Below are 230686 nucleotides of genomic sequence, written 5' to 3' on the forward strand. Positions count from 1 at the left end.
CATGCAGGCTTGGTTCCACCCTGTGCCATCCTTGAGCGACGCACTCCCGTCCAGCAGCGCGTCGAGGCTGGGGAGCGGGATACCGTCCAGGCGCTTGAAGTGCGATGCGGCCTGCTTGGTGCGCTTGCGCTTGGCCTGTGCGTCGGCGACCTTGGCCTGTGCCGTGGTGAACAGCACGCCGAATTTCGCCGAGAAGCACGGGCCCATCAGGGCGGGATGCGGACGCGGTTGGCTGCACAGTTCCGCGTAGCTCTCGGGCGTGAGGTTCAGCGCCTCATCGGGCGTGATCGCGACCTTGTACTGGGTAAGCGTCCGCCGCTTCCACGCCCTCTTACGCTTGCGCAGACTCTTTCTTTCTGATCGGCAGCAATTCGTCGATGCGGCTGTTGGGCCAGGCCGGCAGCTTCTCGAGGGTGTCGGAGAGCCACGCCAGGGGCTCGAAGCCATTGGCGCGTGCGGTGGCGAGCAGCGACTGAATCACCGCGGCCCGCTTGCCGGCGGCTTCGGAACCCGCAAACATCCAATTTTTCTTGCCCAGAGCGATCGGGCGGATGGCGTTCTCGATTGGATTATTGTCGATCGGCCAGTCGCCACGGCTCGCGTAACGCGCGAGCGCCGGCCAGCGCTTCAAGCTGTAGTCGATGGCGCGCGCCAGCGCCGCGCCATCGGCCACGGTCTTGCGGGTCTGCACGAGCCACAGGTACATCGCCTCCAGACGCGGGCGGGCGTACTGCGCGCGCAGTTCGGCGCGCGCCTCGATCGAGACGTCGCGCGCCTGCTCTTCGAGCGCATACAATTCGCCGATGCGCCGCAACGCCTCGGCCGCCACCGGGCTCTTGTTGGCCTGATGCAGTTCGAAGTACTTGCGTCTTGCATGGGCCATGCAGGCCAACTCGCCGATGTCGCCCCCCAGCAGCGCCTTGTACCCCGCGTAGTCATCGACCATGAGCATGCCCTTCCAGCCTTTCAGGAAGGCCTGGGGATATTGCCCGCCGCGCCCGGGCTGGTAATCGAAGAGGATGATGGGCGGGTCGGCGCCGAGCGTATTGCTGCGGTAGGCCCACAGATACGCCCGCTTCGTCTTGCCGCGCCCCGGATCGAGTTGCTCGACGGGGGTTTCGTCCGCATGCAGCACCGTACCCGCCAACAGATGCTCGACCAGTCGAGCGTAGAGGGGCGACAGCGCCACCCCGATACGCCCGATCCACTCGGACTGTGTCGAGCGCGGTAGCGCCACCTCGCTGCGCCGGGCAATCTGTTCGAGCCGGTACAGCGGCAGATGATCGACGAACTTGCTCACCGTCACCCACGCCAGCAGCCCCGGCGCGGCCAGGCCGCCGTCGATGACCGCCGCCGGCACGGGGGCGGTCGAGACCGTCTCGCAGTGCCGGCAGGCGTACTGCGGACGGATGTGGCGATGCACGAAGAACTTGGCCGGGATGATGTCGAGCTGCTCGGAGACGTCCTCGCCGATCTTGACCAGATCCTGCCCGCACGCGGCGCAGCTGCAGGATTCGGGCTCGTGGCGGTGTTCGATGCGCTCGAGGTGTGCCGGCAACGGCGGGCGGCCGGCGCGGGGGCGCTCGGGCGGGGCCTTCGGAGACGCTTCGGCTTCGGATGCCGCGGCGTCGCGCAGCGCCTCGAGCCGGGCTTCGCACGCGGCCAGATCGGCCGCGAGCGTCTCGTCGAACAAGTCCTTCATGCCCGCCGGCAGCGTCTCGCTGCGCGCGCCAAAGCGCAGGCGCTTGAGGGTGGCGATCTCGTGGACCAGGGCCTCGATCTTGAGCTTGCTCAGCTTGAGCTCGGCTTCCAGGCGGGCCACGTCGGCCGCCTGCGCGACCCACCGCTGAACCTGCTGCGCGAGCGCGGGCGGCAGGTCGAAAGCGGTCAGTTCGGCGGCGAAATCCATGCCGGAATTATACCCGATGAAGGCGCTGAATCCCAGCATCCACAAGGGTTTCAGGAATTTTTACGTGGCGGATCGTCGACGCTGCCGGCACACCGGTCACACCCGCCAGTGAGCCGGTGCGGCGGCACTCAGGCGCTGCCACTCGACCCCCGCCACGAGCCACTGCCACTGCTCGGCCGACAGCGCGAACACCGCCGTGTCGGCAGCGGGCCAGCTGAAGCTGCCCCGATGCAGACGCCGCTGACTCAGCCACACTCCGGTGCCATCCCACCGCAGCACCTTCACGCGCGTGCGGGCCCGGTTGATGAAGGCGTACGCACTGCCATCGCACGGCGCGCGGCCCAGGCTGTTCTGCAGCCGTGCCGACAGGCCGTCGATGCCCAGACGCATGTCGATCGGCTCGACCGCGAGCCAGATCTGCTCCGGCGCAATCATCACGTCGCCCCGTGCGCGAGCACCTCGGCGAGCCACGGCGCCGGCGGCAGCGCACCGAACTGCAGGCGCCAGCCCGACGGGCTGCACAGCGACAGCACATCCCCCGCTTGCCGTGGCGGCGCAACGCCGACAGGACGCGCCGCCACCAGCGTCAGGACCGAATCCGCCTCGCGCGCTGACTCGTGGCGCGACCGCCGAATCCAGTACCCCAGTGACTTCTTGCTCACGCCATGCGCGGCGCTGTAGGCCGCCTGCGTCTGACCGCTGCGGCGCCACCGCTCCACGTGCTCGCGCCAGCGCGCAACGCGCTCCGATTGTGTGCTCATCACGACCTCCGGGTGAAAATCAGGAGTGTCGGCAAAACCGGGGGGCTGTTACAGGTGGGAGCGGCGGACGCTTACTGTACTGGTCGTTGCTGCGCTTGACGTTCGGCGTGCGCCACATACGCTTGACGGTGTACACGCGCATGTCGAGCGTGTCGACGTAGAGGCTCATCGCCATCTCGCGATAGGCGAGGTGCAGATCGACGTAGCCGCTTGTCGAGGGCGTCGGGATGAAGCACTGCATCGGAACTTCGATGTGCGTGCCACGCCCGCCCGTCAAGTAGATGCGGACCATGTTGAGGTCCACGCCGTGGTCCTCGATCTTGCGCAAGAAGCGTTGGAACGCGGGGATGACTTCGTCCAGGTCGCCGTCAAAATCGGCGTAGAGATTGCCGTGCAGGCGGGCGGGGGTGCGAACTTCCTTGCCATCCGTGCCGGTCGTGACGGCCCATTCCGTGACGCCCAGTGCCGTTCGGAAGGCGGGCGGGTCCTCACTTGCGAGCGCGGCGAGAAGTTCCTCGCGCGTGCGGGGAATCCATCGCTCGGTGCCCCCGTGCTGTTGGCTGAAGTGGTCGCCGTGGGGGATTTCGTGGGTGGGTTGTGCTGCGGTGCTTGCGTTCATTTGGTGATACCTCGTGGCGGAGTGATGTGTCCGCCGCGAGCCTCGCCAAAGGTCCCGCAGCGGGTAGTACAGGCATCACTATAAACAGAATCTATTAGACCAGCAATCAAAATCATGGTATTATCGCGCGCGAATGCGGTATCCATGTACTCGAAATACAGTAGAAAAACGGTGATGTATCGATTCTGCCGATATGGCTTGCGTTATCCCGTTCTCGGGGCGATAATTCAGTCACCTCGCCAAAGGTCCCGAGCAGCATGTTTCAAAAGCAAACCCGCCGTGAGGCGGGTTTGTTGTTTCTGCTGCTGGCTCTACCCGAAAATCATCCCGAGCAGGCCAGCGAGCGCGACGATAGCGCCCAGGACGAACGCGTCGACGTTCACAGCGCTCTCCCGAAAACCATGGCGCGCCAGCGCGGCTCACTGATGAACCCGCAGTGCTCTCGCTGCTCGTCCTCACGGAACTTGCGGCGCAGCACTTGCAGTTCTCGTGCTCGATCTACGGCGGCGGCTTCGGCGGCGACGAGCCTTGCGAGCGTGAGCAAGTCCAGGCCGTCGCCCTCGCTGGCCTCGGCGCCAAGCTCGGCCCGGAGCATCAGTGCGGCGAGGAGCGGGTCGAGCGCGGTGCGGCGCGGCCAGCCAGGGGCGGGGACCAGGACGAGCCCATGCACTTGATCAAGTTCGACCTTGCGGCCGAGCAACAGCAGGTGCAACGCAACCTCACTTGAAATGATCATTTGGAATTCTCCTTGGAACGGCGCCCGAGCACGAAGCCGAGCACGAAGGCGCCGCGCAGTGCAGCGTCGCCGTGCGTCACTTCGCGGGGTAGGGGCGGGATCTTCAGCCTCGCGCGACGCTCAGCCTCGGCGATCATCTGCTCCACGTCACAGCCGCGCAGGGATTCGGCGATGGTGGTGTCGCGCAGCATGGCGGCGATTTGGGCGGGGCTCATTGCTGCACCTCCACACGTCCGGCGATCCACGCACGAACGGCGTTGAGGTCCCAGCGCGAGCACGCTGAGGAGAGGCGAATTTGACGAGGAAAGGTGTCGTCCTCGCGCATCCAGCGCCAGACGGTTTTCTCGTGGATGGTGAGGATTGCGGCAACGTCTTTGACGGTACCGAGTTCAATTGCGTGTGTAGTGGCCGATGAGGACATGGCGACTTCTCCCTTGGAGAGTTCGCGCAAGTCGGGTTTGGCTCGACCCTTGGCAGCTATTTCCTGAATCCTCAGCGGGTAGCGCCCCTCTGCTCGGTTCCCTCGGATTTCAGAGGGTCAGCTTTCCGGGCGTGTCGCGAACCTTGCGAAAAATTCGGTCCCCGCCCTTGTGCTGCCTCAGAGCATTGCGCTCCGATAGCCGAATACTACCGGCTACCGAATGTCATTGCAAGAGACTACCCAAAATAATTTACGCGCTGCGTTGGAATGGCAAGACTTTTGCGCCCGTTCGCAACTCGTCCAGCAGGTCGGCCCATTCCTGCAGCATCTTGCGTCGCTCGGGCAGGTACTGCATGTGGTTGTACGACGCTCGAACGCGATTTCCTTCGTCGTGCGCGAGCTGTCGCTCGATCCAGTCGGAGTTGTAGCCCCGTCCGTTCAGCATCGTGCTGAACGTTCCGCGTGCTCCGTGTGGGCTGAACTTGTCGGCGTATCCGAGCTTGACCACGGCGTTCCTAATGGACTGGGTCGGCATCGTCTGCGTCTTCGTACCTTGGCTCGGGAACAGGAATGCCGTGTCCCCGGTGATCGGTTCGAGTTCCTTCAGGAGGTCGACCGCTTGGTTCGACAGCGGAACGATATGGGGCTTCCGTGTCTTCATGCGTTCTTTCGGAATCGTCCAGTTCTGCCCGTCGATATCGAACTCGGCCCATCGTGCGCCGCAAACCTCGCCCGGTCGAACGGCCGTGAGCATCAGCAGTTGCAGCGCAATCCGCGTCGTTGCGTGCCCGGTGTAGTCGGACAGCTTGCGCAGGAAGTCGCCCACATCGCGCTCCTCAAGATGGCGATGGTGCTCAGTGACGCAGCGGGCGATCTGGCGCTTCAGCGGTTCGGCAGGGTTCGTGTCCGCGCGGTGCGTCAGGATCGCAAGGTTGAACACGGAGCCCATGATCTGGCGCGCGAGGATTGCACGGGTAGTTGCCCCACGGGCCACAATCTTCTTCATCACATCATGCAGAAGCGGCGATGTGATCGACCGGATCGGCAGCTTTCCGATGCGCGGCAAAATGTCTTTGTCGAGGATTGTGCGGACGTGGTGCCTGTGTCCCTTCGACCAGGAATCGACCTTGGACTGATACCATTCGTCAGCGACGGGAGCGAAGGTGTTCAGGTTCTCGTCGATAACGGCTTGCTTTGCCTGCTGCCGGTAGTGGCTCGGGTTGAACCCCTGCTTGACGAGGTCGCGGGCTTCGTCCCGTGCCTTGCGAGCATCGGCGAGACTTACCCGCGGGTATGCGCCAATCGCGAACACGTTCTCCTTGCCCGCAAGGCGGAAGCGGTAGCGCCAGAGCTTGCCCCCGGCCGGTGTGACTTCAAGGTACAATCCGCCCCCGTCCGCCATCTTGACCGGCTTTGCGCCGCCCTTGACGCCACGGATTGCTTTATCAGTTAGTTGCATGGCATACCTCTTTGTCGTTTTTGAGGGTATCGGGTAGCAGCCTCATTGTCTCATACCCGCTTTTCTACCCTCAATATCGTGCGATGCGATGCTACTGAATGCGACTCGCTGCTACAGGAAATTGAAGGAAATAGAGGTTTTTCAGTGGGTTACGCTACTTTCTGCGACACTGAGAGACTGTTAGCTACTGCGGAAGCCACTTTGCAACATATCCGAAATTTTTCGATTATCGCTCACATCGATCACGGCAAGTCCACGCTGGCGGATCGGCTCATCCATTTCTGCGGGGGCCTGTCCGATCGCGAGATGGAGGCGCAGGTTCTCGATTCGATGGATCTCGAGCGAGAGCGCGGAATCACGATCAAGGCCCAGACGGCGGCGCTGCATTACAAGGCCAAGGACGGGCAGGTTTATAACCTCAACCTGATCGATACGCCGGGCCACGTGGACTTCTCGTACGAGGTCAGCCGCTCGCTGTCGGCGTGCGAAGGCGCGCTGCTCGTCGTGGATGCCTCGCAAGGCGTCGAGGCGCAGACCGTGGCGAACTGCTATACCGCGATCGAGCAGAACGTCGAAGTGGTTCCGGTCCTGAACAAGATCGATCTGCCGGCCGCCGATCCCGAGAGCGCGCGCAAGGAGATCGAGGACGTGATCGGCGTCGATGCGTCCGAAGCGGTGCTGTGTTCGGCGAAGACCGGACTCGGCATCGAGGATGTGCTGGAGACCGTCGTGCGCCGCGTGCCGCCGCCGAAAGGCGATCCGGACGCGCCGCTGAAGGCGCTGATCATCGACTCGTGGTTCGACAATTACGTCGGCGTCGTGATGCTCGTGCGCGTCGTCGATGGCGTGCTCAAGCCGAAGGACCGCATCCTGCTGATGGCCAATGGCGCGCAATACCCGTGCGACCAGGTCGGCGTGTTTACGCCGCGCTCCGTGGCGCGTCCCCAACTGTCGGCCGGCGAGGTCGGATTCATCATCGCCGGGATCAAGGAACTGCAGGCGGCGAAAGTTGGCGACACGGTGACGCTCGCGATGCGCCCGGCGAGCGAACCACTGCCCGGCTTCAAGGAAATCAAGCCGCAGGTGTTCGCCGGACTTTACCCGGTCGAATCGAGCGAATACGACCAGCTGCGCGATTCGCTCGAAAAGCTCCGACTCAACGACGCTTCGCTGCAGTACGAGCCGGAAGTGTCGCAGGCGCTCGGCTTCGGGTTCCGCTGCGGTTTTCTCGGCCTGCTGCACATGGACATCGTGCAGGAGCGGCTCGAGCGTGAATTCGACATGAACCTCATCACCACCGCGCCCACGGTGGTGTACGAAGTCGTCATGAACAGCGGCGAGGTGATCCGCGTCGAGAACCCGGCCAAGCTCCCGGATCAGTCGAAGATTGCCGAGATCCGCGAGCCGATCATCACCGCGACGATCTTCCTGCCCCAGGACTACGTCGGGCCGGTCATCACGCTGTGCAACCTCAAGCGCGGCGCGCAGGTGGACATGCGCTACCACGGTCGCCAAGTCCAGCTGATCTACGACCTGCCGATGAACGAAGTCGTGATGGACTTCTTCGACAAGCTGAAGTCTGTTTCACGCGGCTACGCGTCGCTCGACTACGAGTTCAAGGAGTACCGCGCAGCCGATCTCGTCAAGCTCGACCTGCTGGTCGGCGGCGAGAAAGTCGACGCGTTATCGGTGATCGTCCATCGCGCCTCGGCCCAGTACCGTGGGCGTGAAGTCGCGGCGAAACTGCGCGGACTGATCCCGCGCCAGATGTTCGATGTTGCGATCCAGTCGGCGATCGGCTCCCACATCGTCGCCCGTGAAACGATCAAGGCGCTGCGCAAGAACGTGCTCGCCAAGTGCTATGGCGGGGACATCTCGCGCAAGAAGAAGCTGCTCGAAAAGCAGAAGGAGGGCAAGAAGCGGATGAAGCAGGTGGGCAACGTGGAGATCCCGCAGGAAGCTTTCCTCGCCGTGCTACGAGTCGATGAAGGCAAATGATGCGCAGACCGGCGTGATGGCGCCGGAACGCTTCGATACGGAGTCCGTGTGAATTTCGCCCTGGTATTGTTTCTGCTGCTTGTCGCCACCGGAGTGCTGTGGCTGATCGACCGCTTTATCGCGCGCAAACGGCGCGCACCCGGCTCCCCTCCGCCTTGGTGGGTCGAGTACGGGGCGAGCTTTTTCCCGGTCATCCTGATCGTGTTCGCGCTGCGATCCTTTCTCGTCGAGCCGTTCAAGATTCCGTCGGGCTCGATGATTCCGACGCTGCTCGTCGGGGACTTCATCCTCGTCAATAAATGGGTCTATGGCATTCGCGTGCCGGTGATCAACAAGAAGATCATCGACGTCGAGGAGCCGAAACGCGGCGATGTGATGGTGTTCCGCTATCCGGCCGATCCTTCCCTCGACTACATCAAGCGTGTGGTCGGCCTGCCCGGCGACAAGGTCGAATACCTGAACAAGCGACTACGGATCAACGGTCAAGTGGTCGAACTGGTACCCCAGCCCGACTACCTCCATCCGGACCGGCTCTACTATTCTCCCCGCTTCGCCGAGAAGCTCGGGGACGCCAATCATTCGGTGCTGATCGAGCGGGACACGCCGGCATTCGTTCCGCATGTGCTGGACTTCCCCTACCGTGAAAACTGCACCTACACGACGGCCGGTGTAACCTGCACTGTGCCGGAAGGGCATTATTTCGTCATGGGCGACAACCGCGACGCAAGCAGCGACAGCCGCGTGTGGGGTTTCGTGCCCGACGAGAACATCGTCGGGCGTGCATTTTTCATCTGGTTCAACTTCAGTGACATGAAGCGCATCGGTGGTTTCCATTGATACGGAGAACTTAATCGCATGAGAGGCAGACAACTGGGTCTCAGCCTGATGGGCGTGCTGATCGTCGGGGCGCTGCTGGGCTCGGCGCTGCTGGTCGCGTTCCGCACCGTGCCGGCGATCAACGAATACCTGGCCATCAAGCGCAACGTGAAGCTGGTTGCGGAAGAAGGCGACAACGGCGTGGCGACGCCGGAACTGCGCCGCAGCTTCGACAGGCGCCGCCAGATCGACGACGTCGTCACGGTGAGCGGGGCAGACCTCGATATCTCGAGGCCGGGCGGGAAGACGGTCGTCGAAGTCGTTTACGAACGCAAGGTGCCGGTGGCGGGGAACGTCAGCCTGCTGTTCGACTTCCAGGCCACGTCGGCCGAGCAATAGTGGCAGGCAAGCTCGACCGCCTGCAGCGCAGCCTCGGACACCGGTTCGACAATCCGGCGCTGCTCGAGCAGGCACTCACGCATCGCAGTTTCGGACAGCCGAACAACGAGCGCCTGGAGTTCCTCGGCGACAGCATCCTCAACTGCGTCGTCGCGATTGCGCTGTTCGAGCGTTTCGCGAGCCTGCGCGAAGGCGAGATGTCGCGCCTGCGTGCATCGCTGGTGTGCCAGGATGGCTTGCACCGGGTCGCGCTGGAACTCGATCTCGGCGAATATCTCCGCCTGGGCGAAGGCGAGATGAAGAGCGGCGGCTTTCGTCGCCCGTCGATTCTCGCGGATGCGCTCGAGGCGGTGTTCGCGGCGACATTTCTCGATCAGGGCTTCGCCGCCGCGAAAGCGGTGATCGATCGCCTCTACGACCCGATGATCGCCGCGATCGATCCGGGCGTTGCCGCGAAAGACCCGAAAACGGCGCTGCAGGAACTGCTGCAGGGGCGCAAGCTGCCGCTGCCGACCTATGTGATGGCCAAGGTCCACGGCGAAGCCCATGCGCAGGAATTCGAGGTGGTGTGCGAGGTCAACGCACTGAACCTTCGCACCACCGGCCGCGGCACCAACCGTCGTGCCGCAGAACAGCAAGCAGCGGAACTCGCGCTGGCCCAGTTGAGGAAGCCATGAACCAGGAAGACACGCCGCAAGCCGATGACAAGGCGCTGTTTCGCACCGGCTTCGTCGCCATCGTCGGGCGTCCCAACGTGGGCAAGTCGACTTTGCTGAACCGGCTGATCGGGCAGAAGATCAGCATCGTCTCCCGCAAGGCCCAGACCACGCGGCATCGCGTCACCGGCATTCTGACGAGCGACAACGCGCAGTTCGTGTTCGTCGATACGCCCGGTTTCCAGACACGCCATCGCAACGCGCTGAATCGCTCGATGAATCGCACCGTGTCGCAGGTGCTCGGCGACGTCGATCTGGTGTTCCTGGTGATCGAGGCCGGGCGCTTCGGCGACGACGACCGCAAGGTCGTCTCGGTGTTGCCGGGCGACGCGAAAGTGGTGCTGGTCATCAACAAGGTCGACCGGCTGGGCGACAAGAGCCAGCTCCTGCCGTTCATCGCGAAGATGGCGGAAGTCTATCCCTTCACCGAAATCGTGCCGTTGAGTGCCGAACGCGGCACGAACGTCGAAGCTCTCGTGAAAACGGCCACGCCGTTGCTGCCAGAAGGCGAGCCGATGTACGGCGCCGACGAGATCACCGATCGCAGCGAACGTTTCCTGGCGGCTGAATTCCTGCGCGAGAAGCTGTTCCGCCTGCTCGGCGACGAACTGCCCTACGGCGTGGCCGTCGAGATCGAGAAGTTCGAGACGGAAGGCAACCTGCGTCGAATTTATGCAGCTGTCGTGGTCGACAGGTCCAGCCACAAGGGCATCGTCATCGGCAAGGGGGGCGAGCAACTGAAGCGTATCGCCTCCGAGGCGCGTGTCGAACTCGAGAAGCTTTTCGACGGCAAGGTGTTCCTCGAAGTGTGGGTCAAGGTGAAGAGCGGCTGGGCCGATGACGAACGGGCGCTCAAGAGTCTCGGCTACGAATAACCCGACCATGCGCGTGGGGCCGTGAGCCAGAAGCAGCGCATCGACCAGCAACCTGCGTTCGTCCTGCACACTTATCCGTGGCGCGAAACCAGCTTGGTCGTCGAGATTTTCTCGCGCGACCACGGCCGAGTCGCGCTGGTCGCCAAGGGCGCGCGCCGGCCGATGTCAGCGCTGCGCGGCGTGATCATGGCGTTCCAGCCGCTGCTGATGGACTGGTCCGGCGGGGGCGAGGTCAAGACCCTGGTGCGTGCCGAGTGGCGCGGCGGGCAGCCGCTGCTCACCGGTCGGGCATTGATGTGCGGTTACTACCTCAATGAACTGCTGGTGCGGCTCACCGCACGCGAGGATGCGCACCCGGCGCTGTTCGAGGCCTATGCGGACGCGCTTTCGCAACTCGGACGCGGCGACGTGGCACCGATCCTGCGGCGCTTCGAACTCACGCTGCTGCGCGAACTCGGTTACGGCATCGGCCTGGACCTCGAAGGCGACTCGAACCGGCCCGTTGATCCCGTGCAGCAGTACGTCTATATAATCGAGAAAGGTCCGGTACGGCTCGCCGGCGACGACGAAGGCCTGCCGGGCGTGAGCGGCCAGACGCTGCTCGACATGGCGCACGGGGATTTTTCCCGCGCCGAAACCCTTTTCCAGAGCAAGGCGCTGCTGCGCCTGCTGATCAACCACTATCTCGGCGGACAGCCGCTGCAGTCGCGCCGGGTGCTGAAGGAGTTGCAGGAACTGTGATCGAACTCGGCGTCAACATCGACCACGTCGCGACGCTGCGTCAGGCGCGCCGCACGTGGGAACCGGATCCCGCCTGGGCGGCGATGGAAGCTCATCTGGGCGGAGCGGACGGCATCACCGTGCATCTGCGCGAAGACCGCCGCCACATTCAGGACGAGGACGTGCGCAGGCTGCGCGAACTCACGCAGGTCAAGCTGAACCTCGAGATGGCCGCGACCGACGAGATGGTCGGCATCGCATGCGCGCTCAGGCCCGAGATGGCGATGCTGGTGCCCGAAGGGCGCCACGAGGTGACCACCGAGGGCGGACTCGACGTGCTGGCGCAGGAAGGGCGGCTGAAGGACGTCGTCGCACGGCTCGCCGATGCCGGAATCGTCACGAGCGTGTTCATCGATGCCGAACTCGGGCAGGTCGAAGCGGCGGCCCGCATCGGCGCCCGGGTCTGCGAAATCCATACCGGCCCCTACGCCCATGCATTCCACGCCGCCGGCCGCGATCCGCAGAGTGCTGCGGTCGTGGACGAGATCGACAAGGTCCGCCGCGCCGGCGAGGCGATCCGGGCGCTTGGCATGCGCTTCAATGCCGGCCATGCGCTGAACTACTACAACGTGCAGCCGATCGCGCGTTTGCCGGAGGTGCGCGAACTGCATATCGGCCACGCGATCGTCAGCCGTTCGGTGTTCACCGGCCTGCGCGACGCGGTGCGCGAAATGAAGCGGCTGATGCGCGAGGCCGCCGGCGTCGGGCGATGAGCCGAGGCGCATGATCCACGGCATCGGCACCGACATCGTGCAAATCGAACGCGTGCAGCGCTCGCTGGATCGTCATGGGGCGCGCTTCGCCGCGCGCATTCTTGCTGCGTCCGAGCGCGACGGTTTTGCGGCGAGCCGCGACCCCGCGCGCTTCCTCGCCAAGCGCTTCGCCGCCAAGGAAGCGTTCGGCAAGGCGCTCGGAACAGGCGTCGCGATTCCGGCAACGCTGCACGCGGTGGCGGTTGACCACGACGAGCGCGGCAAGCCGCTGTATTGCTACGGTACGGCACTGGCCGGCTTTCTGGCCGAGCGCGGCCTCAGTGCACATTTGAGCCTCACCGACGAAGTGGACTACGTCGTCGCCTTCGCCCTGATCGAGAAACGATGACTTTGCAATCCGATTTGCCCGCCACTGTCCGGCCGCTGGGGCCGGTGATGCTCGATGTCGCAGGCTTTGCGCTGACGGAGGAGGAGCGCGAGCGGCTGCTCGACCCGCTGGTCGGCGGCGTGATCCTGTTCGCCCGCAACTTCCGCGACTCGGAACAGTTGCAGGCGTTGACCGCCGAGATTCATGCGCTGCGCAGCCCGGCGCTGATCATCGCCGTCGATCACGAAGGCGGTCGGGTGCAGCGTTTTCGCACCGACGGCTTCACGCGCATTCCGTCGATGCGCTGCCTGGGACGCCTCTGGGAGCGCGACCATGTCGCTGCGCTCGAATCCGCCCGCTGTGCGGGCTACGTGCTTGCCGCCGAGCTCCTCGCGCATGGCGTCGATCTGAGCTTCACGCCGGTGCTCGATCTCGACTACGGTTGCAGCCGCGTCGTCGGCGACCGGGCTTTCCACCGCGACCCGCTCGTCGTCGCGGCGCTGGCGCAGTCGCTGGTGTCCGGCATGGCGGACGCCGGTATGGGGTGCGTCGGCAAGCATTTTCCGGGTCACGGCTATGCCGAAGCCGATTCTCACGTCGAGATCCCGGTCGATGAACGCGAGTTCGACGCGATCTGGACCGAGGACATCGCCCCGTACCGCCATCGGCTCGGGCGCCAGCTCGCCGGGGTGATGCCTGCGCACGTCATCTATCCGCGTGTCGATCCGAATCCGGCCGGTTTCTCGCGCTTCTGGTTGCAGGACATCCTGCGCGGGCGCGTCGGCTTCGGCGGGGTGATTTTCAGCGACGACCTGACGATGGAAGGCGCGACCGTCGTCGGCGACATCCTGGCACGCGCGCGCGCCGCGTTCGGCGCCGGATGCGACGTGGTGCTGGTATGCAACCGCCCCGACCTCGCAGTCGACCTGCTCGACCGCTGGGCGCCCGACATCGCCCCGGAGAGCCGGGCGCGCATTGAAGCGTTGCGCTCGCGTCCGCAGGCTGCCGATCCGTTCGCACTGGAACTGCATCCGGTCTATCGGCAGGCGCGTGACGTCGTCGCGGGCCTCGTCGAGGACACGGCCTAGATCGCGCTCGCGGGGTCCTCACGATGACTGCTCCCGACGCCCCGTTCGACGCGCGGGCCTTCCTCAGGACAGTGCCCGAGGAGCCTGGTGTCTATCGCATGATCGGCGCCGACGAGCGGGTGCTCTACGTCGGCAAGGCGAAGAATCTCAAGCGCCGCGTGTCGAGCTATTTCCAGCGTACCCAGCCCAGCCCGCGGATCGCGATGATGGTCGCGCAGATCCTGCGTGTCGACATCACGCCGACGCGCTCCGAAGCCGAAGCGCTGCTGCTCGAGAACAACCTCATCAAGAGTCTCGCGCCGCGCTACAACATCCTGTTTCGTGACGACAAAACCTATCCGTACATCGAGCTGTCCGGTGACGAATTCCCGCGCCTGGCCTATCACCGCGGCGCGTTCACCAAAGGCGCCCGCTATTTCGGCCCGTTTCCGAACGTGTGGGCGGTGCGCGAAAGCATCCACCTGCTGCAGAAGACGTTCCGTCTGCGCACCTGCGAAAACCCGGTGTTCCAGAATCGCTCGCGTCCCTGCCTGCTGCACCAGATCAAGCGCTGTACCGCGCCGTGCGTCGGCCTGATCGACAAGGAGGCCTACGCCGCCGATGTCAGGCTCGCGGCGCGTTTCCTCGAGGGTCGGGCCTCGGAAGTCATCGACGACCTCACGGCCCGCATGCACGCGGCGGCCGAGCGCCTGGCGTTCGAGGAAGCCGCGGCGTGCCGTGACCAGGTGCGCGTGCTGCAGGCGGTGCTCGCGCGCCAGTTCGTCGACAGCCGCAAGGACGAGGATGTCGATATCATCGCCGCGGTCGAGGAGGGCAGCGTGACCTGCGTGAACATCGCCATGGTGCGCGGCGGCAGGCATCTCGGCGACCGCCCGCAATTCCCCAGTGCGACGGCCGGCATCGGCATGCTGGACGCTGCGCTCGCGTTCATCGAGCAGCACTACCGCGAACACGAGCTGCCGGCGAAACTCCTCGTGGATGTGCCGCTCGCCCCGGTAAGGGTGCTGATGGACGAGATCTGCGACAAGCCCTGCACGTTGCTCGTGCCGCGTCTGCAGGCTGAAAAAGTGTGGATGGGGATGGCGGAGAACAACGCGCGCCTCGCGATCATCGCCCGCGCGCGGGACACCGGCCGCGCCGAAATGCGCCTCGAAGCGCTGCGCGAGACGCTCGACCTGGCTGAGGCGCCGCGGCGAATCGAGTGCTTCGACATCAGCCACACGATGGGCGAAGCGACCGTCGCATCGTGCGTCGTGAGCGTCGACGGGGCGATGAAGAACTCCGAATACCGCCGCTACAACATCACCGGAATCACTCCCGGCGATGATTTCGCCGCGATGCGCCAGGTCCTCGAGCGCCGCTACGGCAAGGTCGCAGCCGGCGAGGGCGTGTGTCCCGACCTGATACTGATCGATGGCGGCAAGGGGCAGGTCAGTTCGGCACGTTCGGTGCTGGCCGATGTCGGGCTGGAGTCGATTGCGATGGTCGGGGTGGCGAAAGGCGAGGAGCGCAAGCCCGGCCTGGAGACGCTGGTTTTCCCGGATGGCCGCATGCAGAACCTCGCGATCGACCATCCGGCACTGCACCTGATCCAGGAAATCCGCGACGAGGCCCACCGCTTCGCAATCACGGGCCACCGTGCCCGGCGGGCGAAAGCGCGTATCGGTTCACGGCTCGAGGACATTCCCGGCATCGGTCCAATGCGCCGGCGCAACCTGCTCGCGAGCTTCGGCGGACTCGACGGCGTGCGCGCCGCAACCGTCGAGGACCTGTGCCGCGTCGGCGGGGTCAGCCGAAAGACTGCGGAAGCGATATACAATGCCCTGCATTGACGCGCTCGCCTCGGCCCGAAAGGCCTCATTCAATGTTATTCAACGTTCCAAATTCGCTGACCTGGGCGCGCATTGCGCTGATCCCGCTGTTCGTCGGCGTGTTTTATCTTCCCGACAGCTGGCTCGACGCCGAAGAGAAAAATTTCGCCGCAACGATCATTTTCATCATCGCAGCCGCCACCGACTGGTTCGACGGTTATCTTGCCCGCGCACTCAACCAGACTTCGGCTTTCGGCGCGTTTCTCGACCCGGTCGCGGACAAGCTGATGGTTGCAGCAGCGCTGATCCTGCTCGTGCAGCTCGCGCGCGTCGATTCCATCATCGCTGTCGTCATCATCGGCCGGGAGATCACGATTTCGGCACTCCGCGAATGGATGGCGCGGGTCGGCCAGTCGGCCGGTGTTGCGGTCGCTTTTGTCGGGAAGTTGAAAACCGCGGCGCAGATGACGGCCATTCCCCTGCTGCTCTATAATGCCCCGCTACTGTCGCTGGACCTGCGCGTGATCGGCAACGTCCTGATTTACATCGCCGCAGCCCTGACGTTGTGGTCGATGGGCTATTACCTTCACCGGGCGATGCCACAGCTTGCCCGCTACGACCGGGATATTCGAAACAAAAGCGGTTGACAAGCGAAAATACGAACCTATAATGGCGGTCTTTCAGCGGGAATAGCTCAGTTGGTAGAGCGCAACCTTGCCAAGGTTGAGGTCGCGAGTTCGAGACTCGTTTCCCGCTCCAGAATTTCCGGGAAATTCCGTTTGGATTTTCCCCCCGATGAAGGCGCGTCGGGAAGGCAGGCCAGCAAGCTGGCGCGATGGCAGAGTGGTTATGCAGCGGCCTGCAAAGCCGTGTACATCGGTTCGATTCCGGTTCGCGCCTCCAATAGAATCAATGACTTAAGCCCGCTATAGCGGGCTTTTTTTCGTCCAAAAACGAGTGGCAGAGTGGTTTTGCCACTCCGGAATAAAGCGGTACGTCAGCGGGCAAGTTGGCCGTGGACGCGAGTTCATCATGCCCAGGCAGCGACAGCGTGGCGATACGCGGGAGCTAGTAGTTCGGGGCGAGGGCCACGAGCCTTGAGGGACCGGGTCCGGCCAACTGCTACCGCTCGCCGATTCCACAAACTGTCGTTCAAGCGGCTGATCCGCTCAGTAAGCTGCCGGAAGACGGCCAGAATGCGGTAACCAGCGGCGGCAGTGCAGTCTACACGGGCTGCCCCGGGATCACTCAGATTGAACGACAGGTCTGGATTCCACCGAACTCACCCTCTCGGCCCGGAACAGTCGCTCGTTGTTTGGGTGTGGCTGCCGCCCGATAGGCAACTTCCCTGAGAAATGCGCCCGAGCCGACGCGCGCAACCGGCCGTATGCGGCGCTCGCGTACTCCACCTGGGATATCGCAAAGTCAACGGCAACGGCAACGGCAACGGCAACGGCAACGACAGAGTCATCCTGAAAGAGCGCGCCCGAAGTCGGTCGGGCGTATGATTCGCTCCCGAAGTGCGGTATCCGCCGCACTGCATCATGACCTCGAGATATCTTGAGTTGAGAATTCGAGAGATCCAGCATCCGGCTCGCGTCGTCCCACTGGCATTCCTGATCACCATCCTGATCGGGACTGGGTTGCTCATGTTGCCGATCTCCCGTCCCGATGCGGTAAGCGCTCCATGGATCGTGGCCCTGTTCACGTCCGTCTCGGCCGTGTGCGTCACAGGTTTGATCACCGTGGACACCGGCACCTACTGGTCGCCGTTTGGGCAGTGGGTGATCATGGCGCTGTTCCAGGTAGGCGGGTTCGGCATGATGACAGCTGCCACGCTGCTCGGGCTGATGGTGAACCGCTCCTTCCGGCTGCGTACGCGGCTCACCGCTCAGGCCGAAACGCACACGCTGGGCATCGGGGAGGTCTCCAGCGTGGCCAGGCTGGTGCTGTTCGTGACACTGATCGTTGAGGGGATCGCAGCGCTGGCGCTGATCGTGCGGCTGCGTACGGGTTATGAACTGCCTTGGGCCGAGGCGGCCTGGAGCGGTCTCTTTCACGCCGTTTCCGCCTTCAACAACGCTGGTTTCTCCATCCATGCGGACAGCTTGATGCGCTACGCGTCCGATGGCTTCCTGCTGACGCCAATCATGCTGGCGATTTTGATCGGTGGACTGGGCTTCCCGGTCCTGCATGATTTGCGCAGAAAACTTCGGAGTCCGCACCACTGGTCGGTACACACCAAGCTGACGCTGGTCGGCACCGGCGTGCTGCTGGCAGGTGGCACGATCATTCTGCTCGCCTTCGAGTGGTCGAACCCGCGCACGCTCGGTCCGATGGCGGTGGCCGACAAGGTGCTGTCGGCGATCTTCGCGTCCGTGTCTGCACGCACGGCCGGGTTCAATTCAGTCGACATCGGCGCTCTGACGCATGAAAGCCTTGGCCTGCACTACTTACTGATGTTCATCGGTGGCGGTAGCGCAGGCACGGCGGGTGGCGTCAAGGTGGGAACCGCGATGATTCTGGTGATGCTGGTCATTGCCGAGATCAGAGGCCGGATGGATACCGAGGCGTTTGGCCGGCGTATCAGCCATTCGGCCCAGCGCCAGGCCATCACCGTGCTTGTCCTCGGCAGCGCCGTAGTCGTTCTGGGTACGGTGTTCATCCTGCACACTACTCGAATCGCCACGGATAGAGTCATCTTCGAGGTGGTCTCAGCCTTTGGAACCGTCGGTTTGTCCACTGGCATCACGGCCGAGCTGCCCGCCTCCGCACAACTCATTCTGGCCCTACTCATGTATATCGGCCGGGTTGGCACCATCACCCTCGCGGCGTCGCTTGCGCTGGGAGAGCACCGCATGCCGTTCCGCTATCCAGAGGAGCATCCCGTTGTTGGCTAGGCTATTTACAGAGCAGTTCGCCTTTTCGAAGGGCGACAGTGTGGTCGTGATCGGCCTGGGCCGCTTCGGCGGGGCCGTCGCCAACTCCCTGATGCAACTGGGTCACGACGTGATGGGGATCGACCGCGATGCGGAGCCGGTTCACGAGTGGGCCGATCTGCTCACCCATGCGGTGCAGGCCGATTCGACCAACGCGATGACTATGCGCCAACTCGGCGTGGCCGATTTCGCGCACGCCATCGTGGGTATCGGCGGCGACCTCGCAGCCAGTCTGATGACGGTAATGGCGCTGACCGAACTGGAGATTCCCGACATCTGGGTCAAAGCCATGACGCCCCAGCACGGCAAGATCGCCGAGCGTATCGGCGCGCACCACATCGTCTATCCGGAAGCCGACATGGGCGAGCGCGTCGCCCATCTGATCAGCGGGCGGATGATGGACTATATTGAGTTCGAAGATGGCTTCGCAATCGCGAAGATCCACGCGCCCGCCGCCACCCACGACCTCACGCTCGCCGCGTCGGCCGTGCGCGAGAAGTTCGGTGTCACGGTCGTCGGCATCAAGCGTGCCCATGAAGATTTCCAGCACGGAAAGCCGAACAGTATCGTGCGCCCGGGTGATCTGTTGATCGTTTCCGGCCCCACCAAGAAGGTCGAGGCTTTTGCGGCCAGCGGCCGCCGCCGTTAGCCAGCCCGGTAACCTGCGGATGAGAACGGAGCTGTGCTCCGACCGGCGGGTTCCTGCTTCTACTTCTGAAAGGGCTTTCGGTACATGCTCAACTGGATCCTGAGTCAATTCAAGCGGCAGCGGACTGAAGATCTCGAGCGGGCGCGAGAAATGGTCAGGGCTGCCAAAAGTGGCAGGCAACATATCGACCCCGTCAAGGCACGCGAGCTGGCCCGCGCACTCGGGATCGAAGTCGATGCCCATCAGAGCATTGATCAGGTAATTGACAAAATCCGACGCTATCTCACACGCATTGGCGAGAGGTGAAACTGACCGCCTGGAAGCACTGAACGAGAGTCAGGCAAGGTGAGCGCGGCCTCTGCTAGTGAGCCCTTTCGAATGACCGTAGTGCCTCGACAACAGGCATCAATCCGAGCGCGAACGAAGGGCAGCAACGGGTCGAGGTTGAAGCGGCGTGTCGCCGGCCCGACCGGGCGACGCGGGTAGCGCGGTCGCTCGCCATCGCCCCCGAACGTGCGGTACCCGATCCTTTCATCGATGTGCGCGCGCAGATGCGAGCGATCACGCGCCGCCTCCATCGGTCCAGTGGCGCACCTGCTCGGCGACCCATGCGCCGTCGTCGAGTGGAAGGTCGTGGCCTGCGTAGGGGTGGATCCGCAGCGAGCAGTTCCACGCCGCGGCGATCGCCTTCGAGCACGCGACGTGCACCAGCCGGTCGTTCCGGCTCGCGAGGACGAGCACCGGCGGGGCAGGGCGGTCGCGCGGCGGGCGATAGCGCGCCGCGGCGAAAAGCTGGCGCACCGCGTTCGCGAGCGTCACCGGATGACGAACGCGCAGCGTGACCCATTCGTCGACCAGCCGCTCATCGCGCTGCCCGCTCGTCAGCCGGAGGATCATCGTCTCGCACGCGCGCGCGTCGTCGCGCAGCGCGAGGTACAGCAGCCGCGCATAGCTGCGCGGGCGAAGGCGGCGGTAGAACGGGCTGTAGGTGCGAAGGCTCGTGTTGATCAGCACGCATTCGGCGATCTCCGCGGGATGCCGGTCGGCCCAAGCGAGCGCGACCATCGCGCCGAGCGACAGCGCGAGCAGGCGGTACGGCGGGTCGACCCCGAGCCGAAACAGCGTACTCCTGCAGTCTTCGGCAATCCGCGGCACGTCGCCCGGACTCGTCTCGCGATGCCGCGCGCCGGTTCCCGGCAGGTCGAGCGCGACGATTGTCAATGCCGATTTAAAACTGACACGCTTTCCCGGCGGTTGCCGATTTAAAACTGATACACCTCTATCCCATTGACATGTGCGACGGAGCGCCCCGAAGGGAGGGCCGAAGGCCCGACCGCAGGGGCGCTCCGTCGCGCGGCCCTCAGCCGGCGACCGCCAGCGCTTGCACCATCCCGGCCTTGCGCTGGTGTTTCAGCCGGTAGCTCTCGCCGCTGATCGGCACGATGTGCGCGTGATGCAGCAGCCGATCCAGTAGCGCCGCCGTGAGCGTCGCATCCTGGGCGAAGGTGCTGTCCCACTGCCCGAACGACAGATTGCTGGTCACGATCAGGCTGCCCCGCTCGTAGCGCGCCGCGATCACCTGGAAGAACAGGTTGGCCTGCTCGCGCGTCATCGGCAGGTAGCCGATCTCGTCGACGATCAACAGCCGGTAGGCGTTGATCGCCCGCTGCATCACGTTCTTGAGCTGGTTGCGCTCATGCGCCAGGACCAGCGTCAGCAGCAGGTCGGCGGCGGTGGTGAAGCGCGTCTTGATGCCGGCCTGCGTGGCGCGGTAGCCCAGCGCGATGGCCAGATGGGTCTTGCCCACCCCGCTGGGGCCCACCAGCACAACGTTCTCGGCACGCTCGACGAAGGCGAGGCTGGCCAACTCCTCGATCTGGCTGCGCTTGAGCCCGCTGGCAAAGCCATAGTCGAAATCCTCCAGCGTCTTGATCGCGGGGAAGCCCGCCAGGCGCGTGAGCATGCTTTGCTTGCGGCTCTGACGACCGGCCGCCTCGGCCCGCAGCAACTGTTCGAGGAAGTCGCTGTAGGCCAGTTGATCGGTGGCCGCCTGCTGGGCCGCTGCGGCATAGCCTTGGGCGGTGAGCGGCAGGCTCAGCGTCTGGCACAGCGCCTGGATCCGTTCGTATTGCAGGTTCATGCGCCGATCTCCTGCGCCTGTTGCAGCGTCTGCAGCAACGCGTCGTAGACGGCCAGCGGATGCTGGGCGGGTTGCGCCGTTTCGAGGTGCGCACGCACGGCGGGCGGGCGCACGGGGCCCTCGTCGTGTGCCGCCTCAGCCTGCGGCCGGGCGCCCTCGATGTCGCCCCGCCACGGCGGTGCCAGCGCCTGCAGCGCAGCCCGTTCGGCCGCCAGCCGCGCTACCGGTTGCTCGCCGGTGGTGCCATGCACGCGCACGTTGGCGACTTCGTCGAGCCAGCGGCGCACCTGCACCGTGGCCGTGGCGGCGTCGAGCACCAGACCGGCCTGCTTGAACTGCGCCACCAGCGGCACGTAGAACGAGCGCCGCAGATAGCCGTTGAAGCGCTCCACCTTGCCCTTGGTCCGTGCCCGATAGGGGCGGCACAGCTTGATCACGAACCCGGCGTGACGGGCGTAGTCCAGAAAGCCGGCGTGGTAGCGGTGCGCGCCTTCGCCGTCGACATCGCGCTCGAGCACCACGGTCTTCATGTTGTCGTACAGCACCTGGCGCACCACGCCCCCGAACGCCGCGAAGCTGCGCTCGTGGCAGCCGATCAGCGTCGTCACCTTCATGTCGGTGACAAACTCGACGTAGCTCATGCGGCTGTAGCCGAGCGTGGCGCAGAACGCGTACAGCGGCTGCGCGCCCTTGCGAAACTCCACCCAGTCGACCTGCATCTGGTGGCCCGGCGCCGTCTCGAAGCGCACCACCGGCTCCGATGGCTGCGCCGGCTTGAGCATGTGCATGAACGCGCGCAGCTGGCTGGCGCCACCCTGATAGCCCTGCGCCACGATCTCACGCATCAGGACCGAGGCCGGAATCCAGTGCGGATGCGCCGCCGCCTGGCGTTCGCGCAAGTACGCCTCGAAGGGCGCCAGCTTCGTCACCCGCTGGACCTTGCGCGCGTAGCGCGGCAGCCCCGGCGACGCCAGGTGCGCACGCACCGTGTTCACCGCACACCCCACCTCGGCGGCGATCCGCCGAAGGCTCAACCCGTGACGCCTCAACAGTTCGATTTCCACATACACCTCGTCTGTGATCACCCGGGCTCCAAATGGCCCGATCTTCTCAACTCGGTGTATCAACTTTCAATCGGCAGCCCGTATCAACTTACATCCGGCAGTGACAACGATGCGCGAATCGGGAACGATGCATGCAAACGTCTCGAGGAAGCCACCCCAGTGACCGCTTTCGCGCGTGAGCCCGCGCAGGAAGACCCAGGTCTTCATCCGCTCACCGGTACCAGCGGTCGAGCGCGCGCGCCGCATGCACCGCCCGCGCATTCCCCCGCGGGATCCATGCAGCGAAGCTCGCTGCCGCGCGCGACAGAAAGTCGAGCAGCGACAGGTGCCGGCGCAGCACGCGCTGCTGCCGGTGTGCGAGCCGCGGATTGAAGATCCCGTGCTTCGAGAACATCTGCCGCGGGTTCTTCTTGACCCACAGCCACGCGCCCATCTCGAGCGTCAGCGGCAGAAAGATGCGGCCCGGCGCACGGGCCGCGCGCAGATGGAGGTAATCCCACAGATCGCCGTGCGCGAGGTACTGGAGGCTTTGCGGCTCGAAGATGTAGGGGTGGTGCGGGTGCGTCCGCCGGAATATCTCCTCGAGCGCATGGACCTCGGCGAGGTGGGAGAACGGCTCGCGCGTGTGCGCGTACGGAAACCAGATACGGTCGCTGAGGCCGAAACCCGAGTGGCAGTCGAGCGCGATGCTGAATTCCCGCGCGAGCAGCTCAGCCGCGACGGTTTTGCACAGCGCCGCGCTCTCGACCTCCATCGCGTCGCCGAGATGGCCGCGGAACCACGGCAGGTGTGCGCTGATCCGGTGCCCGCCGATCAGTGGGGGCACGCGCTCGTGCGCCTCGAGCGGCGCGTTGCGCATCAGGTCGACCCCGTTCGGGTTCGCGCGCGTCGCGCGCCACATGCCGCCGGGATTGACGAGCGGCATGAACAGGAGCCGCACCGATTCGAGCTGGCGATGAAGGGTCGCGTCCCACCGCAGGCGCATCACGAGGTGCCTCAGGTACGCGACGACGACGTCCGTGCCGATGCGCTCGAGCCCATGCACACCGCCGACGAATCCGACCGCGGGCGCGTTGGTGTCGGGGTTGCCGAGCGCGATCGCGTAGATCGGGAATCTCGCTGCCGCACCCGCCTCGACCTCACGGACGACCCGCACGTCAAGAACCCCGTGTCCCGCGTCGATGACGCGTTCGAGCTCGACGAGCTCCGGAAGCGCGGCGTCGGGCATCGGGCGGCTCCGCGTCACGTCCGCGCAGCGGCCCCTCGCGAGCGCGGCAGCGGAAACGGCTGCGCGGGGCGGCGGCGCGGATCGGGTCGTTGAAACGAGAATGCCATGTTGACTTGATAAGGTGCGGCCAAGCGTTCGAACCGGAAACGAAGATGAACCGGAAATCCTTTCGGCGTATCCGCCTGCTGCCGGCGCTCGCGCTCGGCCGCGCGATCCTTTGCGGAGTGCTCGAGTTCGTTGCGCTGCAGCGCGCTCGACCGGGTCGAGCCGGCACGCGACGGGCTGCGGGAATCGACAGGGCGCAGTCCTGAAATCAAAGACGACCGCACGCGGCTTTGCAACGGCAACGACGGAAGGTCCGGCGGCGAGCGAGATCGTGAGCCGGCCCTGCCGGCCCTGCCGGCTCACGCGGCGTGGCGGATCGCATCCGCTTCGCCGACGAACAGCGCGTCGGCGATGACCGTGCGCGCACGCCGCGCAACGGCCTTGCGATCCGCTCCCGCGGTCGTGAGCGGCGCCCCGCTGGCGAGCTTCAGCGTGAGGTCGGATGTACGCACGATCGACTGGAGGCTCTGCCAGAGCGTCGTGTCGCCGGCGTATGCGGCCGCCGCGCTGCGCGACCCTCGCGCGTCCTCGTAGCGCAGCGCGAGCGGCACGACCGGGCGCCGGGCGGCGACCGCGCCCTGCAGCAGCGCGGCGTGAAAATGCAGAAGTCGCGAGCCGTCGGTCGTCGTGCCTTCTGGGAATACCGCGACGCACGCGCCGGCGGCGATTGCCGCGGTGATCGCCTGCTCGGTTCGTCGCGCGTCTGCGGCGCTGCCGCGGCGCAGGAACAGCGTGTCGTGGCGCGCCGCGAGCCAGCCAACCAGCGGCCAGGTGCGCACCTCGGCTTTCGCGACGAAGGCAGCGGGCGCAAGGGCGTTGATCGCGAAAACATCGACCCATGACACGTGGTTCGCGACGATCAGGCTGTGTGGCGGTGGCGCCGGGCCGTCGAGCTCGACCCGGATCCCGAGCACGCGCAGCAGGCGCTGCGACCAGATCTGCCGGACGCGACGCCGTGCGGGTGCGGGGAGCGCCGGGACGACGAGCAGCGTCGCCGCAGCGCCCAGCAGCAGATGGTGCGCGAGCCGCAACAGCCGCCAACAGCGCCGCGCGGCGGACACCTCGGCTGCGACCGTCACCTGCCGTCGCCGCCGAAATGCCTGAGGTACTTCTGGTCGAGCCGGTTCATCGGCAACAGGATCGGCAGATCCGCAGTGTTGAAGTCGGGGTCCCACGCGGGCGCGCCGCAGATCCACGCGCCCGCGCGCAGATAGCCCTTGATCAGCGGCGGGGGCTCGGCGGCGACGTCCCCGCGCAGCGCGTCGAGCGGCAGCGCGCAGCGCGGGGTCACGCGGTATTCGGGTGGGCTTTCATGCTTCTCGCGCAGGCGCGCGTAGAGGCTAGCGGCGGTGTGGCCGCCGTCGGCGATGCTGATCGACGCGCAGCCGAGCAGGTAATCGTGGCCGTTGTCGCGCATGTAGCGCGCAAGCGCGGACCACAGCAGCGCGATCGCTGCGCCGCTGCGGTAGTCGGGATCCACGCACGAGCGGCCGATCTCGACGATGCGCGGGCGCAGATGCTGCAGCCGCGTCAGGTCGAATTCGGTCTCGGAATAATAGCTGCCGACGCGCCGCGCGGCGTGCGGCGACAGGATGCGGTACGTGCCGACGATCCGGCCGGCGACGTCGTCGCGCACGACGAGGTGCTCGCAAAACGGGTCGTAGAGGTCATGATCGACGCCCGGGCTCCGCGTCGGCAGCCGCGCGCCCATTTCTTCGGCGAACACGCGGTAGCGCAGCTTCTTCGCTTCGTGGATCTCGCTCGGGCAGGTGGCGATGCCGGCGTGCAGCGCGCGGCAGCCGGCGCGCTGCAGCTGTGTGGTCTGTAGCATGCGGTTCAATCCTCGGGTTGGCTCGAGCCAATCTAAGTGGCGCTTGTTTCAGGTCGATGACTCGGAAATGTCCGCCGTGTTACGCCCGCCGCCGCTCGCCCGACCGTTTCCGCCGGTCCCGGCGGTGTTATAAATCTGTCCACTCGGATTCATACACTTCGTGATCCGACCGGAGGATTACGATGCCCGTGAATATTCTGCTCGGTTGAGCAGGCCGCGGTACTGCCGGTGCCGAGCGTTCGGGTCGTAGCCGCGCAAAATGCGCCGCTGGCGCGCGCGGGTCGCGGGCGGCAGCGCGTCGAGGATTGCGTCGCGCTCGCACAGGATCTGCGCATCCGCTCGTTGACGAACACGAAGCGGAGCGGCCCGTCATCGAACTGTCACCGCGGGGTCACGGAGCTTTCATCGTCGGTGGGTAACGTGGCTGCATGCCAACGGTCAAATCGGTCTTTCTTTCCGACATCCATCTCGGCACGCCGGCGTGCCAGGCGGAACGGGTCGTCGAATTCCTCCGCGAGTATCCCGCCGACAACACGTTCCTGATCGGCGACATCGTCGACTTCTGGGCGATGAATCGCAGCATCTGCTGGCGCCAGTCCCACAACACGGTCGTGCAGAAGCTGTTGCGGCGCGCGCGCCACGGCGGACGCGTCGTGCTGATACCCGGAAACCACGATGAGGCGCTGCGCGATTACTGCGGCACCGTGTTCGGGGACATCGAGGTGCTCGAAGAGGTCGTGCATGAAACCGCGGACGGCAAGCGCCACCTGCTGATCCACGGCGACCAATTTGACCAGGTGACGCGCCACCACCGCTGGGTCGCCGTGCTCGGCGACCGCGCCTATACGGTGCTCGTGCGCCTGAACGTCCTGCTGTCGTGGGTGCGCCGCAGGTTGAACCTCCCCGGCTACTGGTCGCTAGCCGGCTATGCGAAGCGCAAGGTCAAGAAGGCGCTCGATTTCATTTTCGATTTCGAGGAGTCGGCGATTCATCACGTGCGCGAGCGCGGCCTCGACGGCGTGATCTGCGGCCACATCCACTGGGCTGCGATACGCGAGGTCGACGGCCTCAGTTACGTCAATTGCGGCGACTGGGTTGATTCGTGCACCGCGATCGTCGAGCATCCCGACGGCCGCCTCGAGTTGATCGCGTGGGGCGCACGCGAAGCCGCGACGAACCGCACGGTGCTTGAAGCGGCGGAGGCTTCCGAATGCGCGTACTGATGGTGTCAGACGTCTATTTTCCGCGCGTGAACGGTGTATCGACGTCGATCGAGACTTTTCGCCGCGCGCTGTCTCCGCGCGGCGTCGCGACCCGCCTCGTCGTGCCCCGATATGCGGACGAGGCCGAAGAGGAGGGGATCGTTCGCGTGGGGGGCCGCGCAGTCCCGGGCGACGGCGAAGACCGGCTGCCACGCTGGCGCGCGATGCACGCGGCGGTGCGAGAGGCCGCGCGGGATTGCGACCTGATCCACATCCAGACGCCGTTCGTCGCGCACTATGCCGGCGTCACCGCCGCACGCAGCCTCGGTCTCCCGGTCCTCGCGACGTATCACACGCTGTTCGAAGAGTATCTGCAGCACTACGTCCCGCTGCTGCCCGCGCGCTGGCTTCGGCACGGCGCGCGGGCGCTATCGCGCCGGCAGTGCAACGACCTCGACGCGGTGATCGTGCCGTCCACCGCGATGCAGCAGCGACTGCAGCAGTACGGCGTGACCGCGCCGACGCACACATTGCCGACCGGCGTGCCGTTCGAGCGCCTGGCCGCCGGTGCACCGGGCGAGTTCCGCAGGCGCTGCGGAATTCCGTCGGATCGGCCCGTCGCGCTCTACGTCGGGCGCGTCGCCCATGAAAAGAACATCGGATTCCTGCTCGATGCGATGCACCATACGCTCGCGCGGCGCCCGGACCTGCTGCTCATGATCGCCGGCGAGGGACCGGTCGAGCGCGAGCTCCGGGATCGGGTGAGGCGCGAGGGGCTCGGCGAGTCGGTGCTGTTCGTCGGTTATCTCGAGCGCGTGAACGCGCTGCCGGCCTGTTACGCAGCGGCCGACGTCTTCGTCTTTGCGTCCCAGACCGAAACGCAGGGACTCGTGCTGCTCGAGGCGATGGCGGCCGGCCTGCCGGTCGTTGCGTTGTCGGACATGGGCACGCACGACATCCTCGCGCCGGGGCGCGGTGCGCTTTCGCCGCCGGACGACCCGCGGCTCTTCGGCGACGCGCTCGTGGACCTCTTCGCGCGTCCGCACGAGCGTCAAAAGCTCGCAGACGACGCGCGGCGGTACGCCGCGGAGTGGTCCGACGTCGCGATGGCGGGGAGACTCGCGACGCTCTACGGCACGCTGTGCCGGGGGCCGGCGGCCTGCACCGATGTGGCGCGTCGTTCGTCGGGCATGACCCGTCCGTTCCTGCGCTCGTTCGACGAACGGTGACGCACGAGCGCATGCCGCCGCGGCCGGCCGATAGCGCGGTCGAGCGCGAGTCGCCGTTCAAGGGCAAGACCGGCCTGCGCGGGATCTGGAACGCGCTCCGCTATTCGCTCGCTGGGCTCAAGGCCGCCTATGTCCACGAAGACGCGTTCCGGCAGGAAGTCCGGCTCGCGGCGCTGCTCGTGCCGATCGCGCTGATCATGCCGGTCGCGGCCGCCGAGCGCGCGCTGATGGTCGCGAGCGTGCTGCTCGTGCTCGTCGTCGAGCTGCTCAACTCGGCGATCGAAGCGGTCGTCGATCGCGTCGGTCTCGAGAGCCACCGCCTCGCAAAGCGCGCGAAGGACATCGGCAGTGCGGCGGTGCTGGTTTCGCTGGTCCTGGGCGCGTTCGTCTGGGGCAGCATTTTGCTGGACAGGATATGAGCTGCCTCGATATTGCCGTCGTTACCGAAACCTTTCCGCCCGAGGTCAACGGCGTCGCGATGACGCTTGGGCGGCTCGTGCACGGCATGCGCGAGCGTGGCCATCGCGTTAGCATAGTGCGGCCCCGCCAACGCCGGGACGACCGAGGGAGCGAGTACGACTTGACGATCGCAGGCGTGCCGATGCCCGGCTATGCCGGCCTGCGCTTCGGCCTGCCGTCGGGCGGCGCACTCGCGCGGCAGTGGCGCAGGCACCGCCCCGATCTCGTCCACGTCGTGACCGAAGGGCCGCTCGGATGGTCCGCCGTGAGCACGGCGCGCCGCCTCGGCATTCCGGTGACGTCCGGTTTTCACACGAACTTCGACCATTACAGCGTGCATTACGGCCTCGGCTGGCTGCGCCCGGCGGTGTCGGCCTACTTGCGGGCACTTCACCGCAGGACGCGCGCGACACTCGTCCCGACGACGGCGCTCGCAGCCGATCTCGCCGGCGAGGGGGTGCCGGGCGTCCGCGTCGTGGGTCGTGGCGTCGATACCCGTCTGTTCAACCCGCGTCGCCGCAGCACGGATCTGCGCGCGGAATGGGGCGCCGCGCCCGAGGATTTCGTCTGTCTCTATGTCGGGCGTCTCGCCCCCGAGAAGAATCTTGTCCTCGCCGAGCGCGCCTTCGCGGCGATTCGCGGGCAACATTCAAACGCGCGGATGATCTGGATCGGCGACGGCCCGTCCGCTTCGCGCCTGAAACTTGAGCGTCCCGACCACCACTTCGCGGGCGTGCGGCTGCACGAAGCGCTCGCGGAGCACTACGCGAGCGCCGATCTGTTTCTGTTTCCGAGTCTCACCGAGACGTACGGCAACGTCGTCGCCGAGGCGATGGCGAGCGGCACGCCGGTCGTCGCGTATCGCAGCGCGGCGGCCGCCGAACTGGTCGAGGACGGCGAAAACGGCGCGCTGGCGCCGCCAGGGGACGACGCGGGTTTCGTCGCCGCGGCGCTGTCGACGCTCGCCGACCGGACGCGGCTCGGTCGATTGTCACGCGCGGCCCGTGTGAGCATGTTGCCAGCGCAGCTGGGATGGTGTCGTCCTCGCGTTCGAGCGGGTCGCGCGGGACGTGATTCGAGACGCTTGTCCCTGCTCGGAAAGACGCCGCGATTGCGAAGATGCACGCTCCTGGGCCGATCCCTGACCGCGCCGGCGTCGAGTCGGGGGTGCGGACGAAGTTCGGCCGCCCCCTTGGACGTTCTGGCGCTGCCGGCGTGAAAAAATGCACACTCGGTGCCAATCGCCGTCTTACACGCCGTGCGTGTAACGGCACCGACATAACTGCCGAGTAGCCTCCGGTGTTCCTGCTCACCAAAGGATCGATCGTCCGCCATGAGGCAATCCGAACAGCCCGCCCTCCGCCCGACCCGGAATCCGAACGGTCCTACGAGTCATCTTGACGAATTGCACGCGCTAGTCGACGAGCGGGCGCTTGAGTTCGCGTTCCAGCCGATTGCCGACGTCAGCCACGCGTCTGTCTACGGATATGAGGCGTTGATGCGGGGCCCAGCAGGTTCTCGACTGCGCAGTCCGGACGAGATCCTGCGCGCAGCGCGCGCCGCGGGGCGGCTCGCCGAACTCGAACGCATCGCGTGCCTCACGGCAATCGACGCATTCGCGCGCCAGCGCCTGAAGGGGAAACTTTTTCTGAACCTTTCCGCGCCGCTGATCGAACACTTCGCGCGCGACAATGGCGCGGAGCTCGTGGGTCGTGCCGAGGCCGCAGGCATCGCGCCCGTTCGGCTCGTACTGGAGCTCACCGAACACGAGCGGGTCGAGGACGTCGACGGGCTGCACGCGGCAATGACGACGCTCTGCGCGGCGGGGATCACGCTGGCGCTCGACGATTTCGGAGATGGCCGATCGAGTCTGCGTTTGTGGGTGCAACTCAGACCGCAAATCGTCAAGCTCGACAAGTTCTTCGTCCAGGGCCTCGATTCGGACATCCGGAAAGTCGAGGTGATTCGAGGCGTGTTGCGTCTGGCCGAGGTGTTGGGTACGCCCCTCGTCGCCGAAGGCATCGAAGATCCAGTACAGCTCGCGGTGCTGCGCGACCTCGGGTGTCATTACGCGCAGGGTTACTGTCTCGGGCGGCCGGCGCAGTTCCCCGAACCCGGTCTGCTTCCGGCCGCGCTGGCAGTGCTGCGTTCGGACAAGGTCTCAGTCCTCCCCGCGTCGTCGCCACAGCCGAGATTCGACCACTCGGTCGACAGGCTCCGCGTAGCAGCGCCGAGTGTCGTGCCGCAGACAGCCAGCTCCGAGCTGATGCGCCTCTTCATCGCGAATCCGGACCTGCATGCGATCGGCGTCGTCGATCGCGACCGGCCGGTGGGGCTCGTGAACCGCCGCGATTTCATCGAGGCGTATGCGCAGCCGTACCACCGCGAGCTCTACGGCAAGCGTCCGGTAGCGGAGTTCATGAACGCGGACCCGTTGTGCGCGGAGCGCTCGGCGCCGCTCCAGTCGCTGGTCAACGTGCTGGCTGGCGAGGATCAGCGCTACCTACAGGACGGCTTCATCGTCACTGACGAGGGTCGGTATGCCGGGGTCGCGACAGGCGAGAGTCTCGTACGCGCCGTCACCGAACTGCGAATCGAGGCCGCCCGCCACGCGAACCCCCTGACGTTGCTGCCCGGCAACATTCCGGTGACCGAGCACATCGGCCGGCTGCTCGACGCGCGCGTGCCGTTTGCGGCCTGCTATTTCGATCTCAACAACTTCAAGCCGTACAACGACCTCTATGGCTACTGGCGGGGCGACGAGATGATCAAGCTTGCCGCGAAGCTCGTGCTCGCGCACAGCGATCGAAAACATGATTTCGTCGGCCACGTCGGCGGGGACGACTTCGTCGTGCTGTTCCAGAGTGAAGACTGGGCGGCGCGCTGCCGAGCGATCGTCCACGAGTTCAATCGCGATGCGCACGCGCTGTTCGACACCCGTGAGCTGGAGTCGGGCGGCTTCAACAGCGAGGACCGGCGCGGTTTCGCGGCGTTCTTTCCGCTGACGACAATTGCCGTCGGCCAGGTCCACGTGGTTTCCGGGCAGTTCCGCGACGCCGAGGACGTCGCGTCCGCCGCTGCTGAGGCGAAGAAGATAGCGAAGCGCTCACGAACAGGCATCCACCTCGCGCCCACGGCGCAGGTGATACCGAGGCTGCATGTTGTAAGGAGCTGACGGCCTTGCGCCGAACTTGAACGTCAGCCACGTTTCGCACAGGCGGCCGAGATCTAACCCGATGTGGTATTCAAGCGAGAGGTTGGCCCCTCGAGTTCGTCGAGAAGGAGCGTGAAATGCGTGACACCCCGTATAACGTGCTGTTCATATCTACCGGAAATGCAGCCCGCAGCATCATCGCTGAGGTAGTCCTTAACCATGTTGGGGACGGTCGCTTCCGGGCCTTCAGCGCTGGCAGTCGGCCCCTGGGGCACGTGCATCCGCGGACGCTCGAAGTCCTTTCGAGCGAGGGGTACGACGTTGCAGGTGTGCGCAGCAAGAGCTGGTCGGAGTTCGCTACGGACGAGGCGCCCCAAATGGACTTCATTTTCACGGTTTGCGACAAGGCGGCCGGGGAGGTGTGCCCGGTATGGCCCGGCCAGCCGATCACCGCCCATTGGAGCTTTCCAGACCCCGCTGCGGTCGAAGGCGACGGCGACAAGCTGGCCCGCGCGTTCACGAACGCAGTCGCCCAGATCGCCCGCCGCATCCGCCTTTTCCTGAGCCTTCCGATGGAGACGATCGAGCGCATGTCGCTGCAATCAATGCTTCGCGAGTTTGGCCACGAGTGACGGGAGCGATGGTTTGTGCGCAGTTGTTCTTCGGGCGATGCGTCGGCGGGACGAGCAAAGGGCCCGCGTCCGTCACGCGCGCCCTTTGGCGTGAAGAGGCTCACTCAACGTGGCGCGCGCGCTTCGCATGCCGCGGTCGTCGCGCGCCAACTTGAGACGGTCTGTCTCGTGGGACGCGAAAACCTCGTCATCGACGAGGACGGTAGCGGGGTACAGTTGGGCGGACTGACGCTGAGGCAGGGCGACAGGCTCACACTCGACGGCAACGATGGCGCGGGTTTACGCCGGCGCAATGCGGGTGCAGGAGCACGTGCCACACGAACTCGTCGAGCGCCTCAACCGGCTGCGCGGGACTTTGCACTTGAAGCAGGCATGAATGTTTCACGGCATGCTCGTGTCCGGAATCGAGGCCTCTAATGTCAAAAATGGACCGAATCGCCGCTATCCAGACGTGATTCAAAGCAGAAACGGGGCGACACTGCCGGATAATGATGTGATTCCCCAGAGAAATTGAACCGGATTCGGCTGAGATCATCGTGTCGAAGCAGGATTCACTGAAAACCGGGGCCATTCGCGCCATCCAAAAGCAATTTTATTCCCATATCAGTCATGTTGATACAACACAATTTTAGGAAAAAAAGGTTTTGATCGCGTTCCGATGCCCGTCTAAACTTCGCACTGCGCCGATTGTGCAGGGGCACCTGGAGCGATGGGGCGTGCAGTAATTTAGACGGTTGTCTGCAGGCACCCCCGGCAAACGACTGGAATCGATATCTTTTTCGCACGAAAAATTGTTTCGCGAATAGTTCCTGCGAAGTGAAGCGCGCTGGCTGTTTCGAATCCGCACGTTAATTTCTGTCAGAGGTCCTCATGAATCTCGAAAAGCCTGACCAATCGTACCTTGAGGCGGCGAAAGCGCTGAATGAACACGACATCGAGCAGCTCGATTCAAGACTGAGGCCCTGGCGCCCGTCGGGCAGCAAGTTGTGGCGCTTGCAACATGTCGAACGGGCAGCGCTTCAGCTTCAGTATGAAGCGGAATCACTCGCACAATGGCGTGCCGCTCTGGCACGACTGCGAGCGAACACATGGCAGTGATTCAGGTTTTCCTGCAGGACTGTCCGAATGAGGTGCAGCACTCATGCCCGAAGGCCGACAAATGTGATCGGAAGACAGGCCCCTGGGATTCATGAGCACCCAGAGCATGCGAGGCGCCGTTGCTGGCACGTCGCATCTTCGCTGTCGTCGGTGTTCGTGATCGCTCCCGTCGGGATCGCCGGACCCAGCTCGTAGAAATCCCCGACGTTGTAATCCTTCCCCACCGGAGTTTCTCGGACTTGATCGACATGCCCTCCAAAGAAGTTCCACCTTCAGCCGTTATTCACTGCTCCGGAACGTTTACCAGGCAGAAACTTGTGCTAATCGGAAAGCGAGGCACTCGTCGATGCCGCCGCCGCGGCTGACGACGATGTGCGAAGGAACCGCGGTGGATGGCACGCCGCCTGTGCTTCGTCCGAATGAATGCGGGTCGCCTCATCAAGAATGTCGTCCAGTATCTCCGGTACTTCGAACAGGGCGCGGTTGTCGATGCTGCGCACGCTGACGCGAAATTTCTCGAACTGGCTCAACAATTGAGCGACGGCACGGTCGATCGTGCGGAAGCTGCCGTGGACGATGCCGAGGTGGTTATCGCGAACCCATGCGGCGTTATAACGCTCCTGCGGCATAGTCCAGGCGTTTTCCACGACGATGACAGGCAGGCCTTGCTGCACGGCTTCGCTGATACTTCCGGGGCCGGGTTTTCCGATGAAAAAATCCGCGAGTCGCATGTAGCAGGGGATATCCAGGCTGAATTCGATGACGAGCCTGGGAGCCCGTTGCGGCAATGCACGCAGTTGCCTGGCCAGCGCCTTGTTGTGGCCACAGAACAGGATCAGCTGGGTCGACTCGGCGAGCTTCTTGGCGATGCCCAGCATCGCTTTCGATCCATGCCCTCCGAAAAGGACGACGCCCGTTGGCCGCAAAGGATCGAGCCCGTAGCGGTGCCGCTCCCGCGCCCGGTCGAGACGGATCACGTCGTAGAAATCGGGCCGGATGATCATCCCCGATGTCGCATGGATGCGCTCTTCGGCATGCCCGAGCGCGCGTGCCTGCTCGACCGCCTTGGGGGTACCGCAGATGAAGTGTTGGTCTTGATCCGGTTCGATCCAGAAATTGGGTGGAACGTCGGCGAGATCAGTCAGCATCGTCACGTGGGGCACGCCGGGTAGTGCCGATGCGAGGCTTTCGAACAAAGCGCGGTTGAAGTTGGGTACCAGCGAGACGACGAGGTCGGGCTCCGTTTGCGCCCAGTGCTGCTGGAACTGCTTTACGAGCGGGCGGTGCGCAAGGCGAATGACGGTTTGCAGGAGTTTGAGTTCCGGCGCCATTCCGATCGTCCATCCACGCGCCAGGCGTTTGTTGTACCAGTCTTCAGGCGCGCTTCCGGTGATACTGCGGTACCTGTTCTGCGGATCGAGGACTTCGAAGAGATTGACGAGGCGTACCTGCCATTCCGGCTTGCGCTGCCGCAGCACCGCGCCGAGGGCGACGGCCGTAGCCCGATGCCCGCCTCCGGCGTTGAAATAGATCAGGTCTACGATCTTCATCCTTTCTCCGGTGTGCCCGGTATCGGGAGGTTCAGGGTATGCAGCAGGCAGCTGCAAAATTCTTCGGGCGACGACAGGATGCACTCCTCCGGGACGCTGAAGACGTTCGTCAGGCGCTGCCGGTCTTCGGCGCCGTAGGCCACGACGAACGGACGCATGGCGGCTCCGATCGCCGCGCGGTAGTCGCTGTACTCGTCGCCGCACGCGTACGCCCGGGCCGGGTTGATTGCAAAGTGTTCCCGAATACGCCTGAAGTGCAGCGTCTTGTCCTCGCGCAAAGGAAGGCAAGTGAAAAAATCAAATTCGCGTGAGTCGATCCCGTGCCGGCGGAACAGGCAGGTCAGCGTTTCCTGCGGCTCGAAGGTGACGTTACGGGTCACCACGCCGACGCGGACGTTCGGGGTTGCCAGAAGCGTGCGCAGCAACGAGTCGATTCCGGGATACAGGCACGCCTCGTGGCGATAGAACTCGGTCAGCGTCGATAGCAGGCGCGTGCGGTTCTGTTTGCCGAACTGGCGCCGCAGGTTGTTCGGAAATTCGCGCAGGCCGCCCAGGTACTTGAATAGCTTGCGGCGCTTCTGGAAGCGCTCGAGGTGACCGAGAGCCATGCCGTGGCGCTGGAAACTTCGTTCGACCGCATGAAAGGCGTCGATGGTCGTGCCATCGGCATCGAAGATCACCAAACGATCGTCATTGGGATAAATCCTCACACGCTCACGCTAACCAACCTGTGTGACAGCAGGATGTCGCAGCAGCCGTTCCGCGAAGTGGGGCGGCTCGCGCCTGCAAGCGCCTGTGGTTTCCGGCGCATGAAGCTGGCGCCGTGTCTTGTGACGTCGGGTAACTCCACATAAACTGTTTATACGGTGTGAATGGTTTCTCCGCGAGGTGTTTCATGAAGACTTCCAGCAAGGCACGGGTCCGTGGCCCTGCCAACTCGTCCGCGCCCCCCAGAATGCTCGCAAGCCGCGATCTGGCGGCGGGGGAGACGACGGCGGAAGGTGCTTCGCCGGGACGGACTTTCGAAGGGCTCGTGTCACCCCCCGAGGTGCAAAGGGAGGCGGTGGCGGCTGGCGCGAGCGGAGCCTCTGCAAAAGATGCGAAAGGCAAAAGGAATGGTGTCAGGAAACCGAAGCTGGTGCGCGACAGCTTCACTTTCCCGGAGCGGGATCACGCCCGACTCGGCGAACTCAAGCAGCGCGCCTTGAAAGGCGGACGGGAAATCAAGAAGAGTGAACTGCTGCGAGCGGGGCTGGCTGCCTTGGCGGCGATGCCCGATGCGGCTTTTCATGCGGCGGTCGACGGCGTCGAGCGAATCAAGACGGGGCGTCCGGCCAAATAGCGCGAGCGATGCCGGCAGTCCCCGGCCAGCGCCCGGCGCGCTACAGGGCGAGGACTCTTACAAGGACGTCTTCCCCGAAGCCGTTGCGGAACATCCTCTCGGTGACGAAGGCTCGTTCGATCGGAGTGAGTGCCTTCGCAAGGGATTGCCCCACGCTGAAGTGTCCTGCGAGAACATGATGTTCGATGCGGTGAGCCGTTTCGAGGATCTTCTTGTGCCGGTTGACAGGCCGCGCGCCGACTCCGTTGCCTTCGATTACAGTGAGCATGATGTGCGTGTGAAACCGCGGTCGGTCGACCGGGGAGGTGGGGCCACAACGAGAAGCCGTCGAAGCCTTCGCAGACACCTCTTCACATCCTCCTTTTCTGTCTGCGTCTGGTTGCAGTCATCCGATCTGATTGGCGCCCCGATTGGTTTCCGACAGCAAGGCGCGCTCAACATCAGTTTATCGTTAAAACAGTTTATACGATTTTTGGACCAGATCAAGGATGACTGTGGCGGACTTGCGGCGTCCGCTATCAAGCACCAGAACCAGGGAGAGAAAGTAAAAAAATCCCTGTGCAACGTGATTCGTTGCGCAGGGATCGGGGCGCGACAGGGGAAGGTCAGACGCTGGCTGGTCGGCTCCGGATGGCTCCCGCCACAGTGGCTGAGGTTAGGCCAAACCTTGTGTCAGGCAGATTTCCTTGCCGGACGGGAAGTTTCTTCCTGCGATTCCGTCGAGCCTCCCTTGGCGGATTCGCCGCTCCCTGTAGCACGCTTGGCCACCTGGAGCGCGGATATCACTGCGGCGAAGGCGAGCTCCGATCCCGCCGGCACAGACTTGGCAGCCGTGTCGAGGTTTCTCGTGATCTCCCGATTGAACTCTGCGATCTGCGGCTCGACGAGTTGCAGAATCGCCTGGTGCCCTTCGGCGACGATCTCGTTCGCGCTACGGATGTACGCGAGTACAGTGTCGATGACGGACTGGCTCAGCGATGTTTCGGGCGTGAGGATCTCCCCGGTGTTCGTGGCGTCCGGCATCGCACTGGCACGGCTGACCCCGTCGTGCAACATGGACCGCGACGTACTAAAGTTCAGCGCCGTCAGACGCGCGGCACTGTCGAAGGCTACCTCGAGTACGGCCGTCATCGTGTCGAGGCTGGCGATGCTGGTTTCGGCGAATTTTTCAGCTGCGGCGATCATCGAAAACTCCATTGGCAAGTGGTTGCAATCAGTGGGCGACCCCGGCGCGATCCTGCGTGGCAGGAGCACGTCGCTATTCGTAGCAGATTGATGTTATGGAATTGTTGTCGTCGGCCGGGCGCAGGGCGGAGTTCGTGGTCGACCACGACAGGGTATTCGTTGCCTTCGGCTGATTGCGCGAAGATCAGCCCAGTGTCGATTCACCCGTCACTTGGGGCTTCAGGGCAATAATCGCCTTTCCTCGAGGGTCAGAAATAGCCGTTTCGCTCTCAGGCGCGAAAGATCACGATTGATTTCGGTTTGCTGCCTGCCGAACGCGTCACGTTCGGCGATGCTGCCCTGCGCGGCCTCGATCGAGCGCCGGCAGCGCCACCGATAACCGTGCCGGGTGAGATAGCGGCTCATCTCGTCGCGTGAGTGATGAATGCGGCAGCAGTGGCAAAACAGCATCTCCGACATCGAATTCAGGCTTTTCATGCGTTCGAATGGGTATCCGCAATAATTGGGTTCAATGTTCGCCGTATGGTGACGATTCGCCTTTGTTCCGGGGAGGACCGCGTGGAGCGCGGTCGTTCCGTCCAATTGGGGAGCGACTACCTCGACTCGCCTGGCGTGCGCGCTGCAATGCGAGGAGTAGCAACGCACCCCACCCGAGCCGGCTGCCAAGAGAGGGCCAAAACACGCGCACGCTCTGGCGTATCAGGCCACTCCTTGCGCGGTCGCGATACGGGCGGCATCCGGCTGCCCCGGATAAATCCAGCCATCGACGAACACCTCATCGATGGTTCGTTGCAGACCGAAGAATCTCCACCTCATTGGCGCTCCCGGCTGTCTGCAATGACTGACTTTGCCCACCCTATCAGCAGAACATGGCAATCTCGTTTCAGTAGTTGGTCATCGGGCGGGCCCGTCCCCGACGCATGAAGCGGGCAACGGGCCTGGTCGGCGGTGGGGTGCAGTTGTACGATGCGTCGGGGCGTCGTGGACAAGGTCGGCTTTTCCTTGGTGCAGTGAGCCCGTTCAGCGGATTGGGCGGGACCACCGGCACGAAGCCCTGTTGCTGCGCCAGCTCTCGCGTGGCGTTGTCCACGTAGGCATTGTCCATCAGCAGCGCCACTTCGCCGGCCTCTTGCTGCCCCATCGCCTGGATCAACTGCCGACCTTCAGGAGCGTCGCCCGCCTGCCCCGGGCGTGAGCCCCTTCACGCCCGACATGAACGGCGGCCACATCCCGAGGCCCGACACGCGAACTTGAAATGCAGCTGCCCGATCGGTGGATCGCGTGACCAGCGAGGAGGCGCCCCAAATCGACACTGCAGATCGAGGGTCTGCTGGCGATGGCATACAGCCATCGGGACGAACTGGGCGCCTCCGGTGAGCCAAGCCCCGGCCAGAGGGGTGCGATCGCTCCTCGGCTTCCCGCGTCAGCCCAATCACGACGTGGCGCAGCAGCGCAGGCGCCCGATCTATCCGTGGGATGACCTTAGGGCGCGGCCCAAGGCGAGACTGCTCTTTGGGTGCGCTGCCTCACACCTTCCCCTCCATCTGGCGTTCATGTTCGTGAAACCTGATTTGCTCAGAATGCGCTCGCCTACAAAAAACCCAACGGAGAGCAACACGTGGACCAAGACCGTCATGACGACCTGCCGGACAACCTGTCCGACAACCAGCACTTCCAGGATGTGGTCGAGCGCGTGGTGTCGCGCCGCGGCTTCTTGAAAAACGGCATCGGCCTGGGCGCCGCCGCTTTTCCCGCCGGGCCTCTCAGCGCCTTCGCCAAACCCGCTGGTACCCCTGCCCTCCACCAGAAGACCCCGACGATCGGCTTCACCCCGATGGCTGTGTCCTCCGGAGACGCAGTCGTCGTCCCGTCGGGCTACCGCGCGCAGGTTCTCGCACGCTGGGGCGAAGCGCTCTTCGCCGACTCGCCGGAATGGCTGCCCGACGGGTCCAATACCGGCGAGGATCAGGCCCGCCAGATCGGCGACAACCATGATGGCATGCATTTCTTCCCCCTCAACGGTCAGTCGAGCAAGGAAGGCCTGCTTGTCGTGAACCACGAGTACACCAACTACGAGTACCTGTTCGCGCCTGAACCCGGCCAGCCTTATCTCGAGCCCTGGACGCTGGACAAGGTGCGTAAGGCGCAGCACGCGCACGGCGTGTCGGTGCTACACATCGACCAAAAGAGCGGCAAATGGGAAATCGTCAGGGACTCGAAGTACAACCGGCGCATCACGGGCAACACGCCGATGGCGATTTCCGGGCCCGCGTCCGGCCACCCGCTGATGCGCACGAGCGCCGATCCGGAGGGCGTGGAGGTATTGGGCACACTGAACAACTGTGCCAACGGGTTCACGCCCTGGGGCACCTATCTGGCCTGTGAGGAGAACTTCCAGGGATACTTCGGCACGACGTCGGGCATCGACGCCCGCGACGACGTGATGAGGCGCTATGGGGTCTCGCCGCTCGGTTCAGGCTACCGCTGGGAAGAACACGACGACCGCTTCGACTACGTGAAGGAGCCCAACGAGAGCAATTGCTTCGGATGGATCGTGGAAATCGACCCGTTCGATCCCGACTCCGTGCCGGTCAAGCACACCGCGCTCGGCCGCATCAAGCACGAGAACGCCGCACTGACCGTGGCCGGCACTGGCCGCGTGGTGGTGTATATGGGTGACGACCAGACCAATGACTATATCTACAAGTACGTTTCGGATGATCGCTTCATCCCCGGCAGGAAGACCGCCAACAGCGAGTTGCTCGACCACGGCAGGCTGTACGTGGCGAAATTCTCCGACGGTGCTGTCTCGGGCGACTTCATCGGCACGGGGGAGTGGATACTGCTCGACAAGCACGCGAACCCGATTCTCGCCGCCGACCCGCGCTTCGTCGACCAGGGCGAGCTGCTGATCAAGACCCGTCTGGCCGCGGACGCGGTAGGTGCCACCAAGATGGATCGCCCCGAGTGGATCACCGTTCATCCCGGCAGTGGCGAGGTTTATTGCACGCTCACCAACAACAGCGGACGTGCAGCCGCCAACATCGACGACGCCAATCCCCGTGCGGCCAATTCCTGGGGACAGATCGTGCGCTGGCGCGAAGACGGTGACGCGGCGGAGGCCACTACTTTCGAATGGGATCTATTCGTCGTCGCGGGAAACCCGATCGCCTTCCCCGAGCGCGCCGACCTGCGCTCCGGTTCGGAGCAGATCACCGCCGACAACACTTTCAACAGTCCGGACGGACTCGGCTTCGACAGCGAGGGTCGCCTGTGGATCCAGACCGACGGGAACTTCAGCAACACGGGCAACTATCTCGGCCAGGGTAACAACCAGATGCTGTGCGCCGATCCTCAGAGCGGCGAAATCAGACGGTTTCTCGTGGGCCCGTCCGGCTGCGAAATCACCGGTATCGCCTGGACTCCGGACCTCAAGACGATGTTCGTCAACGTCCAGCATCCTGGTGAAGTGGGCAACCATCCGAATCGTCCGGTCCTCCCGACCGGCGTGTCCATGGATGAATACATGGCCGCCAATCCGCTGGCGTTCAGCCAGTGGCCTGAAGCTGCCGGCGGTCGCCCGCGTTCCGCGACCGTTGTGATCACCAAGGAAGACGGCGGGGTGATCGGTACCTGATACGACGTCGTCCCGGTCATCGCGCTCGTCGAGGCGGTTCGGGCACGAAATCGGCCGGCGCATTGCGCATTGATTCGAATGATGCGCCGGCCATTCCTCCGGGGGTCCTGTCGCCGCCCGCTCCACGTTCGTCACCTTCTCGCGCGCTCGCCATTACTCGATCAGGTCGAGTTGACCGTTGTGGGGTTGCGTACGGAAGCGCGCTGAGCAAAATGTCGTTAGGACATTTCGCGGTCCGCCGTTTCAATTCGCCGTGTTGTTCGAGCCCGAAAGAGTAGGCTAGAGTGGCCGAGCAAGACGCAGCGGCCGGTGAAATCGTTCTCGTGTCCGCTTGCACGCTAGCCGCCGAAGTAGGAGAGCGCGTAGCGATGGCCCAGGCTCGACACAACACCTGCACAAAGCGGAGATACGCGGCATCAAGAGGCGCCGAAAAGTGGCAGCCCGAGTGGCAACGGCCCTGAAACCCGCGCCAATACTGGCAATCCCACGGCCTGCAAAGCCGTGTACATCGGTTCGATTACGGTTCGCGCCTCCAAAAGAATCAAAGACTTAAACCCGCTGCGGCGGGTTTTTTTATTACTTCGGCATGAGTGGCAAAGCGGTTTTGCCACTCCGGAGTAAAGCGGAATAAAGCGGTATGTCAGCGGCCAAGTTGGCCGTGGACGCGAGTTCATCATGCCCACGCAGCGACCGCGTTGTGAGGCTCAGAAGTTCGTCGCTCGGCGCAAGGGCACGCTGTCGCCGACGCGCGACGTTGATGTCTGTACATTTCCTTGGTCGGCGCGTCGACCTGGGGTTGGTGGTGACGCTGGATTCTGCTCGGCATGTCGATGCGGGGGGGCGACGCCTGGGGGCATTCGGCTGCGCATGCTTCGAGCCGCCGCTGGCGACCGAGCGGATCTCCGCCAGCCTGCTCGAACCCTTTTTCGGCGATCCCGAAGCCGTGATGATGTGCCTTCTGGTGTTCCTGAGCCTGCTCACGGTGGGGGCAAGCGCGTTGCGTAAGGGGCGTCGATCTCAAGCCGAAGATGCGCATAGCCGACTCGTCCGAGGGTTCGCAGTCTTCACTCCCCGTCGCGGTGCCGGCGACGCTGCCCGTCCGGGATATCTTTTTGAGCGCTCATGTCGATTCGCCCCAGGGTGGTCACTGGGCGCGCTTGGGCTTCTCGATCATCGGCCTCTTGCAGGGGGCGCTGACCGGGGCGAAATCGTATGGGCGCCCCGTCGATGACCTGCTCTATGGCGTGCTTGCGATACGGTGGTGGGCGCGCCTCCCTTCCGCCGACGGGCAAACTCCTTAAACTGGCCGCCCGTATCGACCCCAGCATGTGTGATGATTCCGAAATGTCCCGTGCCGAGTTGCTCGGAGCGGCCGGTTGCAGAGGCGATCGCCTGCTCAGGGCCGGCTGGCGGCTTCGCTGACGATACGCCGGGCATTGGGCCAGGAGCCGTTGTCGAGCAGCAGTTCCAGCTCCTGCTTGACGATTTCGTTGACTCGATCGATAGCCGCTGCCCCGCTGTTCTTGCGCGCCCGCACCAAATACATCTTCCAATTGACCAGCGGCGACGCGAACGGAATCGCGACGACGTGCTCCGATTCGACCGCTTCGCTCCAGGTCGTGCTCCGGCTGAAAACCGTCACCCCCATGCCGCGCTTGAGCAGGCCGTAGATCACGTTGATGCCGTCGGTCTCGTAGATGATGTTCGGCCGCAGGCCCTGACCCGCCGCGAGGCGGTCGATCAGCACGCGTACGACGTCGGGCTTGCGCGGCAGGATCAGCGGCAGCGTCGCCAGGTCGGCCAGCGCGCAGCACTCGGGCACCGGGCGCCCGAACTGCGCTTCCACGACATCGGCCGAGGCGAACAGGTACAGCGGTTCGACCAGAAACGGCTCGACCGAAAACCCCGCTCCGAGATCGGCGTTGTAGGTCATCGCCAGGTCCGCCTCGCCGCGCATCAGCCAGCCATGCACATTGGCGTTGGTGCCTTCGAGCACCTGCACGTCGACCAGCGGCAGCTCCCTGCGGCAACGTTCGATGACCGGTGGCGCGAGCAGACCGCAGGTGCGCTGCGGCAGTGCGACGCACACCTTGCCGGTCGGCAGCTGCACGAAGGACGACAGGTTGCGCTCGAGGTCGAGCAGCTCATCGACGAGCCGCTGGGCGCGCACGAGGAAGGCCTGGCCGACCGCGGTCAGCACCACGCCGCGTGCGCGTCGTTCCAGCAGCGCCGTGCCGAGCCGCGTCTCCAGCCGGCGCACACGCTTGCTCAGCGCCGACTGGGCGACGCACAGGTCCGCTGCCGCCCGCGCGAAGCTGCCATTTCGGGCAACGGCGACGAATGTCTTCAAATCCTCGAAAACCAAGATGATCCCCTTCCGGTGAGCTTCCGCTTCCGCCCGATATCGGGCAGTGGCGGGGCCGCCACGGCCCGCGCGGGCCAGGAGGCTTGCGGGCAGTGCGGGAACGGGGAAATCATCGCATCAAAACAAGATAATCCCCACATCCCGACGGAAGGCTTCGTCCTCGCCACGGCACGGTGGTCTTACCGCCTGTCGTCCTTCGACTCGCAGACGATCAGCGCGTCGAGTGCGAGCACGCTCCCCGGGTAGGCCACCAGCGGGTTGATGTCGATCTCGCGGATCTCGGGCATCGTGCGCATCAGCGCGCCGACCGTCGCGACCGCACGGGCGAGCGCGCGCTTATCGACCGGCGGCTGGCCGCGCAAACCGTCGAGCATCGCGGCGGCCTTCAGTTTGCCCAGTTCACGCACGATGTGGGCCTCGTCGGCGTCGGCCGGCAGCAGGCGCACGTCCTTCAGCACCTCGATCCAGATGCCGCCGAGGCCGACCAGCACGATCGGGCCCCACTGCGGGTCGCGCCGCGCACCGACCACGAGTTCGAGGCCACGGGCGCCCATCTTCTCGACCAGGATGCCGTCGAGCACGAGATCGGGCCGCGCGCGTGCGACATCGTCCTGCATGCGTGTCCACGCCGCGCGCAGGCCCGCTTCATCGCCGATGTTGACGATCACTCCGCCGACATCGCTCTTGTGCGGCAACGCGCTGGCCTGCGCCTTCAGCACCACTGGCCAGCCCAGCCCGGTGGCGATGCGCACCGCTTCGTCGACGTCGCGCGCGAGCGCGCCCGGCGGCGTGGGCAGTCCGGCCTGCGCGAGCCATGCCTTGCCGCGGTATTCGGCGATCACGCCGCCTTCGGGGAAAGCGCTCGGGGGATGAGACAGTGCCGGCAGCACTGCCGGTGCCGCGGCCTCGCGGCGCTGCTCGAGCGCCAAGCCATAGCGGTTGACGAGTGCCATCGCGCGCATCGCGCGATCCGGCGAGCGGAAGAACGGCACGCCGCTCGTCCGTACGGCGTCGGCGAGCACCGGGTGCAGCGGGCCGTCGTCGCCCATGATCACCAGCGCCGCGGGTTTGTCCGCCCGCGCCACCGCCGGCACCATGTGCTCGGCCTTGTCGCGCTGGCCGAGCGCGGAGCCCGCCATCTGGGCGACGATGACGCCGCCGCAGTTCGGGTCCGCGACGACGACGTCGATCACCGTGCCCATCAGCGCCGGGTCGCGCATCGACACCGTCGTGTAATCGAGCGGGTTCTCGCTGACTGCGTAGCCGGGCAGGATCGTCTGCAGTTTCTCCACCGTGCCGTGGGTGAACGCGGGGAATTCGAGGCCGAGGTCCTGGCCGAGGTCGAGCGCAACGTTCTTCATTGCCCCCGAGCCGGTGACGAAGGCAAGCCCCGCAGCCGACGGTTGCGGGTGGCGCAGCAGCAGCGGGATGACGTCGAACAGTTCGTCGAGCGTCGTCGCGACGATCACCGCCTCGGCGCCGAGCAGGGCGCTGGCGGTCGCGTAGTCGCCGGTGAGCGCGCCGGTGTGCGACTGCGCCGCTTCGCGCGCCCGTTCGCTGCGGCCGATCATCGTCAGCACGATCGGTTTGCCGGCGGCCCGCGCGCGGCCCGCCAGCTCGAGGAAGCGCAGCGGCTGGCGCACCTGTTCGGCATAGACGGCGATGACGCATGTATTGACGTCGGCGATGAAGTACTCGACGTAGTCTTCGAGGCTCAGCACCGCCTCGTTGCCGGTCGACACCGAATGGGTGATCGGCAGGCCGCGGCCGATCATCGCCTCGCGGATGTTGTTGGCCATCGCGCCGCTCTGCGCGACGATCGACACGCCGGGCACGTCCGACGACGGATATGGCTCGATCGATTCGAAGGTCAGCGGGATGCCGGCGCGAAAATTGGTCAACCCCATGCAGTTGGGGCCGGCTAGTGCGATGCCGGCGGCCCGTGCCGCCGCTGCGAGCGCCTCCTGCCGGGCCTCGCCTTCCGGCCCCGCTTCGGCGTAGCCGGACGCGAACACGACCACGGCGCCGACCCCGCGCGCACCGCAAGCCTGCACTGTGCCGAGCACGGCGGCCTCGGGCACCGTCAGCACCGCGACATCGATGCCGTGCGGCAGCTGGTCGACAGTTTGCACGCACGCGCGGCCGTTCACTTCGGGGCTGTTACGGCTGACGAGGTGGATGTCGCCGCGGTAGCCGAAGCGTTCGAGATTGCCGAGCACGACACCGCCGAGCGAACGCGCGTCCGCCGACACGCCGATAATGGCGATCGAAGCGGGCTGGAGCAGACGCGCGACGAGAGCAGGGCTGGGATGGTTCACTGAGACACCTCTGGCAGGAAGGAGGGACGTGTTTCCATGAAGCGTATGTCAGATCTCGACGCCAGCGGCGTCGTAGGTGAACAGCCAGTCGTAGCGGTCGCTGATCGCCTGCGACTGCCATTCGCGCGACACGAAGACCTCGGCGCCTTGCGGCGTTGCGAGCTCCGGATTGTGGAAGCGCGAAGTGTTCTCCGCTGCGCCGCGCACCATGCGGTGGGCGCGCGGCCGGCGCACCTCGTCGTAGCGGCGCAGCGCGTCCGGCACGTCGGCGTATTTCTCGAGGCAGCGGGCGAGCACCACCGCGTCCTCGATCGCATGGACCGCCCCCTGGGCGAGGAACGGCAGCGTCGGGTGGCACGCGTCGCCGAGCAGCGTCGCGCGCCCCCGCGTCCACGTGTCGAGGAAGCGGCGTCCGCACAGCGCCCACTTCGTTACCGAAGGCGCCTGGCGCAGCATCGTGTGGATGTCGTCATGCCAGCCGGCGAAGGCGGCGGCGCATTCCTCGCGCGAGGCCGGCGCGCTCCACGGCGGCGCAGCCCACGTGTTGCCTTCCGTCGTGCCGACGAAGTTCATGATCCTCCCGCCCTGCACCGGGTAATGCACGAGGTGCCCGCCGGGCCCGACCCAGTTGACGGCGACGCTGCGGCTGAAGTGTTCCGGCAGCGCCTCCATCGGGATCAGCGCCCGCCACGCGACCATGCCGGAGAACAGCGTCTCGTCGGCGCCGAACAGCGCGGGCCGGATCCGCGTGTGCACGCCGTCGGCACCGATCATCACATCGCCGCGGATCTTGCGGCCGTCGGCCAGCTCCAGCACCACGCCGTCGGCGGTCTCGCCCACGCCGATGCTGCGCGCGCCGAGGTGGAGCGCATCGGGTTTCAGGCGCCGCACTTCGTCGCCGAGTACGCGCAACAGGTCGGGGCGGAATACCGTCATGTACGGGAAGCCGTACTTGCGCACCGCCTCGTCCCCGAGATCGAACAGCTTCCAGGTCTTGCCGGTGTTCCACAGGCGGATCTCCTTGCCGTCGGCACCGCACGACAGCGCCTGCAGCGCTTCGAACACGCCGAGCGCGTCCAGCGCGCGGTTGCCGTTCGGGCTGATCTGGATGCCCGCGCCGATCTCGCGCAGTTCGCCCGCCTGTTCGTAGATCTCGACGTCGAAGCCGCGCTGGAGCAGCGCGATGGCCGCCGCCAGTCCGCCGATGCCGCCACCGGCGATCAATACCTTGGATTTGCTCATGACTCGAATGCCTCGTCCGATGGATGGGAATGTTCCGGGGCTTCCGGCCGTGCTCCTTCCCGGTAGAAACCGAGCTTGCGCAGCACCGGCTCGTCGCAGACTTCGAGCAACACCGCGTCCTCGTGTGCGCGGATCTCGTAAGGGCTCCAGCTCGGCACCGCGATCACGTCGCCGCGCGCCCATTGCGCAGTCAGTTCGCCGATGCGCGCCGTGCCTCGCCCGGCGACGACGGCGAAGACGCGGCTCGCGGTGTTGCGCCCGAAATCGCGGCCGGTGCCTGCGGCGAACTTCAACAGGCTGATGTCGACGGTCGGAATGTGCTGCGCGGTCTCCAGCGTCAGCCGCTGCACGCCATCGTCGCCCGGCGCTGCCGCGAGCGCCGGCAGCGTGCGCTGCGGCGGGAAGTAGAACGGATGCCCGGCGGGTTCGGCGACGACTTTCTGGCTGCGGTCGGGATGATCTTCGAAGAACATCGGTTCGAGCAGGTGTACCAGCGGCACATCGAGCACGTCGATCCAGTACGCGCTCGCTTCGCCCTCGTTGTAATGGCTGTGCCAGCAGCCGCCGGGAGTCAGCAGGAAGTCGCCGGTGCGCATCGGCAGCTTGATGCCGTCGACGACCGTGTAGCAACCCGGCCCGGCGTCGAGGATCAGGCGCATCGCGTTCGGCGTGTGGCGGTGGGCGCGGGCATATTCGCCCGGCTTGATCATCTGGAAGGCCACCACGAGCGTGCGCACCGTGTCGTAGTCGTTGTCGCCGACCGGGTTGAACAGCAGGTAGTTGCGCCGCTCGGCCAGATCGGTGCCGATCCAGCGCCCGGCCTGATCGAGCGCGGCACGGCCGACGTCGTAGCGCCAGTGCAGCGGGCGGAATTCCGTGCGCGGCTCCTTCCACAGCGAGGGCCGCTTCTTGTGCCAGCCCGGCGTCATGCGCAATGACGCGACAACCGGATAGAGCTCGTCGAGGCCGGTGGTCGCCAGCAGCTGTTCAATGACAGGTTCGCTCATCGTCTCCTCCTTGTCCGTCATTGTGCGCGAACGAATTCGTAAGGCTGCGCGAACACGACATTGGCCCCGCGCGTGCCTTGTACGACCGGGATCGACATGCGCCCGACGCGGGCGACCTCGATCGTCACCACGTCGCCGGCGACCACGCGCCCGACCCCGGCGGGAGTGCCGGTGGCGATCAGGTCCCCGGGGTACAGCGTCGAGGCCGACGAGGCGATCGACACCATCTGCGGGATGTCGACGATCAGGTCGCGCGTATTTGCCTGCTGGCGCAATTCGTCATTGACCCACAGCTTCATGTCGATGTCGGCGGGGTCGGGTACCTCGTCGGCGGTGACGATCCAGGGCCCCACCGGCGTGAAGGTGTCATAGGACTTGCGGAACACGCGTTCTTCCTTGCCGCGCACCGTCATGTCGAGCAGGCAGGCGTAGCCGAGCACGTGCTCCAGCGCGCGCTCAGGCGGGATCTGGCGTCCCTCCTTGCCGATCACCAGCGCGATCTCGCATTCGTGGTGGATCTCCCGGCCGGGCAGTGCGGGCAGTTCGATGACGTCGGCGGCGCCGACGAGCGAGGAATTGGATTTGAGGAAATAGCCCTGGATGCTGGCGAGCCCGCGCGAGGCCATTTCCTTCGCATGGTCGTGATAATTCACCGGATAGGCCATCAGCTTGTTCGGCCACGGCACGGGGGTTTCGAGCCGCACCGTCTCGATCGGCTCGCCCGGTTCGGTATCGAGCAGCGCCTGCAGACGCGGCCTGAGTGCCTCGAAATCGCGGATCAGGCGGTTGATGCCGACCGGCGGCCAATCGGCCGGCGAGGAGGTGCACAGATCGCTGACGTCGACGACCTTGCGCCCGTCGCTGATCCCGACATGACCGCCATTGAATCGAAGGATCTTCATAGCTCTCCTTGTTTGCGCTGGGTGGTGGAAGCGGCAAGCCGTCGTGGGGCACGCCGTCATTGTTTGTAGCCGTAGTTAAACATCTGGCGCGGCGCCCGGAAATGCGCATCCGGAGATCCGAGCCATCTCGAAAAGTGAACGCACTTGGCGACCTTCGCCCGGAACAATCCGAGGTGAGGCATGCCGGGCCTGTGGAAACCGAAACCAGCGTTCTCAATGCGAGATCGGAGCAGTCTCGACATGCCTCTATGTGCAACGGTCGCCGGAGTGATGTGATGAAACAGGCGAACTGCGGTGACGGCAATGCGGGCAATGCGTCCGTGCCCGCCTCGGATCACCCGGCACCGAAATGGATGTCACTTACGGAGAGGCCCCATTCATGACTGAAGATTACGTCACCTACCGGCTCGAAGGCGCGATTGCGCTGGTCGGGTTGAACCGTCCGGAAAAGCGCAATGCGATCAACGAAACGGTGATTTCCCAACTGCGTGACGCCGTGCTGCGCGCGCACGAGGAGGCCGATGTCGGCGTGCTCCACGCACACGGTCCGAATTTCTCCGCCGGCCTCGATCTCGCGGAGGCGCTCGCGCGTGCGACCGGACAACCGCCGCGCAAGCGCCGGCGGCATTCGTGGCATGAGGTCTTCGACCTCGTCGCACGCGGCCCGATTCCGTGGGTGGCGGCGCTGCAGGGGGCGGTCGTCGGCGGCGGGCTGGAGCTCGCGACCGCGGCCCACGTGCGCGTGTGTGACGAGTCCGCGTTCTTCGGCCTGCCCGAGGGTCAGCGCGGCATCTTCGTCGGCGGCGGCGGCACCGTGCGCATCCAGCGTGTCGTCGGCTACAGCGCGATGACCGACATGATGCTGACCGGCCGCCTGCTCGATGCGGCCGAGGCCGAGCGGGCGAATCTCGTGCGCTACGTCGTGCCCGCCGGCCAGGCGCTGGACAAGGCGATGGAACTCGCGGCGAAGGTCGCGTCGAACACGCCCGACACCAACTGGAAGATCGTCAACGTGCTGCCACGCGTCAATGATCTGTCGCACGACGACGGCCTGTTCATGGAGTACCTGACCTTGAGCATGCCCCGTCCGCCCGAAGCGGCCCAGCGCCTGCGCGACTTTCTCGAGGCCCGCGCGACGCCGCTCGTTCCGTCGTCGCATCAATCCGGAGAGGCCTCATGACGACGATTGCTTCCGTCAGCGACGCCGCGCGTGAGCAGGCTCTGGCCTACGTCGACGGCGCGCGGCGCGACGCGGCGCGGATCCCCGACATTCCGGCCGACACGCCGCTGCGTCCAATCCGCCGCGTCGGCGTGATCGGCGCCGGCACGATGGGCGGCGGCATCGCGATGTCGTTCGCCAATGTCGGCATTCCGGTTACCGTGTGCGACACCGACGGCGCCGCGCTGGAGCGCGGCCTCGAGCGGGTGCGCAGGAATTACGAGTTCAGCGTCGCGCGCGGACGCCTCGATGCCGCGACGATGGCGGCGCGGCTCGCGCTGATCCGCGCTGCCGTCGACCTGCAGGATCTGAAGGACGCCGACCTGGTGATCGAGGCGGTGTTCGAGGACATGGCGCTGAAACAGGACATTTTTCGCAAGCTCGATGCCATCGTTCACCCCGACGCGATCCTCGCGACGAACACTTCGGGGCTGGACATCGACGAGATCGCCGTCGTCACGCGGCGGCCGCAGGACGTGGTCGGCGCGCACTTCTTCAGCCCCGCGCACGTGCAGAAGTTGCTCGAGGTGGTGCGCGGCGCGCGCACTGCGCCGGAAGTCATCGCCACGCTGATGAGCCTGGGCCGGCGCATGGGCAAGGTGTCGGTGCTGTCGCGCATTTATCCCGGCTTCATCGGCAACGCGCTGTTCCGCCAGTACGTCCGCGAGGCACACTTCCTGGTCGAGGAAGGCGCGCTGCCGCACGAGGTCGACAGCGCGCTGGGACGCTTCGGCTACGCGATGGGCGTGTTCGCGGTGCACGACATGGCCGGCAATGATGTCGGCTGGCAGATGCGTAAGGCGCAGATGGCCACCCGCCCGAGGGACCGGCGCTGGAACGACCTGATCCTGGAACTGTGCGACATGGGCCGCCTGGGACAGAAGTCCGGCAAGGGCTGGTATCGCTACGAGAACGGCGACCGTACGCCGCGGCGCGACCCGGAGATCGAGCGCTACATCGTCGAACGCTCGGCGCACCTCGGCATCGAGCGCCGGCCGATCGGCGAAGACGAAATCATCAAGCGCTGCCTCTACGGCATGATCAACGAAGGCGCGAAGCTGCTCGAACAGGGTATCGCGCTGCGCGCGAGCGACATCGACATCGTTTTCGTCACCGGTTACGGTTTTCCGGCCGAGCGCGGCGGACCGATGTACTACGCCGATCAGGTTGGACTTGCCGGAATCTTCGCTGACGTGAAGCAATTTCATACTCGCCACGGAGCTTGGTGGACGCCTTCCCCCTTGCTCGAACGCTTGGCCGCGAGCGGAAAGAAGTTCGCGGAGCTGTAACCCAGTCCTGGAAGGCAGCTGCCTTGACAGTCCGTGGAGGTGGGTGTAATTTAAATCATCATACGTCTGATGATATGGACAAAAACCGATGAATATCCGTTGGGATGCAGTGGTCGATTGCCAGTCCCGGACCGCAGAAGTACCGGGCCGTGCGGTTTCTGGCGCGGTCGTTGGAGCCGTCAGGCACGCCGCGGTCGCGACGGTCAATGTGTGGTTGTACGGGACGTTGGCGGGCAGTGCGACAGAACGCCCGCTCCGGTTGCAGATTGCGGACCGGCTGTCGACCAATGCAGTGATCCGCGAACTCGGACAGCGCTTGGGTGAGGAGTTTCTGGGGCACGTGGTCGATGCCAAGGGCCGCAAGTTCGACCACTGCCGGATTTTTGTTGACGGTTCCGAGGTGGACAACCCCGAGCTTCCGGTGCATCAGGGGCCCGGGCCGGCAACAGTGGAAATGATTCTGCTCACCGCGATCGAGGGAGGTTAAGGCGATGAATGACATGAGCGATATCGGCGGGAAAGCGTCACACAATGACAAATGGGTTCCGACATCCTGTGCGCTCTGTTACGGTTCCTGTTCGATCCTTGCCCACCGCGTCGATGGGGTGGTCGTCAAGATCGAGGGCAATCCGGAGAGTTCCGTCGGTAAGGGCCGACTGTGCGGCAAGGGCGTCAGCGGGATCATGACGCACTACGATCCGAATCGGCTCACCGTGCCGTTGCGGCGCACAAATCCGAAGAAGGGCCTCGACGAGGACCCGGGCTGGAAGGAAATCACCTGGGACGAGGCGCTTGACGAGATCACTGCCCAACTGCGCCGCGTGCGCGAGGACGACCCGCGCAAGCTCGTCGTGCAACGCACGACGACGGTGTCTGCGAGCCGCATTCCATTCGTGACCTTCATCGCCGCGTTTGGCACGCCGAACATGTCGATGGCCGGTGGCGGGCTGCACTGCGGCAATGCCGCGCACCTGCTGTCGGGGGTGATGCACGCCTCGTGGTCGATCGTGCCCGATTTCGAATATTGCAACTACGCGATCTATTTCGGCGCATCGAAAGGGCACGGCGCAGGCCATGCGTCCGGGTCGAACATGAAGCTCGCGGCCGATGCGCGCGCACGCGGCATGAAGATGGTGGTGGTTGACCCGATGTGCAACTTCGCCGCCGCGAAGGCGACCGAATGGGTGCCGCTGCGCGTCGGCACCGACGCCGCGCTGGCGCTCGCGATGGCCCACGTGATGGTCCACGAGCTCGGCATGTACGACGCGCCATACCTGCAGGCGAAGACCAACGCACCGTACCTGATCGGCCCCGACAAGCGCTACGTGCGCGACCCGGCGACCGGCAAGCCGACGGTGTGGGACCTGAAGGCCGGCGCGGCGCGGCCGTTCGGCGAGGTCGAGGCTGCCGACATGGCGCTCGACGGTGAATACGACGTCGACGGCGTGCGCGTGACGCCCGCGTTCGCGCTGCTACGGGAGCATCTGCGCAAGCACACGCCCGAGTGGGGCGAGAAGATCTCGACCGTGCCCGCGGCGAACATCCGGCGGCTCGCACGCGAGTTCGCGCAGGAAGCGCGCATCGGCAGCACGATCGTCGTCGATGGTGTGACCCTGCCGTATCGGCCGGTCGCGGCGATCGCCTTCCGCGGCTCGCAGGGGCATATGAATTCGCTCTACAACTTCTTCGCGATCGACCTGCTGAACCATCTCGTCGGCGCGGCCGACGTCGTCGGCTCGTGCCTCGGCTTCAACCCCGCGAGCAACGGCTTCCCCGAGAACGACCGTCTTGCGTACATGCCGTATCCGGACGATGATGGGTTGATGATCCCGGGCACTTGGATGGGCTACCACATGCCGTATCCGGTCGCCGAGCCTCGCCTGCCGCAGAAGGCTGGCCTGCAGGACTTCTTCGTCATGAGTCTGAACACCCCGTATCTGGACTCGGATGACCGCGAGGAACTGTGGGACAAGTTCGAGCTGCCGTACCGGCCCGAGGTGATGCTCAATTTCGGCGCGAATTCGCTGATGAGCGTCGGCAACCGCGATGCGGTCGCCAAGGCGCTCGCCGACTACAAGTTCATGGTGTCGATCGATCTCTTCGAGACCGAGACGACGCGCTTTGCCGACATCGTGTTGCCCGACTGCGGCCACCTGCAGACGCTCGACTCGCGCTCGAACTACCCGTTCATCTTCAGCCTGCCGGCCGGCATGGGCAGCGAATGGTGCTGGCCGATCCGCCAGCCAGTGCTGCCGCCGGTGGGCGAGCAGCGCCGCTTCCAGGACGTGATGCTCGAGCTCGGCGACCGGCTAGGGATTCGTGCCGACATGAACGCGGCCTACAACGCGGCGATGAACCTCGAGGGGGCGTACCGCCTGCAGGGCGATCGCAAGTACAGCTTCGAGGAAATCTGCGACGCGGACCTGAAAAACAATTTTGGCCCCGAACGTGGCCTCGAGTGGTTCAAGGAGCACGGCGTCATCAAGTGGCCGAAAAAACCCGAGGAGGTGTACTGGCGGCCGTTCGCCGATGTGCGCGTGCCGGTCTACTGGGAATTCCTTGTGCCGGTGTTCGAGAAGATGGACGCGATTGCCGCACCGCGTGGCATCAAGATCCCGCCCGAGTATTACGAACCGCTGCCGGACTTCCTGCCCTGCCTGTCGCACTGCTGCCAGAAGCCGGGCTTCGACCTCTACGCCTTCTACTACCGCGACGTCCTGCACACCAACAGCTTCACGATGGAAAACCCGTGGCTCGATGAAGCCGCGCAGCTCGATCCCTTCTCCTACACCATCGCGATCAATGCCGAGACCGGTCGCAAGAAGGGGCTCAAGGACGGCGCGCGGATCTGGGTCGAGAACGAAAAAGGTCGCAAGGTCGCCGGCCGGGTCCATCTGACCGAGGCGATTCATCCCGAAGGGCTCGGGGTGGCCGCGTGTGCGGGCCACTGGGGCGACGGCATGCCGATCGCGAAAGGCAAGGGCGTGTTCTTCAATGATTTGCTCGAACTCGACTGGGAGCATTCGAGCCCGATCAACCTCAGTCTCGACCTGTGCGCCCGGGTCAAGGTGACGCTGGCGGAGGAGAACGCGAAATGAGATGGGGAATGGTGATCGACCTCAAGCGCTGCATCGCCTGTTACGGCTGCCAGCTCGCGTGCAAGGCGGAGAACGGCACGCCACCCGGGGTGTTCTTCGCCCGGCTGCTCAAGCATGAAGAGGGGCAGTTCCCGACGGTGCGACAACTGTTCCTGCCGGTGCTGTGCAACCACTGCGAGGACCCGCCGTGCGTGGAAGTGTGCCCGACCGGCGCAAGCTTCAAGTGCGACGACGGCATCGTCGATATTGATCCCGACAAGTGCGTCGGCTGTCGCACCTGCATGATGGCCTGCCCGTACGGCAATCGCTACTTCAACGACAAGCCGCAGCACTACTTCCCGCAAGGCTCGACACCGTTCGAGGAGAAGCGCACCGCGCGCCACCAGACCGACGTGGTGATGAAGTGCAACTTCTGCCGCGACCGCGTCAAGGCCGGCAAGCAGCCGGCCTGCGTCGCGAACTGCCCGACCGTGGCGCGCTACTTCGGCGACCTCGACGACCCGAACAGCGAAGTCTCGCGCCTCATCAAGGACCGCGGCGGTTTTCCGCTGCACCCGGAGTTGGGCACCGGACCTTCCGTTTATTACCTGCCGGCCTGATCGGGAGAAGATCGATGAACACGCATGCGAAGTACGAACAGCTGATCCAGGATTTGCGGATGGACCTGCGGCCGCAGCGCGAGTGGGGCGAGGGGCGCGGCATCTTTCTCGTCATCGGCCACTTCGTCGTCGGTATCGCGGCCGGGGCGTGGCTGTTCTCGCTGTTCTTCGAGCAGGCGGCGGGCCTTGTCGTGGCGTTTGTGCTCGCCGCTCTGGGAGGGATCGCGCACCTCGGGTTTCTCGGCCGGCCCGACCGCTTCTGGCGCATGGCCACCCGCGTACGCACGTCGTGGATCTCCCGCGGGTTCATCGGCTTGAGCCTGTTCCTCTCCGGCGCCGCGCTGTACCTGTTGCCGCTCCATTGGCCGGGCGCATGGTGGCAACAGGGCTCGCTGCCGGCGAGCGCGGGCTATGTGATGGCACTGCTCGGGACGCTGATCATGATGGGCTATATGGGTTTCGTGTATACGTCGGCGAAGGCGATACCGTTCTGGAACTCGCCGTTGCACCCGGCGCTGTACATTGCCTATGCGCTGCGCGGCGGCGTCGCGGCCCTTTTCGTCACGGCGTGGCTGATGGATTCGGGTCAGGCGTTGCCGGCGGGGCTGCTGCCGATCTGGGGCGGGATCACGATCATCGTGAGCCTGTTCTTCGCGCTGGAGCTTCACGGCGCGGCGACCAGCGGCAATGCGGCGGCACGGCGTTCCGTGCATGAGCTCCTGGCCGGACGGATGTCCGGCTATTTTTACGGTGGCATGCTAGCGCTCGGTGTGCTCGTGCCCGCCTGGCTGATGTTCTCGAGCCTGTCCGGGCCACTGTCCACGGGCCTGATGGCCGTGCTTGGCATCACGTCGGCGATCGGGGATTTCTTCATGAAATACGCGACGATCCGCGCCGGCGTTCGCCTGCCGGTGTGGATGCACCTCACCCCGCAGCGGTAAGGAAACACCTCCGCTCCTGCGCCGGCGCTTGAAGATCGACCTCGGCCGCCGCGAGGTCGAGCGTGTCGAACTGCATGGCGAGCAGGCCCTGCAGGCGGGGCGCTACGTGATCGCGAAGATGTTCTCGGGGCAACATCTTCGAGGCCGCCCGCCGCTTGCGTCATTCCGCTCCAGGCGGCTCGATCCGGGCGGGATATTACCGGGGCGGAGCGGGTGCTCGTCCTCCCTTGGCATCCGCATACGCCTCCGGCCTGTGCGCCTCCGCTCTCCCTTCGAGGCCGCGTGAAGCGGTCTGTGCTGCACGACAAAAAGAGCCTCGACGTCATCCCTTGGCATGGGTGACGTCGCATAAGCGCATGTTTTCATACGGGAAAGCCGGTTAGAAGAATAGAAATTCAAATGTTTAAAACTCATGTTGACGGTTTTGGTATTCACAGATACGATTGATGTATACCAAGACGCCAGTTGAATACCACGTGAGGTCATTATGAAGATAACGAAAGTGGAAGTGATTCCGATCTCGACGCCGATGAAGCGTGCGCAGCTGATGCGGGGGGCGACGCTGGCGCGCATCGACGGGGTGCTGCTGAAGCTCCACAGCGACGAAGGGCTGGTGGGGATTGCCGATGCGGGCGACACCTCGTCGTGGTATCGCGGCGAGACGCAGGATTCGATCACGTCGATGATCTGCGACTTTTTCGCGCCCAAAGTGCTGCTCGGCGAGGACCCGACGAAGATCGAGAAGATCGTCGGGCGGATGGACATCCTGACGCGCGACAACAACCAGGCGAAGGCGACGGTGGACTTTGCGCTGCACGACCTGGTGGGCAAGCGCTTCGGGGTGCCGGTGTACCAGCTGCTCGGGGGCAAGACGATCGAGCGCATTCCGCTGGGGCTGGTGCTCGGGGCGGGCGAGCCCGAAGCGGTGGCCGAAGAGGCGCTGGCGGTGCTGCGGGAAGGCTTTCACTTCGTCAAGCTCAAGGCGGGCGGGCCGCTGAAGGCCGACATCGCGATGGTGGCCGAAGTGCGTCGCGCGGTCGGCGACGACGTGGATCTGTTTATCGACATCAATGGCGCGTGGACCTACGACCAGGCGCTCACGACGATCCGCGCGCTGGAGAAGTACAACCTGTCGAAGATCGAGCAGCCGCTGCCGGCGTGGGACCTGGACGGGATGGCGCGGCTGCGCGGCAAGGTCGCCACGCCGATCTACGCCGACGAGTCGGCGCAGGAGCTGCACGACCTGTTGGCGATCATCAACAAGGGCGCGGCCGACGGGCTGATGATCAAGACGCAGAAGGCGGGCGGGCTCTTGAAGGCGCAGCGCTGGCTGACGCTGGCGCGGCTGGCGAACCTGCCGGTGATCTGCGGCTGCATGGTGGGCTCGGGGCTCGAGGCGAGCCCGGCGGCGCACCTGCTGGCGGCCAACGACTGGATTGCGCAGTTCCCGCAGGAGAACGCCGGTCCGCTGCACATCCACGACTGCCTCAACAGCCGCGACATCGACAACGACATCGCGCTCAACGTGCCGCGCTTCGAAGGCGGCTACCTGTACCCGAACGACGGCCCGGGGCTGGGCATCGAGCTCAACGAGGACCTCGTCCGGCGCCTGGTCACCCCCGGCAAGGCGGCCCGCGTCGTCACCGCCTGATCTGGCTGCGCTTCAGGGAAGCACGGCCGCGTCGAGAGTGATTGAAGCAGAACACATACAGATGGGGTGTCCATGACCAAATTTTCCACGACTGGCGGGCTGAAGGGCTTGCGGGTTCTCGACCTGGGGCACGCGCTGGCCGCGCCGTTCTGCACGCAGATGCTCGCCGACCACGGCGCGGACGTGATCAAGATCGAGCCGCCCGGAGGGGACGTGTCGCGCCGCATCGGCCCGTTCACCGAGGACGACACGACGCGCGAATACGGCGGGCTGTACCAGTGCTGCAATCGCAACAAGCGCGGCATGGTGCTGGACCTGAAAAGCACGGAAGGACGCGAGGCGTTCCTCAAGATGGTCGAGCAGGCCGACTGCGTGGTCGAGAACTTCCGCGCCGGTGTCATGGACCGGCTCGGTCTGAGCTACGAGACCCTGGCCGATCACAACCCGCGCATCGTCTATACGTCGATCCGCGGTTTCGGCGATCCGCGCGGTGGCAAGACTGCCTATACCGATTGGCCGGCGGTGGACATCATCGCCCAGGCGATGGGGGGCCTGATGAGCATTACCGGCCCCGATGCGGATTGCCCGACCAAGGTGGGTGGCGGCCCTGGCGACACAATACCGGGGCTGTTCGGCGCGTTCTCCACCATGGTCGCGCTGTGGGAGGCGCGCGCCTCGGGCAAGGGACAGTACGTCGATGTGTCGATGGTCGACAGCCTGATCGCGCTCAACGAGACGGTCACCGTCACCTATACGTATACGGGTGAGGTGCCGCGCCCCACGGGCAGCCGCCTGCCGCAGATCGCCCCCTTCGGCCGCATCTCGACCAAGGACGGCTGGGCCGTGATTGCCGTGCCGCCGGGTCGCAACTGGCCGGTGTTCTGCGAGGTGATCGGACGTCCCGAACTGATCGACGATCCGCATTTCTGCAACGAACAGGCGCGGCTCGCCAACTTCGATGCGGTCTATGAGGTCGTCGAGTCCTTCACCCGCGAACACACCCGCGCCGAACTGCTGCAGATCTTCGGTGGCAAAGTGCCGTTTGCCCCCGTCTATGACTCGGCGGACATTTTCCAGGATCCGTACTTCCAGATCCGCGAGATGCTGCCGCAGGTCGAGCAGCCGGGCTCCAAACACAAGGTGACCGTACCCGGCGTGCCGGCGAAGCTCACGCGCACGCCGGGCGGCGTGTTCCAGCGCGCACCGCTCCTCGGCGAACACACCGACGACATCCTTGACGGTTTCGGCTTCAGCGCGGAAGCGATTGCCACGCTGCGCAAATCAGGCGCGGTTGCCTGAGCCGGACTGCCTGACAAACAAGACACACGAGGAACCTGCGAATGTCCACCTACCGATCCCCCTGGATGAACGAGGAACTGGAGGCCCTGCGCACGACAGCGCGCCGCTTTTTCGAGACTGAGGTAGCGCCCCATTACGATCGCTGGGTCGAGCAGGGCAAGATCGACCGCGAAGTGTGGCGCAAGGCGGGCGAGCTGGGCTTGCTGTGCATCGGCATCCCCGAGGAATACGGCGGCCATGGCGGGACTTTCGCCCACGAAGTGGTCGTGATGGAGGAGCAGGCGCGGGTCGCCGACACCGCATTGCCCTACGTTCCGGGCAGCGCCGGCGGGCCCTACATGCTGATGAAGAACGGCACGCCGGAGCAGACGCGCAAATGGATGCCGAAGCTCGTCAGCGGGGAGCACTTCATTGCCGTGTGCGTCACCGAGCCCGGCGGCGGCAGCGACGTCGCGAACGTGCGCACCACGGCGCGCCGCGACGGCAACGAATACGTCATCAACGGCAGCAAGACCTTCGTCACGATGGGCAGCCAGGCTGATCTGGCGATCGTCTGCGCCCGGACCGGCGGGCCCGGCAAGGACGGGCTGTCGATGTTCATGGTGGAAGTGCGCGACTGCCCCGGATTTCATCTCGGGCGTCGGCTCAAGAAAGTCGGCCAGCACGCAATCGACACGCACGAGGTGTTCCTCGAGGATCTGCGCGTACCGGTCGAGAACCTGCTCGGCGGTGTCGAGGGCAAGGCCTTCGGCGGGGCGATGAGCGGCTTCGACCGGGAACGGCTGGTGATCGCGCTGACGTCGATCGCCACCGCGGAGCGGGCCATCGAGCTGACGGTCGACTACGCCAAGGAGCGCAAGATGTTCGGCCAGACGCTGTGGGGATTCCAGAACACCCGCATAAAGCTGGCCGAATGCATGACCGAGGCCAAGATCGGCCGCGTCTTCATCGACACGCTGATCATGAAGGTGCTCAACGGCGAGCCGGTCGACAGCGCCGACAGCGCGATGGCCAAGTGGTGGTGCTCCGAGAAGCAGAACCGGATCATCGACGAGTGCCTGCAGTTCTTCGGCGGCTACGGCTACATGATGGAATACCCGATCGCCCGCCTGTTCGTCGATGCCCGCGTGCAGAAGATCTACGGCGGCGCCAACGAGGCCCTCAAGGGCATCATCGCCAAGGCGTACTGACGACAGTCGAATCGATGGGTCCGTGCGGATCCGTGCACGGCAGTCTGGAGCGCAGACGCCGAATTCACGAGGAACCCGAAATGGGAGATGAGGCGATGGAAGAGAGATTCGTCAACCGGATGTCGATGGGCAAAGGCTGGATTGGCGGATGGACGGATCTGGACGGGGGCGTTCTGGCGGTGACGGAGCCGGCTACGGGAGAGCGCCTGGCCGAGGTCGGCCTCGCCAGCGCCGGGGACGTGCGGCGTGCGGCACAACTCGCCGCTGAAGCACAGCCCGCGTGGGCCGCGATGCCGTTCCTCAAGCGGGCGGCGATCTTTCGCCGCGCGGCGGTCATTCTCGAGCGCGAACAGCAGGCAGTGGCTGACTGGATCGTGCGTGAGACCGGCGGAATCCGGCCGAAGGCCGAGGGCGAAGTTGCGGCAGTGATCAATCACCTGCACGAGGCCGCGGCGATGTTGACGCAGCCGCGAGGCCTGATATTGCCGAGCGACGAGGGCACGCTCAGTTATGCGCGTCGCGTCCCCCACGGTGTGGTCGGCGTCATCTCTCCATTCAACTTTCCGTTCCTGCTTTCGAGTCGCTCGCTGACGCCGGCGCTGGGCGCCGGCAACGCCGTGGTGCTCAAGCCCGATCCGCGCACGCCCGTCAGCGGCGGCCTGCTGCTCGCACTGCTGTTCGAGGCTGCAGGCTTGCCGCCCAACCTCCTTCAGGTTTTACCCGGCGAGGCGGAAGCCGGTGAAGCCGTCGTGACCGATCCCGACATCACGATGATCTCGTTCACCGGCTCCACCGCCGTAGGCCGTCGTGTCGGAGAACTTGCGGGACGTCATTTGAAGAAAGTCGCGCTCGAACTCGGTGGCAAGAACTCGCTGATCGTCCTCGATGATGCCGATGTCGATCTTGCAGTGTCCAACGGCGCTTTCGCGTCGTGGATGCATCAAGGCCAGATCTGCATGAGCGCCGGACGCCATCTGGTCCATGAGAAGGTCGCCGATGCGTATGTCGAACGAATGGCAAGAAAGGCGAAAAGTCTCCCGGTTGGCGATCCGTATCGGGAAGCCGTGGCACTGGGCCCCCTGATCACCGCCAAGCAACTCGACCGCGTCGAGCGCATCGTCAGCGAGTCGGTACGCGCCGGCGCGCGCCTGAAGGCCGGTGGAACCGCGCGCGGCCAGTGTTACAGCCCGACCGTGCTCGATGGGGTGACACCATCAATGCCCGCGTTTCGCGAGGAGATCTTCGGCCCGGTGGTTTCGGTGACGACGTTTGCCAGCGACGACGAGGCGGTGCGCCTGGCCAACGACACCGAGTACGGCCTGTCCGCAGGCATCCTGACCCGCTCGATGACGCGTGGCAAGGCGATCGCCGAGCGCCTCAGGGTGGGTCTGGTCCATATCAACGACCAGACCGTCATCGATGACGGATTCATGCCGATGGGCGGACGCGGCGCCTCCGGCAATGGCTCGCGCCACGGCGGTCCGGCCAACTGGGACGAGTTCACGCAGTGGCAATGGGTCACATACCGCGACACGCCCCCCGAGTATCCGTTCTGAACCGGATCGAGGCGACGGTTTTCCTGGGAGAGGGGACATGACAGAGGGAAAGGGACCGCTGGCGGGCGTGCGGGTCGTGGAGTTCGGCGGAATCGGACCATCCCCGTTCTGCGGCATGTTGCTGCGGCAGATGGGAGCAGAAGTCCTGCGTATCGACCGCGGCGCCTACGCGGGCGCGTTGCCGATCCCGGAGCGCTTCGACTTTCTCAACAAGGGAAAGACGCGGCTGCGGATGGACCTCAAGACGCCCGAGGCGCTCGAGCAGGTGCTGGCGATCATCGACGCGGCCGACGTGTTGATCGAGGGCTTCCGGCCGGGAGTCATGGAGCGTCTCGGACTGGGTCCGGAGGTGTGCCTGGCGCGCAACCCGCGTCTGGTCTACGGACGTGTGACCGGCTGGGGGCGCGAGGGCCCGCTGGCGGACGAAGCGGGGCACGACATCACGTATATCTCGCTCACCGGCGCGCTTTCGTGCATCGGACCGGCGGGGGCCGGGCCGGTGCCGCCGCTCAACCTTGTCGGCGACTTCGCCGGCGGCGCCCTCTATCTCGCGTTCGGCGTTGCCGCAGCCCTCGCTTCGATGCGCTCGACCGGGCGCGGCCAGGTCGTGGATGCCGCAATGGTGGATGGCGCGGCGCACCTGATGACTTTCATTTACGGGCTGCGCCAGGCCGGCATATGGAACCTGGATCGCGGCAGCAACCCGGCCGACGGCGGTTCCCCGTTCTATGGCGTCTACGCAACCTCTGACGGCCGCTGGCTGGCGGTGGCCGCCGCGGAAATGAAGTTCCGACGCGCCTTCGTCGCGGGCCTGGGGCTGGAGTCCGGCCTCGCCGACGAGGCCGAGGACCGGGCCGCCTGGCCGCGGCTGCGATCGCTGGTGGCCGAGGCGATCGCCAGGCGTAGCCGGGACGAATGGTGCGAGCTGCTCGCCGGGCGCGACGCTTGCGTCGCCCCGGTGCTTGATCTGGACGAGGCGCCGGACCATCCGCACGCCGTCGCCCGAGGGGTGTTCGTTGCTGAGGAAGGCGTGATTCAGCCAGCCCCCGCGCCGCGGTTTTCCGAGGGCACGGCCCCGCCGCCCCTATGCGATGCGCAGCAGCTGCTGAAAAGCTGGGGCGTCGTCGCATAAGTCGTCGAGTTCCCCCCGCGTGTTGGAGTTCGTTCAATAAGGAGAAGACAAGGCATGCCTGAAACACGGAGCAGCGATCCGATTATTGGGCCGGTTTCACCGGCGACCGAGGGGCCGTCCTCCTGAGTGGGAGACGGGGTGGCGTAATGGAACAGGCGTCGAGAAGAAACGAGTGGATATTCACTCATGCATGACGAAGAGGTATGTAACGGCCTCGAGTCGGCTTCATACACAAACAGGGGAGAAACGCATGCATAAGAAACTGATTGCACCGCTTTTGGCTGGTCTGGTTACGTCGCCGGTCGCATTGGCTCAGTCCAACGTAGGCGTCTATGGAATCATCGATGCCTTTTTCAGCTATGCGAAGGCGGGCGACAACAAGCGCACCGGCGTCGACTCCGGGGGCGCCTACGGGTCGCGACTGGGCTTTCGCGGTAGTGAAGACCTTGGCGACGGGCTAAAAGCCGTATTCACGCTTGAATATGCGCTGAGCGTCGATCAAAACGAGGGCCTCGGTACGGGCGGGCTGCGTGCCCGCCAGCAGTTCGTGGGCCTGCAGGGTGATCTCGGTTTCGTCGGTCTCGGCCGCCAGTACGCACCCGGCTATGCCATCGCCCGTTACGACGCCGCCGGAGGCGTGCCTTTCGGTCCGCAGGCACTGCTCTCGGGCGGAGCGGGTGCGTCAATCACGCCGGCGAGCCCTGCGCGCTGGAGTAACGCGATCGCGTACAAGTCGCCGAAGTTCGGCAGCTTGACGGCCGAAGCAATCTATTCGCTGGGCGAAAGGAACCAGGACGACAATCGCCGGGACGGAGATCGTTGGGCACTCGCGGGAGATTACAGCAGTGGTCCGCTCGAGGTGGGGCTGAAGTACCACCATGGCAAGGAAGTCGCAATCGGGGGCGGCGATCAGAAGGAATGGGGGATCGGCGCCTCGTACAACTTCAAGGTAGCTGCGCTTTACGCAACCTATCAAACGGTGAAAACCGATGATACCGACAAGGTCTGGCATGTCGGCGTTCGCGTCCCGACCAGCTCCGGCCGGGTCTATGTCGCCTACGGCGAACACGATGCGGAGGACTCCCGAAACGGCGCGAGGGCTGCGACTCTGGGCTACATTCATGCGCTGTCGAAGCGCACGAATTTGTATACGGCATACACTCACGTCGACAACGAGTCGAACCAGAATATTCCCAATATCCGGCCCACGGGGGTAACGACAATGCCCGGCGATAATGTCAACGGCATCGTCGTGGGGATGTTCCACTTGTTCTGAGCTTCCGGCGTCGTGAATTGAAACTTCGCCTAGCCGGTGATGCGGCTAGACGGACGCATTGTTGTGCAGGGTAGGGGGCGAAAGCTCCTTGCCCGTTTCTTTTCTATCGTGCGCGCGGCATCCGCGCGCGCACGCTCCCCCGGGGACTCGGCGTATTGCTTAGGTCTCGTCGTGCCGACGCATCGAGTTCGTCAGAACACGCGCGCTGAAAGTCAGCCGATCGATCGCCTGGCGGCGGCGACGCTCGTTGAAGCCGGTTTCCGGTATCACGAGACTCAAGCTGCCGATGATCGTGTTCTCGCTATCGAACACCGGCGCGGCAATGCCGATGACTCCTGGCGTGACTTCGCCGCGTGACAGACAGTAGCCCTGTTTTCGGATCTCGCGCAGGTGCTCTTGCACCTCCTCCGAGTTCCTGCCCATGCCGAGCTGGCGGAACTCCTCAGAATGCCGTTCATAGTGCAGGCGCAGTTGCGACAGCTTGAGATGAGCCAGGATCACGCGAGAGGTCGCGCCCACCGTGATCGGCATCGCGCGGCCGCGCTCGTAGCTGCTGTGGATCTCGCTCGCGCCGGCCTCCTGATGCACGCACAGAACCCGGTCCTTGTAATAGCGGCAAAGGAGACCGATCCCCGCGATCTCTTTCACGAGTGCCTGCAGCAGGGGACGACCGCTGGCAATCAGGGGATCGCTCGTGCGCATGACGTAGTCGAGTTCCGCAATGCGCGGACCGATCGTGTAGCCGATGTCCGGCAGCGACGTGACCAGACCGGCGTCTGTCAGAACGCGCAAATACCGGTAGAGGGTCGAGCGGGGGCACTGCAGGCGCTCCATCATTTGCTCAGGCGTCCAGCGCAGATGTTCCTCCTCGAACAGGTCGAGGATTTCGATCATTTTCTCCGGACTGGTCCGGCGTGTGTCGCCCGTCGGTTTTTCGGGCTGACTGTGTTCTTTCTGCATGGCGGGGTCGTGTTCCGTCAACTTGTTGTTTTGGCGCGGATATCCGCTGCGGACTTTACTGCAGGACTGATGATCGTAGCAAAAGGAGTTTCGGGCTATGTGGTTATCTAATCTTATATACAGAGACTGAGATAATAGACACTACGGGAGTTGAAAACTCTTAATATCTGGTTTTAATGATAAAAGTATGCATACTAATCAGCTACTTAGAAATATTTGTTGTTAACGATTAGAGAAGGTTGACATATGTTTATAAATCTCACATTATGAGACTAACACGAAGCGGTCGTGCGGTCGTGTGGGCTACGCGAATAGTGGCGGGTTTATCTCTTGGGAGAATTTGCAATGAATAAGCCGTTTGAAGCATCAGAGGTGGAGAACAATGCGGGGACCGAGCCGATTCAGGATTTGCGCGAGTGGCTGGGCCGCGTAGAGGAGATGGGCGAGTTGGTGCGGGTCAAGCAGCCGGTCGATCGCGACGAGGAAATGAGCGCCGTCGGCTACCTGCTGGCTAAGCAGGATCCGTCGCCCGCAGTACTGTTCGAGCAGGCTGCCGGGTTTGAGAAAAGCCCGATCGGCGCGCGACTGCTGTGGAATATCCTCGGCCCGAGCGTCAAGCGCGTCGCGCTGACGCTGGAAGAGCCGGTCGATACGCCGGTCGTGGAGCTGATCCGCCTGGCCAAGGACAAGCTCAAGCGGCGCATCCCGCCGCGTGAGGTGTCACGCAGCGAAGCGCCCGTGTACGAGAACACGCTGACCGGTGACCAGATCGACCTGAACCTGTTGCCGATTCCGAAGCACTGGCCGCTCGACGGCGGCCGCTACGCTGGCACCGCGGATGCGGTGATCACGCGGGATCCGGACAGCGGTTACATCAACATCGGTACCTACCGGATGATGCTGCAGGGGAAGAACCAGGTCGGCCTGTACATGTCCCCGGGCAAGGATGCGCGCCTCCATATCACCCGTGCCTGGGAACGGGGGGAGTCGATCCAGGTTGCGGCGGCGTGGGGCATTGATCCGCTGTTCATGATGGTCGGGTCGCAGACGTTCCCGAAGAACGTATCCGAGTACGAATTTGCCGGCGGCATCAAGGGGCAGGCGATCCCGGTGGTGCGCGGCACGACGACCGATCTGCTGTTGCCGGCCAACGCCGAACTGGTGATCGAGGGCATCATCCGGCCGGGTTCGGTCAAGCCTGAAGGCCCGTTCGGCGAATTCCCGGGCTACTACGGCCGGCCTGAAGCAGGCTGCCCGCTGGTGGAGGTCACCGCGGTCCATTACCGTTCCAAGCCGATCCTGACCAACGCGCTGATGGCGGATTACCCGTCCTGCGAGCAGAGCGGCTTCTTCTCCGTCGTGCGTTCGGCCAAGATCTGGGACGACCTCGACAAGCTCGGCATCCCGGGTATCCACGGAGTCTACGCGCATCCTGCCGCGGCCGGCGGTTTCGGCGTCACAGTGATCAGTCTCGAGCAGCGCTACGCGGGCCATGCCGCCCAGGCGCTGGCGCTGGCTGCGCAGTGTCCCGGCGGCGCGTACTACACCAAGCTGATCATCGCGGTGGATGAGGACATCGACCCCACCGACATGGATCAGGTGATCTGGGCGATGGCCAGCCGCTGCAATCCGATTGACGACATCGACATCCTGCGCAACACCTGGAGCACCTGGCTCGACCCAACGCAGAACCCGCCGGAAAACCGCCCCTACGGCTCCAAGGCACTGATCAACGCGTGCAAGGAACACCGTCACCTGCCGGTGTTCTCGAAGCGCACGACGCTGAGCCGCAGCACTTACGACAAGGTCGCCTCACGCTGGCAGGAGCTGGGCCTGCCGGGCCGGATCCCGAGCGTGCGCGCGTTCGAGGAAGAGCACAAGATCGTCTATCACGAGGTCGGCGGCTTCGAGCCGGGCAAGCAGCCCGGCGAAGAATGAGCGGGTGACGGGAGCAACGCCATGAAGATAACGAAAGTGGAAGTGATTCCGATCTCGACGCCGATGAAGCGTGCGCAGCTGATGCGGGGGGCGACGCTGGCGCGCATCGACGGGGTGCTGCTGAAGCTCCACAGCGACGAAGGGCTGGTGGGGATTGCCGATGCGGGCGACACCTCGTCGTGGTATCGCGGCGAGACGCAGGATTCGATCACGTCGATGATCTGCGACTTTTTCGCGCCCAAAGTGCTGCTCGGCGAGGACCCGACGAAGATCGAGAAGATCGTCGGGCGGATGGACATCCTGACGCGCGACAACAACCAGGCGAAGGCGACGGTGGACTTTGCGCTGCACGACCTGGTGGGCAAGCGCTTCGGGGTGCCGGTGTACCAGCTGCTCGGGGGCAAGACGATCGAGCGCATTCCGCTGGGGCTGGTGCTCGGGGCGGGCGAGCCCGAAGCGGTGGCCGAAGAGGCGCTGGCGGTGCTGCGGGAAGGCTTTCACTTCGTCAAGCTCAAGGCGGGCGGGCCGCTGAAGGCCGACATCGCGATGGTGGCCGAAGTGCGTCGCGCGGTCGGCGACGACGTGGATCTGTTTATCGACATCAATGGCGCGTGGACCTACGACCAGGCGCTCACGACGATCCGCGCGCTGGAGAAGTACAACCTGTCGAAGATCGAGCAGCCGCTGCCGGCGTGGGACCTGGACGGGATGGCGCGGCTGCGCGGCAAGGTCGCCACGCCGATCTACGCCGACGAGTCGGCGCAGGAGCTGCACGACCTGTTGGCGATCATCAACAAGGGCGCGGCCGACGGGCTGATGATCAAGACGCAGAAGGCGGGCGGGCTCTTGAAGGCGCAGCGCTGGCTGACGCTGGCGCGGCTGGCGAACCTGCCGGTGATCTGCGGCTGCATGGTGGGCTCGGGGCTCGAGGCGAGCCCGGCGGCGCACCTGCTGGCGGCCAACGACTGGATTGCGCAGTTCCCGCAGGAGAACGCCGGTCCGCTGCACATCCACGACTGCCTCAACAGCCGCGACATCGACAACGACATCGCGCTCAACGTGCCGCGCTTCGAAGGCGGCTACCTGTACCCGAACGACGGCCCGGGGCTGGGCATCGAGCTCAACGAGGACCTCGTCCGGCGCCTGGTCACCCCCGGCAAGGCGGCCCGCGTCGTCACCGCCTGAGAGCAGGGACTCCGCCGGAAAGATTGAATATCGGCGGCGTCCAAAAATTTTGTCGACAGCGTGTGGAATGTTTGCAGGGTAGCGAGTACCATGGCTAAAAATACTAATAAGCTCATTTTGTATACCGAGCTCTAAAAAATAACCGAAAGCCTGGAGGTGTTCTCCGGCTTGCCATCGGTGAAAACGAGGAGGGTGACGACAATGGTGCCTTACAGCGATGCCATCATGGCGCGCGTCGCGCAGGGGCAGGGCAGGCCGGCTTCCTGTTCATCCGGGGAGGGACGTGCGCCCTGTGGCGAGCGCAGCTTTGACGGCCCTTTGCTGTCGGTGCAGGGTTTGCACGTTGCATTCAATACTTCGAGAGGGCGCACCGAGGCGCTGACAGACGTGAGTTTCGACGTCGATCGCAACGAAGTCGTGGCGATCGTCGGGGAATCCGGTTCGGGCAAATCAGTCACCGCCCTGTCGATCATGGGCCTGTTGCCGAGGTCCGGTGAGGTAGCGGCCGGGCGGATCGCGTTCGAAGGACGGGACCTGTTGCGCCTGGATGCGAAGGCCATGCGCCAGATTCGTGGCCGTGACATCGCCATGATCTTCCAGGACCCGATGACCTCCCTCAACCCGATCCTGACCATCGGCTCCCAGATCACCGAGTCGTTGCGTATCCACAAGGGGATGGATGCCGCGCAGGCGCGCCATCGTGCGGCCGAGCTGCTGTCGCTGGTGGGCATCACCGATGCCGAGTCCCGCCTCGACCAGTATCCGCATCAGTTCTCCGGCGGGATGCGCCAGCGCGTCATGATCGCCATCGGGCTGGCGTGCGATCCGAAGTTGATCATCGCGGACGAGCCCACCACGGCGCTGGATGTGACGATCCAGGCGCAGATCCTGGAATTGATGAAGGACCTGTCGGTGCGCCTCGGCATCGCGATGGTCATCATTACCCACAACCTGGGAGTGGTCGCGCGCTACGCAGACCGTGTCGTCGTGATGTATGCGGGCAGGGTTGCCGAGCAGGGAAGTGCAGAGGCAGTGTTCTTCCGCCCGCGTCACCTGTACACCGCAGGCCTGCTGTGCTCGGTGCCGCGCCTCGATAGCGAACGATGCGCTCGTCTGGAGGCGATCGAAGGGCTGCCGCCCGATCTGGGCAAGCCGCAGGCGGGCTGCCGCTTTGCGCCCCGTTGCCCACATGAGGTCGCCGCGTGCAAGGAGACACCGGTCCTGCGGGCGACCGATACCGGCGGATTGTCGGCCTGTGTGCGTGCCGACGATCTTGCCGCCGGACGGATACATTGGCTGGGCAACCAGTACGGGGCTGCCGCGATCGCGCCCTCCCGTATCCCGGGAAAAGTGCTGGTCAGCGTCGAAGGGCTGGCGCGCGATTACGCGGTTCGCACCGGTTGGAGTGGCACGACCCGCACGGTCAAGGCGGTCTCCGACGTGAGTTTCACGATCGGCGTCGGCGAGACGCTGGGGCTGGTCGGCGAGTCCGGGTGTGGCAAATCCACCGTCGGGCGTTTGCTGCTCCGCCTGGAGGAGCCGACAGCCGGACGGATAGAATTTGACGGACGCGACGTCACCCATGCCGACCACGGCGAACTTCGATCGTTGCGACGCCGCTTCCAGGTGGTGTTTCAGGATCCCTACGCGTCGCTGAATCCGCGCAAGTCAATAGGCGACATCATCGCCGAGCCGCTGCGGGTGCACCGCATCACCGCGGGTCGGGCCGCGACGCGGCAGCGTGTCGAGGAACTGCTGGCGCAGGTGGGATTGCGTCCGGACCTGCATGACCGTTATCCGCACCAGATTTCCGGCGGGCAGCGCCAGCGGGTAGGAATCGCCCGCGCCCTCGCGATGGAACCGTCATTTATCGTCTGCGACGAGGCAGTGTCCGCGCTGGATGTGTCGATTCAGGGACAGATCGTCAACCTCCTGGCGGACCTGCAAGCGAAGTACGGCATCGCCTACCTTTTCATCGCCCATGACCTCGCGGTGGTGCGTCACATCTCGACACGGGTGATGGTCATGTACCTGGGACGTGTGATGGAGGTCGCGGACCGGGAAAGCCTCTACGGCGAGCCGCTGCATCCGTATACGCGCCTGCTGCTCGAGGCGGCACCCACACCCGACCCCGCCAAGGAAAAATTGCGTCACGCGGCCCTGATCCGTGGCGAGTTGCCGAGCCCGTTCTCACCCCCTTCCGGTTGTCCGTTCCGTACGCGTTGTCCGATGGCGGACGACGCATGCAGCCATACCGTTCCGGAACTAAGGGAAGTGCGCCCCGGCCATCGGGCGGCTTGCCTGAAACTCTGACTGGAGAAGATCCGTGTCCCGATATCTTGCCAACAAGTTGTTGCAGCTGATCATCACGCTGGCCGGGGTTGCCGCGCTGGTGTTCCTGTTGCTGCGCGTGCTTCCCGGGGATGTGGTGGAGGCGAAATTTCTGGCCGAGGGCGGCAGCGTGTCCGAGCAGGTCATCGCCGTGGAGCGTGCCCGACTCGGTCTCGATCGCCCGTTGCACGTACAGTTTGCCGACTGGATGGTCGGCCTGTCCCACTTCGAACTGGGGCGCTCGATGTGGACCGACCGACCGGTGGTGGACGAGATATCCAGCCGCCTGGGAGTGACGATGCAGGTGGCCGTGATGGCGACGATCATCGCCATTGTCATTGCCGTGCCGCTGGGCATCACCGCCGCGCTGACCCATGGCAGCTGGCTCGATCAGGCGATCCGGGTGTTGACCGTCGCCTGGCTGTCGGTGCCGGCGTTCTGGCTCGGCATGGTGCTGCTGCTGTGCCTGTTGCTGCTGTTCGACTGGATGCCGCCGATCGAGCCGATCTCGTTCATGAAGGATCCCGTCGCGAACCTCACGCAGCTGATCTGGCCTGCGCTGGTGGTCGGCGCCCGCATGTCGGCGATGATCGCGCGCATGCTCCGATCATCGCTGCTGGAAGTGCTCAACGAGGACTACATCCGGACGGCGCGCTCGAAGGGGGTGTCGGAGCGGGCCGTGGTGGTGCGGCACGCCCTCGGCAATGCGCTGCTCCCTGCGGTGACGGTGGTCGGCATGGAGTTCGCGTTCCTGCTCGGCGGCCTCGTCGTCACGGAGCAGGTTTTCAACTTGAACGGCATCGGCAAGCTACTCATTCAGGCCGTCAGTCAAAACGACTTCACCCTCATCCAGGGCCTGGTCATGCTGTTTGCCATCTTCTTCGTCACCGTGAACTTCGCGACGGATCTTCTCTACGCGGCGCTCGACCCCAGGGTGCGCCAGCGCTGAAGCGGTGAAAGAAATTACTGACACAAGCAGACGGGAGAAACCGACATGGAAGCGATCGCAGTGCCGCTGAAGAGCGTTGCGTCCCGGCAGGACCCAAGGAAGGCGAAGTGGCGGAAGGGAATCGGGCGGTTTGCCAGGGAGCAGCCACTCGGCCTCGCAAGCCTGCTGCTCATCTGCGTGATCCTGCTCGCAGGTATCTTCGCACCTTGGGTGGCGCCATTCGATCCGCTGGCGACCGACTATGCCAACCTGCTCCAGGCGCCTGACCGGACGCATTGGGCCGGCACCGACGAGTTCGGGCGCGACATCTTTTCCCGACTCATCCACGGTGCTCGCACTGCGCTGATCATGGGCATCTGCGCCTCGCTGCTGGGGGGGATCGCCGGGGGGCTGCTGGGAGTCACGTCGGCATATTTCGGCGGCTGGATCGACACGGCCCTGCAGCGGCTCGTGGATATCCTGTTGTCCCTGCCGGTGATCATCCTGGCGCTGATCGTCGCGGCGGTGCTCGGGCGACGGGAAGTATTCAGCATCGATGTGAACCTGCTCTTCGCCGTGGCCATACCCTACATACCGAAGGCGGCGCGCGTGATCCGATCGGCCGCGCTGACGGTGCGCACCATGCCCTACATCGATGCGGCACGGGCAGCCGGTTTTTCGCACTCGCGCATCATCCTCGGGCACATGGCACCCAACCTGATCGCGCCGTGGCTGGTTCTGCTCTCCGCATTCACGGCCCAAACCATTCTTCTCGAGGCGGCGCTGTCATTCCTCGGAGTCGGCGTCGCAGATCCGACACCCTCGTGGGGCCTGATGCTGTCCGGCGTGGCAGTGCAGTCCTTCGCCCAGGCGCCATGGACGGTGCTGTTCCCCGGCCTGGCGATCAGCTTGACGGTGTTTGCATTCAGTTTGTTGGGCGATGCCTTGCGCGACACGCTCGATCCGAAGTTCCGCGAGTGAAGGGAATTGCGGTGGGCCGGGAAGTTCAGTTGGCAAATCTACAAGACAACAAGGAGGCGAGACAGTGAAAGCAAGGAAATGGATGGCCACGGTAGTGCCGGCGACGGCGGTTTTGTTCGCAGCCCAAGGACTCGCTTACGCCGAGCCGCAGCGCGGCGGCAACCTGGTATTTGCGGTGTCCCTGGGGGAGCCCGCTACGCTCGATTGCCATGCCGCGGGCTCGCTCAACGTGATGTATCGCGTGGCGCCCCATTATTCGACACTGCTGACGATCGATCCTGCCAACTATCCGAAGGTCGTCGGCGACGTGGCCGAATCGTGGACGGTCTCGGACGACGGTCTGGTCTATGAATTCAAGCTGCGGCCGAACATCAAGTTTCACGACGGCTCGGCACTGACCTCGGCGGACGTGCGCGCGAGCTTCGAGCGCATGCGCAATCCGCCTCCCGGCGTCGTTTCCGTGCGCAAGGAACTCTATAACGACGTCGCCGCCATCGACACGCCCGATCCGCAGACCGTGGTGTTCCGGCTGTCGCAGCCGAACGTCTCAATGCTCGCGCTGTTCGCGCAGCCCTACGGCTGCATCTATTCGGAGAGCCTGCTGGGTAGCGATCCTGCGTATCCCGCGAAAAAAGTGATGGGGTCGGGGCCGTTCAAGTTCGTGCACTACACGCCCGGGGCCGAATGGGTCGGGGAGAGGTTTCCGGAGTACTTCCGCCAGGGACTGCCGTATCTCGATGGCTTCAAGGCGCTGTCGCTGACGCCCGCGGCAACGGTCAACGCGCTCGCGGCCGGTCAGGTGATGGTGGATTTTCGTGGCGTCTCGCCGCTCGAGGCCGAACGCATCGTCGCCTCGCGGGGAAAAGAGGTGCAGATCTTCGAAGCGAACCCGGCCATCTCGACCCTTTTCATGGCTTCCGTGAATACCCAGAAGCCCGCCCTTGCAGACGTCCGGGTGCGCAAGGCGCTCGCCCTTGCGCTCGATCACTGGGGGGGCTCGAAAGCGATGGAACGCACTTCGACGCTCAGCGTCGTGGGCGCACTGGCACGGCCGGGATCCGAATTCGCGCGCAGCAACGCCGAACTCGAGCGGCTTCCTGGGTTCGGGCGCGACATGGAGGCAGCCCGGGCCGAAGCCCGGCGCCTGCTCGCCGAAGCCGGTCAGACCGACCTCAAGCTCACTTTCCTGAATCGCAAGCCGTGGCCTTTTCTCGGGGTTTACCTGATCGACCAGCTGCGTCAGGTCGGGGTCACGATGGTGCAGGAGCAGGTCGAGGATCCGCAATTTTTCGCGCGCCGGCGGGCGGGCGACTTCGATCTGACCGTCGAGTATCTACCTGATTATCTCGACGATCCGACTGCCAAGTGGTCGAATTTCATCTCGTTCGAGCGAAATCCGTCCAATATCAGCCGATATTCCGACAAGAAGGTCGATGCGTTGATGGAAGAGCAGGCGCGCATTCCGGATCCTGCCAAACGCCTTGCCGTAATTCACGGGCTGGAGGAACACATCCTGAACCAGGGGTACACATTGCCGCTGTTCTGGGGGCGTCGTACCACCGTGGTTGACTCGAAACTGCAGGGGTATGTGGCCGCCCCGACCAACTATGTCGGTCAGGATTTGAGCCATTTCTGGCTAAAACACTGACTTCCAAAAGGCTCGAGCTGCAGCGCCTGGTGGATGAATATTCACTCTCGTCATGAAAGTTGGAAAAACGATGCTGCCGACGACATCTTGACCGCGTAGTAAAAAACACGCCCCCCGGCGGCTGGCCGATTGCGTCCGGCTGCGGGGGGTACCACGCAAGAAACTGGGATCGTCCGGCTCGTCGAACCGAGCCATAGCCCGCGTCGGGCTCTGTGGAGCTTGCGCCCTACGAAGGTTGTACGTAACAGAAGCGTGGGTTCCACTACGAAGCCTGGTACGGCATTGCGCAGGAATAGCGGAGAACAGAAGGATCTGATCGTGTTTGGCCTTGCCAACGACGATCTGCCTTCTGCTACTCGAAAAAGCTTGCCGGCAGCGACGACAGGAACTCTGAAAAGCCGCTGGCGCCGACCGGCACATGCTCAAGCATCAAACGGTAGGCGAGTGCTTCATCGCCAGTCATGATCGCGTCGGCAATTTTGCGGTGCGCCCGCATGGAGTCCTCGATCTGAGTGGGAGTTTGCAGTTGACGGTTATTGACGTTGTAGCGCTGGATCAACCGGCGCAGCGGCCGAACCTGCTGCGCGAGAAGCTCGTTGCGGCTGCCGGCGTAAATAACCTCGTGAAACCGCAGGTTTGCGTTGCTGTACTCGCCCACATTGCCGGATTGGGACGCTTCCAGACCTTGCTGCAAGACGCTTTCCAGCGATGCGCGCAGCTCTTCCGACGCCCGGCGAGCTGCGAGTTTTGCACATAACGCCTCGAGTTCTCCGAGCAGTTCCAGCATGTCCCGTAGTTGGGGAACCGACAGGCGGGATACCACAACGCCCTGCCGAGGTGTGATGTGCACCAGGTTTTGCGCGGCGAGCTGCTGGAGCGCTTCCCGCACCGGGGTTCTGGATACGGAGAACTGCGCGGCGATGGCGCGTTCGTCCAACGGCGTTCCCGGGGGAAGTTTTCCGCTTTCGATGTCTTCCTGCAGCGAGTCCCTGATCGAGGAAGCGAGGTTGGGCTTGACGGTTCTTCGTTGATCCATAGCAATCACCACTGGGATACAAATAATTAAAAGTTAATATACCACACCTGGCACAGGAAATAATATGCATTGCGGCATCGAGATGCTGTAATCAAGTTAAGGCACAAAACCCTATTGTGTATACCAGAGCGTATGTGCATAATACTTAACATCGTTCAGGAGGGTGCAGAATGAGACTGCGGGCGGTCTGCCGTTCCTCGCTGCATCTACAACACGGCTCATCCGCAGCGCGGTCCAAGTGCTCGCCAAGTGCCAAGTCCTCTCCAAATCATTCACAGATTGGAACGTCATGATCGTTAGCCGAGAATCCCGGACCACACCATCCGTGTCGCGCTTGCTGAAACCCCGATCCGTCGCGATTGTAGGAGCTTCCCCTGAACCGAGATCGTTCGGTGGGTTCGTGCTGGCCAATCTGGAAAACTTCGGCTATCGAGGCGATATCCATCTCGTAAATCGAAGCCGCACCCACATCCAGGGCAGACGCTGTGTCCCGAGCGTGGCCGATCTCCCCCACGGAGTCGATGTCGTCGTGGTGGCCATTCCTGAAGCGGCAGTTGTCGATACGGTGCGCGCTTGTGGTGAGCGGAGCGCGAACGCCGCCGTGATTTTTTCTTCGGGTTTTGCCGAATCAGGAGATGCAGGCCGGACCCGGCAGGAACTTCTGGCGACAGTGGCTGGCGAGGCGGGACTGGCGATTGTCGGTCCGAACTGCATGGGGCTCACCAATTTCATCGATGGCGTGCCGCTGACGTTCGAACCCATCGAGCCACTTCCGCGCTGCGACGGGCAGGGCATCGGCATTGTGGCCCAGAGCGGGGCGATGGCAGCGACGATTCGCGACGTGCTTGCAGGCAAGGGGCTGCCCATCACGTACGCGATCTCCACGGGCAACGAGGCAACGCTCGGCGCCGAGGATTTTCTCGCGCATTTGATCGAGGACGAATCGACCGCGGTCGTCGGGATGTATCTCGAGCAGATCCGGCGACCGCGCCGGTTCCTGGAATTGGCGGCCGCCGCCCGAGGTGCCGGCAAGCCCGTCGTCCTGCTGGTCCCCGGCAAGAGCGATCGGGCGCGCGAGGCGGCGCAGTCCCATACAGGCGCGCTGGCGGGCGATTACGCTGTAATGCGCACGCTGCTCGAAAGCGAGGGCGTCGTCATCGTCGAGACGCTCGATGAGTTGTTCGACACCGTCGCGATTCTTTCCCGTTTTCCGAACCCGCCGGCGAGCGGCCCGGCGTTCATGACGATGTCGGGCGCGCTGAAGAACATCGCGCTCGATCAATGCGACGCTCTTGGCCTTGCGTTTCCGGCTCTTTCGGCGACCACCGGGGCTGCATTGCGGGAACTGCTGCCGGCCTACGCGACGATCGACAATCCGCTCGATGTCACCACCGTGCATGTAGGGAGCCCTGAGGTGCCGGGGCTGGTCGCCACGCGTCTGCTCGACGACGAGAACATCGGCAGCCTCATTGTTTCCCAGGTCGCCGGGTCGCGCCTTTCGCAACTCGACCGGGCCAGGCACCTGGTTCCAGCCCTCGGCGGCACCGCCAAGCCAGTCGCGCTGGTGATCATGGGCGATCAATCGCCGCTGCCCGAGGAACTGACCGACGCCGTTCGCGCCAGCCGCGTACCTCTTTTTCGCTCACAGGACCGGGCGTTGCGGGCAATGGCCCACGTGACGGCCTACGCGCGGGCGCTGGAGAGGGCCCGTTCAGCACCGGCCCGGCTGGAGATTCGTGCCGGTGCGCTGCCCGGGGCCGGTACGGTGGCCGAGTATCAGGGCAAACAGTGGCTGGCTGCAGCCGGAATGACGATTCCAGCGGGTCGGCTCGCCGGTGACGTCGACGAGGCGACTCGAATCGCCGCCGAAATCGGCTATCCGGTCGTGATCAAGGCGCAGGCGGACGCACTTCCGCACAAGAGCGATGTCGGGGGGGTGATCGTGGCGCTCGTGGACGAAGCCGCGCTACGCCGCGGCTGGGAACAGTTGCACACCAATCTCGCGCAAGCCCGCCCCGATCTCGTCCTGGACGGCGTGCTGGTCGAGACAATGGCTGAAAAAGGCCTCGAGCTCGTCGTCGGCGCGCGTCGAGATCCGGACTGGGGGCCGGTCGTGATGGTCGGCCTGGGCGGCGTGTGGATCGAGGCGCTCAAAGACGTGCGCCTTTTGCCGCCGGACCTGGGCGAAGCGCAGATCGTCGAGGAACTCCACCATCTCAAAGGCGCGGCGTTGTTGCGCGGGCTGCGCGGGTCGCCCGCGGTCGACGTGCGAAAAGTTGCTGCGGCAGTCGCGGTGGTAGGGGCGTTGATGCGCACGAACCCCGAGGTTACCGAGATTGATATCAACCCGCTGGTCGCCTACCCCGACCGCGTGGTGGTGCTGGACGCGCTGGTGGTCTGCGGCCCGCTCCGAACACTCCCATTGGAAGAGGCCTTATGAAACTCCAATTTTCCGCAGAAGACGAAGCTTTCCGGCAGGAGGTCCGCAGTTTCGTGCGTGCCCAGCTGCCGGGGGATGTCCGCCAGAAGGTCGCGCGCGGCTTGCGTCTCGAACGCTCCGATTACGTGGCCTGGTACGCGAAGCTGTACGAGCGCGGCTGGATCACGCCCGGCTGGCCGGTGGAGCACGGTGGCCCGGGATGGACGCCGGTGCAGCGGTATATCTTCGACGAAGAGACGCTGCTGGGTGACGCACCGCGCATCATCGCCAGCGGTATCAACATGCTCGGCCCGGTATTGATCGCGTTCGGCAGCGAGGAGCAAAAGCGCCGCCATCTGCCACCGATCCGCCGCAGCGAAGTGTGGTGGGCGCAGGGCTTCTCCGAGCCCGGCGCCGGTTCCGACCTCGCGTCGATGCGCACCAGCGCCGTGCGCGACGGCGATCACTTCATCGTCAACGGCCACAAAATCTGGACTTCGTACGCACACTTCTGCGACTGGCTGTTCTGCCTGGTGCGCACCGGATCGGGCAAGCCGCAGGAGAGCATTTCCTTTCTGCTCATCGATCTGAAGACGCCCGGAATTACCGTGCGTCCGATTCGCGCCATCGATGGCGGAAACGATCTCAACGAAGTGTTCCTGGACGACGTGCGCGTGCCGGCCGAAAACCTCATCGGCGAGATCAATAAAGGGTGGTCGTACGCCAAATATCTGCTGGGGCACGAGCGCACCAGCATCGCCGGGGTCGGTGCATCGAAGCAGCAACTGGCGCGGCTCAAGCGGCTGGCGGCCTGTGTGCGCTCGGAAGCAGGCGGCCTGCTGATCGAGGAACCCTCATTCCGGACGCGCATCGCGGCGATCGAGATCGACCTGCTGGCGCTCGAATACACCGGGCTGCGCATGCTGAGCGGTGCCACTGTCGCGGCGGCTCCCGGCGTCGATGCCTCCCTGCTCAAGATCCGGGGAACGGAGCTGCGGCAGGCGATTTACGAAATGCTGGTCGAGGTGGCAGGCCCGCACGCGGTTGCGTTCGTCGAGGAGGCCCTGTTTCTCGAGCATGCGGGCGAAGCGGTGGGCCCGTCCGACATGACTGCTCTCGCAGCCAATTATCTCGATTCGCGCAAGTTGTCGATTTACGGCGGCGCGAATGAAATCCAGCGCAATCTGGCTGCCCGGTCGCTCCTCGAACTCTAGGAAATCGCCATGGATTTTTCCTTTTCAGATGAACAGTTGCAACTGCGCGATGTCGTGCGCCGGTTTTGCGACCAGGAATATCCGGCCGAGCGCCGCGGAACTGCGGTCTCCGCCGAAGTGGCTGCCAGACGGTGGCGGCAGATGGCCGACATGGGACTGCTCGGCCTGCCGTTCGATTCGGCCTGCGGCGGCAGCGGCCTGTCCGCGGTGGAATTGATGCTGGTCATGGAAGAGCTGGGCCGCAGTCTGGCCAGCGAACCCTATTTCGCGACAGTGGCGCTCGGTGGCGCCCTGGTGGCGGCCGCTGCCAGTCCTGCGCAGGCGCAAGCCTTGCTGCCGCGCGTCGTCAGCGGCGAACTCACGCTTGCGCTGGGGTTCGGCGAACCCGATGGACGCTATGAACTCCTGCCCGTCGAGGCCGAAGCACGGCCCGGCTCGGACGGCTACCGGCTCAACGGACACAAGACCCTGGTGTTGAACGGCGATACCGCAGACATGCTGCTCATCGTCGCCAGGACAGCGGGGGCCGCGCATGAGCGGGACGGCGTCACGCTCTTCCTCGTGGACCGCAAGCTGCACGGTGTCGAGGTCCACGGCTACTCGACTCTCGACGGCCGCCGGGCCGCCGATATCGTGTTGCGGGACGCGTGCATTCCCGTCGACCACGTGCTCGGTCCGGTCGGCGAGGCACTGCCGCTGCTTGAAAACGTCATCGAGCGAGCCGTTGCCGCGCTCTGCGCGGAGGCCACTGGTGCCCTCGATGCGCTGCTCGCGCTCACCGTCGATTACGTGAAGGTGCGCAAGCAGTTCGGCGTGCCGCTCGCCACGTTCCAGGCGCTGCAGCATCGTCTGGTCGACATGCTGATCGCCTGCGAACAGGCCCGGTCGATGGCCGTCGTGGCCGCGATGGCGATCGATGACGCCGGTGGCGATGCCGCGCAGCGCCGGCGTCTGGTGTCGGCGGCAAAGGTCCAGGTCGGCAACGCCGGCCGTTTCGTGGGGCAGCAGGCGATCCAGATGCATGGTGCCATGGGCATGACAGACGAATGCAGCGTGGGTCATTACGTCAAACGCCTGATGGTCATCAACCAATTGTTCGGCGACGTCCAGTATCACCTTCGCCGGTTCGCACAAGAAACAGCAGCCTGATTTTGCGTAGTCATAAATCATTGAAGGGGGCGCAGATGGAACAGGGATTGAAAGACAAGGTTGTTCTCGTAACCGGAGCCGGCAATGGCATCGGACGAGCCATTGCGATGTACTGTGCGCAACAGGGCGCCAAGGTCGTGGTCAATGACATCGGCACGTCGCTGTCCGGCGACGGCCGCAGCGAAGGCCCCGCCAGGGAGGTCTGCGCGCAGATCGAGGCGGCAGGCGGGGTCGCCGTACCGAGTCTGGACAGCGTGGCCGATCCCGAGGGTGCGCAGCGCATGGTCAAGCTGGCGGTTGACACGTTCGGCCGCCTCGACGCCGTCGTCAACAACGCCGGGGTGCTGCGTGACCGCCTGTTCCACAAGCTGACGGTCGACGACTGGAAACTGGTTCTCGACACGAACCTGAGCGGCGCGTTCTATGTCTCGCTCGCGGCGGCGCCTTTCTTCAAGGAACAGCAGTCGGGCGCGTTCGTGCACATGACCTCGCCGACCGGCGTCGTCGGCATGATGGGGCAGGTCAACTATGGCGCTGCCAAGGCCGGCATCATCGGGTTGTCGAAGGGTATCGCCCTCGACATGAAGGCCTTCAACGTCCGCTCGAACTGCATTTCGCCGCAAGCCTTCACGCGCATGCTCGCCGGCATCGAGGCCAAGACGCCCGAGCAGGCGGCGCGGCTCGAGCGCGCCAAGCTCAATACGCCGGAGAAAATCGCTCCACTGGTGGCGTTCCTGCTCTCCGATGCCGCGAAAGATGTCAACGGCCAGATTTTCGGTGTGCGGCGCAACGAGATCATGCTGTTCAACCAGATGCGCCCGATTCGCTCGGTGTCGCACGCCGAAGGCTGGACGCTGCAGACGATCGCCTCGAACGTGATCCCCGCGATGAAGCCGTTCCTGACGCCGCTCGACGGCGGCGAGTACTTCGCGGCGTGGGAATCCCTGTAAGGGAAGCCCTTTTTTCTGCGCAACGGAGAGCAACGGCTATGCCAATCGATAGAGATTTCTTGCTGAACTGGGTGATGGACCCGGTGGTCGAGTCCTACACTGACAGGGAACCCCTGTTTTATGCGTTGAGCCTGGGGCTGGGTGCCGATCCGCTCGATGCCGGGCAACTGCGTTTCGTCTACGAGAAGGGACTGTCGGCGTTTCCAACGATGCCGGTGGTCATGTGTCAGCCGACCGGCTGGGCCGTGGACCCGCGGGCAGGCCTCAACTACCGCATGATGCTCCACGGTGAGCAGGGGCTGGTCGTGCATCGCCCGCTGCCGGTGAGCGGGCGGTTACGCGGCGACACCCGGGTGGTCGAGGTCATCGACAAGGGCGAAGGACGCGGCGCGCTGCTGTACCTGGAACGGCAGATCACCGATGCCGCCTCCGGCGTGCTGTACGCGACCGTCAAGGGAACCGTGTTTGCGCGCGCCGACGGCGGCTTCGGCGGCCCCTCGGGGCCGTCGCGGGACGTCCATGCCATTCCCGCCGGCGAACCCGATGCGGTGATCGACATGCCGACGTTGCCGCAGTCGGCGCTTTTGTACCGGCTCAATGGCGACCGCAACCCGATTCACGCGGATCCCGAGGCGGCGCAAAGCGCCAAGTTTCCGCAGCCGATCCTGCACGGAATGTGCACCTATGGTGTTGCCGCCCACGCGATTCTCAAACAGTTCTGCAACTACGATCCCGTCGCGCTGCGGGAACTGGACGTGCGTTTTTCCGCCCCGATGTTCCCCGGCGAGACCGTGTCTGTTGCGTTGTGGAAACGTGGCGCGATCGTTTCGTTCCGCGCCAGGATCAAGAGCCGGGATGCGACCGTGCTCGACAACGGCCGCGCGGTGCTGGCCGGATAGTGCCGGCAGCCGGGCAATGTATAAAGGATGCAATAGCGATGAGCATTAAAGGCAAGGCGTACATAGTCGGGGCCTACGAGCACCCGACCCGGAAAGCGGATGGGCTATCGGTGGCCCGACTTCATGCAGACGTCGCCAAAGGCGCGCTCGAGGATGCGGGGCTGACCAAAAACGATATCGATGGTTATTTCTGCGCCGGGGATGCGCCGGGGCTCGGTACCGCCTCGATGGTCGAATACCTCGGGCTGAAAGTGCGCCACATGGACTCGACGGAATCGGGAGGCTCGGCGCCGATCCTGCACGTGGCCCACGCGGCCCAGGCGATTGCCATGGGCAAGTGCAACGTCGCCCTGGTGACGCTCGCCGGACGTCCCCGCGCGGCCGGCGCATCGCTCGCCCTCAGGGCGCCGGATTTCGACACCCCGGACCTGCAGTTCGAGATGCCGTATGCGCCGGCGACACAGAACCTGTATGCGCTGGTGGCCAAGCGTCATATGCACGAGTTCGGGACGACGAGCGAGCAGCTGGCGTGGATCAAGGTGGCCGCGTCCCAGCACGCACAACATAACCCGAACGCGATGCTGCGCCAGGTCGTCAGCGTGGAGGACGTCGTCAATTCTCCGATGGTGTCCGACCCGCTGCATCGGCTCGACTGCTGCGTCGTCAGCGACGGGGGCGGGGCGGTGATCGTCGCGCGCCCGGAAATCGCCCGGCGCCTGAACCGGCCACTGGTGAAAATTCTCGGCGCCGGCGAAGCGGCGAAGAACAGCATGGCAGGCAAGGTCGATCTGACCTATTCGGCAGCCATCTGGTCGGGTCCGGCCGCATTTGCGGAAGCCGGCATCAGACCGGCCGATATCCGGTACGCGTCGATCTACGACAGCTTCACGATCACCGTGCTCGTGCAACTCGAGGATCTCGGGTTCTGCGCCAAGGGGGAGGGCGGCAAGTTCGTCTCCGACGGCAACCTGATCTCCGGGGTCGGCAGGTTGCCGTTCAACACCGACGGCGGGGGTCTCTGCAACAATCACCCGGCAAACCGGGGTGGCATGACGAAGATGATCGAAGCGGTGCGCCAGCTTCGCGGCGAGGCGCACCCGAAGGTGCAGGTGGGCAACTGCGATCTTGCGATCGCGAGCGGTATCGGCGGCGCGCTTGCTTCCCGGCATGTGGCGGGCACGCTGATCATGGAAAGGGAGTGAACAACATGACAACCGTCAACAGAAAAATTGCCGCACCGCGTCCGCATCCCGAGACCGAGCCGTTCTGGCAGGCCGCGACCGAAGGGAAGCTGCTGCTGAAGAAATGTGGAGACTGCGATGAAGTCCATTTCTATCCGCGGGCAATTTGCCCGCACTGCCTGAGCGACAGGACCGAATGGATCACGTCCTCCGGCAGGGGCAAAGTCTATTCGTACAGCACCATGGGGAAGGAGGACGCGGCCTACACGCTTGCCTACGTCACCCTCGATGAGGGCGTGACGATGCTGACCAATCTCGTTGATTGCGACCCCAAGAGTCTTCGCATCGGATTGGACGTGAATGTGGTGTTCAAGCCGAGCGACGGGGGGCCGCCGGTTCCGATGTTTACGCCTGCCTGATGGAACCACGGCGACCTGGCGGTGACTTTGCAAGAAGGTAAGTACGCTCGATGAAGCACGACGTTTCCGAACCGGCTTCCGTGACTCATGGCGCCGCGGGCCCCGTCATCACCCTCTGGGCACCGTTGCGGCGGCGGGTTTTCCGGATGCTGTGGATCACCGGGCTGACGGCCAATGTTTGCAGCTGGATGTTCGAGGTCGCGGCGGCGTGGGCCATGGCGACCCTTCCCGGAACGACGCCGTTGCTCGTCGCCCTGGTCCAGACCGCAGCGACGGGGCCGGTATTCCTGTTGGCCCTGCCGAGCGGCGCACTGGCCGACATCGTCGACCGGCGCCGTTATCTGATCGTGTCGCAAAGCTGGGTGGCCGTGGTTTCGCTCGGTGTCGGCGCGCTCTCCCTGACCGGGATGCTCACGCCGGGCCTCATCTTTACTGCCGCGTTCCTGATGGGTACGGGGCTGGTGATGCGGCTGCCGACTTTCGCCTCGCTGATCCAGGAAGTCGTCCCGCGTGGCGAGATTCCCGCTGCCGTAATGCTCAACGGCGTTGCGCTGAACTCGTCGCGCACCCTGGGTCCGTTGATCGCCGGCGCAATCGTCGCATTCGGTGGGACTCCGTACGTTTTTCTTCTGAACGGTGCCTTGTCGATTGCCGCGGTGCTGATGCTGCTGCATTGGCAGCGCGAGGCGCCGGCGCCGAGCAATCTTCCCAGCGAGCGTTTTTTCGGAGCGATCCGGGTCGGCATACAGTTCGCCCGCAATACGCCGGAACTGCTCGCCGTGCTCGCCCGCGGTGCCACCTGCGCGTTTTTCGCCACGGCACCACTCGCGTTGCTGCCAGTCGTCGTGCGAACCGAACTGCAGGCGGGGGCGACCACGTACAGCCTGTTGGTTGCCTCGTTCGGAGTGGGGGCGCTCATCCTGGCAGTGACGGTCGGCCGGATCAGGAGGCGTCTGTCGCGGGGCCAATTGGTGACCGCTGCCTGGATTCTCAGTGCGGTCGCCACCGCGGTCGTTGCCGTGGCGCCAAACGCCTACCTGGTGGGCGTCGCCATGCTGAGTGCCGGATGTGCGTGGATGGCCATTTTCGGCGCGTTCCAGGTCGCCGCCCAGATGGCGCTGCCGCGCTGGATTGGCGGGCGCGGGTTGGCGATGGTCCTGATGGCCTTATGGATCGGGCTGGCTCTGGGAGGGGTGCTGTGGGGGCAACTGGCGACGATGACCAGCGTATCGACGAGCTTGTTGGCTGCTTCCGTCACCTCCATTTTCGGCATGTTCGCGACGTCTCGTCTGCGGCTCGACGGCCGCAGCGACGATGACCTGACGCCGTCGCCGTATCGGCGCGACCTGGCACTCGCAGTTCCGATCGAGCCGGCGCAGGGGCCGGTAGTGGTCACCGTCGAATACCAGATCGAGCCGACGCGGGCTGCAGAATTTCTAAAACTGATGCAGGAGAGCCGGCGCATGAGACTGCGCAACGGCGCCGTTTCGTGGTCGATTTTTCGTGACGTTACCCACGCCGGGCGGTATGTCGAACAGTTTGTTGACGAAACCTGGCTGTCTCACCTGCGACATCGCGAACGGGTAACGGCAGCGGAGCGCACGATACGAGACAGAAAGCTGGCGTTTCACGTTGGCGATGCGCCACCGGAGGTGAAATGCCTGGTCGGTGCGAACGTTCCGCTCGAACCTGGATGATCAGAACACCCTCGCGGCACAGGTGCGACGATTTTCTCCTCACCCGCCGGGAGTTTGCCGGAGCGTCTTTCGCCCCCTTTTTTATTACGGAGCACGCGATGGAAGATCAAGTCATCCTGGTCGATGAGAACGACACCGAAATCGGCGTCGAGGGCAAGATGATCGCGCATCGCAGCGGTAGCCTGCATCGCGCCATTTCGATCTTTATCTTCGATTCAGCCGACAGGCTGCTGCTGCAAAAGCGGGCGGCAAGCAAATACCATTCGGCAGGGCTGTGGAGCAATACCTGCTGCAGCCATCCTCGACCGCGGGAGGAGTGCGCACGGGCTGCGAGACGCCGCTTGCGGGAGGAAATGGGCATCGCCTGCGAACTCGACGTGAAGTTTGGCTTCGTCTATCGCGCAGTGCTGACCAACCATCTAATCGAGAACGAATTCGACCATGTCTTCTTCGGACGTCACGATGGCGACCCCGTGCCGAATCCGGACGAAGCCGAGGACTGGAAATGGGTCGATCTGGCGTGGCTGAGGGCAGACTTGAACGAGCGTCCTCACGCCTACAGTTTCTGGCTCGAGGCATGCATCGATCGGGTTATCGCGTGCAGGGAAGAGGATCGAACAAGGGTGGCATGATCGACCGTGCGATTGTGGGCTCTTCACCCTCGTCAATCCCGCAGAGATGCCGCCGGTCACCGGCTCTCCCGCCAGCGTTTGGCATCCTCCAGATAAACGGCCGCTGCATCGTCACTCAATAACAGTCCTAATATACGAGATTTAAAATTGATGTAAGGCCGCTGCACGGCGTGCTCGGCAATGCATATTCGTCTATTATATTATATAAGTATATGAATTAACTGATAAAAAACATAAAACAAGATATCTTTCTGGTTGACTTGACTAATTATACTAAGTCTCGCATTATGAGACAGCAGTGTGGACTGTTTGAGGTCTGACAGGGAAGCTCCGGCTAACTCGAAGGAGAATTTCATCATGCGGCGGCTCATCATCGGCATTTCAGGCGCTTCCGGCGCCATTTACGGTATTCGCGCCTTGCAGGCGCTCGCCGACGTGCAGGAGGTCGAAACCCATCTCGTTCTCTCGCCTTCGGCCAAGCGAACCATCATTGAGGAAACGGACTGGACCGTGGAGAAAGTGGAAGCGCTGGCCGATGTCGTGCACACCCACCGTGACATTGGTGCCGCCATTTCGAGCGGATCGTTCAGGACGGCCGGTATGCTCATTGCGCCGTGTTCCATCAAGACGCTTTCGGGCCTCGTCGCGTCCTACAACGACAATCTGCTCACTCGCGCGGCCGACGTCTGCCTGAAAGAACGCCGCCGCCTGGTGCTGCTGGTGAGGGAGACGCCGCTGCATCTGGGGCATATCGAAATGCTGGCCCAGGCCACCCGTTATGGCGCGGTGGTCCTGCCGCCGGTGCCGGCTTTCTATAACCGTCCGCAAACCATCGACGACATCGTCAATCAGAGCGTCGGCAAAGCGCTCGACCAGTTCGAGATCCCGCATCATTTGTTCAAGCGGTGGAAAGAACCGGTTGCGGAGGAGGCCGCGACGAAACTCAAGGTTGCGGTCTGAACCCGCAACGCGGGCGTCGCATCGCGGCGAGGATTTGGCAGGGCAGTGGATTCAAAAAGCCCGAAGCTGACACGGAGCTGCAGCGCGGTGCCGGGCGCAGTGTTCGTCTTGTGGTCCGTCGGGGCGCTCAGCCGTTTTTTCGCGCGGGCCGCGGCAAAGCCTTGGTCGCTTCGGTGAAGTCAAATCGGCCCGGTCGATGCTTGCCTTCGAGAATGGCGGGCGCATCGATCACGGCATCGTGCTTTTCGAGGAAGGCTTCGAGCAGTCGAACCAAGTCTGCCTGCATGGAGTCGGGCAGGACCGCCAAGACGCGTTCCCGAGCCCGTTGGGCCGCCGGAGAAACCTCGGCGAGGAGTTGTTCGCCCGCCGCGGAAAGTTTCAATTGCATGCGGCGCTTGTCACGCTGGTTTGCCGATCGCTCAATGAGTTTGCGCTCTTCGAGCAATCGGATGACGAGCCCCACAGTCGAACGGTCGAGCCCGGTGAGGCGGCCGAGCGCGATCTGATCAATTCCCGGGTATGCGTGCAGTACGTAAAGTGCGCTGTACTGGGACGAAGTAATGTTGAATTCGCGGCACTCTTCGATGAAGATCGCCGCCGCCACCTGTTGGCAACGCTTGAGCAAGAAACCGGGCCGCCGGTACAGGTCGGCAAGAAGGGACAGTTTTTCCATACGCCAAAAGAATCGATGCTCGAGGACCGAATGTCAATGGATTGATCATAATTGACAGACGTCTGATTAATAACCTAGAGTGTGATGACCCTTTCAACGAGCGGGCCGAAGCGCTCCTCAAACCGAGCCGGCACACACCGCCGACAGCCACAGCGTCAGAGAAAATGACTACACCCCCGGCATGTGTCCGGCATGGAGTATGCGATGAGTAGAACGGCCGCACATTTGTTTCTCGAAGGGCTCCAGGAGACTGGCATCGAGTATCTGTTCTGCAATCTTGGTACTGACCACGTCCCGTTGATCGAGGAAATTGCCCGTTGGCGCGAAGCAGGGCGAAATCCGCCTACGCCGATTCTCTGCCCCCATGAAAACCTGGCAATTCACATGGCGTGTGGTTATGCGATGTGCACGGGGCGTGGGCAGGCGGTGTTCGTGCATGTCGACGCCGGCACGGCGAATGCGGCAATGGGACTGCACAATCTGTTCCGTTCGCGCGTGCCGGTCCTGCTCTTCGCCGGCAAGGCGCCCTTTACGCAACGTGGAGAACTGCTCGGTACGCGCGACACCTACGTGAATTTCCTGCAAGAACCCTACGACATGGCGAGCCTCGTCCGTCCTTACGTGAAATGGACCTACGATCTGCCATCGGGCATCGTCGCCAAGGAGGTCCTGCGGCGCGCGCATTCGGTCATGCATAGCGATCCGCCCGGCCCGGTTTTCCTGACGGCCGCGCGCGAGGTGCTCGCGGCCGCATGCCCCGACGAATCGGCGCAGCGTTTTTGTGCCGAGCGTTATGGCGCCGTCGCCGCCGCTGGCCTTGATGATGCCAGCGTGATGCAGATCGCGGATCGGTTGCTGGCCGCGCGCAATCCGATCCTGATCACTTCATACTCCGGCCGCAATCCGGCCTGCCCCCCGATCATCGACGAGCTGGCACGCCTGACCGGCATGCGCGTCTATGAATCCAATCCTGTCTATCTGAACATTCCGCACGACTCTCCGTGCTTCAGCGGCTTTTCGGCGTCGTCCGATATCGCCGAGGCAGACTTTGGATTACTCGTCGATGTGGACGTGCCCTGGATCCCGAAATTTGCGCACGAGAACCCCGCCACGCAGTGGGCCCACGTCGATATCGACGTCATCAAGAAGGATCTGCCGATGTGGGGGTTTCCGAGCCACCTGCGCTTTGAGGCCGATAGCTGTCGCGTCCTGCAGCGACTTCTGGAACTGATACGCGAGAGGGCATCGCCCGAGTACCGCCGATCTGCGCAGAGCCGTGTTGCCGAACTGAGCAGGCGGCGGCAAGTCGCGGCCGCGGACGCACAAGCCGCTGCGCGGTGCGGCGCAGGACCCATGTCCGCTGCTTATGTCGCGGCGCAGCTGAATGAAGTCATCGCTGAAGGCGACATCGTGGTTCATGAGGCGATCACCAACGTGCTGCCGGTGCTCACGCAGATCAAGCGCAATCGTCCGGGTACGCTATTCGGCAATGGCGGAGGGGGGTTGGGTTTCGGCGGCGGCGCGGCGCTCGGGGCAAAGCTCGCCTGCCCTGAGCGGACCGTCTTCCATATTACCGGCGATGCCAGCTTCTGTTTTTCGGCGCCCACGCCCGTCTATATGGTCGCGAAACAGTGCAAGCTACCGATCTTTACGATAGTGCTCGACAACGCGGGGTGGGGCGCGGTCAAGGGAGCGACCCTCAGGGTTTATCCGGACGGCGCGGCCAGAGCCGCAGGCGCCTATCAAGCGCTTGTGGGTGAAGACATTCGCTATGAGAAAGTTGGCGAAGCGGCAGGCGCATATGGTGAATGGGTGGACGAGCCGGCGGAACTACCCGGGGCAATCGGTCGATGCATGCGCGAGCTGGCCGACGGCCGCTCGGCCATTCTCGTCGCACGAATCGATTCGTTCTGACACTTGGAAAGACAGCGAAGGTACGATCCCGTTCGAAGCGGCCGAGCAGGGCGGGGCTTCTTCGAGCGAAGCGCTCGCAGGGGTCCTGATCGGGGCGTGAAGAAGCTAGTACCTCTGCACAGAGGATTTGACGGGTTGATGGTCGGGTGAGCGCAGGAGGGGCAGGGCTTCGGGCGGGGCGAGGAGTCGGATGCTGCGCGCGACTCCAGGTTGTCGGCTGAGGAGTCCCAGGCGCTCGAGCGTGAGCACCATCTGATGCACCGAGGGGGGCGTGACGTGGAAGTAGCGTTGCAGGTCGGCTTCGGCCGGCGGCCGGCCGAGCACTTGGGTGTAAGCGTAGATGAACGCGAGGTACTGCCCTTGCACCGGTGTGAAGCGCGGTGACGAAGGGGTGAGTTCCGCGTCGGAGTTCTGGCTCATTTGTTGTCTCTCCAGATTTTGGAGGGGCCGCGATGAATGTACGCTACCGGGTCGAATTGAGCCAAGCCGAACGCGACGAATTGAGGATGCTGCTGGGCGGCGGCAAGGCAGCGGTGCGCAAGGTGAAACGCGCGCAGATCCTGCTGGCGGCCGATGCCGGAGCCGGCGACGAGGAGATTGCCACGAACGTCGGAGTGGGCAGCTCGACGGTCTATCGGACCAAGCGCCGCTTCGTGCTGGGCAACGTCGAGGCGGCGCTCAGCGACGAGCCGCGCCCCGGGGCGGAGCGCAAGCTCACCGGCAAGGAAGAGGCGCTGCTGGTCGCCACCGCCTGCACCAAGCCGCCAACGGGGCGGTCGCGCTGGACGCTCGAATTGCTGGCGGGGGAGATAGTCAAGCTCACCGAGCACGCGAGCCTGTCACGCGAGACGGTGCGCCGCCGCCTGGCGGAGAACGAGCTCAAGCCTTGGCGCCAGAAGATGTGGTGCATCCCGCAGGTCGACGGTCACTACGTTGCCCGGATGGAGGACGTGCTCGACCTCTACGCCGAAGCCCCCGATCCCGAGCGCCCGGTGGTCTGCTTCGATGAAAGTCCCACCCAGCTCATCGGCGAGGTGCGCCAGCCCATCCCGGCGATGCCCGGACAGCTCGAGCGCTACGACTACGAGTATCGCCGCAACGGGACCGCCAACCTGTTCGTCTTCCTCGACGCGCACCGGTCCTGGCGCCGGGTCAAGGTAACCGAGCAGCGCACTGCGCTCGACTTCGCCGAATGCATGCGCGAACTGGTCGACTGCCACTATCCGCAGGCCGAGCGTATCCGTGTTGTCCTCGACAACCTGTCGACCCATACGCCCGGCGCACTCTATGAAACCTTCCCGGCGCCCGAAGCGCATCGGTTGCTGCATCGTCTGGAATTCCATTACACCCCCAAGCACGCCAGCTGGCTCAACATGGTCGAGATCGAAATCGGGGTGCTGCGCAGCCAGTGCCTCGACCGGCGCATCGGCGACCGCGACCGACTCGTCAGCGAAATTGCAGCCTGGGAGCAGCAGCGCAACGCCATCGGCGCTCGCATCCACTGGATGTTCACCACCGACCGCGCCCGGAGCAAACTGGCCCGCGCTTACCCGCACCCAGCCAAACAGTCATAACCTCTGTGCAGAGGTACTAGCGGTATCACCGGCGCTGCCGGCGTCGTTGTAATTCGCGGTTTCCTCCCTCGAGGCTTGTCCGACGTCTGCCCGGTGAGCATCGTCGCGCGCTGACAATTCAGCGCCTGAGGGCAGGCATCAGACAACCCTTAACAGACATGGTCAGTCTGGGCTTGTCGGCCGACCGGCAGTTCCCGCCGATGCGGAGTCACCAAATTCGCTCATGCGAACGTCGGCTGTCCGGGTCGCTGCAGCCGTCGCTAATGTCCGACGCCACGACCGGACAGCGAGTAGAGGCGGGGCCGGACAGGGTGATGCGCAAGTGGAAGACCGCCTGCTTCGCAGTCGGTCCCCAACTGAACCGACTGGCTCGGCCGCCCCCCAATTGCACACCCCCGAGATGTACACCCGTGCCGCCGCACCGCGCCCTCCCAAGGCTGATCGAACTTTCCACAACCCGGTTCGTCCGCTACAGTGAGCGTTAACGAATTCGTTAAGGAGCCGAAGATGCGTGCCAGCGATGTGGTCCCGATTAGCGAGGCGCGAGCGCGCTTGACTGAGCTCGCCGAGGAAGTCGTGGGGGCCGGGGCGGAAAAGATTCTGACCAAGAACGGCGCAAGCTACGTCGCCATCGTCGACGCCAGAAAGCTCGATTATTACCACACGCTCGAAGAGGAGCACGCTAGCCTGGTGCTGCTGGACGACGCCGAGGTCGGGCTGCGCCAGGTGCAGGGGGGACAGGTCATCACCGAAGACGAACTCAACCGCCTGCTTGCGGGCTGAACGCCCGTGGCGCTACCCCAGCGAGCCTCCGTCGCGGCGACGCGGCACTTCGCTGCCTGTCTGGAAGAGGCGAGGGCGTTCTTCGTTGAGCAGGATGAGATGACCGCCAATGATCGCTTTCGGGCGCTCCGTGCCGAGTTGCGTGAGATGACCGAGACGCTCCGATGGGCGCCAGCCGGGGGTCGCCCTGCGCGGTTTTTCGCCCGGCGGTCCGTTCAAGCGCGGATTCGTGCCCGCAAGGTCCAAGCCCTGGCCGATGAGGCGGGATTGCCGCACGTGCGTGAGTATGTGCTCAAGTCTCACGTGGTGTTGTATGCGCATTCGAGCGACCGGGTAGTGCTCTTGGCGATGCGGCACCAGCGCCAGTTGAGCTACGCGGTTTGAGGAGAGATCTTCGTGGATGTCGATGCCGTCGCGACCTGCACAAAGCGGAGATACGCGGCATCAAGAGGCGCCGAGAAGTGGCAATCGGAGTGGCAACGGCCCTGAAACCCGCGCCAATGCTGGAAATCCCACGGCCTGCAAAGCCGTGTACATCGGTTCGATTCCGGTTCGCGCCTCCAAAAGAATCAAAGACTTAAGCTCACTTCAGTGGGCTTTTTTTGTGCCCGGTGCGAGTGGCAGAGTGGTTTTGCCACTCCGGAGTAAAGCGGAATAAAGCGGTATGTCAGCGGGCAAGTTGGCTGTGGACGAGAGTTGAGTCTTGTCGGCCGTCGCCTTCCTTCTTCAGGGGCCGGCACACCCCGTCGGGCTCGAGGGCGAAGCGCGTGACCTCGAAGGGGATGTTGCGCTCGCGGGCCTCCTGTTCGGCGAGAATGACCGCAACGGTCATCGCCTTGGGACGCACGCGCAGCACCGCGCCCTCGCGGATGGCCTCGTCGAGCACGGCCGGGTTGAGCGCCAGGCCCTTCTCCTGGAGTTCGGAGGCGGCCCGCTTGAGATTGAGCAGCATCACCACCCCGAACTCCGCGGCCACCCCGGCCAGGGCGATGAAGCCGATGCCGGTGGCCACCGACAGGTTGTAGCCCAGCAGATACAGGAACCACACGCCGCCGGTCAGCGCCAGCGGGAGCGTGGCCATTGATCAGCAGGGCCTCGTCGAAGCGGCGGAAGGTGAGGTAGACGTCGCCGATCGGCCTGATGAGCGGGGAGGGCTGTTCTTCTAAGACGGTTCGGGCCGCGCCTCGGGTGTCTACTACCGGATTGTCCATGTGAAGGTGGGTCGGGTAGAGTAGCCGTGCGCTGCCTGGTCGCGGATTCGGTTTGTAGCCCCTCGGAGTCCTCGTAACCGGCCAGGTAAACCTCTTTGACTTTAAGCTACTGCGATCGCTGTGATGAATACATCCGAAAGGCGGCGTTCTTGCCTCGACGGCCTGATCAACGCGTCGCGCGGCAGCGTCGTCGATATCGACGCGCTCGCCGCGACGCTGGATCGCGGCGCAGTATCTGCAGACGAACCCGCAGCTGGGCTATGTCGTGATCGACGTGGATGCGGCCGTGAGCCAGGTCGCGTACGACGAGCTGCGCGCGATCCCCGGAACGATCCGCTGCCGCATCCTGTACTGACCGGCCGGATCGCGCGGTGCCTCGCGTGCCCTCCGAAGACAAGCTGCTCGCGCTGATCGATGCGCTCCTCGTCGAGCTGCATGCCGGCAGCAGCCTGCGCGCGCAGCCGGACAGCGCGCTCGACCGCGACCTCGGCCTCGACAGCCTCGCGCGGGTCGAGCTCCTCGCGCGCATCGAGCGCGAGTTTGGCGTGCGCCTGCCGGAGGCGGTGCTGGGCGACGCCGAGACGGTGCGCGACCTGATCCGCGCGTTGGAGCAGGTCGGACTCGGTGCTGCGCCGGCAGAGGCGCCACACGCGCAGCAGCCGCAGCCCGGGCGGGCGGAAGGGCGGCCCGACTCGGCGGCGGACCTGGTCGAAGCACTGCAATGGCAGGTCGGACGCAATCCGGACCGCGATCACGTGCTGTTCTACCGTGGCGACGCGGAGCAGGCAGGCGAGCCGGAACGGCTCGGCTACGCCGCGCTCGCGGCGGACGCAACCCGCATCGCCGGCGGGCTCGTCCGCCGCGGAGTCGTGCCGGACCAGTGTGTCGCGCTGATGCTGCCTTCGGGCCTGGATTTCTTCCGCTGCTTCTTCGGCGTGCTGTTCGCCGGCGCGATTCCAGTGCCGATGTACCCGCCGGCCCGCGCGAGCCAGATCGAGGACCACCTGCGCCGCCAGGCCGGCATCCTGAGGAATTGCGAGGCGCCGGTGCTCGTCGCGTTCGATGCGGCCGCTGCTGCGGGTCCTCGGCGGGCTCGCGCCGTCGCTGCGGCACATCGTTACCGCGGAGGAGCTTGCCGATGCACCGGACGCGACGCCGCTGCCGGCGCGCAGCGAGGCTGCGCTCGTGCAATACACCTCCGGCTCGACCGGCGATCCGAAGGGCGTGACGCTGAGCCATGCGAATCTGCTCGCGAACATCCGCGCCTATGGCCGCGTGCTGAATGTGTCCTCGACCGACGTGTGCGTGAGCTGGCTGCCGCTCTATCACGACATGGGGCTGATCGGCGCATGGCTGGGCAGCCTGTATCACGCCTGTCCCCTCGTCCTGATGTCACCGCTGGATTTTCTCGCGCGGCCCGAGTGCTGGCTGTGGGCGATCCATCGCCATCGCGGCACGATCACGGCCGCGCCGAATTTCGCGTTCGAGCTGTGCGTGAAGCGTCTTGGCGACCGGGATCTTGCGGGCCTCGACCTCGCGTCGTGGCAGATTGCGATGAACGGCGCGGAGCCGGTCAGCGCCGGTACGCTGGAACGCTTCGCCGACGCGTTCGGGCGATACGGTTTGCGCCGCGAGATCCTGGCGCCGGTCTATGGCCTCGCCGAATGCTCGCTCGCGCTGACGATGACGCCGCCCGGCCGCGGCATGCGCACGGACCGCATCGAGCGTGCAGCGATGACGCACGCGGGCCGTGCGCAGCCCCGCGGGGGGCGATACGCCGTCGGTGGACGTCGTCTCCTGCGGCTTGCCCCTGCCCGGCCACGAGGTGCGCATCGTCGGCGCCGACGGCCGCATGCTGCCCGAGCGCCGCATCGGACAACTGGAGTTTCGCGGGCCGTCGGCAACGGCCGGGTATTTCCGCAATCCGGCCGCCGACGCGGCGCTGTTCCACGACGGCTGGCTCGACACGGGGGACTTCGCGTATCTCGTCGACGGCGAGCTCTACGTGACCGGCCGCGCCAAGGACATGATCATCCGCGGCGGGCGCAACTTCTATCCGTACGAACTGGAGCAGGCGGTCGGCGAGCTGCCGGGCGTGCGCAAGGGCTGCGTCGCGGCGTTCGGCGTGCCGGACGCGGCGCCGGCCGGCGAGCGGCTGGTCGTCGTCGCCGAGATGCGGGAGAAGGACGCCGCGGCACGGCAGGCGCTGGAGCAGCGCATTGTCGCAGTGTCGTCGGACGTGCTCGGTCTGCCGGCTGACGAGGTGGTGCTCGTGCCGCCGCACGCGGTGCTCAAGACGTCGAGTGGCAAGATCCGCCGTGGCGCGATCCGCGAAGGCTACCGGCACGGCACGCTGGGCACGGGGAACCGGCCGCGGTGGGTGCAGGTGCTGCGCATGGCGGCGTCGGGTGCGCGGGCGAGGGCGGGCGCGGCGGCGAGCGGCATTGCCGCGCTGGTTCATGGCGCATGGGTGTGGGCTTGGCTCGCGGTGCTCGGCGGCTGCGCCGCGGTTGCGGTCCTGTTGCTGCCGACGCTCGCGCAGCGCTGGGCGTGCTGCCATGCGCTGGCGCGGCTGTTCGGCCATCTCGGGGGGTGCCCGGTCGAGGTGTCGGGGCTGGACAGCTTGCCGTCCGGCCATTGCGTGTTCGTCGCGAACCATGCAAGCTATGTTGATGGCATCATCCTGACCGCGGCGCTGCCGCGGCCGGTCGCGTTCGTCGTCAAGGCCGAGCTGCAGCGCAATCGGGTGCTGCATGTGCTGCTCGGCCGCCTGGGGGCGCGCTTCGTCGAACGTTTCGACTCGCGCCGCAGCGTCGAGGATGCCCGCGCGCTCGGCGAAGCCGCGCGGAAGTCGCCACCCTTGCTGTTCTTCGCCGAAGGAACCATCCGGCGCGAGGCGGGCCTGCTGCCGTTCCGCCTCGGCGCGTTCCAGGTCGCGGCACAGTCGAACCTGCCCATCGTGCCGCTTGCGCTCATGGGAACGCGCGACGTGCTGCCGAGCGATTCCTGGTTGCCGCGCCGGGGGCACAGACCACGTCGAAGAGGTCGATGGGGCGGGTGAGCGTGCCGTTCATCGCCCTGCGCGCCTTCTCGGCCAAGTGCGGCTCGGGAAAGAAAGGCGCGCCAAGCATCAGCACGGCGACGACGATCAGGAGCGGAAACGGAAATTCGCGGATGAAGCGCAGGGTCGATTCATTCGGAGGGTGAACAGGGGGGGACGCGGCAGAACCCGTGCATCGGAATGCCCAGCGCGTCGTTGAACTTGCTCGAAAGATTCTGCACACCGACCCATGCAGTGATGGCGACGATCGCGTCGTCCTTGAAGAAGCGTTTGAGCTCGGGCATCGCGCGGGCAGTGCCGGCATCGTCGTTCAGCGTCACCGCCTCGGCGTAGGCGAGCGCCGCCCGCTCTTCCTCGCTGAAAACCTCGGGATGCTCCTGCCAGCGGTCGATGAAGTCGATCTTCTCGTGCGCCCCATGCGCGGCGAGGAAATTGTGGGCATTGAAGTCAACGCAGAAATCGCAATGGTTGATCTGCGAGATGCGCACGCTCATCAAGGTCCGCAGCAGCGGGGCGGGCGAAGTCAGCCGCTTGAAGCGTCCGATCAACAGGAGGAAGACGAACATGATCGCCGGCTGCCGCCCCCACGCCCACATCGGGGACAGCACCTGACCGTATTTGCGTTTCTGGTAGGCAAAAACCAGGCGTACATACCAGGGGAAGTCGCGTTCGGAAAGTTTGTCGAGTCGGGCGGCCATGGGCGGAGTGCAGAAGAGGAGCGGAGTAAAAGCCTACGAGGTCGGCATGCTCGCCGCAATCCAGCATCGCAGGGAAATATCGCGCTGCGCCAGCGCAACGGCCCTCGAGGGGCGACCTCGGTGCGTCGCGGTGCTTCGCGTGATCGCTTCATCCCGAAAGACGCTACATTACGGGCCCGTGCCGCACCGTCGAACAACGATGAAGAAGAACCTCTGGCTGCTCGCCATCGCGCAGGGCCTGTTCCTGACTAACAACGTGATCCTCATCGCCATCAACGGGCTGGTGGGCCTGCGTCTGGCGCCTGCGAGCTGGATGGCGACGTTACCGGTGATGGCTTACGTGGTCGGTGGGGCGCTGTCGACCGGCCTGGTCGCGCGTAGCCAGCAGCGTTGGGGACGCAGGGTTTCGTTCCTGCTCGGCCTGGCGGTGGCCTTCGTCACCGCGCTGCTGTGCGCGTTCGCGCTCTCGGTCGGAAGCTTCTGGCTGCTGGTCGCGGGGACGCTGATCGCCGGCTATTACAGCGCCAACGGCCAGCTCTACCGCTTCGCCGCCGGCGAACTGGCGCCGCCGTCGTTTCGCGAGAAGGCGGTGTCGCTGGTGCTCGCCGGCGGGCTGATCGGCGCCGTGCTCGGCCCCAACCTGGCCAATCACACCCGCGATACGCTCGCCGCACCCTTCCTCGGCTCCTATCTCGCGCTGGCGGTCGTGGCGCTGATTGCGATGGCGGTCATGGCAGCGGTGCGCTTTCCTGCCGAGCCGGTGCGCAGCAGCTCGGCCGGCAGCGGCCGCACGCTGGGCGAGATCGTGCGCGAGCCGGTGTTCATCGTCGCCACCCTCGGCGCGGCGCTCGGCTACGGTGTCATGAACCTGCTGATGGCGGCCACGCCGCTGGCGATGGACGTTTGCGGCATGCCCTTCTCCGACGCCGCGCTGGTGCTCGAATGGCACGTGATTGGCATGTTCGCACCGGGCTTTTTCACCGGACACCTGATCAAGCGCTTCGGGGTATTGAACGTCATGGGCACGGGGGTGCTGCTCAATGGAGCGTGCATCGCCATCGCGCTCTCCGGGCAGGATCTCCACCACTTCGTCATCGGCCTGTTCCTGCTCGGCGCGGGCTGGAACTTCCTCTTCACCGGCAGCACTACGCTGGCGATGACGGCCTACCGGCCTGAGGAAAAGGACAAGGCCCAGGCGGCGATCAACCTCGCCGTGTTCGCCACCATGGCCCTGACCTCATTCGCCTCGGGCGCGCTGGTCACGACACAGGGGTGGACCCTGTTGAACCTGGGTTCGGTCGTGCCGGTGGCGCTCATGGGGGTCGCCCTGGCCTGGTTGGCTGTGCGACAGTGCACGGCGGTGGAAGCGGCACGATAGTGTTCGCAATGTGGTCGCTTCCGGCGCGATAACTGAAACGCCGGACTGTCCGGCGAATGCGCATGCATGGAAGATCCTGGGTTGAACCGCAAGCAAGACGGGTTTATCCGCTTCGGCACCATGACGCTTCTCGTTTCCGGCCTCGCATTCTTTGGGCTGCTCATCTACGGCATGACCTCCGGTCAGGAACTACCCCTATGGCCTGCGATTGCCGTGGCGCTGGTCAACGTGATTGCAGCGGCGAAGATCATCATGACCGTGAAGAACGGGAGGAGCCAGCAGCAAGCTCCGGCATCGTCGCTCTTGGGAAGCTCTGACAAAACGGTAATCCTCCCGCCAGATAAGGGTCGTCAGAAGTAGAATTTTCTCGAATGCAGTCGTAGTAAGGTGCTCGCGGTACACCGTCACCGAGTCTCGCGCATGCGGCAGTTCACCCACAAAGCGCTGCCGCATGATGGCGCAAGTGGTCGTCGATGAAACTCGCGATGAAATAATAGCTGTGATCGTAGCCGGGCTGGATGCGCAGCGTCAGCGGGTAGTTTGCCGCGCGGGCGGCGGCTTGGAGCACCGCAGGCTTGAGCTGCTCGACGAGAAACGCGTCACGCTCGCCCTGATCGACGAGGATCGGCAGCATCTCGCGCGCTTGGCCAATCAGCACGCTGGCATCCCATTCGCGCCAGCGCGCGCGATCGGCGCCGAGATAGTGTGAGAAGGCTTTTTCTCCCCACGGGCAGTGCATCGGATTGGCGACCGGGGCGAACGCCGAAACCGAGCGGTAGCGCCCGGGGTTGCGTAGCGCACAGACGAGTGCGCCGTGCCCGCCCATCGAGTGGCCGCTGATCGCGCGCTTGTCGGAGGCGGGAAAGTGCGCCTCGACGAGCGCCGGCAGTTCATCGACGACGAACTCGTGCATCCGGTAGTGCCGCGACCACGGCGTCTCGGTCGCATCGAGATAAAAACCTGCGCCGAGGCCGAAATCCCAGGCGCCGTCAGGGTCGCCCGGCACGTCGGGGCCGCGCGGGCTCGTGTCGGGCGCGACGAGGATCAGCCCGAGCTCGGCGGCAAGGCGTTGCGCGCCGGCTTTCTGCATGAAATTCTCGTCGGTGCAGGTGAGCCCCGACAGCCAGTACAGCACGGGCAGCTTCTTGCCCTGCTCAGCCTGCGGCGGCAGATAGACCGCGAACACGGTATCGCCGTCGAGTGCCGCCGAGCGGTGCCGGAAGCGCTGCAGCCAGCCGCCAAAGCATTTCTGCGACGAGAGTCGTTCGAGGGGCACGGCATCCTCCAGTGAAAACGGTTGGCGTGGATAACCCGCGGGCGGAGCGAGACTCAGAAACGGATCACGCTGCGGATGCTCTGGCCTTCGTGCATGAGCTCGAACGCGCGGTTGATGTCTTCTAGCGGTAGGTGGTGCGTGATGAAGACGTCGAGCGGGATCTCGCCGCGTTGTGCCTTCTCGACATAACCCGGCAGCTCGGTGCGGCCCCTGACCCCACCGAACGCGCTGCCGCGCCACACGCGGCCGGTCACGAGCTGAAACGGGCGCGTGCAGATCTCCTGGCCGGCACCGGCCACGCCGATGATCGTCGATTCGCCCCAGCCCTTGTGGCAGCACTCGAGCGCCGCACGCATCAGCTTGACGTTGCCGACGCACTCGAACGAGTAGTCGACGCCGCCGTCGGTCATCTCGACGATGACGTCCTGGATCGGCTTCGCGTGATCGTTCGGATTGACGATGTCGGTTGCGCCCAGTTGCCGCGCGAGATCGGACTTCGCCGGATTGAGGTCGATGCCGATGATGCGCGAGGCCTTCGCCATTTTCGCGCCGAGGATCGCCGCGAGCCCGATACCGCCGAGGCCGAAGATCGCGACCGTGGCGCCGGCCTCGACCTTCGCGGTGTTGAGCACTGCGCCGATGCCGGTCGTCACGCCGCAGCCGAGCAGGCATACCTTGTCGAGCGGCGCCTCCTTCGGGATCTTCGCGAGCGAGATCTCCGGCACGACCGTGTATTCGGAAAACGTCGACGTGCCCATATAGTGGTAGATCGGCTGGCCGTTGTACGAGAAGCGTGTCGTGCCGTCCGGCATCAATCCCTTGCCCTGCGTCGCGCGCACCGCCTGGCACAGGTTCGTCTTGCCCGACTTGCAGAACTTGCACTCGCGGCACTCGGCCGTGTAGAGCGGGATCACGTGATCGCCCACCTCAAGCGACGTGACGCCTTCGCCGACCGCCTCGACGATGCCGCCGCCCTCGTGGCCGAGGATCGCCGGGAAGATACCTTCCGGGTCGTCGCCCGACAGCGTGAACGCATCCGTGTGGCACACGCCGGTCGCGACGATGCGCACCAGCGCTTCGCCCGCCTTGGGCGGCTCGACATCGACTTCGACGATCTGCAGCGGTTGCTTCGGCCCGAAGGCGACCGCGGCGCGTGACTTGATGGTCATGGGATCGATCCTGGTGGGGTGGGGGAGGCCAGTCTAATGGATCTACACGCTCCGGGAAGGGGGCGGCCCTGCGCGTTTCCCGCCGTCGCATTTGCGCTGAGATCTGTCGCTCACAAACAAATCCCGCCTCGACGGGAATTTCCCCTTCGTTGCGGCGGGAATTCATGCCGCTCGCCCGCCTGCAAACGCATCCGGCGCGTGGTCTCTTTGAAGGCCCCGGAAGTCGTGTGTCGGCACGTCCGAAAGTCTGATCCATTGACGTCGATCGGCAGGAATGTTCCGATAGCTCATGGCCGAACCTCCACGTCCCGACGACACGCCGGCTCCGCAAATCCAGCGCCCGGAGATCGAATTCCGCGACATTCCTTTCCAGGGAATCATCGAGCAGTCGTTGGCGGGCGTGTATCTGGTCTTCGACGAACGGTTCCAGTACGTGAACTCGACTTTCGCCGGGATGTTCGGCTACACGCAGGAGGAGTTCGTTGGCACCCCGATCCGGGACCTCGTGCTCCCCGATTTCGTCGGGCAGGCGATGGAGTACTACCGTCGTCGCATGCACGAAGGAGTGTCGTCGATCCGCTATTTCACGCGGTGCCGCCACCGTGACGGTCATGTCGTTCATATCGAGGTGCATGGTTCGCGGGTCGACTATCGTGGCCAGGCTGCGCTGGCGGGAGTCGTGATCGACGTCAGCGAACGCGTTCGCCGGGATCAGGATCTTCATCGTTCGCGACGCCGGCTGCGGGAACTCGCCTCATATCTGAACAGCTCGCGCGAGGAGCTGCGCAGCCAATTGGCGCGTGAGGTACACGACGTCCTGGGCGGGATGCTCAGCTCGATCAAGCTCGACGTCTTCCGCATCCAGCGGCGGAGCTCCGGTCCCGCGCTGGCCGAGATCCAGGAGATCACGCAGGAACTCCTCCCGCTGGTCCAGGACACCATCGACACCGCCAGGCAGATTTCGGACGAGCTGCGACCGCGGATGCTGGATACGCTCGGGCTTGTCGCAGCCATCCGCAGTGAGCTGGAGGCCTTCGGCCGGCGCAACGAAATCCTGGTCGGGTTCATGATGGAGGGGGCCGAACCCGAGTTGTCGGCGGAAACGGCCACGCAATGCTTCCGCGTGTTCCAGGAGGCATTGACGAACGTCGGGCGGCACGCGCAGGCGGAAACCGTCGAGGTTCGCGTGCGCAACCGGGATGGTCGCTTCGAGATGCAGGTTCGCGATGACGGGAAGGGAATCGACCGTCCTTCGATGAGGGAAGGGTCGATCGGAATGTTGAGCATGGCCGAACGGGCGCGCAGCATCGGCGGGTCGTTGTACGTTCATGCGCGCGCGGGCGGGGGAACGGTCGTGCTCCTCGCCGTGCCGGGCTACAGGGGGCCACGGAGCAATGATAGAACTGCTGATCGTTGATGATCACACGATCTTCCGCTCCGGGCTGAGGCGCATGCTCTCGGACGAAGCGGACATGCACGTTGCTGACGAAGCGAGTGATGGGGCGAGCGCGCTGGCCAAGATTCGCAGCGGCAAGTTCGATGTCATCCTGATGGACATCAACATGGCCGGACGCAGCGGCCTCGACACTCTGGAGTCGCTCCGTGCCGAGCGCCCGGAGCTGCCGGTGATCATGCTGTCGATGTACCCGGAGGAGCAATACGCCGTGCTCGCCCTGCGCGCGCGTGCGAATGCCTACCTTTCGAAGGATGTCGAACCGCAGGAGCTGCTGGCCGCGATCCGGCACGTGGTCGGGGGAGGGCGTTACGTCTCTCCGCGCAGTGCGGCGAATCTCCTGATGCAGATGGACCGCGCGCGCGAAGGCGCGCCGCACGAAAAGCTCACGGCGCGTGAGATGCAGGTGATGATGAAGATCGTGCGCGGCATGTCGCTGACCGACGTGGGGGTGCAGATGTGCCTGTCGGTGAAGACCGTCAGCACCTACCGGATGCGCATCCTCGAGAAGCTGAGTCTCTCGAGCAATGCCGAACTCGTGCAGTACGCGATGCGCAACGGCCTGCTGGACTGAATCGGGAGCCGTCTGGAGCCGCCTGCTTCGACTTCCTGCGCTCCCCGCGCATGACGATGTGGTACGCTCATGACATGAAACAGAACTCACTTTGACACGCATCATGGTGTGTATCACAAGCACTTGCGGATTGCCTTGACGTGCTTTTGGCACAAGGCTTTCGCCGCCTACCGTCTTCCCGCATCCCGTAATCAGAAAATTCCTACAAGAGGTCGAGAACACGCCGACATTCTGATCTGAGGCGCTCCCATAGGATTCGATCCAACGCGTAATTGTCATGAGGCAGCACTGACAAACGAAGCGCGAGGATACGTATCACGTCTGACGACGGATGCACGAACCCGAAGAGAGGAGGAAGAACATGTACGCCCAGATGGTGGACACGGGGATGAAGCGGGTGCAGGGGCTGGACGAGATGTCGGCCGAGGAGCGCGCGTTTCAGGAAAAGATCGACGCGGGCATCAAGATCGAGGCGAAGGACTGGATGCCCGAAGGCTACCGTCGCACGCTGATCCGCCAGATCTCGCAGCACGCGCACTCGGAAATCGTCGGCCAGCTGCCCGAAGGCAACTGGGTGACGCGCGCGCCGACCTTGAAGCGCAAGGCGATCCTGCTGGCCAAGATCCAGGACGAGGCCGGCCACGGGCTGTACCTCTACAGCGCGGCCGAGACGCTCGGCGTGACGCGCGACCAGGTCTACGCGGACCTGCTGTCGGGCAAGGTGAAATATTCCAGCATCTTCAACTACCCGACCACGAACTGGGCCGACATCGGCACGGTCGGCTGGCTCGTCGACGGCGCGGCGATCATGAACCAGATCCCGCTGTGCCGCTGCTCCTACGGCCCGTACTCGCGGGCGATGGTGCGCGTGTGCAAGGAGGAGTCCTTCCACCAGCGCCAGGGCTACGACCTCGTGATGACGATGGCGCGCGGCACACCGGAGCAGAAGCAGATGGCGCAGGACGCGCTGAATCGCTGGTGGTGGCCGGCGCTGATGATGTTCGGTCCCCCGGACAGCGACTCGGTGCATAGCGCGCAGTCGATGCAGTGGAAGATCAAGATCCTGTCGAACGACGAGCTGCGCCAGAAGTTTGTCGACCAGACCTTGCCGCAGGCCGAGTACCTGGGCCTGACGGTGCCCGATCACGAACTGAAGTGGAACGAGGACACCGGCCACTACGACTTTGGCGCGATCGACTGGGAGGAATTCCGCCAGGTCGTCGCCGGCAACGGACCGTGCAACCGCGACCGCCTGCGTACCCGCGTGAAGGCCTGGGACGACGGTGCGTGGTTCCGCGACGCGCTGCTCGCGCACGCCGAAAAGAAATCCGAAAGACAAGTCGCGGCAGCCAAGGCCGCCTGATAACGAGATCGAGAGGAGAAGAGAAATGAAGGAATGGCCCCTTTGGGAAGTGTTCATCCGCAGCCAGCACGGCCTTGCCCACAAGCACGTCGGCAGCCTGCATGCGCCGGATGCGGAGATGGCGATCAACAACGCTCGCGACGTCTACACGCGCCGCAACGAAGGCCTGTCGATCTGGGTGGTGCCCGCGTCCGAAGTGAGCGCGAGCAGCCCGGCCGACAAGGAAGCCTTGTTCGAGCCCGCGAACAACAAGATATATCGTCACCCCACTTTCTTCCCGGTGCCGGAAGAAGTGAAGCACATGTGATGACGGGATTTGGAGACAGACATGCTGCTCGATGACAAGTCCGTTTATCTGATGCGCCTCGGCGACAACGCGCTGGTGCTGTCGCAGCGCCTTTCCGAATGGTGCGGCAAGGGCCCGGCCTTCGAGGAGGACATGGCGCTGACCAACATTGCGCTCGACCTGATCGGCCAGGCGCGGATGTGGCTGTCCTACGCCGGCGAGGTCGAAGGACGCGGCCGCGACGAGGACGCGCTGGCCTTCCGCCGCGACTCGCACGAGTTCACCAACCTGCTGCTGGTCGAGCAGCCGAACGGCGATTACGCCCAGACGTTGGTGCGCCAGTTCTTCTTCGACGCGTGGCATCAACTGGTGCTGGACGCACTGAGGCGCTCGGCCGATGACCGCATCGCCGACATCGCCTCGAAGGCGATCAAGGAAGTCGCCTACCACCTGCGTCGCAGCATCGATCTGGTCGTGCGTCTGGGCGACGGCAGCGCAGAGAGCCGGCGCCGCATGCAGGCGGCGGTGGAGGAGCTGTGGATGTACACCGGCGAGATGTTCAACGCCGACGAGACCGAGGAGCTGCTGGGCGCGCAGGGGCTGGCGTGCGACCCCTCGACGCTGAAGGACGCGTGGCTGGCGATGGTGAGCGAAGTCTTCGCCGAGGCGACGCTCGAGCTTCCCGCGGGCGAATGGATGCAGAAGGGCGGCAAGCAGGGGCGGCACGGGGAACACCTCGGCCTGCTGCTCGCCGAGATGCAGTTCCTGCAGCGCGCTTATCCCGGCGCGACCTGGTGACAGCGTGATAAGTGAGGCAGCGATGGGCGACTTGCGCGAACGCAGCGAGAAAGTGTGGGGCTGGCTTGCCGATGTGCCCGATCCCGAAATTCCGGTCATTTCGATCGTCGATCTGGGGATCGTGAGGGAGGTGAACTGGCACGACGAGCCGACCGGAGCGGTATGCGAGGTGGTGATCACCCCGACCTATTCGGGCTGTCCGGCGACGGAAGTGATCGGCCGCTCCATCGAAGAGGCGCTGCGCGAGCGGGGGGTGGAGCGAGTGCGGCTGGCGAGTCGCATCGCGCCGGCCTGGACGACGGACTGGCTGACCAGCGAGGGACGCCGGAAGCTGCAGGAATACGGCATCGCGCCGCCGGCTCGCCGCGCCGACGGACGTCAGGTGATCGACATCAGCGGGCTGCGCCGGCGCACGGCCGACGACGCGCCCGCCGCGTGCCCGCACTGCGGTTCGGCGAACACCGCGCCGATCAGCCGTCATGGTTCGACCCCGTGCAAGGCGCTCCATCGCTGCCTCGACTGCCTCGAACCGTTCGACTACTTCAAGTGCCACTGAGAAAGGCACACCGAGAGGAGCAAGACAGATGAGCAAGTTCCACGATATGCGGGTCGCCAGCGTGCGCCCGGAGACCCGCGACGCGATCGTCGTCACGTTCGACGTGCCGCCGTCGCTCGCGGATTCGTTCCACTACGCCCCCGGCCAGCACCTGACCCTGCGCACCGAGATCGGCGGCGAGGACGTGCGCCGGTCCTACTCGATCTGTTCAGGCGCCGACGAGCGCGCACTGCGCATTGCGATCAAGCGCGTGCATGGCGGGCTGTTCTCGAACTGGGCGAACGATTTCATGAAGCCCGGCGTGAGTGTCGAAGTGATGCCGCCCTCGGGCCATTTCGGCGTCGCGCCGGATCCGCAGCATCACCGCAACTACGCGGCGTTCGCGGCCGGCAGCGGCATCACGCCGATTCTGTCGCAGATCAAGACCATCCTCGCGGCGGAGCAGGGCAGCCGCTTCACGCTGGTGTACGGCAACCGCTCGTCGTCGAGCGTGATGTTCCGCGAAGAGCTGGCGGATCTGAAGGACCAGTACGGCGAGCGCCTCAACCTGGTGCACGTGCTGTCGCGCGAGCAGCAGGACATCGAGCTCTTCAACGGCCGCATTGACCGCGAGCGCTGCGACGCGCTGCTCACGCGCTGGATCGACGCCAAGCGCATCGACGTGGCCTTCATCTGCGGACCAATGGACATGATGGAAGCGGTGTCGGCGTCGCTGCAGGCGCATGGCGTGGCGAAGTCGGCGATCAAGATGGAGCTCTTCGCGACCAGCCTGCCGAAAGGGCCGCGCCCGGTGCATTCGCATCCGGTCAAGGGGACCGAGGACTGCGAGGTCACGGTGATACAGGACGGCCGCGTGCGCCAATTCACGATGCCGAAGAACCGGGACTCGGTGCTCGACGCGGGCCTCGGGCAGGGCATCGAGATGCCGTACTCGTGCAAGGGCGGCGTGTGCTCGACCTGCCGCTGCAAGGTCATCGATGGCGAGGTCGACCACGACACGAACTTCGCGCTCGAGGATTACGAGATCGCGCGCGGCTTCCGCCTGTCGTGCCAGAGCTACCCGGTCACCGACAAGCTGGTCCTGGACTTCGACCAGGAAACCTGACGGACAGGCCTGCAGCAATTCAGGCAGCGGCCCGCGAGAGGCCGCGCCTGCCCGACCCCAATACCCTACAGAGAGAATCGAGATGACCCATCCCATGTTTGCTCGCCATCAGGCGATGCTGGACCGTGCCGTCCAGGCGGTCACCGACCGCGGCTACTGGAGCCCCTTCTCGGAGAACCCGAGCCCGAAGGTCTATGGCGAAACCGCGATGGCCGACGGCCGCGCCGCGTTCGACGCCTATTGCGGTACCGAATTCCAGCTCGACCAGCCCGGCTGCACCGGCACCGCGGGCAGTGAGCGTTCGCCGTACGGTGTGCCGATTAATATCCGCTATCCGCGTTGCAGCGGCGAAGCGCTGATCGAGGCGTCGAAAGCCGCCCGCGGCTCTTTGCAGGCGCTGGGCCCGCAGGGCCGCGTTGGTGCGCTGCTCGAAGCCCTCGTGCGCCTGAATCAGCGCAGCTTCGAGATCGCCCACGCGGTGATGTTCACGACCGGACAGGGCTGGATGATGGCCTTCCAGGCCGGTGCGGCGCACGCACAGGACCGCGCGCTCGAAGCGGTGGCTTACGCATGGCGCGAGATGTCCGGGATTCCGGCAGAGGCGCACTGGGAGAAGCCGCAGGGCAAGAACCCGGCGCTGGTGCTGAAGAAACGCTACGAGATCGTCGGGCGCGGCACTGCGCTGGTGATCGGCTGCGGCACCTTCCCGACCTGGAACACCTATCCGGGCCTCTTCGCCGCGCTCGCGACCGGCAACCCGGTCATCGTGAAGCCGCACCGCAACGCGATCCTCCCTGCGGCGATCACCGTGCGCGTGCTGCGCGAAGTGCTCGCCGAAGCGGGCGCCGATCCCAACGCGGTGCTGCTCGCCGTCGATGACTCGCGCGAACTGACGCGCTTCCTCGCGACGCACAAGGCGGTGAAGTCGATCGACTTCACCGGCAGCAACAGCTTCGGCAACTGGCTGATCGAGAACTGCCGACAGGCGCAGGTGTATGCGGAGCTCGCCGGGGTGAACAACGTCGTCATCGAATCGACCGACGACTACAAGGGGATGCTGCGCAACCTTGCCTTCACGCTGTCGCTGTACTCGGGCCAGATGTGCACGACGACGCAGGCGATCCTCGTGCCGGCCGGCGGCATCGATACCGACCAGGGCCACAAGAGCTACGACGAGGTCGCAGCCGATCTGGGCCGTTCGATCGACAAGCTGCTTGCGGACCCCGCCGTCGCCAGCGCGGTGCTCGGATGCATCCAGTCCTCCGACACGCTCGGACGCCTCGACGAAGCCTCGCGCTGGGGTGACGTCGTGCTGGCATCACAGCCCGTCGCGCACCCCGAGTATCCGGAAGCGACTGTGCGCACGCCGGTGCTGCTCAAGTGCGACGCCGCGGACGAGGCCGCCTACATGGAAGAGCGTTTCGGCCCGATCGCCTTCGTCGTGCGCACGCCCGACGCTGCCGCAGCCATTGCGCTGTCCGAGCGCATCACGACCGAACACGGTGCATTGACGGTGGGCGCCTATACGGCGAAGCCCGATTTCGCGCAGCAGGTCATCACCGCGACACAGCGCGCAGGCGTGGCGCTGTCGCTGAACCTGACCGGCGGCGTCTATGTGAACCAGTCGGCGGCGTATTCGGATTACCACGGCACGGGTGCGAATCCGTCGGCCAACGCGAGCTATGCGGACAGTGCCTTCGTCGCGAACCGCTTCCGCGTGATCCAGCACCGCTTCGCCGTGTAAGCGGCCAGAAAAAACAAGAACGACATACCCAGCAGACAGGGCGGCGAAGCGGATCCGGACAGGAAGATCCGCCGCCGCTCCAACCCCACATAGAGAGGAGCAGGACAATGAACGCACGCATGGGAAATTCCATCGGGTTCGACCCGATCGAGACCGCGAGCCGCGACGAACTGCGCGCACTGCAGCTCGAGCGCCTGAAGAAGACCGTCCAGCACGCCTACGACAACGTCCCGCACTATCGCCGCAGCTTCGAAGCGGCCGGCGTGCATCCGTCGGACCTGAAGACGCTGGAAGACCTGTCGAAATTTCCCTTCACGGTGAAGAAGGATTTCCGCGACAACTACCCGTTCGGCCTCTTCGCCGTGCCGCGTGAGGAGGTCGTCCGCGTGCATGCTTCCAGCGGCACGACCGGCAAGCCGACCGTCGTCGGCTACACCCAGAACGACATCGACAACTGGGCCAACCTCGTCGCGCGCTCCATCTACGCCGCGGGCGTGCGCAAGGGCGACGTCGTGCATATCTCCTACGGCTACGGCCTCTTCACCGGCGGCATGGGCGCGCACTACGGCGCCGAGCGGCTGGGCTGCACCGTCGTGCCGATGTCCGGCGGCCAGACCGAGCGCCAGGTCCAGCTGATCCAGGACTTCAAGCCGAAGGCCATCATGGTGACGCCGTCCTACATGCTCAACATCCTCGAGCAGTTCGTGCGCCAGGGCCTGGACCCCGCCGACTCATCGCTGAAGATCGGCATTTTCGGCGCCGAGCCCTGGACCGAGGCGATGCGCCACGAGATCGAGGCGCGCGCCGGCATCGATGCGGTCGACATCTACGGCCTGTCCGAGGTGATGGGGCCGGGCGTCGCCAGCGAGTGCATCGAGAGCAAGGACGGCCCGGTGATCTGGGAAGACCACTTCTACCCGGAAATCATCGACCCGGAGACCGGCGAAGTGCTGCCCGACGGCGAGGAGGGCGAGCTCGTCTTCACGTCGCTGACGAAGGAAGCGCTGCCCGTCATCCGCTATCGCACCCGCGATCTCACCCGCCTCTTGCCGCCGACCTCACGCTCGATGCGCCGCATCGGCAAGATCACCGGCCGTTCCGACGACATGCTGATCATCCGCGGCGTGAACGTGTTCCCGACCCAGATCGAGGAACTGATCCTGAAGCAGAAGGAGCTGTCGCCGCACTACCAGATCGAGCTCACCCGCGACGGCCACATGGACAAGATGGAAGTCGTCGTCGAGCTGACGACCGAAGCGGCGGACCTCGGCGCGCTGCGCCAGCAGGAGATCGCGAAGCTGCTGCAGCACAACATCAAGTCCTATATCGGCATCAGCACGAAGACGACGATGGCGCAGCCCGGCTCGCTGTTCCGCTCCGTCGGCAAGGCCAAGCGCCTCATCGACAAGCGCAACGTGACGGCCTGAGGAGGGAGAGAACATGAAGAACGCCTATATCTGCGACGCGATCCGCACCCCCTTCGGCCGCTACGGCGGCACGCTGTCCTCGGTCCGTGCGGACGACCTCGCCGCGCTGCCGATCCGCGCTCTCGTGGAGCGCAACCCTGACGTCGACTGGGCCGCCGTCGATGACGTCATCTACGGCTGCGCCAACCAGGCCGGCGAGGACAACCGCAACGTCGCGCGCATGGCGGCGCTGCTGGCGGGGCTGCCGCAGGACGTCCCCGGCACGACGGTCAACCGCCTGTGCGGTTCCAGCCTCGACGCGGTCGGCATGGCCGCGCGGGCGATCAAGTCCGGCGAAGCGGACCTGATGATCGCCGGCGGCGTCGAGAGCATGAGCCGCGCGCCCTTCGTGATGGGCAAGGCCGACACGGCGTTCTCGCGCAGCGCGAAGATCGAGGACACGACCATCGGCTGGCGCTTCGTGAACCCGCTGATGAAGGCGCAGTACGGCATCGACTCGATGCCCGAAACGGCCGAGAACGTCGCGACCGACTTCAACATCAGCCGCGCCGACCAGGACGCGCTCGCACTGCGTTCGCAGCAGCGCTGGGCGGCTGCGAACGAAGCGGGCCTCTTCGCGAACGAGATCGTGCCGGTGGCGATTCCGCAGAAAAAGGGTGAACCGAAGCTCTTCACCACGGACGAGCATCCGCGCCCCGAAACCACGCTCGAAACGCTTGCGAAGCTGAAAGGCGTCGTCCGCCCGGACGGCACGGTCACTGCCGGCAACGCGTCCGGCGTCAATGACGGCGCGTGCGCCGTGCTCCTCGCGTCCGAAGCGGCAGTCGAGCGCTACCGCCTGAAGGCGCGTGCCCGGGTCGTCGCGATGGCCGCTGCCGGTCTCGCTCCGCGCATCATGGGCTTCGGCCCGTCGCCGGCGTCGAAGAAGGTGCTCGCGAAGGCCGGGCTGACGCTCGCCGACATGGACGTCATCGAGCTCAACGAGGCGTTCGCGGCGCAAGCGCTGGCGGTGACGCGCGACCTCGGCCTTGCGGACGATGCCGCGCACGTGAACCCGAACGGCGGCGCGATCGCGATGGGCCACCCGCTCGGTGCGTCGGGCGCGCGTCTGGTGACCGCGGCGCTGAACCAGCTTGAACGCACCGGCGGCCGCTACGCGCTATGCACGATGTGCATCGGCGTGGGGCAAGGCATCGCACTCGTCATCGAAAGGGTCTGACGTGGCACCAGCCGAGCAACGGCCCGCATGAGAAAGACATCGAAGGAGACAAAAGTGATGAATCTCGATCATTCCAACGAAGCGGCCGCCGAGCCACCGATCCTCGTCGACCGGCGCGGGCGGGTCGGCCTGCTGCGGCTGAACCGGCCGTCGCGGTTCAACGCGCTCAGCGACGCGCTGATCGACCGGCTCGGCGACGAGCTCGAGGCGATGGACGCCGACGACGGCATCGGCGCGATCGTCATCACCGGCTCCGACAAGGCCTTCGCCGCTGGCGCGGACATCGGCGCGATGGCGGACTGGGACTTCGTCCACGTCTACAAGACGAACTACGTGTCGCGCAACTGGGACCGCCTGGCGCGCATCCGCAAGCCGGTCATCGCCGCGGTCGGCGGCTTTGCGCTCGGCGGCGGATGCGAGCTCGCAATGACCTGCGACCTCGTCATCGCCGCGGAGACCGCCCGCTTCGGTCAACCCGAAGTCCGGCTCGGCGTGCTTCCGGGCGCGGGCGGCACGCAGCGGCTGCCGCGCGCGGTCGGCAAGGCGAAGGCGATGGACCTGTGCCTGACCGCGCGCATGATGGACGCGCAGGAAGCCGAGCGTGCCGGACTCGTGTCGCGCATCGTCCCCGCCGAGCGCCTGCTCGACGAGGCGCTCGAAGCGGCCGCAAGAATCGCAGCCTTCTCGCTGCCGGTCGCGATGATGATCAAGGAATCGGTGAATCGTGCCTTCGAATCGGGGCTATCGGAAGGGCTGCTGTTCGAACGCCGGAGTTTCCACGCCGCCTTCGGCTTGCAGGACCAGAAGGAAGGCATGGCGGCCTTCCTCGCGAAACGCAACGCTTCGTTCAGTCATTGTTGATTACGCGATCGATCAAGCGCGTATTACTTCCGCTACAGCTTGCCGCACCGGCTGTCCGCTCCTCATCCACCTGATCTTCGATGAATCGCTTCATGGCATGATCACGCTGGGATCAATGCCAGCCCGCACAGGCTTCCTCAAATCGTCTCATCGGCACCTCCTTCGTGCCAAATGAAACCGGACAGACCACGTGCTACAAGTCCGGACAGTCTATTTGCTCCTTACAAGCGGGCTTCGAACACTTGCAGAAAGTGCAGACATCCGGCATTATGCGCGCCTCGACAACGCAGCGACGTGTCGAGCGGTGGCAGAAGCGAGTGGCAGCGGTCCTGAAATCCGCGCCGATACTGATCCGGTTCGCGCCGCTGGAAGTACATGCGGGAATAGCTCAGTTGGTAGAGCGCAACCTTGCCAAGGTTGAGGTCGCGAGTTCGAGACTCGTTTCCCGCTCCAGAAATTGACAAAAGGAAGGTGCAAGCGCACCTTCCTTTTGTCGTTTACCGGCTCTGGCCATGTCCGCCTGCCGAAACATCCCATTTTCGTTGCCGCGTGCTGCCGTCGTGCCCGATTACGGGGCGAACGGCCTTTATGGCCTCGTCGGCGCGATCCGTGGCTATCTCGACGGTCAGCACTGGACGGTGCCGGGCGAGGAACGCACCGATCGCGCGCAGGATGAACCCGGGCCGGTGCTGGTGTTCCTGCTCATCGACGGCCTCGGCGACGCGTTCCTGCAGCGTTTCGGATCGGGGAGCACGCTGCTCGCGCACCGGCGGCGACGCATGACTTCGGTTTTCCCGAGCACGACGGCGAGCGCAGTGACGACCACGCTCACCGGCCTCGCGCCGGCCCGCCATGGCTTGACCGGCTGGTTCATCCACGACAGGCGGTTTGGCGGCGTGGTTGCGCCGTTGCCGATGAGGAAACGTTCGGGCGGACTCATTCGCGGCCCGATGGCTCCGGAGCGGCTCTTCCCGTACCCGAGCCTGTTCCGGAACCGCAGGCGCAAGTCGATTTACGTCAATCCGCGCAGCATTGCGTATTCGCCATACTCCGCGAGGCATGGCCGTGGCGCCGACATCGTCGCGTATCGGGGGCTCCAGGGGATGGTCGCTGCGATAGCGACTGCAGCAAGGGCGCTGAAGCGTGCGGCGGGCGGCTATATTCACGCCTACTATCCCGTGTTCGATGCGCTCAGTCATGCGCACGGCTGCGAGTCCGACGAGGCCGTCGCGCAGTTTCGCCACATCGACGCCGCGTTCGCCGCCTTGCTCGACCAACTGGCCGGAACCGGCGTCGACGTCGTCGTGAGCGCGGACCATGGCTTCATCGATTCGCCGGCAGAGCGCGTGATCCGCTTCGAACGGTTTCCGGATGCTGCGGCAATGCTCGCCGGGCCGTTGTTCGGCGAACGCCGGGCTGCACTCTGTGAGCTTCGCCGGGGGGTCGAGGACGATTTCCGCTCGTTCGTCGAGGCGGAGCTGGCGGGCAAGGCGGTGCTGGTCCGTTCGCCGGAGCTGCTGCGCAGCGGGTTTTTCGGCCCGGGGCCGCGACACCGGCAGTTGCGCGAACGCATCGGCAGCCATGCGCTGCTGATGGAACCGGGCTGGACGATCACGGACCGCGTGCCGGGCGAACGCGCGCACCGGATGATCGGCGTGCATGGCGGACTGTCGCCGCAGGAAATGTGGGTGCCGCTGATTCACGCACGTTGTTGAAGCCCACGGGGAGCGGGCTGGCAGGAGAGTCAGTGTAGCTCTTCGTCGTCGGGCGGTACGGGAAGCACCATGATGCCTTCGTCGATGAGTTCCCCGACGTCGTCGTGCGACGCTTTCCCCTTTATGTTGCGCGCTTCGCTTTCGCCGTAGTGGATGCGGCGGGCTTCCTCGACGAACCGCTCGCCGACGTCCTCCGACTCCTTGCCGAAGCGACGCAGCATTGCCACGGCCGTGGCGACTGCGTCCATCTGCCGTGCGGTTGCGGGGCGCGACGAGGGGCGCGGCGCCGGAGCGGGCGGCGGAGTCGAGCCGGTGTTGACGTACGGAGCGGTCGGACGCCGGCTGATCGAGGCCGAGCCGCAAACGGGACAGATGACCTGTCCGCGCTCACGCTGGGCTTCGAACGCGGCAGCCGAGCCGAACCAGCCTTCGAACAGGTGCTCGTGGTCGCAGCAAAGGTTCAGAACGATCACCGCCGGAAGTCCTGGAGAAAATCACGCGCAGTGCGCTCGCTGGTGCCGGGGACGGGACTTGAACCCGTAAGCCCGAAGGCGGCGGATTTTAAATCCGCTGTGTATACCGATTTCACCACCCCGGCGCCGATGGGTGGCGCATTCTACCCCGTGGCCGACACGCCTGCACAACGTGCTCCGGCTGTTCCTGACCGTGCAGGGAGCTCAGCGATCGTGCGGTTTTTTCTTGCCCGGTTTGAAGCCGGGGGACGGCGTGCGCTTTTCGCTGCTGAAGGATCTCGGGCCGACCCTTCCCGGATGAGCGGGTTTGCTTCCAGGGTGAGCCGCGTGACGCGGCGCCGCGCCCGGACGAGGGGCTCCCGGGCGCACGCGGGCCGCGTCGCGCTTCGCTTCCTCCGCGTCGAGCGGGCGGATGTTCAGCTGGTGCTGGCGTACGCGCACGCGGCGCAGGATGTCGAGCACGTCGTGCGGGAGGGCGCTCGGCAGTTCGACGGTGCTGTAGTCCTCGTAGAGGTTGATCTGCCCGATATAGCGGCTTTCGATGCCGGCCTCGTTGGCGATCGCGCCGACGATATCCTTCGGCGTCGCCTGCTGGTTGCGGCCGACTTCGATGCGGTAGCGCTGCAGATTGCCCTCGGAAAACTCGCGTCGGCGTTCGAGTATTTTGTCGCGGTTTTCGCGCGGGGCGCGCTCGGCGCCTGGTTCGCGCCGCGGTTCGGGCAGGCGGGCGATGTCGGGGCCTTTCGACTCCGGCAACTGCAGCGGGCGCTCGCGCTGCGCGAGGAAGGCGAGGGCGGCGGCGATGTCGTGGAGTTCGGCTTCGTGCGTCGATTCCATGCCGGCGACGACGTCGCGGAAAAATGCGAGGTCTTCGGATTCGAGCACGGTGGCGACTTGCTGGCGGAACGCGGCGACCCGCTTGTCCGCGACGGCCTCGCGCGACGGCAGTTGCAGCGCCTCGATCGGCTGGCGGGTCGCGCGCTCGATGACTTTCAGCATCCGCATCTCGCGCGGCGCGACAAACAGGATCGCGCTGCCGGTGCGACCCGCGCGCCCGGTGCGTCCGATGCGATGCACATACGCTTCGGTGTCGTACGGGATGTCGTAGTTGATGACGTGGCTGATGCGCGACACGTCGAGGCCGCGCGCAGCGACATCGGTGGCGACGACGATGTCGAGCTGTCCGCCCTTGAGCTGTTCGATGACGCGCTCGCGCAGCTGCTGCGTCATGTCGCCGTTCAGCGCGGCGGCCGAGTAGCCGCGCGCCTCGAGCTTGTCGGCGAGCTCGACGGTCGCGGTCTTGGTGCGGACGAAGATGATCGCGGCGTCGAAATCCTCCTCGACTTCGAGGATGCGCGTCAGCGCGTCGAGCTTGTGCGCGACGCTGATCTGGCAGTAGCGCTGACGCGTCGTCGACACCGTCGTCGTGCTGGCCTTGATCTTGACCTCGCGCGGCTCGCGCAGGTAACGGTGCGCGACGCGGCGGATCGCGTCGGGCATCGTCGCCGAGAACAGCGCCGTCTGCCGCTCGGCCGGCGTGTGCTGCAGGATCCATTCGACGTCGTCGATGAACCCCATGCGCAGCATCTCGTCGGCTTCGTCGAGCACCAATGTCGTCAGGCTGTCGAGATTGAGGCTCTTGCGCTCGATGTGGTCCATGACGCGGCCCGGGGTGCCGACGATGACATGTGCGCCGCGGGCGAGCTGGCGCAGTTGCACGACCATGCTCTGGCCGCCATACACCGGCAGCACGTGGAAACCCGGCAGGTTCTTCGCGTAACGCTGGAAAGCCTCGGCGACCTGGATCGCGAGTTCGCGGGTCGGCGCGAGTACGAGCACCTGCGGATTTTTGACTGCGAGGTCGAGCCGGTCGAGCAGCGGCAGCGCGAACGCGGCAGTCTTGCCGGTACCGGTCTGCGCTTCCCCGAGCAGGTCGTGGCCGGCGAGCAGATGCGGGATGCATATCGCCTGGATCGGCGACGGCGTTTCATAGCCGATTTCGGACAGCGCATCGAGCAGCGGTGCACGGAGATCGAGTTGGGCGAAGCTTTCGATGGGGGAAGTCATGGGATTCTGGTGCGGGCAGCGGAAAGGGAAAAGGCGCCGATCCGTCGAGAGTAACGGGGCGCTTAGCGAATGAAGCGCATCGTACCGAAATCCTGCCGGTGCCGCTTGGCTCAATCGCGCGCGGGGAGATGCAGCCCAGACCGCACATCACATGGGCGACGGGCGATTTCGCGCGCGAGCCGCCAGACGAGGCGTGCTGCCAGACGCGCGGTCCGGCCGTCGGGGTCGAGGGAAGGGTTGAGTTCGGCGACGTCAGCGAGGCGAAGCTTGCCGCTCGCGACGGCGATGCGGATCACCGCCTCAACGACGGCCGGCTCGACGCCGATCGTCGCCGGCGCGCTGACGCCGGGCGCGCACGCACCCGACAGCGCGTCGAGGCACAGCGTCAGGTAGAGCCAGTCGATGCCGGCGAGGAAATCGCGCACCGTGCTGGCGGTTGCATCGAGATCGCGCGCGCCCATTTCCTCGTCGAGGCGAAACGCGACGCCAAGCGCGCGGGCGCGGTCGAACAACGCGGCAGTGTTCGCCGCTTCGGCGATCCCCAGCACGCAGTAGCGGAAATTCCAGTCGCGGACTCCGCAGTCCGCAGCGATCTGGCGGAACGGCGTGCCCGAATTGCCCGCGGGTGCCGTGCGCAGGTCGAAATGAGCGTCGACGTTGAGTATGCCGATGCGCGGCGGGTGCGGCTCGCGGATCGCATGCACGGCAAATCCCTGCCAGGCTGCCCACGCGATTTCGTGGCCGCCACCGAGACCGATTGGCACATGGCCGGCCTCGAGCAGCGCCGTGATGCGTCGAGCGTAGTCGCCCTGCATCGTCTCGAGCGTCTGCTCGCCGGCGTCGTGCGTGCTGGCGCCCACATCGCCGGCGTCGCCCGCGTCGTACACCGGCCACTCTCCGTGCCAAGCCAGGTTCGCGAGCGTGCGGCGCAGCGCCGCGGGGCCTTCGGCGGCTCCGGCGCGGCCATGGTTGCGCCGCACGCCGAGGTCGCAGGGAAAACCGAGCAGCACGATGCCCGGGGGCGCTTCGGGCGCCAGCATCTTGACGCATTGGTGCCAGCGCAATGCCCGCGGGCCCTCATGCACGTCGATGCGGCCGTGCCACGGCCCCCGATCCTCTTCATCCTTGTGCGACATCACCGGCTCCGCTGATTTGTCCGCCGAACACGCGCAGCGCGAGCGGGTTGTAGCCGAGGTGGTAGCACAGCTCGGCCGGGGTATCGACGTTCCACAGGCCGAGGTCGGCGAGTTTTCCGGCCTCCAGCGTGCCGAGGTCGTCGCCGCGGCCGAGCGCCCGAGCCGCGTTGCGCGTGACCCCGGCGAGCGCAGCGGCGGGGGAGAGGCGGAACAGCACGCAGGCCATGTTGAGCGCGAGCAGCAGCGAACTGAGCGGCGAAGTGCCGGGGTTGCAGTCGGTGGCGATGGCGACCGGCACGCCGAGCGCGCGCAGCCGCGCGGCCGGTGGAAGGTGTGTCTCGCGCAGGAAATAGAATGCCCCCGGCAGCAGCACGGCGACGCTGCCGGCCGCGGCGAGCGCCGCTGCACCGGCTTCGGAGAGGTGTTCCAGATGATCGGCGCACAGCGCGCCGTACCGGGCCGCGAGTGCCGCGCCACCCGAATCCGAGAGCTGCTCGGCATGCAGCCTGACGGGAAGCCCGAGCGCACGGGCCGCGCGGAACACCGCTTCGGTCTGCGCCGGGCTGAACGCGATGCGCTCGCAGAACGCGTCGACGGCATCGACGAGGCCTTCGCGATAGAGCGCCGGCAGCATCACGTCACAGACTTCAGCGATGTAGTCGTCGGCGCGTCCGTCGTATTCGGGCGGCAGTGCGTGCGCGCCGAGGAACGTTGTCGTCACGCGTACCGGCGCGGTGTCTCCCAGCGCGCGCGCTGCGCGCAGCATGCGTCGCTCGGCGGACAGTTCCAGCCCGTAGCCGGACTTGATCTCCACCGTCGTGACACCCTCGGCGATCAGTCGGGCGAGACGCGGCCGGCTCGCGACTACGAGCGCCGCCTCGTCGGCGGCCCGCGTCGCGATGACCGTTACGCGGATGCCGCCGCCGGCGCGCGCGATCTCCTCGTAGTTCGCGCCCTGCATGCGCAGCTCGAACTCGCGGGCGCGGTTGCCGGCATGGACGAGATGGGTGTGGCAGTCGATCAGCCCCGGCAGCAGCCAGCCGCCGGCGCCATCGATCTCCTGGGCGGCGCGGGCCTCGCGCGGCAGGTCGCGTTCGGCGCCGAGCCACTCGATGCGCCCGGTCCGCACCGCGAGCGCACCGTCACGCAGCGCGCCGTACGGTTCGTCGCCGGCGAATGTCGCGAGATGCACGCGGCGGAACAGCAGGTCCCAGGCGGCCATGTGATCAGGCGTCGTGCATCGGCAGGCGCAGGCCGATTTCCCGCGCCGTCGCGAGCGCTTCCTCGTAGCCCGCGTCGGCATGGCGCATCACGCCGCTCGCCGGGTCGTTGAACAGCACGCGTGCGATCCGCCGCGCCGCCCCGTCGGTGCCGTCGCAGACGATGACCTGGCCCGCGTGCTGCGAATACCCCATGCCGACGCCGCCGCCGTGATGAAACGACACCCACGTCGCGCCGCTCGCGGTGTTGAGCAGCGCGTTGAGCAGCGGCCAGTCGGACACGGCATCGGAGCCGTCGCGCATCGCCTCGGTTTCACGGTTCGGGCTCGCGACCGAACCGGTATCGAGATGGTCGCGGCCGATGACGATCGGCGCATGCAGTTCGCCGTGGCGCACCATCTCGTTGAACGCGAGGCCGACGCGGTAACGGTCCTTCGGGCCGAGCCAGCAGATGCGCGCCGGCAGGCCCTGGAACGTGATGCGATGGCGAGCGAGATCGAGCCAGTTGTGCAGGTGCCGGTCGTCGGGGATCAGCTCCTTCACTTTCGCGTCGCTGCGATGGATGTCCTTCGGCTCGCCCGACAGCGCGACCCAGCGGAACGGGCCGTAGCCACGGCAGAACAGCGGGCGGATGTACGCCGGGACGAAGCCGGGAAACGAGAACGCGTCGATGACGCCGGCGTCGTGGGCCATCTGGCGGATGTTGTTGCCGTAGTCGAATACCGCCGCACCGGCTCGCTGCAGCGCCAGCATCGCGCGCACCTGGTTGGCCATCGAGCGCTTCGCCGGCTCGATGATGCTCTGCGGGTCGCTGCGCTGGCGCTCGCGCCATTGCTGCAGCGTCCAGCCTTGCGGCAGGTAGCCGTGGATCGGATCGTGCGCGCTGGTCTGGTCGGTGACGACATCGGGCTTGACGCCGCGGCGCGCGATCTCCTCGAATACGTCGGCTGCGTTGCCGACGAGGCCCACCGACAGCGTGCGGCCCTCGGCCCGCGCCGCATTGAGCAATGCGAGCGCCTCGTCGAGCGAAGCGGCCTTGCGGTCGAGGTAGTGCGTCTTCAGGCGCAGGTCGATGCGCGTCTCGTCGCACTCGACCGCCATCATCGAGAAGCCCGCCATCGTCGCCGCGAGCGGCTGCGCGCCGCCCATGCCGCCGAGTCCGCCGGTGAGGATCCACCGCCGCGCGGCGTGCCCGCCGAAATGACGGTCGGCGCAGGCGGTGAACGTTTCGTATGTACCCTGCACGATGCCCTGCGAGCCGATGTAGATCCACGAGCCCGCAGTCATCTGGCCGAACATCATCAGGCCTTTGCGGTCGAGCTCGTTGAAGTGCTCCCAAGTTGCCCACTTCGGCACCAGGTTGGAATTCGCGATCAGCACGCGTGGCGCATCGACGTGGGTGCGGAACACGCCGACCGGCTTGCCGGACTGCACCAGCAACGTCTCATCCTCGCCCAGTTCGCGCAGCGTCGCGAGGATCCTGTCGAAGCACGCCCAGTCGCGCGCCGCGCGCCCCATGCCGCCATAGACGACGAGATGTTCGGGGTGCTCGGCCACTTCGGGGTCGAGGTTGTTCTGGATCATCCGCCACGCGGCCTCGATGAGCCAGTTGCGGCAGTGCAGCGTCGCGCCATGCGGCGACCGCACGATGCGGCCCGGCGCGTAGCGAGGATCGGTGCTGTGGACTTCGTTCATCGCGGCCTCCTGCGAGCGCTTCAGAGGGATTCGTCATCCGGCGTGGCGGAGCGGGACGCCTCGCCGTCCGCCACGCGTTCGGAGTCGAAAGACAAGGGACAATGGCGTGCGAAGGCTCCCGCCGACACCTCGTCCTTGATCGATGCAATGTCGGGCGCGAAATAGCGGTCGATGTCGTAATGCGGGACGCGGCTGCGGATCAGCGCGAGCACGGCCTGCAGGCGCGGCGAGGTGCGGTGCGGTGCGCGCAGCTCGACGCCCTGCGCCGCGGCGAGCAGCTCGATCGCGAGGATCGTCGCGGTGTTGTCGGCGAGCTCGCCGAGCTTGCGGGCGGCGAACGTCGACATCGAAACGTGATCCTCCTGGTTCGCCGACGTCGGCAACGAATCGACGCTCGCCGGATGCGCGAGAAGCTTGTTCTCGGAGGCGAGCGCGGCCGCCGTGACGTGCGCGATCATGAAGCCGGAATTGACGCCGCCTTCGGTGACGAGGAAAGGCGGCAGGCCCGACAGCGTGGCGTCGATCAGCAGCGCGATGCGCCGCTCGGCCAGCGCCCCGATCTCGGCCGCGGCCAGCGCGAGCGCGTCAGCGGCGAAAGCGACCGGTTCGCCATGGAAGTTCCCGCCCGACAGCACTTCGCCGCTGTCCGGAAAAACCAGCGGGTTGTCGGACACGGCGTTCGCTTCGATCAGCAGGACGCGCGCGGCGTGGCGCATCTGGTCGAGGCAGGCACCCATAACCTGCGGCTGGCAGCGCAGGCTGTACGGGTCCTGCACCTTGCCGCAGTCGCGATGCGCAAGGTTGATCCCGCTGCCCTCGAGCAGCTGCCGGTAGGTGGCGGCAGCGTCGATCTGCCCCGGCTGGCCGCGCAACGCGTGGATCCGGGCATCGAACGGCTTGAACGAGCCGGCCGCGGCGTCGACCGACAGCGCTCCGGCGACGAGCGCGGTGCGAAACACGGTCTCGATCGCGAACAGATTGACGAGCGCCAGCGCCGTCGACACCTGCGTGCCGTTGAGCAGCGCAAGGCCTTCCTTCGCCGCGAGCGTCATCGGCGCGAGTCCCGCGATCGCCAGAGCCTCGGTCGCGGGTACGTGTCGGCCGTCGACATATGCCTCGCCGATGCCCAGCAGCAGCGCCGAAAGGTGTGCGAGCGGTGCCAGGTCGCCGCTCGCGCCGACCGAGCCTTTGGACGGCACGCGAGGGATGACGCCGGCGTTGAAGAGCCCGAGCAGCGCATTGATGAGTTCCATGCGCACACCGGAGTGTCCGCGTGCAAGGCTCGCGATCTTCAACGCCAGCACCAGGCGCACCGTCGGCGCCGAGAGCGGTTCGCCGACTCCCACCGCGTGCGACAGCACGAGATTTTTCTGCAGAAGTTCGAGCTGATCGTCCGGGATGTGCGTCTGCGCGAGGCGGCCGAAACCGGTGTTGATGCCGTAGGCCGGCTCGCCGCTGCGCGCGATCGCCGCAACCGTCGCGGCGCCGCGCGCGACCACCGGAAAGCAGGCCGGTTCGAGCTCGAGCCGGCTGTCGCTGAACGCGATCGTGCGCAGTTCGGCGAGCGTCAATCGGCCTGGATGAAGGCAAACGGCAGTCATCGGGAGTTCCCCCTGGTGGCGCTTTGACCGCTCGTGCGCCGGAAAATTTGTTGCCCGGGAGGCGACCGCGGTCATACGGCACTCGTCGTGCCAGGATGGTCCGCTGCCCGGGTTCGTGCAGCGGATGCCATTCACCGTTTGATCATAGACTGACGTTATTCAATTTGCGTTATTCGATTGGCTGGCCCTGGAGGTGGGAAGGCGCTACCCTTGGGCATCGCGGCATTCGCAGTCTGCCGAAGACCAAAAACGAAAATCCGGCCAACTCGGCGATCATCGCCCCATGACGGCAGCGTGCACTCCGACCATCCGTTCCCGACTCGCCCTGCTCGTCACGGCGTGCATCTTGCCTGCGTCATTGATGACCGCGGCGCTGATCCATTACAACTATCAGCGCGAGAATGCTCAACTCGTGCGCGAGGTGATCGCGACTGCCCGCGCACTGACGTCCGCGGTTGACCGCGAACTGGCCGCGACGGAGTCGGCGCTGAACGTCCTCGCGACGTCGCCCTACCTGGCTTCCAACGATCTCGCGGCCTTCCACGACCAGGCGATGCAGGTTCTGCAAACCCGGTCGGCCAATAACGTCGTGCTGACCGATACGACCGGCCGACAGCGGATCAACACGTTCCGGCCGTTCGGTGAACCCTTGCCTTTCGGAGGGGTGATGCCGCAGTTGAGGCACGTCCTGGAAACAGGGCGTACGTATGTCTCCGGGCTTTTTGTCGGGCCGGTGGTGCACCGGCCGGCGCTCAGCGTCTCGGTACCGGTGCACCGCGACGAGCGGGTCGTCTACGCTCTGAGCATGGGTTTTTTTCCGGATCGCCTGTCCAGAATCCTCAACGAGCAGCGCCTGCCGGGCGGCTGGACCGGCCAAATACTGGATGGCGAAGGCATTGTCGCTGCCCACACTGAAGTGGAGCAGTTCATCGGGCGGAAGGGTTCGCAGGCCTTGACAGAGAGGCTCGCCGAAGCCGCCGAGGGATCGATCGAAATCCTTACCGACGCGGGCCTTCCTGTCATATCCGTTTTCAGTCGATCCGCCGTTTCCCGGTGGACGACGGTCATCAGCATTCCCCGGGAAGCGCTCACGAACCGGCTGCAGCAGTCGCTCGGCTGGCTGGTCCTCGGTACGGTGGTTCTGCTGGGCAGTAGTCTGCTTCTTGCTTGGAGGCTCGGGGGCCGGATTGCCGGCGCTTTCTACGGATTGACCGGTCCGGCCGTGGCCTTGGGCTCCGGCGAGGCGATCGTCGTTCCCAGCTTCCGGCTACGGGAAGCCGACGAGGTCGGAGGAGCGCTGATCAAGGCATCCGCGATGTTGCAGCAGACCCGGCACAAGGCACTCCACGACGAACTGACGGGCTTGGCCAATCGGGCGCTGCTGAACGAAATCGTCAACGATCAACTGGCTTTGTCACAGCGATGCGACACCGAACTCGCTCTCCTCTACATTGACCTCGATGGCTTCAAGTCGGTCAACGACCGCCACGGCCATGGAATCGGCGACGAGCTGCTGCGAGCCGTCTCGCAACGCATCAACAGCGGAATTCGTCGCTCCGACGTCGCTGCGCGGCTCGGCGGTGACGAGTTCGTGGTCGTAGTGTTCGCGGCGGGAGCCGACGGGGCCGCGGCGCTGGCGCGCAAGCTGGTGGAGAGTCTTTCCGATCCGTACCGAATCGGAGAAATCTCCGTTCGCATCTCTGCCAGTATCGGCATTGCAATATATGCCGGCGTGGAAACCACCTGTGAGAAATTGCTGCAGCAGGCGGACGCCGCGATGTACCGCTCCAAGGCCAACGGCAAGCGATGCTACACCTTCATGCCGGCAGAGCAGGGTTCCGGCGCATGGCCCGATAACCAAGGCGGCACTGCGTAGCAATTTCCCGGCAGCGGGGTCTGCCGTCGTTTCCCGGGACCGATTTTTGACAGGGAGACGGGGTGTCCTGATCCGCGTACAGCAACGACCGCAGCATTCGCCTCGCGTGCCGGACATCCGGGGTGCGACAGTTAATCTCGTAACTATATGATTTCGTTACACACGACTTTGACACGCTCCACTACAACAAGGCCTTTGGCGAGGTCGCTCGCCGGAGTTCCGCAGCGCCTGATGGTCGGCCGGGCGGATCTCCGTCAGCCACAAGCAACCCGCGGTACGGCGAAGACGACACCGCGTGCGGGAGAAGTGCGCACCTCAGGCACTCGTGACGACGTGGGGAATAAGGACTTCCAGGGTAGTGCCCGTGTGTGCCGACGAATCGATCCTCAATTCGGCGCCGAGAATCACTGCTCGTTCCCGAATACCGCTGAGACCATTACAGCAAATCGGGAGTGCGTCTGGATCGAACCCGACACCGTCGTCACGAATCAGCAATTGCAGGAACTGCCCGCGCCGGGTCAGGGAAATGTCGATGTGTTTTGCCCTTGCATGCCGCGCCGCGTTGGTCAGGGACTCCTGCACAATGCGGAAGATTGCCGTGATCGCCGTGCTGTCGAGGTTGCCGCACAACTCGTCGCCATTGATGGACAGACGGCAAACGATGCGGGTATGGGACGAAAATTCCTGCGCCAGCCATTCGATGGCGGGCGCCAGCCCGAGGTCGAGAACCTTGGGCCGGAGTGTGCTGGCAATGTCCCGAACCCGGTAGAGGATATCGTCGGTCAGGCTTTCCATGCGCAGCATCTTGGCAACCGAACGTGAATCGAGACCGCCGGCCTCCCGCATGCAGGACAAATCCATTTTCAGGACGGTGAGCAGCTGCCCCAGCTCATCGTGAATCTCGCGCGCGATGGCGGATTTTTCCTCTTCGCGAATCATGCCGACGCGCACGCACAAGTCACGCAGAAATTCCTCGGACTGACGCAACTTCTCTTCGTTGCGCCGGGCATCCGTGGCATCCAGCATGATGCCGTCCCACAGTACCATTCCGGCATCCATGAGCCGGGGCGTGGCCTGGAGACTGATCCAGCGCTCGGCGTGGGTACCGGCACAAAGACGTCCCGCCCAGCTCCACCTGGTCAGGGTCTCCGATGACGATTTCATGGATTGGTGAAATGCCGCGATATCGTCGGGATGAATCAAACCGGTGAAATTGTCCGAACTGCGCCGCAGCTTTTCCGGCGCAAGGCGGGACAGGGCGACGATGCCATCGCTGACATACTGGAACCTGGGCAGATCATCGAACCTGTGCATGGCAAGCTGGAATACTGCGCCGGGTACGTTCGAGACAATCGCCTTGAAACGCGCCTCGGTCTCACCAAGAATGCTTTGAGCCCCCCGGATATCGGTGATGTCGCGGCCATCCGCCCAGACCGATTCAACCGGGCCATTTCCCGTGAGCCGCTCGGGCGCGACATGCATGCGAAAGCAGCGCAGGCCATTTTGCGTCGGCAGCCATAGCTCCTCCGAACGCTCCTTGCCATCGTTGTAAGCCCGCTCCAGCAGATCGCACCACTGGGTCGATATCTCGCGGAGGATTCCAAACTGGCTCAAGCCGGCATCGGCAATGGCATCCATGGCGATACCGAAATTTCGGCAAAACGCCGGGTTGGCGTACTGAATGTCGAAATTGCCGCCGAACCGGGCGAACATATCCTTCGACTGCTGGACCCACGTGGCAAAAGCCTGGTCATAGTTGAGCTGCGGCGCCCCGGCGGCGGCGGTGACTTCCATCGGCATGGCCCGCTTCATCGCCCGTACCTAGAAACAGGCTTCCACGGCGGCTTCCGGCGCATATTTGAGCAACTCGACATTGTTTTGGCAGTGCAGCTTTTGCATTGCCCGTATCTTGTGGGTACTGACCGTCTTGGGACTCACGGACAACTCGTTGGCAATTTGCGTTACGCTCTTGCCCGCTTGCAGCATGCGCAGAATCTGGGATTCCCGGTGGGTAAGCTGCTCTTGTACCGAAGCAGTCGGCATACGCACATCGAAAAGGATTTTCTCGGCCAGATCCGGATCTATGTAACGATGACCACTCGCCACCTTGCGGATGGCCGACAGCAGGATTTCCCGTCCCTTGCCCTTGGTCACGTAGCCGCTTGCACCACTCTGCAGCACCTTGGCCGCCAGTTGTGTTTCGCCGTACATGCTGAGCACGAGGATGGGCAAGCCTGGCCACTCGCTTTTTACCCGCCTGACCAGATCGACGCCGGACAGGCCAGGCATCGACATGTCCAGCAACAGCACATGGGCGTTGCAGGTCTTGATGGCGGCCAGCACCTCGCCGCCATTGGTGGCCTCGGCTACTACCTCGACATCCTGCATGGCGGCAATTGTCATTTTCAGACCTTCCCGAACAAGGAAATGGTCGTCGGCTACGAGTACCCGTATCATGAAAATCCTCCTTGGTGGTGCTTCTGATTCCGTAATGCCGCAATGAGAGCGGTCTTCTTCATGTATCGGTCTACTCGCAACAACCGTACCTGACAGCCAATATGTTGTTTTTATAGGACTATTTGTTACTGAATGAAAACATCACCGAAGCCCGATGTGGACTAGATCAGCCAGAAAACAGTCGGATGGTCAAAATGAACCATCCCTGCACAGGACAGTGCTCGAGAAGTCCGAAATGGTGATTTTCGGCTTGAGCTGGAGATCGCCGCTTTTCGGGCCAACAACGACAAACGTCTTGCTTCAGCTTTCCGGGGGGCTTTTCCGGCTCCTGAGCCGGTAGCGTAATTGCGAGCGTGTCAGCCCCAGCGTGCGCGCCGCGGAACTGACATTGCCAAGGCTGCGGGCAAGGGCGGTATCTACCAGAAGAGATTCCACATTCTCCAGCGACACGCCCTTGTCCAAGATATGCTCAACCAACTCCCTGATTGCGTGATCTTCGCAGGCGAGCAGTTTTCCGTGCCTGTCGACGCTGACCTCGGGAACTTCCGGCCCGTTGCGGGACGAGGTCAGAAACAGGTTCGAGACATCGATTTGTTCGCCATTCTGGGTGAGTAGCACGCCGCGCTCGATCATGTTCTCCAGCTCGCGAACATTCCCGGGCCAGGAATAATTCATCAGTGCGTGCATGGCGCGGTTGGTTATCCTGGCCGGACGCTTGCCTTCGCGGGCGGAAAATTTTTCCACAAAGCGCTGGGCCAGCAGGGGGATATCCTGCACCCGCTCGCGCAGGGGGGGAACCAGCACCGGCAGGATATTGAGGCGGTAATACAGATCCTTGCGAAAACGCCCCTGCTCGACGGCCTGCTTCAAATCCACGTTGGTGGCGGCGACTATCCGGACATCCACCTTTCTGGTTTTCGTGTCCCCCAGCCGCTCGATGTCGCCTTCCTGAATGGCCCGCAGCAACTTCGTCTGGGCGGACATGCTCAACTCGGCAACCTCGTCCAGAAACAAGGTACCCCAATGGGCACGCTCGAAGCGGCCAGGACGGGAATTGCGCGCCCCTGTATAGGCGCCTTTCTCGACGCCAAACAGTTCCGATTCAATCAGCGGCTCGGGCAGCGCCCCGCAGTTAACCGCCACGAAAGGACCGCTGGCACGGCTGCTCGCCTTGTGCAAGGCACGGGCGAACACCTCCTTGCCCACGCCCGTTTCGCCAAGCAACAACACCGTTATCTGGCTGACTGCCGCTTTCTGGATCAGCAACCACGCCGCCTTGAAGGCCGGAGATATCCCGACCATGTCGCTGGCTTCCATGGAGTCTTCGATGGAATATCGAAGCCCCTGCACCTGCTGCTGGAGTTGCAGGATCTGGTCGGCAATGGCGTCCGGGTGGAAATGGCGCAGCAATTCCTCGGCCTCGGCTGGTGCCCAGCCCTTGAGCGGCTTGCCTATGAGTCGCGACTGCCCGGGTCCTTCCTCGCATTCCTTGAACAGGATGAATGTGCCCATTATCCCGCTTACATAGCCTGTGGCATATCCTTGTTGCATCCAGCCGGTTGAGCCCGGCTCGACACCGAATATTTGCCGGTGGACCTCCCCTTCGAATGAGTTTGACCAGAGAACCTCGGAATAATAGGTACCCTTGGCAATATCCGCATCGATGCGGACCGGGTCGACCTTGACGAAGCCCTCGAGGTTATGCAGCAGCGGTCCCTTGCGGATGATCTCCGGATCGGGCGCGTCGGGATAAAGTTTGCGCACGAGTTCGGCATCGCACATACCTGCTGCGTAGCCCATCCGCGTCAGCAGTCCGCGCGCCCGATCCGAACCGAGCGTGTCGGCCAGCTCCTTGCGCAGGCTGCCCAACGCTTTCATGTGCAGGAGAACCATCCTCTCCTCGCCCAGCCAGATATTCCCTTCCGTAAATTCGAAACGCAACCGTGTGGCCAGATCCTCAATTCCGAACGCCGAATCACCAGACTCGGCGAGCGCTTTCAGTTTTTTCTGCAATCGTCCGTCCTCTGGCTTGGCGGTCCCCGGCAACAGAACCCGATAAGATCGCCGCAGTGTATCAGCGATCAACCATTCCCCACGTCGCCAGATGATCCGGCGGTCGGCATCGACATCGACATCATGATTACCGCAGGCGGAGGGCAATTGCGCTGCTGTATCAGTATATTGAGAGCATTTTACAATATGGGCATGATCAGCTTGAACCAGAACATGTCGCCCTGAAACCGGTTTTCGGCGCGGGATTCCTTTTGCCACTGGAAAATCAGGTGAGAGTGAGAGGCGGTCTCGTATTTCACGCTCGGGCCAATCGCAAATACCTGGCCGCGATTTCCGTCCGCGCCGACCTTCACGCCGTCCCGTTCATCGTTGTTTGTTTGCCGCAAATAGTAACCGCTCACGCCCACGGACCAGGGGCCGATGTGTTTTCCGACCAGATAGTCCATGTGAAACTCGTCGCCCGACCGGTAGTCCGTGTCCTTGTTCCTCGTCTTCATGTTGTACATGAACTTTCCGCTGACTTCCCAGCCATCCTTGCCCAGGTAGGTCAGCGCGAACACCGGCTCGAAGCTGTAGTAGTTTGCGCCGGGATTTCTTCCTGGCGCGTTTTTCCTGTTGTACGCGCCTGTCGGCAGGTAAATATCCAGGCCGAGTGCGTAATGCCATTCCGGCGAGTGCCAGGTCAGCACGACCGGCGTGATGTTGGCATCGCCGAAGCCGGTTCGACCGTTCCTGGTGCCGGCGACATTGATCGAGAGATCCATGACTGGCGGCAGGAACACGGCCCAGCCATAGTTGGCGCCGAGCAAGGTCGTCTCCGTCACTTTCACGAAGCGCGGTGCTTCGAAAGTGGCATCGAGGCGGACGCCATTTCCGTTCGGGGCAGTGACCTTGTTGCCGCTGCGATCGCGCAGCGTCCCGGAAACATGGCCGAAATAGTTGAGCAGGTAATTTCCCGGAGGCGGAAGCGCTCCCGCGAACCAGTTTTCCGCCCCGTTCGGGTATTGATCCCCCCCTTCCTTGGCCTGCACGGCTCCGGCCATCAACGCCAGGGTTGCCAGCACCGCAATCGCGCTGTTTCTCATTCGCCACGCCCCCGAAAGGAATACATGACCTGTCAGGTCAGTGTGTAGTCATGCTGGCTATTTGCGTAATCGACAAAATGATGGATCGACCGCGGATTGGCCATTGCATTGAGGTTGGCGGCCTTGTCGGCCGGAACCCCCATCAATATCTTGCGTACCGGTACCTCCATTTTCTTGCCGGTGAGGGTGGCGGGGATTTCCGGTACCTGAATGATCTTGTCCGGCACGTGGCGCGGCGTATATTCCTTGCGCAAGCGGTCGCAAATGCGCCTCTCGATGTCCTTGTCCAGAGTCAGGCCATTGGTGAGCCTGACGAAAAGCGGCATGAAGAACTGCCCATGCGGCAAATCGAGATTGACGATCAGGGCATCGTCGACCTCTTCCAGGGTCGCCAGCGCCCGGTAGATCTCGGCGGTACCGATGCGTATCCCCTGCCGGTTGAGGGTGGCATCGGAGCGCCCCAGCACGAAGCAGCCGCCGCGCGCGTTGATGCGGAAGAAATCGCCGTGACGCCAGACTCCGGGGAAATCCTCGAAATAGGCCTCGCGGTAGCGCGCATTGCCCTCGTCGTTCCAGAAACCAACCGGCATCGAAGGCAAGGGTTCGGTAATGACCAGATCCCCCACCTCGTCGATCACGGACTCGCCGCGATCGTTGAACGCGTAGGCCGCGACGCCGAGGGAGCGCGCCTGGATCTCGCCGGCATAGACGGGCAAGGTCGGGACGCCGCCGACAAAGCCGGTGCAGCAGTCGGTACCGCCACTGCCGGTGGCAATCCACAGGTCTTTCTTGACGTTTTCGTAGAACCAGGCCGTACATTCGGGCGAAACGGGAGAGCCCGCCGGCATGATCGCGCGCAGTTTCGTCAGATCGAACTTCTTGCCCGGAACGATCCCGGCCTTGCTCATGATGTCGACATAGGTCGGGCTGGCGCCGAAGAAACTGGCGCCGCAATCCTGGGCCATTTTCCAGAGCACGTCGGGTTCGGGGTAGGCGGGATTGCCGTCGTAGAGTACCGGGCAGGCGCCCGCCAGCAGTGAACTGGCGACCACATTCCACATCATCCAGCCGGTCGTCGTGAAGAAGAAGGTGCGCTCGCCGGGGTGAACGTCCATGTGGAAGCGAAGCAGCTTGTTCTGCTCCAGCAGGATGCCGCCGTGGCTATGGACTATCGCCTTGGGCAAGCCCGTGGTGCCGGAGGAAAACAGGATCCAGAGCGGGTGAGAAAAAGGTAGCTGCGCAAATTCGAATTCCTGCGCCGGAACCGGCTCGTGGTTCATCAGCGCGTGCCATTGCAGGGCACGATCGACCGGCGGCGCCGGGTCCTGTGCATTCAGGTAGGGCAGATGAACGATGTGTTCCAGACTCGGCAATGCGCCGATGATGTCCCGTAGCTCTGTCCGGCGGTCGAAGGCCTTGCCGCCATAGCGGTAGCCATCCACACAGAAAAGAACCTTGGGCGACAGCTGGGTGATGCGGTCGAGTACGCCACGCGATCCGAAATCGGGCGAGCAGCTCGCCCAGACGGCGCCGATGCTGGTGGTAGCCAGCATGGCGATCATGGTTTCAGGAATATTGGGCATGTAGGCGACGACACGGTCGCCCGGCTGCACTCCGAGTTCGCGCAAGCGGGTGGCGAGAATACGCACCTGGCCGGCGAGGTCTTCCCATGCCATCCCGGTCAGCGGTGTGGTTTCGCTCAGAAACATGACGGCATCGGTGCCGGGGCGTTCCTGGCGCAGCACGTGCTGCGCGTAGTTGAGACGCGTCTCCGGGAACCACTCCGCGCCGGGCATGGCGCGGTCGCCAAGAACCCGGGACCACGGTGTTGACGATTCGAGGGAAAAATATTCCCACATCGAGCGCCAGAAGCCTTCGACATCTGCGACCGACCAGCGCCACAGCGCATCGTAGTCGTCGAACACCAGCCCGCACTGGTCGCGCAGCCAGTTCTGGTACGTTGTAATATTGGCATTCCTCACCCAGTCGGCGCTGGGCGTCCACAACAACTCGCCTTCCTTGATCATGAGTCCATTCCGTTTTCGTTAAGTCAGTGTGTTATTCGCTCAGACCGTGACCACGACCTTGCCCAACTGCTGATTTCCCTCCAGATAGCGGTGGGCTTCGACGATCTTCTCGAGGGAAAATGTCCTGTCGATCTTCGGCTTGAGCACGCCGCTGCGCAGTCCCTCGCGAATGAAGGCCTCGGCGCGCGCCAGGCGGGCCGGGTCATGGATGATTTCGAATACCAGATAGCCGCGCAGACTCAAGCCACGGCCCACCGCAAGACCGAATGGAAATGGCGTCTGGTGCGCTTCTCCACTCAGGTTGCCGTAGAGCACCAGCGTGCCCTGGCATGCCAGGGCGGATACCAGCGGGAGAATGCTCGGCCCACCCACCGGATCGAAGACCATACGCGCGCCGTCCCCGCCGGTGATGCGCATCACCTCGGCGGCAATGTCCTGCGCCTGGCTAACGATCACATGGGCCGCACCGGCCGCTTGCAGTTCGGCGCGTTTGGCCTCGGTGCGGGTGACGGCAATCGGCACGGCGCCGACGCTGTTGGCGATCTGGATGGCAGCAAGACCAACGCTGCTGGAAGCGGCGGTAATCACCACCGCATCGCCCTGGCCGAGCCGGACCACGTCGATCAGGGCGCCGTATGCCGTCAGGTAGGGCATCCAGACTGCCGCGGCTTCCGCCGTGCTCAAGCCGGGCGGACGCTTGACCACCGCGGCGGCGGGAACGATCGCCTGTTCGGCATAAACACCGTAGCGGTTCATCGAAAATTCCGGGATGACGCAAACCGCTTCGCCGATTTCAAAGCCGCCAACGCCTTGGCCCAACGCGTCTACCGTGCCGGCGGCCTCATAGCCCAAGCGGGCCGGCAGTTGCGCCTTTTCGATGTACTGGCCCGCACGGAAGGCGGCCTCCGCCCGGTTCAGGCCGATCACCTGAACGCGAATGCGCATTTCCCCGGGGCCGGGCTCGCCGACCTCGAGGTCTTCGATCTTCAGTACCTCGGGGGCTCCAAACTCATGAAACCGCACTACACGCGCCATGTCTTTCTCCTTGTCCGATTCTTCAATTGAAAACAGGCGCACTATTTACTGTAGAAGCGCCTCGTGCGGCCTCCCACCCTTGGCCATCGCTCGCAGCAAACGTCGGCCACGTGCGTTCCCACGTGGTCGACGAATAAAAGGGGGTGATCGAGTCACCCAGATCCTTCTGAGGAGAAGAAAACCGTGGGCTCCCTGTCGGACGTTCGATCCCTTGGCAGGCAACAAGAAAAAGGTGCATGACCAGCTCGCTCAGGCCACTTCGACCAGCGCGGAGACGGTGGGCATCCGCGTCTTCGGCGACAGCAAGAAATGCCCCAGCGCGGGCAGCAGGATCAGCGCGCCGAGCATGTTCCAGACGAACATGAACGCGAGGAGTATCCCCATGTCGGCCTGGAACTTGATCGGCGAGAAGGCCCAGGTGGCAACCGCGATGCCCAGCGTGATGCCGGTGAGCACGACGACCTTGCCGGTGAAGATCAGCGCCCGGTAGTACGCTTCGGACAGGCTCATGCCGTCCTTGAGGCGCGCCAGCGTCACGGTCATCACGTAGAGCGCGTAGTCGACGCCGATGCCCACGCCCAGCGCGATCACCGGCAGGGTCGCGACCTTGACGCCGATGTTGAGCGCGACCATCAGCGCCTCGCACAGCACCGAGGTGATCATCAGCGGCACCACCGCGCACACCACCGCACGCCACGAGCGGAAGGCGATGAAGGCGAGCACGATCACCGCCGCATAGACCAGGAACAGCATCTGCACGTTGGCCTTCTTCACCACGATGTTGGTTGCCGCTTCGATGCCCGCGTTGCCCGCCGCGTTCAGGAAACGCACCTCATCGGTGCCATGGCGCGCGGCGAAGGCTTCGACCACGTTGACCACGCTAGCGAGCGTATCGGCCTTGTGATCCTTGAGGTAGGCATAGACGGTGAGCAGGTCGCAGTTCTGGTTGAACATCTCCCGCGGGGCGCGGGTGATGATCGCGTTGAGCATGTCCTGCGAGCGCGGAATCTCGAACCACTTCAGGCTGCCCTCGTTCATGCCGGCGTTCGACGTCTTCGCGAGGCCGGCTAGCGAGCTGGTCGCCTCCACTCCCGGCAGCTGCTGCAGCTCGCGCTCGAGCGCATCGACCGCCATGAGCGTGTCGTACTGGCCGCAGGCATATTGCGGCGTGCGGACCATGACGATGTACACGTCGCTGCTGGCCGCATAGTTGGCAGTCATGAACGCGTTGTCGCGGTTGTAGCGCGAGTCCGGGCGCAGCTCGGGGGCGCCGGGATCGGTGTCGCCGATCTTGAGCTGAAAGCTCACTGCAAGGCCCACCACTCCCATCGCCAGCCCTGTCAGCACCGCGATGCTGGCCCATTTGCGCTGCGTGAACAGATCGAGGAAGGCCCAGAACGGATGCTTGCCGTGCCCGGCATCCTGCGCGTCGCGCAGCTCCGCGCGCAGGCTGCGCTGGGCAGCCACCGGGCTCACCCCGGTATAGGACAGCAGGATCGGCAGCAGCACGAGGTTGGTGAAGATCAGCACCGCGACCCCGATGCTGGCGGTGATCGCCAGATCCTGGATGACCTGGATGTCGATCACCATCAGCACCGCGAAGCCGACCGCGTCGGCCAGCAGGGCGGTCATCCCGGCGAGGAACAGGCGGCGGAAGGTATATCGTGCCGCCACCAGGCTGTGCGTGCCGCGCCCGATGTCCTGCATGATGCCGTTCATCTTTTGCGCGCCGTGGCTCATGCCGATGGCGAAGACGAGAAAGGGCACCAGTACCGAGTAGGGGTCGAGCTCGTAACCGAGCGTGGGCAGCAGGCCCAGCAGCCACACCACGGCCACCACCGAGCACGCCACCACCAGCAGCGTGCTGCGCAGGCAGCGGGTGTACCAGTACAGCACGGCGGTGCAGATGACGATCGCCCCGGCGAAGAACATCATCACCTGCTGCAGGCCGTCGATCAGATCGCCCACCACCTTGGCGAAACCGGTGACGTGGATCCTGATCTTCTCCGACTCGTACTTCGCGCGCAGCACCTCGATGCGCTTTGACAGCGCGTGGTAGTCGATCCGCTCCCCGGTCTCGGCGATCTTGTCCTGCAGCGGGACGAAAATGATGCTCGACTGATAGTTGGCGGCGACCAACTGGCCGATCTCGCCCGAGCGCTCGACGTTGACGCGCACCTGCTCGATCGATTCGGGCGAGCCGTCGTAGTCGTCCGGAATCACCGGCCCGCCGTCGAGCCCTTCCTCGGTCACGCCGGTCCAGCGCACGGCGGGCGCCCACAGCGACTTCATGTAGGGCCGGTCGACGCTCGGCATCAGGAACAGCTCGTCGCTCATCTTGCGCACGGTATCGAGATACTCTGCGTCGAAGATGTCCCCTTCCGTCGCCGCCACGGCGATGCGCAGGCTGTTGCCCATGCCCGCGAGCTGGCTGCGGTTGTCGAGGAAGTTCACGATGTAAGGGTGGCTGGTCGGGATCATCTTGTCGAACGCGGCGTTCAACTTGAGTCCGAACGCCTGGTAGCCGAGCACCAGCGTGGCCAGAAAGCACAGTGTGACAATGACCAGGCGGTTGTTGAAAAGCGCGCGCTCGGCAAACGAACCGGAGCGTGTATCGAAGTCTGCGAGATCGACAATGACCGCTTCGGCCGGAAGTGAATGTGCAACAGCCATTATTGATTTTCCGTAACAACGAGTTGAGCTGCGTCGACGCGGCTCAGGCCGCGTGCTCCGGACATGACGAGTGCTCCGTCGTCGATCTGCACCAGCGCGGTGACCGCGTTGGGGGCCTTTGCTTTAAGTGCGCTGAAACTGCGCCCTTGGTCGTCGCTGCGCAGCAGGCGGCCGCTTTCGTCCGCAAGCACGACGGCGCCGTCCTTGAGCCGCACCCCACTTGTGATCGTAATGTCGTGATCGAGGGCGATTTGTGTCCAGGCCGTGCCCCCGTCCCCGCTGCGCCAGACATTGCCCCTCAAGCCGTACGCCAGAACGGTGTCTTCAGCGAGCGAAAGCGCACCAAAGAACGTGCCGGGGTAGGGCGTCCTGACTTCGGCGAAGGACAGTCCGGCATCATCCGAGCGAAACAGCGCCCCCTGTTCTCCTGATACGAGCAGCCGGGCACCGTCGGCACGAATCTGATAAAGGTGCTTGCCGCGCGGATTCGGCAGACGTGCCATGAAAGCCTGCCAGGACTGGCCTCCATCCTCGGTGGCAAGGGCGAGTCCGTAGGCGCCGACCGCATAGCCGCGACGTTCGTTCGTGAAACTCACGCTCAGCAGCGGTTTGTCCGGACCGTCTTCGACCATCCTCTGTGCGTCGCGCAGCAGTCGCTCGGCGCCTTCCCTGCCGGTCGCTTCAAGGGCCTCGGCTTCTTCCAGCACCCGTTGCGCCGCCTGCCGGCCATCAAGCTGGCGCACCCAGGTTTCGCCGCCATCCCGGGAATGCAGCACGACGCCGCTGTGGCCGACCGCCCAGCCCAGTTTGTCGTTGACGAAGCAGACAGCGGTCAGCGCCACGCTCGACGGCACCGAACCTGCCTGCCGCCAGGTTTTACCGCCGTCGTCCGAAAGGAGCACTGTTCCCCGGGGGCCCACTGAAACCAGGCGATCACCCGCCCGTGTAACCGCCAGCTGGACAGCGCTGGTGGCACGCACATCTATGCTTGCCGCCACCTCCATCAGATCCGGCACAGGCTGGCCGGTAGGCGCCGCCACCGCAAGCTGACCCATCAAACTCAAAAGGGTGGCAGCCATCAGGGGCCGCACCGCAGTGTTCAGAACCATGTTGCCTACTCTCATTCGCGCTTCGCCACGCCAGGGCAGACCCTGTGGATCCGCGCGGTGGACGGAGCGTCGTTCAACAGCGAAAACCTCAGCCTGAAAATCAGGGGCCTGCCTGCCCGCGGCCAGGCAGGCCCTTGGACGACTGTCAAGCAGCCAGGCGAGATCAGCGTGAAGCGTCGGCGGCGACGGCATCTCCGGTGAAATATGTTTCTGGCTTTGGAGATATGGTTCTATAGTATTCGTCATTAACAAATACCGTGGCGGCATAGGTGGCAGCCTGAAGATTGAACACAATGCTAGGTTTCATCACCACTGCTGGAATGGACGGCACGAAGAAGGGAAACACTTGCGAAGCCCGCCATAACTTTCCTTCTGCATCATACCCATCGACCATGCTGATAATCCACGTGTCCTCATCGAAATAATAACGGCGTTTGGGCACCGCATGACGTTTCCCCGAAACCACGGTGGCCTCGACCTCCCAGACTCGGTGCAATTCCCATCGCACCTTATCCGGGTTTAGGTGAAATTTGCTAAAGATCTCATTTTCCTTGGCCGTGACCAGCTCATTATTGTTATACGGAATGTACATCTCGCGCTTCCCTACGAGTTTCCACTCGTAGCGATTCGGCGACCCCATGAATCCCATGACTTCATCGAAATAGTTTGCGCCGGACGATACAAAATCTGGCGTGTCATAAGCGACCGTAGGCGCTCGCCGCACACGGCGTTGACCAACCAGATATTGCCATGCTTGACGTGGGTTTTTGGGGTCAATACTGTCACGAAAGACTAAAGACTCCCCAACTTTAAATTGCGGTGCGGTCGTGCTGAAACGATTTAAAAGATACTCTCCAGACCAATTTTCCAAAGTTCCATTTTTATAGAAATAAGGATGCTGATGGACATCTTCGCTCCTGGTAGCCATCGTCCTCGACCCATCCGCCGAACCTACCAAGTTCTTAAACACGAATTCAACAGATTCACTCTCGACCCGCAACAAATGATTCCATACGACATCGACCCCCTCTTTCGGCACCGGAAATGGGATTCCCCCAAAACAACCTTCAACCGAATTCCCACCTTCGGTCGTCTTGCAGTTGGTTGCATTCTTGAAGGTATTTGCCGCCACGTGCTCCGGCACCGTCGCCGTGCGATGGGTTGGATAGACGTCGACACGGAACGTGTCCGGGTATTTCTTCAGCAGCGCCTGCGTGCCCTCGGAGAGCTTGTCCGCATGCTGGGCCATGTTGGACGCGGTGATTTGAAAGGCCGGCTTTTCATTCTGGAAAAGGTTCACCGGAATGTCGCCCACCTTCGGGCCCGCGACCGGGCCGGTGTGCCCCCCAGTCCACGCCGGGATGGTGCCCTCCTTGTTGCCGGCTTTTTCTCCGCCGAGCGGCGTCAGCGAGGTTTTCAGCTTGGCGGCTTCGTCTGCGCTCACTGCGGCCATCGTGCTCTGCATGCCTGCGCTCAGCGCCAGGATAGAGACACACAGCAAGGTCTTTTTCAGCATCTTGATCTCCTCGGTCGTTTTATAAGAATCAGAACGTGCGCTGAAGCGTGAGCGACACGAAGTCGCGATCGCCGTGGAAATTGTCATAGGACAGCTCTCCTGCCGGATTGACGATCGAGCCCGAGGAACCGATGTAGTGGGTGTAATTCAAGCCGCCCTGCCAGGTCTTTCGGTAATCGGCCTTTACGCCAATGCTCAGGCTGCCGCCATTTTCAGACGGGAACAGAACGCCATTCACGGAGGAGCGCCCTGCCAGGCCATAACTGACCCCGATCGGCACCTGCAAATCAAGTCCGGGAGCGACCTGGAAATATTCCGGGGTAAAAACGAACTGGATTGCGCTCGCTTCACGCGTGGCATTCGGGTCGAGCACTGCCTTGTTGTCGGTGACGCTCAACACACGGTTGTAGGCAAACTCCCCCACGAAGGCTGCGCCCTCCCAAAGCGCATTGGCCGGCAGAACGGTGATCGCCGAAAGGCTCATATGCATCGTCTTGCCCTTCGGAAAGGTGGCGTTGTCGTCGTTGTCCGCCCCACCCAGCCCAAGGGTGACGTTGCCGGTGCCAACCAGCGGCTGATTTTCGCGGAAGGACAGTTCGCCGGAAACGTTCGTCTCCCCCAGCAGCGTGGCAAAGCTCGCCCCGACCGTGCGGATGTTTTCCGCAAAAACCAGGACGTAATCGCCATCCACGCCGCTGGCCGGATCGGCGTTCACCCCAGGCCGGATGTAGAACTGCGGCAGCTTGTCGTGGAACTGGGCGGCGTACAGGCCGTACTCGGTGTCGCCGGCACGGAATTTGACTTGTACCCCCCCTTGGCCGGAGTCCTTGGCATCCAGATCATCGCCCCGACGTAGCGTCCCGTTCGGTCCGAACGGTCCGTACAGGAACTCGCCGCCGGCCCCGGGGAAATCCGCGAACGCAAAATAGCTGCCTGCGCCCGGCAGTCGCGAATCGCGCCATTCGTACTGGTAATAGGCGCCGACCGAGATGTCCGGGCTGATCTGCAGTTGCGCCGAAACCTGCCCGACCGGGCGGGCGACTTCCTTGAACTGCGAGTTCGGCACCGACAGCGCACGGGCCAGATCGAGCGGGGTCTGTGCGCCCGCGATCCCGTTCGCACCGAAGAAAAGGGTTTCGCCGTAGAGCTGAGTGAAGCGCCCCGCCTTCAGGTTAAGGCCCTTGCCGGCAATGTCGGTTCGGCCATATACAAAGGCGTCAAGGAATTCCGCTTTCCGGCCGTGCAGCTTTTCAGTGGCCGTCGTGAACTCGTCGAAATCCGCGGAACGCTGGTTGAGGGACCCGGCGTGGCGTGGACTGCGGTCATTGGACTCGTTGTAAACCTGGTCGTACCAGGCTGCGCCGCTGACGCGGATGCCCATGTTGTTGCGGTAGCGCAAATCGAACTCGGAGAGCAGGTCAAACCGGTTCGAAATCAAGCCGCGGGCGAAATTACGGTCACCGTCATTGGTGTTGATCTGCGCGCCTGCATCCGAGGCCGGCCCGCTCGCGTCCTGCTGCTCGACGCGCCAGCTCGCATTGTATTTGACGGTATTGTCCCAACGCATCGACAGATCAGGGTTGCCTGTATCGATGGTGATGCCGAAAACTGCCCCCGAAACCGCCATGCCTGTGCAAAGGGTGGCGACGGCCTTGCTGACTGACTTGATTCGTAGCGTGCAATTGTGGTTAAGACGGGGCTGCTTGTCGTTCATGTCTTTGTCTTCCTCCTTGAGTAAATATAACTGCGTCTTTTTTTGCCTGTGGCCAGTCACGGCTGCAGGTTTGTTGCAGGAGCGTTTCGGATGGCCGGGTCAATGAACAGCAGCCATCCTCTTTAAATAATTTGGTGAATTGATCGAATGAACAAAGCTAGCCATCGACGGCAAGACGAGCCGGCGCACGACGAGCAAGACGGCGGTCGCGCCACTGCACCTGGTGAGCGCGTTTGCCGCCGACGTCGGGGTGGTGCTCGGGCAGACGGCCACCGCCGAGAAGTCCAACGAGATCACCGCGATTCCCGAGCTGCTCACCACGCTCGACATCAGGGGCTGCATCGTGACGATCGATGCGATGGGCACCCAAACGGCCATCGCCCGACAGATTCGCGAGCAGGACGGCCACTACGTGCTGTGCGTCAAGGACATCGTATATGGATGCGTAGCTGCGGGAGCCCTAGCTCCTTTTCCTGCGCGACAACCTCCCCATCGACGACAAAGCCTTACCGATCCCCTCATGATCACCCCCTGGCAAGATTAGATTGGTCTGGCGCCACCGAATGGCATACGCCGGTCTTGTTCCCGAAAGACACACCTTCGTCGAGGGAAAATATAAGGCGGCGACCTCCGGATAAACATCGGACAAAGTGGATTTTTTGTAGTCGAATTCCTTGCCACGCAATCGGAAAACGCCGATTGCACGGTAGGAATTGTCCGAGGTGAATTGACGAAAGTCGTCTGTATCAAATACGGAGAGGGGTGGCGCTCTGGCCGGCTTTCAACAGCTACGCAGGGCAATCGCACCTAAAATGCATAACCGATACAGGTAAACCGTTTACGATCATGCGCTTAGCGAGCCCCTGTTCACAACGTCATATTTTGTGTAGCTTACTGTCTTTTTGGGACGCCCATGAAGACAGGCCAGTTGATGCCCGTGAGCGAAGTGTTCGTGTCGGTACCCGACCCGCGCAGCAAGCGTCAGGCCCGGCACGATCTGTCCGAGTTGCTGACGGTGGCGGTGTGCGCGGTGCTGTGCGGGGCGAACGATTTCGTGGATGTGGCGCTGTGGGGCAAGTCCAACCTGGCCTGGCTGCGCAAGTTCCTGAAGCTCAAGGCGGGCGTGCCCTCGCATGACACGTTCTGCCGGGTGCTCGCGATGATCGATCCCGCGGCCTTCGAGGCGGCCTTTCTGCGCTGGGTGGGCGTGCTGGTGCCGGCGCTGGCGCCGGACAGCGTGGTGGCCATCGATGGCAAGACCAGTCGGCGCAGTGGCGGCAAGGATACGTCGGGGCCGTTGCACATGGTCAGCGCCTTTGCCGCCGGGATGGGTCTGGTGCTGGGGCAGCGCGCCATCGATCAGAAGAGCAACGAGATCACGGCGATTCCCGAGTTGCTCGCCATGCTGGCGCTCGAAGGCACCATCGTCACGATCGATGCGATGGGCACCCAGGCAGCGATTGCCCGCACCATCCGTAGTCGTGGCGCAGACTACGTGTTGTGCGTCAAAGACAACCACCCCACGCTGACCGACTCGATTCTGCTCACCCTGGCCGGCGTGGCGGAAAAGATCGCGCCGGCTTCGCATTTCGAAGAACAAACCAAGGGCCACGGCCGCGTGGAGGTGCGCCGCTGCTGGGCCTATGATGCGGTCAGCCAGTTGTACAAGTCCGAGCAGTGGGCCGGGCTGCAATCGTTTGCGCTCGTCGAGCGCGAACGCACCGTCGACGGCAAGACCAGCGTCGAGCGCCATTACTACATCAGTTCCCTGCCCGCAGATGCCGCCAGAATCGCGCAGGCCGTGCGCAGCCACTGGGCGGTCGAAAATCAGCTTCACTGGTCGCTCGATGTGCAGTTCAACGATGATCAGTCCCGTGTGCGCCGAGGCTATGCGGCCAACAACTTCGTGGTGCTGCGCCACATCGTACTGAACCTGCTGCGCCACAACACCACCCGCAAGGCCAGCATCAAGTCCAAGCGACTGCTCGCCTGCATGGAGGATGACTTTCGCGAAGAGTTACTTGGGTTGGCCATTTGAGCGCCTCGGGTTATGACAAGACGGTGCAATTGCCCTGAACAGCTACGCCGTCCGTTGCATCCTTCCTTTCGCCGCGCGCCGCCGGATTTATTTAACCGGCGGTAGGAAAATTCCTGGTCAAAGACTGCGCATATTCAGTTTCAGATTACAAAAAATCAGGGTTTTCCGATTTTTTTCCATATTCCCCCTACGTATATTCGTTACTCGTTACGCGTCGATCTCAAACAGCCGAAGTGGGTGGAGCTGCCGAAATGGTGCTCCTGCGCACCCTGCCACCGGTTCATGGACCGGATTGGCAATGAGGCTTCCGGGATCGGGGCGATTATCGAATCGATTTTCTGAACTGAATTTATCCCGGGCACCCCGGGCGCCAAATGAGGAATCCCGATGGACATTGATCTCGAAGAACTGGCAGCGATGGTGGAATTGCTGAAGGGGGCGGAGTTCTCCGAATTCCGTTATGAAAAAGGCGACATGCGGGTGACGATCAGCCGCGGTGGCGTGTCGGCGGGCGACGCTGCCGCACCGGTCTCCGTGCCGGCCACGCGGAGCGCTGCCTTGCCCGCTGCGCCATCCGTACAGCCGGCTGTCGTGTCACGCCCGGTGTCCGCGATGGCGACCCCGGAAGGTGCGGAAGTGGTGACGGCACCCTTGCTCGGCTCCTTCTACGCCCGCCCCAAACCGGGAGAGGCGCCCTTCGTGAAGGTTGGCGACAGGGTCGAGGCCAAAACGATTCTCTGCATTGTCGAGGTCATGAAGCTGATGAACTCGGTGGAGGCGGGCGTGTGTGGCGTGATCGTGGCGATCCACGCGGATGACGGGCAACTCGTCGAGTTCGGCCAGCCCCTGTTCAGCATCGCGCCGGGTGACGCCTGATGGCCATGCAGCGGGTTTTTGTGGCCAATCGCGGTGAGATCGCGTTACGCATCATCGATGCGTGCGACCGGCTGGGCTTCGAGACCGTCCTGGGCGTTTCCGCGGCCGACCGCCTGTCCTTGCCCGCGCGTCGGGCTGGCCGCGTCGTGACGCTCGGGGGGCCGCGCGCGACCGAAAGCTATCTCAACGTGCCGGCCGTCATCCAGGCCGCCATCTCCACCGGCTGCACAGCGGTGCACCCGGGCTACGGCTTTCTCTCCGAGCGTGCCGACTTCGCGCGTCTATGCGCCGCGAACGGATTGACCTTCATCGGTCCGCGCCCGGAGCAGCTCGAGGCGCTGGGCGACAAGATCAGTGCCCGTCGGCTGGCCGAGTCGGTCGGCGTGCCGGTGTCGCCGGGCGGGCCGACGCGCACCGCCGCGGATGCCCTGTTGCTGGCGCGCAAGATCGGCTTCCCGTTGCTCGTCAAGGCAGCGTTCGGCGGTGGCGGGCGCGGCATGAAGCAGGTTCATGACGAGGCCGGCCTGGCGGCGGCGTGGGAGCTGGCCTCGTCGGAAGCCTCGGCATCGTTCGGCGACGGTACGGTATTCATCGAACGCTTTGTACAGGCGGCCAAGCACGTCGAGGTGCAGATCCTCGGCGATGCGCACGGCCACCGCATCCACCTGGCCGAACGCGAATGCTCGCTGCAGTTCCGCTACCAGAAAATTCTGGAGGAGGCGCCGTGCGTTGCGTTGTCGGACGAGGCGCGTCAGCGCCTGCATGACTACGCCTTGCGTATCGCCGACGCGCTCGACTACGTCAGCCTCGGGACGGTGGAGTTCTTGGTCGACGTCGAGCGCGGCGACATCTGTTTCCTGGAGGTGAATCCGCGCGTCCAGGTCGAGCACCCGGTGACCGAAGCCGTCACCGGTGTGGATCTCGTGCGCGAGCAGCTGCTGGTTGCCTTCGGCGAACCCCTGCGATTGCGCCAGGAGGACATCCGTGTCGACGGCCACGCGGTCGAGGTGCGCCTGACCGCACAGGATCCGGCGCAGGGGTTGCGGCCTTCGCCCGGCCGGCTGACGCACTGGCGGCCGAGCCCGGTCGGCGGCGTGCGCTGGGACACGCACATGTACGAGGACTATCTGTTTCCCCCTTACTACGACGCGCTGATGGCCAAGGTCATCGCCCATGGGCCCGACCGGCAGGCCGCGCTGGCGCGGGCGCGGACGGCACTCGCCGGGCTGGATGTGCGTGGCTTGACGACGACACAGCCGCTGCTGCGGGAGATGCTCGATACCCCCGAGATCATTCACGACACCGTGACCACACGCTGGCTCGAGGATCGTTTCGCGAAGGAGGTTCGGTCATGACCGATGTTCATCTCGTCGACGTGTCCCTGCGCGACGGCAACCAGAGTCTTTGGGGGGCGGTCGGCGTCAAGACGCGCACCATCGAACGCGTCTGCCCGGCAATCGACCGGGTCGGCTATCGCGCGCTCGAGCTTTTGTCGAGCACGCAGGTTGCCGTCGCCGTGCGTTTCCATCGCGAGGATCCGTGGGCCCGGATCGACGCCGCCAGCCGTGCCGCGCCGCGGACGCCGCTGGGCTTCCTGACCACCGGCAAGCGCTTCATCAGCTTTTCGCGCACACCGGCCAACCTGTTCCAGCTGGCGTTCGACCTGCTGCGCCGGCACGGCGTGACGCGGATGTGGATCATCGACCCGATGCACGACATGGCGTCGGCCAGGGAAACGGCGCGCATGGCCAGGCGTGCCGGCTTCGACGAGGTGGTCGCTGGCATCTGTTACACGATCAGTCCGGTTCACACCGACGACTACTTCGCCGACCGGGTTGCCGAACTCGACGATTGCGAAGCCATCGACTCGGTTTACCTCAAGGATCCGGCCGGCCTGCTGACCCCCGCGCGGCTGGAATCCCTCGTCCCGCATATGCGTCAGCGCCTCAAGCGCCTGCGCATCGATGAACTGCATACGCACTGCAACACCGGTCTGGCGCCGATCACGCTGCTGACCGCGGCAGACCTCGGCATCGGCACGCTGCATTGCGCGCTGCCCCCCCTGGCCAACGGGTCGTCGCATGCCCCGGCGGCGCAACTGGTCGCGAACCTGCGTGCCCGCGGTCATCGCGTGGACGTGGATCTCGACGCGATGGAGGAGGCGTCCGCGATCCTGCGCCGTGAGGCGATGCTGCGGCGCCTGCCCTCGGGAGTGGTGCAGGCCTACGACGAGTCCTACTACCGCCATACCCTGCCCGGCGGCGTGATTTCGACCACCCGCCGCCAGCTGGCCGAAATGGGACGCGCCGATCTGATGCCTGCGGTGATCGAGGAAACCGTGCAGGTGCGCAGCGATCTCGGCTGGCCGATCGTCATGACACCGTTCGCCCAGTACATCGTCACGCAGGCCGCGCTCAACGTGATGGCCGGCGAACGGTACAAGCAGGTCAGCGACGAGGTGGTCGACATGCTGATGGGCGACTGGGGACCGATGCCCGGGCCGGTTAGCAGCGCGTTGCTGGAGCGGGCGCACGACTCGCCACGCGCGCGCAACCGGCATCAGGAGGCCGGGGCGCCGTCGCTGGACGAACTGCGCTCGCGCTTCGGTCGGGGTATTTCGGACGAGGACCTGCTGTTGCGCGCGCTGATGCCGGCCGAGCAGGTGGGTGCGATGGTGGACGAGCGCGAACGCGCCGGCATGGGCACGCGGGACCGCTCGCTGAAGGCCCTTGCGCAGGCGTTGGGCGACCGCAAGCGCCCGTTGTCGGTCAGCGTCTCCCATGGCGACACCCTGTTTTCACTACGCGGCAGCAGGCATACCGGGGAGGCGTCATGACGGATGTCCGCCCTGCCATGACCCGGCCGGACGCGGTGCGGGCCGCCGTACGGGCACGCGGCTGGGTGCTCGACGTCGATGGCTGTCTGGTACGTACCGCCACGGCGGGCGGTACGGGAGGAGTGCCGATCCCGGGGGCCGTCGAGCTGCTGCGCTGGCTGCGCCGCTCCGAACGGGATTTCATCGTGTGCACCAATGCGTCGCAACGTCCGGTGCAGGACTACGCGAAGCATCTGCGGGCCATCGGTCTCGATGTGGCCGATGGCGAGATGATGACCGCCGCCACCGCGGCCGCCGACCATATCGCGATACACCATCGGGGCCTGTCAGTGCTTGTCGTCGGCGACCGCGGCCTCGAAGCGGCATTGCTCGAACGGCAGATCGAACTCGCGCAACCGGGTGGTGCTCCTGCCGGCGTGGTGGTGGTCGGAGCGGCCGATGTGTATGCGTCGTCGGTGCTCAACGCCGCATGCCTGGCCATCGCCGACCACGGCGCGGCGTTCTACGTCACCGTCGATACGCCCTGGTTTCATGGCGGCATCGGTCGGTCGATTGCGTCCTCGTCGGCGATCGCCGCTGCCATTGCCGCCGTTACCGGGCGCAAGGCCGAGGTCTGCGGCAAGCCCTCACCGGCCATCGGCGAGGTTCTGCAGTCGCGGCTCGGCGGTGACGGGAGTCGCATCGTCGTCGTCGGCGACATGGCATCGATCGAAATAAGGCTCGCCCACCAGATGGGGGCGCTGGGTGTCCTCGTCATGAGCGGCGGTACCTCCGCCGCCGAAATTCCGGGCCTTGAACCCACGCACCGGCCGCACCTGCAGGTGGCCGACGTCGGTGCGCTCGTCGAACTGATAAAGACCATTGAGCCTCAAGGAGACAACAATGACCAAAGCACGTGACCGGTTTTCATTCTTCCACGAGGCGCAGGTGCCCGCAGGCGCAGAAGGCTGGCAGCGCATGTACCCGTACTTCCTCGTTTCGCAACCCGAAGGGCAACCGGCGGAAGACTCGCGCTTCTGGTTTGCGGATTCGATGCACTGGTCGCGCGCAGTCCATCCCTTCGACAGCATCGGTGCCGAGGCGGTGTACTACGGTGCGGGCGTCAACAGCGCACGCAGCATCGCCTTGCCCTCGGCGCTGGGCCTGGACGTGCGCATGGTCAACGGCTACGTATATATCTGCCCGCTGCCGGTGACCGATCCGGCCGAGATCGAGCGGCGCCTTGTCCTGTTCCAGGAGCGCGCGGGGTTCTACTACAAGAACTGGGATGACCTGTACGCGCGCTGGCAGGAGAAGATGCTCGTGGCGGTCCGGCGGATGAAGGCGCTGAAGTTCGAGCCGCTGCCGGAGTTCGAGCCGCTGGAGGTGGTTACTGAAGGCCGTGGTTGCTCGGTATCCTGGGATCTGGTGGAAAACTACCACCGCCTGATCAACGACTTCTTCCTTGTCTGGCAGTACCACTTCGAGATGCTGGGCCTGGGCTACGGCGCCTATCTCGTGTTCTTCGGCCTTTGCAAACAGGCGTTCCCGGAGATCGAGGACCAGACCATCGCACGCATGGTGGCGGGCGTCGAAGGCATTGCCTTTCGGCCTGATGACGAGTTGCGCCGGCTCGCCAAGCTGGCGGTGGAACTTGGTCTGGGCGAGGTGCTGGACAGCAGGGACAGCCCGGACGAGATCTTTGCCGCATTGAAGCGCCGAACCGGCGGTGAGCGCTGGATCGCGGAGTTCGAAGCCGCGCGGGATCCCTGGTTCGACTACTTCGCCGAATACGGCTTCATGCATGACCAGGAAACGTGGAATGGCAACCTGGTGATCCCGCTGCAGGGCATCGCCCGCTATGTCGGCCTGCTGCAAGCAGGGGAGGAGATCGACCGTCCGGTGGCCCGGCTGCAGGCCGAGCAGGATGAGATTGCCGGCGAATACCGTGCCCTGCTGACACCCGCGGAAGCCACGAAGTTCGACGAGGCGCTGGGTCTGTCACGCGCCGTCTTCCCGTTCATCGAGGAGCACAACATCTACGTCGAACACTGGTCGCATGCCGTGTTCTGGGAGAAGGTGCGCGAGCTTGGCCAGGTGTTTGTCAAGGCCGGTTTCTTCAAGGAAACGAACGACCTTTACTATCTGAACCGCTTCGAGCTCGATCAGGCACTGTTCGACCTGGTGGAGTCCTGGGCGATCGGCGTGCCGGCACGGGGTGTGCAGCACTGGCACGCCGAGATCGCCGAGCGTCGCAAGATCATGACGGCCCTGCGTTCCGCCTCGCCTGCGCCGGCATACGGCATCCCGCCCAAGGAAGTGACCGACCCGTTCGCCATCATGAACTACGGCGTGACGACCGAGCGCGTGGCCGACTGGCTCGATCAGACGGCGGGTTCCAACAACGATGGGCAACTCAAGGGCATCCCCGTGTCGCCGGGCGTGGTCGAAGGCCTGGTCCGCGTGATCCGCCACGAGGACGAACTCAGCCAGCTGTTACCGGGCGAGATCCTCGTGGCGCAGATTACCGCTCCGTCATGGGCGTCGGCGTTCTCGGTCGTTTCGGGTGTCGTGACCGACATCGGCGGGATGATGAGTCATGCGGCGATCATCTGTCGCGAATACGCCATGCCGGCGGTGGTCAGCACCGGGTTTGCCACGACGCGCCTGAAGACCGGTCAGCGGGTGCGCATCGATGGCCGCAAGGGCACCGTCACTCCGTTGTGAGAATGAGGAACCTATTATGTTGACGTTCAATTTCGACGATCCGCTGTCGGCAGATTTGAAACTGGTCGGCGGCAAGGCGCATGGCCTGGCCATGATGACGCAGGCGGGCATTCCGGTATCGCCCGGATTTACCGTCTCGACCACGGCTTACCGTGACTATCTGGCGACCATCGGCTTGCGGCAGCGCCTGGAATCGGTGCTCGGCGCGGTCGACCGCGTCTCGATCGATGCCCTCGACGATGTCGCGCGAACCGTCCACGGCTGGTTCGTCGACATGCCGCTGCCTGCCGGGTCGCATGCGGCGGTAGCCGTGGCATACGAGCGCCTGTGCGCATCGCTCGGGTTTCCGGAGGTATCGGTCGCGGTGCGCTCGAGCGCCACGGCGGAGGACTCGGCGGGCGCGAGCTTCGCGGGCGAATACGAAACCTTCGTCGGCATGCGCGGCTTGGCGCAGGTCGAGTTGCATATCCGCCTCTGCTGGGCGAGCGCGTTTACGGCGCGCGCGCTAAGTTACGCGTGGAAGAACGGGATCGATCCGCTCGACGTCGACATGGCCGTCGTCGTGCAGAAGACCGTGAACGCACGCGCCGCGGGCGTGATGTTCACGGTGAGTCCGCTTACCGGCGACCGTTCGCGTATCCACATCGAGGCGTCGTACGGGCTGGGGCTGGGGGTTGTCGGCGGTGAAGTGACGCCCGACCGCTATGTCGTGGCGAAGATCGAGGGTCATGTGGTCGACCGGGTGCTCGGTGACAAGCACCTCGAATACATCGGTGGTCAGGTGGCGACACCGGTTGATGTCGAGCGCCGCGGCAAACTGTGTCTGGATGACGAGGAGGTCATGGCGTTGGCGCGGCTGGGCAAGCGGCTGGAGCGCCTGAACGGCGCGCCGCAAGACATCGAGTTTGCCGTCGACCGCGAGTTGCCGCCCGGCCAAAACATCGTACTGTTGCAGTGCCGTCCGGTGACAGTCCTGCCGGGCAGGGGCGAGGCCAATCCGGTTTCGGCCGATGCACTCTCGCGCATGGCCGCGTCGGTGCTGGCAGCGGCGAAGCCGCATTGAACCTCGACAGAAAGCCGGAGGTCCGGCTTCTGTCGAGGTTCGGCCCCGCGGGGCCGTGTCCCGGCCATCGCTTCGTTATTGACGAATTGACAGGCCACATCGTGCATCGAAACGTGCAATCCCCGTTTCGATGCACGACTTCGCGCTGAATTGACGAACGAGCGAAACGTCCGGTCTTCGCCGCAATTCCGCCTCCGCATCGATCACGTCGCCTGACCCGGCCGTCCCGGGCAGGGCAATTGCACCGTCTTGTCATAACCCGAGGCGCTCAAATGGCCAACCCAAGTAACTCTTCGCGAAAGTCATCCTCCATGCAGGCGAGCAGTCGCTTGGACTTGATGCTGGCCTTGCGGGTGGTGTTGTGGCGCAGCAGGTTCAGTACGATGTGGCGCAGCACCACGAAGTTGTTGGCCGCATAGCCTCGGCGCACACGGGACTGATCATCGTTGAACTGCACATCGAGCGACCAGTGAAGCTGATTTTCGACCGCCCAGTGGCTGCGCACGGCCTGCGCGATTCTGGCGGCATCTGCGGGCAGGGAACTGATGTAGTAATGGCGCTCGACGCTGGTCTTGCCGTCGACGGTGCGTTCGCGCTCGACGAGCGCAAACGATTGCAGCCCGGCCCACTGCTCGGACTTGTACAACTGGCTGACCGCATCATAGGCCCAGCAGCGGCGCACCTCCACGCGGCCGTGGCCCTTGGTTTGTTCTTCGAAATGCGAAGCCGGCGCGATCTTTTCCGCCACGCCGGCCAGGGTGAGCAGAATCGAGTCGGTCAGCGTGGGGTGGTTGTCTTTGACGCACAACACGTAGTCTGCGCCACGACTACGGATGGTGCGGGCAATCGCTGCCTGGGTGCCCATCGCATCGATCGTGACGATGGTGCCTTCGAGCGCCAGCATGGCGAGCAACTCGGGAATCGCCGTGATCTCGTTGCTCTTCTGATCGATGGCGCGCTGCCCCAGCACCAGACCCATCCCGGCGGCAAAGGCGCTGACCATGTGCAACGGCCCCGACGTATCCTTGCCGCCACTGCGCCGACTGGTCTTGCCATCGATGGCCACCACGCTGTCCGGCGCCAGCGCCGGCACCAGCACGCCCACCCAGCGCAGAAAGGCCGCCTCGAAGGCCGCGGGATCGATCATCGCGAGCACCCGGCAGAACGTGTCATGCGAGGGCACGCCCGCCTTGAGCTTCAGGAACTTGCGCAGCCAGGCCAGGTTGGACTTGCCCCACAGCGCCACATCCACGAAATCGTTCGCCCCGCACAGCACCGCGCACACCGCCACCGTCAGCAACTCGGACAGATCGTGCCGGGCCTGACGCTTGCTGCGCGGGTCGGGTACCGACACGAACACTTCGCTCACGGGCATCAACTGGCCTGTCTTCATGGGCGTCCCAAAAAGACAGTAAGCTACACAAAATATGACGTTGTGAACAGGGGCTCGCTAAGCGCATGATCGTAAACGGTTTACCTGTATCGGTTATGCATTTTAGGTGCGATTGCCCTGCCGTCCCGGGGGAGAGCCGCTATCCGGACGTATCTCCCCGCCGGGTTCGGCCGGCATTGCAAATAGGAAATATCTTAGCTTTTTGCCAGGATCATTCTTATTCGCAGGTCCGGAATTCGATTACAAACAATCCTCCTTTTCCGATTTTTTTCGATATTGACTGATCGTATATTCACTTCACTTGCGGCGATTGGGGTGCATGCGGGCAGTACAGATTGAAAACCCGGTCTGGCAGGCGGAGACGGTCTGTTAAATACGTCGTCATTCTTGTGCGCCAGGCGATTACACGGCAAAGGGGGAATCATGGCAAAACGACTTGAAGGAAAGGTTGCAATCGTTACCGGTGCGGCGGCAGGCATTGGCAGAACTTTTTGCGTGGGACTGGCGGGCGAGGGCGCCCGCGTGGTGGCGGCTGATTTGCGCGACGTCACGGAAACCCTGGCGGAAATCAAGGCCCTCGATGGAACCGCGATGGGCGTTCAGATGGATGTTGCCAATCCGGAGGACGTGGCACGCATGGTCAAGCAGGTGACGGATATTTATGGCCGGGTGGATATTCTGGTCAACAACGCCGGCATCTATCCAACCAGTCCGATCGAGCAGATTTCCCTGGAAGACTGGCGCCGGGTGACGGCCATCAATCTGGACGGGCCGTTTCTCTGCTCCAAGGCCGTCGTCCCGATCATGAAACTGCAGCGGCATGGCCGGATCATCAACATGACATCCACCACTTTCTTCATGGGCGTGCCTAATTTCACCCACTACGTGGCAAGCAAGGGCGGCGTCATCGGTCTGGCGCGCGGCCTAGCCGGCGAGGTCGGCGAATTCGGCATCACCGTCAATTGCATTGCTCCGGGACTGACGAATACCCCCGGTGTTAGCGGTTCTCCCGACATATTGCAGACGTGGGACATGCTGGTCGAGGCCCAGGCGGTCAAGCGTAGGCAGGAGCCCCTGGATCTGCTCGGGCCATTGCTGTTCCTCGCGTCGGATGAGTCGGCCTTTGTCACGGGTCAGACCCTGTGCGTCGACGGCGGCTGGACGCGGCATTAACCACCTAATATACGAATCGGAAGGCGGTGCATATGGATGATCTCAAGAATACAGACGCAATCAGAACAGGCGTGTCATCGGCCTTTGACCAGAATCGGCGTGGCTTTCTGAAGCGAAGCGGGGCAGGCGCACTCTCGCTTTCCTTGTCTTCGTTCGCAGCCGGATTGGTGCCGGGTTTCGTGAATGCGGCGCAGGCCGGAAAACGGGGGCCGACATACGCGACTTGGGAAGACGTCTACCGCAACGAGTGGAAATGGGACAAGGTGACATGGGGTTCCCATTTGAATATTTGCTGGCCCCAGGGGTCATGCAAATTCTACGTCTATGTCAGAAACGGCATCGTGTGGCGCGAAGAGCAGGCGGCGCAAACGGCCGCGTGTAATCCCGATTACGTGGATTACAACCCGTCGGGATGCCAAAAGGGCGCGGCGTTCAACAACAACCTCTACGGCGAGGAGCGGCTCAAGTATCCGCTCAAGCGCGTGGGCAAGCGCGGCGAGGGCAAGTGGAAGCGCGTCAGTTGGGACGAGGCGACGGCCGATATCGCCGATGCGATCATCGACGGCATCGAGACCGAGGGGACGGATAGTTTCATCCTGGACTCTCCGCACGTGCACGCCGGTTCGGTTGCCAACTCCGGCGGCTACCGCATGACATACCTGCTGGACGGAGTTTCTCCCGACAACAACGTGGACATCGGCGATACCTACTCGGGAGCGTTCCACACCTTCGGCAAGATGCACATGGGGTATAGCGCCGATAACCTGCTCGACTCCGAACTCATCTTCATGACTTGCAGCAACTGGTCGTATACCTATCCGTCCAGTTATCACTTCATGACCGAGGCGCGCTACAAGGGAGCCGAGGTCGTGGTCGTCGCTCCCGACTTCAACCCCACGACCCCGGGTGCGGACCTTCATGTTCCCGTCAAGGTAGGCCGCGATGCGGCGTTCTGGCTGGGGCTTTGTCAAGTCATGATCGACGAGAAGCTCATCGACCGGCAATTCGCCAGCGAACAGACCGACCTGCCGCTTCTCGTCAGGACGGATAACGGGAAGTTCCTTAGTGCGGCCGACGTCGACGGCGGCCACGCGAAGCAGTTCTACGTCATCGACGAGAAGAGCGGGGCGCTGCGCGAGGCGCCGCGCGGCACGCTGCGGCTGGATGGTCCGGTGGCGCTGGAAGGGACCTTCAGCGCGAAGCTGAGGGACGGCGGGACGGTCCAGGTGCGGCCGGTATTCCAGCTGATGAAGGATCAGCTCGACAAGGAATTCACCCCCGAGAAGGCCAGCGCGAAGAGCGGTGCGCCGGCCTCGCTGATCCGCGAACTGGGGCGCAAGGTCGCGAAGAAGCGCACGTCGAGCTACATCGGCTTCACCGCCGCGAAGAGCTATCACGGTGACCTGTTCGAACGCAGCATGTACTTGGCGATGGCGCTGAGCGGCAACTGGGGTAAGCCGGGGACCGGCTTCTACTCCTGGGCCTACGCCGAGGACAACATGTTCTTCCTCGCCGTGATGAACAAGCCGACGGCGCAGGGCGGCATGAACGAAATGGCCGAAATGCAGAAGTCGTTCCACGAGCGTCTCAAGAAGGGGGATCCGACCTCCACCGACGAGATGGCCGACATCGAATTCACGAAGGCCGTGACCACCTTGATGGGCGCCGTACCGCCGGCGATGTGGCTGTACAACCACGCGGGCTACGACCAGCTCTACAACAACAAGGCGTGGGCCGATCCGTCGCTCAAGACGACTTTCGGCGGCTACCTGAAGGAAGCGGTGGACAAGGGCTGGTGGACGAAGGATCACCTGCGTCCGGCGCCGGACAAGACGCCGCAGGTCTACATGATGATTTCGCACAACCCGATCCGGCGCAAACGCAGCGGCGCGAAGTTGTACCCCGAAGTGCTGTTCCCGAAGCTGAAGATGATCTTCGCGATGGAAGTGCGGATGTCCTCGTCGGCGATGTACGCGGACATCGTCCTGCCCTGCGCGTGGTACTACGAGAAGCACGAAATCACCACCCCTTGCAGCGGCAACCCGTTCTTCACCTTCGTCGACCGGGCGGTCGCGCCCCCGGCCGAGTGCAAGGAGGAGTGGGAAGGCATGGCGCTCATCCTCAAGAAGGTGGGCGAGCGCGCCAAGGCCAGGGGGCTCACGGAATTCGTCGACCATTACGGTAAGAAGCGCCGCTACGACGAGCTGTATAGCAAGTTCGTCATGGACGGTCACCTGATAACCAACGAAGACTGCGTCAAGGAAATGGTGCAGATCAACGAAGCGGCGGAGGTCTTCCCCAAGGGCTACACCTACGAGCAGTTGAAGCACGACGGCCAGGTCAAGTTCACGAGCCTGGGGCAGTCGGTCGCCAAGTACGCCTGCGGCAACGAATACGACCCGACGAAGCCGTTCTTCCCGTTGCGCTGGCACGTCGATGACCGGAAGGTGTACCCGACGCACACCCGGCGGGCGCAGTTCTACTTCGACCATGACTGGTACCTCGAGGCTGGCGAGGCACTGCCGACCCACAAGGATCCCCCATTGATAGGCGGTGACCATCCGTTCCAGGTGACGGGTGGGCATCCGCGGGTGAGTATCCATTCCACGCATCTTTCCAATGCGCACTTGTCACGGCTTCATCGCGGCCAGCCGGTGGTGCACATGAATGACCACGATGCGGCGGAGCTCGGTATCAAGGATGGCGAGATGGTGAAGATGTTCAACGATTTCGCCGACTGCGAAATCATGGCGCGACTGGCGCCGAACATCCAGCCCAAGCAGTGCGTGGTTTATTTCTGGGAGGCTTATCAGTACAAGCAGTGGAAGCCTTACGACATCATGCTTATCGGTATGCCCAAGGCGCTTCATCTGGCGGGCGGATACGAACAGTTCCGTTATTACTACCTGAATGGAAGCCCGGCGCCGGCGACGGACCGAGGGGTTCGAGTAAACATCAAAAAAGCGTAATGGTTTCCGGAACTGTCACTGGAGGTAAACATGGCGTACGTGCCAGGTGGTAACAAGAAAGAACTGAAGAAGGCGAATCGGCAACTTGCTACGGTCATTGACCTGAACAAATGTCTGGGTTGTCAGACATGTACCGTCGCTTGCAAGAACCTATGGACCAAGCGACCGGGGACCGAGCACATGCGGTGGGCGAACGTGACGACCTACCCTGGCAAAGGCTACCCGCGTGACTATGAAAAGAAAGGTGGCGGCTATCGGAAAGGCGAGCCGCAAGCCGGAACGATTCCCACGATGGTGGACTCGGGCGACAACTTCCAGTTCAACCATAACGAGGTGTTCTACGAAGGCAAGGGGCAGTCGGTCAAACTGCACCCGGTCAGCAAGGCGACCGGCAAGGATCCGGAATGGGGATACAACTGGGACGAGGATCAGGGCGGCGGGCAATGGCCGAATCCGTTCTTCTTCTACCTGGCCCGTATGTGCAACCACTGCACGAATCCGGCCTGTCTCGCGGCGTGTCCGACCGGGGCCATTTACAAGCGCGAACAGGACGGCATCGTGCTGGTTGACCAGGAGCGTTGTAAGGGCCACCGGCATTGCGTCGAGGCCTGTCCGTACAAGGCGATTTACTTCAATCCGGTTTCCGAGACCAGCGAGAAATGCATTCTGTGTTTTCCGCGCCTCGAAAAGGGAATCGCCAATGCTTGTAATCGGCAATGCCCAGGTCGGGTGCGGGCCTTTGGCTACCTGGACGACAAGAACAGCCAGGTTTACAAATTGGTGCGCGAATGGAAGGTGGCGTTACCGCTCCATGGCGAATATGGAACCGGTCCCAATGTCTTCTATATCCCGCCCATGGGTGTGCGCGCGTTCGGTGCGGATGGCGAGATCACCGACGCCACCCGGATTCCGCTCGAAACGCTGGAGGGCTTGTTCGGCACCGAGGTAAAGCGTGTCCTCGCGGTGTTGCATGCGGAGCGGGAGAAGTCGCGAACGGGTAGAGGCTCAGGATTGATGGACATCCTGATCAGCAAGAAGTGGACCGACCGATTCGGCGGGTTCACCAACGATCCCGTGATTCAGTCCTGATGACATCGGAGACGCAAATGAAGGTTAAGCGAATTGATGCAGGTGACGATACGCTGCTCGATCTGGCGGCTTCCGTGTGGAACGATGCGCAAGCGATGCGGTTGCCCATGGCGCCCGTTCCGCTTGTCCTGGTGCAGGACTGGTCGCCCTTCCTGGCCAAGAGCGAAGATCATGGGGCCAACAAAAGTCTTGATGTGGCTGCCTTGCATAACGGCAAATCGTTGGCGGTGCGTCTCAAGTGGGCATCGGAAAAGCATGACCAGATGCCCGATCTGGACAGCTTCGTCGATGGCGCCGCCGTGCTTTTCCCTCTGGTTGAGGGGGCGCCGGCCATGACCATGGGCGCCAAGGGCAAGCCCACCAATGCCTGGTTCTGGAAAGCTAACCAGAAAAGCGCCATGGAAGTTGTCGCCGAAAGCTTCACTGCCGTACAGCGGTTGGAAGGCAAGGCAACCAGCGATCTCAAGACTGTCGCCCAACACCAGAACGGTGAGTGGCAGGTCATTTTCCGCCGCTCCCTGGCCAATCGTGATGGGCTGGTGCAGTTGCCCATCGGCGGCAATGGGAAGATCGCTTTCGCGCTCTGGAATGGCGGTAATAAAGAACGATCGGGGCGCAAGTCATTCTCCGGCGATTTCATGGATTTCAGTATTCAAAAGTGAGGATGACAGATGAACAGCAAACTAGAACTGGGCATGTGCCACGATAAGGAGGCGATCGAGGCACGCTCTGAAATCTACCGGATTCTGAGCGGGGTGTTTGCCTATCCCGCCAGCGACGAGCAGAAGACCTTTGTGTTGCAGGAGGCTCAGGCTGCGCTGCGCGCCGCGGCGACGGGACTGCCGTTTCCGCTTCCCGCCTTGGATGCCTTGACCGAATGGGGCGCGGAGACTGCGCTGGATGTTCAATCGGAGTACACCCGGCTTTTCGATAATTGCTCTGGCCGCCCGGCGCTGTCGCTGCACGAAAAAGATTTTTCGGCCGTTGATCAAAAGAAATTATGGGAAGAACTTATCCGCTATTACGAGCACTTTGGCCTGCGCTACGACCTCAAGGACTGCAAGGAATGGCCGGACCATATCGGGATCGAGCTGGAATTCCTGCACTACCTGACTTTTCTGGAAGGGACGGTGCCCGACGCGCTGACGGAAGACTATGTGGCAGCCGAGGGCGATTTTCTCGACCGTCATCTGGCCAAATGGGTTCCTGGATTCAGCCAGAGACTCAGCGACGGCGATGCGTCCTCGCCCTATGGCGCGTTCAGTCAAGTACTGGCGCAGTTCATTGTCGGCGATCGGGAGTTCATCCAGCTGCGCCGGTCGATTCAGTAGGCGGGGCGGTACCCGGTCGTACGCCGGAGCCGGTTTGAAGGTTCGATGAGGAGGGATATGGAAGTGTCTGCGGTTAAAGTAATCGGCGTCGGGATGATCAAGTTCGCGAAGCCAGGCGCGCATGAACCCTATGAAATCATGGCGTCCAAGGCCATCCATGCGGCGCTTGCCGATGCCGATATCGATTACGGCGCGGTCCAGCAGGCCTTTGCCAGTTACGTGTTTGGCGATAGCGCCTGTGGCCAGGTTGCCTTATACCGGGTCGGGATGAGCGGTATTCCGGTGGTCAACGTCAACAACAATTGCTCGTCCGGCTCATCCGCCTTGCTGCTGGCCCGTCAGGCGGTGCTGTCCGGGCAGGTGGATTGCGCCCTGGCCTTCGGCTTCGAGGAAATGCGGCCCGGCGCGCTGGGGTCGGCTTGGGACGACCGGACTTCGCCCCTGCTGGAGCTGGAGCGGATTCTTGAAGAGCAGGTTCCGGGCGTCATGTCCGCGCCCAACGCCTTGCGCCTTTTCGGCTCGGCGGCACTGGCCTACATCGACAAGACCGGCGCCAACCCGGATATTTTCGCCAGGGTGGCGGTAAAGACCCGGAATCACGCGCTGATGAACCCGCTTGCCATCTTCGACAAGCCGATCAGCGTGGAAGAAGTTTTACAGTCGCCGATGATTTTTCCGCCCTATCTGACCCGGCTGGAAGCTTGCCCCCCGTCCTGCGGCGCGGCAGCGGCCATCGTGTGCAGCGCGGAGTTTGCACGTCGGCACGGTCTGCTGTCGCGCTCCGTCTCCATCCTGGCGCAGGCGATGACGACCGACCGCGACGCGCGCAACCGCAATCCCATCGATCTGGCGGGTGCCGACATGACGCGCAACGCTTCCGCGCAGGTTTACGAACAGGCCGGCATTGGCCCGGAAGATGTAGACGTCGTCGAACTGCACGATTGCTTTACCTCCAACGAAGTTATCACCTATGAAGGGCTCGGCCTGTGCGGCGAAGGCGGCGCGGAAGAAATGATCAACCTCGGCGACAACACCTATGGCGGAAAGTATGTCGTCAACCCCTCGGGCGGGCTCATGTCGAAAGGCCATCCGCTGGGGGCGACGGGGCTGGCTCAGTGTACGGAACTGGTCACCCACTTGCGGGGTGAGGCCGGGCGACGCCAGGTGAAAGGCGCACGCCTGGCGCTTCAACATAACCTGGGTCTGGGTGGCGCCTGTGTCGTAACGCTTTACGGCCGCAGCTGACCGTCTGGCGGATTTGCCCGCCTTGACGTGCCGATGCGGGGGCGGCACGGCAGCGGGGGATGTACGGTCGGGCGATGTCGATCTTTTCTTGTTGAGGTCTTCTTGATCAATCTGTTTCGGTCTCCTCCGAAATTTCGGGGCGCGTAAAGCGCCCCACTTTTTTGAGCTGTTGCGTGGCGAATGGCGGCTCGAACAATTGAACCTAAAAACCTCAGTTACCCCCACCCTGCTTGCACCCCGAGTTTGGAATCCGGGTCGCACCGCCGGTCGAGCTTTCTGAAAAATCGAGCAGCAACCCGCATCAATGCTGGGGCGAATCCGCCAAAACCGTCATTTTCGGGGCTGAACTGTCGAACCCCGGGGGCCGTCCGGTATTCTCGTGACACCGAAATCAGCTGCCGAAGATGCGATCATGGGAGCCGACTCACATTTCCGGAGCATGATCGAGCATGAAGAAACTGCACCACATCCACGCCCGCAATTTCCCGTCCGCCCAGGACGAAGTCGAGGCCGCCCAGCCTCATTCGCCGTACGACGCGCCCGGCAGCTCCTTTCGCATGGCGTTCGCGGACAGCGAATTCCTGCTGCGCGAGGAACTGCGCCCGGTGCGCCTGCAGCTCGAACTGCTGAAAGCGGAGCTGATCCAGCAGGAGCAGGGCGTCGAATCCACTGTCGTGGTGTTCGGCAGCGCGCGCTTCAAGTCGCCCGAAGTGGCAGCGGCGATGCTCGACGAGGCGCGCGCCGGCGACGATCCGGTCGCGATCCGGCGCGCCGAGCAGATGGTGAAGAACGCCCGTTACTATGCCGAAGCGCGCCGTTTTGCCGAGCTGGTCACGCAGGAACCCGACGTGCTCGGCGAGCCGGTCATCATCGCTACCGGGGGTGGCCCCGGCGTCATGGAGGCGGGCAATCGCGGCGCCCACGACGCCGGCGGGCGCAGCATGGGCATGAGCATTTTCCTGCCGTTCGAGGAAGCACCGAACCCCTGGATCACGCCGGAGCTGTGTTTCCAGTTCCACTACTTCGCGATCCGCAAGATGCATTTCCTGATGCGCGCGGTCGCGGTCGTGAGCTTTCCCGGCGGTTTCGGCACTCTCGACGAATTGTTCGAAGTGCTGACCCTGACGCAGACGCGCAAGATCCGTCGCCGGCCGATCATCCTGATCGGCCGCGATTTCTGGGAGCGCCTGATCGACTTCGACGTGATGATCGAGCACGGCGTGATCAGTCCGGAGGACGTCGAGCTTTTCCGCTACGTGGAGACTGCCGACGAAGCCTGGGACGCGATCAAGGCCGCTTACAACGAAGACAATCCTGCATTGGTCGCCCGGCAGCTGAGGGGGAGTTGAACCTCCCGGGTACCCGGCGCAGGCTGGATCAGCGGGTCGTCTATGCCGCCAGGACGATCAGCGAAGCACCGGACGGTTGGGGAGCTGATCCTCCCGCTGCGGCGGGGTTTCGCCAGGGGCGTGACTGGCGGGAAAATGCCGCTCCAGCGCCGCCGTTACGGCGTCGATCGCTCGGGCGAGGCCCTCTTCGTAGCGCCCGGCACGAAACTCCGCGCTCATGCTGGCCAGCGTCTCTCTCCAGTAGGCGTCATCGATGTGCCGCGCGAGGCCGCGGTCGGTGACGATGTCGATGCGGTGCTCGGCGAGCTGCAGGTAGATCAGCACGCCGTTGTTCAGTTCGGTGTCCCACACGCGCAGCTTGCCGAATTCCGTCAGCGCGCGCTCGCGCACCACCTGCTCGATCGGCACGCGGCGGCGTAAATGGCGCCACAGGTAACTCATCGGCAGGCTCGCTTCGATGCACACGCAGATCTCGCCGGTGTGACGCCGTTCGCTGTCGTGCACGCGCGCTTCGAGGCGTTGCAGCGTGTCGTCCCCGACCGCATGGCGCACGTCGTCGGCATCGAGCCACAGGTGGCGGATCACGCGCATCACGATGTTCATCGATGACTCCCGGTCCGGTCGGGTAGCGCTACCATCGTCCCGAAGCGCCGCCGCCGCCGAAACTGCCGCCGCCTCCGGAACTGAATCCGCCCCCGCCTCGGCCGCCCCCGCCCCAGATGATCGGGCCGCCAAAGCCGCCGCCTCCGCCGCCGCGGCCACCGCGGCCTCCTCCGCCGATGCCCAGCACGAGCACGAAGATGAACGCGACGACGCCGGCGATGATCGCCAGCAGCAGGCTGCCGAGCAGCAGCTGCGCGAGCAGGCCGGCGACGCCCCCGGTGGCGAGCGCCCCGAGCTTGCGTCCCAACATACCGACGAGCACCGCCCCGACGATCGGAACGCCGACGAACAGGAACGCCCCGAGGTCTTCGAGCGACGGCGGATCGCCGCGCCCGCGGACGTCGGGCTCCGGCAAGGGCAGGTTTTCACCGCGAATGCGCGCCATCAGCGCGTCGAGGCCGGCGTCGATGCCGACGGCGAACTCACCCCGGCGGAAAGCTGGCGTGATGGCCCGGTCGATGATGTGGAACGCGGCGAGATCCGGTACCGCCCCTTCGAGTGCGCGAGCGACTTCGATGCGCACCCGTCGGTCGTCTTTCGCGACGACCATCAGGATGCCGTCGCCGATGTCGCGCCGGCCGATCTTCCACTCGGCCGCGACACGGTAGGCGTAGGCGGCGATGTCCTCGGGAGCGGTCGTGGCCACGATCAGCACGACGATCTGGGCTCCGCGTTCCGCTTCGAAGGCTGCCAGCTTTGCTTCGAGCGCCTGACGTTCGCCGGAGTCGAGCGTGCCGGTCTGGTCGATGACGCGCGCAGTGAGGGCGGGAACCGGCTGGAGATCCTGGGCGAGCGATGCGGTCGGGCCCAGCAGTGCGAGCGCGACGAGTGCAACGAATGCGATCGAAGCGCTCGTCAGCCAGCGGCGGGCAGCGGTCCAGACGGCCTGCAGACCGGCGAAAAGGGCGGGACAGGGGTGGCAGTTCATCAGATCAGGTCGGAGCGATGATCGCGCCGGGCGAGCCGTGACTCAGCGCGCCCCCGAAGTGCCGAAATCGACGCTCGGCGGACGCGAGATCTCCTGTTCGTTCGCGACGGTGAAACCGGCTTTCGGCTCGTAGCTGAAGATCATCGCGGTCAGGTTCGTCGGAAAGCTGCGCGCGAGCACGTTATATTCCTGCACCGTCTTGATGTAGCTGTTACGCGCGACGGTGATGCGGTTCTCGGTCCCTTCCAGCTGCACTCGCAAGTCCTGGAAAGCCTGGTTCGCCCGCAGGTTCGGATAGTTTTCGGCAACTGCCAGCAGTCGCGACAGGGCGCCGCCGAGCTGGCTCTGCGCCTGCTGGAAGCGTTCCATCGCCTGGGGATCATCGAGCATCTCGGGCGTGACCTGGATCGCCGTCGCGCGCGAGCGCGCTTCGATTACACGGGTGAGCGTTTCCTGTTCGAAATTCGCCTCGCCCTTGACAGTGTTCACGAGATTCGGGATGAGATCGGCGCGGCGCTGGTACTGGTTCAGCACCTCCGCCCAGGCTGCCTTGCTTTGCTCGTCGAGGCGCTGGAAATCGTTGTAGCCGCAGCCGCCAAGGCCGAGCAGCGCGCACGCGGCGACGACCACGGAGAAGCGTCGGAAAAGTCTCTCGAACATGCGGTGCGTCCCTCCATCGATTTTTGCGCGCGGGCAGCGCCCCGGTCGGGTCGGGTTGCAAACCTTCCCGTCGCTCGGCCATGCGCCATCATAAAGCCGCTCGCAGCATAGGTGTCCGGAATATTTGCGCTGCCTTCAGCCCTGTGCGGCTCGGGGCGACACAAGCGCGGCGGGCTGCCCCTGTCGATCCGCGAGGCGGGCGCGCCGACGCCGCGATTGCGGCAGCAGCGCCCGGAGAGGTCGAAAGGTCTCAGACGCCCTGTTTCAGGCTCGCCGCGATGAAGTCGTCGAGGTCGCCGTCGAGCACGGCCTGGGTGTTGCCGACCTCAAAGTTCGTGCGCAGATCCTTGATGCGCGACTGGTCGAGCACGTAGGAGCGGATCTGGTGGCCCCAGCCGATGTCGCTCTTCGAGTCTTCGAGCTTTTGCTGCTCGCTCTGGCGCTTGCGCAGTTCCAGTTCGTACAGCCGCGCTTTCAGCATCGACATCGCCTCGGCCTTGTTCTTGTGCTGCGAGCGGTCGTTCTGGCACTGCACGACGACGCCGGTCGGCTCGTGCGTGATGCGCACCGCGGAGTCGGTCTTGTTGATGTGCTGGCCGCCCGCGCCGGAAGCGCGATAGGTGTCGATGCGCAGGTCGGCCGGGTTGATGTCGATCTGGATCGAATCATCGACTTCCGGATACACGAACACCGACGAGAAGCTGGTGTGGCGCCGCGCGTTCGAGTCGAACGGGCTCTTGCGCACGAGACGGTGGATGCCGGTTTCGGTGCGCAGGAAGCCGTACGCGTAGTCGCCGCTGACCTTGATCGTCGCGCCCTTGATGCCGGCGACTTCGCCTTCGGATTCTTCCATCAACTCGACGTTGAAGCCCTTGCGCTCGCAGTAGCGCAGGTACATGCGTTCGAGCATGCCGGCCCAGTCCTGCGCCTCGGTGCCGCCGGCCCCGGCCTGGATTTCGATGAAGCAGGGGTTCGGGTCCATCGGATTGGAGAACATCCGGCGGAATTCGAGCGCATGCACTTTCGCCTGAAGCTCCCCGATGTCGGCTTCGACCGCGGCGAGTGTGTCTTCGTCGTCTTCGGCTTCGGCGAGATCGAAGAGGTCCTTCAGGTCGGAAGACAGGCTTTCGATATCGCGCAGGTTGTGCACCACGTCTTCGAGTTGGCGCTTCTCCTTGCCGAGTTCCTGCGCCTTCTCGGCGTTGTTCCAGACGGCCGGGTCTTCGAGAGCGCGGGTTACTTCTTCGAGTTTCGACGATTTCTCGTCGTAGTCAAAGATACCTCCGGAGTTCGCGACCGCGGGCACGCAGGTCGTCGAGTTGCTGGGCGATGGCGTTGAGGCGTTCGGCTTCCATACGGCACTCCGGAAAATCGGGAAAGCCGGAGAGTATACCCGGGCGGTGCTGTTACGCGGGACAGAATCTCGGACATCCGGGCAGGGATCGCCGCGGCGCTTCGAGCCGCGCGTCGGCTACAGTTGCGGCTGATGGGAAAACCACGGCCGATCACGGCTACGACCGGCCCACCCGATGAGGGAAAGAGAACGGAAGGGCTGATGGTGTTCGCGGTCTGACCGGATCCCGGATTTCGCGCTGCACAAATGAAAACGGCGACCGCTGGGCGGCCGCCGTGGTTTCACGAGTGAACTGCGATACCGGCGATCAGAAGCGGTAGCCGACGCCGACCATGTACACCCACGGGTCGATATCGATGTCGACCTTGACCTTGCCGAGCGCCGGATGACGCGCAGTCGCCTCGCCGTCGATGCCGATGCGCCACACGGCAGCGTTGAGAATAACCTTGTCGGTCAGCATGTAGTCGAGACCCGCCTGGAGTGCGAGGCCCCACGAGCTTTCGCGGTCGAGGTGGGAGAATCCTTGTGCCTTGCGTGCGCTGGTCAGCTCTTCATTGAAGAACGTCGTGTAGTTGATGCCGGCGCCGACGTAAGGCTGCCACTTCGACGAGGAGTCCATCGGGAAATATTGCAGCGAGAGCGTCGGCGGGAGTTGCTCGATCGTCGAGAGCCTGCCGTCGAGACCACCTCCGATTCCTTTCAGGCCGACTACGTGCTTGAAGGGGGTCGCGGCGAGGAGTTCGATGCCGACATGATCGCGGATCATGTACGACAGCGTCACACCGAGTTGCGTGTTGTTGTCGACTGTGACTTTGGCTCCCGGGATTTTGCCCGTCGCCGTGGTGGAGACACTCGAATCGTCGACTGTCGGATCGACCATGATGGCCCCGGCCCGCACGACGATGTCGCCTTGTTTGTATGCCTGGGCGAGCGGGCTTGCCAGAGTCAGGGCCAGCATCGAGGAAAAGAGAACGGAACGTTTCACGGCTTGCTCCTTTTGTATGAAATCTTTACTGCCGTGGATTGTAACCATTTCTTAATAATGGTTATATGCGCTGCACAAAAATATTTCTTTTGGGTAGATAGATAAAATTGATCGCGACCACCGTTCCTGCCGGAGAGAACTCCGTCCGCCAAGGGGTTAGCGAGCTCAAGGTACCTGAGGGCTCGAAAAGAGCCGCGCTGGGGAAACGGAGCTTGCTTTCCCACCTTTGACTCGGTTCACGTCACGACGTGGATGCCGAGCAATACCGTCCAGCGGAGGAATCCCAGGCATGCTGCATTGCAGCATCCGTGGTGTCGCCTGGAGATTTTATTGGAGCGATGCAGCACGCGCTGCGACCGTCCGGAGCCACTGCCATGCGGGATTTTCGCAGCGGACGCTGCGCTCGGCAGCGGGACGGGCTATACAGTGTCGAAGTGTTCGAGCATCAACTGCAGGTTGGTGACGCCGTTGTATTCGTTCGGCGCGAGCCGGTAGGCAGCATGGATGCTCGCTCCCGCGCTCTCGGCGAAGTTGAAGCGGATCGCGTCGAAGCGCACGCCGTTCTTCGATAACTGCAGCTTCAGGTGCTTGTCCTTGAGCAGACGCTGGTTGTCGACGCGGAAATGGTCCTCGAACACCGGCGCCGCGAAGCCCTGTCCCCAGATGTCCTGTTCGATCAGTCGCGCTGAATCGAGCGTCATGTAACCGCTTTCGAGCACGCCGTCGGTTTCCAGCGTGCGCGTCAGGTCGGCGGTGCCGACGAGTGATTGGACGATCTCCTCGAACGCCCCCCCGAAGCGCCGGTAATCCGTTTCGCGGATCGTCAGGCCCGCCGCCATCGCGTGGCCGCCGAAGCGCAGGATCAGGTCGGGATGCCGCTTGGCGACGAGATCGAGCGCGTCGCGCAGGTGCACGTTGGCAATCGAGCGCCCCGATCCCTTCAGTTCGCCGTCCGCGCCGCGCGCGAATGCGACGACAGGCCGGTGCAGTTTCTCCTTGATGCGTCCGGCGACGATGCCGATGACGCCCTGGTGCCAGTCCGGCTCGAACAGGCTCACGGACGCCGTTTGTCCCGGGTCGAAGCCAGCGAGGCGCATCAGCGCGTCTTCCTGCATGCCCTGTTCGATGCTGCGCCGCTCGCGGTTCAACTTGTCGAGATCCTGGGCGATGTTCAGCGCGCGGCCCATGTCGTCGCTGATCAGGCATTCAATGCCCAGGCTCATGTCCGAGAGCCGACCGGCGGCGTTCAGCCGCGGGCCGAGCGCGAAACCGAGGTCGAAAGTGTTCGCGCGTTCGAACTCGCGTCCGGCCGCGGCGAACAGCGCGCGGACGCCGGGCTGCATGCGCCCGGCTCGCATGCGGGCGAGCCCCTGGGCGACGAGGATGCGGTTGTTGTGGTCGAGCTTCACGACGTCGGCAACAGTGCCGAGCGCGACGAGGTCGAGCAGCTCGCCGAGGTTCGGTTCCTGCCGCCCGGAGAACGCGCCGCGGCTGCGCAGTTCGGCGCGCAGCGCGAGCATCGTGTAGAACATCACGCCGACGCCGGCGAGCGCCTTGCTCGGGAAGTCGCAGCCCGGCTGATTCGGATTGACGATGACGTCCGCATCGGGGAGCGCGTCGCCGGGCAGGTGATGGTCGGTGATGAGCGTCGCCATGCCGTAGCTGCGCGCCGCGGCGATCCCTTCGACACTGGCGATGCCGTTGTCGACGGTGATCAGCAGGTCGGGCTCCATCCGCGCAGCCAGTTCGACGATCGCCGGCGTGAGGCCGTAGCCGTATTCGAAGCGGTTCGGCACGAGATAGCCGACGTCGGCGCCGAAAGCGCGCAAGGCCCGAACTCCGACGGCGCAGGCAGTGGCGCCGTCGCAGTCGTAGTCGGCGACGATCACCATCCGCGCGCCGGCCTCGATCGCGTCGGCGAGCAGTTGCGCGGCTTCATCGGTGCCGCGCAGCGCCCCCGGCGGCAGCAGCCCCTTGAGGCCGTAGTCGAGCTCCTCGCGCCGCGAGATGCCGCGCGCCGCATAAATGCGCGCGAGCAGCGGATGGGTGCCGCCGTCGATCAGGCGCTGGACGACGCGGGGCGGAACGGTGCGGGACTGGATGCGTGTCATCGGCGGGCGGGGGCAGGGTCGGCGACGGGTTTGGCGGGGAGAGACGGAGCCGGCGGGGTGAGCGATTCGAGAAGGGCGTCGAAAGCGAGCGGTTTGCGCCAGAATTTCCAGCGCTCGTCGGCGCGCACCACGAGTTCGAACGTGCCGCGGTCGCCGGGGGCGGTGAGAGTCAGTTTCTGCACGCGGCCATCGCCGAGCGCCCCGGCGAGCGGTGCGAGCCAGTCGCGTTCGAGCGTGGCGAGGTTGCTGCGCCAGGCGTCGAGATCGAGCTGTCGTGCCGCGTGGACGAGCGTGTCGAGGACGACAATCGTGTCTTCGCGCAACGCCGTCGCGAGATCCGGCGCCGAGACTTCGGCTCCGGTGGCGCGCACCATGCCGCGGGCGAGCGGTTCGGCTGCCTGCACTGCGGGCAGCGTCCCAGCCGGGGCCGGTGCCAGCGCTCCAGCACCCCAGAACCACAGGCTGTTCGCAGGACGCCGTCCGGCGGCTTCGCGTGCCTGGTTGAGCGGATGGTTGTGCAGCAGCACCTGCACTTCGTTCATCGTGCGCTGCCACAGGCGGGCGTCGTCGCCTTCGGGCAGGAACTGGCGGATCGGCCGTCCGATGACGTCATGCAGCGGAAAAAGCCTGGCGCGAGTCGGCGCGGCCAAGCGGAGGTACCAGCGCGTTGGCGTGCACGCTTCGAAGCGGCCGAGATCGCCGAAATTATCGTTGAGGGCGGCGATCAGCGCGCAGACGTCGTCGTCGCCGAGTTCATCGGCCGGGAAGTCGTTGAGCAGCAGGTGTTCGCGCGCGAAGGACAGGTTCACGGGGTCGGCGCACAGCCAGGCGCCGCCCGGATCGGGCGCGAGTGGGGCCGATTCGCCGAGGCGGCGCAGCGCGGCCAGCGGCAGCGGGCCGTCGGACGAGCCGGTGCCCAGACCGAACAGGCGCGCAAGCTGGAGGTCGAGCGGCTCGAAGTCCCGGTGTTCGCGCCGTCCGCGGCCGAGGAGGCGTGCGAGTGCGGGAAGTTCGATGCCCGCTGCGGGGGCGACGAGCGAAGCGCCGGGCCAGATCAGGCCGGGAATGACGAGGTGAATCTGCATGTAGCGACCACAACAAGAAGCGGATCGAGTCTAGCACAGCGCCTGACTGGTCCGGCGGCACCAGACGATCGGGCCAGCGCGGGAGTCGACGCCGCTCCCGGTGCGGGCCAGGCCGCAGCGTTCGTGCTCGCGTCGGCAAGGGCAGGACGCGTGAAAACGAGCCGGTTCGTCGCGATTTTTCGCGATCCTGCCGGCTGTTCATCGCGCTGCGCCTGTCCTTGCGGCAGAATGGCGCCTTTTCGCCGCTGCCCCCCACCCGATGCGTTACGAAATCCTGGTCGGTTTGCGTTACACCCGGTCGCGCAAGCGGGCGCAGGGGCGCAACCGCTTCATCTCCTTCATCTCGCTGGTGTCGATGCTCGGCACTGCGCTGGGCATCGCCGCGCTGATCGTCGTGTTGTCGGTGATGAACGGCTTCCAGGAAGAGTTGCGCACGCGCATCCTCGGCGTCGCTTCGCACGTGCAGGTCTCCGGTTTCGACGGCGAGCTCGATGCGTGGCAACAGGTTGCCGACCAGGCTGCGCGCCATCCGGATGTGGTCGCCACGGCGCCGTACATCCAGGAACAGGGCATGCTGTCGTTCGACCAGGCGGTGCGCGGCACGCTGGTGCGCGGCGTGCTGCCAGGGGCCGAGGACGGCGTCGCCGATTTCGTGCGCTTCATGCGCTCGGGCAGCTTCGACGCGCTGCAGCCCGGACGCTTCGGCATCGTGCTCGGGCGCGACCTCGCGTTCGCGCTGCAGGCGCAGGTCGGCGACAAGGTGACGCTGATCGCCCCGCAAGGACTGGTGACGCCGGCGGCAGTGCTGCCGCGGGTCAAGCAGTTCGAGGTCGTCGGGATCTTCGAAGCGGGGATGTTCGAGTACGACTCCGGCCTCGCGCTGATCCACCTGCGCGACGCCCAGGCGCTGTACCGCATGGACGAGCGCGTCAGCGGGGTGCGGCTGAAGCTCGACGACCTGTTCGCCGCGCCGCGCGTCGCGCGCGAGCTGCCGGGCCTGATCGAAGGCGCTGTGGCGGTCAGCGACTGGACGCGCAGCCACGCGAATTTCTTCCGCGCGGTGGCGCTGGAGAAAACGATGATGACGATCATCCTGTTCCTGATCGTCGCCGTCGCGGCGTTCAACATCGTGTCGACGCTGGTGATGGCGGTGCAGGAGAAGTATGCCGACATCGCGATCCTGCGCACGCTGGGCGCGAGTCCCGCGTCGATCATGGCGATTTTCGTGCTGCAGGGCGCGATCATCGGCCTCGTCGGCCTCGCCGCGGGGGTCGCCGGCGGCTTGTTGCTGGCGCACAACCTCGACGTCGTGATTCCCGCCCTTGAACAGATCACGGGCGCGACGTTGTGGAACAAGGAGATCTACTACATCAGCGAGCTGCCGTCGAAAGTGCTGCCGGCCGACGTGATCACGATCGTGTCGCTGTCCTTCGTGCTGACCCTGGTGGCGACGCTGTATCCGAGCTGGCGCGCGTCACGCGTGAACCCGGCCGAGGCCCTGCGCTATGAGTGAAGCGACGAACGAGCCGGTGCTGGCCTGCGAAGGCCTGTCGAAGACTTTCCGCGAAGGGGCTGACGCGCTGCAGGTGCTCGACGGCGTGACGCTCGCAGTCGCACGCGGCGAACGCATCGCGATCGTCGGTGCGTCGGGCTCGGGCAAGAGCACCTTGCTGCATCTGCTCGGCGGGCTGGACGTGCCGAGCGCCGGCGCGGTGCGCCTGCACGGACGCGATTTTTCGCGCATGTCGGATGCCGAGCGCGGTCGGGTGCGCAACGAGGCGCTTGGGTTCGTGTATCAGTTTCACCACCTGCTGCCGGAATTCTCGGCGCTCGAGAACGTCGCGATGCCGCTCTACATCCGGCGCATGGAGCGCGAGGCGGCGAACGAACGGGCGGTGGCGATGCTCAAGGAAGTCGGCCTCGGGCACCGGCTCGACCATGCACCCGGCGAGTTGTCCGGAGGCGAGCGCCAGCGCGCGGCGATCGCGCGGGCGCTGGTGACTCAGCCGGCATGCGTGCTCGCGGACGAGCCGACCGGCAACCTCGACCGGCGCACCGCCCAGAGCGTGTTCGACCTGATGCTGAGCCTCAACGAGCGGCTCGCGACGAGCTTCATCATCGTCACCCACGACGAACAACTCGCCGGGCGGGCGCAGCGCACGCTGCGGCTTGACGACGGCCGGCTGGCGTGACTCGCAGGATGTTCAGCCGCCGTTGCGATGGGTGCGGCGAGCGTGCCAGGTGCGGATCAGCCAGATTCGCCACGCTGCCTTGACGGTGAGGTAGCCGAGCAGCGACAGCGTCGCCGCGAGCAGGATCAGGCCCAGCCCCAGAGGCTTGCCCAGGCCCGCCATCCAGTCCACGAGCGCGCCACCCCACGCGATCAGCGTCATCTCGCCCAGTTCAGGAGGCGGCGCGAACTCCTGCCCGTTGATGCCCATGGCCCAGCTGCCGATCTCGTAGGCGAGAAAATACAGCGGGACGATCGTCACCGGGTTCGAATACAGCGTCGTGATTATCGCCAGCGGCAGGTTGACGCGGAATGCCACGCAGCAGATCGCCGCCGCGCCCGCCTGCAGCGGTCCGGGAATGAGGCCGCAGAACAATCCGACCGCGAAGCCGCCGGCTGCCGAATGTCGATTCAGGTGCCACAGGCGCGGGTGCAGCAGCGTGCTCGCGAACGGCCGCAGCCAACGGTTGGAGCGAATCGTTTCGTGCTTCGGCAGAAAACGCTTGAGGATCTTGCGCATGGTCATCCGGTTCGGAGCGGGGATTCTAATGGTTCGCCCGGCAAGTCCCAAACGCCGCAGCGAGCTTGTCAGCGCTTCCGGCGCACAGGCATGATGCCGAAATATGCGAACGTCAATAATCGCCTTCGCCCTGGGTGTCTGGCTCTGCCAGGGTCTTCCGGAACTGCCCGGCACCGGCTGGCTGCTCGCGCTTCTCGCTGCGAGCGGGGCTGTCGCGGCGGCATCGTGGCGCGCCGAAGCTCGCACGCGGCTCGCCGGCCTGTGCCTGCTGGCGCTCGCCGCAGGCTTCGTCTGGTCGGCGGGGCGGGCACAATGGCGTCTCGCCGACGAGCTGCCGATGGCTTGGGAAGGACGCGAGGTGGTCGTGACCGGCGTCATCGACGAGCTGCCGCGAACCCTGGATCGTGGCGTGCGCTTCGTGCTGCGTGTCGAATCGGCGTCCGCCCCGGTGCCGCAGCGGATGCTGGTGTCGTGGTACGCGCCACGCGCCCGGGCCGGCGGCGACGAGGATGCGGGCGACGAGGGACAGGTCCCGCCGCTGCGACCGGGCGAGCGCTGGAAGCTGACGCTGCGTCTGAAGCGCCCGCACGGCCTTGCCAATCCCGGCGGCTTCGATTACGAAGCATGGTTGCTGGAGCGCGGCCTGCGGGCAACGGGTCATGTACGGGCGAAAGGGGAAAACATCCTGCTCGACCCGCTGGTGGCCGATCCAATGGTCCTTGTCCACCGCCTGCGCGATTCGGTGCGCGCCCGTTTTATCGCGACGCTCCCCGCTGCCGAATACGCCGGCGTTCTCGTCGCGCTGGCCGTCGGCGACCAGAACGCGATCCCGCAGGAACAGTGGACGGTATTCCGCAAGACGGCCGTGGCCCACCTCGTCAGCATCTCCGGATTGCACGTGTCGATGGTCGCGCTGGCGATCGGCGGCATTGCCGGATGGGGGTGGCGGCGCATCCCGGCGCTGACGCTGCGGTTCCCGGCAAGGAAGGCGGCGGCGCTCGCCGGGCTCGCCGCGGCGGCTGCCTATTCGCTGCTCGCGGGCCTCGGCATTCCGACGCAGCGCTCGCTGATCATGCTCTCGGTGCTGGCGCTGGCGCTGTTGCTCGGGCGCGAGTCGGCAGGCAGCCGCGTCATCGCCCTCGCGTTGTTCACGGTGCTGGTGGTCGACCCGTGGGCGGTGCTGTCGGCGGGATTCTGGCTGTCGTTCGGCGCAGTCGCGGCGATCATGTACGTCGTCGGCGGGCGCGCCGGCAGCATGCCGGGCTGGCGTGTCGCGGTGACGACGCAGCTCGCAATCACGCTGGCGACCGTTCCGGCGCTGCTCGTGCTGTTCAATGCGTTCTCGCTGCTGTCGCCGTTTGCCAATGCGTTCGCGATTCCGCTGGTGAGTTTCCTGATCACCCCGCTCGCGCTGGCAGCGATCGTGCTGCCGTTCCCGCCGCTGCTGGAACTGGCGCACTGGCTGACCGGGCTGATGATGGTCGCCCTCCAATGGCTCGCGGACATGCCATTCGCGATGTGGCAGCAGGCCGGGCCGCCGCCGCTGATCGCCCTTGCGGGGATCGCCGGCGTGCTGTGGCTGCTGCTGCCGCGAGGCACTCCTGCGCGCCATGTCGGGGTGCTGGCGATGCTGCCGATGCTCGCATGGTCGCCACCGCGCCCGGCGCCGGGCGAGTTTCGCCTGACAGTGCTAGACGTCGGCAATGGCATGGCGGTGCACCTGCAGACAGCCCGTCACGACCTGATGTACGACACCGGGCCGGCCTACGGGCCGGACGTGGACGCGGGGGAGCGGGTGCTGTTGCCCTATCTGGGAGCGGTCGGGGTGCGGCGGCTCGATCGCCTCGTCATTTCGCACGACGACCTCGACCACACGGGTGGCGCCGCGTCGCTCGGGGAGGGCGTGAAAATCGTGGACATCCGGGCGGACCTGCCTCCCGGGCATCGGCTCCACGCCGGCCGCGTTGCGCCTGTTTCCTGTGTCGCCGGTGAGCGCTGGCGCTGGGATGGTGTCGATTTCGAAGTGCTGCATCCGGTCGCAGGCGAGGATGCGCGGCGCGACAACGACAAGTCGTGCGTGCTCCGGATCGCCGCGCCCGGCGGATCGGCGCTGCTCGCGGGCGACATCGAGACCTCCGCCGAGCGCAGCCTGCTGGCGCGGTCGGCCCACGCCTTGGCAAGCGATGTCGTCGTCGTGCCACACCATGGCAGCCGTTCGTCATCGAGTGCGGCGTTCATCGCGGCCGTCGATGCACAAGCCGCGATCTTCACGGTCGGTTATCTCAATCCGTTCCGCCATCCGCATCCTGCGGTGTGGGCCAGATGGTCGGCTTCCGGGGCGCGCAACTGGCGCACCGACAGCCAGGGCGCGATCCGCGTCGACGTGCGCGACGGCGGCGTGAGCGTCGAGGCGCAACGCCTGATCGCATCACGCTACTGGCACGGGCGGTAAGCTTCGTGACTCCACGCTTCACGTGAAGTGAGCAGCTTCCGCGCAGGCCTGGCGGTGGCTGAGCGAGTTCGCAGCGTGGTTCGTGGTCACCGGCATACGCATCCGGGCTGCTAAACTCCGGCTTCCTAATCCAACGGCCTGAATCGATGAGCCTGCTCGACACCCTGCGCCGCCTGTTTCGACCCGCGCCGCTGCCGACCCGCCCGTATCGCGGACTGCGCGAGAAGTCCGTGCAGTGCATCGGCCCCCACGGCCTGCATCGCATGGCCTATACCGAATGGGGCGACCCGGCGAACCGCAAGGTGCTTGTCTGCGCGCACGGCTTGACGCGCAACGGCCGGGACTTCGACTTCCTCGCGCAGGCGGTCGCCGACGACTACCGCGTCGTCTGCCCGGACGTCGTCGGCCGCGGGCGCAGCGACTGGCTCGGCGTCAAGACCGATTATGGCTTTCCTCTTTACGTCGCCGACATGATCACGCTGCTCGCGCGGGTCGATGCCGATACCGTGCACTGGGTCGGCACGTCGATGGGCGGCATCATCGGCATGCTGATCGCCAGCCAGCCACACACGCCGATCTCGCGCCTGGTGCTCAACGACGTCGGCCCGGTGATCACCGCGGTGTCACTGCAACGGATCGGCGAATACGTCGGCAATGCCCCCAAATTCCCCAGCATGGCTGCCGCCGAAGCCTGGATACGCGAGATCAGTGCACCGTTCGGCCCGCTGACCGACGCGCAGTGGCGACACCTCACGGAATATTCGGTCAGGCCGGTCGAAGGCGGTTTCGCCATGGTTTATGACCCCGGGATCGGGGATGTCTTCCGCCATACGCCGATCACCGTCGATGTCGATCTGTGGGATGTGTACAAGGCGATCCGCTGCCCGACACTGGTGATTCGCGGCGCGGAATCGGATCTGCTGGAAGCGGAGACCGTTGCGCGGATGGCGCAGTCCGGGCCGCGCGCGCAGAGCGCGGAGTTCCCGGGCGTCGGTCACGCGCCGGTGTTGATGGACGCGTCGCAAATTCGCATCGTGAGCGACTTCCTGCGCGCCTCCTGAGCAACGGACGCAATGAAGGAATTCATGACGGCAATCTCGGCACCCGATTGGGCGGGACTGTGCTGGTTCCTCGTCGCGTGGGTGGGCTATGGCTGGTTTTCGGAACGCAGCCGCTGGGCCCGAGACGGCCTGATGGGAGTCACCCACCGTTACCGGCTGGAGTGGGCGCGCCAGCTCGTGCAGCGCGAGATGCGCATGACCGACGCGGCGCTGGTCGGTAACCTGATGCAGAGCGTGTCGTTCTATGCGAGCACGACGATCTACATCATCGCCGGCCTGCTCGCAGTGCTCGGCGCACTCGACCAGGTGATCCGCTTTGCCGCCGACCTGCCGTTCGCACGGGAAACCTCGCGCGCAGTATCGGAAGTGAAGCTGCTGCTGCTATTGACGGTGTTCGTCGTCGCGTATTTCAAGTTCACGTGGTCGCTGCGCCAGTTCAACCTGCTGTCGATCCTGATCGGCGCGAGCCCGTACATTGGCCGCGGCGAAAATGCCGAGGCGACGGTGAACCGGCTCGCGACTGTGAACTGGCTGGCCGGCGACGAGTTCAACCGCGGCATCCGCGCCTATTATTTCGGCATCGCCGCAGTCACCTGGTTCATCCAGCCGTGGCTGTTCATTGCGGTCACGACGATCGTCGTCATCGTGCTCTATCGTCGCGACTTCTCGTCGCCGCTTCTCGCGTCGCTGGTGCAGGCTCGCGCCGGCCAATGAGCGGCTGCACGGCGACAGCTGCTAGCCGGTCGATTGCGGTCCTCGCGGCTGGCCGTCATTCGCGGACGCTTCCGGTTCGAGCCGGATCGATGCCGAATTGATGCAGTAGCGCAAGCCCGTCGGCTGCGGGCCGTCCTCGAACACGTGCCCGAGGTGGGCGCCGCATTCGTGGCACAGCACTTCGGTGCGCTGCATGAAGTGGCTGCGGTCCTCTGCGGTCTCGACGTTTTCGGGCGCCGCAGCGGTCCAGAAACTCGGCCAGCCGCAGCCGGCGTCGAACTTGTGTTCCGAACTGAACAGCGGCGCGCCGCAGCCTATGCAGTGGTACTCGCCTTTGTCCCAGCAATCCCAGTATTCCCCGGTGAAGGCGCGCTCGGTGCCTTTTTCCCGCGTGACCTGGAATTGCGCGGGAGTGAGCTGCGCGCGCCATTCGGCTTCGGGCTTGTCGACTTTGCGGCTCATGTACGACTCCTCATGTCGGGCCCGACTGCCGGCGCTGCTTCAGTGCAGGTGGCGGGGTGCGGCCTCGCCGTGTTCTTCGGGCATTTCGGCGTGCACGATCTCCCCTTCAGGGGAAGGGTAGAGCGGCGCGCCGCAGTCATCGCAGTATTCGAGCGGGAAACGGTGGTCGAGGTTCACGATTTCGGTGACGCCGCAGTCGCGCAGCACCGCTTCGATCTGTGCCGGACTGTCGGCGTTGTCGTCCTCGGCCCCGAGCAGCGGCCAGACGACGCCGTGCACCACCTCGTCCTTGCCGCGCAACGTCAGGCCGACGCGGTATTCCTCGAGCTCGCGCTCGTGGAACGGCGCGATCACTGCGCGCAGGTTGCCGGCCGGCGCTTCCATCTCGGCGCCGAGGAAAGCCACCGAGGCGCGGATCGCGTACGGCCGGCTGTCCTTGTCGGCCTGCCGGCTGGCGGCGAAATAGGCGTCGGGCAACACGACTTCCATCGCGCAACCCGGCAGCAGGGGCATCAGGCACGCGCCTCCCTGCTTGCGCCACTGGCTGAGGGACTGGTCGCGCGATCCGCCCGCCTGTTGCCAGCCGAACAGCGCTTCGCCTTTCGGCACCGCGATCGCGGCAAGCAGATAGCGGGTGTCCGACAGGAACTGCGCCGTCTCGGGCATCCCTTCGGTCTCGATATGCAGGTCGCGGCCGGAAAGCGCCGCCTGCCCCAGCTTCGCGGCGAATTCGGCAGTGGGGCTGTAGCCCTGCGGTAACTGGTCGGGGCTGAAGAGAAAATCGGCCAGCGCGAGCTTGACGCGATCGGCGAGGACGTGGGCCTGCAGATGCACCCGCAGGTTCGCGAGCACCGCGGGCGAAACGGTCGTCGCCGGGATGCGGTAGCGCGACCACGCAAGCACCGGCGCGGCGATCAGCAGGACGTCGTGCTCGGCCGAGACGCCTGGTGCGCTTTCGGCGCGCGATTCGATGAAGTCGGCCAGTTCGTCGTAGCCGGGCGAGTCGGCGCTGTACAGGTGGTCGAGCGCGGCGTTCAGGGTCTCCTCTTCGCTGTCGGCGAGCAGGCGGTCGATGGCCGCGCACAAGTGGCGGTCCCAGTAATGGTCTTCGGCACGGCTGCCGGATTCGGCCAGGCCCGTTGCGAGCCAGATCAGCTGTTCGGCTTCGCGGCCCAAACCACCGCGGCGCTTTTGACGTGTTCGTTTCATGAAAATTCCTGTTTGGGTGTCGATCGCCGTTATCGGAGTCAGTACACCGGGCGGTTCAGCCGCACGGCCTGCAGAATGGTAGCTGATATCTCTTCGATGGACTTGCTGGTGGAATCGAGCCACTGGATGTTTTCGCGGCGCATCAGCTTTTGTGCCGCGTCGATCTCGAAGCGGCAGTTTTCGATCGACGCGTAGCGGCTGTTCGGGCGCCGCTCCTGGCGGATCTGCGACAGGCGCTCCGGCGCGATCGTCAGGCCGAAGAGCTTGCTGCGATGGCGATGCAGCTCTCCGGGGAGTTTGTTGCGTTCGAAGTCTTCCGGAATCAGCGGATAGTTCGCGGCCTTGACGCCGAACTGAACCGCCAGATACAGGCTCGTCGGCGTCTTGCCCGAGCGAGAAACGCCGACGAGGATCACGTCGGCGTCGGCCAGTTCGCCGTCCGTCGACACGCCGTCGTCGTGCGCCATCGCGAAGTTGATCGCCTCGATGCGCGCCTTGTAGTCGCTGCTCTCTGCGATGCCGTGAAAGCGGCCGACGGTGTGCGTCGAACGCTGCCCGAGTTCGGCTTCGAGCGGATTGATGAACTGCTCGAACAGATCGACGAACAGCGCATCGATTTCGCGCAGCCCGCTCAGCGGGTCGGGGTTGACCAGCGTGCTGAAGACGATCGGGCGCACGCCGTCCGTCACCGCGGTTTCGCGGATCTGGCGCGCGCAGTCGAGCGCCTTGTCGAGATCATCGACGAACGGCACGCGGACTTGCCGGAAGCGGGCGCCGGGAAACTGGGCGAGGAGGCTGTGGCCGAGCGTTTCGGCAGTGATGCCAGTGCCGTCGGAGATGAAAAAGACGGTGCGGATGGGAGTGTCGCTCATGTTTTGCGCCGGAAAAGTGGCATTGGGGAAAACCTGCCGTGCGGCAGAGCAGCATTTTTCGCTAAAATCGGATTTTGCTTTCTCCCCCACAAAACCGAAAGGCCATTCATGACTCGTTACGTCATTCCCTTCACTGAACTGCGCATGTCAGACGTGGAGCAGGTCGGTGGCAAGAACGCCTCGCTCGGCGAGATGATCAGCCAGCTGCCTGCCAGCGTTCGTGTTCCCGGCGGTTTCGCGACCACCGCCGACGCGTTCCGTGAATTCCTGGCCCATCAGGGGCTTGCCGGGCGCATCAGTGCCGCGCTCGAAACGCTCGACGTGGATGACGTGAACACGCTGGCGAAGACCGGCGCGCAGATCCGCCAGTGGATCGTCGATACGCCTTTCCCGGCCAACCTCGAAGAGGAGATTCGCACAGCGTACAACGCGTTGACCGCCGAAGGCGAGGGGAGCTTCGCGGTGCGCTCGTCGGCGACCGCCGAGGATCTGCCCGACGCGTCGTTCGCCGGCCAGCAGGAAACTTTCCTGAACATCCACGGCTACGAGCACATCCTGCACGCGATGAAGGAAGTGTTCGCGTCGCTGTACAACGACCGCGCGATCTCGTACCGCGTGCACAAGGGCTTCACGCATGCCGAGGTCGCGCTGTCGGCGGGCGTGCAGCGCATGGTGCGCTCGGATACCGGCGCGTCGGGCGTGATGTTCACGATCGACACCGAATCCGGTTTCAACGACGTCGTCTTCATCACCGCGTCCTACGGGCTCGGCGAGACGGTGGTGCAGGGGGCGGTGAACCCGGACGAGTTCTACGTGCACAAGTCGACGCTCGCGCTCGGCAAGCCGGCGGTGATCCGCCGCAACCTGGGTTCGAAGCTGATCAAGATGGTTTTCGCCGACAAGAAGGAGGCGGGCAAGTCGGTTCGCACCGTCGATGTCGCCGAAGCCGATCGCGTCAAATTCTCGCTGACGAACGAGGACGTGCTCGAACTCGCGCGTTACGCCGTGATCATCGAGAAGCATTACGGCCGGCCGATGGACATCGAGTGGGGCAAGGACGGCGGGGACGGCAAGCTGTACATCCTGCAGGCGCGTCCCGAGACGGTGAAGAGCCAGTCGTCCGGCCACGTGATGGAAAAGTACCGCCTCAAGCAGTACGGCAAGTCGCTGACGCACGGCCGCGCGATCGGCCAGAAGATCGGCGTCGGCACGGTGCGGATCGTTGCCGACGCGTCCGAGATGAGCCGCGTTCAGGCCGGCGACATCCTCGTCACCGACATGACCGACCCGAACTGGGAGCCGGTGATGAAGCGCGCCAGCGCGATCGTCACGAACCGCGGCGGGCGCACCTGCCACGCGGCGATCATCGCGCGCGAGCTCGGCATCCCGGCGATCGTCGGCTGCGGCAACGCGACCGAAGTGCTCGACGAGGGCGACTCGGTGACCGTGTCGTGCGCCGAAGGCGACACCGGCTACGTCTATCGCGGCCGGCTCGACTTCGAGGTCGTCACGACCGACATGGGCAACCTGCCGGAAATTCCGGTCAAGATCATGATGAACGTCGGCAACCCGGAGCTCGCGTTCGAGTTCGCGCAGATCCCGAACGGCGGTGTCGGCCTTGCGCGCCTCGAGTTCGTCATCAACAACATGATCGGCATCCACCCGAAGGCGATCCTCGAACTCGGCCAGGTCCCGGCGAGCCTGAGGGACGAAATCCTGCGCCGCTCGCGCGGCTACGCGACGCCGAAGCAATTCTTCATCGAGAAGCTCGTCGAAGGGGTCGCGACGATCGCCGCGGCGTTCTATCCGAAGCCGGTGATCGTGCGCATGTCGGACTTCAAGTCGAACGAGTACCGCAAGCTCCTCGGCGGCGAGATCTACGAGCCGGAGGAAGAGAACCCGATGCTGGGCTTTCGCGGCGCGTCGCGCTACATTGCGCACAGCTTCCGCGACTGTTTCGAACTCGAATGCACGGCGATGAAGAAGGTGCGGAACGAGCTTGGCCTGACGAACGTGCAGATCATGATTCCGTTCGTGCGCAACGTCGAGGAGGCCGCCGGCGTCGTCGAGTTGCTCGCCGAACACGGCCTGAAGCGTGGCGTCAATGATCTCAAGCTGATCATGATGTGCGAGATCCCGTCGAACGCGTTGCTCGCCGACGCGTTCCTCGAGCATTTCGACGGCTTCTCGATCGGCTCGAACGACCTGACGCAGCTCACGCTCGGCCTCGACCGTGACTCCGGCCTCGTCGCGCATGCGTTCGACGAGCGCGACCCCGCCGTCAAGCAGCTGCTGTCGATGGCGATCCAGTCGGCGAACCGCCTCGGCAAATACGTCGGCATCTGCGGCCAGGGCCCGTCGGATCACGCGGATTTCGCCGAATGGCTGATGGACGAAGGCATCCAGACGATTTCGCTGAACCCGGACACGGTGATCGACACCTGGCTGAAGCTCGCCGCGCACGTCAAGAACTGATTCCGCGAGCCCGCTGCCCAATGAGCGACTCCCCATGCGGGAGCTGCTCGATCCCTGCCATCCGCTGAAAAGGAACAACAATGAGCGCAATCGATGCCGTGACCCGGGAGCTCCTGGACAAGACCGAATTCGTGACCATCGTCACGGAAGGGCCGGACGGGCCCCACGTCGTGGGCAACTGGGGCGAGTATCTGCGCCGGCTGGGGTTCGACGAGGACCGGCTGGTCATGCCGGCCGGCTATTACCGCAAGACCGAGGAGAACCTGCAACGCAACAATCGCGTCCAGGTGCTCGTCGCATCCCGCTCCGTCCAAGGGAATCACGGTCCGGGACAGGGCTGCGTCCTGCGGGGAACGGCTGCCATCGTGGAAGAGGGCGAACTCGCCGAGCGTGCGAAGTCGGCTTTTCCGTGGGCGCGCGGCGCACTCGTGATCACCGTCGAGAGCGTCCAGACCCAGCTCTGATCGTCAGGCATCCCCGATTATCCGAGGCTGCCCGACGAGGAGCGGCCTTCACCGCGATGCGGCAGGCGCTCGCGGTCGTCGAGGGCAGTACGCTCGACGGCGTGCCCTACGTTCTGCGCGGCAAGCTGGGCGGAGGCGCGTTCGGCGTGACGCGCTTCAGTGAAAAAGGAAGGTTGAGCCTGGGTGATCCGGGCAAGTGAGGGCGGGAGGAGATACGCGCTTACGACCCTTTCTTGCTTTCCCCGTCCGCGTGACCCAGATTTCTATCTCTAACGACTGCCATTCAGGAAAGGAGTTTTTCCGATGAGCGAACGGCTGGATGGGAAGGTCGCTGTCGTCACCGGCGCCGGCAGCGGCATCGGCAAGGCGATCGCCGAGCATCTCGCGCGCGCAGGAGCAACAGTCGCGGTCACGGACCTCGATCTGAAGAGCGCCGATGAAGTGGCGCGCGGGATCGTCGCTCTGGGCGGGCAGGCGAGCGGGCTCGCGATGGACGTGACCGACGAAGCGGCAGTCGATCGCGTCATCGACGAAGTGGCGGCGAAATACGGCAGCGTCGATGTGCTGGTCTCGAATGCCGGCATCCAGATCGTCAACCCGATCGTCGCCTTCTCGTTCGCCGACTGGAAGAAGCTGCTGGCCGTCCACCTCGACGGCGCGTTTCTCACGACGCGCGCGGCACTGCGCCACATGTATGCCGACGACCGCGGCGGCGTCGTGATCTACATCGGCTCGGTCCATTCCCATCTGGCATCGCCGTTGAAGTCCGGCTACGTGACGGCCAAGCATGGCCTGCTCGGGCTGGCACGGGTGCTGGCGAAGGAGGGGGCGGCGCACGGCGTGCGCTCGCACGTCGTCTGCCCGGGTTTCGTGCGCACTCCGCTGGTGGACAAACAGATCCCCGAGCAAGCGAAGGAGCTTGGGATCAGCGAAGAGGAGGTGGTCAGCAAGGTAATGCTCGGCGATACCGTCGATGGGGAGTTCGCGACGGTCGACGAGATCGCCCGCACCGTGCTGTTCCTCGCCGCGTTCCCCGGTGCCGCTTTCACCGGTCAGTCGTTCATGGTGAGTCACGGCTGGTACATGCACTGAGCAGGCAGCGGATTCCTTCGCGCCTCCAGGCGCGATGTGCCCGCCCCTCCTTCGATGCCGATGCTATCCCGCTCGCAGCGCAAAAAATTGCCGTTCGAGACTGTCGCCCTGGTGCTCCAGGGCGGCGGCGCGCTGGGGTCGTATCAGGCGGGCGTCTTCGAGGGGCTGGACGAAGCGGGCATCGAGCCGGACTGGCTCGCAGGCATTTCGATCGGCGCGTTGAACGTCGCCCTCATCGCCGGCACTCCTCCCGGGGAGCGGGTCGATCGCCTGAGAGCGTTCTGGGAGACGGTGTGCCAGCCGGTTTTCGTCCAGCCCGCCGCCGACCTGGTTCAGCACTGGGTCGAGCAGTCCGGTGCGGATGCACGCCGCCTCTTCAACGCGGTGGCCGCATGGCGTGCGGTGGTCGAAGGCCAGAAGGGATTCTTCACCCCTCGTCTGCCGCCGCCGTGGATGGCGCTGACACTACCGGAAGCAGACGTGAGCTATTACGACACGTCCCAACTGCACGAGACGCTTTCACGGCTCGTGGACCTCGATCGCATCAATGCGGGGCAGCCGCGGGTATCGGTGGGAGCGGTCAATGTGCGCACCGGTAATTTCGAATATTTCGACAACACGACGGGCCCGTGGAAGGGACGCCTGCGGCTGGAACATTTCATCGCTTCCGGCTCCCTCCCGCCCGGTTTCCCGCCCGTTGAGATAGACGGCGAGTTCTACTGGGACGGCGGCCTCATATCGAATACCCCTCTGAGCCACGTCCTCGAGGCCCAGCCTCGGCGCGACACACTGGCGTTCCAGGTGGACCTGTGGAGCGCGCTGGGAACCGTTCCGACGAACATCTGGGACGCGCAGGAGCGCCAGAAGGACATCCAGTATTCGAGCCGCACTCGCGCGATCACCGATCTGATGGCGCGCGAGCAGGAACTCCGCCGCCTGATCCGGGAACTCCTCGAGTACATCCCGGACGATACGCGCCTCGGCGACGAGTGGTGCCGCAAGGCGGGTCCGTGGGCCTGTGGGCGCCAAGTCAGCGTGATCCACCTCATCTATCAGGAAAAGGAATGGGACGGACTCGCGAAAGACTACGAGTTCGGCCCCCTGACGATGCGCGACCACTGGGCGAGCGGTCTCGAGGACATGCGTAGCACGCTGCAACACTCCGACTGGCTGGAGCGTCCGCCCCGGGATCAGTCCTTCGTCACGCACGCCCTGCACGCCCCGCCCGGTTTGTGAGCCATCCGGGCGGGGAGACTTTCAGAGCGCGGCCGCGACGCGCGTGCCTTGGTCGATGGCGCGCTTCGCATCGAGTTCGGCGGCAACGTCCGCGCCGCCGATCCGGATCACCGGCATCCCGGCCGCCTGCAGCGGTGCCTCGAGGTCGCGCAGCGGCTCCTGGCCGGCGCAAACGACGACTGTGTCGACCGGCAGGACCTGCCTCTCGTCGCCTATGCGCAGGTGCAGGCCGGCGTCGTCGATCTTCTCGTAGCGGACGCCGGCGAGCATCTTCACGCCCCGGCGCGCGAGCAGCGTGCGGCGGATCCAGCCCGTGGTTTTCGCCAGCCCTTCGCCAACTTTCGTCGGCTTGCGCTGCAGCAACCACAGTTGCCGCGGCGGTTTTTCTTCCGACGCCGTCCCGAGTCCGCCGCGCCGTGCGTAGGTCGCGTCGATGCCCCACTCGCGCCGGTAGTGCTCGATCGGGTCGTCGGCGAGGTCCGCATGAGTCAGGAATTCGCTGACGTCGAAGCCGATGCCGCCCGCGCCGATGACCGCGACCGTCCGGCCAACCGCCTTTCGGCGGGTGATCACGTCGACATAGCTCGTGACCTTCGGGTGATCGATGCCGGGGATGTCCGGCGTGCGCGGCGAGATGCCGGTCGCGAGCAGCACGGTATCGAAACGGCCGACGAGATCGTTCGCGCCGACGCGCCGCTCGAGCTTCACCTCGACGCCGGCCTTGTCGAGCCGATGGCGGAAGTAACGCAGCGTCTCGGCGAATTCCTCCTTGCCGGGAATGTGCTTCGCGAGGTTGAACTGCCCGCCGATTTCGGCGGCGCTGTCGAACAGCGTGACGCTGTGGCCCCGTTCGGCAGCCGTCGCGGCGGCGGCCATGCCAGCCGGGCCGGCGCCCACCACCGCGACGCGCTTTTTCGCTGTCGCCGGGGTGATGACGAACTCGAGCTCGCGGCACGCGATCGGGTTCACGAGACAGGTGCACGGCTTCGCTTCGAAGATGTGGTCGAGGCAGGCCTGGTTGCAGGCGATGCAGGTGTTGATCTCCGCCGCGCGGCCGGTTGCGGCCTTGACGACGAAATCCGGGTCGGCGAGGAACGGCCGTGCCATCGACACCATGTCGGCGTCGCCGCGCGTGAGCACGTTTTCGGCGACTTCGGGCGTGTTGATGCGGTTTGACGTGATCAGCGGGATGCCGACTTCGCCTTTCATGCGCCGCGTCACCCAGCTGAACGCGCCGCGCGGGACCATTGTCGCGATCGTCGGGATACGCGCTTCATGCCAACCGACTCCGGTGTTGATCAGCGTCGCGCCCGCCGCTTCGACAGCTTTCGCCAGCGCGACGATTTCTTCCCACGGCGCGCCGCCCTCGACGAGATCGAGCATCGACAGCCGATAGATGATGATGAATTCGGCGCCGACGCGCTCACGCACGCGCCGCACGATCTCGACGGGAAACCGGTGCCGGTTCCCGACGCTGCCGCCCCAGCCGTCAGTGCGGTGGTTGGTGTGTGGCACGGTGAACTCGTTGATCAGGTAGCCTTCCGACCCCATCACCTCGACGCCGTCGTAGCCGGCACTTTTGGCCAGAGCCGCGCAGCGCGCGTAGTCTTCGATCGTGCGCTCGATGTCGGCTTCGTTCATTTCGCGCGGGTTCGCCGGAGAGATCGGTGCCTTCAGCGCCGACGGCGCGACCGAGCCGCGATGATAGGCGTAGCGGCCCGTGTGCAGGATCTGCATGCAGATCTTCCCGCCTTCGGCATGCACCGCCGCGGCGATCGCGCGATGGTGCGGGACCTCGTCCTCGCTCGTCAGCATCGATGCGCCCGGAAAGATCACGCCGTCCGCGTTGGGGGCGATGCCTCCGGTGACGATCAGCCCGACTCCCCCGCGCGCGCGCCGTGCGTAGAAGGCGGCGAGCTTCTCGAACCCGTTGCCGGATTCTTCCAGACCGGTATGCATCGACCCCATCAGCACGCGGTTCTTCAGCGTGCAGAAGCCCAGATCGAGAGGCTCGAGCAGGTGCGGATAGTTGCCGCCCGGGAGCGGCGGGGTCGGTCGCAGTGCCGAAAGGGGGTGCGTCATTACGGTCTCCTGAGGGATATTTTGCATGGGGCGAACGTACGGGGGCGTATTGAAGCCATCGCGCCGATGATAGAGCGGGACCGGCAGGAGGACCAGCGGGACAGCCGCCGCGCTTGATGGGGAGCGCTGGCCGGCCAGATTGGAACAGGGGTGTGTGAATTGCCTGCCTTCGATATAGCAGTTATAATTTCAAGGCTTTGGCGGGTCTAATTTTCGGTCCTCCAGTTTTCGGTTGGAATCAACAGGGATGGGCGTTAGCCCATTTTTTATTTGTGGGCGTGGAAATGGACGTCGAAGGTCTGGTTGAACAGGTGGTCAGCGGGCTCGGCTTCGAGCTGGTCGATTTCGAGACTTCCCCGAAAGGGCGGCTGATGCGCGTCTTCATCGATATCGAGCGGGGCGTGACGGTGGACGATTGCGCCACGGTCAGCAATCAGCTCACCCGCGTGTTCGAAGTCGAGAACGTCGACTACGACCGGCTCGAAGTGTCCTCGCCAGGCCTTGATCGGCCGCTGAAAAAAACCGCCGACTTCGAACGCTTCGCGGGCGACGAAGTGCAGGTCCGGCTGCGCATGCCGATCGGCAATCAGCGAAATTTCATCGGGGTGCTCGAGGGACTGAGCGAAGGCGTGGTGCGTTTGCACACCGACAAAGGCGACGTCGCCTTTCCCTTCGATGAAATCGAGAAAGCACGCCTGGTACCCAAGTTTTGAGCTTTCGGATGTGGAGGTTTTGATTAATGAGCCGCGAGATATTGCTGCTTGTGGATGCGCTGGCGCGCGAAAAGAATGTGGCCAAGGACATCGTCTTCGGCGCACTGGAGAGTGCGCTCGCCTCCGCAACCAAGAAACGCATCAACGATGAAGCCGACGTGCGTGTAACGATCGATCGCGACACCGGGGACTACGAGTCTTTCCGCCGCTGGGTCGTGATGCCCGACGAGGAGGTCGTCAACGACGAAGCCGAGATGGGCATCATCGACGCCCGCGAGATGGTCCCGGGTATCGAGCTCGGGGAATACATCGAGGAGCCGCTCGAGCCAATCGATTTCGGTCGCATCGGCGCCCAGGCGGCCAAGCAGGTCATCCTGCAGCGCATCCGCGACGCCGAGCGCGAGCAGATCCTGAACGACTTCCTCGAACGCAAGGAACACCTGGTTTCGGGCTCGATCAAGCGCATGGAGCGCGGCAACGCGATCATCGAGATCGGCCGGCTCGAAGCCGTGATCCCGCGCGACCAGATGATTCCGCGGGAAAACTTGCGCGTCGGCGACCGGGTCAAGGCATTCCTGCTGCGTATCGATCGGGGCGCCCGGGGCCCGCAGTTGATCCTGTCACGCACCGCGCCGGAATTCGTCGGCAAGCTCTTCGAGCTCGAAGTCCCGGAAATCGAGGACGGGCTGCTCGAGATCAAGGCCTGCGCACGCGACCCTGGCCTGCGGGCGAAGATCGCCGTGCAGTCGAACGATCCGCGCATCGATCCGATCGGCACGTGCGTCGGCCTGCGCGGTTCGCGCGTCACCGCGGTGCGCAACGAAATTGCCGGCGAGCAGATCGACATCATCGTCTGGTCAGCCGATCCGGCGCAGTTCGTCATCGCAGCCTTGCAGCCGGCCGAAGTGGTGTCCATCGTCGTTGACGAGGAAAGCCACGCCATGGATGTCGTGGTCGACGAGAACAACCTGGCGATCGCGATCGGGCGCAACGGGCAGAACGTCAAGCTCGCTTCCGAACTCACGGGCTGGACGATCAATCTGATGAGTGAGGAAGAGTCCGCGCAGAAGACCGGCCAGGAACGCGAGGGGCTGCGCGAGCTGTTCATGGAAAAGCTCGATGTGGATGATGAACTCGCGGATATCCTGATCGACGAAGGTTTCTCGTCGCTCGAGGAAATCGCATATGTGCCGCTCGCGGAGATGCTCGAGATCGAGGCTTTCGACGAGGGTACGGTCAACGAGCTGCGTAATCGGGCTCGAAATGTGCTTCTTACCGAGGCGATCGTCACGGAAGAGCATCTGGAGAACGTTTCCGACGACCTGATCAACCTGGAAGGAATGGACAAGTCGCTTGCCGCCACGCTGGCCCGGCACGGTGTCCTGACCCGGGATGATCTGGCCGACCTGGCTGTGGATGAGCTGGTCGAGATCGCCGGGATCGAACAAGAACGGGCAAGTGCGTTGATTTCGGTCGCGCGGGCGCACTGGTTCGAAGAATGACGGGAGGGCATTGATGGAACAGATGAGCGTAACCCAGTTCGCCGGCGAACTTAAGATGCCGGCCTCGGTGCTGCTCGAGCAGTTGCAGAAGGCCGGAGTCGAGAAGACCGGTGCCGATCAACTGCTGACTGAACAGGACAAGGCCAGACTGCTCGAATACCTGCGCCGGTCTCACGGGCAGAGCCAGCCGAAAGGCAAGATCACCCTGACCCGCAAGCAAACGTCGGAAATTCGTGCCACCGATTCGTCAGGCCGTGCCCGCACCGTCCAGGTCGAAGTGCGCAAGAAGCGCGTCTTCATGAAGCGCGATGAGGTGAGCGCCGAGACTGGCTCGCTCGAGAGCGCGCAGATCGAAGAGGAAACCGCAGGCTTGCCGATGGGTGAAATCGAGCCGACCCCCGAGCCCGAAAACATTGTCGAGCCCGTTGCGGAAGCCATTCCAGAACCGGAACCGGTGCGCGAACCCGAACCGGAACCCGAGCCCATCGTCGAGCCGGAACCCGAGCCGGAGCCCGAACCAGAGCCCGAACCGCAACCCGAGCCCGAACCGCGACCGGAACCCGAGCCTGCAACGGTGGAATCTGGCGCACCGGCGAAGCCCGAGGCTCCCGTCCGCGCGCCGTCCAGGCCGCCGCTGCGAGTGTCGATCCTGAGTGACGAAGAGCGCGCTGCCCGTGAACGTGAAGCGCGCCGGCACCAAGAACTGCGCGCCCGCCAGGCTGCGGACCTGAAGGCCAAGCAGGATCGCGAAGCGGCTGCACGTGCGGCCGCTGAAGCACGTCGTGCCGAAGAAGAGGCACGGGTGCGTGCCGAGGCTGAGCGGCGTGCCGAAGCAGCCAAGCCGCAGCCCAAGGAGGCCGCCAAGGCGCCCGCCGGCACGCTGCACCGCCCCGCCAAGACCGAGGAAAAACCCGCCGGCAAGGACGCGAAGCGAACGGCGCGCGGCGATACGGCTGGCGAAAGCGCGAAGCGCCGTGGCCTGAAGACGCGCGGAGAAGTCGGCGCGACTACCGGATCGTGGCGCGGAGCGCGCGGAGGCGGCAGGCGCGGCGCACAGGACGAGCACAAGAGCTTCCAGGCTCCGACCGAACCTGTCGTGCGCGAAATTCACGTGCCGGAAACCATTTCCGTTGCCGACCTCGCACACAAGATGTCGGTCAAGGCGGCCGAGGTCATCAAGATTCTCATGAAGATGGGGTCGATGGTGACGATCAACCAGGTGCTGGACCAGGAAACGGCAATGATCCTGGTCGAGGAAATGGGGCACAAGGCGTTCGCCGCGAAGCTCGACGATCCGGATACCTACCTCGAGAGCGCCGAAGCGCATCACGACGCGGCGGTCGAGCCGCGGGCGCCGGTCGTCACGGTCATGGGCCACGTCGACCACGGCAAGACGTCGCTGCTCGACTACATCCGGCGAGCGAAAGTCGCTTCCGGTGAAGCGGGCGGCATCACGCAGCATATCGGCGCGTACCACGTCGAAACGCCGCGCGGCATGCTCACTTTCCTCGATACGCCGGGCCACGAGGCGTTCACCGCGATGCGTGCCCGGGGCGCCAAGGCGACCGACATCGTCATCCTGGTGGTCGCTGCCGACGACGGCGTGATGCCGCAGACACGCGAAGCGATTCACCATGCGAAGGCGGCCAACGTGCCGCTCGTCGTCGCGGTCAACAAGATCGACAAGCCCGACGCCAATCCGGATCGCGTCAAGCAGGAACTTGTTGCGGAAGGCGTGCTGCCCGAGGAGTACGGCGGCGACGTGATGTTCATCAACGTGTCGGCGAAAACCGGTGTGGGCATCGATTCGCTGCTCGAAGCCGTGCTGCTGCAAGCCGAAGTGCTCGAACTGACGGCGCCGGTCGATTCGCCCGCGAAGGGCTTGATCATCGAGGCGCGGCTCGACAAGGGCCGCGGCCCGGTCGCATCGCTGCTCGTGCTGTCCGGGACGCTGCGCAAGGGCGACGTGATGCTCGTGGGAGCGACGTTCGGGCGCATCCGGGCGATGCTCGATGAGAACGGCAAGGCGATCGACCATGCCGGTCCGTCGATTCCGGTCGAAGTTCTTGGCCTGTCGGACGTACCGGCCGCGGGCGACGAGGCGATCGCGCTGGCCGACGAGAAGAAGGCGCGCGAAATCGCGCTGTTCCGTCAGGGTAAGTATCGCGAGGTCAAACTGGCGAAGCAGCAGGCGGCGAAGCTCGAAAGCATGTTCGAGCAGATGGCGGAAGGCGAAGTCAAGACGCTGCCGCTGATCATCAAGGCGGACGTGCAGGGTTCGCAGGAAGCCCTGGTGCAGGCGTTGAACAAGCTGTCGACCGACGAAGTCCGGGTCAACGCGATCCACTCTGCGGTGGGCGCGATCTCGGAATCGGACGTCAACCTCGCGCAGGCTTCCGGAGCGGTCATCATCGGCTTCAATACCCGTGCCGATGCGGGCGCCCGCAAGCTGGCGGAAACCTTCGGCGTCGATATCCGCTACTACAACATCATCTACGACGCGGTCGACGAGGTGAAGGCCGCGCTCTCCGGAATGCTGGCGCCGGAACGCCGCGAGAACGTCATCGGTTTGGTCGAGGTGCGGCAGGTGTTCAAGGTGCCGAAGGTCGGAACCGTCGCGGGCTGTTATGTGCTCGAAGGCGTGGTCAAGCGCGGGTCGCAGGTGCGGGTCCTTCGCAACCACGTCGTCATCCACAACGGCGAGCTCGAGTCGCTCAAGCGCTTCAAGGACGACGTCAAGGAGGTCAAGTTCGGTTTCGAGTGCGGCCTTTCGATCCGCAACTTCAACGACGTCCAGGAAGGTGACCAGCTCGAGGTGTTCGAGATCCAGGAAATCGCCCGGACCCTGTAAATCATGCCCAAGGAGTTTTCCAGAAGCCAGCGCGTCGCCGAGCAGGTCCGCCGCGAGCTGGCCGAGCTGATCCGGCTCGAAGTGAAGGACCCCCGCGTGGGGTTCATCACTTTGACCGACGTCGAGATCACGCCCGATTACGCGCACGCGAAAGTTTTTTTCACGTCGATGAAGGGCGAGGAAGGGCTCGACGAGATCCTGACGGGGCTGCATCGCGCGAGCGGCTTCCTGCGTCGCGAACTCGGCAAACGGGTGCGCATCCACACCCTGCCCGAGCTGCATTTCCATTACGACAGTTCGGTCGAACGCGGCAGTCGCATGTCGCAGCTCATCGACCAGGTGGTTCGGGATGATGACGCCCGCCACAAGGACGATCCGGAGAGCTGAGCAGATTTGAAAGCATCGAAACAATTCCGGCATCAACGCCGGATCGTCGACGGCGTCCTGCTGCTCGACAAGCCCCGCGGCCTGACATCGAACGCCGCACTGCAGACGGCGCGCCGTCTCCTGAATGCGGCGAAGGCGGGGCACACCGGAACGCTGGACCCGATGGCGACCGGATTGCTGCCGCTGACGCTGGGCGAGGCCACCAAGTTCTCGCAGATGCTGCTCGATGCCGACAAGGCCTACGAGGCCACCGTGCGGCTCGGCATCGAAACGGACACCGGAGACGCGGAAGGAGCGGCGATCGCAACGGCTCCCGTGCACGTAACGGACGATTCGATCCGCCAGGCACTGGCGGCGCTGACGGGTGAAATCGAGCAGGTTCCGCCGATGTATTCGGCGCTCAAGCGCGACGGCAAGCCCCTGTACGAATACGCTCGCGCGGGAATCGAGGTCGAGCGCGCCGCGCGCCCCGTGACGATCCATTCGCTCGAACTGCTCGGCGTGGAAGGGGATTCGTTGCGGATCCGCGTCGATTGCAGCAAGGGAACGTATGTCCGCACGCTGGCCATCGACCTGGGGCGCTTGCTCGGTTGCGGCGGCCATCTGACCGAATTGCGCCGGACGAGGATCGGACCTTTCAACGTGGACGAGGCCGTTACGCTCACGGCGTTGGAGGCGCTGCCTGCGGAGTCGCGCGTCGGGCTATTGGCGCCGGTCGATGCGCTGGTGGGTCATCTGCCGCGCATCGAACTCGATGCCTTCCAGGCTGGCCTGCTTCTGCAGGGACGTGTGCTTGCAGCTCCCTGCGGCGCAGCGGGGCTGGTGCGTATTTACGGCGAAGGCCGTTACCTCGGACTGGGGGAATGCGACGGAAACGGCACATTGTCACCGAAACGTCTCGTTTCGACGGTTGCCACAGCGCAACAATCTTGATAACGATTGAGTTTTCCGGCCAGCGTTCGGTATAATCGTCCGCTTCTGATTGGCAGAACGAAAAGAGTAAACACCCACATGGCTCTCGATACCGCATCCAAGTCGCAGATCGTCAACGACTTCCAGCGCGCCCAAGGCGACACCGGTTCCCCGGAAGTCCAGGTCGCGCTTCTCACCGCCCGCATCAACGGGCTGACCGGTCATTTCAAGGCCAACGCGAAAGATCACCACTCGCGCCGCGGCCTGCTGAAGATGGTCAGCCAGCGTCGCAAACTGCTTGACTACCTGAAGGGCAAGAACGCCGACAGCTATCGCAACCTGATCGAGCGTCTGGGCCTGCGCAAGTAATCACGCTGGCCGTGGCAAGTCCGGCAGCGTCGAAAAAGGCAAGTTAAGCCGGCAAGCCGGTGCGGGCCCCGAAGGGCCGCACCGGCTTTGTTTTTGCAGCGTCGGATTTGTTAAACATCGCAGTTGTAGTTTGCTGCACCATTTATCGAGAGGATCTTCACTTTGCCTACCGCTATCAAGAAAACCTTTGCGTACGGTGCCCATACCGTAACGCTCGAAACAGGCGAGATCGCTCGCCAGGCCGGCGGTGCCGTGATCGTCAACATGGATGACACGATCGTGCTGGCAACGGTCGTCGCCGCCAAGGAGGCCAAGGCGGGCCAGGATTTCTTCCCGCTTACCGTCGACTACGTCGAGAAGTTCTACGCCGCGGGGCGCATCCCCGGCGGCTTCTTCAAGCGCGAAGGCCGTCCCACCGAGAAGGAAACGCTGACCAGCCGCCTGATCGACCGTCCGATCCGTCCGCTTTTCCCGGAAGGCTTCTATAACGAAGTCCAGGTCATCATCACCGTGCTGTCGCTCAACCCGGAGGTCGATCCGGACATCCCCGCGATGATTGGCGCATCGGCGGCGCTGGCGATTTCCGGCGTTCCGTTCGACGGCCCGATCGGCGCATGCCGCGTCGGGTACAGCGGCGGCCAGTACCTGCTCAACCCGACGGTCGAGCAGCTCAAGGCGAGCGAGCTCAACCTGGTTGTCGCCGGTACCGAAGCGGCCGTGCTGATGGTCGAGTCGGAAGCCAGGGAACTGTCGGAAGAAGTCATGCTCGGTGCGGTCGTGTTCGGCCACCAGCAGATGCAGGTCGCGATCCGCGCGATCAACGAGCTGGTCGAAGTGGCAGGCAAGCCCGAGTGGGACTGGCAGCCGCCGGCGAAAAACGAGCCGCTGATCGCCCGCATCAAGGAACTGGCCGGTGCCCATCTCGAAGAAGCCTTCCGCATCACGAGCAAGCAGGCCCGCACCCAGCGTATCAACGAGATCCGCAAGCAGACGTTCGGCGTCGTGGCCGACGGGGTCGAAGTGCCGCCGACCGGCAACGAGCTGAAGGACATCTTTCACGACCTCGAAGCCGGTGTCGTTCGCAGCCGCATCCTCGCAGGCGAGCCGCGCATCGACGGACGCGATACGCGTACCGTGCGGCCCATCGACATCCGCGTCGGCGTGCTGCCGCGCACGCACGGGTCGGCATTGTTCACGCGCGGCGAAACCCAGGCGCTCGTCATTGCGACGCTCGGCACCGGGCGCGACGAACAGATCATCGACGCGATCGCCGGCGAGTACCGCGAAAGCTTCTTGCTGCATTACAACTTTCCGCCGTTCTCCACCGGTGAAACGGGTCGCATGGGCGTGACGAAGCGCCGCGAGGTCGGACATGGCCGCCTCGCCAAGCGCGCGCTGATCGCGGCCCTGCCGGCGGACGAGGACTTCAGCTATACGGTTCGCGTCGTGTCCGAGATCACCGAGTCGAACGGTTCGAGCTCGATGGCGTCGGTATGCGGGGCGTCGCTGGCAATGATGGACGCGGGCGTGCCGATGAAGGCGCACGTCGCTGGCATCGCGATGGGCCTGATCAAGGAAGGCAATCGCTTCGCCGTCCTGACCGACATTCTCGGCGACGAGGATCATCTCGGCGACATGGACTTCAAGGTCGCGGGCACCGAGAACGGCATCACCGCACTGCAGATGGACATCAAGATCCAGGGCATCACGAAGGAGATCATGCAGGTCGCTCTGGCCCAGGCCGGCGAGGGACGGATCCATATCCTCGCGTTGATGAAGCAGGCGCTGGCGTCGCATCGCGGCGAAGTGTCGGAGTTCGCTCCGCGCATGCTGACGATGAAGATCAATCCGGAGAAAATCCGCGACGTCATCGGCAAGGGCGGGGCAGTGATCCGCGGCCTGCAGGAAGAAACCGGTACTGTCATCGAACTGCAGGACGACGGCAGCGTCACGATCTCGTCGGTCAGCGCCGAAGGCGCGCAGCTCGCGAAGGAAAAGATCGAGGCGATCACGGCCGAAGTCGAAGTCGGCAAGGTCTACAACGGAACGGTGGTCCGCCTCCTGGATTTCGGCGCGATCGTCAACATCATGCCCGGTCGCGACGGGCTGCTGCACGTCTCGCAGATCGCGAACGAGCGCGTCAATAACGTCGCCGACTACGTGAAGGAAGGGCAGGCGGTGCGCGTCAAGGTGCTGGAGACCGACGAGCGCGGCAAGATTCGCCTGAGCATGAAGGCACTGCTGGACCAGCCGGCCGAGTAAGCAACGAAACGAGCTGAAGAAAAAGGGACGCCACGGCGTCCCTTTTTCATGTGCCGGTTCCCTCCAGCGGCGAGTGCGAGCCGGTTTACTTCGCCACCTGCCGTTCGCGCATTTCTTCCAGCGTCTTGCAGTCGATGCACATCGTCGCGGTCGGGCGCGCCTCCAGGCGCTTCAGTCCGATTTCGACGCCACAGCTGTCGCAATAGCCATATTCACCTGCGTTGATCCGGCCCAGCGCTTCGTCGATCTTCTTGATCAATTTCCGCTCACGATCCCGGTTGCGCAACTCGAGCGCAATATCGGATTCCTGGCTCGCACGGTCATTGGGGTCGGCAAACACCGTGGCTTCGTCCTGCATCGTGTGCACCGTGCGTTCGATATCCCCGACCAGCTCCTGCTTGACCGTTTCGAGCATGCCGCGGAAGTGAGCCAGCTGCTTCTCGCTCATGTACTCCTCGCCTTCGACGGGGACATAGGGCGGGAATTGCTTTTGCAGGGTGTCGTCTGGCATGACTTCGACTTCCGGTTGATAATTGAAGGAAGCGAACTAATAGCAGAATCTTCTGTAACGAGCAAGCAAGCTCCCGTTTCGAGCAATCCGGTCCGCTCGCGAAGCGCGCCTCAACAAACACTTCACGACCGAAGAAACATGTTTGACGTACGCCGACCAGGTGTGTATTATTCGCGGCTCTCGGGGTGTAGCGCAGTCCGGTAGCGCGCTTGCTTTGGGAGCAAGATGTCGGGGGTTCGAATCCCTCCACCCCGACCAGCTAACCCCGAAATGCCCGCGGGATTTCTGCCCGTAGCTCAATTGGATAGAGCACCGGCCTTCTAAGCCGGGGGTTACAGGTTCGATCCCTGTCGGGCAGGCCAAATGGTTTTTGGTTGCAGAGTTTCTGCAACCGCGAAAGTGGCGGCATTAGCTCAGTTGGTAGAGCACTGGATTGTGGCTCCAGTTGTCACCGGTTCGATCCCGGTATGTCGCCCCAAGTAATTCAATAGCTTACGAGCTATACCTTGACGCCGGCGGTGTCGCTTCTTACGAAGTTTGTAAGATCAGCGGGCCGCCGGCGCTTTCCTTATACGCCTTCTGTCATAGACCTTGCTCACGACCGCCTCGGTGCGATGGCCGGTCAAATCGCTCGCTTTGCGCCCGGCTTCGGTCGTGTCTGTGACGGTCTTCGCGCGGAGGTCGTGGAAGGTAAATCGTTCGTTGCCGGCTTCTTCCCACGCGTTCATCATCCGCTGCCACATCGACTTGAAGCCGGTTGCGGTGTAGGGCTGGCCGTCGCCGCTGAAGATCAGGTAGGTGCTCGTGATCTTCGACGGAAGGGCAAGGCACTCGTCGACCGCGGCCTGCAGTTCGGTGGTCCATTCGACCAAGGTGCGGGCGCCGCGCTTGCGCTTGCCGAATTCGATCCCGTCGTCCTTGATCTGCGTGCGGCTGATTTTCAGTACCTGACCGAGTGCCTTCCCCGTAAGGTATGCGACATGGGCGGCGAGGGCGAGGCGGCGGCCGGCGTCGCTGGTCCGCTTTGCGGGGCTGTCTTCGTCGAGGTGTCCGTTCGCGCGGCAGAAGGTGAGGAAGGCGTCGAACTCGGCGTCGCTCACGAGGCGGTCGCGCGCGTTCTCTTCGTTGCGCTCGACGCCGGTGCAGGGGTTCAGGTCGAGCGCGCCGGCATTGACCAGGCGCGAGAACATGCGGGAGAGCAGCGCGATCTCGCGATTGGCCCGAACTGGCGCCTCAGCGCCGCGATAAAGGTGCAAGTAGTCCCAGATGTGCTTCGGGCGGACGGCTTCGGGCGCCATCTTGCCGAACGCCTGCTTCAGCGCGACGAGCTCTAGCTCGTTGCTGTCGATCGTCTCAGGCGAGAGCTTCCCGCGCTCCATGAGGCGCTTACGCTCCTTCATCAGCTCGTCGAGGTGGTCGCCAATGGTGCCGGCCGGCCGGCCGTGCCTCGCCGTCCAGTTCGAGAAGCTTGCGCCTCGCGTCCTTCAGGTTGTGGCCGAGGTTGATCCGCCGGTTGTCGGACATCGACCATCTGACCGTCCGTATTGCCGGCGAAGGCGGCGGATCCATCGCTGCCGTCGATTGACGCCTCGCGTCGGTACAGTTTTCCAGCTTGGTGCCAAAGGCAGCCGTCGGGTGCACTTGCCTGTATGTATCCCAAAATTTACAATGAACGGCATGAAGACTGTGCTCACCACCGAATTCTTCGATGCCTGGTTTGCCGAGCTCCGCGACCCGCAGGCGGCAGCCCGCATCAAGATGCGAATCGGTCGGGCAGAGTTGGGCAACTTCGGCGACTGCGAACCGGTGGGCGAGGGGGTTTCGGAGATGCGGATCCATTACGGGCCGGGCTACCGCCTGTATTTCACGCAGCGCGGCCTGGAAGTGGTGATCCTGCTGGCGGGCGGCGACAAGTCCTCCCAGGCCAAGGACATCAAGACCGCCTTGAAGCTGGCCCGGGAACTGTAGGAGAAAGCGATGGCACTCAAATTGCGCAAATGGGACACGGCAGAGCACCTCAAGACCGAGGAGGAGATGGCGCTCTACCTCGAGGCTTGTCTGGAAGAAGCCGGGGACGATGCAGCCTTTATCGCGAAGGCACTGGGCGATATTGCCCGCGCCAAAGGCATGACCCAACTGGCCAAGGACACCGGTCTGGGGCGGGAGAGCCTGTACAAGGCCCTTTCGGGCGAGGGCAATCCGAGCTTTGCCACCATCCTCAAGGTGACACGCGCGTTGGGCCTGCAACTGCACGCGGCACCGCGCCACGCGCCGGTGTGATCGGGGCGCGCGAGAGGCGAATTCCGCGCGACGGTCCGTATTCGCTGCATCAGGAAAAGCGACGTCCTTGCCGCCGCCAAGGAAATCGCACGCCAGCAACACACCAGTGTCGGCAAAGTCATCTCCCAGCTCGTTCGCCAAACCCTGATCGGTGCCGCTGCGCCGCAAACCGTTGTCCGGCAGACACCCGCAGTCCCCGGCTTCGAACCCTTTCCGGCACATGACGTCATCGTGACAAACGAGCTCATCGACCGTCTGCGCGACGCCGAGGGAATCTGATGCGTGCGCTGCTGGACGTGAATGTCCTCATTGCCCTGCTCGACGGCAGCCACGTGCACCACGTACGTGCAAGCCAGTGGCTTGCGCGTGAAATCGAGCGCGGCTGGGCATCGTGACACTACCTTAGATGCCTTACCGACAGTACCTGCGCTCTGCCGTGAATTATTTGCTTGCAAGGCATGTTTATGTTGATAACATCGCGCCCCATGCTTCGAATAAGCCGCAGGGCCGCGCCCTCCGGGGACATCTCCGCCGATCCGAAACTTGTCGGCACGGTGAGGGAGGGGAGCAGACAGCAAGCAAACAAGCGAAAAACGAGAAATGTCTGATTCCAGCCGCGCCAGCGACACGACCCCCGCGCCACCCAAAGACATGCACATCCCTTCGGACATCAACCTCGCCGTCATCGCCGCTGACCGCTTCCGCGGCAATCTCGGCGACGTGACCGACAAGGTGCAGAAAATCAGGCTCAAACCCTAATTTTGCTCCGCAATAGACATGCTCTGACCACGCCCTAACCCATGCCGCCCCCGCCCCTTTCCACCCTCATCGCCGCAGGCGAGTCGCTGACGCTGGAGTTCAAATCCACGTTCGACAAAGCCGCCATCGAGTCGCTGGTGGCCTTCGCCAATGCGCAGGGCGGCACGGTGCTGGTCGGCATGAGCGACAACGGGGGCGTGCAGGGTGTTACCCTTGGCAAGGAAACGCTCAACGAGTGGCTCGGCCAGATCAAGTCCGCCACCAGCCCGTCGATCATCCCGGATCTGAGCGCGCACACCATCGACGGCAGGACCATCGTCGCCATCGAGATCGCCGAATTCCCGGTCAAGCCCGTCAGTACCAAAGGCCGCTACTACAAGCGCGTGGCTAGTTCCAACCAGGCGCTCAACCCCGGCGAGATCAGCGACCTCTACATGCAGTCGCTGCAGGTGTCGTGGGACGCCTACCCTGCGCACCAGGCCACTCTGGCGGACCTGTCGCCACAGAAGATCGAGCAGTTCGTGCAGCAGGTGAATGCCGGCGGCCGTTTCTGGCTCGGCAATGCCGACCCGATGTCCGCGCTGGAAAAGCTCCACTACATCACGCACGGCCAGCCCACTTGGGCAGCGATGCTCCTCTTCGCCAAAGAGCCGTTGCGGCACCACATTCACCTGGGGCGATTCAAGACCCCCACAATGATCATCGACGATCGCCAGATCACGGATACGTTGTTCGAAGCGGTCGAACAGGCAATGCGCTTCATCGTGTCCTACGTCAGCGTGGCCTTCGAATTCGACGGCAGCATCCACCGCAAGGAACGCTTCGCCTACCCGCTCCCCGCGCTGCGCGAAGCCCTGCTCAACGCCGTGGTGCACCGCGACTACAAGGACGGCTCCGACATCCAGGTCAAGATCTTCGACGACCGCATCAGCATCTTCAGCCCGGGGCGCCTGTACGCCGGTCTGCAACTCGACGAACTCCAGCACGACAACTACCGCTCCCGGCTGCGCAACAAGCTCGTTGCCGAAGGCTTCTACCTCACGACCGCAATCGAGAAATACGGCAGTGGTTTCATCCGTATCCGCGACGCGCTGCGTGACTATCCGGATATCAGGCTCGACCTCGAAGAGATCAGCGGCGGCTTCTCGGTGACCTTCACGCGACTTGTTTCACAGCCAGAGTCACAGCCAGAGTCACAGCCAGAGTCGGTTCAGCTGCTGGTGGACCACGTGCTGCAGCTCCTGGCTGAGCGACCAATGAGCAAAAAGGACATCTCCATGGCCTTGGGGCAGAAAGCGGTATCCGGACAGCTCAACAAGATCATTCGATCGCTGCTGGCGGCCGGCCGTATCGAGCTGACCATTCCCGGCAAACCCCAGAGTCGCTTGCAGCAATACCGCCTCGGGGCTCACCGACCCGATCACGGCGCAAACCCCCGCTGACCATGCTCACCCTCACTCACCACGGCGCCGTCACCGGCGTCACCGGCTCCTGCCACGAACTCACCCTGCACGGCCCCGGCGGAGCAAAAGGGGGGATGCTCGTCGACTGCGGCATTTTCCAGGGCAGCGAAGCGGCCGGGCGCAGCAACGCCGATGAACTGGCCGTCGACTTCCCGCTTGCGCACATCCGCGCGCTCATCGTCACGCACGTCCATATCGACCACGTCGGCCGCATCCCGCATCTGCTCGCGGCCGGCTTCGACGGGCCGATCCTGTGCTCGCCGCCTTCGGCGCTGATGCTGCCCGAGATCCTCGAAGACGCGCTCAAGATCGGCTTCACCCGCGACACCCGCCTCATCGAGCGCGTGCTCGACCGCATCCGCGCCCGCATCGTGCCGGTGCCTTTCGGCCAGTGGCACACCGTGTTCAACGACGGCGCCGGCCGGCTCGCGATCCGCCTGCAGCGCGCCGGCCACATCCTCGGCTCGGCCTACGTCGAGTGCGACGCCACCACCGTTGCCGAACGCGAACGCATCGTCTTTTCCGGCGACCTCGGCGCGCCGGATTCGCCGCTGCTGCCCGAACCACGCCCGCCCGAGCGCGCCGACCGCCTAGTCATCGAAGCCACTTACGGCGACCGCAACCACGAAGACCGCGCCACCCGCCGCCACCGCCTCCAGGCCGTGCTCGAACACGCGCTGGCCGACGGCGGCACCGTGCTGATCCCGGCCTTCGCGATCGGCCGCACGCAGGAACTGCTCTACGAAATCGAAGGCATCATCTTCGAAGCCGGCGACGACCCGCGCTGGAAAGAGCTCGACATCGTCGTCGATTCGCCGCTCGCGGCCGAATTCACGCGTCTCTACCGTAACCTCAAGCCGTACTGGGACGAAGAGGCCACCGCCCGCGTCCGCCAGGGCCGCCACCCGCTGTCGTTCGACCAGCTGCTCGTCCTCGACCGCCACGAAGACCACCTGAAAGCGGTCGACTACCTCACCCGCACCGGCCACCCCTGTGTCGTCATCGCCGGCTCGGGGATGTGCGCCGGGGGCAGGGTGGTGAACTACCTCAAGGCCATGCTCGGCGACGCGCGCAACGACGTGCTCTTCGTCGGCTACCAGGCCGCCGGCACGCCGGGCCGCGACATCCTCACCTTTGGTCCGCGCGGCGGCTGGGTCATGCTCGACGGCGAACGCCACCCGATCCGCGCGCAGATCCACCAGGTGGGCGGCTATTCCGCCCATGCGGGGCAGGCGGATCTGTTGCGGTTTGTGGCCGGCATCCCGGAGATGCCTGCGGAAATTCGCATCGTGCATGGCGACGACGAGGCCAAGGCGGCATTGAAAAAGAAGCTCGAAGAGGCCGGCGCAACCTGCGTCCTGGTGCCCAACAGCACCGCTATCGCGGCTTCCGCCGCTCCTGCAGTGCCGATGATCGCATCTTGGCAACAGGAGTAGTTGGAGCATATTTTCATCAAAAAAACATAGCACTAGACACAAAAACAACTTAACTTAAAAACTTTTACCTTAAACCGTTAAACAACAAATGCATATGCAACCCTGGGGCTTCTACGGTCGACAGCGAGAACTCGCTCTCCGCTTTTTGATCAAAATTGTTTTCTAGTAAGCAACGTTTGTTTCTAAATTGAAAACACAACCCTCCGTCTCTGATCTGCTCTTCCCGAACCAGTATCGGCGCAAAGTGCTGGGCCTTCTGATCATGAGGCCAGACCAGCAGATTCATTTGCGAGAACTGGCCAGGATGATTGGCGCCGCCCCGGGCACCCTCAAGAAGGAGCTCGACGCGCTGTGCCATGCCGGTTTGCTGCACAGCCAACGCATCGGCAACCAAACCCGGTTCAGCGCGAATACGGATCATCCGGTGTTCCCGGAACTGCAGGCCCTGATCAGAAAAACCACCGGCATGGGCGACGCCCTGCGGCTCAGCCTGGTGCCACTGGCAGACAGGATCCATGCGGCCTTCGTGTTCGGCTCCATGGCCAGCGCCACAGAAAACGCCAACAGCGACATTGACCTGATGGTCATCGGAGATGCGACGTTTGCGGACATCATCAACGCCACCTATGAAACCCAAACCGCACTGGGCCGCGAGATCAACCCCAAAGTGATGAGTCCCGGCGAATGGCAGGACAAAAAGGCCGCCGGCAACGCCTTCCTGCAAGACGTGATGGCCAAGCCCAGGATCATGCTGATTGGAGACGCGCATGCCCTCTGAAGCGCTCGACAATCTGGCCCGCATCGGGCAGCTGGACAAGGTGACCTTTTCCCAGGCCTTGATGGACAAGATGCTGGCCACCGCCCAAAGCCGGCTGACTGACGCCCGGCGCACCGAAAACAGTACCGAAACCCGGTTCGACTGCGCTTACACCGCCATCCGCGCCATCGCCGACGCCGCATTGCTCAAGCACGGTTACCGGACCTCCACCAGCAAACCGGGGCACCACCAGGTCACCATCCAGTGTCTGGCGCACACCCTGGGTGTGGACCTTGCAGTTGTACGCGTACTGGATGGCCTCAGAAAACAACGAAACCTGAGCGACTACGACGGCGAATTGATCACAGACCAAGCGCTTTCCGAATGCATCGAGCAGGCCATTCGCCTCCAACAAATAGCGGCAACCAAACTGGCTTCGACCACCTGATAAACGTCACACAGCTCAGCACACGAGACTTCGCAACCCTCAGCCAGCAACCTGCCCCCATGCTCACCCTCACTCACCACGGCGCCGTCACCGGCGTTACCGGCTTCTGCCACGAGCTCAGCCTGCACGGCCCGGGCGGGGCGAAGGCGGGCGTCCTCGTCGACTGCGGCATCTTCCAGGCCGCCGGCACGCCGGGCCGCGACATCCTCACCTTTGGTCCGCGCGGCGGCTGGGTCATGCTCGACGGCGAACGCCACGCCATCCGCGCGCAGATCCACCAGGTGGGCGGCTATTCCGCCCATGCGGGGCAGGTGGATCTGCTGCGGTTTGTGGCCGGCATCCCGGAGATGCCTGCGGAGATCCGCATCGTGCATGGCGACGACGAGGCCAAACATGCCCTGAAAAAAAGCTCGAAGAAGCCGGCGCAACCCGCGTCCTGGTGCCCAACAACACCGCTATCGCGGCTTCCGCCGCTCCTGCAGTGCCGAAGATCGCATCTTGGCAACAGGAGTAGTTGGAGCATATTTTCATCAAAAAAACATAGCACTAGACACAAAAACAACTTAACTAAAAAATTTTTACCTTAAACCGTTAAACAACAAATGCATATGCAACCCTGGGCTTCTACGGTCGACAGCGAGAACTCGCTCTCCGCTTAAAAAGGCCGCCAGCAACGCCTTCCTGCAAGACGTGATGGCCAAGCCCGGGATCATGCTGATGTTGCTGTTGCGGCGGCGCGGATGGAGCAGGGCAACTTGTCCAGCGTAGAGTGGTTTCGCGGCATTGGCGAGTACAAGATCGACTGGGGCCCCGGCTACCGCATCTATCTGGCCAAGGATGGTCTCAAGATCATCGTCCTGCTCGGCGGTGGCAGCAAAAAACGCCAGCAGCGCGACATCGACAAAGCAATGGCCTTGTGGGAAGACTACAAACGCCGCAAAGCCCAACCGAAAAAAGGAGCCTGACGATGAGCAACATCTCGGCCATCTTCGCCGCCATCAAACGCGAGCTCAACGTCGAAGTACGTACCACCGTGGTCCTGGCATAAGTGGTCCGGACAAGCGGCACCGACTTCACTGACTCACGATTGATAAAATAATCGACAAAAATTTAACTAACGAAACACCTTAATAAAGCCAGCTTAACCAACCGCAAACAACGCTTGCGAGAGCGCCATCCGCATCGCCACCCTATTCAGGGGCGATCGCGAGCGCATCGCGGCATCGCCCGAGGGGTCGAGCTCAATGCTCAGGCTGCACGAGGGGCTGCAGGCAAACCCATTCCTTACCGCCGCGCAGGCGGCCAGCAAGACCGGCCTGAGCGTGCCCACTGTGAACAGCGCGCTTGCCGGCCTGGAAGCGCTCGGTATCGTGTGCGAGATCACCGGCAAGCAACGCGGCCGGGTCTTTGCCTACGAAGCTTTCCTGCAAATCCTGGACGAGGGCACGTCATCGGCGGGCAAGCACGGTAATGCGTGATGCGCTAGCATCATGATGCTTACTCATCACGCTACGGAGATCAACATGCGCACTACGCTCGACATCGAAAGCGACGTCCTTGCCGCCGCCAAGGAAATCGCACGTCAGCAACACACCAGTGTCGGCAAAGTCATCTCCCAGCTCGTTCGCCGAACCCTGATCGGTGCCGCTGCCCCGCAAACCGTTGTCCGCCAGACACCCGCAGTCCCCGGCTTCGAGCCCTTTCCGGCACGTGACGTCATCGTGACCAACGAGCTCATCGACCGTCTGCGCGACGCCGAAGGAATCTGATGCGTGCGCTGCTGGACGTGAATGTCCTCATCGCCTCAGATTCAGACCCCGATGTCGTACCGCTATTACGGTACATAACCCTGCTCATGACACTACCTTAGATACCGTACCGATAAGTCCCTGCAGTCTGCTGTGAAATATTTGCTTGCAAGGCATGTTTATGTTGATAACATCGCGCCCCATGCTTCGAAGAAGCCGCAGGGCCGCGCCCCCCAGGGCATTCCCGCCGATCCGGGAATTGTCGGGGCGGGAAGGCAAGGGCACAGACAGCAAGTAAACAAGCCAAAAACGAGAACCGCCTGATTTCCAGTCGCGTCAGCGACACAACACCCGCCCATCCAGAGACATGCACACTCTTTCGGACATCAACCTCGCCATCATCGGCCTCGGCTACGTCGGTCTGCCGCTCGCCGTCGAATTCGGCCGCAAGCAGCACGTCACCGGTTTCGACATCCACGCCGAGCGCATTGCCGAGCTGCAGGCCGGGCGCGACCGCACGCTCGAAGTCGACGCCCGCGAGCTCGCCGCCGCCGAATACCTGCGGTTCACGGCCGACCCGGCCGACCTGGCCGAATGCAACGTCTTCATCGTTACCGTGCCGACGCCGATCGACGAGCACAAGCGGCCGGACCTGACGCCGCTGATCCGCGCCAGCGAGACCATCGGCAAGGTGCTCAAGCGCGGCGACATCGTCATTTTCGAGTCCACCGTCTATCCCGGCGCCACCGAGGAGGAGTGCGTGCCGGTGCTCGAACGCGTCTCCGGCCTGCGCTTCAACCACGACTTCTACGCCGGCTATTCGCCCGAGCGCATCAACCCCGGCGACAAGGCACACCGCGTCAGCACGATCAAGAAGGTCACCTCCGGCTCCACGCCCCAAGTGGCCGACCTCGTCGATGCGCTCTACGCCCGCATCATCACCGCCGGCACCCACAAGGCCCCCAGCATCAAGGTCGCCGAAGCCGCGAAGGTCATCGAGAACACCCAGCGCGACCTCAACATCGCGCTCATCAACGAGCTGGCGATCATTTTCAACAAGCTCGGCATCGACACCGAAGCCGTGCTCGAAGCCGCCGGCACCAAGTGGAACTTCCTGCCGTTCCGCCCCGGCCTGGTCGGCGGCCACTGCATCGGTGTCGACCCGTACTACCTCACGCACAAGGCGCAGGCGATCGGCTACCACCCGGAGATCATCCTCGCCGGGCGACGGCTCAACGACGGCATGGGCGCCTACGTCGTGTCGCAGCTGGTGAAAGCCATGCTCAAGCGCCGCATCCAGGTCGAAGGCGCGCGCGTGCTGGTGATGGGCCTCGCCTTCAAGGAAAACTGCCCCGACCTGCGCAACACCCGCGTCGTCGACATCGTCCGGGAGCTCGCCGACTACAACGTCCGGGTGGATGTATTCGACCCGTGGGTGGATGCCGATGAAGCGCGGCACGAATACGACATCACGCCGATCGAGCTGCCCACCCCCGGCCAGTACGACGCGGTGCTGGTGGCCGTGGCCCACGACCAGTTCAAGGCGATGAGCGCGCAGGGCATCCGCGCCCTCGGCAAGCCCGAACACGTGCTGTATGACCTCAAGTACGTGCTGCCGCGCCAGGCGGCCGACCTGCGCCTGTAATGCCCGGACCGCCTGGGAAACCTGCAATCCACTGAACTACGCCTCCCGGCTTGATTGTCCTCGAACGATTACACAAGTAAAATGCCCAGCGTAAAAACACACGCCTGAATTCGACGGCTGGCTCAACAGCTTACGGGACCGCCCCACGCGCTTCCGGTTGCTGCGCCGGCTCGAAAAGGCGCAGCGCGGACTGTTGGGCGACGTTGCTCCAGTTGGCGAAGGTGTTTTCGAGATGCGCGAGTTTTTTGGCCCCGGCTGGCGCATGTATTACATCCAGCGCGATGAAGTGCTGATCGTGATGCTGGGCGGCGGTGACAAGAGCAGCCAGGCAGCGGACATCGCCTCCGCCAAAGTCTTGGCGGCGACGTTAAAGGACGGATAAGCCATGAGCAAACCAGTGAAAATCAGCGACCTGCCCGAGTTCGACATGGCAGAGCACCTGAAGACCGATGTCGATGTTGCGGAATACCTGCGCCAGGTACTCGAAGACGGCGAGCCTGGCGAACTTGCGGCTGCACTCGGTCACATCGCCAAAGCGCGCGGTATGAGCGAAATCGCCAAGGCCACCGGTATCAAGCGCGAAGCGCTTTACAAGGCGCTTCGGCCGAATGCCCACCCGCGCCTCGAAACCGTCCAGCGCGTGTGCAAAGCGCTGGGGGTCAAGCTCACGGCGACGGTCGCCAACTAAGATCCAGCGTCCATACAAGCGCCCATTGAAGGAGCGTCGGCGTTTCGCAGGCCGACACAACATTCCTACCCTCAACCCCTTGCCGGTGAAACCCCGGTACTCCCCACCAGCCCAATGATCGCCTACCAAGCCCTGCAATCCATCCTCCGCGACGCCCCCAAGACCTGGCTCGTCACCGGCGTGGCCGGTTTCATCGGTTCGAACCTGCTCGAAACCCTGCTCAAGCTCGACCAGCGCGTGGTGGGCCTCGACAACTTCGCCACCGGCCACGCGCGCAACCTCGACGAAGTGCAAACGCTGGTCACCGCCGAGCAATGGGCACGCTTTGCATTCGTCCGCGGCGACATCCGCCAACTGGACGACTGCCGCCGCGCCTGCGCAGGCGTCGACTACGTGCTGCATCAGGCCGCGCTCGGTTCGGTGCCGCGCAGCCTCGATGACCCGATCACCAGCAACGCCACCAACATCGACGGCTTCCTCAACATGCTGGTCGCCGCGCGCGACGCGGAGGTCAAGAGCTTTACCTACGCCGCCAGCAGTTCCACGTACGGCGACCATCCAAGCCTTCCAAAAGTCGAAGACCTTATCGGCAAACCGCTCTCACCCTATGCCGTTACCAAGTACGTGAATGAGCTGTATGCGGATGTTTTCGCGCGCTGTTACGGGTTCAATACGATTGGCCTGCGTTACTTCAATGTCTTCGGCAAACGACAGGATCCCAACGGCGCCTACGCTGCTGTGATCCCGAAATGGACGACGGCGATGATTCAGGGCGAAGACGTCTTCATCAACGGCGACGGCGAGACGAGCCGCGACTTTTGCTTTGTCGACAACGCCGTACAGGCCAACCTGTTGGCAGCAACCACAGTCGATGACGCAGCACGGGACCAGATCTACAATGTCGCGGTCAGCGGTCGCACGACGCTCAATGAGCTCTACGGCTACCTGCAGGAGGCGCTCGGCCAGAACGGCGTCAACTATGACCGTACGCCGAAATACCGGGATTTCCGCGCCGGCGATGTGCGTCACTCCCAGGCGGACATCGACAAGGCGAACCGCTTGTTGGGCTACGCGCCCCAATTCGACATCCGCTCTGGCATCCAGGCAGTAATGCCCTGGTATATCGGCCTGATCGATCCGCGCTGAGCAACCGGAATCACCGGACCGGCTCCCCTGAAAGACGCGCATTACGGACCACAGGCTACATGCAACCTATAAGACGCTTCTGCATCGCAATCTCGACACTGATCGATCGTTCTGCCGGGGCCCTCAAGTCCGTACTCGCCAAGGTTTATCGGCATCGTTTCCACCAGTCCGGGCGCAATCTCTCGTTCGACCCACTTGGGGTCTACTCGTACGACAACATCACCATCGGAAACAATGTCAACCTGGGTTATCGGCCGATCCTGATCGCGAGCCGCTCGCAAATCGTGATCGGCGACAACGTCATGTTCGGCCCCGAAGTGACCATTCGCGGCGGCAACCATCGGACCGACATTATTGGCCGGTACATGATTGACATCAGGGACAACGAAAAGCGGCCTTCCGAGGACCCGGGCGTAGTGATCGAGAATGATGTCTGGATCGGAACACGCGCCGTCGTCCTGGCTGGCGTCACCATCGGCAAAGGGGCCATCGTCGCGGCGGGCGCCGTCGTTACGAAATCCGTCCCGCCCTATGCTATCGCAGGCGGCAACCCGGCAAAAATCATCCGTATGCGCTGGGCCGCAGACGAAATCGCCGAGCACGAGCGATTGCTGGCAATGCGCACGAATTCATGAGTCACGCCGCACCCCCACGGACCCGGAATCGCGGAATCGTCACCGGCGTCCTAAGCGGACTTCTTGGTCGCTGCGCGTCCCTCCTCGCACCCTTCATTGTGATGCCTGAACTCCTCCGCTACCTTGGGGACGAACATTTCGGCATCTGGATGACTGCGGTCTCTATTACGAGCATGGCGATGTTCGTCGACTTCGGCATCGGCAACGGTTTGCTGACGCGACTTTCGCGAGCCTATGGCGCCAGCGACTTTAGCACCATGCGCGCCTATATCGCGAGCGGCTATGCCGCCCTCGCGCTCATTGCAGTGTTGATGCTGGCGATACTCGGGATCGTTACTGCCACTGCGAACTACGGTGTGGAGACCGGCGCCGGCTTCCTTCACAATCCTGAGTCGCTGAACATCCTCGTCGTGTGTCTCGCCGCGTTCTTGATCGCAATACCGGTGTCGGTCATTCAGCGCGTCATGCTCGCCTGTCAGAAAAGCGCCTTGAGCAACCTGTGGCAGATCCTCGCAAGCGTCCTGTCGGTATTGCTGTGTCTGCTCGCCATTCGCGCCTCGTTCTCCCCTTGGGAAGTCATCGCCGCTTACTCGCTCCCCCCGGTGCTCGCGATGCTGCTCTCCTCGGTATTTTTTTTCCGCACGCACCCCGGTCTACGTCCGCGCCTGGCAAGCTTTTCGCCCCATTACGCCAAAGACCTGCTGAAACTCGGCTCGCGCTTTCTCGCACTGTCGGTTATTACGTCAGTCGCGATGAATGCCGATAACCTGATCATCGCTCAGCAACTGGGCCCCAAGGCCGTTACGGATTACGCCGTGCCGGCCAAGTTGGCCTCCCTTCTCGGCCTGCTCGTGACCACCCTGTTTTTGCCCCTCTGGGCTGCAAATGGCGAAGCCATGGTCCGCAAGGACTACGCCTGGATCCACAAGACCACCCGGAAAATGAGCATCCTTGGCGGAAGCGCCGTGTTTGCGGCCGGAATTTTCCTCGTGGGCTTCGGAAACATCATCGCAACCCTATGGATGAGCAGGGAGTTTCCAGACCTTCCCGGTATCGTCGCCGCCCTGGCAGCTTTCTCTGTGCTGCAGGCAATTGCCGCCCCCTTCAACATGCTCCTGAATAGCGCAAGCAAGGTGACCATTCAGATTGCCGCATGGACTGTTTTCCTCGTGACCTCTGTCGCTGGAAAATTCCTGCTCCTGAATCTTCTCGCGCAAGTCTGGGTTATACCTGTCGTCAGCGTGCTCGCGTACCTGCTCTTCATTCTTCCCGCAATCATTGCAAGTGCTGCAAAGATCTACAGTCATGCTACAACTCCTTAAATCGCTCATTCGCTCGCTCCGCGATCGCGTCTTCGCCGCGCGCGACCCTATTGGCTTCGCGCGCTCACTCGGGGTCAGGGTTGGCAAGAACGTGCGCTTTTACGGCGTGTCGCGGGCAATGTTTGGGTCAGAACCATGGATGATTTCCATTGGGAACGACTGCTACATAACCGCCGGCGTACAGTTCATCAATCACGACGGCGGCACCCTGATCCTGCGCAAGGAAGAGCCAACCTTGGAGTGGACCGCGCCGATCTCCATTGGCAATGACGTTTATATTGGTGTCCGTACAATCATTTTGCCAAACGTTCGTATTGGCAATCGCTGCATCGTCGGCGCGGGATCAATCGTTTCTCGGAGCATCCCGGACAATTCAGTCTACGCGGGAATCCCTGCGCGCTTCATCTGCAGCACCGACGACTATCTCGCCAAGATGAAAGCTAAGTCGCTGGCATGCGGACACTTGCCGGGAAATCAAAAGGCTGAAGTAATAAAACAAATCTACCGCGACCGTGGCTGGTTCGCAAAATAAATAGCGTAGTTAAAATGCTGATAGTCTACGTCGGACCATTTTCATTCCCATCCTCCAGCGCAAACTCTCTTAGGGTGCGTGGCATGGCAGAAGCTCTTATCCTCGCTGGACATCAAGTTCACATCTGCCCGGGCATTACCGAAACAGGCGCCACAAACGATCAGCCCCTACCAGATGGAATCGATGTTAACAGAGTCGATGAATACTCTTTTGGCACTTTTTCTGCCGCCCCGAAAGGCCTGCGCGGATTGTTCCTGGGTGATAATACGGTTCGCTGGCTTGAATCACTTCCATACAAACCGGATGCAGTCATTCTTTATGGTACTCACCTCGGATACCTTTCTCGTCTTCTAGGTTATTGTCGTCAGCAGAATATCCGCCTTCTCCTCGATATCGTCGAATGGTATGACCCTCGGCACCTGCCCGGCGGGTTTCTGGGTCCAGTTTCTATCTGCCATGAATATAGCATGCGCTATCTTGCTCGAAAGGCGGACGGAATCTTTGTCATCAGCCGCTATCTGGAAGAGCATTTCGACCTCCAGGGTTGCAGGACTCTGCGGGTTCCACCCATGTTTTCAGGCGCCTCTGCACGCCCTGAACAGTTTCGGACCTCCAATCACATTCTGAACCTTTGCTATGTTGGTTCCCCAGGAAAGAAGGAAGACTTCGATACCCTGTTCTGTGGGCTTCAACTTGCGCGTGATGCTGGTGCCAAATTCTGCGTACATGTTGTCGGGCTTACCGAGCAGGAATTTATTGCGTCGTACCCCACAGTTGACCTGTCGATACTTTCGCGGACCGGGTCCGTCCAATTTTATGGTCGTCTCCAAAATGTTTTCGCGAAGCAAGTCGTCGCATCTTGCGATTTCATGATTCTTCTTAGACGAGATCTCAGGTTCTCTCGAGCGGGGTTCCCTTCAAAGGTGGCAGAGAGTCTCTGCCTAGGAACCCCGGTTATGGCCAACCTGTCCAGCAATTTGGCGGACTACTTGACACACGGACAAAATTCTCTAGTCATTGATTCATTGGAACCATTGGCCCTTTCAAAGTGCATTCTCAGAGCCGCATCGATGAATGATAATGAATTAGCTTCGATGCACCGTCATGCATCAATATCTGCAAATACTTACTTCACCCCAAGAAGTCACTCAGAAGCCATGAGTGCTTTCGCCAGTAGAGTCTTCTAAAATGCTTTCACCAATCCCAAGGCGAACTCAGTTTTTACCAATTCGCATTTCCATAGTGTACCTCTTTAGTACGTTTTTTATTTTCCTGAGTAGTAATTTACTAGAGAAAGTAGAAAGCATCTCCATGCTTTCATTATACGTAATTTCCGTATATTTATTTCTTTATATTGGATATGCGTTTGGTGTCTCGACAAAAAGAAATAAATATCTCGCCACGACAGAGCCCACACAAAAGCAATTGACGCGCATAAAGCGATTGCTGCTTATTGGTATGTTGTATTTATTAGCATGGGGAATTAACCAAATCGTTGATTTTGGCGGAAATAGCGTTTCTCAAGTATTGAATACGATTTCAAATCCCGGTGCAGCCTATAGCGCAAAATTTGAAGTTTATGAACGACGCGTTGCGACGGGAGAAGTTAATAGGCTAACTCAGCTTCTTATTATTTTCAGTGTATTTTATGCTGCGTTTATTCCAACATTGGTTGTTTATTGGCGCTACCTAAATAGACATATACGTACTTTATCGATCGCATCGATCATAATATATATCTTGAGTTTTCTATTTATCGGAACACAAAAGGGCATCGGTGATGTATTTATCCATATACTAGCTGGAGCCCTAATATTATCCGGAATGCAACTCCTCAAAATCGACAGGCGCCAAAAGATCAAACTGGCAAGAGCAGGCGCGATTCTGCTAGCGCTGGTGTTTTCCTACATGGCATTCAATCAATCATCGAGAGCCGAGGAGTTTGGGCTGACGACAACGCTTATGGCAGGAGATGTCTCAAATACTTGGATATCTCATATCTTTGGACGGGATGCTGCGCTTGGGATATACACGATAATTGGATATCCGAGCCACGGCTACCTCGGCCTATCATACAATCTGAGCACGGATTTTGAATTTTCTTATGGTGCGGGACTATCACAAGCACTTGAATCTTATCGTTATCAATTTTTTGGCGGCACTCAAAATTTTTTATTGACCTACCCTTTTCGTACTGAGGCAATCACAGGGTGGCCTGCGGGTATGTATTGGTCGACGGCCTTCCCATGGTTTGCATCAGACGTAACATTTCCAGGAACGGTAGCCCTGATGTTCGTCGCTGGATTTTATTTTTCTCGCGTTTGGCTTAATTGCCTAACCCGACGGGATATTCTATCGTTTGCAATGCTCGGACAATTATTGACGTTTATTGCTTTTCTGCCGGCAAACAATCAGGTTCTCATGCAACGTCAGGGGCTTTGGGCAGTAGCTACACTCATCGCCATCAATATTTTCAGGAAGCTAACTCACACCGGCTCTCCAAACAGAAGATGAACACTCGGATTATTCAGCACTGTTTCGGAAAACCGGCGAGCGGGGGACCCATAGTCGCCCTTGAGCGCTTGCTGGCGCATTCCTCCGTACCATACGGCGTGATCCGACAGACCGAGCCCGCGGGCGGGCTCAATGTCGCCCTCATTCGGCGCTTCGTACGCGAGCTTCGGCAACAGCAGCCCCAACTCGTACATGTGCGTGGACTCGGCAATGAAGGATTTCACGCCGCACTGGCAGCTCGGCTTGCCGGTGTTCCGAAAATTCTCGTTTCCGTCCACGGCACGCAACGTGACCTTCGCCACCCGGGAAACCCGCTGCGACACTGGGTTGTCAAGTCGATTCTTGAACCATTGACGCTGGTCATGGCCACGCACGTTGCGACAGTTTGCGAGTTCGCCGCCCAGCGTAGCTTCATACGTCCATTCATCGGCAAGCTGGTCGGTGTCGTACCGAATGGCGTCGAACTTCCAAACCTGTCGCGCCCGGAAGAGCCGGATTTTCGCGCACGCTGGGGAATCCCCGCCGACCTTCCTCTGGCAGTCTGCGTCTCGCGCATCACCGAGGAAAAGGGCTATCTCACTCTGGCGAGCGCATTGCGCATTCTCGACGCCGAGTGCCGGCTTGCACTGCTGGTGGTGGGCGGTGGCGATGAGTCGAAGCACATTCGGAATCAGTTTTCCGGTCTCGCCAACATCGTTGTGCGTTTTGTCGGTCATCAGCACGATGTCGGCAGTTTTCTCGCCGCCAGCGATCTTTTCCTGTTTCCTTCACTGCATGAAAATCTGTCCAACGCATTAATTGAGGCCATGGCCCACGGCCTGCCGGCGATTGCGACCGATGTCGGCGGGAACACTGAAGTCGTTGCACGTGGGGGCGGCATTCTTGTCCCACCGGGTAACGCGATCGAACTTGCCACGGCGATCGCACGCTTGTTACGGGAACCCGATTTCTGTATGGAGTTGGCGCAGCAGGCTCGAGAAAATATCCGAGCGCATTATTCCGTGGAGCGAATGGTTTCGGATTGGCAAGGGCTGTATGAGCGCATCCTGAAGGACGATCATGGCCGTGCCTAATATCCTTCTTCTCGGCTTTACCGTGCCGGATCCAGTCGCACGCAAGCTGTTTGCGCTTGATCCGAGCCCCGCCGTCCAGACCCACAAGTTTGCCTGGAGTCTCGCCCGCACCTTGCAGCACGGCTTCGGCAAGTTGGTGCTGGCTTCGGCGTGTCCGATACAGAACTATCCAACTGCGCGACGGGTTTTCTTTCAGGGCGGACGCTTCGATGTCGGCGGTACGCAGGGGGTCTTTCTCGGATTCGTGAACCTTCTGGTGCTCAAACATCTGACGCGCTTCGCTGCATGTTTGCTTACCCTTCCGCGCCTCCTGCGAAGTCAGCGCGTCGACTGGCTGTTCGTCCATGGGATCCATACACCGTTCCTGTTGTTCGGGATCCTTGCACGCCTAACAGGACGTAAGCTCGCCGTTGTGCTTACTGACCCCCCAGGTGTGGTCTTGGCCACAGACAGCCGAATCGCTCGCGCTCTCAAACGCCTGGATGTCTGGCTAGTGAGCCGCGCGCTGCGTCACGCCGATGCTGTCATTGCACTTGCCCCGGAATTGGTCCGGCGTCTGGCCATAGCAAAACCAGCTCTGGTATTTCCGGGCATTCTTGATTCATCCCTTGTAGCTGATGGCGCGGTAAATCGCTTTTGTGCTGAGTCGACTGGAACATTCACCATTGTCTACGCTGGCGGCTTGAACCGTGCGTACGGGGTGGATCGACTATTGGATGCGATTCTGGGTATCGATGACGTTCCCGTACGTCTTAAACTATTCGGGCGCGGCGATCAGGAATCGCGAATTCGCGATCTTGCCGCTAGCGATTCGCGGATCGAGTACGGGGGCTTTGTTGGTAACGAGGTCCTTCAGCCCGAACTTCACGCGGCAGATCTACTCATTAATCCCCGTCCAACTGAAGAGGCATTCGCAGCAATGTCTTTTCCGTCGAAACTGATTGAATATCTCGCCACCGGGCGCCCCATCTTGACAACCCGGATTGTGAGCATTCCGGAAAATTATCAGCCTTACTTCAATTTTATTGATGATGAATCGGCATTCGGCATTCGTCGAGCGGTGCTTGACATGATTCGGATGCCGGCAGATCAGCGTGATCTTCAGGGATTGTATGGTCAGAAATTTATCTACAATGAGGCTTCAGAGGCGGCTGTCGGTTCCAAGATCGTTCAATTTATTCAATATGTAAGTTCGTTACGCTAAAATTTATGTTTTTATAAGGAAGTAATAATGTTTGCGGGAAAAATCCTCCTTATCACGGGCGGCACCGGTTCCTTTGGTAACGCTGTGCTTAAGCGTTTTTTGAATACTGGTATCGCCGAAATCCGCATCTTCAGCCGCGACGAAAAAAAGCAGGACGACATGCGCAAGCGTTACAACAACGCGAAGCTGAAGTTCTACATCGGCGACGTGCGCGACGAGCGCAGCGTGGCCGGCGTAATGCGCGGCGTAGACTACGTGTTCCACGCCGCCGCGCTGAAGCAGGTGCCGTCGTGCGAGTTCCACCCGATGCAGGCGGTGCGCACGAACGTGTTGGGCACCGAGAACGTCCTCGGCGCCGCGATCACGGCTGGGGTGAAGCGGGTGGTGGTGCTGAGCACCGACAAGGCGGTGTACCCGATCAACGCCATGGGCATCAGCAAGGCGATGATGGAAAAGGTGATGGTCGCCGCCAGCCGCAATCTGGAAGGCACGGGCACGGTGATCTGCGGCACGCGCTACGGCAACGTGATGGCGTCGCGCGGGTCGGTGATTCCGCTGTTCGTGCAGCAGGTGCTGGAAGGCAAGCAGATTACGGTTACCGATCCGTCGATGACGCGCTTCATGATGACGCTGGCCGATGCGGTGGACCTGGTGCTGTACGCCTTCGAGCATGGCAACAACGGTGACATCTTCGTGCAGAAGGCACCGGCGGCGACGGTGGAGGTGCTGACGCGGGCGATCCTGGAGCTGATGGACAAGCTGAATCACCCGGTCGCGGTGATCGGCAGCCGCCACGGCGAAAAGCTTTACGAATCGCTGCTGACCCGGGAAGAGCGTGCCTGCGCCGAGGACAGGGGCGACTACTTCCGCGTGCCGCCCGACGGGCGCGACCTGAACTATGCGAAGTTCGTCGAGGAGGGCGAACAGCGCATCACCCAGGCGCTGCACGGCGAGGAGTACAACTCGCACAATACGACGCGGCTGGACGTGGAAGGCATGAAGACGCTGCTGCTGAAGCTCGACTTCATGCAGCGCATCGCGCGCGGCGAACGCGTCGATCCGCAGGACTGAACCGATGAAGGTGCTGATTACCGGGGCGAACGGCTTCGTCGGCCGGAACCTGCAGCTGCATCTGGCCGAGCGCAGGGACGTGGAGGTGGTGTGCTTCACGCGCGGGCAGGACGTATCGGCGCTGCCCGCGCTGCTGCAGGGGGTGGACTTCGTGTTCCACCTGGCCGGCATCAACCGGCCGCAGGACCCGCACGAGTTCGTCACCGGCAATGTGGACCTGACGCAGGCGCTGTGCGAGGCCGTGTGCGCGGTCGCTGATTCCAGCGGCAAGCGGGTGCCGATCGTTTATACGTCGTCGATCCAGGCCGCGCGCGACAACCCGTATGGCCAGAGCAAGCGCCGGGCGGAGGAAGCCTTGCTGGCCGCAGCGCGCACCCACCGGCTGCCGGTGCATGTGTTCCGGCTGCCGAATGTGTTCGGCAAATGGTGCAGGCCGAACTACAACTCGGCGGTGGCGACGTTCTGCCACAACATTGCGCGCGACTTGCCGATCCAGATCAACGACCCGGCCGCGCCGGTGACGCTGGTATATGTGGATGACGTGATCGAGCGCTTCGTGCAGCTGATGGATGGCGCCGATGCCGCGGTGGATGCGGACGGGTTCGCGAGCGTCGCGCCGCAGTACACGACGACGGTGGGCGAGCTGGCCCGGCTGATCCGGACTTTCAAGGACAGCCGCGACACGCTGATGACCGAGCGCGTCGGCACCGGCCTGGTGCGCGCGCTGTATGCGACCTACGTGAGCTACCTGCCGCCGGAAGCTTTCACCTACACCGTGCCGCAGCACGGCGATGCGCGCGGCGTGTTCGTCGAGATGCTGAAGACGCCCGACTGCGGGCAGTTCTCGTTCTTCACCGCGCATCCGGGCATCACCCGCGGCGGCCACTACCACCACACCAAGACCGAGAAGTTCCTGGTGATCAGGGGCGAGGCCCGCTTCAGGTTCCGCCACATGCAGACCGGCGAAACGCACGAACTGGTGACCCGCGGCGACAAGGCCGAGATCGTCGAGACGGTGCCGGGGTGGACGCACGACATCACCAACATCGGCGGCGACGAGATGGTGGTGATGCTGTGGGCGAACGAGGTGTTCGACCGGGCGCGGCCGGATACGTATGCATGTGCGCTGTGAGAAGCAGGCGCCCGGGTTGATGAAAGTACGTGTTTACCTGTTGGTATCGCGGGTGAGGGAGACTATACTGCATGGCAACAGCGCCCAAACCTCTGATGTCGGCTCGTCCGGCATTATGTTTGGGCCTTCTTTTTGGGGCGCGTGGTGAGCGCGCTCGCTCCCCCGAAGCCTTTCAAGTCTTACGCCGAACTGGTGGCGCTGCTGCGCGGCCGGGGCATGGCGGTGACCGATGCCGGACGCGCCGAACGCAAGCTGGGGCAGGTGGGTTACTACCGGCTGAGCGGATACTGGTATGTCTGCCGGGCCTTGTGTCGGGATGAACAGGGTCGGGCTGTGCTGTGCAGTACAACGCGGCGACCGCGTCGTGAAGACCGCTTCCTGGCAGGCACGAGCTTCGACAAAGTATTTGAACTCTATTTGTTCGACAAGCGGCTGCGCCTGCTGATGCTGGATGCGATCGAGCGCATCGAGGTGCATGTGCGCAGCGTGGTGGCGCACGAGGTCGGCTATCACGACCCGCTCGCCTATCAGGACAGCCGTTTCATCAATCCCAAACAGACGCGTAACTTCCCGGATCGCCACACGGGGCGACAGCGCAATGCATGGAGCGACTGGCTGCAGCGGCAGAACGACCAGGTGAGCCGCAGCCGCGAAGACTGTATCGACTGGCATCGCAAGGCGAACAAGGCCATGCCCTTCTGGGTGGTGGTGGAGGCGTGGGACTTCGGCACCGTGTCGAAGTACTTCGAGATGCTGAAAGGGACCTATCAGAATCGCGTATGCCAGCGCTTGGGCATCAACAATGCGGCTGTTCTGAAGACGTGGTTGCAGGAACTGAACATCCTGCGCAACCGCTGTGCCCACCACGCTCGAATCTGGAACCAGACGACGAGCAACCCGCTGCCGGGTTTGTCCGATCCTTACTTCCATACATTGGGCATGGATGCCGGAGCGGGATCGCGGCTGTATGGCCTGATCGCGGTGATCTGGTTTCTGGTGCGCAGGATTGGTCCGAGCTCGCAGTGGCTACACGAGATCGCAAACCTGATCGCGACCAAGCCGGATCTGCCCGGGTGTACGTTCGCTGTTATGGGGTTTCCGGACGAATCCGGATTTCCAGGAAAACTTTTCGGAATGAACTGATCCATTTCTCTATGAAAAAACTGAAAGTCATGTCCGTGGTCGGCACCCGGCCCGAGATCATTCGCCTGTCGCGCGTGCTGGCCGCGCTCGACCGGCATTGCGAGCATGTGCTGGTGCATACCGGCCAGAACTACGACTACGAGCTGAACCAGGTCTTCTTCGATGACCTGGGGGTGCGCAAGCCGGATCACTTCCTCAACAGCGCGGCCGGCAGCAGCGGGGCGGCGCACACAATCGGCAACCTGATCATCGGCGTGGACCAGGTGCTGGCCGAAGTCCTGCCCGAAGCGATGCTGGTGTTGGGCGACACGAACAGCTGCCTGTCGGTGATCCCGGCCAAGCGGCGCAAGGTGCCCATCTTCCATATGGAGGCGGGCAACCGCTGCTTCGACCAGCGCGTGCCGGAAGAAACCAACCGCCGCATCGTCGACCACACCGCCGACATCAACCTGACCTACAGCACGATCGCGCGCGACTACCTGCTGCGCGAAGGCCTGCCGCCCGACCAGGTGATCAAGACCGGCAGTCCGATGTTCGAGGTGCTGACGCACTACCGGCCGCGCATCGATGCGTCCGACGTGCTGCAGCGGCTGGAACTGGAGGAGGGGCGTTACTTCGTCGTCAGCGCGCACCGCGAGGAAAACATCGAATCCGAGCGCGCGTTCACCAAGCTGGTGGCAGTGCTGAACGCGGTGGCCGAGGACCACGACCTGCCGGTGATCGTGTCGACCCATCCGCGCACGCAAAAGCGCGTCGATGCGACCGGTGCGAAGTTCCATCCCCGGGTGCGGCTGCTGAAGCCGCTGGGTTTCCACGACTATGTGAAGCTGCAGCTGTCGGCCAAGGCCGTGCTGTCGGACAGCGGCACGATCAACGAGGAGTCGTCAATCCTGAACTTCCCGGCGCTGAACCTGCGCGAGGCGCACGAGCGGCCGGAAGGCATGGAAGAGGCGGCGGTGATGATGGTGGGGCTGGAAGTGGAGCGCGTGCGCCAGGGGCTGGCGATCCTCGAATCGCAATCGCGCGGCGAACTGCGCAGCCTGCGCCAGGTGGCCGACTACAGCATGCCGAACGTGTCGGACAAGGTCGTGCGCATCATTCACAGTTATACGGATTACGTGAATCGCGTGGTCTGGAAGAAGTACTGACAGAATGGCTACCCGAGTTCTGCTGCTGACCCAGTGGTTCGATCCCGAGCCGACTTTCAAGGGCATTGTCTTTGCCCGGGAACTGGTGCGCCAAGGCTTCGAAGTCGAGGTCGTGACCGGCTTTCCGAACTATCCGGGCGGAAAGGTGTATCCGGGCTACCGGATAAAACACTTGCAGCGAGAGGAGATCGACGGCGTACACGTCACCCGCCTCCCTCTTTACCCAAGTCATGATCAAGGCGCTGTGGGGCGGGTCCTCAACTATGTCAGCTTCGGGGCTTCTTCGGCCTTGTATGGCTTGTTCGGTGCGAAGCGACCGGATGTGATCTATGCCTATCATCCCCCGTTGACGGTGGGCATTGCAGCAGTGTTGATTCGGCTGTTTCGTCGCGTTCCGGTCGTGTACGACATACAGGACATGTGGCCCGATACGCTGCGTGCGACGGGAATGTTCTCGAATCAACGCGCGTTGAAAGCCGTGTCGTGGGTTTGCGACTGCGTTTATCGTCACGTCGACCGTCTGGTTGTGTTGTCACCGGGCTTCCGGCGTCTGCTGATCGAACGTGGCGTGCCAAAAGACAAGATCGACGTCATCTACAACTGGTGCGCCGAAGATGCGATCGGGGTTCCAACCGGTGAAGTCCCTCCGGGATTTCCTGGCCCTCAGCACTTTCGTGTGCTCTTTGCCGGGAACATGGGCAAGGCGCAGGCTCTCGACTCAGTGCTGGAGGCTGCGGCTTTGGTGCGCGACGTGGCGCCCACATTGCGCTTCGTGTTTCTTGGCGGCGGAGTCGAGGTAGCGCAGCTTCGACAGATTGCCAGCGATCGGCAATTGCACAATGTTGTCTTCCTGCCACCCGTGCCGATGGCAGAAGTAGGAAGCTATCTCGCGGCGGCGGATGCCCTGATGGTCCACCTGAAAAAAGACCCGCTTTTCAAAATCACAATTCCCTCGAAGACTCAGGCCTATATGGCGGCTGGCAAGCCGGTCCTGATGGCAGTCGAGGGCGACGCAGCGGATTTGGTCAGAGAAAGCGGCTGCGGGCGGGTTTCTGATTCTGAAGATCCCCGCGCGATCGCCGATGCCGCCCTGACGCTGATGCGTGCGACATGCGAAGAGCGGGCCTTGATGGCTCGTAACGCTCGCCAGTTTTATCAGGAGAAGCTGTCCCTCAGTGTCGGCGTGAGCAGGTTCGCGTCGATTTTTCGAACCTTGGGCGCGCAGCAAGCGTAGATCTGGGCTTACAAACTCTTGGTATGACGTTCATCGGGTCAATACAGTGATGCTTGCTGAGATGGGCATTCCCGAAAGCAGCCCTAAAATCCCCTCTCACATGATCGAGGGCTGAATCATGCATATCGATACGCTTCGGGTAGAGAACTTCCGCTGCTTTAAGCAGGAGACGTTCGAGTTCCAGTCTGGATTCAACCTGCTTGTCGGTGTCAATGGCAGCGGCAAGACATCGCTGCTGAAGGCGATTGCAGCCGGGTTGGCAACTCCGATCAACGGGTTGGGAAAAAGCCCACGTTGGCCGCATGCCGAGGAGGCGAACGCCCGCCTTGCCTTGATCGAACTGCAGGGGCGGGTTCGGTATGAGCGGTGTTACCCCGTGCGTATCGAGCTCGAAGGCGAAGTTTGCGGGTCTGCACGAAGTTGGTGGGTGGAACAACCCGGGCCGGCTAGCCAATCAAAATTCGAACACACGGTTTTTTCTGCAATCGCGGACGAGTCTGCCCGCATCGCTCAGGGAGGACAGGGCGCTTTGCCTCTAGCGGCGTTCTATGGAGCCGAACGGCAGTGGCGGCTGAGCGGGGTGGGCGCTGACACCGCCGTGCGGCATCAGGATTCGCGCCTGGACGCTTATGCCTCATGGTTCGATGCCGCCCTCGACATGAAAGGGCTCGAAACCTGGGTCATCGGCAAATCACTGGAACGCCTGGAAGCCGAATCGGACAGCCGCGATGTAGACAACGGCGGTGCGCTCGATGAGCTGGCGCTGGTCAACCGCGCCGTGGCGCTTGCGATACCGGGGGCGAAAGGCTTGCGCTACGACATCAAGTACCGGCGCTTGGTCCTGGAGTGGCAGGACGCCGACCCCGTACCGTTCGAGACCCTGAGCGATGGCCAGCGCGCCTTGGCTGCACTGGTGGCCGACATCGCGCGACGCATGTGCCTGCTCAATCCCCAATTGGGGGCGCGTGTGCTGGACGAAACGCCTGGCGTGGTCCTGATCGACGAACTCGACATGCATTTGCATCCGGCGTGGCAACGCAGGGTCTGCGGCGTGCTGAAGACTGCGTTTCCGTGCATCCAGTTCATCGCCGCCTCGCATTCGCCGCAGATCATCGGCGAGCTCGTGGCCGACGAAATCCTGCTGATGAAGGGCGGCCAGGTAGTGGGCCATCCAGAGCGGGCGCTGGGTTTGCCAAGCAGCGAAGTGCTTGCCGAGATCATGGGTACCGAACCGCAGAATACGGAGGTCGCGGCCGCACTGCGACGAATCCATCAGGCGCTGGACAACGAGCAACTCGACGTGGCCGAGCGGGAAATCGTGGCGCTGGAGTCGAAGGTCGGGGCGATTCCCGATGTGATCGAGGTGCGTAGTGAGCTCGACAGCCTGCGTTGGCTGGGCGAGGAGGACCAGCCTTGAGATGCATCGTGAAAGGGCCGGAACCACGCGAGTTGCTGGATTGGAAGCGCCAGAATCGAGCAAGCCCGCAGAATCTGACCTACACGGGGGGCGGGTTTCCGCGTGAAGCGGTCAAGCATGCGTTGATGGTTGAACAGCATCATCTGTGCGCTTATACGATGCGCGGGCTGAAGTCTGCGGCCGATTGCCACATCGAGCATGTGTTGCCGCAGGCACGAAAAAACCCGGAAGAAACGATCGACTACCACAATATGTTGGCCTGCTACCCAGGCAGCAACAGCAAGACGGTATGCGAGTTCGGCGCCCATGCAAAGGGCGACTACGACCCGGAACGGGGTCCGTTCTGTTCCCCATTGCACAAAGCGACACCTTCGAAGTTCAGATTCTCTGAGACGGGAGAGGTGACTGGTCGTGATGATGTGGCACAGGCAACGATCGAGGTGCTGCGGCTCAACCACCCGATCCTGGTCCATGACCGCGAAGCTGCCATTCGAGGCGGTTTGAAGCCGGGCAGACGACGGCAGTTCTCTGCAGCGGCTGCGCGGCGTCTGGCTGCCGAGGTCCGAAAGCCGGACTTCGAGGGGCGATTGCGGCCGTACTGCGAGGCGATTGCGCAGGCGGCGCTGAAGTATGCCGATAAGGAAGAGCGCAAAGCGCGCCGGCTACGTCAGCGCCGTGTTTAGCCTTCCCGAACCGAACCATCAGGAATCCAATAATCAACGCTTCTTGTCATGACAGATAACGATACCCACTTTGCCGCCCTCGTCGATTTGGTTGGCACTCTCTACGGCGGCGGCCCGACGCCCTTGCATCGCCCCGTTTTCGAAGGCAACGAAAAGCAATACCTGATCGACTGCATCGACTCGAACTTCGTGTCCTCGGTGGGCGCGCGCGTGACCGAGTTCGAAGAGCGGATCGCCGGCTTCACCGGGGCACGGTTTGCGGTTGCCACGGTCAACGGCACGGCCGCGCTGCACGTCGCCCTGCAACTGGCCGGCGTGGCGCGGGGCGATGAGGTGATCAGCCAGGCGCTCACGTTCATCGCGACCTGCAATGCGCTCACTTACGCCGGTGCCCGGCCGGTTTTTATCGACGTGGACCGGGACACCCTGGGCCTGAGCCCGCGGGCGCTGAGAACCTGGCTTGCGGCCAACGCTGTAATGCGTGACGGGCAGGCCTTCAATCGGGCCACCGGCGCGCGGATCGCGGCCTGCGTGCCGATGCACACGTTCGGCTTGCCTTGCCGCATCGAAGAAATCGTCGCGATCTGTGACGAGTACGCGATACCCGTCGTGGAAGATGCCGCGGAGTCGCTCGGCAGCTACGTCGGCGAACGGCATACCGGCACCTTCGGAAGGCTCGCAACGCTCAGCTTCAACGGCAACAAGATCATCACCACCGGCGGGGGGGGGATGATCGTCACCAACGATGAAGAACTGGCCAGGCGCGCCAAACACTTGACCACGACGGCCAAGATTCCGCATCCGTACGAGTTCGAGCACGACGAAATCGGCTACAACTACCGGCTACCCAACGTGAATGCCGCGCTCGGCTGCGCGCAGATGGAAAAGCTGCCCGCAATGCTGACGATCAAGGCCGAGGTGGCGCAGCGCTACGCGGCGTTTTGCGAACAGCATGGCCTCCGCTATGTCGGCGCGCTGCCGGGCATGCGGCCGAATTTCTGGCTGAACGCGGTCGTGCTCGACTCGCGTCAGGCGCGTGATGCGCTCCTCGAATACACCAACAGCCGGGGCGTCATGACGCGGCCGATCTGGCGTTTGATGTCTTCGTTGGAGATGTTCAAGGACTGCCAGCACGATGGGCTGGAAAACTCGCGCTGGCTCGAGGATCGCGTCGTGAATCTTCCTTCCAGCGTGCCTGAAAGCGAATTCTGGAGACTCCAGCAATGAATGTGCTTCAACTGATCGGGCGCGAGCGCCTGTTGTTCGATACCGACCTCGCGCGCGAGGAAAAGCGCTTGACCGAGCTGGTGAAAGGCAGCCGCTTTCTGGTGATCGGTGGGGCGGGGTCGATCGGCCAGGCGGTCACGCGAGAGATCTTCAAGCGTGGGCCGCGCGTGCTGCATGTGGTCGACATCAGCGAGAACAACATGGTCGAACTGGTGCGCGACATCCGCAGCACGCTCGGCTACATCGACGGCGACTTCCGCACCTTCGCGATCGACTGCGGCGGGCGGGAGTTCGACGCCCTGATGAACGCCGGGGACGGTTACGACTATGTACTGAACCTGTCGGCACTCAAGCACGTGCGCAGCGAGAAGGATCCGTTCACCTTGATGCGTTTGATCGAGGTGAACGTGCTCAACACGATCGCGACCATCGCCCAGGCGCGCGCGAAAGGGGCGCGCAAGTACTTTTGCGTGTCGACCGACAAGGCGGCCAACCCGGTGAACATGATGGGGGCGAGCAAGCGGATCATGGAGATGTTCCTGATGCGCGAGAGTCTGAGCCTGCCGATTTCGACCGCGCGGTTTGCCAACGTCGCGTTTTCCGACGGTTCCTTGCTGCATGGCTTCAACCAGCGCTTTGCCAAGCGCCAGCCGATTTCGGCGCCGAACGACGTGCGCCGTTATTTCGTGACGCCGCAGGAGTCGGGCGAGCTGTGCCTGATGTCGTGCCTGCTCGGGGACAATCGCGACATCTTCTTCCCGAAGCTGAGCGAGGCGCTGCATCTGACGCGCTTTTCCGACATCGCGGTGCGCTACCTCGAATCGCTGGGTTACGAGCCGCATGAATGCGGCAGCGAGGACGAGGCGCGCGAACGCGGCGCGGAGCTGATCGCGAAGCGCAAGTGGCCGGTGTATTTCTTCGCCAGCGACACCACCGGCGAAAAGGACTTCGAGGAGTTCTTTACCGAGCGCGAAACGCTGGACATGGCGCGGTTCGATACCGTCGGGGTGATCAAGAACGCGGCTGAGTTCGACGGCGCCCGCCTGGATCGATTCATTGCGCGCATTAACGAGATCCGCGCCCGGCCGACCTGGGACAAGGCGGAGATCGTCGCGCTCTTCAACGAGATGATCCCGGAGTTCGACCACAAGGAAACCGGCAAGTATCTGGACAACAGGATGTGACATGCAGCGAATTCTGGACATTCTTTTTTCGGGCCTGGCGTTGCTGGTGTTGTCGCCGCTTCTGGTGCCGGTGATGATCGCGCTGCGCCTGACCGGCGAAGGCGAGATCTTCTACGTGCAGCAGCGCGTCGGCCGTGGCGGCAAGTCGTTCGGCCTGTACAAGTTCGCGACGATGCTGAAAAACAGCCCCCACCTCGGCACCGGCACGGTCACGTTGAAGAACGACCCGCGCGTGCTGCCGCTGGGCAGTTTCCTGCGCAAGACGAAGATCAACGAGCTGCCGCAACTGCTCAACATCCTGTTCGGCGACATGAGCATCGTCGGCCCGCGACCGCAGACGCAACGCTGCTTCGATGCGTTCCCGCCGGCGTCGCAGGCGCAGATCGTGAAGGTGCGGCCCGGGCTGTCGGGAATCGGCTCGATCGTCTTCAGGGGCGAGGAGGACATGCTGCACGCCAGCGCCGCGCCCGAGCGCTTCTACGATGAAGTGATCATGCCGTACAAGGGCAAGCTGGAAGAATGGTACGTGGCGAACCAGGGGCTGCGGACGTATTTCGCATGTATTTTGGTGACGGTGTGGGTGGTGCTCTTTCCCTCGTCGCGCGTGGTGTGGAAAGCATTGCCAACGCTACCTAATCCTCCGCGAAATCTTGCAACCTCTATCCAATTCGAAAATTGAGATGACACCATGCAATTAATTTTTGATCATCGATTGATCCGGCATATTATTGACGCGTCGGAAAAAGAGCATGGGCGTTCATCGCGTGCGCTACAGTTGGCGGAGAGGCTTTTGCAAAATTCGTTCGTGAAAGTGCCCTTGTGGCTTTTCGAGCGAGTTGTGGGATTTCTTTTGGCGCTGCCTATTCCCATTTACAGCTCGGCAGTGTACGGCCTTGTGACAAACATGCGCGGACTGCCTCATATGCTGGGTATGTACATCCGAGGATTGTACTATCGGCAAAAACTCGGCTTGATGGAGCCAAACGTTTTTATTGACCAAGGTGTTTTCTTTGCATATCCGCAAGGGGTTGAGCTGAAAGAATTTAGCTATATCGACAAAAATGTGCTCGTGATGAGCAAGACAGCGAAGGTTGGCAGGCGTGTCCACATTGCGCCGCGTGTTTTTATCAGTGGTGGCGGTGATTTCGAAATCGAGAACTACGCGTGCATTGCGACAAACTCAAATATCATCACATCGACCGAGGTGCTTAAAGACGGCGCGCGATGCTCTGGACCGATGGTTAGTGCTGACCAAAGGAGAGTCTTCCGGGGCAAGGTGCTGATCAAAAAAGACGCGTTCATAGGGGCGAACGCGACCTTGTTGCCGGGAGTTACGATTGAAACGGGTGCGGTAGTTGGGGCTGGCGTTACTGCGGCAAAGTCGACCGAGCCTTGGGGTGTTTACGTTGGTGAGCGTGCTCAGCGAGTAGGTACTCGCGATTCGGTTCTTTGCCCCGATAACTGATTCCTGGCTTTTCTTTGGCAATGACGGTTTGTTTTGCGATGTAGATGTCGATGGGAGAGCATTTCGTAGGCCGCCATTGAGGCAGTCGTTCGAGTGCCACTCTGTTAGCATCACGGCCTTCGCAACTGCCGAGCCGGGGTAGTGTGTCAGTGCTGCATGGATTGGGTGAGCTTGGGCGGCGCGCGCGCTGCATGCTGTCGAATGCATCGGGTCTCGTCGGGGCCGACGGTGCGAGCGGCGGTGGATCGGTTTTCATGGGTCGTTGGTTCCAGCGCATGCGCTCGCGCGTGCTGGTGCTCGCCTACGACCTCGTCATGCTCGCGCTGGCGTGGGCGCTGGCGTATTGGACGCGCTTCAACCTGGGCCACGTACCGGCCGAATTCATCGCCGAGGCCGGGCGGATGTTGCCGCTGGTGTTGCTGGTGGTGGGCTCGGTGTATTGGGGCTTCGGACTTTATCGCGGGGTGTGGCGGTTCGCGTCGCTGACCGACCTGGCGAAGATCGTCCAGGCGGTGCTGATCGGTACCACGCTGCTGCTCGCCATCCTGTTCGTATTCAACCGCATGGCCTATGTGCCGCGGTCGCTGCCGATGCTGTTCGTGGTCTACCAGATCATGCTGCTGGCCGGCCCGCGCCTGATGTACCGTTGGGTGAAGGACCGGCGCATCGACCCCGGCACCGGCAAGCGCGTGTTGATCGTGGGCGCCGGGTCGGATGGCGAGATGCTGGTGCGGGATCTGCTGCAGGATCGTGATGCCGGCTACCTGCCGATCGCCTTCGTCGATGATCACCACCAGCGCCTTGGCCGCACCGTGCATGGCGTGCCGATTCGCGGCACCATCGATGAACTGCCGAAGGTGGTGGATGTCTTCGGCATCGATCTGGTTCTGCTCGCCAAGCCGAACGCCACGGCAAGGCAGATGCAGCACATGGTCGATCTGTGCGAGGCCACCGGCAAGCCCTTCCGCACGGTGCCGCCGACCAAGGACCTGGTTGCGGGGCGGGTCGCGGCGGGGCAGTTGCGGCAGGTTTCGATCGAGGATTTGCTCGGGCGCGATCCGGTGTCGCTGGACTGGGTAGGGATCCGCCGCAGCCTGAGCGACCATGTGGTGCTGGTGAGCGGGGCCGGAGGTTCGATCGGCTCGGAGCTGTGCCGGCAACTGTGCCGTTGCAATCCGCGCCTGCTGATTCTGATCGATCACAGCGAGTTCAACCTTTACAGCATCGAAACCGAGCTGCTGGAGTCGCCCGACGCGCCGCCGATCGCGCGCCATCTGCTCTCCGTGACCGATGCGGTGGGCGTGCGGCAGGTGTTCGAGCGCTACCGGCCGCAGGTGGTGTTCCATGCCGCCGCGTACAAGCACGTGCCCTTGCTGGAAGACCAGGTGGAGGCGGCCGTGCGGAACAACGTGGTCGGCACGCAAGTGATGGCACAAGCGGCCGCGGCGTGCGCGTGCGAGCGCTTCGTGCTGATTTCGACCGACAAGGCGGTGAACCCGACGAACGTGATGGGCGCGACGAAGCGCCTGGCCGAGCTGATCTGCCAGGCGCAGGACAGCCGCGCTGGCAGCCGCTTCATGACGGTGCGCTTCGGCAACGTGCTTGGCTCGGCCGGCAGCGTGGTGCCGCGTTTTCAGCGGCAGATCGAGCGCGGCGGCCCGGTGACGGTGACGCATCCGGACATCGAGCGCTTTTTCATGACGATTCCCGAAGCGTGCCAGTTGATCATGCAGGCGGCAGCGATCGGCGACGACGCGGACACCTTCGTGCTCGACATGGGCGAGCCGGTGAAGATCCGTTACCTGGCCGAGCAGATGATCCTGCTGTCCGGTCGCCAGCCCGGGCGCGACATCCGGATCGAATACACCGGCCTGCGCCCCGGCGAGAAGCTGTACGAGGACCTGTTCTACCCGGCGGAGATTTTCGCCGACACGCCCCACCCGCGCATCCACATCGCCCGTCAGACGCTGCCCGTCGACCGCAAGCAACTTGCATTTGCCCTGCAGGCGCTGCATGCCGCGCTGGAGGTGCGGGACCGTGATGGACTGGTGGCGGCATTGAAACGTGCGGTTCCGGCATGGGAATGCAGCGGGGGTGAGGACTATTGCGCTTCAACAGGGCAACAAATACATGCGGATCGGGAGTGTCTTGCAGGCTGAGCGGTACCCACGATGGGAGGCGCGCCGGGGCAGAACAGTAATGATGAAAGATCTCTGCCCCATTTGCCCATTTTAACCGTTATGATCATTATGGTTAGAGAGGAGAGCGGGCAATGATTACTCAGACCAATGCGGTGGCATTCAGGCAGAACCTTGGCGAGATGCTCAATCAGGTGCAGTACCGCCACGACAGCGTGGTGATCAACAAGGACGGGAAGCCGGTGGCGGCCCTGGTCGACGCGCGCCTGTTCGAGCGTATTCGGCGTATGCAGGGGCGTTTCGAGGCTTTGTGCGAGCGCATCGAAGCGGGATTCGCTGCTGTGCCCGAGGCGCAGGGCCTGGACGAAATCGACGCGGCCGTTGCGCTCGAGCGTGCGCAGCATCGCTCGTCAACGCCGCGCTGATGGCGTCGCACACGCTGCGCGTCGTTCTCGACACGAATGTGCTGCTCTCGGGCATTGCCTACCCGGGTAGCGTGCCGGGCAAGATCATGGCCGCCTGGCGCCACGGCTCCGTCGATGTCGTGCTGTCGTCCTTCATCCTGGACGAGTTGCGACGGGTTCTCCCTCGACTCGCCAATCGACACGGATTGTCGGCCACCGAGATTGACGACCTGGTCGACATCCTCTCCATCCTCGCCGTGATGATCGACCCCTTGCCGGCGGCCGAAGCAGAACTGCGGGATATCGATGACCTCCCGGTGCTGGGCACCTTGCTTGCCGCACGCGACAACGAGGGCGCCGATTACCTGGTGACCGGCGACAAGGACCTGCTCGTTTTGGCCGAACGTTTTCCGATCGTCACCCCTGCGGAGTTCTGGAAAAGGCATGGCGGTTTGTGAGGTGGATTCAGTCGTCGCTCCGTTTGACCGATGACCGATGACCGATCGCACAGGGTTCTCCTGAAAGTCGAAATTAGTCTCGTCTGGCTAACCGCGGGTGCCACCTGAAGCTTGGTGTGCGAGCAGTCGCAAAACGTGGCCGATCACCGATTTTGCCGCCATGTTGGGATATGCTCGCGCGGGTCCAAAAATTCGAGAACAACACAAACGGAGTACGCGGAATGAGCACCTATCAGGAAATCCTCGCGCAGATCGAAGCGCTCAAGCAGCAGGCCGAAGAAATGCGGCAAGCCGAGATCGCCGGGGTGATCGCCGACATCCGGCAGAAGATCGCCGACTACAACCTGAGCGCGGCCGACCTGGGCTTCGGCGCGCCGGCGCGGGCCGAAAAACCGACGTTGGGCAAGCGCGGAACGGTGAAGGCGAAATACCGCAATCCGGCCACCGGCGCGAGCTGGTCCGGCCGCGGCGTGATGCCGAAATGGCTGAAGGCCGAGCTGGATGCGGGCAAGGCGAAGGAGGCGTTCCTGATTGCGGATGAAGGCGCGCAAGTGTGATGAATCGCGTTCGCGACGGGGATCGATTGCCTCGAACGCTGCCTCGCCATGCCGCTACCCAACCCGATCGCCACCGCCTGCGCTGACGAGTTTCTCGGCAAGGACCGCATCCTGGAACGCTTTCTGGCGGAGCTTTGAGCGCGATGTGGCTGAGCGACGAGACCCGGACAAGCGCGAACTGCTGTAGGGGGGAGGGGCACAAACCGGGAATCCCCTTGTGGCGGAGCAACCATTGCACTACATTTGATGTTATGCCGATACTTCGACGCTTTCCTGCGTCACGCGTACTGATGTATGCCGGGGATCACCTGCTTCCCCACGTCCATGTCAAATTGCGCGATGGACGGGAATGCACGGTGGACATCGCCTCACTTGAGATCAAGGGCCGCATTGCGCCACGCGAGATCAAGGAGGAGTTGGACTGGATCGAATCCAACCGGGCATTCCTGCTCGGCGAATGGCGGAGGTATAACCCGTGAGCAACTACTTTTTCCCCAAGCTGTTGGCTGTGGAAGCCCTCGCCCCTTATCGCCTGCGCACGAACTGGAGCACCGGCGAGTCGCTGGAGGTCGATGTAGAAGGCGTATTGCGTTCAATCCCCCCACTCACCGCCATCCTCAACCCGGAGGTGTTTGCCCGGGTTCATGTCGGCGAATGGGGTAACAGCATCGAATGGATCGACGAGGAGTTCGGTGCGGACAACGTCTACGCCTGGGCCAAGGAACAGGCCGGCGATGTCAGCCATCAGATGTTCGACGAGTGGATGCACCGCAACGCGTTGTCGCTCAACACGGCGGCCGAGGCCCTGGGCATCAGCCGTCGCATGGTCAGCTACTACCGCACGGCGCACAAAGCCATCCCGCGTGCGATCTGGCTGGCCTGCCTCGGCTGGGAAGCGACACGACCAAAGACCAAGACGCTTCCGCGTGCTTTGCCCACGGCTCGCGAGTATGCAGCACTCCACGCTTGACGAAAACGGACCCCTCCGACCCCCGGGCTTTCTTGCCCGGGCGGCAGAAGAGGCGATGCGAGCGCGATAGCCAGTTCGTACCCCCATCGTAAACAGGGGGATACCCACTTTCTTTCGTTCTCGGATATCTTCGGCATCGATCTGGTTCTGCTCGCCAAGCCGAACGCCACGGCAAGGCAGATGCAGCACATGGTCGATCTGTGCGAGGCCACCGCGCCCACCCCGACACGTTCGCGTGCTCGCTGTAAACTGCAAGATGCCCCAGGAACGGAGTGCGCACATGCGAATTTCTGCCGACAAGGCTCATCTTGCTTCCGACATTATCGCCAGTCAATACGGCGAAAATGCCCGGATATGGTTATTTGGCTCTCGCGCTGACGACAACCAGCGCGGTGGCGATGTGGACCTCTACGTGGAAGCTGACTCCACGGACGTCATGCGAAAGGTTCGCTGCAAGGCAGCGCTTACCGAGTTGTTCGACCTGAAAGTGGATCTGATCGTAGGCACAGGCGACAAACCGATTCATCGCATTGCAAGATCAACTGGAGTGCGTTTGAAATGACCGAAAACCTCAGGATCATTCACAAAAAGCTCGGCTACCTGGCTCGCATGCAAGCCGACTTGCAGCACTCCACTGGAAAGATGGCTTCTCCGCTCCGGAAGATACAGCTGGGCGATATTGCCGGAATGACGCCTGACGAGCGCGAGACGGTCTCCGCCTTCACGACCCGATTTGCCGCGTATCAGGAGCAGATCGGCAAGACCATGCGAAGCATCGCCATTGAGGAGGAAAGCGCTACCCGGCCCGAGATCATCCACCTGTCGCGTTCGCTCGGGCGCGGCCGGATACGTATGCTTGCGCGCTGTAAATTTCGGGGCGCAGGAGAGTGTCATGCTGAAATCGCTGCACCTTGCCGGTGTCGGGCCGGCCCGGGAGTTCGGACCGGTGGAGTTTGCTCCCCGGCTCAATTTCATTACGGGTGACAACGGCTTGGGCAAGAGCTTTCTGCTCGATGCTGCATGGTGGGTGTTGACCCGTACCTGGGCGCGTGGGGTGGAGGCGGTGCCGCAACGGGACGCCAAGCGCGCGAGCATTGCCTATGCGTACACGAAATCGACCAAGGGTGATTTTGTCGAGGAAAGCGTTTTCAGCAGGGTTGATCAGGTCTGGCCGGTCAAGCAGGGACGGCCGCCGATTCCCGGGGTGGTGATCTACGCGGGTGTCGATGGCAGTTTTTCGGCGTGGGACCCGGCGCGCAATTACTGGAGCGACAAGGAGGCGCTGGCGGGGGAGCGGTTGAGGGCGTTCAACTTTACGCCCGAACAGGTCTGGAAAGGGCTGCATGGGAAAGACGGCATTCGCCACTGCAACGGCCTGATCCATGACTGGGTGCTGTGGCAGAAGGGGGCCGACCCGGCTTTCGATGACCTGATCAAGGTGCTGGATGCGCTGTCTCCTTCCGGCAACGAAAAGCTGGTGCCGGGCAAGCCTGTCAGGCTCGGGCTGGATGTGACCG

210 protein-coding genes, 7 tRNA genes and 5 pseudogenes (2 of these 222 running past the window's edge) are annotated in these 230686 nt (G+C 63.7%); 156 read left to right on the forward strand and 66 right to left on the reverse strand.

Annotated features, from left to right (window positions below):
* The 9 genes from EBN1_RS15630 to EBN1_RS15670 form a co-directional block, all read right to left on the reverse strand.
* On the reverse strand, positions 1–177 hold the 5' portion of the coding sequence (locus EBN1_RS15630; RefSeq protein WP_157866628.1) for a YfjI family protein. 1578 nt of this gene lie to the left of the window's left edge; 177 of the gene's 1755 nt are visible here — the first part of the coding sequence; it begins with the start codon at positions 175–177; its stop codon lies beyond the left edge, outside the window.
* A 154-nt stretch (positions 178–331) separates the two neighbouring features.
* Complete coding sequence (locus EBN1_RS15635; RefSeq protein WP_011236060.1) at positions 332–1909, reverse strand: IS66-like element ISAzo15 family transposase; 1578 nt, start codon at positions 1907–1909, stop codon at positions 332–334.
* 96 nt (positions 1910–2005) lie between these two features.
* Positions 2006–2344 (reverse strand): IS66 family insertion sequence element accessory protein TnpB, encoded by a 339-nt coding sequence (tnpB, locus tag EBN1_RS15640; protein WP_011236696.1) that lies wholly within the window; start codon positions 2342–2344, stop codon positions 2006–2008.
* A complete protein-coding gene (tnpA, locus tag EBN1_RS15645) occupies positions 2344–2670 on the reverse strand; it encodes an IS66 family insertion sequence element accessory protein TnpA (protein WP_041645449.1) in 327 nt (108 codons plus the stop codon). The genes tnpB and tnpA overlap by 1 nt, the downstream gene beginning before the upstream one ends.
* Before the next feature lie 19 nt (positions 2671–2689).
* Positions 2690–3289, reverse strand: coding sequence for a hypothetical protein (locus tag EBN1_RS15650; RefSeq protein ID WP_011238940.1), 600 nt, complete (start codon positions 3287–3289; stop codon positions 2690–2692).
* A gap of 379 nt (positions 3290–3668) precedes the next feature.
* Positions 3669–4025 carry a hypothetical protein gene (locus tag EBN1_RS15655; RefSeq protein WP_041646498.1) on the reverse strand — a complete coding sequence of 119 codons (357 nt, stop codon included), beginning with the start codon at positions 4023–4025 and terminating at the stop codon, positions 3669–3671.
* Positions 4022–4240 (reverse strand): hypothetical protein, encoded by a 219-nt coding sequence (locus EBN1_RS15660; protein ID WP_041646499.1) that lies wholly within the window; start codon positions 4238–4240, stop codon positions 4022–4024. The genes EBN1_RS15655 and EBN1_RS15660 overlap by 4 nt, the downstream gene beginning before the upstream one ends.
* Positions 4237–4476, reverse strand: a complete 240-nt coding sequence (locus EBN1_RS15665) for a helix-turn-helix transcriptional regulator (RefSeq protein WP_041646500.1) — start codon at positions 4474–4476, stop codon at positions 4237–4239. Before EBN1_RS15665 ends, EBN1_RS15660 begins: the two co-directional genes overlap by 4 nt.
* Before the next feature lie 220 nt (positions 4477–4696).
* The gene (locus tag EBN1_RS15670; protein WP_011238944.1) at positions 4697–5905 is read right to left on the reverse strand and encodes a tyrosine-type recombinase/integrase; all 1209 of its coding nucleotides are present in this window, start codon (positions 5903–5905) and stop codon (positions 4697–4699) included.
* A gap of 201 nt (positions 5906–6106) precedes the next feature.
* On the opposite strand from EBN1_RS15670, the gene lepA reads away from it, so the two are divergent.
* The 16 genes from lepA to EBN1_RS15750 all read left to right on the forward strand — a co-directional run bounded on the left by lepA (position 6107) and on the right by EBN1_RS15750 (position 19362).
* Positions 6107–7903 (forward strand): translation elongation factor 4, encoded by a 1797-nt coding sequence (lepA, locus tag EBN1_RS15675; RefSeq protein WP_011238945.1) that lies wholly within the window; start codon positions 6107–6109, stop codon positions 7901–7903.
* Positions 7904–7951: 48 nt separating this feature from the next.
* Positions 7952–8740: a signal peptidase I gene (gene lepB, locus EBN1_RS15680; RefSeq protein ID WP_011238946.1), complete on the forward strand. Its 789-nt coding sequence runs from the start codon at positions 7952–7954 to the stop codon at positions 8738–8740.
* A gap of 18 nt (positions 8741–8758) precedes the next feature.
* Complete coding sequence (locus tag EBN1_RS15685) at positions 8759–9118, forward strand: DUF4845 domain-containing protein (RefSeq protein WP_011238947.1); 360 nt, start codon at positions 8759–8761, stop codon at positions 9116–9118.
* A complete protein-coding gene (gene rnc, locus EBN1_RS15690) occupies positions 9118–9795 on the forward strand; it encodes a ribonuclease III (RefSeq protein ID WP_011238948.1) in 678 nt (225 codons plus the stop codon). The genes EBN1_RS15685 and rnc overlap by 1 nt, the downstream gene beginning before the upstream one ends.
* Complete coding sequence (era, locus tag EBN1_RS15695; RefSeq protein ID WP_011238949.1) at positions 9792–10709, forward strand: GTPase Era; 918 nt, start codon at positions 9792–9794, stop codon at positions 10707–10709. The genes rnc and era overlap by 4 nt, the downstream gene beginning before the upstream one ends.
* 21 nt (positions 10710–10730) lie before the next feature.
* The gene (gene recO / locus EBN1_RS15700; protein WP_011238950.1) at positions 10731–11450 is read left to right on the forward strand and encodes a DNA repair protein RecO; all 720 of its coding nucleotides are present in this window, start codon (positions 10731–10733) and stop codon (positions 11448–11450) included.
* Positions 11447–12202: a pyridoxine 5'-phosphate synthase gene (locus tag EBN1_RS15705; protein ID WP_011238951.1), complete on the forward strand. Its 756-nt coding sequence runs from the start codon at positions 11447–11449 to the stop codon at positions 12200–12202. The genes recO and EBN1_RS15705 overlap by 4 nt, the downstream gene beginning before the upstream one ends.
* 10 nt (positions 12203–12212) lie before the next feature.
* The gene (gene acpS / locus EBN1_RS15710; RefSeq protein WP_011238952.1) at positions 12213–12590 is read left to right on the forward strand and encodes a holo-ACP synthase; all 378 of its coding nucleotides are present in this window, start codon (positions 12213–12215) and stop codon (positions 12588–12590) included.
* Positions 12587–13657 carry a beta-N-acetylhexosaminidase gene (gene nagZ, locus EBN1_RS15715; protein WP_011238953.1) on the forward strand — a complete coding sequence of 357 codons (1071 nt, stop codon included), beginning with the start codon at positions 12587–12589 and terminating at the stop codon, positions 13655–13657. The genes acpS and nagZ overlap by 4 nt, the downstream gene beginning before the upstream one ends.
* A gap of 23 nt (positions 13658–13680) precedes the next feature.
* The gene (gene uvrC, locus EBN1_RS15720) at positions 13681–15489 is read left to right on the forward strand and encodes an excinuclease ABC subunit UvrC (protein ID WP_011238954.1); all 1809 of its coding nucleotides are present in this window, start codon (positions 13681–13683) and stop codon (positions 15487–15489) included.
* 32 nt (positions 15490–15521) lie between these two features.
* Positions 15522–16115 carry a CDP-diacylglycerol--glycerol-3-phosphate 3-phosphatidyltransferase gene (gene pgsA / locus EBN1_RS15725; RefSeq protein WP_011238955.1) on the forward strand — a complete coding sequence of 198 codons (594 nt, stop codon included), beginning with the start codon at positions 15522–15524 and terminating at the stop codon, positions 16113–16115.
* 36 nt (positions 16116–16151) lie between these two features.
* Positions 16152–16227 (forward strand) — tRNA-Gly (locus tag EBN1_RS15730).
* Between the two features lie 70 nt (positions 16228–16297).
* Positions 16298–16371: transfer RNA gene (locus tag EBN1_RS15735), tRNA-Cys, on the forward strand.
* A 641-nt stretch (positions 16372–17012) separates the two neighbouring features.
* The gene (locus tag EBN1_RS15740) at positions 17013–18368 is read left to right on the forward strand and encodes a TrkH family potassium uptake protein (RefSeq protein ID WP_049780223.1); all 1356 of its coding nucleotides are present in this window, start codon (positions 17013–17015) and stop codon (positions 18366–18368) included.
* A complete protein-coding gene (locus EBN1_RS15745) occupies positions 18361–19056 on the forward strand; it encodes a potassium channel family protein (protein ID WP_011237381.1) in 696 nt (231 codons plus the stop codon). The genes EBN1_RS15740 and EBN1_RS15745 overlap by 8 nt, the downstream gene beginning before the upstream one ends.
* An 84-nt stretch (positions 19057–19140) precedes the next feature.
* A complete protein-coding gene (locus EBN1_RS15750) occupies positions 19141–19362 on the forward strand; it encodes a hypothetical protein (RefSeq protein WP_011238958.1) in 222 nt (73 codons plus the stop codon).
* A gap of 255 nt (positions 19363–19617) precedes the next feature.
* Here the strand turns inward: EBN1_RS15750 and EBN1_RS15755 are convergent, their stop codons facing one another.
* The 5 genes from EBN1_RS15755 to EBN1_RS15775 all read right to left on the reverse strand — a co-directional run bounded on the left by EBN1_RS15755 (position 19618) and on the right by EBN1_RS15775 (position 23488).
* Positions 19618–20277 carry an alpha/beta fold hydrolase gene (locus EBN1_RS15755; protein ID WP_049780296.1) on the reverse strand — a complete coding sequence of 220 codons (660 nt, stop codon included), beginning with the start codon at positions 20275–20277 and terminating at the stop codon, positions 19618–19620.
* A 139-nt stretch (positions 20278–20416) separates the two neighbouring features.
* Positions 20417–21196, reverse strand: coding sequence for an IS21-like element ISAzo17 family helper ATPase IstB (gene istB / locus EBN1_RS15760; protein WP_011236051.1), 780 nt, complete (start codon positions 21194–21196; stop codon positions 20417–20419).
* Positions 21193–22281 carry an IS21-like element ISAzo17 family transposase gene (gene istA / locus EBN1_RS15765; protein ID WP_011236249.1) on the reverse strand — a complete coding sequence of 363 codons (1089 nt, stop codon included), beginning with the start codon at positions 22279–22281 and terminating at the stop codon, positions 21193–21195. Before istA ends, istB begins: the two co-directional genes overlap by 4 nt.
* 45 nt (positions 22282–22326) lie before the next feature.
* Positions 22327–22467 carry a hypothetical protein gene (locus EBN1_RS15770; RefSeq protein ID WP_193759527.1) on the reverse strand — a complete coding sequence of 47 codons (141 nt, stop codon included), beginning with the start codon at positions 22465–22467 and terminating at the stop codon, positions 22327–22329.
* 4 nt (positions 22468–22471) lie between these two features.
* Positions 22472–23488, reverse strand: coding sequence for a M14 family metallopeptidase (locus EBN1_RS15775; RefSeq protein ID WP_011238961.1), 1017 nt, complete (start codon positions 23486–23488; stop codon positions 22472–22474).
* Positions 23489–23640: 152 nt separating this feature from the next.
* Here EBN1_RS15775 and EBN1_RS15780 point away from each other — a divergent pair, with 152 nt between their 5' ends.
* Entirely contained in the window at positions 23641–23799 is a 159-nt protein-coding gene (locus tag EBN1_RS15780; protein WP_157866629.1) for a hypothetical protein, read from the forward strand.
* Between the two features lie 93 nt (positions 23800–23892).
* Here the strand turns inward: EBN1_RS15780 and EBN1_RS15785 are convergent, their stop codons facing one another.
* Both EBN1_RS15785 and EBN1_RS15790 read right to left on the reverse strand, forming a co-directional pair.
* Positions 23893–24672, reverse strand: coding sequence for a lysophospholipid acyltransferase family protein (locus tag EBN1_RS15785; RefSeq protein ID WP_011238963.1), 780 nt, complete (start codon positions 24670–24672; stop codon positions 23893–23895).
* Positions 24669–25424, reverse strand: coding sequence for a GNAT family N-acetyltransferase (locus EBN1_RS15790; protein WP_011238964.1), 756 nt, complete (start codon positions 25422–25424; stop codon positions 24669–24671). Before EBN1_RS15790 ends, EBN1_RS15785 begins: the two co-directional genes overlap by 4 nt.
* A 428-nt stretch (positions 25425–25852) precedes the next feature.
* Here EBN1_RS15790 and EBN1_RS15795 point away from each other — a divergent pair, with 428 nt between their 5' ends.
* From EBN1_RS15795 to EBN1_RS15830, 8 genes are all read left to right on the forward strand, one after another.
* Positions 25853–26647 (forward strand): UDP-2,3-diacylglucosamine diphosphatase, encoded by a 795-nt coding sequence (locus EBN1_RS15795; protein ID WP_011238966.1) that lies wholly within the window; start codon positions 25853–25855, stop codon positions 26645–26647.
* Complete coding sequence (locus EBN1_RS15800; RefSeq protein WP_011238967.1) at positions 26635–27855, forward strand: glycosyltransferase; 1221 nt, start codon at positions 26635–26637, stop codon at positions 27853–27855. The genes EBN1_RS15795 and EBN1_RS15800 overlap by 13 nt, the downstream gene beginning before the upstream one ends.
* A gap of 11 nt (positions 27856–27866) precedes the next feature.
* Positions 27867–28274, forward strand: a complete 408-nt coding sequence (locus tag EBN1_RS15805) for a diacylglycerol kinase (RefSeq protein WP_011238968.1) — start codon at positions 27867–27869, stop codon at positions 28272–28274.
* Positions 28271–29533: a glycosyltransferase family 4 protein gene (locus EBN1_RS15810; protein WP_011238969.1), complete on the forward strand. Its 1263-nt coding sequence runs from the start codon at positions 28271–28273 to the stop codon at positions 29531–29533. Before EBN1_RS15805 ends, EBN1_RS15810 begins: the two co-directional genes overlap by 4 nt.
* A gap of 186 nt (positions 29534–29719) precedes the next feature.
* Positions 29720–31489, forward strand: a complete 1770-nt coding sequence (locus tag EBN1_RS15815; protein ID WP_241762746.1) for an EAL domain-containing protein — start codon at positions 29720–29722, stop codon at positions 31487–31489.
* Positions 31490–31605: 116 nt separating this feature from the next.
* Positions 31606–32100 (forward strand): arsenate reductase ArsC, encoded by a 495-nt coding sequence (locus tag EBN1_RS15820; RefSeq protein ID WP_011238971.1) that lies wholly within the window; start codon positions 31606–31608, stop codon positions 32098–32100.
* A gap of 90 nt (positions 32101–32190) precedes the next feature.
* The gene (locus tag EBN1_RS15825) at positions 32191–32517 is read left to right on the forward strand and encodes a PEP-utilizing enzyme (protein ID WP_197531819.1); all 327 of its coding nucleotides are present in this window, start codon (positions 32191–32193) and stop codon (positions 32515–32517) included.
* A gap of 453 nt (positions 32518–32970) precedes the next feature.
* Entirely contained in the window at positions 32971–33198 is a 228-nt protein-coding gene (locus tag EBN1_RS15830) for a hypothetical protein (RefSeq protein WP_041646504.1), read from the forward strand.
* 320 nt (positions 33199–33518) lie between these two features.
* Here EBN1_RS15830 and EBN1_RS15835 read toward each other — a convergent pair whose 3' ends face one another.
* Together EBN1_RS15835 and EBN1_RS15840 are read right to left on the reverse strand one after the other, a co-directional pair.
* Complete coding sequence (locus EBN1_RS15835; RefSeq protein ID WP_011238974.1) at positions 33519–34748, reverse strand: glycosyltransferase; 1230 nt, start codon at positions 34746–34748, stop codon at positions 33519–33521.
* The gene (locus EBN1_RS15840) at positions 34745–35428 is read right to left on the reverse strand and encodes an HAD family hydrolase (protein WP_241762747.1); all 684 of its coding nucleotides are present in this window, start codon (positions 35426–35428) and stop codon (positions 34745–34747) included. Before EBN1_RS15840 ends, EBN1_RS15835 begins: the two co-directional genes overlap by 4 nt.
* Positions 35429–35886: 458 nt before the next feature.
* On the opposite strand from EBN1_RS15840, the gene EBN1_RS15845 reads away from it, so the two are divergent.
* Positions 35887–36090 (forward strand): hypothetical protein, encoded by a 204-nt coding sequence (locus EBN1_RS15845; protein WP_197531820.1) that lies wholly within the window; start codon positions 35887–35889, stop codon positions 36088–36090.
* A gap of 672 nt (positions 36091–36762) precedes the next feature.
* On the opposite strand, the gene EBN1_RS15850 is transcribed toward EBN1_RS15845, so the two are convergent.
* From EBN1_RS15850 to EBN1_RS15860, 3 genes are all read right to left on the reverse strand, one after another.
* Positions 36763–37275, reverse strand: coding sequence for a phasin family protein (locus EBN1_RS15850; RefSeq protein ID WP_011238977.1), 513 nt, complete (start codon positions 37273–37275; stop codon positions 36763–36765).
* Positions 37276–37494: 219 nt separating this feature from the next.
* Positions 37495–37752, reverse strand: a complete 258-nt coding sequence (locus EBN1_RS15855; protein WP_041646506.1) for a hypothetical protein — start codon at positions 37750–37752, stop codon at positions 37495–37497.
* A gap of 406 nt (positions 37753–38158) precedes the next feature.
* Positions 38159–38428, reverse strand: a complete 270-nt coding sequence (locus EBN1_RS15860; protein WP_157866630.1) for a hypothetical protein — start codon at positions 38426–38428, stop codon at positions 38159–38161.
* A 465-nt stretch (positions 38429–38893) separates the two neighbouring features.
* On the opposite strand from EBN1_RS15860, the gene EBN1_RS15865 reads away from it, so the two are divergent.
* Positions 38894–40912 carry a PhoX family protein gene (locus EBN1_RS15865; protein ID WP_011238980.1) on the forward strand — a complete coding sequence of 673 codons (2019 nt, stop codon included), beginning with the start codon at positions 38894–38896 and terminating at the stop codon, positions 40910–40912.
* 1396 nt (positions 40913–42308) lie between these two features.
* On the opposite strand, the gene EBN1_RS15870 is transcribed toward EBN1_RS15865, so the two are convergent.
* The 5 genes from EBN1_RS15870 to EBN1_RS15890 all read right to left on the reverse strand — a co-directional run bounded on the left by EBN1_RS15870 (position 42309) and on the right by EBN1_RS15890 (position 48746).
* Positions 42309–43277: a LysR family transcriptional regulator gene (locus EBN1_RS15870; RefSeq protein WP_011238985.1), complete on the reverse strand. Its 969-nt coding sequence runs from the start codon at positions 43275–43277 to the stop codon at positions 42309–42311.
* A 179-nt stretch (positions 43278–43456) separates the two neighbouring features.
* Positions 43457–45595 carry an acetate--CoA ligase family protein gene (locus EBN1_RS15875; protein ID WP_011238986.1) on the reverse strand — a complete coding sequence of 713 codons (2139 nt, stop codon included), beginning with the start codon at positions 45593–45595 and terminating at the stop codon, positions 43457–43459.
* A 48-nt stretch (positions 45596–45643) separates the two neighbouring features.
* Positions 45644–46837, reverse strand: a complete 1194-nt coding sequence (locus EBN1_RS15880) for an FAD-dependent monooxygenase (RefSeq protein ID WP_011238987.1) — start codon at positions 46835–46837, stop codon at positions 45644–45646.
* Complete coding sequence (locus EBN1_RS15885; RefSeq protein WP_011238988.1) at positions 46834–47844, reverse strand: cupin domain-containing protein; 1011 nt, start codon at positions 47842–47844, stop codon at positions 46834–46836. Before EBN1_RS15885 ends, EBN1_RS15880 begins: the two co-directional genes overlap by 4 nt.
* Before the next feature lie 17 nt (positions 47845–47861).
* Complete coding sequence (locus EBN1_RS15890) at positions 47862–48746, reverse strand: fumarylacetoacetate hydrolase family protein (protein WP_011238989.1); 885 nt, start codon at positions 48744–48746, stop codon at positions 47862–47864.
* Between the two features lie 379 nt (positions 48747–49125).
* Here EBN1_RS15890 and EBN1_RS15895 point away from each other — a divergent pair, with 379 nt between their 5' ends.
* From EBN1_RS15895 to EBN1_RS15955, 13 genes are all read left to right on the forward strand, one after another.
* Entirely contained in the window at positions 49126–49926 is an 801-nt protein-coding gene (locus EBN1_RS15895) for a crotonase/enoyl-CoA hydratase family protein (RefSeq protein WP_011238990.1), read from the forward strand.
* Positions 49923–51254, forward strand: a complete 1332-nt coding sequence (locus EBN1_RS15900; protein ID WP_011238991.1) for a 3-hydroxyacyl-CoA dehydrogenase — start codon at positions 49923–49925, stop codon at positions 51252–51254. The genes EBN1_RS15895 and EBN1_RS15900 overlap by 4 nt, the downstream gene beginning before the upstream one ends.
* Before the next feature lie 88 nt (positions 51255–51342).
* Entirely contained in the window at positions 51343–51741 is a 399-nt protein-coding gene (locus tag EBN1_RS15905; RefSeq protein WP_011238992.1) for a MoaD/ThiS family protein, read from the forward strand.
* A gap of 4 nt (positions 51742–51745) precedes the next feature.
* The gene (locus EBN1_RS15910) at positions 51746–54352 is read left to right on the forward strand and encodes a molybdopterin-binding protein (RefSeq protein WP_011238993.1); all 2607 of its coding nucleotides are present in this window, start codon (positions 51746–51748) and stop codon (positions 54350–54352) included.
* The gene (gene dsrO, locus EBN1_RS15915; protein ID WP_011238994.1) at positions 54349–54951 is read left to right on the forward strand and encodes a sulfate reduction electron transfer complex DsrMKJOP subunit DsrO; all 603 of its coding nucleotides are present in this window, start codon (positions 54349–54351) and stop codon (positions 54949–54951) included. The genes EBN1_RS15910 and dsrO overlap by 4 nt, the downstream gene beginning before the upstream one ends.
* A 14-nt stretch (positions 54952–54965) precedes the next feature.
* Positions 54966–55892 carry an NrfD/PsrC family molybdoenzyme membrane anchor subunit gene (gene nrfD / locus EBN1_RS15920; RefSeq protein WP_011238995.1) on the forward strand — a complete coding sequence of 309 codons (927 nt, stop codon included), beginning with the start codon at positions 54966–54968 and terminating at the stop codon, positions 55890–55892.
* A 28-nt stretch (positions 55893–55920) separates the two neighbouring features.
* Positions 55921–56178: a hypothetical protein gene (locus EBN1_RS15925; protein WP_011238996.1), complete on the forward strand. Its 258-nt coding sequence runs from the start codon at positions 55921–55923 to the stop codon at positions 56176–56178.
* Positions 56179–56379: 201 nt separating this feature from the next.
* Positions 56380–57543: a mandelate racemase/muconate lactonizing enzyme family protein gene (locus EBN1_RS15930; protein ID WP_011238997.1), complete on the forward strand. Its 1164-nt coding sequence runs from the start codon at positions 56380–56382 to the stop codon at positions 57541–57543.
* A 72-nt stretch (positions 57544–57615) separates the two neighbouring features.
* Positions 57616–58842, forward strand: coding sequence for a CaiB/BaiF CoA transferase family protein (locus EBN1_RS15935; RefSeq protein WP_011238998.1), 1227 nt, complete (start codon positions 57616–57618; stop codon positions 58840–58842).
* Between the two features lie 41 nt (positions 58843–58883).
* Positions 58884–60032 carry an acyl-CoA dehydrogenase family protein gene (locus tag EBN1_RS15940; protein ID WP_011238999.1) on the forward strand — a complete coding sequence of 383 codons (1149 nt, stop codon included), beginning with the start codon at positions 58884–58886 and terminating at the stop codon, positions 60030–60032.
* 95 nt (positions 60033–60127) lie between these two features.
* Positions 60128–61588 (forward strand): benzaldehyde dehydrogenase, encoded by a 1461-nt coding sequence (locus EBN1_RS15945; protein WP_197531821.1) that lies wholly within the window; start codon positions 60128–60130, stop codon positions 61586–61588.
* A gap of 37 nt (positions 61589–61625) precedes the next feature.
* The gene (locus tag EBN1_RS15950; RefSeq protein ID WP_011239001.1) at positions 61626–62720 is read left to right on the forward strand and encodes a CaiB/BaiF CoA transferase family protein; all 1095 of its coding nucleotides are present in this window, start codon (positions 61626–61628) and stop codon (positions 62718–62720) included.
* Between the two features lie 250 nt (positions 62721–62970).
* Complete coding sequence (locus EBN1_RS15955) at positions 62971–63996, forward strand: porin (protein WP_011239002.1); 1026 nt, start codon at positions 62971–62973, stop codon at positions 63994–63996.
* A 159-nt stretch (positions 63997–64155) separates the two neighbouring features.
* Here EBN1_RS15955 and EBN1_RS15960 read toward each other — a convergent pair whose 3' ends face one another.
* Positions 64156–64956 carry an IclR family transcriptional regulator gene (locus tag EBN1_RS15960; RefSeq protein WP_011239003.1) on the reverse strand — a complete coding sequence of 267 codons (801 nt, stop codon included), beginning with the start codon at positions 64954–64956 and terminating at the stop codon, positions 64156–64158.
* Between the two features lie 345 nt (positions 64957–65301).
* Between EBN1_RS15960 and EBN1_RS15965 the strand changes: the two genes are divergently transcribed.
* The 6 genes from EBN1_RS15965 (at position 65302) to EBN1_RS15990 (ending at position 73967) form a co-directional block, all read left to right on the forward strand.
* Entirely contained in the window at positions 65302–66894 is a 1593-nt protein-coding gene (locus EBN1_RS15965; RefSeq protein WP_011239004.1) for a UbiD family decarboxylase, read from the forward strand.
* Positions 66895–66915: 21 nt separating this feature from the next.
* Positions 66916–68079, forward strand: a complete 1164-nt coding sequence (locus EBN1_RS15970) for a mandelate racemase/muconate lactonizing enzyme family protein (protein WP_011238997.1) — start codon at positions 66916–66918, stop codon at positions 68077–68079.
* Positions 68080–68280: 201 nt separating this feature from the next.
* Positions 68281–70392: an ABC transporter ATP-binding protein gene (locus tag EBN1_RS15975; protein ID WP_011239005.1), complete on the forward strand. Its 2112-nt coding sequence runs from the start codon at positions 68281–68283 to the stop codon at positions 70390–70392.
* Between the two features lie 13 nt (positions 70393–70405).
* A complete protein-coding gene (locus EBN1_RS15980; RefSeq protein ID WP_011239006.1) occupies positions 70406–71359 on the forward strand; it encodes an ABC transporter permease in 954 nt (317 codons plus the stop codon).
* Positions 71360–71404: 45 nt separating this feature from the next.
* Positions 71405–72319 carry an ABC transporter permease gene (locus tag EBN1_RS15985; RefSeq protein WP_011239007.1) on the forward strand — a complete coding sequence of 305 codons (915 nt, stop codon included), beginning with the start codon at positions 71405–71407 and terminating at the stop codon, positions 72317–72319.
* Between the two features lie 64 nt (positions 72320–72383).
* Complete coding sequence (locus tag EBN1_RS15990; protein WP_011239008.1) at positions 72384–73967, forward strand: ABC transporter substrate-binding protein; 1584 nt, start codon at positions 72384–72386, stop codon at positions 73965–73967.
* 352 nt (positions 73968–74319) lie between these two features.
* On the opposite strand, the gene EBN1_RS15995 is transcribed toward EBN1_RS15990, so the two are convergent.
* Positions 74320–75003, reverse strand: a complete 684-nt coding sequence (locus EBN1_RS15995) for a GntR family transcriptional regulator (RefSeq protein WP_011239009.1) — start codon at positions 75001–75003, stop codon at positions 74320–74322.
* 289 nt (positions 75004–75292) lie between these two features.
* Between EBN1_RS15995 and EBN1_RS16000 the strand changes: the two genes are divergently transcribed.
* The 10 genes from EBN1_RS16000 to EBN1_RS16045 all read left to right on the forward strand — a co-directional run bounded on the left by EBN1_RS16000 (position 75293) and on the right by EBN1_RS16045 (position 86523).
* Positions 75293–77443, forward strand: coding sequence for an acetate--CoA ligase family protein (locus EBN1_RS16000; protein WP_011239010.1), 2151 nt, complete (start codon positions 75293–75295; stop codon positions 77441–77443).
* Positions 77440–78636: an acyl-CoA dehydrogenase family protein gene (locus EBN1_RS16005; RefSeq protein ID WP_011239011.1), complete on the forward strand. Its 1197-nt coding sequence runs from the start codon at positions 77440–77442 to the stop codon at positions 78634–78636. Before EBN1_RS16000 ends, EBN1_RS16005 begins: the two co-directional genes overlap by 4 nt.
* A 9-nt stretch (positions 78637–78645) precedes the next feature.
* Positions 78646–79785 (forward strand): acyl-CoA dehydrogenase family protein, encoded by a 1140-nt coding sequence (locus EBN1_RS16010; protein WP_011239012.1) that lies wholly within the window; start codon positions 78646–78648, stop codon positions 79783–79785.
* A gap of 47 nt (positions 79786–79832) precedes the next feature.
* Positions 79833–80735, forward strand: coding sequence for an SDR family oxidoreductase (locus tag EBN1_RS16015; RefSeq protein ID WP_241762750.1), 903 nt, complete (start codon positions 79833–79835; stop codon positions 80733–80735).
* Between the two features lie 38 nt (positions 80736–80773).
* Complete coding sequence (locus EBN1_RS16020; RefSeq protein ID WP_011239014.1) at positions 80774–81634, forward strand: MaoC family dehydratase; 861 nt, start codon at positions 80774–80776, stop codon at positions 81632–81634.
* Positions 81634–82836, forward strand: coding sequence for a thiolase domain-containing protein (locus tag EBN1_RS16025; RefSeq protein WP_241762751.1), 1203 nt, complete (start codon positions 81634–81636; stop codon positions 82834–82836). Before EBN1_RS16020 ends, EBN1_RS16025 begins: the two co-directional genes overlap by 1 nt.
* 5 nt (positions 82837–82841) lie before the next feature.
* Positions 82842–83234, forward strand: coding sequence for a Zn-ribbon domain-containing OB-fold protein (locus EBN1_RS16030; protein ID WP_011239016.1), 393 nt, complete (start codon positions 82842–82844; stop codon positions 83232–83234).
* Between the two features lie 50 nt (positions 83235–83284).
* Positions 83285–84931: an MFS transporter gene (locus EBN1_RS16035; RefSeq protein ID WP_041646510.1), complete on the forward strand. Its 1647-nt coding sequence runs from the start codon at positions 83285–83287 to the stop codon at positions 84929–84931.
* Between the two features lie 98 nt (positions 84932–85029).
* Positions 85030–85563, forward strand: coding sequence for an isopentenyl-diphosphate Delta-isomerase (idi, locus tag EBN1_RS16040; RefSeq protein ID WP_011239018.1), 534 nt, complete (start codon positions 85030–85032; stop codon positions 85561–85563).
* A 357-nt stretch (positions 85564–85920) separates the two neighbouring features.
* Positions 85921–86523, forward strand: a complete 603-nt coding sequence (locus tag EBN1_RS16045; protein ID WP_011239019.1) for a UbiX family flavin prenyltransferase — start codon at positions 85921–85923, stop codon at positions 86521–86523.
* Between the two features lie 127 nt (positions 86524–86650).
* Here EBN1_RS16045 and EBN1_RS16050 read toward each other — a convergent pair whose 3' ends face one another.
* The gene (locus EBN1_RS16050; RefSeq protein WP_011239020.1) at positions 86651–87196 is read right to left on the reverse strand and encodes a MarR family winged helix-turn-helix transcriptional regulator; all 546 of its coding nucleotides are present in this window, start codon (positions 87194–87196) and stop codon (positions 86651–86653) included.
* Positions 87197–87400: 204 nt separating this feature from the next.
* Between EBN1_RS16050 and EBN1_RS16055 the strand changes: the two genes are divergently transcribed.
* Positions 87401–89110: a thiamine pyrophosphate-requiring protein gene (locus EBN1_RS16055; protein WP_011239022.1), complete on the forward strand. Its 1710-nt coding sequence runs from the start codon at positions 87401–87403 to the stop codon at positions 89108–89110.
* A 105-nt stretch (positions 89111–89215) separates the two neighbouring features.
* On the opposite strand, the gene EBN1_RS16060 is transcribed toward EBN1_RS16055, so the two are convergent.
* Positions 89216–89530 carry a LexA family protein gene (locus EBN1_RS16060; RefSeq protein ID WP_011239023.1) on the reverse strand — a complete coding sequence of 105 codons (315 nt, stop codon included), beginning with the start codon at positions 89528–89530 and terminating at the stop codon, positions 89216–89218.
* 32 nt (positions 89531–89562) lie between these two features.
* Between EBN1_RS16060 and EBN1_RS16065 the strand changes: the two genes are divergently transcribed.
* From EBN1_RS16065 to EBN1_RS16075, 3 genes are all read left to right on the forward strand, one after another.
* Complete coding sequence (locus EBN1_RS16065) at positions 89563–90684, forward strand: IS630-like element ISAzo9 family transposase (RefSeq protein ID WP_011239024.1); 1122 nt, start codon at positions 89563–89565, stop codon at positions 90682–90684.
* A gap of 507 nt (positions 90685–91191) precedes the next feature.
* Positions 91192–91467 carry a type II toxin-antitoxin system Phd/YefM family antitoxin gene (locus tag EBN1_RS16070; RefSeq protein WP_011239026.1) on the forward strand — a complete coding sequence of 92 codons (276 nt, stop codon included), beginning with the start codon at positions 91192–91194 and terminating at the stop codon, positions 91465–91467.
* Between the two features lie 99 nt (positions 91468–91566).
* Positions 91567–91851, forward strand: coding sequence for a hypothetical protein (locus EBN1_RS16075; protein WP_157866632.1), 285 nt, complete (start codon positions 91567–91569; stop codon positions 91849–91851).
* Positions 91852–92134: 283 nt separating this feature from the next.
* On the opposite strand, the gene EBN1_RS16080 is transcribed toward EBN1_RS16075, so the two are convergent.
* On the reverse strand, positions 92135–92548 hold the full coding sequence (locus EBN1_RS16080; RefSeq protein ID WP_041646511.1) for an efflux RND transporter permease subunit: 414 nt from the start codon (positions 92546–92548) through the stop codon (positions 92135–92137).
* A gap of 510 nt (positions 92549–93058) precedes the next feature.
* Between EBN1_RS16080 and EBN1_RS16085 the strand changes: the two are divergent.
* The 3 genes and pseudogenes from EBN1_RS16085 to EBN1_RS16095 all read left to right on the forward strand — a co-directional run.
* Positions 93059–93691 (forward strand): annotated as a pseudogene (locus tag EBN1_RS16085) (acyl carrier protein); the annotation flags it as partial.
* Positions 93692–93740: 49 nt separating this feature from the next.
* Positions 93741–94322, forward strand: a pseudogene (locus EBN1_RS16090) (AMP-binding protein); the annotation flags it as partial.
* A gap of 139 nt (positions 94323–94461) precedes the next feature.
* On the forward strand, positions 94462–95739 hold the full coding sequence (locus EBN1_RS16095) for a 1-acyl-sn-glycerol-3-phosphate acyltransferase (RefSeq protein ID WP_277813113.1): 1278 nt from the start codon (positions 94462–94464) through the stop codon (positions 95737–95739).
* Between the two features lie 131 nt (positions 95740–95870).
* On the opposite strand, the gene EBN1_RS16100 is transcribed toward EBN1_RS16095, so the two are convergent.
* Positions 95871–96437 (reverse strand): carboxymuconolactone decarboxylase family protein, encoded by a 567-nt coding sequence (locus tag EBN1_RS16100; RefSeq protein ID WP_011239030.1) that lies wholly within the window; start codon positions 96435–96437, stop codon positions 95871–95873.
* Positions 96438–96636: 199 nt separating this feature from the next.
* Here EBN1_RS16100 and EBN1_RS16105 point away from each other — a divergent pair, with 199 nt between their 5' ends.
* Together EBN1_RS16105 and EBN1_RS16110 are read left to right on the forward strand one after the other, a co-directional pair.
* Positions 96637–97815 (forward strand): MFS transporter, encoded by a 1179-nt coding sequence (locus EBN1_RS16105; RefSeq protein WP_041646512.1) that lies wholly within the window; start codon positions 96637–96639, stop codon positions 97813–97815.
* Positions 97816–97896: 81 nt separating this feature from the next.
* The gene (locus tag EBN1_RS16110; protein ID WP_011239032.1) at positions 97897–98175 is read left to right on the forward strand and encodes a hypothetical protein; all 279 of its coding nucleotides are present in this window, start codon (positions 97897–97899) and stop codon (positions 98173–98175) included.
* A 70-nt stretch (positions 98176–98245) separates the two neighbouring features.
* On the opposite strand, the gene fghA is transcribed toward EBN1_RS16110, so the two are convergent.
* Both fghA and EBN1_RS16120 read right to left on the reverse strand, forming a co-directional pair.
* Positions 98246–99091 carry an S-formylglutathione hydrolase gene (gene fghA / locus EBN1_RS16115; protein ID WP_011239033.1) on the reverse strand — a complete coding sequence of 282 codons (846 nt, stop codon included), beginning with the start codon at positions 99089–99091 and terminating at the stop codon, positions 98246–98248.
* Between the two features lie 53 nt (positions 99092–99144).
* A complete protein-coding gene (locus tag EBN1_RS16120; RefSeq protein WP_011239034.1) occupies positions 99145–100260 on the reverse strand; it encodes an S-(hydroxymethyl)glutathione dehydrogenase/class III alcohol dehydrogenase in 1116 nt (371 codons plus the stop codon).
* Between the two features lie 289 nt (positions 100261–100549).
* On the opposite strand from EBN1_RS16120, the gene EBN1_RS16125 reads away from it, so the two are divergent.
* From EBN1_RS16125 to EBN1_RS16185, 13 genes are all read left to right on the forward strand, one after another.
* The gene (locus tag EBN1_RS16125) at positions 100550–101677 is read left to right on the forward strand and encodes a PAS domain-containing sensor histidine kinase (RefSeq protein ID WP_049780300.1); all 1128 of its coding nucleotides are present in this window, start codon (positions 100550–100552) and stop codon (positions 101675–101677) included.
* Positions 101655–102287 (forward strand): response regulator, encoded by a 633-nt coding sequence (locus EBN1_RS16130; protein WP_011239036.1) that lies wholly within the window; start codon positions 101655–101657, stop codon positions 102285–102287. The genes EBN1_RS16125 and EBN1_RS16130 overlap by 23 nt, the downstream gene beginning before the upstream one ends.
* Before the next feature lie 361 nt (positions 102288–102648).
* On the forward strand, positions 102649–103650 hold the full coding sequence (gene paaA, locus EBN1_RS16135) for a 1,2-phenylacetyl-CoA epoxidase subunit PaaA (protein ID WP_011239037.1): 1002 nt from the start codon (positions 102649–102651) through the stop codon (positions 103648–103650).
* 25 nt (positions 103651–103675) lie between these two features.
* The gene (paaB, locus tag EBN1_RS16140; protein ID WP_011239038.1) at positions 103676–103957 is read left to right on the forward strand and encodes a 1,2-phenylacetyl-CoA epoxidase subunit PaaB; all 282 of its coding nucleotides are present in this window, start codon (positions 103676–103678) and stop codon (positions 103955–103957) included.
* 21 nt (positions 103958–103978) lie between these two features.
* Positions 103979–104734 carry a 1,2-phenylacetyl-CoA epoxidase subunit PaaC gene (gene paaC / locus EBN1_RS16145; RefSeq protein ID WP_011239039.1) on the forward strand — a complete coding sequence of 252 codons (756 nt, stop codon included), beginning with the start codon at positions 103979–103981 and terminating at the stop codon, positions 104732–104734.
* A gap of 4 nt (positions 104735–104738) precedes the next feature.
* The gene (gene paaD, locus EBN1_RS16150) at positions 104739–105290 is read left to right on the forward strand and encodes a 1,2-phenylacetyl-CoA epoxidase subunit PaaD (protein WP_277813114.1); all 552 of its coding nucleotides are present in this window, start codon (positions 104739–104741) and stop codon (positions 105288–105290) included.
* A gap of 28 nt (positions 105291–105318) precedes the next feature.
* Positions 105319–106395, forward strand: coding sequence for a 1,2-phenylacetyl-CoA epoxidase subunit PaaE (gene paaE, locus EBN1_RS16155; RefSeq protein WP_011239041.1), 1077 nt, complete (start codon positions 105319–105321; stop codon positions 106393–106395).
* 82 nt (positions 106396–106477) lie between these two features.
* The gene (paaN, locus tag EBN1_RS16160) at positions 106478–108139 is read left to right on the forward strand and encodes a phenylacetic acid degradation protein PaaN (protein ID WP_011239042.1); all 1662 of its coding nucleotides are present in this window, start codon (positions 106478–106480) and stop codon (positions 108137–108139) included.
* A gap of 107 nt (positions 108140–108246) precedes the next feature.
* Positions 108247–109566, forward strand: a complete 1320-nt coding sequence (gene paaK, locus EBN1_RS16165) for a phenylacetate--CoA ligase PaaK (protein WP_011239043.1) — start codon at positions 108247–108249, stop codon at positions 109564–109566.
* Positions 109567–109579: 13 nt separating this feature from the next.
* On the forward strand, positions 109580–110785 hold the full coding sequence (pcaF, locus tag EBN1_RS16170; protein ID WP_011239044.1) for a 3-oxoadipyl-CoA thiolase: 1206 nt from the start codon (positions 109580–109582) through the stop codon (positions 110783–110785).
* Positions 110786–110842: 57 nt separating this feature from the next.
* Positions 110843–111646 carry an enoyl-CoA hydratase gene (locus EBN1_RS16175; RefSeq protein ID WP_011239045.1) on the forward strand — a complete coding sequence of 268 codons (804 nt, stop codon included), beginning with the start codon at positions 110843–110845 and terminating at the stop codon, positions 111644–111646.
* Between the two features lie 377 nt (positions 111647–112023).
* A tRNA-Gly gene (locus EBN1_RS16180) sits at positions 112024–112099 on the forward strand.
* 59 nt (positions 112100–112158) lie between these two features.
* Positions 112159–113361, forward strand: a complete 1203-nt coding sequence (locus EBN1_RS16185) for an alkaline phosphatase family protein (protein WP_011239046.1) — start codon at positions 112159–112161, stop codon at positions 113359–113361.
* Between the two features lie 29 nt (positions 113362–113390).
* Here the strand turns inward: EBN1_RS16185 and EBN1_RS16190 are convergent, their stop codons facing one another.
* The 7 genes from EBN1_RS16190 to hutH all read right to left on the reverse strand — a co-directional run bounded on the left by EBN1_RS16190 (position 113391) and on the right by hutH (position 121553).
* The gene (locus EBN1_RS16190; protein WP_041646514.1) at positions 113391–113834 is read right to left on the reverse strand and encodes a DUF1178 family protein; all 444 of its coding nucleotides are present in this window, start codon (positions 113832–113834) and stop codon (positions 113391–113393) included.
* A gap of 40 nt (positions 113835–113874) precedes the next feature.
* A tRNA-Leu gene (locus tag EBN1_RS16195) sits at positions 113875–113959 on the reverse strand.
* A gap of 79 nt (positions 113960–114038) precedes the next feature.
* A complete protein-coding gene (locus EBN1_RS16200; RefSeq protein ID WP_041646515.1) occupies positions 114039–115901 on the reverse strand; it encodes a DEAD/DEAH box helicase in 1863 nt (620 codons plus the stop codon).
* Between the two features lie 110 nt (positions 115902–116011).
* Positions 116012–117037: a formimidoylglutamase gene (hutG, locus tag EBN1_RS16205; RefSeq protein ID WP_011239048.1), complete on the reverse strand. Its 1026-nt coding sequence runs from the start codon at positions 117035–117037 to the stop codon at positions 116012–116014.
* Positions 117021–118259: an imidazolonepropionase gene (hutI, locus tag EBN1_RS16210; RefSeq protein WP_011239049.1), complete on the reverse strand. Its 1239-nt coding sequence runs from the start codon at positions 118257–118259 to the stop codon at positions 117021–117023. The genes hutG and hutI overlap by 17 nt, the downstream gene beginning before the upstream one ends.
* 4 nt (positions 118260–118263) lie before the next feature.
* Complete coding sequence (gene hutU / locus EBN1_RS16215) at positions 118264–119952, reverse strand: urocanate hydratase (RefSeq protein ID WP_011239050.1); 1689 nt, start codon at positions 119950–119952, stop codon at positions 118264–118266.
* A gap of 20 nt (positions 119953–119972) precedes the next feature.
* The gene (gene hutH / locus EBN1_RS16220; protein WP_011239051.1) at positions 119973–121553 is read right to left on the reverse strand and encodes a histidine ammonia-lyase; all 1581 of its coding nucleotides are present in this window, start codon (positions 121551–121553) and stop codon (positions 119973–119975) included.
* Positions 121554–121914: 361 nt separating this feature from the next.
* On the opposite strand from hutH, the gene EBN1_RS16225 reads away from it, so the two are divergent.
* A complete protein-coding gene (locus EBN1_RS16225; RefSeq protein WP_157866633.1) occupies positions 121915–123429 on the forward strand; it encodes a bifunctional diguanylate cyclase/phosphodiesterase in 1515 nt (504 codons plus the stop codon).
* 315 nt (positions 123430–123744) lie between these two features.
* Here EBN1_RS16225 and EBN1_RS16230 read toward each other — a convergent pair whose 3' ends face one another.
* From EBN1_RS16230 to EBN1_RS16275, 10 genes are all read right to left on the reverse strand, one after another.
* The gene (locus tag EBN1_RS16230) at positions 123745–125229 is read right to left on the reverse strand and encodes a PAS domain-containing sensor histidine kinase (protein ID WP_162014370.1); all 1485 of its coding nucleotides are present in this window, start codon (positions 125227–125229) and stop codon (positions 123745–123747) included.
* A 21-nt stretch (positions 125230–125250) separates the two neighbouring features.
* A complete protein-coding gene (locus tag EBN1_RS16235; protein ID WP_011239055.1) occupies positions 125251–125886 on the reverse strand; it encodes a response regulator in 636 nt (211 codons plus the stop codon).
* A gap of 300 nt (positions 125887–126186) precedes the next feature.
* Complete coding sequence (locus tag EBN1_RS16240) at positions 126187–128157, reverse strand: sigma-54-dependent Fis family transcriptional regulator (protein WP_241762753.1); 1971 nt, start codon at positions 128155–128157, stop codon at positions 126187–126189.
* Positions 128079–128984 carry a SphA family protein gene (locus EBN1_RS16245; RefSeq protein ID WP_011239057.1) on the reverse strand — a complete coding sequence of 302 codons (906 nt, stop codon included), beginning with the start codon at positions 128982–128984 and terminating at the stop codon, positions 128079–128081. The genes EBN1_RS16240 and EBN1_RS16245 overlap by 79 nt, the downstream gene beginning before the upstream one ends.
* 32 nt (positions 128985–129016) lie before the next feature.
* The gene (locus EBN1_RS16250) at positions 129017–131011 is read right to left on the reverse strand and encodes an acetoacetate--CoA ligase (RefSeq protein ID WP_011239058.1); all 1995 of its coding nucleotides are present in this window, start codon (positions 131009–131011) and stop codon (positions 129017–129019) included.
* Between the two features lie 39 nt (positions 131012–131050).
* Positions 131051–132046 carry a zinc-dependent alcohol dehydrogenase family protein gene (locus tag EBN1_RS16255; protein WP_011239059.1) on the reverse strand — a complete coding sequence of 332 codons (996 nt, stop codon included), beginning with the start codon at positions 132044–132046 and terminating at the stop codon, positions 131051–131053.
* A gap of 249 nt (positions 132047–132295) precedes the next feature.
* Positions 132296–134719 (reverse strand): efflux RND transporter permease subunit, encoded by a 2424-nt coding sequence (locus EBN1_RS16260; RefSeq protein WP_011239061.1) that lies wholly within the window; start codon positions 134717–134719, stop codon positions 132296–132298.
* A complete protein-coding gene (locus tag EBN1_RS16265; protein ID WP_049780302.1) occupies positions 134719–135828 on the reverse strand; it encodes a WD40/YVTN/BNR-like repeat-containing protein in 1110 nt (369 codons plus the stop codon). The genes EBN1_RS16260 and EBN1_RS16265 overlap by 1 nt, the downstream gene beginning before the upstream one ends.
* Before the next feature lie 163 nt (positions 135829–135991).
* Positions 135992–137344 (reverse strand): DUF1329 domain-containing protein, encoded by a 1353-nt coding sequence (locus EBN1_RS16270; RefSeq protein ID WP_011239063.1) that lies wholly within the window; start codon positions 137342–137344, stop codon positions 135992–135994.
* 28 nt (positions 137345–137372) lie between these two features.
* Positions 137373–139058, reverse strand: coding sequence for a DUF1302 domain-containing protein (locus EBN1_RS16275; protein WP_011239064.1), 1686 nt, complete (start codon positions 139056–139058; stop codon positions 137373–137375).
* Positions 139059–139215: 157 nt separating this feature from the next.
* Here EBN1_RS16275 and EBN1_RS16280 point away from each other — a divergent pair.
* The 8 genes and pseudogenes from EBN1_RS16280 to EBN1_RS16315 all read left to right on the forward strand — a co-directional run.
* Positions 139216–139488 (forward strand): annotated as a pseudogene (locus tag EBN1_RS16280) (ISAs1 family transposase); the annotation flags it as partial.
* Between the two features lie 483 nt (positions 139489–139971).
* Entirely contained in the window at positions 139972–141096 is a 1125-nt protein-coding gene (locus tag EBN1_RS16285) for an ISAs1-like element ISAzo3 family transposase (protein WP_011235911.1), read from the forward strand.
* A 387-nt stretch (positions 141097–141483) separates the two neighbouring features.
* Positions 141484–141972 carry an acetyl-CoA carboxylase biotin carboxyl carrier protein gene (accB, locus tag EBN1_RS16290; protein ID WP_011239067.1) on the forward strand — a complete coding sequence of 163 codons (489 nt, stop codon included), beginning with the start codon at positions 141484–141486 and terminating at the stop codon, positions 141970–141972.
* Positions 141972–143327, forward strand: coding sequence for an acetyl-CoA carboxylase biotin carboxylase subunit (locus tag EBN1_RS16295; protein WP_011239068.1), 1356 nt, complete (start codon positions 141972–141974; stop codon positions 143325–143327). Before accB ends, EBN1_RS16295 begins: the two co-directional genes overlap by 1 nt.
* On the forward strand, positions 143324–144808 hold the full coding sequence (locus EBN1_RS16300; RefSeq protein ID WP_011239069.1) for a pyruvate/oxaloacetate carboxyltransferase: 1485 nt from the start codon (positions 143324–143326) through the stop codon (positions 144806–144808). The genes EBN1_RS16295 and EBN1_RS16300 overlap by 4 nt, the downstream gene beginning before the upstream one ends.
* Positions 144805–145707, forward strand: a complete 903-nt coding sequence (locus EBN1_RS16305) for an HAD-IIA family hydrolase (RefSeq protein ID WP_011239070.1) — start codon at positions 144805–144807, stop codon at positions 145705–145707. The genes EBN1_RS16300 and EBN1_RS16305 overlap by 4 nt, the downstream gene beginning before the upstream one ends.
* A complete protein-coding gene (locus EBN1_RS16310; RefSeq protein WP_041646519.1) occupies positions 145691–147514 on the forward strand; it encodes a PEP-utilizing enzyme in 1824 nt (607 codons plus the stop codon). Before EBN1_RS16305 ends, EBN1_RS16310 begins: the two co-directional genes overlap by 17 nt.
* Positions 147515–147530: 16 nt before the next feature.
* Positions 147531–148577, forward strand: coding sequence for a PEP/pyruvate-binding domain-containing protein (locus EBN1_RS16315; protein ID WP_011239072.1), 1047 nt, complete (start codon positions 147531–147533; stop codon positions 148575–148577).
* A gap of 268 nt (positions 148578–148845) precedes the next feature.
* Here EBN1_RS16315 and EBN1_RS16320 read toward each other — a convergent pair whose 3' ends face one another.
* Positions 148846–149970, reverse strand: coding sequence for an ISAs1-like element ISAzo3 family transposase (locus tag EBN1_RS16320; RefSeq protein WP_011235911.1), 1125 nt, complete (start codon positions 149968–149970; stop codon positions 148846–148848).
* A 423-nt stretch (positions 149971–150393) separates the two neighbouring features.
* Here EBN1_RS16320 and EBN1_RS16325 point away from each other — a divergent pair, with 423 nt between their 5' ends.
* The 7 genes from EBN1_RS16325 (at position 150394) to EBN1_RS16355 (ending at position 159126) form a co-directional block, all read left to right on the forward strand.
* Positions 150394–151143, forward strand: coding sequence for an SDR family NAD(P)-dependent oxidoreductase (locus EBN1_RS16325; protein WP_011239074.1), 750 nt, complete (start codon positions 150394–150396; stop codon positions 151141–151143).
* A 32-nt stretch (positions 151144–151175) separates the two neighbouring features.
* Entirely contained in the window at positions 151176–154112 is a 2937-nt protein-coding gene (gene ebdA / locus EBN1_RS16330; protein WP_011239075.1) for an ethylbenzene dehydrogenase subunit alpha, read from the forward strand.
* A 30-nt stretch (positions 154113–154142) separates the two neighbouring features.
* Positions 154143–155201 carry an ethylbenzene dehydrogenase subunit beta gene (ebdB, locus tag EBN1_RS16335; RefSeq protein ID WP_011239076.1) on the forward strand — a complete coding sequence of 353 codons (1059 nt, stop codon included), beginning with the start codon at positions 154143–154145 and terminating at the stop codon, positions 155199–155201.
* A 17-nt stretch (positions 155202–155218) separates the two neighbouring features.
* Complete coding sequence (gene ebdC / locus EBN1_RS16340; RefSeq protein WP_011239077.1) at positions 155219–155863, forward strand: ethylbenzene dehydrogenase subunit gamma; 645 nt, start codon at positions 155219–155221, stop codon at positions 155861–155863.
* A gap of 9 nt (positions 155864–155872) precedes the next feature.
* Positions 155873–156532 (forward strand): molecular chaperone TorD family protein, encoded by a 660-nt coding sequence (locus EBN1_RS16345; protein ID WP_011239078.1) that lies wholly within the window; start codon positions 155873–155875, stop codon positions 156530–156532.
* Between the two features lie 57 nt (positions 156533–156589).
* The gene (locus EBN1_RS16350) at positions 156590–157777 is read left to right on the forward strand and encodes a lipid-transfer protein (RefSeq protein ID WP_011239079.1); all 1188 of its coding nucleotides are present in this window, start codon (positions 156590–156592) and stop codon (positions 157775–157777) included.
* 449 nt (positions 157778–158226) lie between these two features.
* Positions 158227–159126 (forward strand): LOG family protein, encoded by a 900-nt coding sequence (locus tag EBN1_RS16355; RefSeq protein WP_011239081.1) that lies wholly within the window; start codon positions 158227–158229, stop codon positions 159124–159126.
* Positions 159127–159183: 57 nt separating this feature from the next.
* On the opposite strand, the gene EBN1_RS16360 is transcribed toward EBN1_RS16355, so the two are convergent.
* The 7 genes from EBN1_RS16360 to EBN1_RS16390 all read right to left on the reverse strand — a co-directional run bounded on the left by EBN1_RS16360 (position 159184) and on the right by EBN1_RS16390 (position 166912).
* On the reverse strand, positions 159184–159729 hold the full coding sequence (locus EBN1_RS16360; protein WP_011239082.1) for a TPM domain-containing protein: 546 nt from the start codon (positions 159727–159729) through the stop codon (positions 159184–159186).
* 28 nt (positions 159730–159757) lie between these two features.
* Positions 159758–160717 (reverse strand): TPM domain-containing protein, encoded by a 960-nt coding sequence (locus tag EBN1_RS16365; RefSeq protein WP_011239083.1) that lies wholly within the window; start codon positions 160715–160717, stop codon positions 159758–159760.
* Positions 160718–160759: 42 nt separating this feature from the next.
* A complete protein-coding gene (locus EBN1_RS16370; RefSeq protein WP_011239084.1) occupies positions 160760–161377 on the reverse strand; it encodes a LemA family protein in 618 nt (205 codons plus the stop codon).
* Between the two features lie 250 nt (positions 161378–161627).
* A protein-coding gene (gene prfB / locus EBN1_RS16375; RefSeq protein WP_011239085.1) for a peptide chain release factor 2 occupies positions 161628–162732 on the reverse strand; the annotation gives its coding sequence in 2 pieces (ribosomal slippage) (positions 161628–162650 and positions 162652–162732; 1104 coding nt in all).
* Positions 162733–163038: 306 nt separating this feature from the next.
* Positions 163039–163716: an OmpW/AlkL family protein gene (locus EBN1_RS16380; protein WP_011239086.1), complete on the reverse strand. Its 678-nt coding sequence runs from the start codon at positions 163714–163716 to the stop codon at positions 163039–163041.
* 419 nt (positions 163717–164135) lie between these two features.
* Positions 164136–165827 carry a single-stranded-DNA-specific exonuclease RecJ gene (gene recJ / locus EBN1_RS16385; protein ID WP_011239088.1) on the reverse strand — a complete coding sequence of 564 codons (1692 nt, stop codon included), beginning with the start codon at positions 165825–165827 and terminating at the stop codon, positions 164136–164138.
* Positions 165824–166912, reverse strand: a complete 1089-nt coding sequence (locus tag EBN1_RS16390) for a hypothetical protein (protein ID WP_011239089.1) — start codon at positions 166910–166912, stop codon at positions 165824–165826. Before EBN1_RS16390 ends, recJ begins: the two co-directional genes overlap by 4 nt.
* Before the next feature lie 259 nt (positions 166913–167171).
* Between EBN1_RS16390 and EBN1_RS16395 the strand changes: the two genes are divergently transcribed.
* Both EBN1_RS16395 and lolD read left to right on the forward strand, forming a co-directional pair.
* Positions 167172–168425 (forward strand): lipoprotein-releasing ABC transporter permease subunit, encoded by a 1254-nt coding sequence (locus tag EBN1_RS16395; RefSeq protein ID WP_011239090.1) that lies wholly within the window; start codon positions 167172–167174, stop codon positions 168423–168425.
* Positions 168418–169104 carry a lipoprotein-releasing ABC transporter ATP-binding protein LolD gene (gene lolD / locus EBN1_RS16400; protein WP_011239091.1) on the forward strand — a complete coding sequence of 229 codons (687 nt, stop codon included), beginning with the start codon at positions 168418–168420 and terminating at the stop codon, positions 169102–169104. Before EBN1_RS16395 ends, lolD begins: the two co-directional genes overlap by 8 nt.
* A 12-nt stretch (positions 169105–169116) precedes the next feature.
* Here the strand turns inward: lolD and EBN1_RS16405 are convergent, their stop codons facing one another.
* On the reverse strand, positions 169117–169662 hold the full coding sequence (locus tag EBN1_RS16405; RefSeq protein WP_011239092.1) for a DUF2062 domain-containing protein: 546 nt from the start codon (positions 169660–169662) through the stop codon (positions 169117–169119).
* Positions 169663–169765: 103 nt separating this feature from the next.
* On the opposite strand from EBN1_RS16405, the gene EBN1_RS16410 reads away from it, so the two are divergent.
* From EBN1_RS16410 to EBN1_RS16420, 3 genes are all read left to right on the forward strand, one after another.
* A complete protein-coding gene (locus EBN1_RS16410) occupies positions 169766–172114 on the forward strand; it encodes a DNA internalization-related competence protein ComEC/Rec2 (RefSeq protein ID WP_011239093.1) in 2349 nt (782 codons plus the stop codon).
* Positions 172115–172260: 146 nt separating this feature from the next.
* The gene (locus EBN1_RS16415) at positions 172261–173175 is read left to right on the forward strand and encodes an alpha/beta fold hydrolase (RefSeq protein WP_041646521.1); all 915 of its coding nucleotides are present in this window, start codon (positions 172261–172263) and stop codon (positions 173173–173175) included.
* A gap of 24 nt (positions 173176–173199) precedes the next feature.
* Complete coding sequence (locus EBN1_RS16420; protein ID WP_011239095.1) at positions 173200–173889, forward strand: DUF599 domain-containing protein; 690 nt, start codon at positions 173200–173202, stop codon at positions 173887–173889.
* A 21-nt stretch (positions 173890–173910) separates the two neighbouring features.
* Here EBN1_RS16420 and msrB read toward each other — a convergent pair whose 3' ends face one another.
* The 3 genes from msrB to ppsR are packed head-to-tail and all read right to left on the reverse strand — an operon-like array spanning position 173911 to position 176432.
* Entirely contained in the window at positions 173911–174351 is a 441-nt protein-coding gene (msrB, locus tag EBN1_RS16425; protein ID WP_011239096.1) for a peptide-methionine (R)-S-oxide reductase MsrB, read from the reverse strand.
* A 39-nt stretch (positions 174352–174390) separates the two neighbouring features.
* Positions 174391–175560, reverse strand: a complete 1170-nt coding sequence (locus EBN1_RS16430; protein ID WP_011239097.1) for a DUF2863 family protein — start codon at positions 175558–175560, stop codon at positions 174391–174393.
* Positions 175561–175598: 38 nt separating this feature from the next.
* The gene (ppsR, locus tag EBN1_RS16435) at positions 175599–176432 is read right to left on the reverse strand and encodes a posphoenolpyruvate synthetase regulatory kinase/phosphorylase PpsR (RefSeq protein ID WP_011239098.1); all 834 of its coding nucleotides are present in this window, start codon (positions 176430–176432) and stop codon (positions 175599–175601) included.
* Positions 176433–176540: 108 nt separating this feature from the next.
* On the opposite strand from ppsR, the gene ppsA reads away from it, so the two are divergent.
* The 5 genes from ppsA (at position 176541) to EBN1_RS16460 (ending at position 181699) form a co-directional block, all read left to right on the forward strand.
* On the forward strand, positions 176541–178907 hold the full coding sequence (ppsA, locus tag EBN1_RS16440) for a phosphoenolpyruvate synthase (RefSeq protein ID WP_011239099.1): 2367 nt from the start codon (positions 176541–176543) through the stop codon (positions 178905–178907).
* Positions 178908–178987: 80 nt separating this feature from the next.
* Positions 178988–179371, forward strand: coding sequence for a pyridoxamine 5'-phosphate oxidase family protein (locus EBN1_RS16445; protein ID WP_041646523.1), 384 nt, complete (start codon positions 178988–178990; stop codon positions 179369–179371).
* Positions 179372–179427: 56 nt separating this feature from the next.
* Positions 179428–179571: a hypothetical protein gene (locus tag EBN1_RS16450; protein WP_157866634.1), complete on the forward strand. Its 144-nt coding sequence runs from the start codon at positions 179428–179430 to the stop codon at positions 179569–179571.
* Between the two features lie 103 nt (positions 179572–179674).
* Positions 179675–180463, forward strand: coding sequence for a 3-hydroxybutyrate dehydrogenase (locus EBN1_RS16455; protein ID WP_011239101.1), 789 nt, complete (start codon positions 179675–179677; stop codon positions 180461–180463).
* 54 nt (positions 180464–180517) lie between these two features.
* The gene (locus EBN1_RS16460) at positions 180518–181699 is read left to right on the forward strand and encodes a DUF3734 domain-containing protein (RefSeq protein ID WP_083782986.1); all 1182 of its coding nucleotides are present in this window, start codon (positions 180518–180520) and stop codon (positions 181697–181699) included.
* 21 nt (positions 181700–181720) lie between these two features.
* On the opposite strand, the gene EBN1_RS16465 is transcribed toward EBN1_RS16460, so the two are convergent.
* Positions 181721–183781: an NADPH-dependent 2,4-dienoyl-CoA reductase gene (locus EBN1_RS16465; protein WP_011239103.1), complete on the reverse strand. Its 2061-nt coding sequence runs from the start codon at positions 183779–183781 to the stop codon at positions 181721–181723.
* Positions 183782–184065: 284 nt separating this feature from the next.
* Between EBN1_RS16465 and rimP the strand changes: the two genes are divergently transcribed.
* From rimP to pnp, 7 genes are all read left to right on the forward strand, one after another.
* On the forward strand, positions 184066–184494 hold the full coding sequence (rimP, locus tag EBN1_RS16470; protein ID WP_011239104.1) for a ribosome maturation factor RimP: 429 nt from the start codon (positions 184066–184068) through the stop codon (positions 184492–184494).
* 26 nt (positions 184495–184520) lie between these two features.
* Positions 184521–185996, forward strand: coding sequence for a transcription termination factor NusA (gene nusA / locus EBN1_RS16475; protein ID WP_011239105.1), 1476 nt, complete (start codon positions 184521–184523; stop codon positions 185994–185996).
* A 13-nt stretch (positions 185997–186009) separates the two neighbouring features.
* Complete coding sequence (gene infB, locus EBN1_RS16480; RefSeq protein ID WP_011239106.1) at positions 186010–188847, forward strand: translation initiation factor IF-2; 2838 nt, start codon at positions 186010–186012, stop codon at positions 188845–188847.
* 3 nt (positions 188848–188850) lie between these two features.
* On the forward strand, positions 188851–189234 hold the full coding sequence (gene rbfA / locus EBN1_RS16485) for a 30S ribosome-binding factor RbfA (protein ID WP_011239107.1): 384 nt from the start codon (positions 188851–188853) through the stop codon (positions 189232–189234).
* A gap of 6 nt (positions 189235–189240) precedes the next feature.
* Positions 189241–190167, forward strand: a complete 927-nt coding sequence (truB, locus tag EBN1_RS16490) for a tRNA pseudouridine(55) synthase TruB (protein WP_011239108.1) — start codon at positions 189241–189243, stop codon at positions 190165–190167.
* A gap of 78 nt (positions 190168–190245) precedes the next feature.
* The gene (gene rpsO, locus EBN1_RS16495; protein WP_011239109.1) at positions 190246–190515 is read left to right on the forward strand and encodes a 30S ribosomal protein S15; all 270 of its coding nucleotides are present in this window, start codon (positions 190246–190248) and stop codon (positions 190513–190515) included.
* 162 nt (positions 190516–190677) lie between these two features.
* A complete protein-coding gene (pnp, locus tag EBN1_RS16500) occupies positions 190678–192777 on the forward strand; it encodes a polyribonucleotide nucleotidyltransferase (RefSeq protein WP_011239110.1) in 2100 nt (699 codons plus the stop codon).
* Positions 192778–192862: 85 nt separating this feature from the next.
* Here the strand turns inward: pnp and dksA are convergent, their stop codons facing one another.
* On the reverse strand, positions 192863–193288 hold the full coding sequence (gene dksA / locus EBN1_RS16505; protein WP_011239111.1) for an RNA polymerase-binding protein DksA: 426 nt from the start codon (positions 193286–193288) through the stop codon (positions 192863–192865).
* Positions 193289–193469: 181 nt separating this feature from the next.
* Between dksA and EBN1_RS16510 the strand changes: the two genes are divergently transcribed.
* The 3 genes from EBN1_RS16510 (at position 193470) to EBN1_RS16520 (ending at position 193766) form a co-directional block, all read left to right on the forward strand.
* Positions 193470–193546 (forward strand) — tRNA-Pro (locus tag EBN1_RS16510).
* 27 nt (positions 193547–193573) lie between these two features.
* A tRNA-Arg gene (locus EBN1_RS16515) sits at positions 193574–193650 on the forward strand.
* Between the two features lie 40 nt (positions 193651–193690).
* Positions 193691–193766 (forward strand) — tRNA-His (locus tag EBN1_RS16520).
* Positions 193767–193833: 67 nt separating this feature from the next.
* On the opposite strand, the gene EBN1_RS16525 is transcribed toward EBN1_RS16520, so the two are convergent.
* Positions 193834–194688, reverse strand: a complete 855-nt coding sequence (locus EBN1_RS16525; protein WP_157866635.1) for a site-specific integrase — start codon at positions 194686–194688, stop codon at positions 193834–193836.
* Positions 194689–194956: 268 nt separating this feature from the next.
* Here EBN1_RS16525 and EBN1_RS16530 point away from each other — a divergent pair, with 268 nt between their 5' ends.
* From EBN1_RS16530 to EBN1_RS16735, 42 genes and pseudogenes are all read left to right on the forward strand, one after another.
* Positions 194957–195256, forward strand: coding sequence for a type II toxin-antitoxin system RelE/ParE family toxin (locus tag EBN1_RS16530; protein ID WP_241762754.1), 300 nt, complete (start codon positions 194957–194959; stop codon positions 195254–195256).
* Between the two features lie 9 nt (positions 195257–195265).
* Positions 195266–195568, forward strand: a complete 303-nt coding sequence (locus tag EBN1_RS16535) for an addiction module antidote protein (protein WP_041646526.1) — start codon at positions 195266–195268, stop codon at positions 195566–195568.
* 600 nt (positions 195569–196168) lie between these two features.
* Positions 196169–196327 (forward strand): hypothetical protein, encoded by a 159-nt coding sequence (locus EBN1_RS16540; protein ID WP_157866636.1) that lies wholly within the window; start codon positions 196169–196171, stop codon positions 196325–196327.
* Between the two features lie 41 nt (positions 196328–196368).
* Positions 196369–197769: an RNA-binding domain-containing protein gene (locus EBN1_RS16545; RefSeq protein WP_011239116.1), complete on the forward strand. Its 1401-nt coding sequence runs from the start codon at positions 196369–196371 to the stop codon at positions 197767–197769.
* A 2-nt stretch (positions 197770–197771) separates the two neighbouring features.
* On the forward strand, positions 197772–199226 hold the full coding sequence (locus EBN1_RS16550; RefSeq protein WP_011239117.1) for an MBL fold metallo-hydrolase RNA specificity domain-containing protein: 1455 nt from the start codon (positions 197772–197774) through the stop codon (positions 199224–199226).
* Positions 199227–199413: 187 nt separating this feature from the next.
* Entirely contained in the window at positions 199414–200004 is a 591-nt protein-coding gene (locus tag EBN1_RS16555) for a nucleotidyltransferase domain-containing protein (RefSeq protein WP_011239118.1), read from the forward strand.
* On the forward strand, positions 199994–200431 hold the full coding sequence (locus EBN1_RS16560; protein ID WP_011239119.1) for a hypothetical protein: 438 nt from the start codon (positions 199994–199996) through the stop codon (positions 200429–200431). The genes EBN1_RS16555 and EBN1_RS16560 overlap by 11 nt, the downstream gene beginning before the upstream one ends.
* Positions 200432–200490: 59 nt before the next feature.
* Positions 200491–201018, forward strand: coding sequence for an MBL fold metallo-hydrolase RNA specificity domain-containing protein (locus EBN1_RS16565; protein ID WP_041646527.1), 528 nt, complete (start codon positions 200491–200493; stop codon positions 201016–201018).
* 132 nt (positions 201019–201150) lie between these two features.
* A pseudogene (locus EBN1_RS16570) lies at positions 201151–201396 on the forward strand (type II toxin-antitoxin system RelE/ParE family toxin); the annotation flags it as partial.
* Between the two features lie 279 nt (positions 201397–201675).
* Entirely contained in the window at positions 201676–201909 is a 234-nt protein-coding gene (locus EBN1_RS16575; RefSeq protein ID WP_041646528.1) for a winged helix-turn-helix domain-containing protein, read from the forward strand.
* Between the two features lie 45 nt (positions 201910–201954).
* The gene (locus EBN1_RS16580; protein WP_011239124.1) at positions 201955–202200 is read left to right on the forward strand and encodes a DUF6364 family protein; all 246 of its coding nucleotides are present in this window, start codon (positions 201955–201957) and stop codon (positions 202198–202200) included.
* A 346-nt stretch (positions 202201–202546) separates the two neighbouring features.
* The gene (gene tviB, locus EBN1_RS16585; protein ID WP_011239126.1) at positions 202547–203824 is read left to right on the forward strand and encodes a Vi polysaccharide biosynthesis UDP-N-acetylglucosamine C-6 dehydrogenase TviB; all 1278 of its coding nucleotides are present in this window, start codon (positions 202547–202549) and stop codon (positions 203822–203824) included.
* A gap of 109 nt (positions 203825–203933) precedes the next feature.
* A pseudogene (locus EBN1_RS16590) lies at positions 203934–204206 on the forward strand (type II toxin-antitoxin system RelE/ParE family toxin); the annotation flags it as partial.
* A gap of 3 nt (positions 204207–204209) precedes the next feature.
* Positions 204210–204512 carry an addiction module antidote protein gene (locus EBN1_RS16595; RefSeq protein ID WP_011239128.1) on the forward strand — a complete coding sequence of 101 codons (303 nt, stop codon included), beginning with the start codon at positions 204210–204212 and terminating at the stop codon, positions 204510–204512.
* Positions 204513–204626: 114 nt separating this feature from the next.
* Positions 204627–205658 (forward strand): NAD-dependent epimerase/dehydratase family protein, encoded by a 1032-nt coding sequence (locus EBN1_RS16600; RefSeq protein WP_011239129.1) that lies wholly within the window; start codon positions 204627–204629, stop codon positions 205656–205658.
* Positions 205659–205717: 59 nt separating this feature from the next.
* Positions 205718–206293, forward strand: coding sequence for a CatB-related O-acetyltransferase (locus tag EBN1_RS16605; RefSeq protein WP_011239130.1), 576 nt, complete (start codon positions 205718–205720; stop codon positions 206291–206293).
* Positions 206290–207615, forward strand: a complete 1326-nt coding sequence (locus tag EBN1_RS16610; RefSeq protein WP_011239131.1) for an oligosaccharide flippase family protein — start codon at positions 206290–206292, stop codon at positions 207613–207615. The genes EBN1_RS16605 and EBN1_RS16610 overlap by 4 nt, the downstream gene beginning before the upstream one ends.
* Positions 207599–208147, forward strand: coding sequence for an acyltransferase (locus tag EBN1_RS16615; protein WP_011239132.1), 549 nt, complete (start codon positions 207599–207601; stop codon positions 208145–208147). The genes EBN1_RS16610 and EBN1_RS16615 overlap by 17 nt, the downstream gene beginning before the upstream one ends.
* Before the next feature lie 83 nt (positions 208148–208230).
* Entirely contained in the window at positions 208231–209334 is a 1104-nt protein-coding gene (locus EBN1_RS16620; protein WP_157866637.1) for a glycosyltransferase, read from the forward strand.
* Entirely contained in the window at positions 209309–210661 is a 1353-nt protein-coding gene (locus EBN1_RS16625) for a hypothetical protein (RefSeq protein WP_157866638.1), read from the forward strand. The genes EBN1_RS16620 and EBN1_RS16625 overlap by 26 nt, the downstream gene beginning before the upstream one ends.
* A complete protein-coding gene (locus EBN1_RS16630; RefSeq protein ID WP_011239135.1) occupies positions 210586–211734 on the forward strand; it encodes a glycosyltransferase family 4 protein in 1149 nt (382 codons plus the stop codon). Before EBN1_RS16625 ends, EBN1_RS16630 begins: the two co-directional genes overlap by 76 nt.
* A complete protein-coding gene (locus EBN1_RS16635) occupies positions 211721–212938 on the forward strand; it encodes a glycosyltransferase (protein ID WP_041646531.1) in 1218 nt (405 codons plus the stop codon). The genes EBN1_RS16630 and EBN1_RS16635 overlap by 14 nt, the downstream gene beginning before the upstream one ends.
* Before the next feature lie 27 nt (positions 212939–212965).
* Complete coding sequence (locus EBN1_RS16640; RefSeq protein WP_011239137.1) at positions 212966–214009, forward strand: polysaccharide biosynthesis protein; 1044 nt, start codon at positions 212966–212968, stop codon at positions 214007–214009.
* 4 nt (positions 214010–214013) lie between these two features.
* Positions 214014–215141: a UDP-2-acetamido-2,6-beta-L-arabino-hexul-4-ose reductase gene (wbjC, locus tag EBN1_RS16645; protein WP_011239138.1), complete on the forward strand. Its 1128-nt coding sequence runs from the start codon at positions 214014–214016 to the stop codon at positions 215139–215141.
* 144 nt (positions 215142–215285) lie between these two features.
* A complete protein-coding gene (locus tag EBN1_RS16650; RefSeq protein WP_011239139.1) occupies positions 215286–216284 on the forward strand; it encodes an Abi family protein in 999 nt (332 codons plus the stop codon).
* A gap of 11 nt (positions 216285–216295) precedes the next feature.
* Entirely contained in the window at positions 216296–217432 is a 1137-nt protein-coding gene (wecB, locus tag EBN1_RS16655) for a non-hydrolyzing UDP-N-acetylglucosamine 2-epimerase (protein ID WP_011239140.1), read from the forward strand.
* A gap of 4 nt (positions 217433–217436) precedes the next feature.
* Positions 217437–218666: a glycosyltransferase family 4 protein gene (locus EBN1_RS16660; protein ID WP_011239141.1), complete on the forward strand. Its 1230-nt coding sequence runs from the start codon at positions 217437–217439 to the stop codon at positions 218664–218666.
* Between the two features lie 118 nt (positions 218667–218784).
* Entirely contained in the window at positions 218785–220083 is a 1299-nt protein-coding gene (locus tag EBN1_RS16665; protein ID WP_011239142.1) for an AAA family ATPase, read from the forward strand.
* The gene (locus EBN1_RS16670) at positions 220080–220766 is read left to right on the forward strand and encodes a retron system putative HNH endonuclease (RefSeq protein ID WP_011239143.1); all 687 of its coding nucleotides are present in this window, start codon (positions 220080–220082) and stop codon (positions 220764–220766) included. Before EBN1_RS16665 ends, EBN1_RS16670 begins: the two co-directional genes overlap by 4 nt.
* A gap of 48 nt (positions 220767–220814) precedes the next feature.
* A complete protein-coding gene (locus tag EBN1_RS16675; RefSeq protein WP_011239144.1) occupies positions 220815–221993 on the forward strand; it encodes a LegC family aminotransferase in 1179 nt (392 codons plus the stop codon).
* Positions 221990–223177 carry a UDP-N-acetylglucosamine 4,6-dehydratase gene (locus EBN1_RS16680; protein ID WP_011239145.1) on the forward strand — a complete coding sequence of 396 codons (1188 nt, stop codon included), beginning with the start codon at positions 221990–221992 and terminating at the stop codon, positions 223175–223177. Before EBN1_RS16675 ends, EBN1_RS16680 begins: the two co-directional genes overlap by 4 nt.
* A 1-nt stretch (position 223178) precedes the next feature.
* Positions 223179–223856 carry a sugar transferase gene (locus tag EBN1_RS16685; RefSeq protein WP_011239146.1) on the forward strand — a complete coding sequence of 226 codons (678 nt, stop codon included), beginning with the start codon at positions 223179–223181 and terminating at the stop codon, positions 223854–223856.
* Between the two features lie 9 nt (positions 223857–223865).
* A complete protein-coding gene (locus EBN1_RS16690) occupies positions 223866–224642 on the forward strand; it encodes an acyltransferase (protein ID WP_049780305.1) in 777 nt (258 codons plus the stop codon).
* A gap of 254 nt (positions 224643–224896) precedes the next feature.
* Positions 224897–226801 carry a nucleoside-diphosphate sugar epimerase/dehydratase gene (locus EBN1_RS16695; protein WP_011239148.1) on the forward strand — a complete coding sequence of 635 codons (1905 nt, stop codon included), beginning with the start codon at positions 224897–224899 and terminating at the stop codon, positions 226799–226801.
* Between the two features lie 113 nt (positions 226802–226914).
* Positions 226915–227205: a type II toxin-antitoxin system Phd/YefM family antitoxin gene (locus tag EBN1_RS16700; RefSeq protein WP_011239149.1), complete on the forward strand. Its 291-nt coding sequence runs from the start codon at positions 226915–226917 to the stop codon at positions 227203–227205.
* Positions 227205–227642, forward strand: a complete 438-nt coding sequence (locus EBN1_RS16705) for a putative toxin-antitoxin system toxin component, PIN family (RefSeq protein WP_011239150.1) — start codon at positions 227205–227207, stop codon at positions 227640–227642. The genes EBN1_RS16700 and EBN1_RS16705 overlap by 1 nt, the downstream gene beginning before the upstream one ends.
* 221 nt (positions 227643–227863) lie before the next feature.
* On the forward strand, positions 227864–228199 hold the full coding sequence (locus EBN1_RS16710; protein WP_011239151.1) for an H-NS histone family protein: 336 nt from the start codon (positions 227864–227866) through the stop codon (positions 228197–228199).
* Between the two features lie 290 nt (positions 228200–228489).
* A complete protein-coding gene (locus EBN1_RS16715) occupies positions 228490–228678 on the forward strand; it encodes a DUF4160 domain-containing protein (RefSeq protein WP_041646532.1) in 189 nt (62 codons plus the stop codon).
* Positions 228675–229169, forward strand: a complete 495-nt coding sequence (locus EBN1_RS16720; protein WP_011239153.1) for a DUF2442 domain-containing protein — start codon at positions 228675–228677, stop codon at positions 229167–229169. Before EBN1_RS16715 ends, EBN1_RS16720 begins: the two co-directional genes overlap by 4 nt.
* Positions 229170–229449: 280 nt before the next feature.
* A complete protein-coding gene (locus EBN1_RS16725) occupies positions 229450–229731 on the forward strand; it encodes a nucleotidyltransferase family protein (RefSeq protein ID WP_011239154.1) in 282 nt (93 codons plus the stop codon).
* Positions 229728–230153: a hypothetical protein gene (locus EBN1_RS16730; protein ID WP_157866640.1), complete on the forward strand. Its 426-nt coding sequence runs from the start codon at positions 229728–229730 to the stop codon at positions 230151–230153. Before EBN1_RS16725 ends, EBN1_RS16730 begins: the two co-directional genes overlap by 4 nt.
* A protein-coding gene (locus EBN1_RS16735; RefSeq protein WP_011239155.1) for an AAA family ATPase crosses the window boundary here: on the forward strand, positions 230062–230686 show its 5' end (the start). 665 nt of this gene lie beyond the right edge of the window; the window shows 625 of its 1290 coding nt (coding positions 1–625); its start codon is at positions 230062–230064; its stop codon lies beyond the right edge, outside the window. Before EBN1_RS16730 ends, EBN1_RS16735 begins: the two co-directional genes overlap by 92 nt.

The sequence above is a fragment of the Aromatoleum aromaticum EbN1 genome, assembly GCF_000025965.1.
GTDB classification, from domain to species: domain Bacteria; phylum Pseudomonadota; class Gammaproteobacteria; order Burkholderiales; family Rhodocyclaceae; genus Aromatoleum; species Aromatoleum aromaticum.

Excerpts from the sequence above, each read along its gene's own strand:
- ebdB (WP_011239076.1), top strand. The coding sequence starts at position 154,143 with ATGGCGTACGTGCCAGGTGGTAACAAGAAAGAACTGAAGAAGGCGAAT.
- EBN1_RS16465 (WP_011239103.1), bottom strand. The coding sequence starts at position 183,781 with ATGACGCACCCCCTTTCGGCACTGCGACCGACCCCGCCGCTCCCGGGC.
- EBN1_RS15895 (WP_011238990.1), top strand. The coding sequence starts at position 49,126 with ATGACTGAAGATTACGTCACCTACCGGCTCGAAGGCGCGATTGCGCTG.
- EBN1_RS16530 (WP_241762754.1), top strand. The coding sequence starts at position 194,957 with ATGAACGGCATGAAGACTGTGCTCACCACCGAATTCTTCGATGCCTGG.
- EBN1_RS16060 (WP_011239023.1), bottom strand. The coding sequence starts at position 89,530 with ATGAGCCAGAACTCCGACGCGGAACTCACCCCTTCGTCACCGCGCTTC.
- EBN1_RS15750 (WP_011238958.1), top strand. The coding sequence starts at position 19,141 with ATGCTCAACTGGATCCTGAGTCAATTCAAGCGGCAGCGGACTGAAGAT.
- EBN1_RS16705 (WP_011239150.1), top strand. The coding sequence starts at position 227,205 with ATGGCGTCGCACACGCTGCGCGTCGTTCTCGACACGAATGTGCTGCTC.
- paaC (WP_011239039.1), top strand. The coding sequence starts at position 103,979 with ATGCTGCTCGATGACAAGTCCGTTTATCTGATGCGCCTCGGCGACAAC.
- EBN1_RS16365 (WP_011239083.1), bottom strand. The coding sequence starts at position 160,717 with ATGAACTGCCACCCCTGTCCCGCCCTTTTCGCCGGTCTGCAGGCCGTC.
- EBN1_RS15655 (WP_041646498.1), bottom strand. The coding sequence starts at position 4,025 with ATGATCATTTCAAGTGAGGTTGCGTTGCACCTGCTGTTGCTCGGCCGC.
- EBN1_RS16370 (WP_011239084.1), bottom strand. The coding sequence starts at position 161,377 with ATGTTCGAGAGACTTTTCCGACGCTTCTCCGTGGTCGTCGCCGCGTGC.
- hutU (WP_011239050.1), bottom strand. The coding sequence starts at position 119,952 with ATGAACGAAGTCCACAGCACCGATCCTCGCTACGCGCCGGGCCGCATC.
- hutG (WP_011239048.1), bottom strand. The coding sequence starts at position 117,037 with ATGTCGCACAAGGATGAAGAGGATCGGGGGCCGTGGCACGGCCGCATC.
- EBN1_RS16200 (WP_041646515.1), bottom strand. The coding sequence starts at position 115,901 with ATGACTTCCCCCATCGAAAGCTTCGCCCAACTCGATCTCCGTGCACCG.
- paaE (WP_011239041.1), top strand. The coding sequence starts at position 105,319 with ATGAGCAAGTTCCACGATATGCGGGTCGCCAGCGTGCGCCCGGAGACC.
- EBN1_RS16450 (WP_157866634.1), top strand. The coding sequence starts at position 179,428 with ATGCGGCAGGCGCTCGCGGTCGTCGAGGGCAGTACGCTCGACGGCGTG.
- EBN1_RS15650 (WP_011238940.1), bottom strand. The coding sequence starts at position 3,289 with ATGAACGCAAGCACCGCAGCACAACCCACCCACGAAATCCCCCACGGC.
- EBN1_RS16300 (WP_011239069.1), top strand. The coding sequence starts at position 143,324 with ATGACCGATGTTCATCTCGTCGACGTGTCCCTGCGCGACGGCAACCAG.
- EBN1_RS16065 (WP_011239024.1), top strand. The coding sequence starts at position 89,563 with ATGAATGTACGCTACCGGGTCGAATTGAGCCAAGCCGAACGCGACGAA.
- EBN1_RS15685 (WP_011238947.1), top strand. The coding sequence starts at position 8,759 with ATGAGAGGCAGACAACTGGGTCTCAGCCTGATGGGCGTGCTGATCGTC.
- EBN1_RS16270 (WP_011239063.1), bottom strand. The coding sequence starts at position 137,344 with ATGCTGAAAAAGACCTTGCTGTGTGTCTCTATCCTGGCGCTGAGCGCA.
- EBN1_RS16415 (WP_041646521.1), top strand. The coding sequence starts at position 172,261 with ATGAGCCTGCTCGACACCCTGCGCCGCCTGTTTCGACCCGCGCCGCTG.
- nusA (WP_011239105.1), top strand. The coding sequence starts at position 184,521 with ATGAGCCGCGAGATATTGCTGCTTGTGGATGCGCTGGCGCGCGAAAAG.
- EBN1_RS16130 (WP_011239036.1), top strand. The coding sequence starts at position 101,655 with ATGATAGAACTGCTGATCGTTGATGATCACACGATCTTCCGCTCCGGG.
- EBN1_RS16295 (WP_011239068.1), top strand. The coding sequence starts at position 141,972 with ATGGCCATGCAGCGGGTTTTTGTGGCCAATCGCGGTGAGATCGCGTTA.
- EBN1_RS15805 (WP_011238968.1), top strand. The coding sequence starts at position 27,867 with ATGCCGCCGCGGCCGGCCGATAGCGCGGTCGAGCGCGAGTCGCCGTTC.
- EBN1_RS16680 (WP_011239145.1), top strand. The coding sequence starts at position 221,990 with ATGAATGTGCTTCAACTGATCGGGCGCGAGCGCCTGTTGTTCGATACC.
- EBN1_RS16320 (WP_011235911.1), bottom strand. The coding sequence starts at position 149,970 with ATGAAGACAGGCCAGTTGATGCCCGTGAGCGAAGTGTTCGTGTCGGTA.
- EBN1_RS15880 (WP_011238987.1), bottom strand. The coding sequence starts at position 46,837 with ATGAGCAAATCCAAGGTATTGATCGCCGGTGGCGGCATCGGCGGACTG.
- EBN1_RS16730 (WP_157866640.1), top strand. The coding sequence starts at position 229,728 with ATGACCGAAAACCTCAGGATCATTCACAAAAAGCTCGGCTACCTGGCT.
- EBN1_RS16715 (WP_041646532.1), top strand. The coding sequence starts at position 228,490 with ATGTATGCCGGGGATCACCTGCTTCCCCACGTCCATGTCAAATTGCGC.
- EBN1_RS16000 (WP_011239010.1), top strand. The coding sequence starts at position 75,293 with ATGATCGTTAGCCGAGAATCCCGGACCACACCATCCGTGTCGCGCTTG.
- EBN1_RS16550 (WP_011239117.1), top strand. The coding sequence starts at position 197,772 with ATGCTCACCCTCACTCACCACGGCGCCGTCACCGGCGTCACCGGCTCC.
- EBN1_RS16395 (WP_011239090.1), top strand. The coding sequence starts at position 167,172 with ATGCGTTACGAAATCCTGGTCGGTTTGCGTTACACCCGGTCGCGCAAG.
- EBN1_RS16285 (WP_011235911.1), top strand. The coding sequence starts at position 139,972 with ATGAAGACAGGCCAGTTGATGCCCGTGAGCGAAGTGTTCGTGTCGGTA.
- EBN1_RS16360 (WP_011239082.1), bottom strand. The coding sequence starts at position 159,729 with ATGAACATCGTGATGCGCGTGATCCGCCACCTGTGGCTCGATGCCGAC.
- EBN1_RS16105 (WP_041646512.1), top strand. The coding sequence starts at position 96,637 with ATGAAGAAGAACCTCTGGCTGCTCGCCATCGCGCAGGGCCTGTTCCTG.
- paaB (WP_011239038.1), top strand. The coding sequence starts at position 103,676 with ATGAAGGAATGGCCCCTTTGGGAAGTGTTCATCCGCAGCCAGCACGGC.
- accB (WP_011239067.1), top strand. The coding sequence starts at position 141,484 with ATGGACATTGATCTCGAAGAACTGGCAGCGATGGTGGAATTGCTGAAG.
- EBN1_RS16545 (WP_011239116.1), top strand. The coding sequence starts at position 196,369 with ATGCCGCCCCCGCCCCTTTCCACCCTCATCGCCGCAGGCGAGTCGCTG.
- EBN1_RS15930 (WP_011238997.1), top strand. The coding sequence starts at position 56,380 with ATGAAGATAACGAAAGTGGAAGTGATTCCGATCTCGACGCCGATGAAG.
- EBN1_RS16455 (WP_011239101.1), top strand. The coding sequence starts at position 179,675 with ATGAGCGAACGGCTGGATGGGAAGGTCGCTGTCGTCACCGGCGCCGGC.
- recJ (WP_011239088.1), bottom strand. The coding sequence starts at position 165,827 with ATGACACGCATCCAGTCCCGCACCGTTCCGCCCCGCGTCGTCCAGCGC.
- EBN1_RS16635 (WP_041646531.1), top strand. The coding sequence starts at position 211,721 with ATGGCCGTGCCTAATATCCTTCTTCTCGGCTTTACCGTGCCGGATCCA.
- EBN1_RS16640 (WP_011239137.1), top strand. The coding sequence starts at position 212,966 with ATGTTTGCGGGAAAAATCCTCCTTATCACGGGCGGCACCGGTTCCTTT.
- EBN1_RS16600 (WP_011239129.1), top strand. The coding sequence starts at position 204,627 with ATGATCGCCTACCAAGCCCTGCAATCCATCCTCCGCGACGCCCCCAAG.
- EBN1_RS16225 (WP_157866633.1), top strand. The coding sequence starts at position 121,915 with ATGACCGCGGCGCTGATCCATTACAACTATCAGCGCGAGAATGCTCAA.
- EBN1_RS15670 (WP_011238944.1), bottom strand. The coding sequence starts at position 5,905 with ATGCAACTAACTGATAAAGCAATCCGTGGCGTCAAGGGCGGCGCAAAG.
- EBN1_RS15960 (WP_011239003.1), bottom strand. The coding sequence starts at position 64,956 with ATGCAGAAAGAACACAGTCAGCCCGAAAAACCGACGGGCGACACACGC.
- istB (WP_011236051.1), bottom strand. The coding sequence starts at position 21,196 with ATGAACCTGCAATACGAACGGATCCAGGCGCTGTGCCAGACGCTGAGC.
- EBN1_RS16010 (WP_011239012.1), top strand. The coding sequence starts at position 78,646 with ATGGATTTTTCCTTTTCAGATGAACAGTTGCAACTGCGCGATGTCGTG.
- hutI (WP_011239049.1), bottom strand. The coding sequence starts at position 118,259 with ATGGCCGCCTGGGACCTGCTGTTCCGCCGCGTGCATCTCGCGACATTC.
- EBN1_RS16030 (WP_011239016.1), top strand. The coding sequence starts at position 82,842 with ATGACAACCGTCAACAGAAAAATTGCCGCACCGCGTCCGCATCCCGAG.
- EBN1_RS16305 (WP_011239070.1), top strand. The coding sequence starts at position 144,805 with ATGACGGATGTCCGCCCTGCCATGACCCGGCCGGACGCGGTGCGGGCC.
- EBN1_RS15995 (WP_011239009.1), bottom strand. The coding sequence starts at position 75,003 with ATGGATCAACGAAGAACCGTCAAGCCCAACCTCGCTTCCTCGATCAGG.
- EBN1_RS16390 (WP_011239089.1), bottom strand. The coding sequence starts at position 166,912 with ATGCAGATTCACCTCGTCATTCCCGGCCTGATCTGGCCCGGCGCTTCG.
- EBN1_RS16725 (WP_011239154.1), top strand. The coding sequence starts at position 229,450 with ATGCGAATTTCTGCCGACAAGGCTCATCTTGCTTCCGACATTATCGCC.
- rimP (WP_011239104.1), top strand. The coding sequence starts at position 184,066 with ATGGACGTCGAAGGTCTGGTTGAACAGGTGGTCAGCGGGCTCGGCTTC.
- pcaF (WP_011239044.1), top strand. The coding sequence starts at position 109,580 with ATGAAGAACGCCTATATCTGCGACGCGATCCGCACCCCCTTCGGCCGC.
- EBN1_RS16460 (WP_083782986.1), top strand. The coding sequence starts at position 180,518 with ATGCCGATGCTATCCCGCTCGCAGCGCAAAAAATTGCCGTTCGAGACT.
- ppsA (WP_011239099.1), top strand. The coding sequence starts at position 176,541 with ATGACTCGTTACGTCATTCCCTTCACTGAACTGCGCATGTCAGACGTG.
- EBN1_RS16035 (WP_041646510.1), top strand. The coding sequence starts at position 83,285 with ATGAAGCACGACGTTTCCGAACCGGCTTCCGTGACTCATGGCGCCGCG.
- nrfD (WP_011238995.1), top strand. The coding sequence starts at position 54,966 with ATGAACACGCATGCGAAGTACGAACAGCTGATCCAGGATTTGCGGATG.
- infB (WP_011239106.1), top strand. The coding sequence starts at position 186,010 with ATGGAACAGATGAGCGTAACCCAGTTCGCCGGCGAACTTAAGATGCCG.
- EBN1_RS16410 (WP_011239093.1), top strand. The coding sequence starts at position 169,766 with ATGCGAACGTCAATAATCGCCTTCGCCCTGGGTGTCTGGCTCTGCCAG.
- EBN1_RS15635 (WP_011236060.1), bottom strand. The coding sequence starts at position 1,909 with ATGGATTTCGCCGCCGAACTGACCGCTTTCGACCTGCCGCCCGCGCTC.
- EBN1_RS16080 (WP_041646511.1), bottom strand. The coding sequence starts at position 92,548 with ATGGCCACGCTCCCGCTGGCGCTGACCGGCGGCGTGTGGTTCCTGTAT.
- uvrC (WP_011238954.1), top strand. The coding sequence starts at position 13,681 with ATGACTGCTCCCGACGCCCCGTTCGACGCGCGGGCCTTCCTCAGGACA.
- wbjC (WP_011239138.1), top strand. The coding sequence starts at position 214,014 with ATGAAGGTGCTGATTACCGGGGCGAACGGCTTCGTCGGCCGGAACCTG.
- EBN1_RS16100 (WP_011239030.1), bottom strand. The coding sequence starts at position 96,437 with ATGGCCGCCCGACTCGACAAACTTTCCGAACGCGACTTCCCCTGGTAT.
- EBN1_RS16175 (WP_011239045.1), top strand. The coding sequence starts at position 110,843 with ATGAATCTCGATCATTCCAACGAAGCGGCCGCCGAGCCACCGATCCTC.
- EBN1_RS15795 (WP_011238966.1), top strand. The coding sequence starts at position 25,853 with ATGCCAACGGTCAAATCGGTCTTTCTTTCCGACATCCATCTCGGCACG.
- EBN1_RS15970 (WP_011238997.1), top strand. The coding sequence starts at position 66,916 with ATGAAGATAACGAAAGTGGAAGTGATTCCGATCTCGACGCCGATGAAG.
- EBN1_RS16430 (WP_011239097.1), bottom strand. The coding sequence starts at position 175,560 with ATGAAACGAACACGTCAAAAGCGCCGCGGTGGTTTGGGCCGCGAAGCC.
- EBN1_RS15775 (WP_011238961.1), bottom strand. The coding sequence starts at position 23,488 with ATGCCCGACGCCGCGCTTCCGGAGCTCGTCGAGCTCGAACGCGTCATC.
- EBN1_RS16710 (WP_011239151.1), top strand. The coding sequence starts at position 227,864 with ATGAGCACCTATCAGGAAATCCTCGCGCAGATCGAAGCGCTCAAGCAG.
- EBN1_RS16350 (WP_011239079.1), top strand. The coding sequence starts at position 156,590 with ATGGAAGTGTCTGCGGTTAAAGTAATCGGCGTCGGGATGATCAAGTTC.
- paaK (WP_011239043.1), top strand. The coding sequence starts at position 108,247 with ATGAACGCACGCATGGGAAATTCCATCGGGTTCGACCCGATCGAGACC.
- ebdA (WP_011239075.1), top strand. The coding sequence starts at position 151,176 with ATGGATGATCTCAAGAATACAGACGCAATCAGAACAGGCGTGTCATCG.
- EBN1_RS16250 (WP_011239058.1), bottom strand. The coding sequence starts at position 131,011 with ATGATCAAGGAAGGCGAGTTGTTGTGGACGCCCAGCGCCGACTGGGTG.
- EBN1_RS16355 (WP_011239081.1), top strand. The coding sequence starts at position 158,227 with ATGAAGAAACTGCACCACATCCACGCCCGCAATTTCCCGTCCGCCCAG.
- ebdC (WP_011239077.1), top strand. The coding sequence starts at position 155,219 with ATGAAGGTTAAGCGAATTGATGCAGGTGACGATACGCTGCTCGATCTG.
- EBN1_RS16620 (WP_157866637.1), top strand. The coding sequence starts at position 208,231 with ATGGCAGAAGCTCTTATCCTCGCTGGACATCAAGTTCACATCTGCCCG.
- EBN1_RS16315 (WP_011239072.1), top strand. The coding sequence starts at position 147,531 with ATGTTGACGTTCAATTTCGACGATCCGCTGTCGGCAGATTTGAAACTG.
- EBN1_RS16070 (WP_011239026.1), top strand. The coding sequence starts at position 91,192 with ATGCGTGCCAGCGATGTGGTCCCGATTAGCGAGGCGCGAGCGCGCTTG.
- EBN1_RS16660 (WP_011239141.1), top strand. The coding sequence starts at position 217,437 with ATGGCTACCCGAGTTCTGCTGCTGACCCAGTGGTTCGATCCCGAGCCG.
- EBN1_RS15855 (WP_041646506.1), bottom strand. The coding sequence starts at position 37,752 with ATGAAAAGCCTGAATTCGATGTCGGAGATGCTGTTTTGCCACTGCTGC.
- EBN1_RS16595 (WP_011239128.1), top strand. The coding sequence starts at position 204,210 with ATGAGCAAACCAGTGAAAATCAGCGACCTGCCCGAGTTCGACATGGCA.
- EBN1_RS16690 (WP_049780305.1), top strand. The coding sequence starts at position 223,866 with ATGCAATTAATTTTTGATCATCGATTGATCCGGCATATTATTGACGCG.
- EBN1_RS16005 (WP_011239011.1), top strand. The coding sequence starts at position 77,440 with ATGAAACTCCAATTTTCCGCAGAAGACGAAGCTTTCCGGCAGGAGGTC.
- dsrO (WP_011238994.1), top strand. The coding sequence starts at position 54,349 with ATGAGATGGGGAATGGTGATCGACCTCAAGCGCTGCATCGCCTGTTAC.
- EBN1_RS16580 (WP_011239124.1), top strand. The coding sequence starts at position 201,955 with ATGCGCACTACGCTCGACATCGAAAGCGACGTCCTTGCCGCCGCCAAG.
- EBN1_RS16265 (WP_049780302.1), bottom strand. The coding sequence starts at position 135,828 with ATGGTTCTGAACACTGCGGTGCGGCCCCTGATGGCTGCCACCCTTTTG.
- EBN1_RS15950 (WP_011239001.1), top strand. The coding sequence starts at position 61,626 with ATGACAGAGGGAAAGGGACCGCTGGCGGGCGTGCGGGTCGTGGAGTTC.
- EBN1_RS15900 (WP_011238991.1), top strand. The coding sequence starts at position 49,923 with ATGACGACGATTGCTTCCGTCAGCGACGCCGCGCGTGAGCAGGCTCTG.
- EBN1_RS16235 (WP_011239055.1), bottom strand. The coding sequence starts at position 125,886 with ATGATACGGGTACTCGTAGCCGACGACCATTTCCTTGTTCGGGAAGGT.
- EBN1_RS16245 (WP_011239057.1), bottom strand. The coding sequence starts at position 128,984 with ATGAGAAACAGCGCGATTGCGGTGCTGGCAACCCTGGCGTTGATGGCC.
- wecB (WP_011239140.1), top strand. The coding sequence starts at position 216,296 with ATGAAAAAACTGAAAGTCATGTCCGTGGTCGGCACCCGGCCCGAGATC.
- msrB (WP_011239096.1), bottom strand. The coding sequence starts at position 174,351 with ATGAGCCGCAAAGTCGACAAGCCCGAAGCCGAATGGCGCGCGCAGCTC.
- paaA (WP_011239037.1), top strand. The coding sequence starts at position 102,649 with ATGTACGCCCAGATGGTGGACACGGGGATGAAGCGGGTGCAGGGGCTG.
- EBN1_RS16700 (WP_011239149.1), top strand. The coding sequence starts at position 226,915 with ATGATTACTCAGACCAATGCGGTGGCATTCAGGCAGAACCTTGGCGAG.
- EBN1_RS16575 (WP_041646528.1), top strand. The coding sequence starts at position 201,676 with ATGCTCAGGCTGCACGAGGGGCTGCAGGCAAACCCATTCCTTACCGCC.
- tnpA (WP_041645449.1), bottom strand. The coding sequence starts at position 2,670 with ATGAGCACACAATCGGAGCGCGTTGCGCGCTGGCGCGAGCACGTGGAG.
- EBN1_RS16125 (WP_049780300.1), top strand. The coding sequence starts at position 100,550 with ATGGCCGAACCTCCACGTCCCGACGACACGCCGGCTCCGCAAATCCAG.
- lolD (WP_011239091.1), top strand. The coding sequence starts at position 168,418 with ATGAGTGAAGCGACGAACGAGCCGGTGCTGGCCTGCGAAGGCCTGTCG.
- EBN1_RS16560 (WP_011239119.1), top strand. The coding sequence starts at position 199,994 with ATGCCCTCTGAAGCGCTCGACAATCTGGCCCGCATCGGGCAGCTGGAC.
- hutH (WP_011239051.1), bottom strand. The coding sequence starts at position 121,553 with ATGACTGCCGTTTGCCTTCATCCAGGCCGATTGACGCTCGCCGAACTG.
- EBN1_RS16420 (WP_011239095.1), top strand. The coding sequence starts at position 173,200 with ATGACGGCAATCTCGGCACCCGATTGGGCGGGACTGTGCTGGTTCCTC.
- EBN1_RS15810 (WP_011238969.1), top strand. The coding sequence starts at position 28,271 with ATGAGCTGCCTCGATATTGCCGTCGTTACCGAAACCTTTCCGCCCGAG.
- paaN (WP_011239042.1), top strand. The coding sequence starts at position 106,478 with ATGACCCATCCCATGTTTGCTCGCCATCAGGCGATGCTGGACCGTGCC.
- EBN1_RS16230 (WP_162014370.1), bottom strand. The coding sequence starts at position 125,229 with ATGCCGATGGAAGTCACCGCCGCCGCCGGGGCGCCGCAGCTCAACTAT.
- EBN1_RS16540 (WP_157866636.1), top strand. The coding sequence starts at position 196,169 with ATGTCTGATTCCAGCCGCGCCAGCGACACGACCCCCGCGCCACCCAAA.
- EBN1_RS16535 (WP_041646526.1), top strand. The coding sequence starts at position 195,266 with ATGGCACTCAAATTGCGCAAATGGGACACGGCAGAGCACCTCAAGACC.
- EBN1_RS16325 (WP_011239074.1), top strand. The coding sequence starts at position 150,394 with ATGGCAAAACGACTTGAAGGAAAGGTTGCAATCGTTACCGGTGCGGCG.
- EBN1_RS15890 (WP_011238989.1), bottom strand. The coding sequence starts at position 48,746 with ATGAAGATCCTTCGATTCAATGGCGGTCATGTCGGGATCAGCGACGGG.
- EBN1_RS15770 (WP_193759527.1), bottom strand. The coding sequence starts at position 22,467 with ATGAAGACCTGGGTCTTCCTGCGCGGGCTCACGCGCGAAAGCGGTCAC.
- EBN1_RS16615 (WP_011239132.1), top strand. The coding sequence starts at position 207,599 with ATGCTACAACTCCTTAAATCGCTCATTCGCTCGCTCCGCGATCGCGTC.
- EBN1_RS16020 (WP_011239014.1), top strand. The coding sequence starts at position 80,774 with ATGCCAATCGATAGAGATTTCTTGCTGAACTGGGTGATGGACCCGGTG.
- EBN1_RS15965 (WP_011239004.1), top strand. The coding sequence starts at position 65,302 with ATGAATAAGCCGTTTGAAGCATCAGAGGTGGAGAACAATGCGGGGACC.
- EBN1_RS15820 (WP_011238971.1), top strand. The coding sequence starts at position 31,606 with ATGCGTGACACCCCGTATAACGTGCTGTTCATATCTACCGGAAATGCA.
- EBN1_RS16665 (WP_011239142.1), top strand. The coding sequence starts at position 218,785 with ATGCATATCGATACGCTTCGGGTAGAGAACTTCCGCTGCTTTAAGCAG.
- EBN1_RS16055 (WP_011239022.1), top strand. The coding sequence starts at position 87,401 with ATGAGTAGAACGGCCGCACATTTGTTTCTCGAAGGGCTCCAGGAGACT.
- era (WP_011238949.1), top strand. The coding sequence starts at position 9,792 with ATGAACCAGGAAGACACGCCGCAAGCCGATGACAAGGCGCTGTTTCGC.
- acpS (WP_011238952.1), top strand. The coding sequence starts at position 12,213 with ATGATCCACGGCATCGGCACCGACATCGTGCAAATCGAACGCGTGCAG.
- tviB (WP_011239126.1), top strand. The coding sequence starts at position 202,547 with ATGCACACTCTTTCGGACATCAACCTCGCCATCATCGGCCTCGGCTAC.
- EBN1_RS16685 (WP_011239146.1), top strand. The coding sequence starts at position 223,179 with ATGCAGCGAATTCTGGACATTCTTTTTTCGGGCCTGGCGTTGCTGGTG.
- EBN1_RS15830 (WP_041646504.1), top strand. The coding sequence starts at position 32,971 with ATGAATCTCGAAAAGCCTGACCAATCGTACCTTGAGGCGGCGAAAGCG.
- EBN1_RS16120 (WP_011239034.1), bottom strand. The coding sequence starts at position 100,260 with ATGACCATCAAGTCACGCGCCGCGGTCGCCTTCGGGCCGAAGCAACCG.
- idi (WP_011239018.1), top strand. The coding sequence starts at position 85,030 with ATGGAAGATCAAGTCATCCTGGTCGATGAGAACGACACCGAAATCGGC.
- ppsR (WP_011239098.1), bottom strand. The coding sequence starts at position 176,432 with ATGAGCGACACTCCCATCCGCACCGTCTTTTTCATCTCCGACGGCACT.
- EBN1_RS15945 (WP_197531821.1), top strand. The coding sequence starts at position 60,128 with ATGGAAGAGAGATTCGTCAACCGGATGTCGATGGGCAAAGGCTGGATT.
- EBN1_RS16275 (WP_011239064.1), bottom strand. The coding sequence starts at position 139,058 with ATGAACGACAAGCAGCCCCGTCTTAACCACAATTGCACGCTACGAATC.
- EBN1_RS15780 (WP_157866629.1), top strand. The coding sequence starts at position 23,641 with ATGAACCGGAAATCCTTTCGGCGTATCCGCCTGCTGCCGGCGCTCGCG.
- EBN1_RS15800 (WP_011238967.1), top strand. The coding sequence starts at position 26,635 with ATGCGCGTACTGATGGTGTCAGACGTCTATTTTCCGCGCGTGAACGGT.
- EBN1_RS15935 (WP_011238998.1), top strand. The coding sequence starts at position 57,616 with ATGACCAAATTTTCCACGACTGGCGGGCTGAAGGGCTTGCGGGTTCTC.
- EBN1_RS15850 (WP_011238977.1), bottom strand. The coding sequence starts at position 37,275 with ATGATCGCCGCAGCTGAAAAATTCGCCGAAACCAGCATCGCCAGCCTC.
- EBN1_RS16050 (WP_011239020.1), bottom strand. The coding sequence starts at position 87,196 with ATGGAAAAACTGTCCCTTCTTGCCGACCTGTACCGGCGGCCCGGTTTC.
- EBN1_RS15955 (WP_011239002.1), top strand. The coding sequence starts at position 62,971 with ATGCATAAGAAACTGATTGCACCGCTTTTGGCTGGTCTGGTTACGTCG.
- EBN1_RS16045 (WP_011239019.1), top strand. The coding sequence starts at position 85,921 with ATGCGGCGGCTCATCATCGGCATTTCAGGCGCTTCCGGCGCCATTTAC.
- EBN1_RS15660 (WP_041646499.1), bottom strand. The coding sequence starts at position 4,240 with ATGAGCCCCGCCCAAATCGCCGCCATGCTGCGCGACACCACCATCGCC.
- EBN1_RS16445 (WP_041646523.1), top strand. The coding sequence starts at position 178,988 with ATGAGCGCAATCGATGCCGTGACCCGGGAGCTCCTGGACAAGACCGAA.
- EBN1_RS15985 (WP_011239007.1), top strand. The coding sequence starts at position 71,405 with ATGGAAGCGATCGCAGTGCCGCTGAAGAGCGTTGCGTCCCGGCAGGAC.
- EBN1_RS16605 (WP_011239130.1), top strand. The coding sequence starts at position 205,718 with ATGCAACCTATAAGACGCTTCTGCATCGCAATCTCGACACTGATCGAT.
- EBN1_RS15740 (WP_049780223.1), top strand. The coding sequence starts at position 17,013 with ATGACCTCGAGATATCTTGAGTTGAGAATTCGAGAGATCCAGCATCCG.
- EBN1_RS16675 (WP_011239144.1), top strand. The coding sequence starts at position 220,815 with ATGACAGATAACGATACCCACTTTGCCGCCCTCGTCGATTTGGTTGGC.
- EBN1_RS15910 (WP_011238993.1), top strand. The coding sequence starts at position 51,746 with ATGAATGACATGAGCGATATCGGCGGGAAAGCGTCACACAATGACAAA.
- EBN1_RS16525 (WP_157866635.1), bottom strand. The coding sequence starts at position 194,688 with ATGAAGGAGCGTAAGCGCCTCATGGAGCGCGGGAAGCTCTCGCCTGAG.
- EBN1_RS16695 (WP_011239148.1), top strand. The coding sequence starts at position 224,897 with ATGGGTCGTTGGTTCCAGCGCATGCGCTCGCGCGTGCTGGTGCTCGCC.
- tnpB (WP_011236696.1), bottom strand. The coding sequence starts at position 2,344 with ATGATTGCGCCGGAGCAGATCTGGCTCGCGGTCGAGCCGATCGACATG.
- EBN1_RS15835 (WP_011238974.1), bottom strand. The coding sequence starts at position 34,748 with ATGAAGATCGTAGACCTGATCTATTTCAACGCCGGAGGCGGGCATCGG.
- nagZ (WP_011238953.1), top strand. The coding sequence starts at position 12,587 with ATGACTTTGCAATCCGATTTGCCCGCCACTGTCCGGCCGCTGGGGCCG.
- EBN1_RS16075 (WP_157866632.1), top strand. The coding sequence starts at position 91,567 with ATGACCGCCAATGATCGCTTTCGGGCGCTCCGTGCCGAGTTGCGTGAG.
- EBN1_RS15905 (WP_011238992.1), top strand. The coding sequence starts at position 51,343 with ATGAATATCCGTTGGGATGCAGTGGTCGATTGCCAGTCCCGGACCGCA.
- EBN1_RS16565 (WP_041646527.1), top strand. The coding sequence starts at position 200,491 with ATGCTCACCCTCACTCACCACGGCGCCGTCACCGGCGTTACCGGCTTC.
- dksA (WP_011239111.1), bottom strand. The coding sequence starts at position 193,288 with ATGCCAGACGACACCCTGCAAAAGCAATTCCCGCCCTATGTCCCCGTC.
- EBN1_RS16255 (WP_011239059.1), bottom strand. The coding sequence starts at position 132,046 with ATGGCGCGTGTAGTGCGGTTTCATGAGTTTGGAGCCCCCGAGGTACTG.
- EBN1_RS16260 (WP_011239061.1), bottom strand. The coding sequence starts at position 134,719 with ATGGCTGTTGCACATTCACTTCCGGCCGAAGCGGTCATTGTCGATCTC.
- EBN1_RS15940 (WP_011238999.1), top strand. The coding sequence starts at position 58,884 with ATGTCCACCTACCGATCCCCCTGGATGAACGAGGAACTGGAGGCCCTG.
- EBN1_RS15975 (WP_011239005.1), top strand. The coding sequence starts at position 68,281 with ATGGTGCCTTACAGCGATGCCATCATGGCGCGCGTCGCGCAGGGGCAG.
- EBN1_RS16310 (WP_041646519.1), top strand. The coding sequence starts at position 145,691 with ATGACCAAAGCACGTGACCGGTTTTCATTCTTCCACGAGGCGCAGGTG.
- EBN1_RS16610 (WP_011239131.1), top strand. The coding sequence starts at position 206,290 with ATGAGTCACGCCGCACCCCCACGGACCCGGAATCGCGGAATCGTCACC.
- EBN1_RS16405 (WP_011239092.1), bottom strand. The coding sequence starts at position 169,662 with ATGCGCAAGATCCTCAAGCGTTTTCTGCCGAAGCACGAAACGATTCGC.
- EBN1_RS15790 (WP_011238964.1), bottom strand. The coding sequence starts at position 25,424 with ATGCTACAGACCACACAGCTGCAGCGCGCCGGCTGCCGCGCGCTGCAC.
- rbfA (WP_011239107.1), top strand. The coding sequence starts at position 188,851 with ATGCCCAAGGAGTTTTCCAGAAGCCAGCGCGTCGCCGAGCAGGTCCGC.
- EBN1_RS16185 (WP_011239046.1), top strand. The coding sequence starts at position 112,159 with ATGTCCGCCTGCCGAAACATCCCATTTTCGTTGCCGCGTGCTGCCGTC.
- EBN1_RS15885 (WP_011238988.1), bottom strand. The coding sequence starts at position 47,844 with ATGAGCGAACCTGTCATTGAACAGCTGCTGGCGACCACCGGCCTCGAC.
- pgsA (WP_011238955.1), top strand. The coding sequence starts at position 15,522 with ATGTTATTCAACGTTCCAAATTCGCTGACCTGGGCGCGCATTGCGCTG.
- EBN1_RS16345 (WP_011239078.1), top strand. The coding sequence starts at position 155,873 with ATGAACAGCAAACTAGAACTGGGCATGTGCCACGATAAGGAGGCGATC.
- rpsO (WP_011239109.1), top strand. The coding sequence starts at position 190,246 with ATGGCTCTCGATACCGCATCCAAGTCGCAGATCGTCAACGACTTCCAG.